The organism is Pseudomonas sp. Marseille-P9899, from assembly GCF_903166565.1.
GTDB lineage: Bacteria > Pseudomonadota > Gammaproteobacteria > Pseudomonadales > Pseudomonadaceae > Aquipseudomonas > Aquipseudomonas huaxiensis.
This window is the reverse complement of sequence record NZ_CAESCG010000011.1, coordinates 1-219560: the sequence shown is the minus strand read 5'-3', so window position 1 is coordinate 219560 and position 219560 is coordinate 1. Positions and strand designations below refer to the sequence as shown.

Below are 219560 nucleotides of genomic sequence, written 5' to 3'. Positions count from 1 at the left end.
AAAACTGGTGGTTTATCCAGCATTAGGGGTTGCGCAGGTAATGTGCAAAAGCTATAATGCACATATACCAAGTTGCTTGGAAGGCATTACAAGTCAGCGTAATGTGCAGTAAAGGTGGGGGGTGAAGGGCCTGGGTTGGCACTACAACTTTCAGCAACTTGTATCTGCGTCTTGCTCAGAGCAAGCGCCGTGCCATCGGTTTTTTATTCGAAAGAAACTCGTGCTCAGGTTCACCGGCAAGCGGTCGCGGGCTTTCTTTATGGGTCGTGCAACCCTCTGCAACACAGAAAGTTACACCCGAGGCCATAAATAGGCGCAACCACTCAATGCCATCATTGCAACCCTCGCGCGTGTTTACGTGCAACCGTCCTGTAACAGCATGCGTAACGGAAGTGCACATCCGTGGTGCGCGACTGCTACAGCAAGCACCATAAGAGGCTAGTCTGGGTTGGAGAAATCGCCGCTAAAGGTAGGCTGCTACCGAATGACCCGGCAGACGCCGGCTTCGCCCTACGGCAAAGACTGGCACAATGAGCAGCTCTGATGGCACACGCCTGGACTGGAGCCTTATATGAGCGAAAGCGCCTTCGCCGATCGCATCGTGCAGAGCCTGCTGGACACCGATTTCTACAAGCTGACGATGATGCAGGCGGTGCTGCACAACTACCCCAACGTCGACGTCGAATGGGAGTTCCGCTGCCGCAATGGTGAGGACCTGCGCCCCTGGCTGGGGCAGATCGGTGAACAGATAGAGCGCCTGAGCGAGATGTGCATCAGCACCGAGCAACTGGCCTTCCTTGAGCAGATCAGCTTCATGAAGCCGGATTTCCTGCGCTTCCTCGGCCTGTTCCGCTTCAACCTGCGCTACCTGAAACTGGGCATCGAGAACGACCAGCTTTTCCTCCGCCTGCGCGGCCCGTGGCTGCACGTGATCCTCTTCGAAGTCCCGCTGCTGGCGATCATCAGCGAAGTGCGCAACCGCAACCGTTATCCACAGGTGCATCTGGAACAGGCCCGCGAACAACTGCACCGCAAGTTCGACTGGCTGCGCGCCAACTCCAGCGCCGAGGAATTGTCCGAGTTGCAAGTCGCCGATTTCGGCACCCGCCGGCGCTTCTCCTACGGCGTCCAGGAAGAAGTGGTGAAGGTGCTCAAGGCCGACTTCCCCGCGCGCTTCGTCGGCACCAGTAACGTGCACCTGGCATGGAAACTGGATATCAAGCCACTGGGCACCATGGCCCACGAATGGATCATGGCCCACCAGCAGCTCGGACCGCGGCTGATCGACAGCCAGATTGCCGCCCTCGACTGCTGGGTACGCGAGTACCGCGGCCTGTTGGGCATTGCCCTGACTGACTGCATCACCATGGATGCCTTCCTGCAGGACTTCGACCTGTACTTCGCCAAGCTTTTCGATGGCCTGCGGCATGACTCGGGCGACCCGGTGATCTGGGCGGAGAAAGCCATCGAGCATTACCGCAAGCTCGGCATCGACCCGATGACCAAGACCCTGGTGTTTTCCGATGGCTTGAACCTGCCCCGTTCGCTGGAAATCTTCCGGGCCCTGCGCGGACGGATCAATGTCAGCTTCGGCATAGGCACCAACCTCACATGCGACATCCCCGGAGTGGCGCCGATGAGCATCGTGCTTAAAATGACCGACTGTAATGGCCAGCCCGTGGCCAAGATTTCCGATGAGGCCGCCAAGACCCAGTGTCGCGACCCCAACTTCGTTTCCTACCTCCGTCACGTTTTCAAAGTTCCCAGCGAGGAGTAACCCATGCAAGCCGTCCAGCGAGAGATCGCGCAGCAGCTCAAGGTCCAGCCGCCGTTCGCCGACCAGGCCGCGCTTGAGGCCGAAGTGGCCCGGCGCGTCGCCTTCATCCAGCAATGCCTGAAAAACGCCGGGCTCAAGACCCTGGTGCTGGGCATCAGCGGCGGCGTCGATTCGCTGACCGCCGCGTTGCTGGCCCAGCGCGCGATCAACGACCTGCGCCAGCAGAGCGGTGACGAGCACTACCGCTTCATCGCCGTGCGCCTGCCGTACCACGTGCAGCACGACGAACACGATGCCCAGGCCTGCATCGACTTCATCCAGCCGGACGAACTGCACACGGTGAACATCGCTCCGGCAGTGCGCGCCCTGGCCACCGAGGTCAAGGCCCTGGAAGGCGGTCAGCCGAGTCTGGTGGATTTCGTGGTCGGCAACACCAAGGCGCGCATGCGCATGGTGGCCCAGTACACCATCGCCGGGGCCCGTGCGGGCCTGGTGATCGGCACCGACCATGCGGCGGAAGCGGTGATTTCTTCCCCCCTACACTAACCTGCACATCCCTCCCCCATCCCCGCCCCAAGGGCTTTCCTTCGTCAAATCTCCACAGCCATAATGCACATCATCAGTAGGTGAACGATCGCATAGGGCAGTTGTTGATGAAGGTGGTAACCGCTAGAGAAAGACTTATCGACCTGAGCAATTCTGTTCTCGCCACAGGGGAATACAGAGAGCAGTTCATGGCTCAACCTGAGGGCAAGCAACCGATTGTCCAGGTGAATGGTTGTGGCCTCGTAGATGAGGATGAACGCCTGCAACCCCTGGTATCCACCTACCTATCCCTGAATCTCCGCAAGAAGAGTCTCGCTTTCGCCTCGGTCAAATCCTATGCCAGCCGGTTGGCCCTCCTACTTCAAGACCTCAAAACCAATGTTGAGTTTGAAGGCTGCTATCGGGACGACGCATTTCTGAGTGTGACCATTGGACGCCTGGAGACCTACCTGGCGAACCTAGCCGCAAATGGCTTAGCCCCCAAGACGATTCAGACCCGTGACGCTGCGCATCTCCATTTCTTCAGCAAATTCCTCTGCAGGTCTTTTGATGGACAACCGGCACTCAGGGAGGACAATCCCTATGAAGACGGTATGCTCTGGACGGGGAAGGCCAACACCTTGGGTATCGTTCAGCCCAGTAGCCTCACCGAGCTTGAGCAGTTGATCCTGCACGCCCATTCCGAACGCGAACGATGCCTTATTCAAGCGGTATACGACTCAGGGACGCGAGTCTCTGAAGTCCCTCGCATTACGCTCCAGGCGGTGAGAGACGCCCTCGACTTCCACAAGCTCCGATTCGTGGCGGCCTCAGGAGACTATCCACTCCAACCAGACTATTGCCCGCTCCACATCGCCGGTAGCAAGGGCAGACGTGACCAGATCAAGCCTCGCATCACCTTAGTCAGCCGGACGGTTCTTGAGCGTATCGATGCCTATCACCGAACGCCGTTGTACCGAAGACTCGCTAAGAAGTACGAGAGCCCTGAGACCACTCCCGCATTTTTTAATGCTCAAGGAACACCGCATACCACCAAGAGCGTGGAGAAGTTATTTGAAAGGACGAGCAAGCGAGCCCTGAAGGCCGGGAAAATCAGGCGAGCCATTTCTCCTCACAAGCTACGCCATGGCGGTGCGTACGCCATCCTGGGGAGCCCTGACCTGGGACAAAGTTACCTTGATCGCTTGGTCACTCTCACGAAGTCGTACGGGCACAACAGCGAAACAACCTCTGAGGGCTACACGCTGATTCCTTTTGACATCTTTCAAAAGCTCAGAGAACCAAACGCCGTGGTGAAAACTAAAGCTGGTGAGATGCACACACTCCGGGAACGGACAACTAAGCGCATCCGGACTGGAGATGTGAAGTGATGAATGTCGACCTCCCCTTCTCCGTTGAGCACCCGCTTGACCAGCCTGATGACGTTCAAGTCTCTGTATGCACAGAGCCTGACCATGAAACCAAAGCCAACGCCAACCCCAACGATGCCATGGCCGATGCCGCAACAGAATACGACCTCAAGAAGCGTAGAACGGCTGATATCAATGAGGCCATCGAAGCATGGGCAGACAACATTAAATCAAGCCGGCAGAACCTGCTCACGGTTCAACTCTCGCAGAATGGTGAGCTGAGCGTGTCTCCCACCTTCCTGGAGAAGGCTCTAGGCACTACCCAGAATACCCTGACGTCCAGGGCGTACATCTTCGAGTCAATCGTTGAGCGAATGATTGAGGAACAGATTGTGGTTCCAGGCCAAAACTCGATCTCAAACGAGTGGCGTCGCAAGCTACTTTGCTGGTACGAGTCAATTCCCGAAGAGGAAAAGAAAGACATCCCGATCGTGAAAAACAGCATTTCGGTCACACGATGCTTGAGCAAAGTCGAAGGCATGGGAAACCTGAAATGGGCACGGCGCGAGCTTCCTCTGGCCAACCAGACCTTCAACGAGATCGAGGAAGACCTCAAAGCCCGTGGTGTCATTGCATCCGACTACAAGCCGACGAAAGACCGGAAGCTTGAGCAGGCCCAGAAACGCAGCGAGTCCCCCAAGGTTGATACCTGGGAGCAAGTCATCTCCTCGCTGAGGGCTATCCCCCTCTCAAAAATTGAACAGCTGGTTAACAACGACCCTGATCGACCATTCAAAAAATTACTGCATATGTTTGCGGCGGCATCCATGAAGGCCGCTTCAGTATCAGGGCAGAAAAATTATGGCGAGGCGTTTCGGTTTGTCTCCGAGCACCTGAAGGAGGTCGGCTTCAAGGGACAGGAGGATCCGAGAGAGTACATCACCCCCAACTATCTTCCTCGCTTTCGAAGCTACCTGGCCGAGCAATTGACCATTGGCTCGATCTCAAGCTACACCGCAGATGGTTTGTTGTCGATGACGCGCCAGATGCTCAAGCGCGCTCTCAAGATCCAAGGTATCGGCTTTACCAGCTTCGTTGACATCCAGGGTTTTGACAAAGTCAGGGAGACAGATGAGTACCGGCCATACTTAGCCGCCGACCGAGAGAAAATCAAAAGCGCCTGCGAGCTTGAGATCCAAGAAACCAACGCATTGGCCCAAGACTATGTGTACTCCCATGGCGGCTGCGACCCGATGGACGCCCAGGGCTACGTTCGAAATGGGTTTGCCAGCCTGGAAAATGCCCGCTGGATCTTCGAAAACAAGCTGAATTGCCAACGTATCAGCCGTGCGTTTCATGACCCGAACAACCGGTATGAAAAAGGCTTCTGCCAGATTGTGGATTACGTGGAGCAGGGGATCGTTGAGATCTACAAAAGCTGGGGAGTGATTTACGAGGTCACATCAAGGCTGCTCGCCCCCTACATTATTCGACTTGCCCAAGTGACAGGTCTGAACGCCGACTCCCTCGTCACGTTGGATCTGGACGATTTCGTTGAGTGCCATGAGCTGTCGAGGCGACCGTGCCTTCGGTACTGGAAGGAGCGAAGCGGGGGGCAGAAATTCTACCACCTCGATTTGATGCACGCGGATATCTCCTGGCTCAGCTTTTCTCAAAGCTTCCAAGTCAAAAAAGTTTTTGATGACGTGATCCATCTGACTCGCCACATTCGAGCGCGTGCCGAAGGCCCGGCCAAAAATCGCCTGTTCATTTACGAATCACGTAAGCAAAGCGAGTTCAGAACGGTCAAGACCTTCGAAGGCTGGACACTGATCAATGGTGTCATGCAGCAGTTCTCAAAAGACCATTTGCTGAAGACCGATGCCGGCGCCCCCCTGCCGATTTCTGCCTCGCGGCTGAGACCCAGCCTGGTGGCTGAGCTCATCGACAATGGCGTATCTGTTCGAGAGATCCAGGTCATCTTGGGCCACAAGAGGATTTCGACGACATTGAAGTACCTCGACAAGCTGGAATTCAGCAAAACCGCACGGTATGTGGTTGAAGAAGCGCTCAAGAAAATTCACAAGGAGCTTGTTCTTGATGCGGCCAGCGGAGTAGCAGAGAGCCCGCAGAATACCGCTGGCGACCCATCTGCTCTCCCAGACGGTCTTGACCCCTCTGCGATCATCATCAGAACCGGGCTTGTTGAATGCCGCAACGTGTACGACCCACCGGAAGAGATCAGGAGCCTCAGTGGTTACAAGGAAGGCAATCCCTGCTCCCTGTTGAACAAATGCCTGTCGTGCCGTAACTGCATCATCACCGTGTCCAACCTCCCGGATCTGTTTGCCATGCGCAGGGATTACCAGACGATGATGGATACCAGCCCCATCTCACAAACGCCGTATGGGCACGTCATTCGTGAAAACCTGGAAACCCTGGACAGCATTCTCACCCCGTCGATCAATGGGTTTGAAGCCGAGCAACTTGACGAAGCTGAGCGGCTTTCTGAAAACATCATCACCAGCAGTTTGATCGAGGGTATGACGCTATGATGCCGACCTTGGATGCTCTCCTGTCTCAGTTGAAACCCGCCCGGGAAGGGTTGCTTCGACTTCTGAGCGATGGCGATCTGATTGGTACGGACAAGGCGCCGATCGGCCTGACCCCTATGACCCTCCTTCAAGGCCTCATGAGCCTCCCCGTAAGCAAGCTCAGCCTCCTGATGCATCAGGTCTGGGACTTCAATGAGGAGCCGGGCACGAGGGCCAGAGACATTCAGGGTGCCAAATCACGGATCGATTTCGGCAATTACCCCAACCTGAATCAAACTATCTTGTTTGAACTCAAAATTGCCATCTTGTGTGTGTTGCAAATTCCTGGCGCCATGCGTATCAGTGACATCCCCATCATCTACAAGCCGCACACTGTTCTGGAAATTTTCAAATCAACTATCCCATTCATCGACAACATGTGCGCACGAAAACGTGCTCGACTGGGGAATGAGTACTTCGAACTTACCTACTACAGCCTGGCTGATTTCGGCGAAGCAGATTATCAGCTCGAAGCCGCTCAATACGAGAGGGCCTTTCGCCGCGTTACCAATCAAGGGTTCACTTTTCTTAGATCCGTATTTTTACTTGAGAATCTTTTCGCCAAGTCATTACCCTTCGTCGATCTGGAGTCATTGGAGTGGCAAAGAAATAGCATTACCAACAAAAAGGTTCGGCAGAAGGAAAAATTCTTTACTAACAGGGCTTTTGAAAAGAGTGCTCGGAACGGGTCATATGCCGTAGTTGATTTCCTCAAGGCTCTTCACGAGCCAGTGGAGGATCAATATGCGTTGGAGCGGGCCGAGGCAAATGGTTATAAGGCTGCGGCAGATGTCATGCTTACACAAAGAAGCTATGACATTTACGTTGCCATCCGCCTCACCTCGCGGGGTTATAAAACATCTGATGTAGAGCCTCATCTTTACAAGCCTGATCCAGCCTACCATTCGCCTCAAACTCCGGGCATGCTTAAGGATAAAGAGGCTATCTGCAAGCTGACCAAGACACGGCTGAACGAAGAGTTTTATCAATACATCACTCATATCAACAACAGCGCGACTTACATTGTCGGTCAATACACAGGCATGAGGCCATCCGAGTTGAGCGGGATCATGGCGGATGGCTGCCTAACGATCGACGAATTTGGCCATCATCTGATTCTCAGTACGGTCATCAAAAATCGTGGTGTTTACGGAAAGTTGTTTGATGACAAATGGGCTGCAATTCCGATCGTTCTGGACGCTGTTCGGACTTTGGTAATTTTGAACCGGTTCAAACGCAACCCCTACCTCATTTCAAATATGACCACCGTCGCGCCTGGCGCAGAGTCGTCCGCCAATTCCTTAAGTAGCAAAGGTCAAACTCATCTGCTACGTAGCTTTCTTGCTCAGATTCTGAGTCCGGAAGAAATGGAGTCCCTGGATGTCTCCACGTACACGCTTCGCCATACCCTCGCTAATCAAATGAATCGCGCGGCGGTTGGATTACCGTTTATTTCTTATCAACTGAAGCATTTTGGCAACATCGTGGGGAGTATTGGCCAGCATAGGGCAAGTGCGACCACCATCGACTACGGCGGCATTGCTGAGACCCTAACGTCGGGGAGTGGCGCGGACGGTGATCGGGCGCGAAAAGCCGCGAACTTGGAGTTCGTCGTCAACACTTATGACCCTGACGGCAATTACGTAGGGGACAACGCTCAGGCACATCGCCAGCGACTGAAAGCCTATTTCCAAGGCTACTTGGAGCAGGGGTACACGAAGGAGGAAATCTTTGACCGCATGGTCGAGCTGGACTTCGCGATTATCAATGTTGGTCAGGGCTACTGTTATGGCCAAGCGTCTGAGTCATGGGACACTTCACTTCCCTGCATCGGCTCCCTTCGCTGCAATCCAAATCGCTGCAAAAACGCAGTGGTGACCAAAGCCAATGCACCTAAGTGGAGGGAGGTCGTTATCCAAAATACTATCGCTTTGAAAAAACTGGGAGCGGCTCCCGATGGGGAGCAATCGGAGACGGGTGTCGACCATCAGTTCGCCAAGTCCGTTGCCCAGATGCAGCTTGCCATCTCGGAAGCGCAAGCCGTGCTGAGGGGCTTGGGTGAGGAGGTTTTGGCATGACTTCTGCCCCATATGACCAGAAAAACGCGGAAGATGCTGAAGCCAACACACGGCTACTGAGCGAAGCCATAAAGAGGATTGAGAGAGATCCGTCTCTGCCGGCCAGCATCTCAGCTCTTTCCAAAATGGTGGGGATGCACCGTAACTCAATTAGCAGACGAGTCTGGCCAGCCGAGAAGCTTCAAGCCATCAAAGAGAAACGTGAGCAGCAGGAAAAGGAGCAGGCGCTAAACCAAAAAATATCACTGTCACCGGAGCAGCTCCTGGAGCAGAGTCGGCTGGAGGTCATTTACTGGTTCAACGAGTTGCTGGATGCCAGGGCGTCTATCGCCGCGCTGACTAAGACAATCGGCGAAACAGAGTCCAGCCGTAGTTTCTACGTGAACCAGTCACGCGATCGGTTGGAAATCATCAATAAGTTGCGATCCGACAACATGAAGCTGCAGGACGCAGTAGCGGTTCTCGAAGAAGAGCTCAGCGTGTACAGGGCCAATGCAAGCGGCCCATGACGACTTGGAACCAGTTGGATCATGGTCGCTAGCGAGCTCAATCATCATGGGCATGGCGGAGGTTGGCCGGAGGTAACGGTAATCGTCTATGAGGCGCGATTTTTTGCGGAGGAAAAACTTAATGCACAGTCCGGGATTAGTTGGCCACTACATGAGTCTCTTAAACCAGCGACTGTAAGAGCTTTGGCAAAAATTCACGGTCGCGGCGTCTACATGGATCATGTCATTCAATCTTAGCTTGGCTCTCCAAGCATTAAGACTCCGTCGATATCCCTCACCGCGCCACAGGCAATCAATAATGGCACTAGCCGCTCCTGCAGTTCAGGCTTTACGAACTCCATTATAATTTCTATTGGAACAACTCCTACAGTGTTGAGCTCGCTTTTAGTGTAGGACAACCAAGCACTACTCAACGCTTGCAAGACGTCACTCGCGGAAGTAATAGCGAAACGACGATTGACCACCCCAGCTTCAAAAATAAATGTATGCTGGTAACGGTAACCGCATTCACTCCAATTATTTTCCTTGCAGCGATTGCAAGTACACGGCCCATCGCCGAACGCTCTATCAATAAGATCATTAAATAACATTATAGACTTCAGTGACAGGCGAGAATTTACATCCAGCCTATTTCCGACTTTATTTTTATGATCTAATAGTTTTTGATCCGAGCTTCGGCCAGGCTTGGACTTCAAAATCGACTGGCGCTCATAAGAGGTGTACTGCGGAACCTCTGACCAAGATATCATATCATCTGAGAACATCAACCTTCCCATTTTTAGCAGAAAAGAAGGATCAAGCTGCTCACGTACAATATCGCAAAACAAATTTGCTGATTTAACAAACTCCTTTATACTCGAAACAAATTTTTTAGCCCACTCAACATGTTCGCGATTGTCTTGAGCATAATTAGGGTTAGGATACTGTCGCTTGTAGGCATGGAAGCCACTATAAGTTTTCCTATTTGGCTCGTACTCTGCTCTCTCCATCATAAGATCAACGGCATAGTTCGCCTTGTCAATCATATTTGATGCCGAAATCTCTACATCTAGAAAATCACCTTTCGGAAAAATCCAACTTGGCAGCTTGGCTCTGGCGAATCTGGCGCCGTCAACAAATCCTTCATGAAGAACGGGAATATGTTCCCCGCAAGCTTCTTCAATCCAACTATACCATTTATATATCTGGAGATCTGCCGCTATATCATTTACGATCGTGCTTACATGCCCTGCTGCATTAGGCTGAACTTTTCGAGCAATCGAAGTTGCCGCCTCATACTCCCCGGATTTAGCGGCACGATCGAAAACAGCGAGCAGGGCATTCAGTGATGCTTTATCAAAAATATTCGCTTCAGGAACAATTACTTTCCAATGCTTCTTTGTTCGCTCGACATTATCTGGGCGAATATCTATCCACCTGAGCTTTTCGTCACTTGGCGTATAAATAACTAACAGTACAGGTAACGAGTGAGCCAGCCAGTAATCTAAGTGCTTGTTTTCCCCATAAAAAACTAGCCCTTCCTTTGTGTTACTGAGATAGCTGTCACCTGATTTTACTTGAACCGCTACTAGCTTGCCCTGCACTTTGTTGTCAACAACAAGCTCAATCTGACCATCAATTCCTACATCCGCAATAGGCTGCTCTCTAAAAATCCATTCGAATTCGCGAGATATGACCAGCCCAAGTGCATATACACCTATCCTTTCCAAAGACTTAAAGTCCATTTATTCTCGCTCGTAGTGGCATAGTGACTTACCGTGAAATCTATCACTGCCTACTGCCTGGTTACAATTCTTTAGCCACCCGATTTTGCTCGACTCCTCGATGCTGCATAATTACTTGATCGAGAAGCCAATTTTTCGCCTAATCGCGCTGCTTCGTGGCCAACCTTCGCCGCTTCAACTCACAGCGCCCCCTCCCGGCGCAAACGTGGTCGGTGATCAGTTCCTCAAGGCCTGCACTACCCTGCTCAAGGCCTTGAGGCGAGTTCGACCGATGTTGAAATCCAGCTCCCGAAGGAATGAGACGTTTTCTCCGCCGGCCCTCACTTCGGTGTTCCTTGAGCCTTTGGCCGCAGATTGACTGCTTCCCTTTCACCATTGACTGCTTCGATTGCTAAGCACAAGGATCGAAAGTACGCTTTTGGCCGGTAATCTCCTTCCGCTAAGGGCAGCAATGGGTCGACTCCTGCCGGTTGAGGCGTACCGGTGCTCTGGTCACATCCAATGCAAATGGCTGGTCAAGTCGAATGAAAACAGGTGGTCAAGTGGGATACAAACGCTTGGTCAAGTCAGGTGCAATTTTGCAAATCAGAGAAATTTGCTCAGCGGAACTCCATGCCCCTAAAGCCCTAGATCCCCTCCAGAGCTTGAATCGCGCATCGCACCTGAGGCCTGCCCATCCCGGATCAATGCCAGCTGCAGATGCCGCAAAATGTGCCAAAGCAACTGCTCTCGAATTTCGATACACCCCGGAGAGGGGTAGAATTTTTCAACTGAGCTGGCATCCAGCGCCTGGGTCATCACAAGGTACGCTTATCGACTCACGGCACCTTCATAGATACGAACGAGGTCACCCCGGCCTGGCCTACGCTTGTAGGTCAGAAGCACTGAATGGATCATCTCTACGAAGCCAGGCCCGAACACCGAAGCGGCCCGCGCTATAATTTCGTTCTTCAGAACACCGCTCATGAAACGTGGTACTCACCAATCTGGGCCGCTAGTGCTGGTACCCATTCCTGGCGCTCCCTTTTTTAGGAATCGACATGCTGATCCAGCTCGATCTGAATGTGAATGACGCCGAGGCGCTTTTACGCCATTGCGCTGGCCACGAGCCAGACACAGGGGATTTTCGAGAAAATGCTCGGGTTCGGGAAGCACTAGAAACTCTCGCAGCAGCTCTCGAAAACGTGATGGGCCCAAACCATGGACGCATCGAATCGCCCGAAACGATTGATCCGCAGCTACTGGATGCAGCCTTAAGGTTGTTTGGCGACAAAGCGAAAGCCATGAGCTGGTTGTGCACCCCCCTACGAGCGCTGGGCCAGAAAAGCCCGAAGGATGTACCTATGGCTGAAGCCCTGACATTGATTGCACGTCTTGAGCACGGCTTTAACACCTGATAAGCCGTTCCGTGCCGCTCAGGTGAGTCAACCTCAGCGGTTCAGCCCCAGTGGCCTTCCAGATCAGCCTGGGATGGCTTCAGGTACGCCGTTTCATGGCTCGCTTGAAGGCAATAAGTGCATCAAAGGCTTGCTTGCTTGATAGCCCCTCCCTCTGCTTATCTACCAAAAATTCTGCATCCCACTTAGCCGGATCGAATTCTTCTCTGGCATATCTGACAAGGTCAAGCCACAGGGGGCAATGGCAGTGCTGTTCCGTGGCTGTGCCGGCACCGATAACTCGGACGCTCTAGCAGCCCAGGCTCGCGGATTACCAGTTGGTCGCACACCCGGCTTAGGATATCGAAGGGGGGCGTCGCTCATCCCAATCAACGTGGGATGAGTGAAGCGTGTGATCGACCGTATCGGCGCACAAGGATCAATCGTGTGCAGCATGGCCAATCGCTGCACCTCGATCTCAAACGCTTCAGCGCCAAGGGTCACGACGTGCCGTTCAACGACTTCAAGCGCGGGTAAGTTATGGCGCTCAAGACTGGTACGTGCCTTTCCATGCATGCTGGCTCCTGCGTGGGTAATTGCGTCCTCATCCAATCGTCCGCTTGATCGAAATCGCACATCATTCGTGCGAACTCTTCTTCCGATAGCAATCGTGGATTTCGCGTTGTGAGCGTCATCGTGTGGTGGCAATTCTAGGGCTGCTCGACAACTCTGTCTTGGTGAAGGAACGCTGTAATCACTTTGATCTCCTGGCTCATCTGCTCCCAAGAGGCCCGTCCAAGCCTGAGAGATACGAGGTGTCTGAAGTAGCGCTGTCTGGGAGCACCTGCGGGTCACTGAGCATTTTTATTAGGTAGTCATGCACAACCCGTACGCGATGGGGAGGTGCTCTCTGCCAGAGGGGGTGGTACGCTTTCCCCAATCGGCCCGTGATTCGTCCGAGCCTACAAGGGCCATACCAGCGGTGGTGATCCGGCTCAGATTTTCAAACTAAAGGGAGCAGCATGAGCCTGACCGGGGAGCCAAATGAAGACATGGATACATTTTCCAAAGTCGCCGATCTTCTAGAAGGCCAGATGGGACGCTGCAGGCGCGACAGAGCTGTTTTGATCAACTGGGTTGTAAGCCGCTTTCGCACCCCAGACCAGCTTGCCAAGGTGATACGTGACCTGCCCCAGCTCCCGACTAAATTGCGCTTGGATTACGCGGCTTGGATCCACAGCTTCAAGGATGAGTAGAGCTTGGATAAGGTCACTTTAGGTGGAGCACATTTGTACTCCTTATGGATCAATCATGAACAACAACTGGCAGCGAGAGCGCGATCGACGGCAAGCAATCTGGGAGCTTGCTGACCTTCTTCCAGGCGACCGAGGCGCCAAGGCAGTCTTGGAGCGCCTGGATGACGTCGAGCGACTCGATCACGAGCACCCCATCAGCGTCTGCCTGCTAACCCTAGAACAGCTTTCTGAGCTTCCCAAGGAGCCTCATAAAATTGGCTGTTGGGTCATTCGCGACTCCGATATTCCAGAACCATGGCGAACGCGCTTTGCGGTTGCCTTAGGCCCCTCTGCGCGAGTAAGTGAAGGCTTCTACTTCCATGACTGGATGGACTTTTTACAGGCTTGGGAAAGTGACTTGGAGCATGTAGAGCAGCACCGCCGTGAACTCGATGATGACTGAGGGGAGTCTTGGTCGTTCAGTTTGGAGGCACTGGCGGGAGGCCGTTGAAAGGGCCTGCCTAACATGACATAGCCAGCAGGTGCCCAAGCGCGCACCTGCCCCAACCGTCACTGACGATCAGTACTTACTGCCACACTAGGTACTTTGCTCATCTAGCTGGGCAGGTTAAGGGCGCCCTATTCCTGATCCACCTCGGCGATGGAGCCATGGGCTTTCAGTTTCCAGCAAAACTGCCAGGCACTCAGCTTGATTAGTATTTATCAGCGTACAACGATCCCGTGCGCCGCAAAGTCACTCAACAGCCTCTTTCTACTGATCATAGAAGGCACCTTAAAAATGTTTCGGTAGCCGTACCACATTCCAACCGGAATTAGTGCCAAACCAAGTCCAAATGTAGCTGTCGCAACAATCACTGCCATTGGCACCGTCGCGATCGACATGACAATACCTTTTATAACCGTTGACCTAGCAATGAATTTGACCACATCCAGGTCATACTCAACTTTCCCACTATTTGTTTCGAAGGCCAAAATCACGATAGCTTTCTTCGAAAGCTTCTTGAAGTACCAAACTCGTGGAACGTCAGTAACAAAGGCTCCGTGTCCTTTTAAATAGTTTGGAATCACAACTTGTTTAAAATAAAACGTATTCCCTTCTGCATCTTCTAGCCTAACTTGACTGTAGAGACTATCAAGATCACCACTGGCCTGCAGGTTATAATTCTTGACGATCACTTGCATTTTGATCAGATCGGACATGCTTGATCCTTAAGCGGATTTTGAAAAATTAAAGTAGCGACAACAACTACTCACACCATTGCGAGGGTTCAAGTGCGCCCCATGTCCGCCGTGTGGTGAGACCCCCTCTCCCTTCCCATTCAAATCTCGACAGTACGAGGTGCTCCACGGCTAGCTCTGGCGGACTAGGAAAGTGTTGGCGAAGCCTCAACGCGAACTCGATCACGCGTTCTGTTCGCTTGCGATCACATAGTGCCCCCCGGCCATGCTTCTCATAAGCTTGAAGCCCTGCCTGACCTCCACGCATCGGAGAGGGGGTGTCGCAACTGTCATCCCGTTTTCGGAGGCGCCGGATTGATCGAAGTACACTTCAGCGGCGTATCGCTGCCCTACCCTCGCAGCATTGCGAAGGTACGCGTCGATGCATACACCCCACTCAACGTCCTGGGCCCTGCCGACTTCTTGAGGAATGCCTTGCTCAAGGCCGGACGGCTCTTCGGGGCTTTGGAGTTCGCGCTGCCGCGCAGAATTAGCCATCTCGTCGATCTCAAATAGGGTAAAAGCCGTTGCGCTGTGTTGGTCAGGGACGCCATCAGCCCTTCTGGGACAGCGGCACCTGACGGCGGTAGGCCGGCACGATTTAGCGATTTATTGCAAGCCGACGATCATCACGACCTTCGAACGCCCTGTGGCTCCGACACGAAATGGCAGGAGCCATCACGCCGCAGCCCATCACCAGTACTCGCCTCAGGCGCATCTAGGCGCAGGAGACCGACACATTTATATCTCATACATCATGTAACTGTACACGGCAACATGGCTATATCCTCGATTTTCGAGGGATCCGTCGTGTTGAAGCCGGCCTTGGCAGCAGTCGTTAGAACTTTGAGAGACAGCCTGGATCTGTCTCAGGAGGAACTGGCAAGCGCCGTGTCTCAGACCTTCTTGAGCCGGATCGAAAACGGCCAAAGCAGCCCCACGCTGGATAAGTTCGCGGAGCTTGCACATGCGCTCGAACTGAGCCCGGTAACTCTCCTGGCGCTCATTCTCTCGACCAATGACAACACCCCTACCTCGATCGTGCTCGCTAACGCCGCCAGGGAATTGGAAGCAATCGAAGCGAAGGTGAGCGCCGCTGACATCGCGGCACACCTAGCGGGGAAGGAGGTTCTGAAGCGGCCAGCCGCGCGGCCAGCCGACCTCGACAAGCTTAAAAAGGTGCTCCAGTGCAAAGCCGATGGACTGAGCAAGTCAGAGAGCGCGCGGCGACTTGGCTTGAGTCGATCAACTATTGGTTTTTTGTGGGAGCGGTCGGTGCCAGATGCAGATTGATCGGGGAGCACCGTCTCTCAAAGGCACGATTTTTTAGCTCCCCGCCTTCCATTGATATAGCCGGAGTAACTTGGGCGCTGGAGCCTCACGTTTGTAAGGTAGTGATACTTTTCGACAACTCACTGCTCGTGCAACCGACATAACAGGAGGCGGATCCTGGCCTTCGACGTCGAGCCATGAACGGCAGCAGCCGCCACCTCCGCCTCAGCGTGAAATGACTCATTTCAGTAGGTGCACCCAAAGACCACTGACTGGTTGCCGGCAGCAAACATGGATTCGTAAGCTCCTAAATTTTGGACTGACTAACGTGAGGTAATGATATGGATGACGATTCGCTTCCGATGCTTGACCCGCAGTTAGAGGACATCCAATGGCCGGCAGACTTCTCCGGCCAGCAGCTCTTCATCCAGGGTGCGGATTGGCAACATAACGCGATGCTGAACTGGTCTCACTTTCGTGCCGATCTCTATGCTTTTGCATACAAAGATGCAGCTGACGGCCTTGTGGAAGCTATGGCTAATCGTCAGGTTCCACTGGATAGCGGCATTTACCCTTTGCTTTTTCTGTACCGCCACTCCTTGGAGCTGCAGTTCAAGCTGATGCTAAACAGTGCTCGCGCGCTCACAGGCAAAGAGCCCAAGGTGTATGACAAGCATCGGTTGATGCCCCTGTGGTCAGAATTGCGCCATCTGCTCAATGAGCTTGGTCTAGAGCGCTCAGACGCCAACGCTAATGCTGCCCACCAGTTTATTCGCCAGTTGGACGACGCTGATCCAGACTCGATGGCATTTCGCTACGCCACGACCAACAGTGGTAAAGACCACCTGCCAGACGTTCCGCACATCAACATCCGGCACTTGCGTGAAGTACTCAACAGCGTGTTCGTTTGGCTAAACGGTACGTACAGCTGGATTAGAGAAATGGAGCAAGGTCAACCTGGGAGCTGACTACGCAAGGTGTGTCACCCTGATGGCTCCCCTTAGCATGGGGTCTATCGAGGCACTGCCGCCAATGAAACGAAGTCGCCTATACCAGTCGCTGTTGAAAAATGCCAGGGAACTCGAATCAAGGTACTCTGAGGAATCCACAAAAGCGCAGGCGCTAGAGGCCTACCTGCTGCAGCCACATGTAGATCAAACACCCTTTGCAGACGGTGCGACGGCCCAACAGGCTGTTGCAGCTCTACTTAGTCGCCGATCCTAACGCCTTCACGCCCCCTCAAACCATCTTCTTACGCCAGAAAACCCCTTTACACGAAATTTTTCAGGCATATAATCTCGATATCCGAAACCCGAGATCGACTACATGACCCCAAACCCACAAGCAATTGCCGCTATGCTGATCACCAACGTTCCGCGCGACCTTGTGATGGGTGTCGAAGATGCCTTCACCGCTGGTGCGCTCCAGGCCTTTGGGTTGACGAAGGATGTCAGAAAGCAGCGAAAAACTGCACTGGGGTACATGCGGCACATTCAGATGAACGAGCGCTTCAGCGACCTGCTGGAAGCGTCAAGCGCCGAGCTTATGTCCTCCCAGGGCAACGGCGTAATCGTGGGCGTGGCAGGGATGTTCAAATTTGCGCGCTTGAACATGAACACCACGAATTGGAATCGCCCTAACCGTAGCATCACCCGACGCGAGCTGGCCGAAGCTAATGAGGCCATGAGCCAACTGGTGCAGCCATCACTTTTCGGGCCTCAAGATGTGACCTCTGGGACATTCTTCTTCGTCGCACGTTTCAGCGGTTCACTGCATCACCATCCTGAGAAGCCGTTGCAGGTCTATATCGCGGTGCCCAATCCAAAAATGGATGGGTGGTTGTTTCGGGAACCTTTGAGCCAGTTCTTGGATCGCTATGAGGCGGCCCCGAAACAGGCCGACAATGCAAAAGTAAAACTCAAAGCGGGCTTCATCGAGCTCGGAGGACAGAAAGAAACATGAGCCGGGGCATCACAGATTTCCAACCAGGAAGATTGATTCAGGCACTGGCTGCCCGAGCCCTTTCCCAGGTACAACTCGCTGCCATGGTCGGCGTATCGCCGGCTACGATTAGCAAGTGGAAATCGGGGCAACAGGCTCCCGAAGCAGAGGCGCTGGATAGCCTCTCCAAGGTCATCAATGTCAGTCCTGAATGGTTCACCCGCCCTCTTCCCAAGAAGGGATCGCTGCCTCTTTTCCGAAGCAATGCGTCTGCGCATGTCTCTGCAAGGGCCATGTTAGAAGCCCGACTGGAATGGACGCAGGACATCGTCTTGGCGATGAGCGAGTTCGTCGACTTTCCGGACGTAAACCTGCCTGTGAGATCGTTCACAGATCCTCAGCAAATTGCCAATTCCGATATCGAGGAAGCTGCCAGCGAGTGCAGAGACCTCTGGAGTCTTGGCCGTCGGGCAATCCCCGATTTGGCAATGGCTGTAGAGGGTGCAGGCGTTATCGTGGTTCGAGAGGAAACGGGTATCGCCCCGATCGAAGGGCTCTCCGCTTGGAGTCACGAACTTCAGCGGCCATTGATTCTGCTGTCTGCAGACAAAGGGAATGGCTTTCGCAGTCGATTCGACCTTGCTCATGAACTTGGTCACCTTATTCTGCACAAAGGCATTGACCGCTCAACCGACCCTGAGCGCTACAAATTAATGGAGTCGCAAGCTCATCGTTTTGCTGGAGCTTTCTTGCTGCCGGCAGAAACGTTTGCAGCCGATGTGCGAACCCCAGTAACGCTGGACAGCCTTCTATTGCTCAAGCAGCGCTGGGGCGTCTCTGTTGCAGCCATGATCATGCGTCTTGAAGCACTCAAGATTATCGATGCTGATGAGAAGTTGGTTCTGTTCAAACGTAGGTCAGCCCGGTGGGGGGCTAAATCTGAGCCAGGCGATGACGCGCGCGCCCCTGAACAACCCCGGCTCCTGAAACGCACCATCGAGTTGTTGTCGTCTTCTGGTGTCATGCCGATTGAATCGGTATCGAGCTACATCGGTTTGGCTGCAAACGATGTGGAAAAGCTGGCGGGTCTACCGGAGCGGTATCTGTCGGGCAAAGCTTCCGTTTTCCATCTAGCGAAGCTGAAATCCATGGTCAGTGGCGATCCGTCCGCTAAGCCTGCCAATAGTGGTGTGGTGGTTCCCTTCAATCGGAGTAGCTGACAGATTTGCTCACGGCAAGGTGGGCCACAGGGGCTGAGACATGCAACTCGCCTGTGTGCCCTTTTGCTGATTTGTGGGCGATACCTTAGCTGCAAAGGGGCTCCCGGCCTCGATTGAAGCACCGCAATCATGGCCGATGCGCTATGGCCCTCTGTTTTCAGGAATAGTCCCCTCCTGTACTCCAAGACTCCGCATAACGGGTGCCAACGTCACTCAATTTGCAAGCTCGCCACCACCGGCTTGATCACCCGATCATTTGTAAGCATCCGGCCATTACACGCCGTCATCAAGAAACTCGCATTAGTGTACGTCCCATCTGAGCTCCGTCTAGATGGAACGCTAATTCACCTTGGCCGATAAAACTACCGCATTTTCTTTTCGCTCCGAGTAGCGATCAACCAAGTTTTCACGGCCACGAACCAATAGTGTGAATCTCACCAGCTCCTACATCACATCCACTACTCGGTCGTAGTACGGCGAAGACTTCATTCTGTTTACCTCGTCAAACTCCAGATACACGCGTCTCTTCTGCGAGTGTTCAAACAGCTCAGGAACGGCGCAGCAGATTGTCTGCACCGGAAATCATCATATCAAGAAGGGACAGAATCATCCCTTCCTTTAGCGATGACTAGTTGACAAATGGTTCGACTGGTACTGCCACACCAAACTTCTCCAACTGCAAGAATTTTGAACCAATAATCTCTGCGGGAATTTTACGCTGCAGGAGACCAAAAAAGTTCTCATCGTGCGTCGATATAATCACTTGCTTCTTAAACTGCAAGCAAATACTGCGCAAGAGATCAATTGTAGAGAGTATATTTATAGAGTCCATAGACTGAATAGGATCATCAATCATGACCACATCAATTGGGTCACCGTGATCATCTTTCGCGTGGAGCGCGCTTGCCAGGAAAACACTCAAGCTAAGAATATTAGATTGTGCAGCACTAAAGTAAAGAATTGGCGAGATAGACGCGCCACTCTCATCACTTACCACGATATTTAGGCCTGGCTTATCAGCGTCGAAATCAGCTTTAAACTCGACTTTCTTGAAGGATGGATGTGGATCAATTTTCTTATAAATCGCGTTAATAAGGCCCTCATAGAAAAAGTCATCAATGAGTGTCTTGAGCTCAACCACAATGGCATTTCTTTCTTCAGCTAACGTGGTATCAACACGACTGCGCTGATCCAGATCCCTTTCAACTCGCGTCAACTCTTCTTCTAAGGATATTCGCTCAATGTAGGGCTTGAATGAGGCCAGTAATTCCATCAAGAGCTTAAAGCTACTTATCTTCTTTTCCAGTTCCTCTGCTTGCTGCCTACACTGCTGTACTTTCTTAGCGATCAGAGCCTCCACCGTTTTCAAATCATCTTGCGGGGTAGCTACTATAAGATCAAACAAACTATCATAAAAAGCCGTCTGCGATGCTTGTGCCTGGGCAAGACTCAGATCCAGGCTTTCTTTCTGCTCTTTAAGTTGCGAAAGGCTGATCCAATTCCCTTCGGCTAGCATTTCCTGATGCAGCGCATTTGCCTTAGCTACCAGAGCCTCAGCTGCTAGCTTAAGTTCTGCCACTTCAGCTTCAAGTGCAGCCTTCCTGAGTGCGCAATGCTCTTTAAGATCCACAGGCATCAAACCATTCACAGAGATGTATCTATGCACCAATGCGTAACTGTCCGCATCAGTTTTGCTTGTCGCCTCTGACACTAAATCCTGATAATCCGACTCATTCTGCGTAATGGCTTTTTTGAGCGTTTCGATCTTTTCCCCAAGCTCCGCTTGTCGAGTCGTCAGGCTCGATCGCTTACCTGTAAGCTGACTGAGCTCTGCTCCGGCTCTGTTCAGCAAATCATCACTGGACAAGCCCCAAACCGACTGTTCAAGCTCATGGATCCTAATGACTATCGCTTTAAGCTCTGAGTCCAACGCCGACATCTCAGCCTTTGCCTTGGTGAGCCTCTCGCCGGACTCTTTTACCTTGACTCGCAGGATTGCAGTCTGCTCGGCATGAGCTGTTAGCGCCTCGCGAGTAATGGTCTGGATTTCGTCCTTTAATTCGCTTTGTCGCGCTCTAGAGATGGCAAGCTTTTCTGCATTGTCATGGCTCAACTGAGACAGTAGGCTTTGCCCTTTGACTATATCGATTAGTAAAGCCTCAGACTCATGGGGCGTGCTGCACAGTGGACAAATCTTGGAAGGCCATGCGCTGAGGTACTCAAGGCCAGAGGCGACAATTCTCTCATGCAGTCCCATTTGCTCAGCCAACGCTTTCTGGGTTACATGGATAGTTAGGTCATGTCCCTCCATCAACTCTAGTTCATTAAAACACTTCGTTAATAAATCAACTCTTTCCTGATTTAGATGTGTGAGCCGCACACTTCCTGACAACAGGGATTCGGCAGAGACTTTCTGAGCAGAAACCGTTTCAAACTCACGCCCTAGCGCTAAAAACTTAGACTCATCCAATCGAATAGAGATTTCTTTATCTGAAATTTGCTTTTCTATCACTGCTGCCCGAGCGCGGCGCGTCGACAGCTCACTGTAGACAGGCGCTGAGTTTTCAATAGAATTCCTGAGAAGCAAAACTCTCTCATCTGCCGACTGGAGTTCTTGTTTGACATCGGAAAACTCTTTCTCGACCCCAACAAGTTTAGTTGAAGCAGCTGAGCAAGCTTCTTTTACCGCCGTCTGCCTCGCGGACAGTTCTTGAAGACGCGCAACAGTTTCAAAATAATACTCAGTGTTTTCTGCAACCCTACCTACATCCTCAAGACGCGCACTCGCCTGCTGTAAATCTGTTCCAGATTTAGCATGAGAGTCTAAAAGCCCCTGATATTTTTCGCCATCAGCAACACCTTTTGACAAGCGTGCAAAATTAGACTTTTGCGCTACCAAAAAACTGCTGTGCAGTGCAACTTCAGGAAGTTTAGCTAGCCGACCAGAGAGTGTCTCCATCGTACGTGCGTTGGCATCATATGCCACACCTAACTCATGCTGTCTTGATATCAGACTTGAGCTAAGGGCATGCTCGGCCTGGGATGAAAATTTCTCATCGGCTAAGATTATATTTTCACCTGCCGCATTCAGCTCTGATGCCACGCCATTGAAATGGTCGAATATAGAGCTATCCACAGGTTCGTCGAGTTTATCAATAATGCTTTCACGCCGTTTATCGAGCGCACTGAGGTCGGCCTTGTTGTCGCTAATCAGTGCCGACAATTCCTTGCGAGCGATTTCGAGATCACCTCCGAAACTCTCCATAAATTTGACATAACGGTCTTGCGGTTTCGCCTCTCGGAGAAATCTGTCGATCTCATCCTGACTCAAAATCACTCGCCGAAAAAATTCATTTTCCTTCTTCTTGTTATCTCCAAACTTCAAATCACGACCGTTCGTTCGAATGTTAGGTAATCTCCGCGAAAACGGCTCAGGACGCGTGGTTGAAACAACAACTTCAGTAGGAACTTTATCATTGACATATTTATTACGAAGTATCTTCTGCCCGACGTTCTCATCCTTGGTAATTTTTGCAGCACCCTCAAAATTTACCTTGTTGTATTCTCCGCCAAGACGTTCCAAGTGGTTAGTGACAGCCCACTCGACCGCATCATAAAAGGAGCTCTTGCCGAAACCGTTCGGCGCATAAATTGCCACAAAATCAGAAGGATCGCCGTTGGCTTGAGTAAAATCAAAAGTCCCTTCAGATTTCAGCTTGTACGCACGAAACGCTTCAATCTCAACCTTTTTGATTTTCATTTTTGTCCAGGAACTCAATTATAGAGGTGATCATTTCAGCCCGTTTTTCTCTAGACTCTAACTTCTGATCCAACGGCGCACCACGGACATAATCTTCCAGCGACAGCAAAGCTTCCCTGGGTTCAGTCACACGAGGATCAAGTACCAGATCTGAACCTAATAACTGTTTCTCCAATTCCACAGCCAACTCAGCTGAATTCGGTATCTCAGCCAATCCATCTAGGATAATTTTTCGGGCCGTATACTTGTTATTTTCAATCTCATACTTATCCCAGAGAGGAACGTGATCACGAGTAACAAAAGCCAAGTATACATTCCAAGCAGCCAAACCGCCCGAGGGCTGGTGATAAACAGAGACCACACTCTGAATTGCGCTCCAATGCTCGACTACGTCAGCGGGCGTATCTAATATGCACGCAATACACGAAATAAAGGAAAGAGTGTCATCTGAGCGAAACATGCGAAATTCGACGTGCTCAAACTGCGAGCTGATAAACTCGAAATCAAATTCTTTTATTAATAGCTTCATCTATCTTATCCCTGAACAAACGCAATTGAGCCACGCCATCAGGCACCGACTTGTAATCCCGCTCTTCGAGGATGACGCATCGGGAGCGAAGTGCTTCCAAGTGGGTCAATTTGAAACTCTTATAAATTGAGGCTTCAGCGGCATCCACAGCAAACGGGCCTTCATTTGGTACGACAGCAATATTGTTTACTATGTTGTCGACCGAAAAATCTTTAGGCAAGCATATTGCCGCCGTTTGCGGAGATGCAACAATCACAACACCATCTTTATCGAGCAGTTTACGCGCTACCTTGAGCAACTCCTCAATACGACGAATCCAATTTGAACCATCACTGGTATACAGCATTCTCCGCTTGCGCTCAGTTGCCTTTAGATATTCGGAGTCTACCGACCCAGAGTTATCTAGCAAGGCGCAAATCACTAAAAACTCCAAGTATGCAACCCATAGCTCACGCGTTTTAAGCTCGTTTGGGCGTTTGCCATCAACAAGAAGACTCAAACCGTATCGAGTCATCACCTCGTAAGGCGGAGGCATGCCATTACTTATAAGATGTTCAGTAAAGCCATCAAGCGCGGTTTTCAGACTCTCGACATTTCCAGGTGTAATGACGTCGAATTCGAATATTTTATTCTTAAGCCTAGAAAAACACTCCAGAAATGCAGGCACCATAGCAGCGCTGTTATTAGCTACTATTAGCTCTTCAAACCTGAATAAACTGTGGCATCGAGCACGACCAAATTGCTGATCTTGGCCAGTGCCATCCATCCTGAACTCTACGCCAACGAGATAGGGGAAGCCACCATCGACGTGGTAAATTCCTCCCCCCGACATTCCTCGTATGGTTTCTGTACCTGGGATACCTGCTACGGTCAAAAGGATGAGCTCATCGACCGCACTGGTCATGTGGCCATCCCAGTGCTTGATTGGATCTGATGAACCTCTCTCTGTTGCAGGAAATCCAACAAACGTAATATTGTCCTGAAGTTGCAAATTCGCTACAGGCAGGGACTGCTGCGCAACATGAGGCTGATGAGAGACCTTTAGAACGGCGCAATCGTAAGTTCTGGCATCATCGATTTTAGGTGGGAGAAACACATCAAAAACATCAAGGTTGCGCCCTTGGTAGTCAGTGACGATGATACCGTCAACCGCTTCATCGATTACATGAGCAGCAGTCAACACATAGGAGTACTCCTGCGTCATGGCGTTTACCAAAACGCCACTCCCACCATTAACCATGACACAATACGAGTGGATGATTTCGGAAACTGTCATATTAAAACCTGAGTTCACCGCCAAGAACGTCTAGGCGCGAGGAGTATTCCTCAGCCTCATGAGGTAGCAGCAAAGGTGCAATAACGCCCGGGTAATTGAATAAAACCTTCCCACTTGTAGATTTGATTAGCCTTGCAATAGCCCTTTTATTGGGAAGGCCATGCTTGACACCATTCGTAGAAACCACATAACGCGAGCAATCCAGAAGAGATATAAAATCATCACTCGTATTATATTGACTCGCATGGTGCGAGATCTTAACGAGCTCCAATTTTAGCTTATTGGTATCCGTGTATCCCCATGACCGAAGGCTATTTATTACAACATCATCATGGGCATCCCCAAGAAACATCATGCTCTTACCATCGCACTCCAAAACAAATGCAATGGAACTACCATTGTAGTCCGAGCCATCGCTCTCAAACTTATCGTCTTTCCAAATATCGACCAAAGACAGATGATAATCATTTTTATGGGATGACGTCTCACCCGAATCATCCTCAGGCGGCCACTTATGCAAGAGTTTATTTAACTGCTCTACCCCGGGAGATAAAATTCGAAATCTCATTGGCCCAATGTCATAGCACTGTCCCGCCATGATAAGCGGAGCGCGATCACAGCCAATTTCGTCTAACAACGCTTCTAGCTCTTTCCCTTGTTTCACGCTGGTTTCAGGGCTTTCGCTGGACAGGATTATATTATTCTCCGAAATTTCCGGAGAATCAAAATAGCGCGTAATCAATCGTGACGAGTTGAACCAGATTTTCTTAACCATCACCCTGAGGTAATCCGGCCTTTCGAACGCCTTGATCAAACCCTTGATATGGTCATCATCTATATGGGTCAGGACGAGCAGGTCGATCTGCTGACCTTTGGATTTCAGTTCATCCAATACGACACAGAGGGCTCCGGGATACCGCCCTCTGGGCCCGTACCTGAAGGTCTGCGATGGCCCTCCATCAATGAGCACGTTGAATACGCCGACGGGGCCCTCATGGGTAACGAGGATGCAGTCCCCATGGTTCGCTTGAAGCACGCGTACGACGACACTCATTTGGACTCCCTGTCAAAACCCTGCAAGCTTGAGCCATCAAAATGACACTAGCATAGGACGTTACAGCTCGACTTCCAAATAAAGCTTCACACGCACCATGTCCTGCACGTAAATGTTTCAGGGTACGCACCGGGAGGCGAGCTGAATCACCATGGAACCAGTGAAATACGTCAGCCACAATCTACGATAGCAGGAGACGACTTTGACGGCATAGTGAGCAAAAATGAGACGCTAGCGACCCAACAGGAGTGAAAGCCAAAGAAACATGGCCCTACACACTGACGTCAGTCCGGGCCGCAGCTAGGTGAAAGGTTGAGACCGATGGAGAAACGAACCGCGATAGCCGGCGATGCCAGAGCCCGGGCATGGCTGGAACAATTCCACCTTGGTGACCGCTCGCGCGCCCAGAAACTATTGGAGGCGTTTGCCTTCGTCTCACGAGATGACTTCATAGACCAAATGCGTGCCATGCTCCTTCGTGAAAGCCAAACCGTGCCAGGTGCGATTGCGTTGTATGCAGAGCGTGAACTCAGACATCGATGGGGTAAGCCGCATCGCCTTTTCAAAGAATCTAGGCGATCTGTTAAGCGGGCGATCGGTGCGAAAGGGCCAGACGCAGTGAAGCCAACCAAGGCTTACGATCCTTCAGTTGGCAGCGAAGGGATCGTCGCGCAGATGATTTCTGAACTCTGCCATGAGCATCCTCAGAAATTTCTCAATCACCCCGGCCCAGACCAGATCAGAAACAAACGCGCGCGGGCGTTCTGGGTAGTTACCGATCTGATCGGTAGCGGCGATCGCGCATCGAACTATCTAGAGGCCGCTTGGCGTCTACGATCCGTCCGCAGCTGGTGGTCAGGCAAATTGATGAAGTTCGCGGTAATGTCGTATTCCTCGACCGTACCTGGTGAACGCTGGGTAGCAAGGCACCCTTGTAGGCCGACGATAAGCATCGTCCTGCCATGTCCTACCATCAACACGAGTTTCTCCGCTAAGGAAGCCGAGCAGATGAAACTGCTCTGCACCGCTTACGACCCCACTGTTGGGGAGCCAGGGCACTCCCCATGGGCGTGGCGCGGCCCTAGCCTGGGATATGGCAATGGAGGCGCTCTGCTCGTTTTCGCTCACGGCGCCCCTAACAACGTCCCCCTGATGTTCCACAAGGCCTCGCGGGACAAGAAAAACACATGGACACCATTGTTCCCTCCCAGGGTATCTGCAGGTATCAGCAAGGACGTCTTCGGAATCGATCTGACCGCCGAAAGCATCAGTGCCCGCCTAGACAACCTTGGCGACAAGCGCCTCGCCAGATCAAAGGCAGTGTTGAAATCCGACCAGCAAACGGGACAGACATTCCTGCTGTTAAGCGCGCTCTTGCAGCCTCTCAGAATGAACGACAGGCTCCTTGCATATCGGACTGGCCTTAAAATGCACGACTTAAGGGTACTGCTCCGAAACATGAGCCAGTACGGCTGGATAGACTCGCAACGCAGGCTTACCGACCAAGGCTATAGCCAGCTCGCACACGCCAGAAAGCACGAGCTTCTTTCCGGAATGCCGAGGACTGTTGGCAATCAAGAGACAGAACCGTACTATCCCACCTCGTTGAGGCATCCAATCTAGATTCTAGCTTCGGCGTACGTTCCTGGAATGTTGCTGCCATGATGGGTTGGATTCTCAACTCACCACCGGGCGCAGATTACTGCTGCCCTATGTCTTAGCTCCTGCTTGCGGTTAAGCGCTCACGCCACAGCCTAGTGGCGTAGCCTTCTGCCTGCGGCGCGAGCACTCACCCTGCGGGTGTCAAAGTAGATGAAGGATTGGACGCCTCAACACTATCGCCGCTCAAAAGGTGCCAGCAACGTTCCGACCGCTGTCATGAACGCTGCGATCGCGACTTCGCAAAAGACGGTCGCAATCAATCCTTCGCTTCCGCCCATACTGACTCTCAACCACCTAGCCCACATGACTCAGGTGCCATACAAACACCTGCGCGATTATGTCACCCGCGATGTCGAGTCCTACAAAATCTTCAGAGTTAGGAAGCGAGCTCGACCAGGACGGCCCACCTCATTCCGTGTGATTTGTGTGCCCCCGCCGAGCCTGGCAGTCGCTCAGCGATGGATTGCGCAGCACGTCTTAGCCAAAGCCAGGCCTCATGCCGCTAGCACAGCATTCGCGCCGAAATGTAAGTTGATTGAGGCCGCTGCTCCCCATTGCTCAAGTCGCTGGCTGATCAAAGTCGACGTGCAGCGGTTCTTTGAATCGATTTCTGAAATCGATTGCTACCGCGTATTCCGCAGCCTTGGATATCAGCCTCTGGTGTCTCTGGAACTGTCGCGGCTATGCACGCGGGTCGGTCACTTCAGCCGCATGCGTCGCGCTATCAAGTGGCGCAGGAAAGCCCCCCTGGCGAAATCGAAAATTCTCAAGTATGCATCGCGGGCACTAGGCCATCTGCCGCAAGGCGCTGCAACCAGCCCCATGCTCGCCAACCTTGTCATGAGAGAAGCAGACACTTTGCTTACCTCGCTAGCCGACCGATTTGGGCTCACATACACCCGCTATGCGGATGACCTGACCTTCTCTACAGCCGACACCGCATTTGACCGGGAGAGTGCCCGCAACGCGGTCAATGAGGTTTACGGAATACTCCGTCGGTCTGGCCTAACGCCCAATCTTGCCAAAACAAACATTGTGTCTCCGAGAAGCCGAAAAATCGTACTGGGACTGCAGGTGGGCCAGGACGTACCGAGGCTAACTCGCGCGTTCAAAATGAAGATGCGGATGCACCTGTACTACTTAGAGCGCGAGGATGTTGGGCCGCTGGCACATGCCGAGCGCAGGGGTTTCTCAGCCGTTGCAGGCATGCGAAATCATCTAATGGGACTTGCCGCATACGCAATCCAAATCGAGCCAAAGTATGGAATTAGCGTAAAGGCCCGACTGGAAGCAGTGGTGTGGCCGATTCTTTATTGATCGCCCTACCGTCGAGACATACTTCAGATTATCCAATCTGAAAAAATAATGAAAAACGAAAACTTAAAAAAATCAGCCGACACTATCTAACTCAGCTCTCAGCCTGATGGTACGCTCCGGCAAACCGAGATCTGCATGTATCTTCGCTGCAATATCGAAACTTTCGTTCGAACTCGCAAGCGCCCCCTGGGCCTTATAAAGCACAGAATAATTTTCAAAAATTTCAGATCTCAGCTTTGGGTATCTATCCTTTTCCAGTGAAACTGCCTCCTCCAAATAGGATTCAGCCCTCTCAAACTCTTGGGTCTTTATCATTAAATTACTAAAATTTATGAGATTAATCAGCTCCGCATGATGATCGCCATTTTCCACGGAGGCCTCATAGGACTTTACTAAATATTTTTCCGCCTGCGGAAAATCCCCCATCTCTTTAAGAACATTCGACAAATTACCATAATGCCGGGCCAGCTCAGTCTTCTCCTTTAACATCTCGGCAATGTCGATAGCCTCAAGCAGTAGGGACTTAGCTTCAACCAGCAGCTTTGGCTCGCCATGCTTTTCCGCCAAATATTTCAGTTGTATTGCCGTATTAGTTAAGAAATTGCTCTTCTTAAGCTTCAATCGATTCCGCTCATCGATATCATCTTGGAGCGCGATAGCTTCCTCAATAAGATCACGCGCAATCTTCAGACACCTGCCAGCACGACGATATTTTTCAAGATGATTGTAGCAACTTCCAAGGTTATTGAAGTGATTTGCAAAACCTTCCTTGTCGTCCTTTCTGGTCAACCTCAAAGCCACGGTCAAATACTCAACAGCCTCCCGGTACTGAGATCGCCTTTTTGCGAGTATCCCCAGGTTACCGTTGACGTGCTCGCGCTGAAGCAGAGTTAAGTCATCCGACTTCAGGCAGCCTTTGAACGTTCTCTCAGCTTCATCCAACTGACCCAACCTCATCAGGTTGAGGCCATGCAGGTTGGCCGAGGCCACCCCTTCAGGATGTATAACTGCTGCTTTTCTATAAAATAACTCTGCTTGCAAAGGATCAAGAAAAGTATAAAGATCTGCCAAATTATAGAGCATGGCACCAGTTTCCTTAAGCACATACTGCGCATGCTCATCCAACTTAGCTTTCGCAAGCTCCCTCTCGTCATCCTTGATCAGTTGGATGACTTGCTGCCGAAGAGCATTATCGCCTGATTCACCATCAAAATACTGATAACCATTCAGTATCTGATTATCCAAGCCGCCGCCAAATGCCTTGGTCAAAAAAGGAATTCGTTTTTTTAATTCTACATGCAACCTACTAAGCTCATCAAAGGACGATTGCCCTGCTTTTAATATAACACTATCAAAGTCTAGAACGTCGCGCGCCTGATCAAAATCAAGGGCACTCGAATTTACATTATAGTCATTCAGGCGTGGCGTAAGCGTAAATACAATCAAACGCTTCAAATTCAAATCATGGCGCGGAATACAATCAAGCGTCTGATTGATTTTACCCACTCCTTTTTCCGATGTAACCTGAACCCCCACTCCCCGCTCAGTGTCCAGCAGATCGATACACGGGAAATTCCGCCTGATAGTATTGGCATTAACCAAATTCCAGCCATATAGCGAGTTCAATATATCAGCCACCAAAGTTTCAGCAGAGATATTAATGTCTGTGTAATTCAACCGAGCGTAAGGCCGGATAAAATTCTGCAGAGTAGCGAGACCCAGATTAATCTCATCAAGCATATCTTTGCTTTTCAACATACCAAGCCTCTGTGCATACATGATATCCCGCCAAACTGACTGGATGACTTGAGCATCCATTTTTCAAACGTGCTTCCCTTCATGGCTTGAGACCTAGTAGCAGTTAGCAATTATGATACGCAATCGCTCCCTCCGACCACCTCAATTACTTCGTGCACTACGCACCTTGATCAGGGACGTTTGGAGTGGCCTTTTCGACATAGCAACATTCCAAAACTGCCCCTACGCATGACCAAGTTCAGACACTCCCGACCAAACTTGGCCCCGCCAATGCACCAGACCTTTGCTGCACTTTTAAACGTTGCCGACCAACGTTCTTAAGAGCAGCTCGGGCACTAGACACTAGTCACCGACCCTCCAACCGGAGGTAATGGGATATCTACGATCTCGCCCAAAGCCCCTCTCGGTCATTCGTGGCCCGACCGCAGCCTGCCGACGCTTGTACTCATTGAGATCAACAAGGCGGATAACTTTGTGAACTATTTCTTTGTCAAAGCCCTGCTCAACGATCGCATCTGCGGAATAGTCATGTTCCACATACAAACGCAGGATCTCATCAAGAACAGGGTATGGTGGAAGCGAGTCCTCATCTTTCTGATCTGGTGAGAGCTCCGCTGACGGTGGACGGTCAATGACACGCTGCGGGATGACATAACCGAGAGTATTGCGATACTCACAAAGGCGGAACACAAGAGTTTTCGGCACGTCTTTGAGTACGTCGAATCCGCCAGCCATATCGCCGTATAGAGTCGCATACCCCACGGCCATCTCGCTTTTGTTGCCAGTAGTCAGCACGAGATAGCGCTTCTTGTTGGAGATGGCCATCAACATAGTCCCACGGCAACGAGCTTGAAGATTCTCCTCCGTCGTGTCCTTGGGGAGCCCCTCGAACTCAGGTGCAAGGGTGGCAAGGAACGCCTCAACCATGGGTGCAATCGGCAGCACGCTATATTTGACACCCAAGATATCTGCTTCTTCTTTGGCGTCGTCTTGGCTCATCTGAGCGGTGTAATGGTAGGGCATCATGACCGCCTCTACATTTTCCGCACCCAGAGCATCCACTGCTATCGCAAGGCATAGCGCAGAGTCGATCCCCCCGGAGAGACCAAGTACCACGCCTTTGAAGCCGTTGCGTTCGACGTAGTCCTTAACGCCAAGCACCAAAGCCTGATAAACACTCGACTCGACACTGAGCGGCTCACTAATGGCCGCAGGAACCGGCACCAACGGTTTGCTGCCCGTGCTTATGTCGAAGTCACAGATGTAAAGACCTTCTTCGAATGCCGGCGCACGCTGGGTCACCCTCCCAAGCCCGTCAACCACGAAGCTATTGCCATCGAATACCAGTTCGTCTTGGCCGCCTACCTGGTTGACGTAAATCATAGGAATAGAGCACTCGCTTGCGCGCTGTGCCAGGAGCGCTTCGCGCTCAGCCTGCTTACCAAGATGGAACGGGGAGGCGTTAAGGGTAAGCATGATCTGAGCGCCCGCATCGCAAGCTTGCTTCAGCGGCTCAGAGAACCAAATATCTTCGCAGATGGTGATCCCAACCTGAATGCCGTACAGATTCACCACGCACGGGCCGCTGCCCGGTTCGAAATAACGCTTTTCGTCAAATACTCGGTAGTTCGGCAGATGCTGCTTGTAGTACCGAGCAAGCTCCTCGCCATCCGAAATCACAGCACAGCTGTTATAGCGAGCAGCATTTTCATGCCCGTCACTTTCAAACCAGGGGAAACCGATCACTACGACGATACCGCTGGTTTGCCCCCTAACCATCGTGAGCGCTTTTTCAATTCGGCTCTGCATGCTGGAGCGCAGCAGCAAATCCTCGGGTGGGTAACCGCACAACGTCAATTCTGGGAAGACGATGACCTGAGCACCAAGGGTATCGCGGGCTTTATGAGCTGCCTCAATGACCTTTTCGACGTTCCCGTAAACATCTCCTACGCGGATGTTCAACTGGGCCATTACCACTCTCAAACGCTGCTCCATGGATCCTCCAGAAATGCCTTGTGCGGGATCTGCAAGATGCAACGCTAATGCGGTCGGCTGGTGCGGGCCGCTCAATTCCGGCAGTAAATACCAACAGCGTTCGAGCTGGGCGTGACGCAGGGATGCCATTTGACTCTTCAGAGCCCTAAGGCAGTGAAGCACTGGCGCCTGTCCCGTCTAGGGCAGCATCTTGCGATATAGGACATTATGCCCTATCCGCTCAAGAAGCCATGATCCAATTTGGATGGGGATCCAGCATCAAATCTGGAAAAATTTTGCTTTTATTTTTGGGTGTGCAGCATTACAGTTTGCACACTCCAAAAAACAGGGAATCAATCAATATTCCCAGTATAGTGTGCATAATTTTGGGAGGAGGAACCTCTGGGGGTTCTTCACCAAGTTCGGTGATGGTGCCTGCGACCTGGCACCGCTGAGCGGGCTGGTGAAAAACCAGGTACGTTCGATTGCACGCAGCTTTGGCGCGCCGGAGTCACTGGTAGAGAAAGTGCCGACCGCCGACCTGGAAGACCTCGCGCCGGGCAAGCCGGACGAAGCGTCACACGGCGTGACCTACGCGCAGATCGACGCCTTCCTGCACGGCGAGCCGGTGAGCGAGGAAGCGTTCGAGATCATCAAGCGGACGTATCAGAAGACGCATCACAAACGGGAAATGCCGTTCGCGCCTTAGAAGGGCATCGCGAGCAAGCTCGCTCCTACAGAGCACGACATACGCCAAACCTGTAGGAGCGAGCTTGCTCGCGAAGAGGATTTTTACTTCAGAACGATGGTGCCTTTCATCATCGAGATGTGGCCCGGGAAGGAGCAGAAGAAGCCGTAGCTTTCACCAGCGGCCAGCTTCGAAACGTCGAAGGTCACGGCATCTTTCTCGCCAGCACCGATCACTTTGGTGTGCGCGATCACGCGGGTATCACCCTCTTTCAGGTAATCCTTGTCGATACCGGCGCTCAGGCCGTCGGTAGCGATTGGCTGCATGTCAGCGGCTTTGCTGATCACCAGGTTGTGGCCCATGACGTTCTTCGGCAGGTTGCCGGAGTGGGTCAGTTCGACGGTGAACTGCTTGCAGCTCTTGTCGATGGCGATTTCCTTGGTGTTGAAGGACATCTGGTCGGTGGAGTCGACGGTGACCTTGCAATCAGCAGCCATTACCTGGGCACTGGCAACGGTCAGCAGGGACACGGCAACGAACTTGGCAAACATTGTGAATCTCCATGGCAGGTTTTTTATCGAAATCAGACTGCCCTATCCAGCGCTCTGCGCTGCTGATATGGGTCAAACGAGGGACCATATCCGGGCGGTGAAATTCTTCTATGGTGTCCATCAAGACAATCAACGTGCCCATCATGCCCGTATGACAGACGATGCGACAACCTCTCAATTAGGAGTAGTCCTACATGTCCATCAGCACCTTCATGCAAAGCATGCTCGCCGCCTACGCCTGCGCCAACGCCGGCAACGTGTACGAGTTCTCCCGCCCGGAATAACACAACGCTTGGAAGACCTGCCCATGGCCCTTACTCTGTGGCGATTTTCGACCCGGAGAAAACCATGTCTCTACGTTCCGTCTGTGTATTCTGCGGCGCCAGCACCGGCGCCAATCCGGCCTACCGCGAAGCGGCAGTGGCGCTCGGCGAGGCCATCGCCCGTCGCGGTCTGACCTTGGTCTACGGCGGTGGCGCCGTGGGCCTGATGGGCATCGTCGCCGACGCGGCCATGGCGGCCGGCGGTGAGGTGATCGGCATCATCCCGGTCAGCCTGCAACGCGCTGAAATCGCCCACACCGGCCTTACCCGTCTTGAAGTGGTGGACGGCATGCACGCCCGCAAGGCGCGCATGGCCGAACTGAGCGATGCCTTCATCGCCCTGCCCGGGGGCCTTGGCACCCTGGAAGAACTGTTCGAAGTCTGGACCTGGGGTCAGCTCGGCTACCACGGCAAGCCATTGGGGCTGCTGGAGGTCAACGGCTTCTACGAGAAACTCAGCGGCTTCCTCGATCATGTGGTCGAGGAAGGCTTCGTCCGCCCGCAACACCGCTCGATGCTGCAACTCAATCCAGAGCCCGACGCCCTGCTCGACGCACTGGACGCCTGGAAGCCGGTGGTCGCGCCGAAGTGGGTCGATCAGCCGCCCGCCTGAGCCGGCTCGTGCTCCAGTGGCAGCACCGTCACCCGCACGTCCGGGTCGTGGCTGCCACCGCCGAGAATCACACCGCGCAGCGGTGACACATCGGAAAAGTCCCGGCCCCAGCCGAGGGTGATGTGTTCCAGCGCCGGCAGCAGGTTGTTGGTGGGATCGAAATCCACCCAACCCTGCTGCGGGCAGAACACCGAGACCCAGGCATGCGAGGCATCGGCGCCGATCAGCCGGGCCTGCCCGGGCGGCGGCCGGGTCAGCAGGTAGCCGCTGACATAACGCGCCGCCAGACCGCGAGAGCGCAGGCAGGCGAGCATCAGGTGGGCGAAGTCCTGACAGACGCCGCGACGTCGCGCCAGTACCTCCACCAAGGGTGTGGCGATCTGGGTCGCACCGGCATCGAAGGTAAATTCGCGAAAGATCTTTTCCATCAGCGCCCGCACCGCCACCAGCAGCGGTACGCCGGCCCCGAAGCACGGCTCGGAAAACTCCACGAAGCGTTTTTTCAGGCGGACATACGGCGACTCGAAACGGTAACGGCAGGCATCCAGGACCTCCGCCGACAGCGCCCGTCGCGAATAGCCAAGGGCGTTGCGCGCCAGTTCCCAGGGCGGTGATTCCGTCAGGCTGGGCGCAGGCCGGGGCAGCACCTCGACACGCACCCGGGTGCTGACCCGCAGCTCTTCATGCTGGTATTCCAGGGCCAACCGGGTCAGCGGGTTGCCGAACACATCCAGCGCGTCGCGCCGCCGGGTCGGCGTGGGCGTCACGTCCAAGTGCCGCTCCTCGCAGCGCTGCCACGGACAATCCCGCGGCCACAGGTGCACCAGTTGCTGGGCCAGCGACACCGGGCTGGCGTAGCGGTAATGGGTGTCGTGAAGAATCTGGTAACGAACACTCATCACGCGGACACCGTCTGCTGGCTGATATCGACATGGGCGAAGTGACGCAGGGCCAGGCGGTCGGATACTTCCTCGCTGGCCTCGGCGATTTCCGTGAGCAGCGCCGCCAGCCCGTCGAGCACCGCCCGCACGCTGGATTCGCCGAACAGCGGGCTTTCCAGACTGTGCAGATCGAAATGCTGCAAGCGCACGGCAAGCTGCGCCAGATCCGCTTCCGGCGGGGCGCCAAAGGACGCTTGCAGACGCCCCAGCGAACGCAGCAGCGCCTTGAGCTGGAACAGCACCGCATGGGGGTTCTGCTCGTCCAGCAGGAGCAAGTCCAGCACCGGCACCCGTTGCGCCACCGCCAGGTAACGCGAGCGATAGGTGATGCTGCTGTTGGCCAGCTCCAGCAACCACTCCAGCCCCACTTGATCGGCGTCTCCCGACCCGCGCAGGAAGCTCGCCAGGCTGCTGCTCAAGGCGTAGACGCGCTCGATGCGCCGCCCCGTCATCAGGAAGCGCCAGCCTTCGTCGCGGGTCATGTCATCCAGGGCGAAACCGGACAGCGCCGCCAGCGCGAGAATCAGCCGGTTGAGGAAATCCAGCAGCTCGGCGAAGTCCGCCGACAGATCATCGAGGCGCTGGGCTTCCCGTTGCAGTTCCACCAGCGCTTGCCAGTTCTCCCGAGAAAGCTTGCCGCGCACCTGCCCCGCCGCCCATTGCAGACGCTGCAGATTGGCCCGCAGGCTGAAACCCCACGCCGGGTCGAGCAGTGCCGTGCGCAAACGCGCGTCCAGCGTGCCCTCGGCAGGCAACAGCGAAAGCTCCTCGGCCAGGGTCACGGCGGCGTCCAGCGCTTGCGGCGAGTCGCCGTCGAGATAACCGCTCAGGAGGATCCGCAGCAGCCGCGCGCTGGCATCGCAGCGTTCGCAGTAGCGGCCGAACCAGAACAGGTTCTCCACCACCCGCGAGGGCAGGTACGGGTCCTGGCGGATCAGGTCGGCCACGCCGAGGCTGCGACTGGCTTGCCATTGCTCGCCTTGGGCCGCGACCTCGCCGAGCACCCAGGTGTCCTTGCTCGCCCCGCCACGCTGCATCGACACCACCTCGGCATCCGCCTGCGCCGCCACCCGGGTCAATCCGCCCGGCAGCACCCGGTAGCCATCGGCGCTGGCCACGGCATAGACGCGCATGCCCACCGGGCGCGCCTGCAAGTGATCTGCCTGCCACACCGGCGCCTGGGAAAGCTGCGCCAGTTCCTGGGCGACGTAAGCGTACGGGCGCGCCCGCAGGCGCTCGACCAGGGCCTGACGCTGGGCGTCATCCAGGTCCCGTCCCAGCAGCGGTTGGAAGCTCTGCGAAGGAAACGCCGGCTTGAACAGCAGTTCCGGCAGTTTTTCCACAGCCTGCTCCAGCGCCGCTGGCTCGCCGCACCACCAGGTGGCGATGGACGGCAGGCTCAGTTCTTCGCCGAACAGGCGCTGACTGATGGCTGGCAGGAAACCGAGCAAACCGGGCGACTCCAGCACCCCGCTGCCCAAGGCATTGGCAACCAGCACCCGCCCTTGGCGTACCGCGTCCAGCAGGCCCGGTACACCAAGCGCCGAGTCGGTGCGTAATTCCAGTGGGTCGCAGAAGTCGTCATCGAGCCGGCGCATGATCGCGTGGACTCGCCGCAGGCCGCTCAGCGTCTTGAGGAAGACCGTACCGTCGCGCACGGTCAGGTCGCTGCCTTCCACCAGCGGATAGCCAAGCTGGCGGGCCAGATAGAGATGTTCGAAATAGCTTTCGTTGAAGCGCCCCGGCGTCAGCAGCACCACCAGCGGCGTTTCCCGCTCACTGGGCGCCAGTCGCGCCAGGCTCTGCTGCAGCGTGCGGAAAAAGCCGGCCAGGTGCTGCACATGAAGGTCGCGGTACAGCTCGGGAAAGGCGCGGGACACCACGGTGCGATTTTCCAGCGCATAGCCGGCACCGGACGGCGCTTGAGTGCGATCCGCAGTGACCCACCAGCGGCCATCGGGACCACGCGCCAGATCTGCGGCGTAGACATGCAAGAACGTCTGCTCCGGCACCGAAATGCCTTGGCACGGCCAGAGAAAATTATTGTGCCCATGCACCAGCTCGGCGGGCAGCAGGCCTTCGCCAATCAGTTGTTGTGGGCCATAGATATCCGCGAGCACCGCGTTGAGCAGGCGAGCACGCTGCGCCACGCCCTGGCCAATCGCCTGCCACTCGGCGGCGGGAATGACCTGCGGCAAAAGGTCCAGCTCCCACGGCCGGTCGGCGCCGTCGGGGTCGGCGTAGATGTTGTAGGTGACACCGTTTTCCCGGAGTTGCCGGTTCAGCAGCGCCTGGCGCTGGGCCAGTTGCGCCGGGCTGCTGCGCTGCACATGGGCGTACAGCGCCTGCCAGTGCGGACGCACCGTGCCATCGGCGGCAAGCATCTCGTGATAGGTCGCGGCGCTCGGCGAAGAACGATCCGGCAGGTCAGCCATGGCAGTGCTCATTTACGGGCAGGGTGTCTCGGCGTCGTGCGCCAAGCGTTTTTGCACAGAAACGCGGCAAGAGTTATGCCACCGGGGCTTTCGCCGAGCATTCATTGAACATGAACAAAGGCCGGCGCACCAGGCGCCGGCCTTATGAAAGACGATGCACTGAACCAGCGCCTTGCAACGCCTCATGGCGGGGCATGTCATCGACACGCCCCGCCATGGACATCAGCGCGGCACAGCCGGCTGGCGAGGCTTGCGCGGGCCTTTGCCTTTGGCGGCGTCTTTGCGCGCCTTGGCGGCTTCCTGGTTGCGAGCGAAGGCGGCAGCTTTGGCCTCTTCGCGCTTGTCCCACGGCTTGCCGCCGTCGCTGGCGCGCGGTGGCAGGCCGGTGTGCTGGGTCAGGATCTTCTGTTCCTTGCCCACCTTGTGGCTGCCCGCCGGGGTGGAGTTCTTGCGTCGGGCGCTCTGGTAGCTGTCGGTCGCAGGCTGGTGAGCCGGGATCAACTGGTTCTTGCCCGAGCCGATCAGGTCGGCGCGGCCCATGCGCTCCAGCGCCTCGCGCAGCATCGGCCAGCCCTTCGGATCGTGGTAGCGCAGGAACGCCTTGTGCAGACGGCGCTGCTCATCGCTCTTGACGATGGTCACGCCTTCACTCTTGTACGTGACCTTGCGCAGCGGGTTCTTGCCCGAGTGGTACATGGCGGTGGCCGAGGCCATCGGCGACGGGTAAAACGCCTGCACCTGGTCGGCGCGGAAGCCGTTGCCCTTGAGCCACAGGGCCAGGTTCATCATGTCTTCGTCGGTGGTGCCCGGGTGGGCGGCGATGAAGTACGGGATCAGGTACTGCTCCTTGCCCGCCTCTTTCGAGAACTTCTCGAACATGCGCTTGAAGCGGTCGTAGCTGCCAATACCAGGTTTCATCATCTGGTTCAGCGGACCTTCCTCGGTGTGCTCCGGGGCGATCTTCAGGTAGCCGCCGACGTGGTGCGTCACCAGCTCGCGCACGTACTCCGGCGATTCCACCGCCAGGTCGTAGCGCAGGCCCGAGGCGATCAGGATCTTCTTCACGCCCGGCAAGGCACGGGCGCTGCGGTAGAGCTTGATCAGCGCCGAGTGGTCGGTGTTCAGGTTCGGGCAGATACCCGGGAACACGCAGGACGGCTTGCGGCAGTGGGTCTCGATCTCGGTGCTCTTGCAGGCGATGCGATACATGTTCGCGGTCGGCCCGCCGAGGTCGGAGATGACGCCGGTAAAGCCAGGCACCTTGTCACGAATCTCTTCGATCTCGCGGATGATCGACTCGTGGGAGCGGTTCTGGATGATCCGGCCTTCGTGCTCGGTGATCGAGCAGAAGGTGCAGCCGCCGAAGCAGCCGCGCATGATGTTCACCGAGAAACGGATCATTTCGTACGCAGGAATGCGCTCCTTGCCGTAGGCCGGATGCGGGATTCGCGCGTAAGGCATGCCGAAGACGTAGTCCATTTCTTCGGTGGTCATCGGAATGGGCGGCGGGTTGAACCAGACGTCCACTTCACCATGCTTCTGCACCATCGCCCGGGCGTTGCCGGGGTTGGTTTCCAGGTGCAACACGCGGTTGGCGTGGGCATAGAGGACGGCGTCGTTGCGCACTTTCTCGAAGGACGGCAGACGGATCACGGTCTTGTCCCGGGTCATCCGCGGGCTGTCCAGCAACTGGACCACCTTCGCTTCGTTCGGGTCTTCGACCTCGCCCTTCTCCTGCTCAATGGCGCAGGCCTGGGTGTCCTGGGTGTTGACGTACGGGTTGATGATCTTGTCGACCTTGCCCGGACGGTCAATGCGGGTCGAGTCGAACTCGTACCAGCCCTTCGGCGTGTCACGACGAATGAACGCGGTGCCGCGCACGTCGGTGATGGTCTCGATCGACTCGCCAAAGGACAGGCGCTGGGCCACTTCGACGATGGCACGCTCGGCGTTGCCGTAGAGCAGGATGTCGGCGCTGGCGTCGATCAGGATCGAATGACGAACCTTGTCCTGCCAGTAGTCGTAGTGAGCGATGCGGCGCAGCGACGCCTCGATGCCACCCAGAACGATCGGCACGTTCTTGTAGGCTTCCTTGCAACGCTGGCTGTAAACCAGGCTGGCACGGTCAGGGCGCTTGCCGGCCATGCCGCCTGGGGTGTAGGCGTCGTCCGAACGAATTTTCTTGTCGGCGGTGTAGCGGTTGATCATCGAGTCCATGTTGCCGGCGGCGACGCCGAAGAACAGGTTCGGCTCGCCGAGCTTCATGAAGTCGTCTTTCGACTGCCAGTTCGGCTGGGCAATGATCCCGACGCGGAAGCCCTGGGCCTCCAGCAGCCGGCCGATGATCGCCATGCCGAACGACGGATGGTCGACATAGGCGTCGCCGGTCACGATGATGATGTCGCAGGAGTCCCAGCCGAGCTGATCCATCTCCTCCCTGCTCATCGGCAGGAATGGCGCTGGTCCGAAGCATTCGGCCCAGTACTTGGGATAGTCGAAAAGTGGTTTGGCTGCTTGCATGTCAGTGACCGGTTTTTTTGGATGCAGGAAAATCGCGGGCGCGGAATATAGCACAAAAATTGACCAATTCCGACGCTGCAGGTCGGAATTGATCAGGGGACGATTTTATTCGTCGTCGTCGAAGTTGTAGCTGCCCGGCGCGAGGTTCTCGAAGCGGGTGTACTTGCCGATGAACGCGAGGCGGATAAAGCCGATCGGGCCGTTCCGCTGCTTGCCGATGATGATCTCGGCAATGCCCTTGTGCTCGGTTTCCGGGTGATAGACCTCGTCCCGGTAGACGAACATGATGACGTCGGCGTCCTGCTCGATCGCTCCGGATTCCCGCAAGTCGGAGTTCACCGGGCGCTTGTTCGGGCGTTGCTCCAGGGAGCGGTTGAGCTGCGACAGGGCAATGACCGGGCAGTTGAATTCCTTGGCCAGGGCCTTGAGCGAGCGGGAGATTTCGGAAATCTCGTTGGTCCGGTTGTCGCCGCTGGACCCCGGGATCTGCATCAACTGCAGGTAGTCGATCATGATCATGCCGACTTCGCCGTGCTCACGGACCAGACGCCGGGTTCGCGCGCGCATCTCCGACGGGCTGATACCAGCGGTATCGTCGATGAACAGCTTGCGGTCGTTGAGCAGGTTGACCGCCGAGGTCAGCCGCGGCCAGTCGTCGTCGTCCAGTTGGCCGGAACGCACCTTGGTCTGGTCGATGCGGCCGAGGGACGAGAGCATACGCATGATCAGCGATTCGCCTGGCATCTCCAGCGAGTACACCAGCACCGCCTTGTCGCTGCGCAACACGGCGTTTTCCACCAGGTTCATGGCGAAGGTGGTCTTACCCATCGATGGACGACCGGCGACGATGATCAAGTCGGCCGGCTGCAGGCCGCTGGTCTTCTCGTCCAGGTCGGTGTAGCCGGTGGACAGGCCGGTAATGTCACTGTCGGAGTTGAACAGCGTGTCGATACGGTCGATGGCCTTGGTCAACAGGTCGTTGACGCCCACCGGGCCGCCGGTCTTGGGCCGTGCCTCGGCGATCTGGAAGATCTGCCGTTCGGCTTCATCGAGGATTTCTGCGGCGTTGCGCCCTTGCGGGTTGAAGGCGCTGTCGGCGATGTCGTTGCTGATGCTGATCAGTTGGCGCAGCGTCGAGCGCTCGCGAATGATCTGCGCGTAGGCCTTGATGTTGGCCACCGACGGGGTGTTCTTCGCCAGCTCGCCGAGATAGCCCAGGCCGCCGATTTGCGAGCTGAGACCCTCTTTGTCGAGCTGCTCGTGCAGCGTCACGACGTCGAAGGGGACGTTCTGGTCGACCAGCTTGTGGATCGCCCGGAAGATCAGGCGGTGGTCATGGCGGTAGAAGTCGCCATCGGAGACTTGATCGAGCACTCGCTCCCAGGAGTTGTTGTCCAGCATCAGGCCACCGAGCACGGCCTGTTCGGCCTCGATGGAATGCGGCGGAACCTTCAGGGCGGAGGTTTGCAGATCATATTGCTCTGGGGCGGTTATCTCGTTCATGGCCACCTGGAAATCTGGGTGTTGAAAAAGACAAAGGGCACGACCTGCAATGCAGGATCGTGCCCGATGTTAACCAACTGACCCCGAGGGGGCCAGCAGGTCGATACAGCTTAGGCTGCGACGACGACCACGCGAACAGTGGCTTCAACGTCGCTGTGCAGGTGCACGGCAACGTCGTATTCGCCGACGTTACGGATGGTGCCGTTTGGCAGACGAACTTCAGCTTTGGCCACTTCAACGCCAGAGGCGGTCAGGGCGTCAGCGATGTCGTGGGTGCCGATCGAACCGAACAGCTTGCCTTCGTCGCCAGCGGTGGCAGTGATGGTCACTTCCAGCTCGGCCAGTTGGGCAGCGCGGGTTTCAGCCGAAGCTTTCTTGTCAGCAGCAGCTTTTTCCAGCTCAGCGCGACGTTCTTCGAACGCGGCCAGGTTGGTAGCGGTAGCGGCGACAGCCTTGCCGAATGGCAGCAGGAAGTTACGGCCGTAACCCGACTTAACTTTAACTTTGTCGCCCAGGTTGCCCAGGTTGGCGACTTTTTCCAGCAGGATCAGTTCCATTTGGTAATAACCTCTTAACTTTTAACCTTCACCGTTCGCGGAGCCGTTGTCGGCGTCACTTGGGGACGCCCCGCGTCCGCGAAAATCAATCAGGCTGTCGACAATGGCCAGGACCACGAGCAACGGATAAATCAGCTGCATGAACAGCAGCAGTGTCACGTACAACCCGACCAGCCAGAACTTCGCCAGTCGTTTCTGCGCCACCAGGCCGTGAATCACGGCCAGTCCGGCGAAGAGCAGCGGGATGGTGCAAAGCGGTGTCAACATCGCCAGTTCGGTACCGAAATTCGGCCCTACCAGAATGATCACCAGCAGCCCCAACGCCACCGCCAGCGGCAGTCTCACGGCGCGAAACTCGCGACCGAAGCCTCCCGGGTTATACAACGCTGCTTGCCAGTAGCGACCCAACATCAGGGCCAGCACACTGACAGCTTGCAACAATGCCGCAATCAGGCCGGTGAGCACTGGTGCGATCAGTCCCTCCAGTCGGGCCCGTTCTTCTACCTTCAACTGCTGGTAGATCCCCTCGAGCATCTGCGGGAGGATCTTGGCGATCCCCTGCGCAAGCGACTCGATCGGTTCACGGAACACCGAACCCAGAGCGACGCCATACACCAGGCCCAGGGCGATGCTGAACAACAGCACCCGATTCCAGGACTGCCCGGCGCGCAACAGCGCAGCCAGACCCAGCGTGCCAAGCAACACCATCAAGGTGCGCGGCTCACCGAAAAACCACCAGGCCAACGCCGGCAGCAATGCCCAGGCAAGGACACCGGAGGCGTCCTTGAAACCGCGCCGCAGGAAGATCAGGCTCCCGGCGGCGGCACTCAACCAAAACAACAGCGGCAATGCCGCACAACCGACCACTACGAGAGTGGCCTGCACGCGACCGCGCATGATGAAATCAGCCAGGGCACGCATGCAATTTATCCTTTGCTACTTGTCGACGACCCGGTCTCAGCGGCCGTGGCTGTCGGTGTAGGCCAGCAGGGCCAGGAAGCGGGCACGCTTGATAGCGGTAGCCAGCTGACGCTGATAACGAGCTTTGGTACCAGTGATACGGCTTGGAACGATCTTGCCGGTTTCAGATACATAAGCTTTCAGGGTGTTGAGATCTTTGTAATCGATCTCTTTCACTTCTTCAGCAGTGAAGCGGCAGAATTTACGACGACGGAAGAAACGTGCCATGTAATAGGCTCCTCAAAAGGTCCGTGGATTACTCGTCAGCGTTATCGCTGTTGTCGCTGTCATTGCTGTCATCGCCTTCGGCGCTGTCAGAATGCTCAGGACGATCGCGACGCTCACGGCGCTCACTGCGGTTTTCTTCAGCCTTGAGCATCTCGGACTGGCCGGTAACGGCTTCGTCGCGACGGATGACCAGGTTACGGATCACGGCATCGTTGTAGCGGAAGTTGTCTTCCAGCTCGGCCAGGGCCTTGCCGGTGCACTCAACGTTCAGCATCACGTAGTGAGCCTTGTGAACATTGTTGATTGCGTAGGCCAGTTGACGACGGCCCCAGTCTTCCAGACGGTGGATCTTGCCGCCGTCTTCTTCGATCAGCTTGGTGTAACGCTCAACCATGCCGCCGACTTGCTCGCTCTGGTCCGGGTGGACCAGAAAGATGATTTCGTAATGACGCATGAATGCTCCTTACGGGTTGTAGTCTGCCGACAAATGGCGGTCAGACAAGGAGTGAATGACACTTGTATGTCTTGCCTTGGAAAGAGGCACATGCGCGCCTGCCAACACGGCAAGGGGCGCAATTGTAGAGAAGCGCCGAGGGACAAGCAAGGTGATTGGTGAAATATTGAGCAGTGCCGATAACCGGCGATCTCAAATACAACTGTAGGAGCGAGCTTGCTCGCGAAGGCCCTCTAATTTGGCCTATCGCGAGCGAGCTCGCTCCTACAGGGAGGGGCTGCGGGTTATTTGCCGGCTTTACGCTGACGAACAGCCTCGAACAGGCAGACGCCAGTAGCGACCGATACGTTCAGGCTGCTGACGCTGCCTGCCATCGGCAGCTTGACCAGGAAATCGCAGTGCTCGCGGGTCAGGCGGCGCATGCCCTTGCCTTCCGCACCCATGACCAGCACGGTAGGCCCGGTCATGTCCTGCTGATACAACTCCTGCTCAGCTTCGCCAGCAGTGCCGACCACCCACAGGCCACGTTGCTGGAGTTTCTCCAGGGTTCGCGCCAGATTGGTCACGGCCACCAGCGGCATCACTTCAGCAGCGCCACAGGCAACTTTACGCACGGCCGCGGTAAGTGTCGCCGACTTGTCCTTCGGCACGATGACCGCCAGCGCACCGGCAGCATCGGCGGTACGCAGGCAGGCACCGAGGTTGTGCGGGTCGGTGACGCCATCGAGAACCAGCAGCAGCGGAACCGTTTCGGTACGCTCCAGCAGTTCTTCGAGCATCGCCTCGCCCCAGACCTGGCTTGGGCTGACTTCAGCGACCACGCCCTGGTGAACACCTTCGACCCAGGCATCCAGCTCGCGGCGTTCGGCCTGGCCGACCGCAACGCGGTTGTCGGCGGCCAGTGCCAGCAGCGCCTGGATCCGAGGCTCGCTACGACCCTCGGACAGCCAGATTTGCTTGACCCGCTTGGGGTGATGCCGCAACAGCGCTTCCACGGCATGCACGCCGTAGATCTTTTCCAACTGACTCATGACTTGCCTTTGGGTTTACGCGAGGTGGAACCGGCTTTGGGCGGTCCCTTGCGGTGTTTGGTCGGTTTCTCGGTCTTGCCGGATTTGCCCGCCGGCTTGCCGCTGGCATGCGCCTGCTTGGCGTCGGCCAGCAGGGCCTTCTTCATTTCCCGGCTCTTGCGCACTTCGGCGTTTTTCGCCGCGGCATGGGAAGGGAAATAGGCTTCGGCGGTTTCGTTCTTGGCTTTCTTGGCGCGAGGTGCCGGCTGCTCTTTAGCCGCAGCAGGTGCCTTGCCGGTAGCTTCGGGCGCGGTCTGACGCTGTTTGCGGCCGATCGGCGCATTCAGGGTGTTCTCGGCCATTTCGAAGTCGATCTTGCGTTGCTCAAGATCGACGCGCATCACCCGCACTTCGACGGTATCGCCGAGACGGAAGGTGCGACCGGTACGCTCGCCGGTGAGGCGGTGATGGACCGGATCGAAGTGGTAGTAATCACCCGGCAGCGCGCTGACATGCACCATGCCTTCGACATAGATGTCGGTCAGCTCGACGAACAGGCCGAAACCGGTCACCGCGGTGATCACACCCGGGAACGACTCGCCCACGCGGTCTTTCATGTACTCGCACTTGAGCCAGTTGACCACGTCACGGGTCGCCTCGTCGGCGCGCCGCTCGCTCATCGAGCACTGTTCGCCCAGTTGCTCGAGGGTGTTTTCGTCGTACGGGTAGATCCGCGCCTTGGGAATGCTCATCGCACCGGCGCGCTTGACGTGCGGGGTGTCCTGGCGGGAACGGATCACGCTGCGGATGGCCCGGTGGGTCAGCAGGTCGGGGTAGCGGCGAATCGGCGAGGTGAAGTGGGTGTACGCCTCGTAATTCAGGCCGAAGTGGCCGTTGTTGTCGGCGCTGTACACCGCCTGGCTCAGCGAGCGCAGCATGACGGTCTGGATCAGGTGGAAGTCCGGGCGGCCGGCGATGCTGGCCAGCAGTGCCTGGTAGTCCTTCGGCGACGGACCGTCCTTGCCCTTGTGCAGGGAAAGGCCCAGCTCACCGAGGAAGGCGCGCAGTTTTTCCAGGCGCTCCGGCGGCGGACCGTCGTGGACGCGGTACAGGGCCGGAATCTCGTGCTTCTTGAGGAACTCGGCGGTGGCGACGTTGGCCGCCAGCATGCATTCCTCGATCAGCTTGTGGGCGTCGTTGCGCACGGTCGGGCGGATTTCCGCGATCTTGCGCTCGGAGCCGAAGATGATCCGGGTTTCCTGGGTTTCGAAGTCGATCGCACCGCGGGCATGACGGGCATCCAGCAACACCTTGTACAGCGCATAAAGCTGTTTCAGGTGCGGCACCACGCCACTGTATTCCTCGCGCAGGGCACGGCCTTCGCGGGTGCGGGCGTGCTCCAGCATGCTGCTGACCTTGTTGTAGGTCAGGCGGGCATGGGAGTGGATCACCGCTTCGTAGAACTGGTAATCGACCATCTGCCCGGATTTGTTGATGGTCATTTCACAGACCATGGCTAGGCGATCAACGTGCGGGTTCAGCGAGCAGAGGCCGTTGGAAAGCTCTTCGGGGAGCATCGGCACAACGCGCTCGGGGAAATACACCGAGTTGCCACGCACCTGGGCTTCGGCATCCAGCGCCGAACCGAGGCGGACATAGCTGGACACGTCGGCGATGGCGACGTACAGGCGCCAGCCACCGGAGAACAGCCGCAGTTTGCCGAGGCTTTCGCAATAAACGGCGTCATCGAAGTCGCGGGCATCTTCACCATCGATGGTGACGAACGGCAGGTGGCGCAGGTCGATGCGCTTTTCCTTGTCCTTCTCTTCGACTTCAGGCTTGAGCTTGCGCGCTTCTTTAACGACCGCTTCGGGCCAGACGTGCGGGATATCGTAGCTGCGCAGGGCAACGTCGATTTCCATGCCGGGAGCCATATAGTTGCCGATGACTTCGACAACGTCGCCCTGAGGCTGGAAGCGCGGGGTTGGCCAGTGGGTGATCTTCACCTCGACGAACTGACCGACACGCGCGCCGCCGCTGCGGCCCGGGGTGACCAGCACTTCCTGCTGGACCTTCGGATTGTCGGGGGTAACGAAGCCGATGCCGCCTTCTTCGAAGTAGCGGCCAACGATGCTCTCGTGGGCGCGGGAAATGACCTCGACAACCACGCCTTCGCGGCGGCCACGGCGGTCGACACCGGAAACACGGGCCAGGGCGCGGTCGCCGTCGAACACCAGGCGCATCTGCGCGGGGCTGAGGAACAGGTCTTCGGAGCCGTCATCGGGAATCAGGAAACCGAAACCGTCGCGGTGTCCGGAAATACGGCCGAGGATCAGGTCGAGCTTGTCCACCGGGGCATAGGTGCCACGCCGGGTGTAGATAAGCTGGCCGTCACGCTCCATCGCCCGAAGACGACGGCGCAGGGCCTCGATCTGTTCCTCGGTATGCAAGCCGAGTTCCTCGACCAGCTGCTCGCGCGCAGCGGGCGAGCCTCGTTCGGCGAGGTGCTGGAGGATCAGCTCACGGCTAGGGATGGGGTTTTCGTATTTTTCCGCTTCACGAGCGGCCTCGGGATCGAGGGACTGCCAATCGGCCATTAGGAGGGGTTCACCTTGTCTATATAAGGGTTAGTTTGGCATAGCCGTATTGAAACCGGAAATTTCAACCTTGGACAGCCCCGTTGGGACCGGCCCCAGAATGCGCTGTTCGCTGTGGAAGACCAACGGCTTGAATCTTTTAAGATTTTTTTCAAACCGGGGCTTTACAGCCCTTGGAGCCATCCGTATAGTGCGCACCACAGCGACGGAGACCGTCGTTATAGTTGAGAAGCCGCACGATGTGAAGCATCGAAGCGAAATCAACGAAATGCCCAGATGGTGAAATTGGTAGACACGCCAGCTTCAGGTGCTGGTGACCTTACGGTCGTGGAAGTTCGAGTCTTCTTCTGGGCACCATATTTCAAGTTTCAGATAGCTTCATAACGTGTCTGAGATTAAGCAATACGCTAGACTGTTTTTGTTACAACTGCTTCAAATTTGCCCAGATGGTGAAATTGGTAGACACGCCAGCTTCAGGTGCTGGTGACCTTACGGTCGTGGAAGTTCGAGTCTTCTTCTGGGCACCATATTCAAAGAAACCCGCGAAAGCGGGTTTTTTTATGCCTGCGATTTGGCCTCGGATCTCGCCGAGGCCCCTCCTCCCCAGGCTCTGTATGAAAAGCCTTGAGACGAAGGTCAGGCAAGGCGAAAACAGCCGAGGAAGCGGAGTTTACGGGTTGTAAATGAGCATTCCGAGGCTGTTTTCAACGCAGCATCACCGAGTATCAAGGCTTTTCATGCAGAGCCTAAAATGTCTTCTCGAATTTCAGTGCTACTTCGGTCTGCCGGTAGGCATAGGCCCAGTCGATGCTGCTGTCGGTGACCGTGCGTTTCATGTAGAGATTCGGCACCACCCCGGCGAACGCGAAACGCGGCATGCTCAGGTTGGCGATGTAGATCTGCTGACGGTCCTTGCGCAGGCCGCCGAGAAAAACGTCCGGCGCGTCGTAGCGGGTGGTGCGGTACAAGCCGACCACGCTCAAGTTCACCCCTAGGTCGAAGCTGTGATACGCACCCAGGCTGCCCATGTACTCGCGATTGCTGGCGGTATCGGCGTCCTGGCTACGCCGGGTGTAGGTGACGCCGCCGAATACCAGGGTGCGCGGATCGAGCATGTACGACAGCGACGTACCGATCTGACGTTCGTCGTAATCATCGAAGTACTCGCGCTGTTCGCCCTGGAAGCGGAAGTGCTTGTGCTGGGCCTGCAGGCCGACCTGCAGCCGGTTGGTCAGATTGTGCTTCCACTCCCCGCGCACGCCGCTGGCCTGGTACTTGGTGTGATGGTCGTTGTAGTAATTCTCGAACAGCGGCGTGAGCGACACATCGTTCAGCGCGCTCTGGAAGCTGTAGCCGGCGTACAGCACCGAGGTGTTGTCGTCGTACCAGGTCTTTGTTTCTCCGTCATCGCCATGCTTGTCGTAGGTGTTGCCGTAGCTGAGGCCGCGCACCATCAGATGGTGGTTGCCGGCGATCTGGAAACGGCGCTCGGCGGCCATGTCATAGACCAGGCTGGATGACGTGATTGGCTTGGGCATCTGCCGGCTGTAGTCGAAGCACTCGAAGAAGATCGTGCAGACCTGAGTGCTGGTGGTCATGCCATTGCCCTGGTTGATGTTGCTGTTGTAACCGAAGCCCAGCGACGCCGATCCATGCCATTCGCGGCGCAGGTCGATGCCCTTGTGATACTCGCCCAGCACACTCAGGACCTGCTCGGGCACATCGGTAGCGGCGACCTCGCGAAACAGCGCTTCAGCTTCACGGGTCTGATTGTCTTCGAACAGCGTGCGCGCCAATTCCAGGCGAGCACGGACGAAACCTGGCTGCAGCTCATCGGCCCTGCGCAGATGTGCGATGGCCTGCTTGTACTGGCGGTCGCTGCGGGCGATCAGCCCCTCGGCCATTTCAACCAGTGCCGGTTCATGATCAGGCAGTTGGCGGTAGCGCTCGACAAACTGGCGCACCTTGCCCCACTGCTGCAGGTTGATGGAGACGTAGATGGCCGGCCCCAGGTCTTCGAGGGTGTTCTGTACGTTGTAGGTCTGCCCCTCGATGGTGATCAGCGAAGCATCGTTCTCGGCCGGATCCGGCGCGCCAAGATTGGCCCGCTCGCGCGCCTCGGCGGTGCGGTCGATCTTGTTCAGCAGCAGACGGGTGTCGTCATCGTCGGCCAGCAGCGCGGTGGAACACAGGGCAGAGAAACACAGCAGGGCAACGCGCCCCCGCATGGACGGCAGCATGGTGATCGTTCCGGGACAGAAAGAAAGAGGTCGGAAGGGGGAGCCGAAGCTCCCTCCTCCAATGACACGCGGGTGTTACTGCTTGGCGCCGCCGAAGGCGACTTTGGTGGTGGTAGTGGTGTAGATACCTGCCAGGGCCTCGGCGTTGGCGCCGTAGAACTGGCCTTGGATGTTGGTGCCACGGGCGAACGAGCCGTTCGAGGCGATGGTCGTACCGGCGAAGCTGAGCGAACCCACAGTACCGGTCAGGGTGCCGCTGCCAGAACCGTAGTTGGCGGTCAGCACGCCCGAGGTGACACCTGCGCCGGTGCCCGGGTTGTACTGGTTGATGCCGACCACGTTGTACTTGGCGTTGACCAGGGTCGGCATGCTGGTGGTCGGATTTTCACCCACGAACCAAACGGTGCGGTCAGTGCTGGACAGGTTCAGATCAGTGCTGTTGGTTGGCTGGGTGCCGGTCTTGGCTGGAGCCCATTCACCGAAGTACACCTCGGAACCCGAAACCTTGGCGATCACTTCGCCACCGAACTGCGGATAGCCCGGAGAAGGTGCAGCGATCTGACGATAGGCATAGACCTCGGTGTTGTAGGTCACCAGGTTCTTCCAGGTTTCCGAGGTAGTCACGCCGTTCAGCGGGTTGACGATGTGCGCCGAAGTGGTGCCATAACCGCTCAGCAGCGCGTTGGTCTGAGCGATCGGACCGGCCTTGAAGCTGACCACCGCCGCAGTATTGGCGGTGCCACCTGTTGCGGTTGGCATGGCAATACCTGCCGTGCCCACAGCCATCATGTTCGAAGGCGCAGCCTGAACATAAGCCGAGGAAGAGCCACCACTGACAGTAGCGGCAAATGCACCGGAAGTAGCCAGGGACAACGCAGTAAGTGCAAACAGTTTTTTCACAACAATCTCCTTGTCATAAGTTTGGAACAACACTGTTTTTACGAAAACAGCAAAAAATCTAGAACCGTGCAGTCAAACCCATTTTCAGTGTGCGACCCGGGGCAGGCATCACTGTGCGCGAAAGAGGATCGAGGTAGTAACGGTTGGTTATGTTGTTCACACCGAAATCAACATCAATATGCTCGTTGACATGCAACGTGGCGTAACTATCGAAGACCCAGATGGGGTGCCACTCATATGGCTGGTTGACGCCCTGGACGAAGTTGAGTCCCTGGTCGATCCACTTCTGCTCTTCCTTGTTCTTGGCGCTGCTGTGGTAAACCATGCGCCCGCCAATCTCGAGCTTGTCGTTGAACAGGCGTACCCCGCTGTCCAGGTTGATGGAGTACTTCGGCTGCAGGCTGGTGCGGGAGAACGTGGTCGGGAAACCACCGGTGACGCACTCGTTGACTGCCTTGCCGTAATAAGGATCCAGGGTGTTGGCCATGTCCTTGTCGCAGAGTTTCTGGTCGAGGCGATAGCTGATGCCGAAGTTCGAGTAGTAGCGCCCGGTGTCAAATCGTGTCTGCAGCTCGATACCCGAAAGAATTTTCTTGTCGTATTGAATAATGTTGTAAGAGAAGTCCCGATCTATGTAGTCGTGAATTTCATTCTTGTAGTAATTGATGCGGAAGTCGGCATTACGCCAGTCTGGAACCAGGGAGCGCAGGTCATGGACATAACCGAACTCCCAGTTATAGGCATGTTCCGGCCTCGGTGAGCTCTGAATCAGGCCGATACCTGTGGCGGAAAAAGTCTGCGCTTCTTCGTAAAGAGTGGGAAAACGTACAAACTCGGTGTAGCGCGCATATACCCGTGCGTTATCCGTGACATGCAATGTCACGCCTGCCATGGGAGCCCATGCGCTGTCCTTGCGCTTCTTCGGTTTAGCCCAACGCTCCGCTTCAGTGGGCTGCTGGTGGATCGGCAGCCCCATATCTCTCCCCGCAATGTAGCGAGGGGCAGTGGTGCCTGTTCCCTGAGCATTTTCAACCTGCTCACCGAGATTGATCGTGCCGTTGGTGAAGGGGTTCGCCGAACTCACCAGACGCTGACCATCGGTGGGAATATCCACTTTTTCCGAGACGTAGCGCACGCCATTGATCAGACCTTCCAACAGATAGTCGCTGATGAGCTCTTGCGTCGTCTCTTCATCCAGCCCCCAACTCTCGACTTCTGCCCTGGCTCCATTCACATACGCCTGGTTCTCCTCATCCGTCAGCATCCGTGAATAGCTGTACTGCTTGGCAACAATCGCCGACTTGGTATCCCACCCCGTTGCCTGTTCCTTCCTGTACTCATCCAGCGTCGTGTCGAACGAGCTGTAGTCGCTGTAGCGGGCGCCAGCGTTGAACGTCAGCCACGAGGTGGCGGCCCACTCGTTGTTGAAGGTGAAGTTGTATTGCTCGCGGCGGCCACCGCGCGGCCCCAGGTAGTTGGAGGCGAAGATGTAGGTACTGCCGATATCGTCGCTGGCGTTGTCGGTCTGCTTGAGCTTTTCCTTGCTGAAGTCGCCCGACAGGGTCAGCGCCCAGACATCGCTCAACTCCATGCGGTTGGAGATGTTCACCCCCCAGCGGTCGTGATCGGTCATCTGCAGGGCGCGGGAGAACAGGGTGTAGCGGCCATCGGTGTTGGGCAGTTTTTCCGGCATGGCGGTCTGGCCATTGCACGGGGTGCGGTTGTACTTGCAGCGCACGTAGTTGTCCCAGGCCTTGTCGCTCAAGGTGGCGTCTTCGATGGAGAACACCTGCTCGCCGTTCTGGTAGCGCTTGGCGTCGCTCTGGGTCAGCCAGAAGCCGGCCTGCATGTTGACCCAGCGGTTGTCCTCGGGATTCCAGTTGTAGGTCAGCGACACGGTGTCCTGGTCGACTTCGCTGTACGGCAACTGGAAGCCGATATTGCTGCCCGCCTCCACCAGTTTGGTGGTTTCGTTGATCAGGTACGGCATGGTTTCGCCGAACTCCAGATCGCTGTGCATGTAGCTCAGCTTCAGGGTCTGCTCATCCGACAGGTAGAAGGTGCCCTTGAGCAGGGTCGTGCGCATTTCGTTGGAAGTGCCGGACACCTCGGCGCCCGGCTTGTAGAAGCTGGCCAGGTAGTTGCCGGTCGTGTCGCCGATGACAGGCGAGTTCTGCCCCGCCGCCTGGGCCTTGTCGTACCAGCTCTCGGTTTCGTAGCGCTCGCTGCCCTGCTTGCCACTGTAGTAGTTGCCTTTCTTGCGGTAGCTGTAGGCGGCCAGCAGGTCGAAATTTTCCTGGCGGGTGGCGGCGGCGATGCGAAAGGCGTTGTCTTCGAAGTCGAAGTCGTTGGCACGCGACGATTCATGGGGGGTGTACATCGCGCCGCCGCCATTGGCGAAGTAGACGTACTGCCCCGAAACATAGGCGCCCTCGATATCGCGGTAGTCCCGCCCGAGGTTGTTCATGCCCGTTTCGTTGGGTGCCACGGCGTTGCTGGCGGTTTCGGTCTTGATCTCCAGGCCGTAGCTTTCACCCGGCTTGACGATGTCTTCGGCGTCCAGGGTGCGGATCTCCACGGAGCCGCCGATGCCACTCTTGACCCCCGGCGTCATCGAAGGCCCTTTTTCCACCGAGATGCTGCCAATCATGTTGGGATCGACATAGTTGCGGTTGGAAACCCCGGCCGACCCTAGCCATACCGAAGTGGCTTGCTCGGTGCCATCGACGGTGACCGGAATCCGGCCTTCGCCCTGAATACCGCGGATGTTCGGGTCCAGCGCACCGCTGTTACGCGATTCCCCGCTGTAGACACCGTTCAGTCCTTTGAACAGGTCTGCCGCGTTGGCCCCCTTGTAGCGCTCGATGTCTTCCTTGCCGGCGTACACGCTGGAAACGTCCTTGCGGTAGACATCGCTGTGGCCCTTCTCGTCCTTCTCCTCCCACTCGCCCTTCACTTCCTGCGCTTCGAGCACCTGCAATCCGCGCTGCGAAGTCCCCGGCTTGCTCATCGCTTCCTCATAACCAGCAGGCAGTTCGATCTCCACCGGCCCCATGTTCGGTACCGAGGTCTGCTCTTCGGCAAAGACGGCGGCGCTGGAAAGCGCCAGGGTGATCGACCAGACCAGAGGCTTGAGTGGCAGGGACGAAGGCGTGGGTACGGGCGAGAGCATGGCGAAACCTGTCGTTGTCATTGTCGGTGGTAGATGGCAGATACATGGCCACTCTGCGGCGGCGAGGTGATACTACCGACAAAAGCGAATGAATCTCGTTTAGATTCATATGCGAGAAACAGAAATTTCTATGCGGGCAGGCAGGGAGCGGAGAAGTCCGCTCCCGGAGGGGGGATTAACGTTTCTTGCCGAAGATCGACTTCGGCGCACGCCCGAAATAGCGGGTGAATGCCACGGTGAAATTGTTCGGATACTTGTACCCGACCTGCCACGCCGCCTGGGCGACCTGCTGGCCGGATTCGAGCAGCGTCATGGCTTTGCGCATGCGCAGGTCGAGCAGCATGCGCGCGGGCGTCGTATCGAAAAGGTAGCGGAAGCCTTCCTTGAGCTTGTGCTCGTTCATGCCGACAGCCGTGGCGAGGTATTCCACCGTCAGCGGCGTGTGTAGCTGCTCGCAGAGGAGATTGCGGGCCCGCTCGATACGCTCGATGTCACTGGTGCCCAGCGGCGACGCAGTGCTGTCCTGCGGCGCCAGCAGGGTGAACTGCTCCGACAGCAGGCTGAGGGTATGGATGTGCAGGTCCAGCCGGTTGGACGGGTTGAGTACACCGGGCTGTAGATAACGCACCAGTGCTGCGGCATGGGCCTGGGCAGCCTTGGAACTGGCGCGGTAATCGAGCCGGTTCAAGCGGCCGCTGCCCAGCACCTGCGCGGCGCGCTCCTCGCCGACGTACTTGCAGAGGGTCGGCTGATCGATCACCACGCGCAGTTGCGAGGCGGTCTCGTGGGCTTGATAGCGGCGCTCGCCAGGTGTGGCGCGGAATGCGGTGATGGTCGTGTGGCCGGCATCGAAGGCCAGGTTGCTGCCGTCCTGGCCGAGAAAACCGGATTTGCCCTGCAGGCCGATGGTCACGACCATCACATGGCCGTCATGCGGGCCACAGGTTTCTTCGATCAGGGTCCGCACGGGGTGATAGTGCAAACGCCCCAGCGACAAGCCCTGTTCGAGCTGCAATAGCTCCGAATAGCACTGGCCGAGGTCCTCGGACAGCTGCATGCGCAAACGACCGTCCGCCTGCACCGAACGGTGCCTGGGATGATCCAGGCCGAGACGGCAACTCCCTTTCATTGTGCTCATGACGACATCCCTGCGGCCATGCGAGCGGCGCTTCGCATAGGAACGGCTCCGGCTCGCATACTTAACATTAATGATTCTCATTTAATATATATCACCTTTTTCAGTGATTCGGCCACGGCTTGTTTCGTTATGAACAATGCGGCCAAGTACAGGGAGTTACCGTGCCTCAACGTGCCAACCTCGATCAGCCTCACCAGGATCTGAACAGCGCCCATCCCCTGCAGTCGTGCTGGGATCTGCAACTCGCCGGGCTCGGCGCCGATGCCCTGCAGGTCGCGCTTGAATGTGCGCTGTTCGATCATCTGGGCGCGCCGGTCAGCGCGTCTGCGCTGGCCGACACCCTTGAGCTGGACGCCGCCAGTACCGGCTACCTCCTCGAGTTGCTGTGGAGCCTGGGCCTGCTCGAGCGCGACAGCCAGCAACCCCCGCGTTACCACAACCTGCCGCTGGCCGACCTGTACCTGCGGGCCGAGGCCAACGCCTACTGCGGCGATGCCCTGCTGTTTCGCCACCGCGTCATGCGCCAGACCGGCGCCCAGCTCGGCGATTACCTGCGCAACGGCGTGCCGCGCCCGCCCATGGCTTCCGCGGCAATGGCCAAGGCCTGGGCCGACGCCGCCCGCCTGCAGATCGCCCAGGAACAACGCGCCGTCACCCGCGACGTGGCCTGCGCGCTGGTCGAAAGCCTGCCCGAAGTCCACCGCCTGGAACGCCTGCTGGACCTCGGCGGCGGCCCCGGCCTGGTGGCAATTGCCCTGGCCGAGCGCCTGCCCGCCCTCGAAGGTGTGGTTTTCGAATACCCGCTGGCCGCCGAAGTGGCCCGCGAAAACATCGCCGCCGCCGGCCTCGCGCAGCGCCTGAAAGCCATCGGCGGCGACCTCAACGACGACGATTTCGGCAGCGGCTACGACCTCATCTGGTGTTCGTCGGTGCTGCATTTCGTCCACGACCTGCCCGACACCCTGCACCGCCTGTTCGCCGCCTTGCGTCCCGGTGGCGTGCTGCTGTGCTGCCAGGCCGAAGTGCCGGACGAACGCCAGGCCGCCGCGCAGGTGCTGCCTTATTACCTGCACATGCGCCTGCAAGGGCGCCACGTGCTCGCCGAAGGTGAACTGGCGCGCACGCTCGAAGGCATCGGCTTCAGGGCCGTGCAACAACTCAACGGACTGCGCTTCCCGGTAACCCCGGTCAACGCCGTCATCGCTCGCAAACCTCAGGGATAACTCGATGGACCGCACGCGAATCGCCGGCCTGCAATTGTTGTTTGGCTGGCTCAACCTGGTGCTGGCCGTACCCAGCATCTACCTGATGTTCGGCATGCCGCTGGTCATGCGCCAGTACGGCTGGAGCGGCACCGAGATCGGCCTGTTCCAGCTCGCCGGGTTGCCGGCGGTGTTCAAGTTCCTGCTGGCCGTGCCGGTGCAACGGGTGCGTCTGGGCAAGGGCCATCTGGTCCACTGGATGCTGCTGCTCGGCGCGGCGCTGCTGGTGCTGTACTGGCTGATCGGCCGACAGAACCTGATCGAGCAGCGCATGCCGCTGTTCGTCATGACCTTCGCCATCAGCATCATCGCCACCTGGATGGACATCCCGCTCAACGCCCTCGCGGTGCAGTGGCTGCCGCGCAGCGAGCAGTTGCGCGCCGGCAGCATTCGCTCGGCGGCGCTGTTCCTCGGGGCGATCGTCGGTGGCGGCGCCATGCTGCTGATTCAGGCCCGGCTGGGCTGGCAGGCGCCGTTCCTGATCATGGGCGTGGCACTGGTGATTGGCGTGGTGCCGCTGCTGGTTCTGCGTCGACGGCCGCAACCGGTGGAACCCGCGTCGGCGGCGCCGTCCGGTTTCGTCGCCGACTGGATGAGTTTCTTCAGCCAGCCGGCGGCGCGTCAGTGGACCTGGCTGCTGCTGACCGCCTTCCCGTTCATCGGTGCGGCCTGGCTGTACCTGAAACCTCTGCTGCTCGACCAGGGCATGCCCATGCAGGAAGTCGCCTGGGTCGTCGGCATCGCCGGCGGTGCCACCGGCGCCGTGTTCAGCCTGCTCGGCGGTCGTTTGCTCAGCGTGCTCGGCACGGCGCGGGCGATCCTGCTGTACCTGTTCGCCGCCCTGCTGGCGTTGGTGCTGCTGACCGTCACCGTGTGGCTGCGGCTAGGCCCGGCCTGGCTGATCGCCAGTGCGTTGTGCCTGGCGGCGAGCATGGGCGCGGTGTCGGCCTTGATGTTCGGCCTGACGCTGTTCTTCAGCCGGCGCCAGCGCACCGCCAGCGACTACGGCCTGCAATCGAGCCTGTTCGTCATCACTCGCCTGGCCGCTCCCGTGGCTGCCGGGCTGCTGCTGGACCGCCTCGGCCACGCCGGCATGCTCGCCTGTCTCAGCACCGGCCTGCTGCTGGCGCTGCTACTGGCCTGGCGGGTACGCCACAGCATCGCCGGCAGTGCCGAAGCATTGCTGGTCAATGAACGCCACGCCACTGCCGGCGTGATCCCCATCGTTACCGAGGGCAAAGCATGAAGCCGCGTATCGTCGGCATCTGCCTGGTCAGCCGCAATCGCGCGCTGCAGGAGGATGTGCAAGCAGTGCTTGACCGGCTCAACCACTGGTTGGGCCATGAAACGTCGCTTAACAGCCAGCACTGGCCGGACAGCGATTCGCAGTGCCTGTACCGGCAGGTGGCCGGGCAAGCCGAAGCCTATGTGCGCGAGCACGCCCAGGGTCACGATCTGTATCTCGACCTGCGGGTATTCGACACCGCCGCCGACGCCAGCCTGGCGCTGGCAACCGCCAGAAGCGAAAGCGACTACGTGCTGTTCGACACCCGCCACCTGCACGCTCAACCCGACAGCGACCCGCTGGTGGAGCTGCTCGACGCCCAGCCCGAAGCCAAGCGCTCTCCCAGCTCGGCGCTGCTGCTGTGTGACGAAGAACACCTGCAACACTGGCTACTGCGCCTCGGTGGCAACCGTCTGGTGCGGGTGCCGCATCCGACGCAAACCTTGCGCCGCGCCGATCTGCTGCGCCTGTTCGTCGATCACCTGGAACACGCCTACTTCAACCGCCTGCTGGCCCGCACGACGCTGCAGTCCAGCGAGCCGGTGGCGTTGGCGCGGGACATCCAGCAGCGCATGGATGCGCGCTGGGGCGAGCACTGGGATTGCCACTTTTTCACCGGCTCCATGGTCGCGGGTTTCCTCGATTCCATGGGCGCGCTGTTGCGCGGCAGCGGTCGCGGTTTCCACACCGCCAGCAACGAGCACGCGCTGGCAGTCAGCGCGCTGGCCGGCTGGCAGTTGTACCGCCGCGCGTACGTGATCGTCATGACCTCGGGCATGCTCGACGAACTGCGCGGCACCCTGGCCAACCTCAAGCGCGCCGGCGCGCCGGGACTGGTGATCTGCGCCGACTCGCCCGAGTCAGTCTGGTTTGCCTTCCAGGGCAGCCTCGATTGCGACAACGATGGCCATCAGGTGATTGCCGCCCGCGGCCTGTGGCAGCGGTTTATCCGTCGTCCCGACGAATCCCGGGAAAGCGTCGAATCCGCCTTCGCCGCGCTCGATGCCACACCCGCGCCCACCTTCCTGTTCGCCACCCAGGCGGTATTGGAGTCGCGGGTCGAGACCGGTCCGAGAGAGTCGACAGCACCGCAACCCGCCGCCGCCAGCGAACTCAATGACAACCAACGCGCCGCCCTCGACGGTGTGCTGGAAGTGCTCAACCACGAGCCGGCGCGCATCCTCTGGCAGTGCGGCCGACTCACCGAGCAGGAGCGCGAGCGCGTCATGGCCCTGGCCAAACGCTGCGGCGTGGCGCTGGCCGACAGCATCATCGCGCCGGGCAGCGTGAGCGCCTATCAAGACCAGGAACCGGTGCTCAACTACCTTGGCCCGCTGTCGATGTACGGCTTCAGCCGGCGAATCCACGCCTTCCTCGAACAGCCGGACGCCGACGAAGGCAAACCCTGGCTGTTCTTCCTCAAGAGCAAGATCGACCAGTCGGCCACGCCCTACTCCGAAGGCCGGCTCAAGCGCCTGTTCCACATCGTCCAGATCAACCGCCGCCGCGAGCACATTTCGCCCTTCACCGAAGTGGCGCTGGAGCTGCCGCTGGCCACGGTGCTGGACTATCTGGAGCCGCGCCTGAACGTGCCGCCGCCCTTGTTGCAAGCGCGCCGCGAGCGCTTGCAGCGGCTGCAGCGCACCCGCGAGGCGCTGCCGAGCGATCAGGTCGAAACCCTGCCGATGACGCCGAACTTCTTCTTCCATCGCCTCGGCCTGCTGCTGGCCGAGCTGATCGAGCGCGATGGTTATCGCTACACCGGCGTCTACGACGTCGGCCGTTGCAGCATCTCGGCCATGCGCAACCTGCCGCGTACCGACGCCGGCTTCTCCGGCTGGTATGGCCGCGCGCTGATGGGTGACGCGCTGATGTCACTGCCCTACATCGCCCTGAACAACAGTCAGCATGTGCTGGCGTTCATCGGTGACGGTGCCCGCGCCTTGGTGCCGGACATCGAACAGCGTTTGGCCATGTGCCTGGCCAGCACAGCGGACGCCGCCCAGCGCAACGTCACCGTGCTGTACCTCTCCAACGGCGTGCTGTCGATGATCCAGACCTATCTGGACAAGCGCTACGCCTGCCATGGCGCGGCGCAGGTCAACGTGCCGCTGAACGGCGGGCCGGTCTGGGAAGAACAGCCCTTCGGCCCGATCAGCATCTGCCGCGCGCGCCTGCTCGCGTTCTGCCCCGACACCCTGCGCCAGGCCCTTACCGCGCCTGGTCGCCTCAACTTCTTCGACGTCTGGCTGGGCCACAACTCGGAGGGCGACGGCTTGAGCCTCGTCTCCGAAACGGCCTGGAGCCGCCTCAACGCAGAGAGCCACTGATGAAATTCGGATTCATTGCCCACCCCACCTCCACCGGCCTGCTGCATCAGGTCAAGCTGGTCGACCTGCTCGACCGCACGCTGGAAGAACAGGCCTGGGGTTACGACAGCGCCCGCTGGCGCCAGCGCAACCTGGTGCCCTTCGTCGATTTCGGCCGCATCGTCAGCGCTTGCGGCGCCGAGTGCTCCGGCATCCTGCAGTTCATGCCGCTGACCGCCGAGCAGATGCTGCGCCAGCCGCGAGCCATTGCCGAGCGTGTGCTGCAAGGGGTCAATTCACTCAAGGCCGAGGGCGCCGATCTGGTCGGCCTGGGCGGCTTCACCGCGATCGTCGGCAACCGTGGCCTGGCGACCATGGAACAGGCCGACGTGGCCGTGACCACCGGCAATTCGCTGACCGCCTACGCCGCCTACATCAACCTGCTGGACAGCCTCACCCTGCTCGGCGTCGCCCCGGAAAACGCCGAGGTGGCGGTGCTCGGCTACCCCGGCTCGATCGCCCTGGCGGTGGCGCGGCTGCTCGCCGGCCATGGCTGCCGACTGCGCCTGGTACACCGCGGTAACCAGCGCCAGGCCGAGGCGCAGCTCGAATACCTGCCGGCGCAGTACCACGCGCAAGTCAGCCTGCATGACAGCATCGAGGACTGCTACGCCGACGTCCGCTTCTTCGTCGCCGCCACCTCCAGCGGTGGCCTGATCGACCCGCGTCGGCTGCTGCCCGGCTCGGTGGTGATCGACGCCGCGCTGCCCAAGGACGTGATGGACGTTCCTCATACCCGCCGCGACATCCTGTTGGTGGATGGCGGTCTGGTCTCGGCCAGCCCAGCGGTGCACCTGGGCATGCGCACCATGGGCCTGGAACCCAAGCGCAGCATGAACGGCTGCCTGGCCGAAACCATGATCCTGGCGCTGGAAGGCCGCGCCGAAGCGTTCTCCATCGGCCGCGAATTGCCGGCGGACAAGGTGCTGGAAATCGGCGCCATCGCTGCCCGCCACGGCTTCACCCCATCGCCCATGGCCAGCAACGGTGAAGCCCTCGCCAGCGACGATTTCGGCCGCCTGCGCCGTCATCACCACGGCCAGCGTCCGGTGCGAGCGAGCGATGCCAAAGACGACCCGATGAACCTGCGCCGCGAGGTGCTCAACAGCTTCGGCGAGCACATCAACCCGGTGCTGCGCGAGTTCTACCAGTTCAACCATATCGAGCGGGTGTTCAGCCACGGCGAAGGCTGCTGGCTGACCGACCTGGACGGCCGTCGCTACCTGGACTTCGTCGCCGGTTACGGCTGCCTCAACACCGGCCACAACCACCCGGCCATCAGCGCGGCGCTGCAGCGCTATTTGCAGCAACAGTTCCCGACGTTCATCCAGTACCTCTCCGCGCCCCTGCACGCCAGCCTGCTGGCCAAGCGTCTGGCCGACCTGGCGCCGGGCGGCCTGTCGCGGGTGTTCTTCAGCAACTCCGGCACCGAAGCGGTGGAAGCGGCACTCAAACTGGCCCTCGCCGCCAGCGACAAACACACCGTGCTGTACTGCGACAACGGCTATCACGGCAAGACCCTCGGCGCGCTCTCGGTGACTGGCCGGGCCAAGCACCGCAAGCCGTTCGAACCGCTGCTGCCGCGTTGCGACAGCCTGCCGTTCGGCGACCTCGACGCCCTGCGCACGCGCCTGACCAAGGGCGATGTGGCGGCCCTGATCATCGAGCCGATCCAGGGCGAAGGCGGCGTGATCCTGCCACCGGAAGGTTATCTCGCCGGCGTGCGGGCGCTGTGCGACGAGTACGACTGCCTGTGGATTCTCGACGAGATCCAGACCGGGCTAGGCCGTACCGGCAAACTCTTCGCCTGTGAATGGGACGGCGTCGCGCCCGACATCATGGTGCTGTCCAAATCGCTGTCCGGCGGCCTTGTGCCGATTGGCGCGACCCTCTCACGCGAAGCGGTCTGGCAGCGTGCCTATGGCGACATCGACACCTTCGCCCTGCACACCTCGACCTTCGGCGGCGGCAACTTCGCTGCGGCGGCGGCACTGGCGGCGCTGGACGTGCTGGAACAGGACGGCCTGATGGCCAATGCCGCCGAGGTCGGCGCACACCTGCAACAGGGCTTGCTGCACATCGCCGAGCGCTACCCGTTCATCAAGGCCGTGCGGGGTCGCGGGCTGATGCTCGCCATCGAGTTCCAGAACAGCATGGCCGGCGGCATCGAGGCGCTGGTGCGAGAAATGGCCGGGCGCATTCCGGGCCAGGCGGCGGCCACCTACCGCATGCTTTCGGGCACCGCGCGGCGGCACTTGGAAGCGGCGATGGAAGAGCTGGAACAGAGCCTGGAAGACATGTTCGTGCTGCGCCTGATGACCAAGCTTTCCGAGGACCACGGCGTGCTCACCTTCGTCACCGCCAACAACAACCGGGTGATGCGCATCCAGCCGCCGCTGGTGCTGAGCGTCGACGAGGCGGACCGGTTCCTTGGGGCGTTTGCTGCGGTTTGTGAGGACCTGGCCACGTTCGAATCCTGAGGGGGGTTGCTAGCGACAGGTTGACGCGGAACCTGTGGGAGTGGCTGTTAGCCGCGATGGGCCGCAAAGCGGCCCTAAATCCATCCAGCACCTTGTTTCTGGCTGGCCTGGATCTCACATTCAGCCATCCTCAAGTTCAGACGAAATACCCGATTTAGGCAGCCGCCTCGTGCTGGATGGTTTTGGGGCCGCTTTGCGGTCCATCGCGGCTAAAGGCCGCTCCCACAGGTTGCGCGCCAGCCCCAGCAGATCTCATAGCTTTTCCGCGCTTTGCCATACGAATCCCCCGCCTACCCCGATTGCAACTTTTCCTGTCACATTTGAAAATAATTCCAGTTCGTATCTACTGAATGGAAGAAAGCGATATGACCTTACCGCCGCTGGTCGAACCCGGTGCCGAGCTTACGCGCGAGGAAGTGAACCGCTACAGCCGTCACCTGCTTATCCCCAACCTGGGTGTTACCGGACAACGCCGCCTGAAGAACGCCAAGGTGCTGGTCATCGGCGCCGGTGGCCTTGGTTCGCCGACACTGCTGTACCTCGCTGCCGCCGGCATCGGCACGCTCGGCGTGATCGATTTCGACCGGGTTGACGAGTCCAACCTGCAACGCCAGGTGATCCACACCGTCGACAGCGTGGGCGAGCTCAAGGTGGAAAGTGCCCGCCAGGCCATCGCCCGCCTCAACCCGCTGGTCAAGGTGATCACCCACAGCGACCGTCTCGAACCGGACATGGCCGTCGAGCTGTTCTCGCGCTATGACCTGATCCTCGACGGCACCGACAACTTCGCCACCCGTTACCTGGTCAACGACGCCTGCATCCTCGCGGACAAGCCCTACGTGTGGGGCTCGATCTTCCGCTTCGAAGGCCAGGCCTCGGTGTTCTGGGAAAACGCCCCGGACGGTCGCGGCCTCAACTACCGCGATCTCTACCCGGAGCCACCACCGCCGGAACTGGCGCCGTCCTGCTCCGAAGGCGGCGTGCTCGGCGTGTTGTGCGCGGCCATCGCCTCGATCATGTCCACCGAAGCGATCAAGCTGCTGACCGGCATCGGTGACCCGCTGCTCGGTCGCCTGATGGTCTACGACGCCCTGGAAATGAGTTACCGCGAACTGCCGATCCGCCGCCTGCGCAACCGCCAGCCGGTCACCGCGCTGTCCGACTACCAGGCGTTCTGCGGCCTCAACCGGCCAGCGGCCGCAAACGACAGCGGCGTGCCGCTGATCAGCGCGCTCCAGCTCAAGTCGCTCAAGGATGGCGGCAAGGCCCCGGTGATCATCGATGTGCGCGAGCAGACCGAGTGGGACATCGTGCGCATCGACGGCGCCCTGCTGATGCCCAAGTCCGCCGAGGTCGCCAGCCAGATCGTTGCGCGCTTCGGGCATGACACCGAGCTGGTCATCGCCTGCAAGTCGGGCATGCGCTCCCAGGCCGTTTCCAGCGACCTGCGCAAGCTGGGCCTGGACAAGGTGCGCAACCTCGAAGGCGGCGTACTGGCCTGGGTCCGTGACGTCGAGCCGGCGCTGCCGACCTACTGAGGTGCAAGGCATGCCATTGCGCATCACCCGTGCGGCGCTGGAACAGATCCAGCGCCAGGCGGCCAGGGAGCATCCGATCGAGGCCTGCGGGCTGATCGCTGCGCCTTGCGAGGCAAAGGTCGCGGCGCGGGTGATCCCGATGCGTAACCACGCCGCTTCGCCAGTCTGGTTCAGCTTCGACCCCCGCGAGCAATTGCGGGTGTGGAGTGAGCTGGACGAACGCGACGAGGAATGCCGCGTGCTCTATCACTCGCACACCGCCAGCGAAGCCTGGCCCAGCCGCGAGGACATTGCCCACGCCCAGGACCCCGCGCTGCACTACCTGATCCTGTCCACCTGGCCCGATGCCAGGCACCGGGTCCGCAGCTTCCGGATCGTCAACGGCCGGGTATTCGAAGAACAACTGTCCATTCAGGAATGAACAGGACCGCCATTGACCGGCGGCCAGGACACCCCCTCAAAGGAGCATCACATGTCGGTTTCAGTCATGGTTCCAACCCTGCTGCGTCCTCTCACCGACGGGCAGAAAAAAGTCGAAGCCCAGGGCGAGACGGTTCGCCACATCATCGACAACCTCGACAGCCGCTACCCCGGGATCAAGGCGCGCCTGGTGCACGCCGACGAGGTGCACCGCTTCGTCAACATCTACGTCAACGACGATGACATTCGTTTCGCTGAGGGCCTGGCCACCGCCATCGCGCCGGGCGACAAGCTGACCGTACTGCCCGCCGTCGCCGGCGGCTGACCCCCGACGGCCTTTTCGCGGACTGACCCGCGAAAAGGCCCGCACCGAAAACCCGGCATTCCCACCGATCGCCCCACGCCAAGGTGCCCCACCATGCCCCGTATCCTGGATGACGCCAGACTCACCTGGCGCAGCGGCCCCTGCCTGCCCGCCTGGCAGACCTTGAGCGCAGCCTTGCAGCGCCAGGGTGAATGCCTCGGTGTGCAGCATGCCGAAAGCGACCCCGAAGGCCCGTCCCTGCAATTGCTGCACCCCGACTTGCATCCGCTCCAGACCCGCTTCGCCGGCTTGCCGGCACTGCCGCTGGAGTTGTCTACCGAATTCACGATCCAGGCCGCCTGCGGCCTCATGTCGGTGCACGGCCGCGCCAGTGGCAGGCCCCAGGCCCTGGGCGTGAACTACCTCGCCACCCTCAATGCCGCACTCGCCTGGCAAGGCAGCCTGGCCGCAGCGGTCGGCCAGTTGCGCGGCGGCGACTTCGCCACGGTCTCGCTGCAACCGGCCGCCGGTGCGCTGTTGAGCATCGGCCAATACCTGGCCGGCGCCACCGCCCCGGAAGATGCCGAACGGCTGCTGCCCGGCGCTGATGACGCCCTGGCCCGGCCGCCGTTCGTCTCCGCTGACGGCGTGCTGTTCGAACTGGAAACGCTCGACAGTCACCCATGGCGGCGTTTCTGGAATGCCCTGGAAGTCAGCGACGTCATCGCCGGCAAGGCCTGGCAGCGCTTCCTGTTGCGCTACGCCCGCGCTGTCGCGCCGATGCCGTCCGAATGCCTCGATGCCCTCGCTGGCTTGCCGCTGGCACGGATCCAGGCCATCGCCCTGGAAACGGGTGTGGCGCTGGTGCCGGTGCGCGGTCTGATTCAGCGTCGCGCTGACAGCGACTACGCGGCAAGCGCCGCCAGCCCCTGGCAACTGCAGCGCGGCAAGGCCGGCATGCCCGCCCGGCGCGCGGTCCCCGGGCGCTTGCCGCTGCAAGGCATTCGCGTGCTCGAATCCTGCCGCCGCATCCAGGGTCCGCTGGCCGGACACCTGCTGTCGTTGCTCGGCGCCGAGGTGATCCGCCTCGAACCACCGGGCGGCGACCCGCTGCGCAACATGCCGCCGTGCGCCGATGGCTGCTCGGTGCGCTTCGATGCGCTCAACCACCTGAAAGACGTGCGCGAGGTGGACATCAAGTCCGCCGCCGGTCGCGCGCAGATCCACGCGCTGTGCCAGGACGCCGATGTGTTCCTGCACAACTGGGCACCCGGCAAAGCCGCCGAATTGCACCTGGACGCCGCCGACCTGCACGCCACCCAGCCGTCGCTGATCCACGCCTACGCCGGCGGCTGGGGCGATGCCTCGATCGACGCGCCCGGCACCGATTTCACCGTGCAAGCCTGGTCTGGCGTGGCGGCCCGCATCGCATCCGCGTCGGGCACCCGTGGCGGCACCTTGTTTACCGCACTTGATGTGCTGGGCGGCGTGATCAGTGCCCAAGGCATCTGCGCCGCCCTGCTCGACCGCGAGCTGCATGGCCACGGCGCGCAGTTGCACAGTTCCTTGCTCGGCGCCGCCGACCTGCTGCTCGACAGTCATTGCGGCCAGCCCTCTCCAACGCTGTTGCAAGGGCTGTTCAGCACCGCCGACGGCCTGCTCGCCCTCGACTGCCAGACCCGCCAGCAACACCAGGCCCTGGCCCGGTTGCTGGGCGGCAACGCCGACCCGCTCCGCCTGCAGACACAACTGGCCGAGCACGGCAGCGAACACTGGGTGGACGCCTGCCTGCAGGCCGGCATTCCCGCCAGCGTCGCCCATGAAGACCTCACCCTGCTCGCCGCCGACCCGCGCGTGGCCCCGAGCCTTACCCAACGCGCCTACCGCTCTGTTCAATCACCGTGGAGTTTCCTATGAATACTGCCGGAATCGTTGACCTGGTCCCCCTGCACACCCGCCGCCGCTGGAGTGAAGACGGCAGCTATCCCAACCAGGATGTGTTCAGCCTGTTTCGCCAACGCGCCGCGCAAGCGCCGGACAAAGCCGCGGTGCTGTCGCCGGACGGCAACGTCAGTTACGCGCAACTGCTCGACGCCGCCCTGCGCATGGCCGCCAGCCTGCGCCAGGCAGGCATCGTCGCCGGCGATGTGGTCGCCTATCAGTTGAGCAACCACTGGCGCTGCTGCGCCGTCGACCTCGCCGTGGCTGCGCTGGGCGCGGTGGTAGCGCCGTTCCCGCCGGGACGCGGCAAGCTCGACATCCAGTCGCTGGTGCGCCGTTGCGACGCCCGCGCGGTGATCGTGCCCCAGGAATACGCCGGCATTGACCTGTGCGAAGTCATCGAGTCGCTGCGCCCGACCTTGCTCTCGCTGCGCATCCTGATTGTCGATGGCGAACCCCGTGCGGGCTGGTCGACCCTCGACGCGCTGCTCGACGCCGCACCCATCGACATCGCCAGCCTGCCCAAGGTCTGCCCCAATTCTCCAGTGCGCCTGCTGGTGTCATCCGGCACCGAGTCGGAGCCCAAGCTCGTTGCCTATTCGCACAATGCGCTGGTCGGTGGCCGTGGCCGCTTCCTGCAACGCATCAGTGACGACGGCGCCGAATTCCGCGGCCTGTACCTGGTGCCGCTGGGCTCGTCGTTCGGTTCCACCGCCACCTTCGGCGTGCTTTGCTGGCTGGGCGGTTCGCTAGTGGTGCTGCCGCGGTTCGACGTCGGCGAAGCGATCAAGGCCATCGAGCAACTGCGCCCGACGTTCATTCTCGGCGTGCCGACCATGCTCCAGCGCATCGCCGCCGAACCGGCCCTGGCCGACATCGACAAGTCGAGCCTGCGCGGCCTGATCTGCGGCGGCTCAGTGATCGACGAAGCCACCGTGCTGCGCTGCACCGAACACTTCGGTTGCGGCTTCATCAGCCTGTACGGCTCGGCCGATGGCGTGAACTGCCACAACACCCTGGACGACCCGATCGACGTGGTCCTGGGCAGCGTCGGCAAACCCAACCCGGCGGTGTGCGAGATCCGCATCATTGATGACCTGGGCCGGGAACTGCCCCATGGCGATGTCGGTGAAATCACCGCGCGCGGGCCGCTGAGCCCGATGCAGTACGTCAACGCTCCCGAGCTAGACGAACGCTACCGCGACGCCGAAGGCTGGGTGAAGACCGGCGACCTGGGTTTCATCGACCAGCAGGGCTACCTGGTACTGGCCGGACGCAAGAAAGACATCATCATTCGCGGCGGCGCCAACATCAGCCCGGTGCAGATCGAGGGCCTGGTGATGGGCCACCCGGATGTGGTCACCGTGGCGTGCGTTCCCGTGCCCGACGCGGACCTCGGCCAGCGCGTATGCCTGTGCGTGACGCTGCGCGAAGGCGCGGCGAAATTCGCCCTGGAGGACATCACCGGCTTCCTGCGCGAGCAGGGCCTGGAGGTGAACAAGCTGCCGGAATACCTGCGTTTCTATCGCCACCTGCCGCTCACCCCGGCGGGCAAGGTCGACAAACGTGCCCTCGCCGCCGATGCCGCCGGCCTCGGCGAACCTGTCCGGCAGGTGGGCTGAGCCATGACGACTGCATCCCCTGAAACAACACCGCTGGCGCAACGGGTTCGGCACTTCGTCGAGCAGCACATCCTGCCGCGCGAGCTGGAGCTAGGTGCGTGCGACAAGGCAGCCAGCGCACTGGCCGCCGAACTGCAGGCCAAGGCGCAAGCCGCCGGCGTGTTCGGCAACTTCTACCCGTTCGCCCTCGGCGGCCGGGTGGTAAGCCTGGTGGAGTACCTGACGGTCGCCACCGAGGAAGGCCGCAGCGAGTTCGCCCCGGCGATTCTCGGCTGCGACGCCACCCTCGACGCCTACATGCTCGACCGCCATGCCACTCCCGAACTGCGCGAGCGCTTCCTGATGCCGCTGGTACGTGGCGAGCAGGTGCCGTGCTACGCCATGTCCGAACCGGAAAGCATCGGCTCGATTCCCGCGACCATGACCAGCCGCGCCGACTGGCACGGCGACCATTGGCGCCTGAGTGGCCGCAAGTGGTTCATCTGCCGCGCCGAACGGGCCGACTTCGCCACCGTGATCGCCCGTACCGGTGATGGCCCGACAGGCGAAGCGTTGTCGATGCTGATCGTGCCGACCGACAGCCCCGGCTTCCAGTTCGTCCGCCCGCTGGCCCTGCTGGGTCGTCAGCAGGGCCAGGGCGAACTGCGCTTTGACGAGGTGCGCGTTACCGCGAATCAGGTCCTTGGCACGCCCGGCCAGGGCATCGCCCTGATGCAGCGCCGCCTCGGGCTGGGACGTCTGTTGCGCGCCGCCCATTGGCTGGGCCTGGCCCAGCGCTGCTTCGATGACCTCTGCGCCAGGGTGCATTCGCCGCGCGGGCATCTGGCGCGGCTGGCCGACAAGCAACTGCTGCGGGCGCGGGTCTATCAGGTGTACCGCGACATCGCCAGCGCCCGCGCCTTGCTGCAGGACGCGGCAGCCAAATTCGACCAGGGCCAGGCCAACAGCATCGAGGTCAACCTGGCCAAGCTGGCGGCGTCGGAAGCGCTGTCCGGCGCGGTCGATTCGGCGATGCAGGTCATGGGCGCCGAGGGCCTGAGCGAGCTGTCGCCGCTGTCGGGCATCTACCGTCATGCGCGCACCACGCACATCCTCGACGGCACCGACGACGCGCTGATCAGCACCCTCGGCCGCGACCTGCTGACGGCCACTGCCCTCGGCAAGCCGTTCGACAGCCGCAGCCCGTCACTGCACCTGGACAAGGGAACGCCATGAAACGCCATGCCGCCCTTGCCGCTCTGCTGACCTGCGCCATGGGCCTGCCGATGATGGTGTTCTACGCCCTCGGCGTGCTCGGCCCGCAACTGATCGCCGATCTGCACATCGACCGCGAACACCTCGGCTGGCTGACCACCAGCGCCTTCGGCCTGGCGGCCTTGCTGTCGCCCTGGGCCGGCGCGCTGGTGCAGCGCATCGGCTCACGCACCGGGCTGCTGGCGCTGTTTCTGCTGGTGGCGCTGTCGTTCAGTCTGATGGCGGTGCTGCCCGGTTTCACCGGTGTGGTCATCGCCCTGCTGTTCTGCGGCGTGGCGCAGGCGCTGGCCAACCCGGCCACCAACCAGGCCATCGCGCAGGCCAAGGATGCGCCACGCGCGGCACTGGTCGGACTCAAGCAGGCGGGGGTGCAGTTGTCCGCACTGATCGCCGGGCTGGGGCTGCCGGTATTGAGTGCCGCGATCGGCTGGCGCCTGGCGCTGGCCTGCTGGGTGCCGCTGGCGTTGTTGCTGGCAGTGCTGGTGCCGGGCCGCATCGCGGCGCCGGCGGCGGGGCCGCGACCTCCGTTGCGCCTGACGGCGCCGAACGGCTGGTTGCTGCGGCTGATGGGCATTCAAGGCTGTGCCGGGTTGTGCCTGTCCGCGTTCATCACCTTCTTCGGCGTGTACGCCAGCAGCCTGGGCGTCGGCGCTGCCACCATCGGCCTGATGGTCAGCGGATTCGGCCTGATGGGCATTCTTTCGCGCCTGTTGCTGACACCGCTGGGCGCGGGCCTCAAGGACGAAACCGTGTTGCTTGGCGGGCTGTTTCTGGTCGGCCTCGGCACGGTGCTGGTCATGCAATACGCCGCCGCCGATCGCCATTGGCCGCTGTGGTTTGCCGTGGTGGGCATGGGCCTGAGCCTGGTGGCGAGCAACGCCGTGGCCATGAGCATGCTGCTGCGCGAACCGCGCTTCGGTGGCGTGGCCAGCAGCGCCGGCATGCTGTCGCTGGGCTTCTTCGGCGGCATCGCCGTCGGGCCACCGCTGTTCGGCGTGCTGCTGCGTCAGCCGGGTGGCTTCTCTGCCGCCTGGACCTTACTCATCTTTGCCCTGTGTCTCGGCGCCGCGCTGTGCCGAAACCTGTACCGCGCCCGTCGCGCCGAGGAGACTCATCCCCATGCCGGCACAGCGTAAACGCCAGGCGGTGGTCCACGCCCTGTTCAAACAGCTCGACAGTATTTCGCGCCAGTGCGGCGAGCAATTCCCCCTCTACCGCCTGCCGCGGGACAGGCAATGGAAGCTGTCGCGGCGAGGCTCGTGGCTCGGCGGTTTCTGGGCCGCGCTGTGGTGGCGCCGTGCGGCGTTCACCGAGCTCAGCGAAGACCTCGACCAGGCGGTGTTCTGGTCCCGCCAACTGGGTGCCCAACTGGACGAGCCCAGCCTGAATCGCAGTTTCGTGTTCTGGTACGGCGCCGCCCTCGGTGGCCGCCTTGCCCAGGACGAACCGGCACGGGAGCTGGCCTTGCGTGCCGCTGACGCCCTGGCCCGGGATTTTCGCCCGGATATCGGCGGCTGGCCGCTGGGCCCCGGCATGGGCGGCGGCGACAACGGCCACGCAACCCTCAATATCGACGCCCTGGCCCCAACGCTGGCGCTGATGCACTTGCAGCCCGATGCGCACAAGCGCGACATGGCGCGCAGCCATCTGGACCTGTGCCTGCGCACCCTGCGCGGCGCCGACGGTGCCTGGGCCAGTCACGCCCGGCTCGATGAACACGGTCAGTTCCAGCCGGGCCCTGCGGGTGATTGGGCACGTGGCCAGGCCTGGGCCATGCTCGGCCTTGCCGAGGCGGTCGGCCTGTATGGCGGCGAGTACGCCGCGCCTGCCCGCGAGGCTTGCGCCTACTGGCTGAACCGCTGGGGCGAAGCGGCCAGCCGGGGCACCCTCGTCGCGCGCAATGCCGACCCGTGCGCAGTGGCCATCGCGTCGGTGGCGCTGCTGCGCCTGTGGCAGTGCCTGCCGGGCATGAACGACTGGCGCGACCTGGCCTGTCAGCAAATCGCCGCGTTGCTGTCGAGCGAGGTCCAGCAGGGATGCTTCGTCGGCCACTACTACCGCACCGGCACCGAGCAGGAGCAACTGGTGGAATCGGCCTGCGCGACCTTCTTCCTGGTCGAGGCACTGATGACCCAGGATCAGGTCCTGGCTGTTCAGGGCGGGATCGCCGGCTGGTAGCCGGTCCCGCACCCGACTGGCCGCTGCCGGCGTCAAGCCATCCGATAGTCAGCTTATGAATTTCCCGTCATCCGGCCACTTGAGAAACAATTTCGTTTACCATTGTTTCCAAATATGTAGCCGTAAGCGAGGAACCACCCGCATGACGATTCGCCGTAACCCGATGCTGCGCGGCCTGGCCGTTTCCCTTCTCGGCCTGGTGCTCGCAGCGCCGGCCGCCATGGCCGCCGATCCTGTGACCCTGACGCTGTACAACGGCCAGCACAAGGAAATCGGTGACGCCATCGCCAAGGCCTACGAGGCCAAGACCGGCATTCACATCAAGATCCGCAAAGGCAGCAGCAACCAGTTGGCCAGTCAGGTCATCGAGGAAGGCGACCGCTCGCCGGCCGACGTGATCTACACCGAAGAGTCGCCGCCGCTGAACAACCTCGGCGAGCTGGGCCTGCTGGCCAAAATCGATGACTCGACCCTGGAGATGCTGCCCAAGGACTTCGTCGCCAGCAACGGCAGCTGGATGGGCGTCACCGCGCGAACCCGCGTGGTCGCGTTCAACCCGAAGAAGATCGATGAGAAAGACCTGCCGCAATCGGTGATGGACTTCGCCGACCCCGAGTGGGACGGCAAGATCGGCTTCGTGCCCACCAGCGGCGCGTTCCAGGAACAGGCCGTGGCCATCCTGAAAATCCACGGCCGCGAAGCCGCCGAAGAATGGCTGACCGGCCTGAAAGCCTTCGGCAAGACCTACACCAACAACATGGTCGCGCTCAAAGCCGTGGAAAACGGTGAAGTCGCCGCCGTGCTGGTGAACAACTACTACTGGTACGCGCTGAAGAAAGAACGCGGCCAGCTCGACTCCAAGCTGTACTACCTGGCGGACGGCGACGTCGGCGGCCTGATGACCATCTCCGGCGCCGCCGCGGTGAAGGCCAGCAAGCATCCGAAGGAAGCCCAGGCCCTGCTCGCCTGGATGGCCAGCGAAGAAGGCCAGCGCGTCATCACCCAGACCACCGCCGAGTACCCGCTGCACAAGGGCATGGTCTCCGACCAGGGCCTGAAGCCGTTCGAAGACCTGCGTCCGCCGAAGATCACCCCGGCTGACCTGGGTAACGCCGAGGAAGCGCTGGAACTCGAACGCGAAGTCGGCCTGCTCTGATGAGCGCTGCTCTTCCCGTTCAGCTCGGCACCGGTTTCGTTCCCCGCCGCAAGCGGCCCTCGATCTGGGTGGTGCTGCCGGTCCTGCTGCTGGTGGGGCTGAGCCTGCTGCCACTGCTCTACGTCGCCCTGAAAACCTGGCAGGCCGGCTGGCACGAAGCGCTGCGCCTGATCTGGCGGCCCTTCGTCTGGGGCCTGATGCGCAACACCCTGCTGCTGATGGTCGGGGTCACGGTCACCTGCGCGGTGGTCGGCTTGTCCCTGGCTTGGCTGCTGGAGCGCAGTGATTTGCCGGGCCGGCGCCTGTGGGGCGTGATCCTGTGCCTGCCGTTCGCCGTGCCGTCGTTTGTCAGCGGCTTCACCTGGGTGTCGTTGAGCCCGATCTATGAAGGGCTGGGCGGGGCCATCCTGGTGATGAGCCTGTCCAAATACCCGCTGATCTTCCTGCCGGTGGCCGCGACCCTGCGCAACCTCGACACCTCGCTGGAGGAGTCGGCGCGGACCATGGGCTGCAACCGCTGGGCGGTGTTCTGGCGCGTCACCCTGCCGCTGCTGTGGCCGTCGATCCTCGGTGGCAGCCTGCTGATCGCCCTGCACATGCTGGTGGAGTTCGGCGCGCTGTCGATTCTCGGCCTGCAGACCTTCACCACGGCGATCTACCAGCAGTTCGAACTGGAGTTCAGCAACGCCAACGCAGCGATGCTTTCGGCAGTGCTGCTGTTCATGTGCCTGCTGATGCTCTGGCTGGAACTGCGGGTGCGCGGCAAGGCGCGCCATGTGCGCATCGGCCAGGGCGTGGCGCGGCGCGGCGCGCCGGTTCGCCTGCGCGGCTGGATGCCGCTGGGCCAGGTGTATTGCCTGGGCCTGGCGATTCTCGGCAGCGGCATTCCGCTGGGGATGCTGGCGTACTGGCTGAGCGTCGGTTCGTCGGCGGCCTTCCCGGTCGCGGACATCAGCCGGGCGCTGCTGTCGTCGCTGTCGCTGTCGCTGGGCGGCGCGGGCGTGAGCCTGCTGCTGGCATTGCCGGTGAGTTTCCTGGTGGTGCGCTACAAGGGTCGCCTGGCGATCTGGGCCGAGCGCCTGCCGTACCTGCTGCATGCCCTGCCGGGATTGGTGATTGCGCTGACGCTGGTGTACTTCGCCTTGCACTATGTGCCAGCGATGTACCAGACCACCGGGTTGTTGCTGCTGGCCTACGCGCTGCTGTTCCTGCCACTGGCGCAAGCGCCGGTGCGCACCGCGCTGACCAAGGCCGCGCCGCAACTGGAAGAAGCGGCGCGGACGCTGGGGGCGACACCATTCACGGCGTTCTGCCGGGTGACCTTGCCGATCATCTTCCCGGCACTGGCCGCAGCCTTCGCCCTGGTGTTCCTCGACGCCATGAAGGAGCTGACGGCTACCTTGCTGCTCAGCCCCACCGGCATGACCACCCTCGCCACCGAGGTCTGGGCGCATACCGCCAACGTCGAGTTCGCCGCAGCAGCGCCGTATGCGGCGCTGCTGATTCTGGTGTCCGGGTTGCCGGTGTACCTGCTGACCACCCGGATGTACCTGAACCGCGCCTGATCAGGCGCGGAACTGGCCCAGGCTGGCTTTGAGCTGGGCCGCCAGGTCGTCGAGCACCTTGCTGCTGGCGGTGGTCTGCATGACCACCTGAGCTGCCCGTTCGGCCTGCGCATGGATGTTTTCCACCCGCCCGCGAACCGCCTGCGCACCCTGGGCCTGCTGCTCGGCCGCGCGGGTGGCGAGGCCGATGGCCGCGTGCACCTGCTCCACCGACGCCTGCACCGACTGCTGCAAGCGAGCGTTGTCACGCAAGACCAGCAAGCCTTCGCTGGCCTGACGCCCCGCCCGACTGATCGCCGCCACCGCTTCCTTCGCGCCCTGTTGCAGCGCGCCGATATGGGCCTGGATGTCGCCGGTGGAGCTTTGGGTCTTGCTCGCCAGCGCCCGCACCTCGTCCGCCACCACGGCAAAGCCACGACCGGTTTCGCCCGCCCGCGCCGCCTCGATCGCGGCATTGAGCGCCAGTAGGTTGGTCTGCTCGGCAATCCCGTGGATCACCGTCAGCACCACCTCGATCTGCTCGCTTTGCTCAGCCAGACGCACGATCACCTTGGAACCGGTGTCCACCTGCCCGGCCAGCGCCTCGATCAGCTTGGCGACCTGCGCCGAAGTGCGGCTGTTCTCGTCGGTGGCCTGGCGAATATCCACCACTTGCTGCAACGCGGCCTGCATAGCCTTGCTCTCGGCCTGGGCTTCATCGGCCATGCTCGACAGTGCGCGCAGGCTTTCGGCCACTTCATCACGCTGCGCCGCCGCCGCCGAATCGGCACCGGCATTCTGCTGGGCCATGGCGCCGATCTCGACCCCGGTGCGCTGGGCCACTTCACCGGCCTCGCGAACAATGGGCTGCAACTTGTCGACGAAGCGGTTCACCGCCGCCGCCATGTCGCCGATCTCGTCGCGGCTGTCGATGGCTACGCGCTTGGTCAGGTCGCCTTCGCCGGCGGCGAGGTCGTCCAGCGCGGCAATCAGCAGGCGCAGCTTGTTCACCACCCGACGGCCCAACACGACCGCCACCACCAGCAACACGCCGCAGCCGACCAGGGCCAGGCCCAGGCCGATGCGCCAGCGCAGGGTTTGCGCGGCGCCTTGCACGCTTTGAGAGGTGTTGGCGGCCATCTGCGCGGCGCTGCCCTGCGCCGTCTCCAAACGGCTGCGCAGCGCTTTGGTGCTGTCGGCGGCGGCGCTGGTCAGGCTGTCGCCCACCAACTGATCACCGCTGGCGATGAGCGCGGAGAAACGTTTGTCGAGGGCTTGCAGCTCGGCATCCACCGACGCGGTCGAGACGCCCATCAGAACCTTGCCGATCTCGACGCCATTGGGGCTGATCGAGGCTTCGACGAAGTACACCGACGGGTCGTTGCGTGCGGCTTCCAGCACCTTGTCCAGGGCGCGTTCGCCCTTGCCCTTGTCGAGCAGGGCCTGGTTGATGGGATTCTGACGGTTCAGGTAGCGGGTGAGGTGCTCTCCCTGGGCATCGTTGTAGACCACGAACAGCACGTTGGGGTTGCGCTGGGCGCGCCGGGCAAACTCCGACAGGGTCGGTACATCAGCGTCCCACACCGCGCGGGGCGCCACCGAGGCGAGCAGTTCGGCCATGTCGTTGGCCGAGTCCTTGAGGTTTTTCTCCAGGGTGGCGCGCAATTGCGCCTGTTCTTCTTCCAGACGCGACGACAAACCGGCGGTGAGGCGCTGACGTGTGCTTTCGGACAGATTGCTCAGCCCGGAACTGACCTCCTTCGCCGCTTGATCCAGCTCGGTGGTGAGCTTCTGGCTATCGGTGCCCAAACGATTGCCCAGATCGGCTTCCAACGCGGTGACGGTACTGCGGGTCAACACCACAGCGACCACCACTTGCACCAAAAGAGCGATACCAAGCGCAACAAAGACAGGCCGCAAAAGGCGGCTTCGTAACAATGAGATGACGGCAGACACAGTAAATCCCTCTGCTTTTCGGAGCCATTACAGTGATGGCATCCCTGAAGGCATTTTCACAGCAAAGGTTGTGCCGCAGCAGAAGGCAAAAACGCCAAAGGCCCCTCTAGAGGGGCCTTTGGTGGTTACCGCTTATCGAATCAGGCGAACGGGTGACGCAGAACGATGGTTTCGTTGCGGTCAGGGCCGGTGGAGATGATGTCGATCGGCGCGCCGACCAGCTCTTCCACACGCTTGATGTAGGCACGGGCGTTGGCCGGCAGTTCTTCCAGGGTCTTGGCACCCAGGGTCGACTCGCTCCAGCCCGGCATTTCTTCGTACACCGGCTCCAGGCCGATGTAGCTGTCGGCGTCGGTCGGTGCGTCGAGGACTGCGCCGTTTTCGTTCTTGTAACCCACGCAGATGCGGATGGTGTCCAGACCGTCGAGCACGTCCAGCTTGGTCAGGCACAGGCCCGAGATGCTGTTGACGTCGATGGCGCGACGCAGGATGACGGCGTCGAACCAGCCGCAACGACGAGCGCGACCAGTGGTGGCGCCGAACTCGTGGCCACGCTTGGCCAGGAAGGCACCGACTTCGTCGAACAGCTCAGTCGGGAACGGGCCCGAACCGACGCGAGTGGTGTAGGCCTTGGTGATACCGAGGATGTAGTCCAGGTACATCGGGCCAACGCCGGAACCGGTGGCGATGCCGCCTGCGGTGGTGTTGGAGCTGGTGACGTACGGGTAGGTACCGTGGTCGATGTCCAGCAGCGAACCCTGGGCGCCTTCGAACATGATGTCCTTGCCGGCACGGCGCAGAGCGTGCAGCTCGGCGGTGACGTCGAGCATCATCGGCTTCAGTTGCTCGGCGTAGGCCATGCACTCGTCCAGGGTTTTCTGGAAGTCGATGGCCGGCTCTTTGTAGTAATTGACCAGCTGGAAGTTGTGGTAGTCCAGCAGCTCACCGAGCTTGGCGGCGAAACGCTCGCGGTGGAACAGATCACCGACGCGCAGGCCGCGACGAGCGACCTTGTCTTCGTAGGCCGGGCCAATGCCGCGACCGGTGGTACCGATCTTGGCTTCGCCACGGGCTTTCTCGCGCGCCTGGTCCAGGGCAACGTGGTAGGAGAGGATCAGCGGGCAAGCCGGGCTGATGCGCAGGCGGTCACGTACCGGGACGCCTTTCTCTTCCAGTTTGATGATTTCCCGCATCAGTGCGTCGGGAGCAACCACCACGCCGTTGCCGATCAGGCACTGCACGCCTTCGCGCAGGACGCCCGACGGGATCAGGTGCAACACGGTTTTCTCACCGTCGATCACCAGCGTGTGACCGGCGTTGTGGCCACCTTGGTAACGCACTACGGCGGCGGCATGTTCGGTCAGCAGATCAACGATCTTGCCTTTGCCCTCATCACCCCATTGGGTGCCCAGGACTACGACATTCTTACCCATAACACTTGTCCTCATTCGCGCAAACTTGGCGCCGACCACGGGGCCGGCGGCTAATCTCAGATGGCCAGTGGCAGTACCTGCCAGGCCCCGTTTTGCAGAATCAATTGCCGATCGCAGTCCGCCTCGATGGCGGCAGCCAGTGGCTGGCCAGGCAGAGCCTGCACAACCCGCTGACCGTCACTGCGCAACTGGCAGACCAACTGCCACAGAGCCGCGTCGCTGCTGTCGGGCATCCAGATCCCGCCAGTGGGCAACACGACCTCTGCCCGCCCCAGTGTGACCAGGGTCTTCAAATCCGTGGAGAAACCGGTGGCCGGACGTGCCCGGCCAAAGTCAGCTCCGATATCGTCGTAGCGACCGCCCTGGGCGATCGACTGACCGACACCCGGCACGAACGCCGCGAACACTACACCGGTGTGGTAGTGGTAGCCGCGCAGCTCGCCCAGGTCGAAATACAGTGGCAGATCCGGGTACCGCGCCGTCAGACGGTCGGCGATCGCCAGCAGGTCATCCAGTGCCGCCAGTACCGCAGCCGGTGCACGGCCGAGACGAACACGGGCCGCTTCCAGCACTTCACGACCGCCGCACAGCTCGGTCAGCGAACGCAGCATGCCGGCCAGGTCCGCCGGCAGGTTGGCGGTCAGCGTGATCACTTCGTCGACGGCCTTGCGTTGCAGGGCATCGAACAACTGCTGCTCGACATCACCCGGCAGGCCGGCCGCACGGGCCAGGCTGCGGTAGATACCAACGTGGCCCAGGTCCATATGGACATCCGGTACGTCGGCCAGTTGCAGCATGGCCAGCATCAGGCTGATGACTTCGACGTCACTGACAGGGCTGGCATCGCCGTACAGTTCGGCACCCAACTGGATCGGGCTGCGCGAGGACGACAGTGCACGGGGCTTGGCGTGCAGCACGCTGCCGGCGTAGCACAGGCGGCTCGGGCCTTCGCGGCGCAGGGTGTGCGCATCGATGCGCGCCACCTGCGGCGTGATGTCGGCCCGGAAGCCCATCTGCCGGCCCGACTGTGGGTCGATAACCTTGAAGGTACGCAGGTCCAGGTCCTGACCGGCACCGGTGAGCAGCGATTCCAGGTACTCGATATGCGGAGTCACGACAAACTCGTAACCCCAGCTCTGGAACAGATCCAACACCTGGCGACGCGCGATTTCGATGCGCGTCGCTTCAGGTGGCAGTACTTCTTCGATGCCATCTGGCAGCAGCCAGCGGTCTACCGTTGCCATTACGCCATTTCCCCTGTGGTCCGGGCGGCCTGCCTGCGGGCGAGCCTTGAGTGAAGCAGGTGCCGGCAAATAATGTCGGGCAGCGCTGATTCCAGCGTTACCGCAGTGCCAATACCCTCGTAAATCCTGGGCTGCGCCGCGAATCAGGACCGCCAGGCGGTCATTCGATCTTGCAGACGCAAAAAAGCCGGGAATTTCCCGGCTGCCGCATCATACACCCGTTTTCTTGCAGTATCACCCCGCCAGACGTATTAGCCGCCCGACGGGGTGATCTGTTTCAAGGCTTGGGCTTGCCCATGAAGCGGAAGAACTCGCTGCTCGGGTCGAGAACCAGAACGTCGCTCTTGTTGGCGAAGCTCTCGCGGTAGGCTTTCAGGCTACGGTAGAACGCGTAGAAGTCCTGATCCTGGCCATAGGCCTTGGAGTAGATCGCCGCCGCTTGGGCATCACCATCACCGCGGGTCTCTTCCGACTCGCGATACGCTTCAGCCAGCAGTACCCGACGCTGACGATCGGCGTCAGCACGAATACCTTCAGCCAGCTCGTTACCTTTGGCGCGGTGCTCACGAGCCTCACGCTCACGCTCGGTGCTCATACGCTCGAACACGCTGCGGTTCACTTCCTTCGGCAGGTCGATGGCCTTGACGCGAACGTCGACCACTTCGATGCCCAGCTCCTTTTCCGCCATGCGGTTCAGCGAGCCAGTGATATCCGCCATCAGCGCGTCACGCTCACCCGACACCACTTCGTGCAGGGTGCGCTTGCCGAACTGGTCGCGCAAACCGCTTTCCAGACGACGGGACAGACGCTCGTCAGCAATCTGCTTCATGCCGGAGGTCGCGGTGTAGAAACGCTCTGCGTCCTTCACCCGCCACTTGGCGTAAGCATCGACCATGACCGCCTTCTTCTCCAGGGTCAGGAACCGCTGGGTCGGAGCGTCAAGGGTCATCAGGCGGGCGTCGAACTTGCGCACCTGGTTGACGTAAGGGACTTTCACATGCAGGCCAGGCTGGACATCGGCCTGAACCACACGACCGAATTGCAGCAGCACCGCGCGTTCGGTCTGGGACACGATGTAGAAGCTGTTCCAGGCCACGATGGCCAGCACGACGCCAACGATCAGGGCGATCAGCGATTTATTGCTCATCAGCGGCTCTCCCTAGAACGCAGTTGCTGCTGTTGCTGTTGCAGGTCGGAAGCGGCACGGCTGGCTGCATCGTTGGCCGACGAGGTCGGTACGCTGCTGGCCGGTGCGGCATTGCGGCTGCCTTCGACCATCTTGTCCAGCGGCAGGTAAAGCAGGTTGCTCTGCCCGTCCTTGCCCGAAACCAGCACTTTGCTGGTGTTGCTGTAGACCTCTTGCATCGTATCGAGGTACAGACGCTGACGAGTGACTTCCGGCGCCTTGCGGTACTCAGTCACCAGCTTGGTGAAGCGATCGGCCTCACCCTTGGCGCGCGAGACGACTTCGTCGCGGTAACCATTGGCGTCTTCGATGATGCGCTGCGCCTGACCACGGGCTTCCGGCACCACGCCATTGGCGTAGGACTCGGCCTGGTTGCGGGCACGCTGCTCGTCTTCACGGGCGCGGATCACGTCATCGAAGGCTTCCTGCACTTCACGCGGGGCTGCCGCGCTCTGTACGTTGACCTGGGTAACGGTGATACCGGTACGGTAGGTGTCGAGGAAACGTTGCAGACGCTCCTTGATCTCGACGGCCATCTGCTCGCGTCCTTCGGTCAGCACCTTGTCCATGGCCGTGGAGCCGACCACGTGACGCAGGGCACTGTCGGTCGCGTGTTGCAGGCTGACTTCAGGCTGATCGACGTTCAGGACGAAGTCCTGCAGGTTGCTGATCTTGTACTGCACGGTCAGCGGCACTTCGACGATGTTCTCGTCTTCAGTCAGCATCTGGCCCTGCTTGGTATAGGCACGCTCACGCGTGACGTTTTCCATGTACTTGCGATCGATTGGCGGGAAATAGATGTTCAGGCCCGGACCTACGGTCTCGTAGTACTTGCCGAAACGCAGAACAACTGCCTGCTCCTGCTCGTCGACCACATAGACCGCGCTGTACAGCCAGATAGCAGCCAGCACAGCGAGTCCGACACCAAGCAGACCAAAGCCGCCGCCTTTGGGGAGGCCATCGCCGCCACCACGTTTCTTGCCACTGCCGAACATGCCGTTCAGGCTATCCTGCAGCTTGCGGAAGGCCTCGTCGAGATCCGGTGGCCCTTTCTTGTCGCCGCCACCACCGCCGCGGCGTCCACCCCAAGGATCTTGATTGTTCGAGTTGCCACCCGGCTCATTCCAAGCCATAGCGCTCTCCATCTGATAAAGCAAAGACGCGCCAACGGCGCGCCGTCCAATGCTACAGAATGCCTGTCACGGCCGCCCGACAGCGTCGTCAGGCTTTTATTGCAAAGTGTGTTGTTCGATGAAGTCGACGGGCTCCAGCCCTGCGCGTGACACCAGACGATTGAGGTCGGCCCGTGGCAAGCGCACTGCCAGAAGGCTGCTGCCTTCATCGTCGTGTTCTTCGTTCTGCCCCGCACCCGCCGCGAAGAACTGCGCACGCAAACGCGCGAAACGCTGTTCAAGACGCAAGGTACCCACAAACAGGTCATCCCCCAGCAACTCGGCAATCGCCTGCCCCACCAGCTCAAGACCACGGCCTTCTCGGGCCGAGACCCAGACCCGCTCGGGCTTGCCATCAGCATTGCGTTGAATGTTCGGCTCAACGCCTTCGAGCAGATCGAGTTTGTTATACACCTCGAGTATCGGCAAGCCTTCAGCACCGATCTCGCCAAGCACCGCCATGACCTGTTCGATCTGGGCCATGCGCTCAGGCTCATGGGCATCGATCACGTGCAGCAACAGGTCGGAGTTGCTCGACTCTTCGAGCGTAGCTCGAAAAGCCTCGACCAGCTTGTGCGGCAGGTGACGAATGAAGCCCACGGTGTCCGCCAGCACGATCGGCCCGATATCACCCAGCTCCAGTCGGCGCAGGGTCGGGTCGAGTGTGGCGAAGAGCTGGTCGGCCGCGTAGACCTCGGACTCGGTCAGGGCGTTGAACAGGGTCGATTTGCCGGCGTTGGTATAACCCACCAGTGAAACCGAAGGCACCTCGGCGCGTTTGCGACCGCGGCGCGCCTGCTCTCGCTGGCTGCGGACCTTTTCCAGACGGGCCTTGATCTGCCGCAGACGCACACGCAGCAAGCGGCGGTCGGTTTCCAACTGGGTTTCACCCGGGCCGCGCAGACCAATACCGCCTTTCTGCCGCTCAAGGTGAGTCCAGCCGCGAACCAGTCGCGTGCTCATGTGTTCAAGCTGCGCCAGCTCCACCTGCAGCTTGCCCTCGTGAGTACGGGCGCGCTGGGCGAAGATGTCGAGGATCAGGCCGGTGCGGTCAAGCACGCGACACTCGAAAACGCGCTCGAGGTTGCGTTCCTGACTTGGGGTGAGGGTGTGATTGAAGATCACCAGGTCGGCCTCTTCAGCCTTGACCAGGTCGCGCAACTCCTCGACCTTGCCGCTGCCAATCAGAAACTTGGCAGTTGGCTGGTGCCGCCCCACGTTGGCGAACGCAACAATATCGGCGCCGGCCGACAAGGCCAGCTCCTGGAACTCCTGCGGGTCTTCGCGCGCCTCAGGGTTCTGACCTTCCAGATGAACGAGAACGGCTCGTTCACCACCACCGTGGCGCTCAAAGAACAAAGCGAACTCCTATCAGGCGTTACCTGGCTCAGCATCGCCATGTTCGGCGTCAGCTGCGCTAGGCAGGCGAATCGGACGAACCGGAACAACGGTCGAGATCGCGTGCTTGTAAACCATCTGGCTGACGGTGTTTTTCAGCAGGATCACGAACTGGTCGAAGGACTCGATGGTCCCTTGCAGCTTGATGCCGTTGACCAGATAGATCGAAACCCCGACTTTTTCTTTTCTCAAAGTATTCAAGTAAGGGTCTTGTAGCGAATGCCCTTTTGACATATGCCGCACTCCTGTAAGGATCAATAGTAAAAAAACAAGAAAACTGATGGCTAAAGCCGCCCCACCCCCAAGGATAGACGGCAATCGCTGGGATTCAGCCCAATATGGAGACCGACCCGAGGTATTTCAAGGTGCGAGACAGATTGTCGCAGGCCAGACTATCCAGCCAGTGAAGATCAGCCCAACTGCGCAACCAGGTAAATTGCCGCTTCGCCAATTGGCGGGTGGCAATGATGCCGCGCTCCTGCATTTCAACTGAAGTCAGCTTGCCATCAAGATGATCCCAGACCTGACGATACCCAACTGCCCGTATAGACGGCAGTCCCGCGTGCAAGTCACTTCTAGCGCGCAGCAATCGGACCTCGTCAATGAAGCCCTGTTCCAGCATTTGCGTGAATCGTAGCGCAATTCGCTCATGCAGAACCTGTCGATTCTGCGGGGCAATAGCCAAGCTGGCGACAGTATAGGGCAATTGCCCCTGCCCAGAAGCGCCTGGGCCATTACTTTGCTCAGCTTGACGCAAACGATGTGAAGTCATCGTGAAACCACTCACCCGATAGACCTCCAACGCCCGGATCAGACGCTGCGGATCGTTCGGGTGAATGCGCGCCGCCGACACCGGATCGACCGCCGCCAGCTCATCGTGCAACGCCTGCCAGCCGTGCTGCTGAGCCTGCGCTTCGAGTTCGGCGCGAACCTGAGGATCGGCAGGCGGCATATCGGCCAAGCCTTCGAGCAATGCCTTGTAATAGAGCATCGTGCCGCCAACTAGCAACGGAATGTTGCCGCGGGCGGTGATTTCGGCCATCGCTTGCAGGGCATCACGGCGAAAATCAGCGGCGGAATAGCTTTCGGCGGGGTCGAGGATGTCGATCAGGCGGTGTGGATGGGCCGCGAGCACGTCCTTCGACGGCTTGGCCGTGCCGATATCCATGCCGCGATAGATCAGCGCCGAATCGACACTGATCAGCTCGCACGGCAGTACTTTGGTGAGTTCGATGGCCAGGTCGGTCTTGCCCGCAGCAGTCGGGCCCATCAGAAAAATTGCCGGAGGGAGGGAGCCCGCCATATCAACGACCGCGCAAGAACAGTTTGTCCAGATCGTCCAGCCCCATTTGGGTCCAGGTCGGTCGGCCATGGTTGCATTGGCCGCTGCGCTCGGTGTTTTCCATGTCGCGCAGCAGGCCGTTCATTTCTGGCAAGGCCAGGCGCCGGTTGGCGCGCACGGCGCCGTGGCAGGCCATGGTGCCGAGCAGCTCGTTGAGGTGCGCCTGGATCCGGTCGCTGGTGCCGTACTCCATCAGGTCGGCGAGCACATCCTGCACCAGTCGATTGGCCTCGGCCTGCTTGAGCAGCGCCGGAATCTGCCGGATCGCAATGCTCTCCGGGCCCAGACGCTGCAATTCGAAGCCCAGGCGCTGGAACCACTGCGCGTGCTCCTCGGCGCAGTCGGCCTCACGCTGACTCATGGCCAGGGATTCCGGAACCAGCAGCGGTTGGCCGCTGAGGCCCTCGCTGGCCATGGCCACTTTCAGACGCTCGTACATGATCCGCTCGTGGGCGGCGTGCATGTCCACCAGCACCAGGCCGTGGGCGTTTTCCGCGAGGATATAGATGCCCTTCAACTGCGCCAGCGCATAGCCCAGCGGCGGAATGTCACGCTCGCCTTCCGGCAGCGGCGCAGGCTCGGCATTCGACAGTGGCGAGAAAAACTCCCGGTAGACTTCCCGCGCCTCGCCAACCGGCAGCGCGGCACTCGGGCGCGGCGTGTAGTTGTATTGGTAACCCGCGCCAGCGCCGGAACCCGCCGGGCTCGTCGAAGGCGCGGCAACCGGCTGCTCAAGCACGCTGGCCGACAGACGCATCTCACCCTGAGGCCCGAACTCTCCCGCCTGCTGCCCGGACGGGCGGATGATTTCCGTTGTCGCCGCAGGTGCCGCTACCTGGTCGTCCGGGCGCACATCGGCCAGCGCCCGGTGCAGGGTTCCGTAGAGGAAGTCGTGGACCATGCGTCCGTCACGGAAGCGCACTTCGTGCTTGGTCGGGTGAACGTTGACGTCGACGCCCGTCGGATCGAGCTCCAGGAACAGCACGAACGTCGGGTGCCGGCCGTTGAACAACACGTCGCGGTAGGCCTGGCGCACGGCGTGGGCGACCAGCTTGTCGCGCACCGCCCGGCCATTGACGAAGAAATACTGCAGGTCGGCCTGGCTGCGCGAGAAGGTCGGCAACCCAACCCAACCCCACAGCCGCAGCCCGTTGCGATCGATCTCGATCGGCAGCGCCTGCTCAAGGAAACCTGGCCCGCAGATCGCACCGACCCGCCGCGCCTTGGCGGTATCGTCCGGCGCTTCGTGCAGGCTGAGAATGCTCTTGCCGTTGTGCCGCAAGTGGAAACCGACATCGAAGCGCGCCAGCGCCAGGCGCCGGATCACTTCCTGCAGGTGATCGAATTCGGTCTTTTCGGTCTTGAGAAACTTGCGCCGCGCCGGGGTATTGAAGAACAGGTCGCGCACTTCGACCGAGGTGCCCACCGGATGCGCCGCCGGCTGCACGCGCGGCGCCATGTCACGGCCTTCGGTTTCCACCTGCCAGGCCTGCTCGGCGTCACGGGTGCGCGAGGTCAGGGTCAGGCGGGCCACCGAGCTGATCGACGCCAGGGCCTCACCACGAAAGCCCAGGCTCATCACCCGCTCAAGGTCTTCAAGATCGCGAATCTTGCTGGTGGCGTGGCGGGCCAGGGCCAGCGGCAGGTCGTCGGAGGCAATGCCGCTGCCATCGTCGCGGACCCGCAGCAGTTTCACCCCGCCCTGCTCGACCTCGACGTCGATGCGGCGCGCGCCAGAATCCAGGCTGTTTTCCAGCAGTTCCTTGATGACCGACGCCGGACGCTCGACAACCTCGCCAGCGGCGATCTGGTTGGCAAGACGAGGACTGAGCAGTTCGATACGGGCACTGCTGGTCATGGCTGGGCTGCCAGGGTGGTCGCTGGAATATCCAGGTTCTGACCGACTTTCAGCTCATCGCTCTTGAGGTTGTTGGTGCTGCGCAGGCCGGCCACGCTGACCTGATAACGCACGGCAATCATGGCCAGGGTCTCGCCTGGGCGTACCACGTGCTCACGCGGGCCTTGGGCGATCTTGCCGCTGTCCCGCAGCCAGGCAATGTAGGTGCCCGGTGGTGGGTTCTGCTGGAAGAACTGCTTCACGCCGCCGTGGATCGAACGCGCCAGCGACTGCTGGTGGCTCGGCGTCGCCAGCTTGGCGGCTTCGTTGGCGTTGGAGATGAACCCGGTTTCCACGAGGATCGACGGGATGTCTGGCGACTTCAGCACCATGAAACCTGCCTGCTCGACCCGGCGTTTGTGCAACGAAGTCACCCGGCCGATATTGCCCAGGACCTTCTGCCCGACGTTCAGGCTGGAGCTAAGCGACGCAGTCATCGACAGGTCCAGCAGCACGCCCGCGAGCATGCGGTCCTTGTCGTCGAGGCTGACGTTGCCGGCACCACCGATCAGGTCGGAACGGTTTTCACTGTCCGCCAGCCAGCGTGCTGTCTCGGACGTGGCACCGCGATCAGACAGGGCAAACACCGAAGCACCGAAGGCCGCCGTGGACGGCGCGGCGTCGGCATGGATGGAGATGAACAGGTCGGCGCCTTTCTTGCGGGCGATCTCGGTGCGCTTGCGCAGCGGGATGAAGTAGTCGCCGGTACGGGTCAGCTCGGCGCGGAAGCCCTTCTCGGTATTGATCTGGCGCTGCAGTTCCTTGGCGATCTGCAGGACGATGTCCTTTTCGTGCTGGCCGCGGGAACCCGAGGCACCCGGGTCTTCACCGCCGTGACCGGCGTCGATGGCAATGACGATGTCGCGCTTGCCGTTAGGCACCGGCGGCAGCGTGATCGCGGGTTGCGTAGGAGTCACCGGCACCACCGGGGTGGTCGCGGTGGTAGCGGCCGGCGTCGGCGGTTGGGCCGCGGCGTCAGCTTCCTGGTCGTACAGGTCGACCACCAGGCGGTTGCCGTACTGGGCGTTTGGCGCCAGGGTGAAGCTTTTCGGGGTGACGGTCTTGCTCAGGTCAATCACCACGCGCAGGTCGGTAGGCGTGCGCTGCGCCGAACGTACGGCGGTGATTGGCGTGTTTGAGGTAGAAACCGAGAGCGGCGCGGCCAGGGTGGCGCCGTTGATGTCGATGACCAGCCGATCAGGCGCGGTCAGGGTGAAGACACTGTGCTGCACCGGGCCAGACAGATCGAAGACCAGCCGCGTGTTGTCCGGCGCCCGCCACAGACGCACGCTCTTGACCTGTGTGACCGCGAAAGCGTCAACGGTCACTGCCGTAAGCAGCAGTCCTACGACGGCAACCAGCGCGCGAAAGCGCATACCTTTCCCCATTTCTATTTGAATTCCAAGGCCAAAGCGGCACACCAGGCTTCACCGCGAGCACCTTGCGGCGCCAGGTTCAACGAACGACCGCCCGCCTGGGGGCTTATGGTAATGGTCAGGTCCGGCTTTGGCAAAATGCCGGCACCTTTGTCCGGCCACTCGAACAGGCACAGCGCATCGCCTTCGAAATAGTCGCGGATCCCCATGAATTCCAGTTCCTCCGGGTCGACCAGACGGTAAAGGTCGAAGTGGAAGGCTCGGATCTCACCAATCTCGTACGGCTCTACCACCGTAAATGTAGGACTTTTCACAGCTCCGGTGTGCCCGAGCCCGCGAATGATGCCCCGCGACAGGGTCGTCTTGCCCGCACCGAGGTCACCTTCGAGAAAAATCACGCCGTTGCCGTGGGTCACTTGGGCGATACGAGCGCCGAAGTCGACCATGGCCTGCTCGTCGGCCAAAAACAGGGTTACGCCTGACACGCTGAATGCTCCTCCAACAACTCTCGAATAGACGGCACCAGATCATGTGCCGCCAGCCCCCGCCCCTGGCTACCCAGGCGTTCTCCCGCGCAGGCATGCAGCCAGACCGCAAGACAGGCCGCGTCCCAGGCCGGCATGTCCTGGGCGAGCAAGGCGCCCAGCACACCGCTGAGCACATCGCCCAGACCTGCACCGGCCATGGCCGGATGACCGCGCTTGCACAGGGCAAGCCGCCCGTGCGGGTCAGCAACCAGACTGCCTGAGCCCTTGAGCACGCAAACGGCGGCGTATTTTCGCGCCAGCTTGCGCGCCGCACCCGGGCGGTCGGCCTGTACTGCCTCGGTGGAAATCCCCAACAGGCGTGCGGCCTCGCCAGGGTGCGGCGTAATGATGCTGCCCGCCGGCAAGGCCATCGGCGCCACGGCCAGCAAGTTCAATGCATCGGCATCCCATACCTGCCGCAGACCCGAACTGGCCACCGCCGACAGCAGGCTACGGCCCCACGCCGCTTGCCCCAGCCCAGGTCCGACCACCAGAACCGACGCCCGTTCGATCGGCGCCATCAACTGATTGGCCGAACTCACCCCCATACTCATGACTTCAGGCAACCGCGCCAGAGCCGCAGGCAGATGCTCGACGCGGCTGGCAAGCGACACCAGCCCGGCGCCGCAGCGCAATGCTGCCTCTGCACTGAGCAGGACCGCGCCACCGGTGCCGCGATCACCGCCGATCACCAGCACATGGCCGAACTGTCCTTTATGGGCGGTCGCAGCGCGCGCGGGCAGGCCCGCCACGGTGTCGCGGGAGAGCACAACTGGCTCGTTTGCAGGGTGTTTGGTCTGAGGCATGCGTCGTTCGGCTCCGATGTCTGGCAGAATTATACGCACCTGTGTCCTCGTTGCCCTATTTCGCATGTCTGCCTCCTCCATAGATCTCCCCGCCCTCACTCAGTCCATCAAGGACTGGGGCCGTGAACTCGGCTTTGCCCACGTCGGCATCGCCGGTGTGGAACTGGCTGAGCACGAACAGCACCTGGAACGCTGGCTGGCCGCCGGCTATCACGGCGAGATGGAATACATGGGCGCCCACGGCAGCAAGCGCTCGCACCCGGACGAACTGGTGCCGGGCACCCTTCGGGTCGTTTCGCTGCGCATGGACTACCTGCCCGGCGATACTCAGATGGCGCAGCGCCTGGCCCAGCCGGAAAAAGCCTATATCTCGCGCTACGCCCTGGGCCGCGACTATCACAAGCTGGTGCGCAAGCGCGTCCAGCACCTGGCCGAGCGCATCCAGAAGGAAATCGGTCCGTTCGGCTTCCGCGCTTTCGTCGACAGCGCCCCCGTACTGGAAAAAGCCATCGCCCAGCAAGCCGGCCTGGGCTGGATCGGCAAGAACACCCTGCTGCTCAACCGCAAGGCCGGCAGCTATTTCTTCCTCAGCGAACTGTTCGTCGACCTCGCGCTCCCGGTGGACGAGGCCCAGGCCACCGAACATTGCGGCCGCTGCAGCGCCTGCCTGGATATCTGCCCGACCAAGGCCTTCGTCGGCCCTTACGTGCTGGATGCGCGGCGCTGCATCTCGTACCTGACCATCGAACTGAAGAACGCGATCCCCGAAGAACTGCGCTCGATGATCGGCAACCGGGTGTTCGGCTGCGACGATTGCCAGATCGTCTGCCCCTGGAACCGCTTCGCCCGCCCGACGGTGGAGGGTGATTTCCAACCGCGCCATGGCCTGGACAACGCCGAGCTGGCCGAGCTGTTTCTCTGGGATGAAGAGCGCTTTCTCGCCAGCACCGAGGGATCGCCGCTACGCCGCGCCGGCTACGAGCGCTGGCTGCGCAACCTGGCGGTGGGGCTGGGCAATGCACCGTCGACCATTCCCGTGCTGGAAGCCCTCAATGCCCGCCGCGACTACCCGTCCGAGCTGGTCCGCGAGCACGTCGAGTGGGCACTGCAGCAGCACGCCGAACGCCAGGCGTGCCCCGCCTGAGGCAGCGCCCGCCAATCAATGGTCGTCGTTGTAGTGAAACTTGGGCATTTCCCAGTGGAAACGAATCGCCAGCAGGCGCAGCAGGAAGCCGCCGAACAGGGTGATCAGGATCGATTGTTCGGCCGGCAGTTGCAGGTGCACGCAACCTAGGTAGCACCAGGCCGCGGCGAAGGACACGCTGGCATACAGTTCGCGGCGGAAGATCAGCGGAATATCGTTGCAGAGAATGTCCCGCAAGATGCCGCCAAACACGCCGGTGATCATCCCGCTGATGGAGGCGACCAGCATGCTGTGGCCCAGCTCCAGCGCGGTCATGCAGCCGATCAGGGTGAACGCCACCAGGCCGATGGCGTCGAGCACCAGGAACAGCGAGCGCAAATGCCGCATCAGCGGGGCAATGAAGATGGTGATCAACGCCGCCACACTGGTCAGCACCAGGTATTCCGGGTGTTTGACCCAGGTCAGCGGGTAGTGGCCCAGCAGCACATCACGCACCGAACCGCCGCCCAGCGCGGTGACACAGGCGATCAGCACCACGCCGAACCAGTCCATGCCGCGACGACCGGCAGACAGGGCACCGGTCATGGCTTCAGCGGTGATCGCAATCAGATAGAGCATCAACAACATGGTGCAGGTCCAGGCAGAGGGACGCGCAGTCTAACCAGTTGCCTCAAGCACCAAAAGGGGGCGCCAGAGCGATTCGTGGCACCCCGACAGGGCTTAGAACTTGATGAAGTGCTCGCGGTAGTGGCGCAGCTCGGCGATCGACTCGCGGATGTCGTCCAGCGCCAGGTGGGTGCTGCCCTTCTTGAAACCGTCGCGAACGTCCGGCGCCCAGCGACCGGCCAGTTCCTTGAGGGTCGAAACATCGAGGTTGCGGTAGTGGAAGTAGTTTTCCAGCCCGCGCATGTGGCGGTAGAGGAAACGGCGATCCTGGCAAATGCTGTTGCCGCAGATCGGCGACTTGCCCTTGGGCACCCACTGCTCCAGGAAGGCGATGGTCTGCGCCTCGGCCTCGGCCATGTCGATGCGGCTTTCGCGCACGCGCTGGGTCAGGCCGGAGTTGCCGTGAGTGCGGGTGTTCCACTCGTCCATCCGCGCCAGGACGTCGTCGCTGTGGTGGATAGCGATCACCGGACCTTCGGCCAGGGTATTGAGATCGCTGTCGGTGACAATGGTCGCCATCTCGATGATGACGTCGCTGTCGGGATCCAGACCGGTCATTTCCAGATCGATCCAGATCAGATTCTGTGGGTTCTGCATAGCTCTGCTCCTCGGTAGGTGCGCAGTTTAGCCTAGTGGAGCGTGCTAAACTCGACGCCGTTTCAACATCCCCGCTTTAAACGACGAGACCTCCATGGCCAAACGCCAGCTCAACCGCCGCCAAAACTGGCGCATCGAAAAGATCCAGGAAGAGCGTGCCGCCCGCGCCGCCAAACGTGAGGGGCGCGCCCTGGAGGTGCTCGAAGGCGGCGACCTCGGCCCTGAACAGACCGGCCTGGTGATCGCGCATTTCGGTGTGCAAGTGGAGGTCGAGGCCGAGCAAGGCGACGAAGCCGGCCAGGTATTCCGTTGCCACCTGCGGGCCAACCTGCCCGCGCTGGTGACCGGCGACCGTGTGGTGTGGCGCGCGGGCAACCAGGGTATCGGCGTGATCGTCGCGCAACTGCCGCGCAGTACCGAGCTGTGCCGCCCCGACAGCCGTGGGCAGCTCAAGCCGGTGGCAGCCAACGTCGACCTGATCGTCATCGTCTTCGCCCCGGCCCCCGAGCCTCACGCCAACCTCATCGACCGCTACCTCGTGGCCGCCGAGCACGCCGGTATCCGGCCGCTGCTGCTGCTGAACAAGGCCGACCTGATCGACGAGCAGAACGCCCCGGCACTCAACGCCCTGCTGGCGGTGTATCGGCAGCTCGGCTACCCGCTGCTGGAGGTGTCCGCGCACCACGGCAATGGCATGGAACAGTTGCAGACCATACTCGACGGCCACATCAGCGTGTTCGTCGGCCAGTCCGGGGTCGGCAAGTCTTCGCTGGTGAACAGCCTGCTGCCGAATGTGCAGTCCCGCGTTGGCGAGCTTTCGGAATGGTCCGGCCAGGGTCAGCACACCACCACCACCGCCCGCCTGTATCACTTCCCTGGCGGCGGCGAGCTGATCGACTCCCCGGGTATTCGCGAGTTCGGCCTGGTCCACGTCAGTCGCGCGGATGTCGAAGCCGGTTTCATCGAGTTCAGCACGCTGCTCGGCAATTGCCGCTTCCGCGACTGCAAGCATGACCGCGAGCCTGGTTGTGCACTGCTCAAGGCCCTGGAGGACGGCAGCGTCCAGCAACAACGGATGAACAGCTACCGCTCGATCATCGCCAGCTTGCCGCAAGACACCTACTGACCCTTTGGGTGTTGCCGGGAACGGGAACACCCAATGTAGTCCCTATCTGTAGGGATGTTCATACACAGATGTAGGATGCTTCTTTGTTTCTGGCCGTCTATTGCCGGGCCAACGGAATTCACTGATCGTCGCGCTTTCACCTGAAAGGACGCCAGTGATGCCTGTTTTCATCAGTTACCGCCACCCTGATCGCCTCGATGCGTTCGTGATCAACGAACGGCTCAAGCTCGAAGGCATCAATACCTGCCTCGAACTGCTCGACCCGGAGGCCCGACAGACCACCGACGATATCTGCAGCCTGCTCAACAACAACATCAACGCCTGCACCCACATGATCACCGTACTTGGCCAGAGCGGCGCCGAAGATTGGTGGATACCGTTCGGCCTCGGCAGCGCGACCCAACTGAACCGCAGGCTGGCCTTCTACCAGTGCGAAGGCACCCTGCCAGCGTACCTCGAACGCTGGCCCACCCTGAGCCGGCGCGAACATATCGATCTGTTCGTCAGTGCCTACCATGACGAACAGACTTTTCGCCGCGCCATCAGCAAGGATGCCGCGCAGGCCAACCGCAACAACGCCGAGTTCTTCCACACCGATCTGAAAGCCCGCCTGCGCCGCGGCTTCTGAAAACAAAAACGCCCGCCTGGATCACTCCAGGCGGGCGTTTTTTTCGCCTGCGGCTTACTGCTTCTTGCCGGGCTCGTCCATCTTCAACACACCGTCTTCAAAGATGTTCAGCTTGTCGCGCAGTTCCAGCGGCTGCATCGGCTCGGGCTGCGGCTCACCCGGTGCAGCCGGATTCTGCTGAGTCCCTTGCGGCGCGCCGTTTTCCGGCGTCTCCGGCGCTTTCTGCTCGCCTTCGATCGCACGCTGAGCACGCTTGGTCAGGACCACGATGTCGATACGGCGGTTGACCGGGTTCAGCGGCCTCTCCCGATCGAACAGCGACGACGAGGCATACCCCACCACCCGCGCAACCTGGGTATCGGGATAGCCACCCGCGACCAGCGCACGACGGGCAGCGTTGGCACGGTTGGCCGAAAGCTCCCAGTTGCCGTACTCACCGCTGCCTGCGTACGGCTTGGCGTCGGTGTGACCACTGATGCTGACCTTGTTCGGCACCGTCTTGATGGTGTCAGCCATGGCCAACAGGATGTCTTCGAAATAAGGCTTCAACCGCGCACTGCCCAGGTCGAACATCGGCCGGTTCTCGGCATCCACGATCTGAATACGCAGGCCATCCTGGGTAATTTCGAAGAGGATCTGGTCCTTGAACTTCTGCAGCTCAGGGCTCTGCTCGACCTTGTTCTGCAACTCCTGCAGTACCAGTTCGAGGCGTTCGCGCTCGACCTGCTCGGCCAGGTTCTCGACCTGATCCTGATTGATGATGCTGCTGTCAGGCGTCGGCTCGGCCTTCTCTTCGGGGTTGATGGTCTTTTCCGGCGCCAGTTGCGGCGAACCACCCAGGTCGATGATGTAGGGCGTGCCGCTTTCGGAGAAGCCGATCGGGTCCTTGAAGTAACCGGCGATGGCGATCTTCTGTTCCGGCGTGGCCGTGGACAACAGCCAGAGCACGAGGAAGAACGCCATCATCGCCGTCGCGAAGTCGGCGAAGGCGATCTTCCACGCGCCACCGTGGTGGCCCCCGCCAAAGCGCTTTACGCGCTTGATGATAATCGGCTGATTATTTTCCATGGATCAGCGACCGCGGACTGCTTGTTCCAGCTCGGCGAAGCTCGGACGGTGCTTCGGATAGAGCACCTTGCGACCGAACTCGACCGCCAGCGAAGGCGGCATGCCGGAAGCCGAAGCGACCAGGGAGGCCTTGATCGCCTCGTAGACGTTCAACTCTTCCTTGGCATCGTGGGCCAGCGAGGTGGCCAGCGGGCCGAAGAAGCCGTACGCCGCGAGAATACCGAAGAAGGTACCCACCAGTGCCGCACCTACGTGCATACCGATGGCCGCCTGGTCACCCTCACCCAGCGACGCCATGGTTACCACGATACCCAGTACCGCCGCGACGATACCGAAACCGGGCATGCCGTCAGCGATACCGGTCACCGCGTGGGACGGGTGCTCCAGCTCTTCCTTCATGCTCAGCAGTTCCATGTCGAACAGGCCTTCCAGCTCGTGGGGAGCCATGTTGCCGGTGGACATGATGCGCAGGTAGTCACAGACAAACGCGGTCATGCGTTCGTCTTTCAGCACCGCGGGGTATTTGGCGAAGATCGGACTGGAGGCGGCATCTTCGATGTCGCCCTCGATCGCCATCATGCCTTCGCGGCGGCTCTTGTTGAGGATTTCGTAGACCAGACCCAGCACTTCTATATAGAAGGTGTGCGAGAAGCGGCTGCCGAACATGCTCAGCGACTTCTTGATGACGTGCATGGTCATGTAGCCGGGGTTGGCCTGCAGGAATGCGCCAAAGGCTGCGCCGCCGATGATCATCACCTCGAAAGGCTGGATCAGGGCCGCGATCTTCCCGTGGGAGAGCACATATCCGCCTAGCACGCTCGCGAATACGACGATGATGCCGATAATTTTAGCCATAGATAGAAAGCACTTACTGTCGGGGTCAGGGTCGGGGCGGAAGTTAGTAAAACTCTTCTTCTACTTATCGGCAGTTCTGCGCCAGACTATAGCCAGTCAAGGCGAAAAGCCAGTTCGGCCACCTTCCAGCAAGCCTAGTGAAACCATCGTGCCAACTCAGAATCCGAAGACTCTCGATGCCTGGATCAAACTACTGGACGGCGCCAAGTTGCCCGTGCCTTGCCACAGCCACGATCGCGTAAAAGCCGCGATCGCCGACAGTCGCCGCTCGTTGCGCGACATTGCCGAGCTGATGCAGGACAGTCCGGCGCTGGTGCTGAGCGTGATGCGCGAAGCCAACCGGCATACCCATGCCAGCATCGCCGAGCCTGCGGAAAACCTTGAGGTCGCGCTCAACCGGCTCGGCCTGGCCCGCGCCGAAGCATTGCTGGATCGCCTGGAAACCGCACCCGTCGAGCAGATTCCCCTGGCCCTGCGCCAATTGCAGATGGTCAGCCAGCACGCCAGCCAGCAGGCCAGCGGCTTGTTCGCCAGTCGCCTGGCGCGGCTGTGGCAGGACATCCACTGGGGCAGCCTGCTGTTTCTCTCGCCGCTATGGCCACTGGCCCTGACCCATCCAAAGTTGCTGGAAGAATGGGAACTGCGCGTCGTGCACCGTGGCGAGCCCGCGCCCCGGGTCGAACGCGAGCTGTTCGGCGTGCGCCTGCTCAGCCTGTGTCAGGCCCTCGCCGAATTCTGGCGCCTGCCGACCTGGGTCACCCAGGGCTATCACCTGTTGCAGGAAGAACGCCGGCTGCTGGTCAAGGTCATGCACATCGCCCGCGATCACAAGAGCCCGCTGCGCCAGCAACAACGCCTGGACGCCGACCCTTCGTTGCGCCGCTGGCTGAACCAGCCGGCCAACACGGTGTTGCTGGCCAACGGCCTGGCGCTGTCGTCCCAACATGCGTGGAACAGTCCGCACTGCCTGCGCTGGCAGCAACTGATCAGCCTATACCTGCAGGTGCCGCTGGACGACGTGCAACAACAGGCACACCAACAGGCCGCGAAGAGCGCGCGCAATCACGCCATTGAAGGCGCGTTCCACCCGGCGCAGATGCTGATCTGGCCGTGGGACGCGCACTACATTCCCCGCGGCATGCTGCCGGCGGAGGCTCCCGATACCGAGGCCCTGGGCAACTGGCGCAAGTTCTGCGCCGACCTGCTCGCCGAACCCAGCCCGTTCTCCAACGCCATCCACCTGACCCGCTATGCCCGCGAAGCCTTGCAGGCCTGCGGCATGACGCGGGTACTGTTGCTGATGAGCGACAAGACCCAAAGCTACCTGCGCGTGCACCAACTGGCCGGGCTGCCCGAGCAGGCCGCCAGCCTGACCGTGCAGGTGGCCCACAGCAAGCTGCTGCAACGCCTGCTCAGCCAGTCTGCGCAACTGCGCCTGACGCCCGAAAACCACGCGCAGTTCGCTGCCCTGCTGCCCGCGCCCCTGCGCGCCCTGTTCCGCGGCGAGCATCTGCTGCTGCGTTCGCTGTCGAACAATGGCCGGGTGGTGATGGTGCTGATGGCCGACCAGGGCGGTGGTCCGTTCTCGGAAATCAGCGTGCAGGCGTTCGGCAAGACCGCCCAATGCATCGAGCGCGCCCTCACCACCTTCAGCAACCGCAGCGCCTGACCCATGCGCTACAATCGCCCCCTCTGTTCCGAACTGGAGACTCTGGATGACTGACTTTTCCGGCTTGCCACTGGTGATCGAACCGGCTGACCTGCAGGCCCGCCTCGACTCGCCAGAGCTGATTCTGGTCGATCTGACCAGCGTCAATCGCTACGGCAGCGGCCATGTTCCAGGGGCTCGTTTCGTCGATCCCAAGCGCACGCAACTCGGCCAGCCACCAGCACCGGGCCTGGCGCCGGCGAAAGCCGAGCTGGAAAAACTCTTCGGTGAACTGGGCCATCGCGCCGATGCCACCTACGTCGTCTACGACGACGAAGGCGGCGGCTGGGCCGGGCGCTTCATCTGGCTGCTCGATGTGATCGGCCACAAGCACTACCACTACCTCAACGGTGGCGTGCAGGCCTGGCCGGCCAATAACCTGAGCACCGAGGTTCCCGCCAGCGCCGGTGGCCCGGTCAGCGGTGCTGCACGAAGAGCCCACCGCGACCCGCGAATACCTGCAAAGCCGGCTCGGCGCCGCCGACCTGGCGATCTGGGACGCGCGCAGCCCTGCCGAGTACCGCGGCGAGAAAGTCCTGGCCGCCAAGGGCGGGCACATTCCCGGCGCAGTGAACTACGAGTGGACTGCCGGGATGGACCTGAACGATGCCCTGCGCATCCGCAAGGACATGCCGCAGATCCTCGAACAGCTCGGTATCAGCAAGGACAAGGAAGTGGTCACCCACTGCCAGACTCACCACCGCTCGGGCTTCACCTACCTGGTGGCCAAGCACCTGGGCTACCCACGGGTCAAGGCGTACGCCGGATCCTGGGGCGAATGGGGCAACCATCCGGACACGCCCGTCGAAGTTTAAGGAAACTCAATGAAATCCCGTTTGTTCATCATCAGCCAGTACCTGCTGCCGCATCACCTGCTCTCGCGTCTGGCCGGCTGCGTCGCCGAATGCCGTGTGCGCTGGTTCAAGAATGCCTTCACCGCGTGGTTCGCCAAGCGTTATCAGGTCGACATGTCCCAGGCCCTGGTCGAAGACCTGACCGCCTACCAGCACTTCAACGACTTCTTCACCCGCGCCCTCAAGCCGGGCGCCCGCCCGCTGGACGAAACCCCGGGCGCGATCCTCTGCCCCGCCGACGGTGCAGTCAGCCAGCTCGGCCCGATCGAGCACGGCCGCATCTTCCAGGCCAAGGGCCACAGCTTCAGCGCGCTGGAACTGCTTGGTGGCGACCCGGCCAATGCCGCGCCGTTCATGGGCGGCGAGTTCGCCACCATCTACCTGTCGCCGAAGGACTACCACCGCGTGCACATGCCGCTGGCCGGCACCCTGCGCGAAATGATCTACGTTCCTGGCCGTCTGTTCTCGGTGAACCAGACCACCGCCGAAAACGTCCCCGAGCTGTTCGCGCGCAACGAGCGCGTGGTCTGCCTGTTCGATACCGAACGCGGACCAATGGCTGTGGTGTTGGTGGGTGCAATGATCGTCGCCTCGATCGAGACGGTATGGGCCGGTCTGGTCACACCGCCGAAGCGTGAACTAAAGACCGTCCGTTATGACGAAGCCTCCCGCGCGCCGATCCACCTGGAAAAAGGTGCCGAGCTGGGACGTTTCAAGCTGGGTTCGACCGCTGTCGTGCTGTTCGGGCCGGATCAGGTGAAATGGGCAGAAAGTCTCGGTGCCGGTTCGCCGGTCACCATGGGTCAGGGCCTGGCCCTGCCGGCTTCGCAGGCCGCCACCGACGCCTGATCGGGAAAGCCGCGACACGCTTGAAAAAGCAAACCGCCCCCGGTTCCGGGGGCGGCTCTTCAACCTGAAGCCTTACTCCAGACGACTACGGAAGCCGATCGGCCCTTCGTTGTCATAGGTATTGGTGCCGTCGAGGCTCTTGCCCTCGTCGTTCGATTTGACGTTCAGAGCGATGACGCTCTGGTTGTCACGGCCGCCGATCACCCATTCGCCGCCCGGATGCCAAGGTGCGTCGTTGCCGCCCCACTGGTTCTGGACTTCATAACGGTTCTGCGCGACGCGCTTGGCCTGGAACCCAATCGGGCCCTCGCCGGTGTAAGTGATGCTGCCCTTGAAGGTCACGCCACCATCACCAGAACGGATGTCGACATTGACAACCTTCTGGTTGTCCCGCGCACCGAGCTGCCAGGTTCCACCCGGATGCCATGGTGCACTGCTACCACCCCATTGGTTCTGAACTGCATACTTGTTCGCCATGAACTTCATCTCCTTGAAGTTGCTGGTGGGGGCCGACAAGTCATCTCGCCGGCCATACGGCCCTCGGGATTGGGACCGTATGCAGGCAAGCCTAGACAGGCTTCAAAGATCGTCAGGGAGCAAAGGACGAATGGTTAGAACCGTTCGATCTATCATGCATTTCCTTCGCGATCACGCATCCCCAGCAGATACAGCACGCCGTCGAGGCCCAAGGTGGAGATGGCCTGCTTGGCCGATTGACGCACCAGCGGCTTGGCGCGGAACGCCACGCCGAGGCCGGCAATGCCCAGCATCGGCAGGTCATTGGCACCGTCGCCAACGGCGATGGTCTGCTCCATCTGCAAACCTTCCTTGCGTGCCAGCTCGCCGAGCAGGTCGGCTTTGCGCTGAGCGTCGACAATCGGCTCGACAGCCACGCCGGTAACCTTGCCGTCGACCACTTCCAGTTCGTTGGCGAACACGTAGTCGATGCCCAGCTTGGCTTGCAGTTGCTTGGCGAAGTAGGTGAAGCCGCCGGAGAGGATGGCGGTCTTGTAGCCCAGGCGCTTGAGTTCGGCGAACAGGGTTTCAGCACCTTCGGTCAGGCGCAGCGAGGCGCCGATTTCGTCCAGCACATTGACGTCCAGGCCCTTGAGCAGCGCCAGACGCTCCTTGAAGCTGGCGCGGAAATCCAGCTCGCCGCGCATGGCGCGCTCGGTGATTTCCGAAACCTGTTCACCAACGCCGGCAGCCTTGGCCAGCTCATCGATCACTTCAGCTTCGATCAGCGTCGAGTCCATGTCGAATACCGCCAGGCGGCGATTGCGGCGGAACAGTGAATCCTGCTGGAAGGCGATGTCGACGTTCAGTTCCTGGGCGACGCTGAGGAACTCGGCACGCAGGGCCTGGGGATCAGCCGGCTCGCCGCGCACGGAGAACTCGATGCAGCCCTTGCCCTGGTCCACCGGGGTGTCCAGCGCCACACGCCCGGACAAACGATCGATGTGATCGATGTTCAGGCCGTATTTGGCGGTGATGGAGCTCACGCGCTGCAGTTGTTCGGCGGTGACCTTGCGGGTCAGCAGGGTGACGATATGGCGCGGCTTGCCCTGACCGTCGACCCAATTGCGGTAGTCGGCTTCCGAAACCGGGGTGAAACGCACTTGCTGGTTCAGCTCGTAACCGGTGAACAGCAGGTCCTTGAGCACCGAAGAACCCTGCTCGGTGTCAGGAATCTCAACCAGAATGCCGAAGGACAGCGTGTCATGGATCACCGCCTGGCCAATATCGAGAATGTTCACACCGCCGCGCGCCAGGACGCCGGTAATGGCCGCGGTCAGACCCGGACGGTCCTCACCGGTGATGTTGATCAAGACGATTTCGCGCAAGACGGGCTCCGAGTCGTGGAAAAAGTGCGCATTCTACCGCGTTTTGCAGACCATCGGGCGCAGCGATACTTTGCCGGGTCAAGGGCGGTCGCTATACTGCGCAGCAATTTCTCCGTCATAAAGAGCCGCGCTCAGTGAACCGGCCCACGCCCGTCAAAACCGACAACTTCTTCCTGCTGATCTTTCGTGCCCTGCGTCAGCGTCGCGTGCCCCTGGCATTGCGCATTGCCTGTCACAACATTTTCCTGGTTGCCCTGGCGCTGGTGATCTACGCCTGCGTGATGGGTTTGCAGTTCAAGGAAGCCATGCATGAACAGGCCGATGCCCTAGGGCAGAGCCTGACCACTCAGACCGCAACCTCGGCGACCGAACTGCTGGTGTCCAACGACATCCTCAGCCTCAACGTGCTGCTTGGGAATCTGGTGAAGAACCCGCTGGTCGCCCACGCGGCGATCTACAGCGTCGACAACCGGATCCTCGCCGAAGCCGGCCAGCGCCCGAAAAACAGCCTGCTGGGTGAAGCCGAAGGTCTGTACCAGACCAAGATCACCTTCCAGGACGTGACCGCAGGCCAGTTGCGCATCAGCCTGGACATGAGCCAGTTCCAGCAGCCGATGACCATCAGCATGCAGAGCATGGGCATCCTCGCCGGCATCCTGCTGGCGCTGGCGCTGACCATGAGCCTGCGTCTTGGGCGCTATGTCTCGACGCCGCTGCTGCAACTGCGGGTCTGGCTGCGCGATCTGGACGAATACACCCCGGCCACCGAGCGCCAGGACGAAATCGGCGACCTCGCCCGCCAACTCCACGCCCGCTTCGCGCCGCCACCGAAGGCGCCAGAGCCCGAGCCGGAACCCGAAATCGAAGATGATTTCGAGGAAGACGCCGAGCCGGCCTTCCAGGTCCGCAACCTGCGCGACCCGAGCTTCGACGAAACCCCGGCGGTGAGCCGCCCGGCGCTGCGCGCCACGGAAGACGACGAAGATGACGACGCCTTCGCCGACCTGCGTGACGATTCCGCGCCTGTTGCTGCTCCGGTTGCGCCCGCAGCGCCGCGCCAGCCACAGGCCAGCGCCGTGCTTGCCGTGCAACTGGGCTCGCAGGAGCAACTGCGCCGCCTGCCACGGACTCGCCTGACCGAGTTGCTGGAGCGTTATCGCGACTGCCTCGAACAGGCTGCCTCGCTGTATGAAAGCGAAGTCCAGCACCTCAACGACGGCAGCACCCTGCTGCTGTTCCACAGCCGGGACAGCGGTGAGGATTACCTGACCAACGCGATCTGCTGTGGCGAGTTGCTGCGCGCCCTCGGCCATGCGCTCCAGGTCGAAGTGGCCGACAGCGGCATCACCCTGCAGTTGCAACTGGGCCTGGTGGTGGGTGAAGACCTCGAAGGCCTGAGCCAGATCGACCTGCTGCTGACCGAGAAGGCCCAGGACGCCCTGGCCCTGTCGCAACACAGCCGTAACCTGCTGCTGGTGGAGCGCAAGATCGGCGACGACACCTTGATCCGCCAGCGCGCCCGCATTCGCCCGATCGCCAGCCCCGAGGGTGCCTGCTGCGTGGAGCGCTTGATGGAGCCGTATCCATCGATGCTGGAACGCCAGTTGGCGCGGATGCATGAGCGGCAGGTGAAGAACTGAAGTCACAGGCTTGTGGGAGTGCCGTCTGGCCAACTCCCGCAGGTTTCAGCCCAATAAAAAAGCCCGCATCGCTGCGGGCTTTTTTGTGTCTGGTGACCCGTCCTGAATAAGGTTTACACCTTCTGACCTTATTTCAGGAGGGAGCAATGGATTCGGGGAAAAGGCGCAGCCAGCGCGATTACACGCAGGCTTTTAAATTGTCAGTGGTCGACCAGGTCGAAAAGGGCGAGTTGAGTTATAAAGAGGCTCAACGGCGCTATGGTATCCAGGGCCGGTCTACGGTGTTGGTGTGGCTACGCAAACATGGTCGGCAGGATTGGAGCCAGGGCGCGTCTATTCGAGTGCCGAGGAACAGGTCCATGACCGAGCCAACGCTACCGCTCACACCCGAGCAGCGGATCAAAGAGCTTGAAGAACAGCTTGCACTGAGTAATCAAAAGGCTCAGTTCTTTGAAGCTGTCGTGAATGTTCTGAAGAACGACTACGGTGTATCCGTCGCAAAAAAGCGACCCGGCAAGTCCTCGCGCAAGGGCAAGTCAAAGACCTGAGTATTAGCAGGGCTTGCCTGTTCATGGGTATTTCACGCCAAGCTTACTACAAGCGCAATCGAGCTTTTGATGCCAAGGCTAGCACCGCTCAAAAGGTCGTGGATTTCGTTCTGGAAAAGCGCCGGCGTCAGCCAAGGCTGGGAACACGCAAGCTGCACTATTTGCTGCATGCCGAAGCAGAAACGGCATTGCAGGTGGGGCGGGATCGTCTGTTTCACATCCTGCGAGAAGCGCGAGAACTGGTCCCTCGCAGGCGGGCCTACCACAAGACAACTCACAGCCATCATCGATTTCGCCGTCATCCCAACCTACTCAAGGCAGGCCCGCAGCAGATCGTCGCCAGTGGTCCTGAGCAAGTTTGGGTAGCGGACATAACCTATCTGCCGACCCAAGAAAGCGTTGCTTATCTGAGCCTAATCACTGACGCCTACTCGCGAAAAATAGTGGGGCATCATGTGCATGAGAGCTTGCATACAGAGTCGGTGCTCAAAGCACTGAAGAAGGCTGTAGGGGGAAGGAAAACCAAGCAATCCCTGGTTCATCACTCAGACCGAGGGGTGCAATATTGCTCCGAGCTTTATCAGCGTTTTCACGTCAAGCATGGGGTCACTTGCTCGATGACCGATGGCTATGACTGCTATCAGAACGCTATGGCGGAGCGAATAAACGGAATTTTGAAGACGGAATTTTTGCTGCATCGCCCCAAGAACTTGGCCGACGCGGTAAAAATAGTTGATGAATCGGTACTGATCTACAACGCGGAGCGGCCACATCTGGCCTTGAAATACAAAACGCCCGATGCGGTGCATCGGGCGTTTTGAGACTGAAACAGGTGTAAACCTATTTCAGGACTGGACATGGTGAACTCAGAAGCGGAACACTTCCATGTCCGTGCGGATCGGCGAAGCCATCGGGATCTTCGGCTTTTCAGGCTCCTTGCGGACCTGTACCGGAGCGGCTTGCTTCTTCGGCGGTGCTTCTTCAACGATTGCCGGCTGGTTGGCCAACGGTTTCAACGCCGTGCTCAACTGCTCGGCCAGACGCTGCAGCAACTGGCCCTGGGCCTGCACCTGCGCCGAGGAACTGCCGGCATGCGGCTGTTCAAGGTGAATGATGCGGTTATCGCGAACCTGACCACGACGGTCCAGCAGACGCCATTGCGCATCGAGGATCGCCGGTTGGTTCGCACCCGAGTCCAGGCGAGTGATCGACAGCAGCACCTGCACATCAGGACTGAAGCCGGTGCTGGCCGGAGCCAGGATCACGCGCTGGCTGTCCAGGCGCCATGCCAGTTGGCGAACCAGCAGTTGATCAATATCAGCGGAAAGACTGCCCGCCCAACGACCATCCGTCGCCGCGGTGAGGCTGCCATCGTTTTGCCGCTGCAGCAGCGTCTCACGCTGCAGGTAGTCGGCGACCGATACCGGACCCAGCACTACAGCCATACCGGCACTTTGCTTCGGTTGTCCTGGCTCGCCACTGTCAAGCTGATACAAGGCGACCGGCTGGTGCATGCTGCACCCTGCCAGGCCCAGTACGCCCGTGAGCAAGAGAACAAATGGAAGGCGCAGAAAAGTCATCATCCCATCCAGGCGGCCACCACACGGCACCGCAGTGATACTCATGAATTCATTCGGGCACCCAGCCACGCTGGCACCACAGGGCGCCTATCATCCGCGAAATCAAGCTCTAACTCCAGTGTTTACGCCCGGAACGTGTGGGAAAAACCCCGTTCCAGGCGTCTGGAACGCTTACTCCGGATTGTCGACCAACAACGCATCGACCCGCTGGAAGCCGCGCGGCAGTTTGTTGCCACGGCGTCCGCGCTCGCCTTTGTAATGCTCCAGGTCTTCACCCTTGAGCGATAGCGTACGCTTGCCGGCTTGCAATACAAGGGTCGCGCCATCAGCCAGAACGGCCATATCCGTGACGTATTCCTCACGGCTGGCCACCCGGTCACCAGGAATCCCGATGATCTTGTTACCCTTGCCTTTGGCCAACTGCGGCAGGTCACTGATCTTGAACACCAGCAGGCGACCTTCGGTCGTCACCGCTGCCAGCCAGTTCTGTTCGCGGTCTGCCACCGGACGAGGTGCAAGCACCTTGGCACCGTTGGGCAAACTGAGCAGCGCCTTGCCGGCCTTGTTCTTGGCCTGCAGGTCCTCGCCCTTGACCACGAAGCCGTAACCGGCGTCGGAGGCGATCACGTACAGCGCATCGTCATCCGGCAGCAGCACGCATTCGAAGGAAGCGCCTGGCGGCGGTGTCAGACGACCGGTCAGCGGCTCGCCCTGGCCCCGCGCCGACGGCAGGGTGTGAGCTGCCACCGAGTAGCTGCGGCCGGTGGAGTCGACAAACACCGCGAATTGGTTGGAGCGCCCCGCGGCCGCCACCTTGAAGCCGTCGCCGGCCTTGTAGGAAAGGCCCGTCGCGTCGATGTCGTGGCCCTTGGCGCAGCGTACCCAGCCCTTTTCGGACAGGACAACGGTTACCGGTTCGGTCGGCATCAGCTCGTTTTCCGACAGCGCCTTGGCTTCTGCCCGGGCGATGATCGGCGAGCGGCGATCGTCGCCATAGGTTTCGGCGTCCTTGATCAGTTCGGTGCGCACCAGCTTGCGCAGCTTGGCGTCGCTGCCGAGCAGGGCTTGCAGCTTGGCCTGCTCCTTGAGCAGTTCGTCCTGCTCGCCGCGGATCTTCATCTCTTCCAGCCGCGCCAGTTGGCGCAGACGGGTTTCGAGGATGTACTCGGCCTGGATCTCGGTCAGCTCGAAGCGGGCAATCAACGCCTGCTTGGGGTGGTCTTCGGTACGAATGATGTGGATCACTTCGTCCAGGTTCAGGAACGCAACCAGCAAGCCATCCAACAGGTGCAGGCGACGCTCGACCTTGTCCAGGCGGAATTGCAGCCGGCGGCGCACCGTGTTGATGCGGAACTCCAGCCACTCCACCAGCAGTGCGCGCAGGTTCTTCAACTGCGGGCGACCATCCAGGCCGATGATGTTGACGTTGACGCGGTAGCTGGACTCCAGCTCGGTGGTGGCGAACAGGTGCTGCATCAGTTCGTCCAGCTCGACCCGGTTGGAGCGCGGGATGATGACGATCCGGCACGGGTTCTCGTGGTCGGACTCATCGCGCAGGTCGGCGACCATCGGCAGCTTTTTCGCCTGCATCTGCGCGGCAATCTGCTCCAGCACCTTGGCACCGGAAACCTGATGCGGCAGCGCGGTGACGATGATGTCGCCGTCTTCGATGCGGTACACCGCACGCATGCGGACCGAGCCGCGACCGGTTTCGTAGATTTTCAGCAGGTCGGCGCGCGGGGTGATGATTTCCGCTTCGGTCGGATAGTCCGGCCCCTGGATATGTTCGCAGAGCTGCTCGACGGTGGCCTTTGGCTCATCGAGCAGGCGCACGCACGCCGAGGCGACTTCCCGCAGGTTGTGCGGCGGTACGTCGGTGGCCATACCGACAGCGATGCCGGTGGTGCCGTTGAGGAGGATATTCGGCAAACGTGCCGGCAACACGGCGGGTTCGTCGAGGGTGCCGTCGAAGTTCGGCACCCAGTCCGCGGTGCCCTGCCCCAGCTCGCTGAGCAGCACTTCGGAATAACGCGACAGCCGCGCTTCGGTGTAGCGCATGGCCGCGAAGGATTTCGGATCGTCCGGCGCACCCCAGTTGCCCTGGCCGTCGACCAGGGTGTAGCGATAGCTGAACGGCTGAGCCATCAGCACCATGGCTTCGTAGCAGGCCGAATCGCCGTGGGGGTGGAATTTACCGAGCACGTCACCGACGGTACGCGCCGATTTCTTGTGCTTGGAGTCGGCATCCAGGCCCAGCTCGCTCATGGCGTAGACGATACGCCGCTGGACCGGCTTCAGGCCGTCGCCGATGTGCGGCAGCGCCCGGTCCATGATCACGTACATGGAATAGTTGAGGTAGGCCTGTTCGGTGAAGTCAGCCAGTGACCGGCGCTCTACGCCGTCGAGGCTGAGATCAAGGGAGTCGCTCATGCGGGCCTCATCATTTCAAGGTCTGGCGCAGCAGCAAGGTGCCGCCGCGCTGGGTGAATTCAAGTTGTTTCAGGGCACTCATGCCCAGCAGTACCTGTTCGCCATCGAGCCCCGGAACCACCAGGGCGCGAACGTCGCGCAGGAGGATATCGCCCAATTGCAGGCTGTCCAGACGGGTCCGGTAGCCCTCGGTCCGGCCGTTGGCGGTACTGACGGTCACCGGGGCGCCGCGCTCCAGGCCGAAACCACGGGCCAGGGGCTCCGGGATCGCCACATCCGTGGCCCCGGTATCGAGCAAAAAATGAACAGCCTGACCGTTGATCAGGCCGTCAGCAACGAAGTGGCCCTGGCCATTACCGGCCAGGCGCACCTCGACGTAACCCTCACCGTGCTGTGAGGTGATCTGGCTGTTGGGGTTCATCTGCTTCTCTTCCCAGGCGCCGAAAAAGCGCGTGGCGAGAAACAACCCGGCTGCCCAGGCCAACACCATGAACACCCGCCCGATGCGCTGACCCGGCGACTGGCTCATTTCTTCGCGCTCCAGCCGCCCTTCGGCGCGGCGAACCGCCAGACCACCGGACGATCCTCGCCATCCGCACGCGTGCCGCCGTTGTTGTCCAGGCCGATCCAGGCACCTTCGGCGTCGATCACCAGGGCCTCGGCCAGGCCGTAAGGCTGGGTGTAGCGCCGCGAATCGACCAGCGCATCAGCGGCGAACGACCAGCAACGCTCTACCACACCGCTCTGCGCGTCACGACGGCAGATGCGGTAGGCGTTGCGCTCAAGGGTAAACAGTTTGCCCTCGAACAACGCCAGATCGGAAAAGTCCCGCGAGACTTCACGCGCCTTGGGAAACTGCTCCGGCTGCATCTCGGTGCCGGCTTCGCTGAGCAGCACACAGGAATCGCCGCAGGTCCAGGTGGTCTGCTTGCGATTGATCAGCAGCAGGCCGCGGCGCTCGCGCTCGGCCGCCAGCCACAGATGGTCACCCGCCGGGCTCACCGCCAACCCTTCGAACAGGGCGTTGAAGTGCAGCAACATGCCACTGGCGCGGGCCTGGCGGATCATGCTCGGGTCGATTCGCAGCCAGGTCGGCGGCCCGTCCTGCGGGACTTGCAGCACCGCGGCGTGGGCTTCGCTGACGATGTAGTGGTTACCCGCCGCGTCGCAACTCAGGCCCTCGAAATCGAGGTCACCGCCGCGCACCAGCGAGGCGGCCCATTGCCGCGAGCGCAGGCCCAGCGGAAAACCGGCGTCCGGCACCGGCGGCACGGCCAGTTGCAGGCCGGTGGCCTGCCAGACCTGGGCGCTGGTATCGAGCTTGTAGAGCAGATCGTCGTCGCGGTCGGAGATTGTCCACAGCGCACCGCTGCACATCGCCAGCCCCGACAGATTGCCGCCGCGCATGCCTTCGACCGGATGCTCGGAGAGCATCTTCAGCTCCGGCCAGGGCTCGGCCAGCGAAGGCAGCGCGACCAGCGACAGCAAGGTCGCCAGCAGCAGACGGATCAAGCCATGACCTCGGCCAGGTTGCCGTTGCTCTCCAGCCAGGTCTTGCGGTCGCCCGCGCGCTTCTTCGCCAGCAGCATGTCCATGATTTCGCGGGTGTGCTCGAGGTCGTCGAGGGTCAACTGGACCAGGCGGCGGGTGTTCGGGTCCATGGTGGTTTCGCGCAGCTGCGGCGGGTTCATTTCGCCCAGACCCTTGAATCGGGTGACCTGCGGCTTGCCGCGCTTCTTCTCGGCCACCAGGCGGTCGAGGATGCCGTCACGTTCGGCTTCGTCGAGGGCATAGTAGATTTCCTTGCCCAAATCGATGCGGTACAGCGGCGGCATCGCCACATAGACGTGGCCGGCTTCCACCAGCGGGCGGAAATGCTGGACGAACAGGGCGCAGAGCAAGGTGGCAATGTGCAGGCCGTCGGAGTCGGCGTCGGCGAGGATGCAGATCTTGCCGTAGCGCAGTTGGCTCAGGTCGGCGGCACCCGGGTCGACACCGATGGCCACCGCGATGTTGTGCACTTCCTGACTGGCCAGGACTTCACCGCCATCCACTTCCCAGGTGTTGAGGATCTTGCCGCGCAGCGGCAGGATCGCCTGGAATTCCTTGTCCCGGGCCTGCTTGGCCGAACCACCGGCGGAGTCACCCTCGACCAGGAACAGCTCGGCGCGCATCGGGTCCTGGCCCGCGCAGTCGGCCAGCTTGCCCGGCAGCGCCGGACCCTGGGTGACACGCTTGCGCTCGACCTTTTTGCTCGCCTTGAGGCGACGACCGGCGTTGTTGATCGCCAGTTCGGCCAGTTGCATGCCCAGTTCAGGATGCTCGTTGAGCCACAGGCTGAAGGCATCCTTGACCACGCCGGAGACGAACGCCGCGGCCTCGCGGGAGGACAGGCGTTCCTTGGTCTGACCGGAGAACTGCGGCTCCTGCATCTTCATCGAGAGCACGAAACTGATCCGCTCCCAGACGTCTTCCGGCGCCAGCTTGACGCCGCGCGGCAGCAGGTTGCGGAACTCGCAGAACTCGCGCATGGCATCGAGCAAGCCCTGGCGCAGGCCGTTCACATGGGTGCCGCCCTGAGCTGTGGGGATCAGGTTGACGTAGCTTTCCTGAACGCTGTCGCCGCCCTCGGGCAGCCACAGCAGGGCCCAGTCCACGGCTTCCTTGTTACCGGCCAGGCTGCCGCAGAACGGTTCGTCGGGCAGGCGCAGGAAGTCGCTGACGGAGTCGACCAGGTAGGAACGCAGGCCGTCTTCGTAATGCCACTCGACCTTCTCGCCGGTGCCCTTGTCCTCGAAGCTGACCAGCAGCCCAGGGCACAGCACGGCCTTGGCCTTGAGCACATGTTTCAGGCGGCTGATGGAGAATTTGGGCGAGTCGAAGTATTTCGGGTCCGGCGAGAAATACACGCTGGTGCCGGTGTTGCGCTTGCCGACCGTGCCGATGACTTCCAGGTCGCTGGCCTTGTAGCCATCGGCGAAGGTCATCTGGTACTCGTTGCCGTCACGCTTGACCCGCACGCGGACCTGGTTGGACAGGGCGTTGACCACCGAGATACCCACGCCGTGCAGACCGCCGGAGAACTGGTAGTTCTTGTTGGAGAACTTGCCGCCGGCGTGCAGCTTGGTGAGGATCAGCTCGACCCCGGACACGCCCTCCTCGGGATGGATGTCCACCGGCATGCCGCGACCGTCGTCGCAGACTTCCAGGGAATGGTCGGCATGCAGGATCACCTGCACCGAACGGGCATGCCCGGCCAGGGCTTCGTCGACGCTGTTGTCGATGACTTCCTGGGCCAGGTGGTTGGGGCGGCTGGTGTCGGTGTACATGCCCGGACGCTTGCGTACCGGGTCAAGGCCCGAGAGGACTTCGATGGCGTCTGCGTTATAGGCGCTAGCGCTGGGATTGGCCATGGGTTCTCGTCGTCATTCGTAGATGAAAATAAGCAATCAAAATACAGAAAAATCGAGGCTTTGATACGCCTGCGGATCAATGCCGGCAAAACTCAGCAGTGCCGGCAGGTGCAAGGCGAAGCCCTGGAAACTGTGATCGCCGCCGGCTTCGATACGCAAGGCACAGGCCCGGTAGAAGCGTTCGGCGTGGCGGTAATCGAGGGTTTCGTCACCGGTCTGCAACCAGACCTGGTAACGCGCCGGGTCGACAGGCGGCGCCACTTCCAGCTCGGCCAGGGCCTGCACGTGGTCGTGGGTCAGCTCCCAGGTTTCACCGGTGTAGTGGTTGGTCTGGGTGCCCAAGTAGCCGTCGAACAACCGATGCGGATTGACCGCCGGGTTGATCAGCAGTGCTTTCAGCCCGTGGCGCTCGGCCAGATGGGTGGCATAGTAGCCGCCGAGGGAACTGCCGACCAGCAAGGGCTGGCCCAGTTCGGCAATGTGAGCTTCGAGTTGCGCAATGGCCTGGCGCGGATGGTGATGCAGAGCCGGAACGCGCAACTGCCCGGCAAGACCCAGTTGGTCGATGACGGCCTGCAACTGGCTGGCCTTCATGGAACTCGGCGCGCTGTTCAAACCGTGGATGTAAAGGATCGAGCCCGACATTCCGCCCCCAGTCTCAGGTGAATCGCCCGGATTGACCGGGCAGAAAAACGCGCAGTTTAGCCTGTTAACCGGGAAATGAATCAGCTTTAGAGTTTGCCTGATGCGTCAGTAACCGTTGCCGTAGTCCACGGTGTAGGCGAAATCCTTCAGCCGCGAGACGCCCGTCTCGATCCGTCCGTCGTCGTGCAACGCCAGCCAGCGGTAACCGGGGGCGCGCTCGTCGACCTTGAAGTCGTCGCTGCCGGGCTCGAACTGCACGCAGGTCGACGGCGACGCCAGCAGCCGCAGACCGTCCACTTGCTGGTCCCACTCCTGGTGGATATGCCCCCAGAGCAGCGCGCGGGCCTGTGGATAAGGTTTCAGCACCTGAAACAGCGCCTCGGGGTTGCGCAGGCCGATCGGCGCCATCCACGCGCAACCGATGGACACCGGCTGATGATGGAAGCAGATCAGGCAATGCCGTCCATCGGCACTTTCCAGGGCCTGTTTCAGCAGGCTCAACTGGCTGTCGTCGAGGAAACCCGGCACGGAGCCGGGAATCGCCGAGTTGAGCATCAACACCCGCCAATTGCCGATATCGGTCACCGGATCGAGCACGTCGGTCCCGGCCGCGACGCGCTCCATCGGTAGCGGCTCGTCGTGATTGCCCGCCAGCCAGCGGGCCGGCGCATCGATGACGGCGGTCATACGGCGGAATTGCTCGTAGGACGCTTCGGTTCCATCCTGAGAAAGATCGCCCGTCGCCAGCACCAGGTCCACCCGTTCCTGCTCGACCAGAACCCGCTCGATCACCCGTTGCAGGCTCTCGTGGGTATTCATGCCCAACAGCGAGCCATCGGCATCGGCAAACAGATGACTGTCGGAAAGCTGCACCAACAGAATCGGCGCTGCCTCGGGGTTCGTGCTCGGCAAGACGTAGTCCTCGGAAGAAAGGCCAGATTATGCGGCCAGCCAATTGGCCGGGCCAAGCCCCGGAATGCGGGGCCGATCACACATGTTCCGTTGATCTCAACATTTCATGGGTCTGCAACCCGGCAGTGTTCGCCTCGCCGACCAGCGGTCTGCTGCGAATCTCGTGCCGGGCGGTGTCCAGCACCCCGTCCTTCACATAGCGCAGGCCATCCCTTTCCACGCACACCTCGCCCTCAAGCAATGCCAGCACTTCATCCCCCGCCTGCAGCACATTGGTGATTTTTCCCGGGAACACATGAATGATCCCCGCCTGCTCGAACACCACCGAACTGCGAAATTCCGAACGCGTCTTGAGCTTTGCCAGCACTACGCCTTTCCAGCCGGTGTAGCGGAAACGCGGCAGGAACCCCGACCAGAAACGGCACATCTGTTGCTCGCTGAGCGGGCGCACCCGCGACTCGACGAAAGCGTCATCCAGCGACGCCAGCAGCGCCTCGGCCTGCGCGGGCGTGGCATACGAGCCCAGGATCGTGTAGCAGCCATGCGTCAGCACGTAGTTGCAGGGCTGTTGAGCATGACTGTCTATTTGCGGCATCAGGCACGGAAACCAGCCGTCCATGACAATGAACGAGATCGGCTTCAGCCCGGGCCGGCTGTCTTCGTACTGCAAGCCAAGGCAGACCTGATAGACCACTTCGAGCCCCGTCTCGGGCGCCGCCGCCTCGATTTGCGGAACCAGTGACTGATACCCGGTGGCGTTGATCACCCGATCGACCTGCACCACCTCGCCACCTTCCAGCAGCAACCTGAACGGTCCGGCCGACTCGGCTGCTTCCAGGACCTGGCTGTTGCAGCGGACCTCGATGCCCGCCGCAGCCAGCCGCGCACGAAAGTAGTCGCGCAGACGCCCGCCGAGCACGGCGCTTGGCTCGTCCAGGTCGTAGGCTGCTTCGAGGTTGGTGTAGCCCCACGCCGAAGGATCAATCTGACGGCATTCCGGCGATTCGTGACAGACCTCGGCGAATACCTCGTTCGACACTTTCGAGGGGCGCCCGATCGCATCCAGCGTGCCATGGGCATACACCGCGTACTCATGCCCCACTACCAATTCCGGGTAGTGGGCGCAGAAGCGCTCCAGCGTCGCCGCGCAGACTTCACGCGTCGAGCGCGAGCGCGGGTAATGCGGCCCTTTATGCAAGCGAATGCCGAAGCTTCCGGACACCCCGTTGAAAATGTCCGGCTCACGCTCGATCAGCAGGACCTGATGCCCCCGCCCGGCCAACTCCAGCGCAACGTGACAACCACTCCAGCCCGCTCCAATCACTGCGATTTGCATGCCTCTCTCCTGCGTTCGATCACAAAGGCGTGATGAAACGCAGGCGAGGCATACGTCAGGATTAAGAGTTTGGCGCTAAACGGCTGTATAGAGATTTCGTACGCAATTCAGCGAACGATCGCCAGCTCATGGCCACACGCGAGGCAGTGAGTCAGCCATTCGCCCAGAAACAGGTTGAGCTGGGCCTTCTCGTCCGGCTGGTGCATCGATTCGTTGGGATAGGGATAGACGCTGCGAAAACGCCGGGCGTGCTCGGCGCTGATGACTTCGGCCATGCGCGCGTCGTGGTAGACCTGCACTTCCAGTTGCGGCACCGGCAGCCACGGCAGGCTGTGTTCCTGGCGCACCCGCAAAGTGGTGGTGTAAGGGCAGGTCAGCACCACTTCCAGCGTCAGGACGCCAAGCATCTGGTCGCCCTGGGTCATACCGATGCGACGCGAGCTGGTTGCGTTGCGCATGTCTGGCAGCAGGCGCATCAGACGGGCGTAATTGGCCTCGCAGGCAGCCTGCAAGCCAACCAGATCGACCCGATAACGCTCGCGTGCAAGGTTCACGACCACAGCCCCCTGACTTCATCACGGTTCAAGGCCAGCCACTGCAAGGCGATAATCGTCGCCGCATTGGCAATCTGCCCATCGCGCACGGCCTGCAAGGCATCCTCGAATGCCCAGACCCGCACGCGAATGTCTTCGCCCTCTTCTTCCAGGCCATGCAGCCCGCCAGCCCCCTCGCTGCTGCAACGCCCCAGATACAGGTGAACAAACTCGTCGCTGCCGCCAGGTGACGGGAAGTAGCGGGTCATCGGCCACAGTGCGCTGAACTCGAGCCCAGCTTCCTCCTGCGCTTCACGGTGCGCAACTTCTTCCGGCTGCTCGTCCTTGTCGATCAGACCGGCGACCAGCTCCACCAGCCAAGGGTTTTCAACCTTGCCCAGAGCGCCGGCCCGAAACTGCTCGATCAGCACCACTTCGTCGCGTTGCGGGTCGTAGGGCAAGACGCACACAGCGTCGTGACGGACGAACAGCTCGCGGCTGATCTCGCGTCCCATACCGCCGGCGAACAGTTCATGCCGCAGGTGCACCCGGTCCAGCCGGTAGAATCCCTTGAAACAGTTCTCGCGCCGGACGATCTCAACGGCGGTCGGAACGGTGTTCGTTTTGTCTGTCATGAAAATCCCCAATACCTCACGTGCTACTTCGCGCCATCCTACCCCGCGTACCCTCGGCTTTCACCCTCTTTAAAGTCAACCCGGAGGCTGCGAGGATAGGCACCGCCGGTCTATTCAAGCTTAGTGGCGAACCGAAGGCAGTGCCTACGGTCCAAGCCCGATCACCGTTGTTCTACAAGGATCATCATGACACTTGTCAAACTGACCACCGTGGCTGTCCTGGCCCTTACCCTGGGAGCGTGCCAGAGCTTTTTCCAGCCCAACATGCGCAAGCCGCTGGAGGTCAAGCGCGACGCCTGGGAGCACATCAAGCCCGGTTGCAGCGCCAGCGATTGCCCACTGGTGAACATCGACACCCTGCATTTCCCGGGTGAGCCGCAGCTCGATCCGATCATCGAACGCGGCCTGCTGCAACTGACCCGCGACGGCGACGGCGCTGCCGTGCCGAGTTCGCTCAAAGCCTACGAAGATGCCTTCCTGCGCTCGGCCGAAAGCCGCCACAGCACTTACCTGCAAGCCAAGGTACGTGAGCAGCATGACGGACTGGTGATCATCGAACTGTCCAGTTATCTGGACACTGGCGGCGCCCACGGCGCGCCGGGCCGCGCGTTCATCAACTGGTCGCGCCAGCAGGAAAAGGTCCTGACCCTGCAGGACATGCTGGTGCCGGGTCAGGAAGCGACGTTCTGGAAGACCGCCGAGGAAGCGCACCGTGGCTGGCTGATCAGCAGCAAACTCGACCAGGATGCCGAGTTCGTGAAGACCTGGCCGTTCCGCAAGACGCCGCACATCGCCCTCACCTACGGTGCCGTGGTGCTCAAGTACGACGTGTACGCCATCGCGCCTTACGTGATGGGTCACGTCGAACTGAAGATCCCCTACCCGCGCCTGAACGGGGTGATCAAGCCAGAGCTGTTTCCCGGCCGCGGTTGAAACCCAGCACGCCGTAAAGCAGCCCCGCCAGCATTAGCGCCGGCAGGGTTGCACCGACGTCCGGCGCGTAGTTGGCCAGCGCATGGTAGGTCACAACCCCGCCAGCCCACGCCACCAACGCGCCGCCGTGCAGCGACTTGACGTGCATCGGCAGGCGCCGGCGACGCAGGACGAAGTGGTCCATCAGCACCACACCGAACAGCGGCGCGAACACCGAGCCGATCAACAGCAGGAAGTTCTGGTATTGCGCCAACGGCGCGAAGCAGGCGATCAAGGTGCACAGCACGCCGATGGCCAGGGCCAGGTGTTCCACTTTCAGGCGCAACAGCAGGCCGCTGGATACCGCCGCCGAGTGAATGTCGGCGAAGGCGTTTTCCGATTCATCCAGCAGAATCAGCAGCAGCGGAATACCCAGCCCGGCACCCGCCAGGGCCAGCAACAGGGCATTGACCTCGCCGCTCGGGGCAAAGGCCAGGGTGTAGGCCACGCCCAGGCTCATCAGCCAGAAGTTACCGATGAAAAAGCCCAGCGCGGTGCCGCCGAAGACGCGGGTGGCGCGCATGCCGAAGCGCGAATAGTCGGCGATCAGCGGCAGCCACGACAGCGGCATGGCAATGGCGATATCGAAGCCCACCGCCAGCGACATCGAACCGTCACCGGCACGCGCCCAGAGGTCCGCCAGATCAGCCTTGGCGAACAGGTTCCAGGTCAGCCAGAGGCAGGCCCCCAGCAGCAGCCAGATGCCCCACTTGCGCAGCACCCGACGCACGAAGGTCAGCGGACCGCTCACCGCCAGCAAGGTGGCCAGACCGCCGAAGAACAAGGTCCAAAGTAGCGGACTGTTCCACAGGCTGTTCTCGCCGAACGACTGGGCGCCGAGCAGGCTGGCGGCGTCGCGCATGACAATGATCTCGAACGAGCCCCAGCCGATCAGTTGCAGCAGGTTCAGCACCGCCGGCAATGCCGCGCCATGCCGCCCCAGACTCAGGCGCAGGGCGGCCATGGCCGACAGGCCGGTGTCGCTGCCGATCACCCCGACGGCAGCCAGCAACAGCACCCCGACCAGCGTTCCCAAGCCGATCGCCAGAATCGACCCGGCCAGCCCCAGGCCCGGCGCCAGCAAGGCGCCGGTCTGCAGCACCATCAGGCCGATGCCGAGGGAGAACCACAGGGAGAACAGGTCACGAGCGCCAAACGTGCGCTGGTGGGTGGGGACGGGGGAGTCGGGGGAATAGTTGCTGGGTGTGGGCACGACAGTGGTCTCGGCAGGATTTTTGTTGAATTCGGAAACCTGGGGCCGCTTAGCGGTCCCAAAACAACCGACGCGATGCACCAGAAGCACACCGCGCCGGATACCTCAGACTTTCTTGTACAACTGACTGCCTTCCTGGCGGAACCGCTCGGCCTGCTCGCGCATGCCGTCTTCGACTGCCACATCCACCGCTTCGATGCGCTGGTTGGCGGCGTATTCACGCACTTCCTGGGTGATTTTCATCGAGCAGAACTTCGGTCCGCACATCGAGCAGAAATGCGCCACCTTGGCCGAGTCCTTCGGCAGGGTCTCGTCGTGGAACGAGCGCGCGGTGTCCGGGTCCAGGCCGAGGTTGAACTGGTCTTCCCAACGGAACTCGAAGCGCGCCTTGCTCAGGGCGTTGTCGCGGATCTGCGCGCCCGGATGACCTTTCGCCAAGTCCGCGGCGTGGGCGGCGATCTTGTAGGTGATGATCCCGGTCTTCACGTCATCCTTGTTCGGCAGGCCCAGGTGTTCCTTGGGCGTGACGTAGCAAAGCATGGCGCAACCGAACCAGCCGATCATCGCCGCACCGATGCCCGAGGTGATGTGGTCGTAGCCCGGCGCGATGTCGGTGGTCAGCGGGCCGAGGGTGTAGAACGGCGCCTCGTCGCAGCACTCGAGCTGCTTGTCCATGTTCTCTTTGATCAACTGCATCGGCACGTGGCCAGGGCCTTCGATCATGCACTGGACGTCGTGTTTCCAGGCGATCTTGGTCAGCTCGCCGAGGGTTTCCAGCTCACCGAACTGCGCTTCATCGTTGGCGTCGGCAATTGAGCCCGGACGCAGGCCATCGCCCAGCGAGAAGCTGACGTCGTAGGCCTTCATGATTTCGCAGATTTCGTCGAAGTGGGTGTAGAGGAAGTTCTCTTTGTGGTGCGCCAGACACCACTTGGCCATGATCGAGCCGCCACGGCTGACGATACCGGTCACCCGCTTGGCGGTCAGCGGCACATAGCGCAGCAGCACACCGGCGTGGATGGTGAAGTAGTCGACGCCCTGCTCGGCCTGTTCGATCAGGGTGTCGCGGAACAGCTCCCAGGTCAGGTCTTCGGCCACGCCGTTGACCTTTTCCAGCGCCTGGTAGATCGGCACGGTACCGATCGGCACCGGCGAGTTGCGGATGATCCACTCGCGGGTTTCATGGATGTGCTTGCCGGTGGACAAGTCCATCACGGTGTCCGAGCCCCAGCGGATGCCCCAGGTCAACTTGGCCACTTCTTCTTCGATGGACGAACCGAGGGCACTGTTGCCGATGTTGCCGTTGATCTTCACCAGGAAGTTGCGGCCGATGATCATCGGCTCCAGCTCCACGTGGTTGATGTTGGCCGGGATGATCGCGCGACCACGGGCGATTTCTTCGCGGACGAACTCGGCGGTGATTTCTTTCGGGATGCTGGCGCCGAAGCTGTGGCCGGCGTGCTGCTGCTTGAGCAGACCGGCGGCGCGGGCTTCCTGCAGCTTCATGTTTTCGCGCAGGGCGACGTATTCCATCTCCGCAGTGATGATGCCTTTGCGCGCGTAGTGCATCTGGCTGACGTTGGCCCCGGCCTTGGCGCGGCGCGGGTTGCGTACGTGGGCGAAGCGCAGCTTGGTCAGCTCGACATCGTTCAGGCGCTGCTGGCCGAAGTTGGAAGACAGGCCTTCAAGGCGCTCGGTGTCGGCGCGGTCGTCGATCCAGGCCGAGCGCACGTCGCCCAGGCCTTTGCGCACATCGATGATCACGCTCGGGTCGGTGTACGGGCCGGAGGTGTCATAAACCAGCACCGGGGCGTTGGCTTCGCCGCCAAAATCGGTGGGGGTGTCATCCAGGCTGATTTCGCGCATCGGCACGCGGATGTCCGGGCGCGAGCCCTCGACATAGATTTTGCGCGAACGGGTAAACGGTTGTACGGACTGCTGATCGACCTGCGCGGACTCGCTCAGGTTGGCGGGATATTTTTCTTGTTTGGTCATCACAGGCTCTCCAGACGGGTTGGATGTCGGAGTGAACCTGATGAAGGCACGGACGCACCGGAGGCGGTGCTGTGCTGAATACGGGGGTGTCTGTTGCCATGGAGGCTGACTCGACATTTCCCGGACCCGGCACAAGAGGGCTCGCGGGAAAGCGAGCAATCTTGTTCCCTACGCAGGCGCTAACCTGATCAGGTTCAACGGGATCCGGAATTATCCGATCTCAGCCTCAACGCAAGGCACCCCGACAAGAACCCGGCCAGTCTAGACTGGAGTCGCGGCAAACGCCAACCCCCTAAGCACAGGCACGATAAATGGCGCAAATGTCAGATTGTTGCAAAGTGTCCACGGAACTACACTCGCTGGTCTGAATTACCCTCTTCGTTCAAGGACCGCCCTATGCTGCGCAAACTTTCACTGGCGCTCGCCGTGTCTTTTGCTTCCAACGGAATGGCCTGGGCAGCAGACGCACCCCTGTCGGCCAGGACCGACCTGGTCAGTGTCTACCAGGAAGCCGTGAACAATAACGCCGACCTCGCTGCCGCCCGTGCCGACTACGGTGCCCGCCGTGAAGTCGTGCCCCAGGCCCGCGCCGGGCTGCTGCCGAACCTGTCTGCCGGCGCCGAGATGATGAACAGCCGCACGCACATCGACCAACCGTCGGTGACCGCCAACCGCAGCGGCAACTCCTGGCAGGCGACCCTCTCGCAGCCGATCTTCCGCGCCGACCGCTGGTTCCAGTTGCAAGCCGCCGAAGCCGTCAACGAGCAGGCCGCGCTGGAGCTGTCTGCCACCGAGCAGAACCTGATCCTGCAAAGCGCCGAGAACTACTTCGCGGTGCTGCGCGCCCAGGACAACCTGGCCTCGACCAAGGCCGAGGAAGCGGCATTCAAGCGCCAGCTCGACCAGTCGAACGAGCGCTTCGACGTCGGTCTCTCGGACAAGACCGACGTGCTGCAATCCCAGGCCAGTTATGACACCGCGCGGGCCAACCGGCTGATTGCCGAGCGCCGCGTGCAGGACGCCTTCGAGGCGCTGGTGACCCTGACCAACCGCGAATACAACGCGCTACAGGGCGTCGTTCACACCCTGCCGGTGCAAGTGCCGGTGCCAAACGACGCCAAGGCCTGGGTCGACACCGCCACCCAGCAGAACCTCAATCTGCAAGCCACCAACCATGCCGTCAGCGCCGCCGAAGAAACCCTGCGCCAGCGCAAGGCCGGCCACGCGCCGACCGTCGACGCGGTGGCCCGTTACCAGAAGGGTGACAACGACAGCCTCGGCTTCACCAACCCGAACGCGAGCCTGGGCGGCCAGTCGTACCGTGGCGATGTCGAGCAGACCACCATCGGCCTGCAACTGAATATCCCGCTGTACAGCGGCGGCCTGACCAGCTCGCAAGTGCGCGAGGCGTACCAGCGCCTGAGCCAGACCGAGCAGCAGCGCGAAAGCCTGCGCCGCCAGGTGGTGGAAAACACCCGCAATCTGCACCGCGCGGTCAACACCGACGTTGAGCAGGTGCAAGCGCGCAAGCAGTCGATCATCTCCAACCAGAGCGCGCTGGAAGCCACGGAAATCGGTTATCAGGTCGGTACGCGCAATATCGTCGACGTGCTCGACGCGCAGCGCCAGCTCTACACCTCGGTGCGCGACTACAACAACACCCGCTACGACTACATCCTCGACAACCTGCGGCTGCGGCAGGCGGCGGGGACGTTGAGCCCGCAGGATCTGCAAGACCTGGGACGCTGGCTGAAGCCGGACTACAACCCGGACAAGGACTTCCTGCCACCGGATCTGGCGGCAGCGGCCAAGGCCAATTTCGAGGCTCGGCCGTAAGGCACTCATCGCTGCGGTTCGGGGCACCGAACCGCAGCGATCAGGTTGCATCGATTTATCTGATCAACGCCCCCAGCCCATCCAGCAAGCGCTGCAGCGCCCCCTGATTGGCCCGCATCACCGCCACGCCCGCCTCACCCATCTTCCGCGCATCCTGCGGCAACTCCACCAGCCGCCGCACCGCCGCCGCCAGCCCCTCGGCATCGTCCACGTCCTGCAAGGCACCCGCCTCGCGCAGCATCGCGCTGATCTCAAGGAAGTTGAACACGTGCGGTCCCATGATCACCGGCAACGCCAGCGCCGCCGGCTCCAGCGGGTTATGCCCGCCAGTCGGGACCAGACTGCCGCCGACGAAAGCGATATCCGCCAGGGCATAGAGAAACAGCAACTCGCCCATGGTGTCGCCCAGCAACACGCGGGTCTGACCATCCACTGACGCGCCGGAAGAGCGGCGCACCGTCGCGAATTGCTCGCTGCACAACCCATAGACCGCGTCGAAACGCTCCGGATGCCGCGGCACCAGGATCAGCAGCGCATCGGCATGCACTTCCAGCAGTTGCCGGTGGGCCTCGAGAATCAGCGCGTCCTCACCGTCGTGGGTGCTGGCGGCGATCCATACCGGCCGCTGACCAGCGCCCCACTGCTCGCGCAGCGCTTGTGCGCGAGGCAGCAGTTGCTCATCGATCTTCAGGTCGAACTTGATCGAGCCGGTCACCTGTACGCATTCAGGTCGCGCGCCCAACTGGCGGAAGCGCTCGGCCTCGGCTTCGGTCTGCACCGCGAACAGGCTCATTTCCGCCAGCATCGGCCGGGTCAGCCCGGCGAAGCGCGCGTAGCCACGGGCCGAACGCTCGGACAGGCGGGCGTTGGCCAACGCCACCGGAATCCCGCGTTTTGCGCACTGATGAATAGGATTGGGCCACAGCTCGGTTTCCATGATCACTGCCAGCCGCGGCTTGGCCCGGTCGAGGAAACGCGCTGCCGCCCAGGGCAGGTCATACGGCAGGTAGCAGTGCTGGATGCGCGGCTCGCCGGCGAACATGGCCTTGATCCGCTCCGAGCCGGTCGGAGTCATGCAGGTCACGGTGATCGGCAACTGTGGATAACGCTCCAGCAGCGCACGGATCATCGGCGCCGCCGCGATGCTCTCACCGACTGAGACCGCATGCACCCAGATGCCGCCCGGCTGCAAAGGCGGCAAGCCGAAGGCGAAGCGCTCCGCGATGCGCTGGCGATACGCCGGCGCCTTGCGCCCGCGCAGGAACAGGCGCAGCGCGACGAGCGGCAGGCCCAGGTGGAAAAGCAAGGTATAGAGGGTTCTGTTCATGGCGCGGAAGTTTACAAGGAGTGTTGATGGTTTTGGGGCTGCCGTGCAGCCCTTCGCGAGTGAACTTAGCCCATCGCTCGCAGATGCTCCGCAAACCGCTCCGCCAGCCACTGCGCCGCCGGCCCCAATGGCTCATCCCGGCGCCACGCCAGTTCCACCACCAACGCTGGCGGATGCCATTCGCAGTCCAGCTCGATCATGTGCTGCTGATACATCGGGTACTGCGCCACATGCCGCGGCAGCCAGGCCCAGCCCAGTCCGCGCATCAACAGTTCAGCCATGACGTAGAAACTGTCCGCCCGCCACACCTGCGGGCTGGCCGGTTCGCCGCCGGCGTAACCGCTGTCTCGCGGGTTGACCAGCAGTTGCCGGTGGCGCGACAGATGCTCACACGTGACCCGCTCCAGCTTCGTCAGCGGATGCCCGACCGTGCATACCGTGACCATCTCGATACTGCCCAGCGCCCGACGCTCCAGCGCATCGGGCACACGCTGGTGATGGAACATCAGGCCGAGGTCAGCACGCCGCTCGACCAGTTGGCGGGCGACATCGCCTTGAGCGCTGCTGGCCAACTGAACTTCCAGCAAGGGGAAGCGCTGCGACAACTCATCCAGGCTTTCGACCACCGGCGAATACGGCATCGCCTCGTCATGCGCCAGGCGCAAACACGGCTCCTGCCCGCGCAATAGAGCCGACGCCCTGCCCTCCAGACGTTCGCACTGACGCAACAGCTCGCGAGCATCCTCGAGCAGCGCCGCGCCGGCTTCGGTCAATTGCGGCTGGCGGCCGCTGCTACGCTCGAACAGGGTCAGTCCCAGGTCATCCTCCAGCAGCGCGATGGCGGTGCTGACCGCCGATTGCGCCCGCCGCTCAGTCCGGGCCACCGCCGAAAACGAACGCTGCTCCGCCACTTCGACGAACAGACGCACCTGCTCCAGATTCCACTGCGGATGAATCATGCAACCTATCTCCAAACCCGATAGGAAATGACTTTACCGCATCTGGCCAATCCCTAGAATGCTCGACCAGAACCCAGGAGCAACCACCATGAATGCCTACGCCTACCTCGCTATCGCCATCTGCGCCGAAGTCATTGCCACCGCCTCGATGAAAGCGGTCAAGGGCCTCAGCACCCCGCTGCCACTGGCGCTGATGATCGGTGGCTACGCGGTGGCGTTCTGGATGCTGACCCTGGTGGTGCGCAGCATTCCGGTGGGCATCGCCTACGCGATCTGGTCGGGCCTGGGCATCGTGCTGATCAGCATCGCTGCGCTGGTGATCTACGGCCAGAAGCTCGACATGCCGGCCATCTTCGGCATGGCGATGATCGTCGGCGGCGTGGTGGTGATCCAGCTGTTCTCGAAAACCACCGGACATTGACACCAGAAGGGGTCACCCGCGTAACAGGCTGTATACTTGCCCACCTGTCCAAGCTTGTGAGGTAAGTGCATGCCATCGGTAATTTCCACCGACGTCCTGATCGTCGGCGCAGGGGTCGCGGGTCTCTGGCTCAATGCCCGGCTGCGGCAACTGGGCTATTCGACGGTATTGGTGGAACGGGCCAGTGTTGGCGGCGGGCAAACCCTCAAGTCTCAGGGCATCATCCACGGCGGCGCCAAATACGCGCTGCACGGCGCCCTCACCGGCGCCTCCGAAGCCATCGCCGATATGCCGCGGCGCTGGCGCGAGGCGCTGGCCGGCAACGGCGAGCTGGACCTGTCCGGCGTTCGTTTGCTGTCCGAGGCCCACTATCTCTGGTCTCCCGGCACCCTCGCCGGCAACCTCACCAGCTTCTTCGCCAGCAAGGCCGTGCGCGGCCGGGTCGATCAGGTCAAGGGCGAGCAATTGCCGCCGGCCCTGCAAGACCGCGCCTTCAAGGGCAAGGTCTATCGCCTGGCCGAACTGGTGGTCGATGTACCAAGCCTGCTCGAACGCCTGGCCGAACTTGCCGGCGACAGCCTGCTGGCTGGCGAGCGAATCGAAGCCCTGCGCGACGGTGACGAGCTGGTCGGCCTGCGGGTCGATGATCGCGAGATTCGCGCTCAACGCGTCGTCCTCAGTGCCGGCGCCGGCACCGCTGACCTGCTGGCCGATCTCGGCCTGAGCCAGCCAGCGATGCAGCGTCGACCGCTGCATATGGTCCTGGCAAAGGGCCCGAGCCTCAAGCCGCTGTATGCCCACTGCCTGGGAGGCGGACCGAAACCGCGCATCACCGTGACCACTCACCCGGCCGCCGACGGCCAGTGGGTCTGGTACCTCGGCGGCGACCTGGCCGAAGCCGATGGCGTGGCCCGCGAACCCGACGCACAGATCGCCGCGGCGAAGAAAGAAGTCGCCAACCTGCTGCCATGGGTCGACCTGAGCCAGGTGTGTTGGGCCACCTTGCGGGTCGACCGCGCCGAGCCTGCGCAATCCGGGCTGGTCCGGCCAGACAACGCCTTTATCGCCGACCAGCAACGACTGCTGGTGGGCTGGCCGACCAAGCTCGCGCTGGCACCGGACTTCGCCGATCGCGTCCTCCACGCGCTGGAGCGCGACGGCATCAAGCCCGGCAATCTCCCCGCCCTGCCCGACCTGCCCAAGCCACCGCTGGCGCAACCGGTATGGGAGCAACTGCTGCCATGACCTTGCCCACCCTGCACGACCTTCATCGCCCCTTGGGCAGCACCGGCCTGTCGGTTTCGCCACTGGGCCTGGGCACGGTCAAACTGGGCCGCGACCAAGGGGTCAAATACCCCAACGGCTTCACCATCCCGGACGATCACGAAGCCCGTCAGTTGCTGGCCCAGGCCCGCGAACTGGGCATCAACCTGATCGACACCGCGCCGGCCTATGGCCGCAGCGAAGAACGCCTCGGCCCGCTGTTGCGCGGCCAGCGTGATGAGTGGGTGATCGTCAGCAAGGTCGGCGAAGAGTTCGACGACGGCCAGTCGCGTTTCGACTTCAGTGCCGCGCACACCCGAGCGTCGGTGGAACGCAGCCTGAAGCGCCTGGAAACAGAATGTATTGATTTGGTCCTGGTGCACTCCAACGGTGACGACCTGCATATCCTCGACATCGAGGAGGTCTACCAGACCCTCGCCCTGCTCAAGCAGGAAGGCAAGATTCGCGGCTTCGGCTTCTCCGGCAAGACCGCCGCGGGCGGCCTGAAAGCCCTGGAGCAGGGCGACTGCGCCATGGTCACCTACAATCTCAACGAACAGGCCGAGCGTCCGGTGCTCGATTACGCCGCCAGCCACAACAAGGCCATTCTGGTGAAGAAGGCCCTGGCCAGCGGTCACGTGTGCCTGAGCCCGGGCGTCGATCCGGTGCGTGCCAGCTTCGAGTTGCTGTTTGGCCATCCCGGCGTGACCAGTGCTATTGTCGGCACCATCAATCCGGTGCACCTGGCCCACAACGTGGCCACCGTTTCCCAGGTGCTACGCAAGCGCTGAACCCGCTGAGCCGCCGCCGCGGCCGACCCCAACGCAAGAAGGAGCCGACATGCCGCGAACGCTGATCCGCAAGAATCCGAGCAACTTCAAGACCCTTCCCTTGCATGTTGAAGCCGGCCCCGATGGCCTGAGCTACCAGAGCATCGGCCGGCCACTGAACTTCGCCCAGACCTTGCAACGGCGCAAAGCCATCCAGGTTCCCGACAGCGAGCGCTTCGCTGTCGAACTGGCAAACCTCGGGGTGTCGGTACGACTGACCCTGCACTGGCAGAACCGCGATTACTGGGTGCTGGTACGCCAGCGCCGCCAGGACCGCGGCGACGTGGTGCTCAAGCTGATCTCCGGTTACGTCCCCGCCCAGGAACTCAATCTGCCGCTGCACACGGCGGTGCAGGAGGTCGCCGAAGAATGCCTGCTGGAAACCCCGGAAGGCTGGCTCGGCGGCCGCTTCAACGAGACCTGGCTACCGGCCCCGTATGCCGAAGCGCTGCACTATCGCGAAGCACTGCCCTTCGTCCTCACCCCGCACTCCGGCGCGGCGCGACCGGTGCGCTGCGGCAACCTGCAATTGATCGAGCGCCCACGCGCCTACGTGCACCTGCCGACCGCATCGCTGCAACTGATCTACGACCTGCGCCTGCAGGTACCGAAGGAGGCCAAGTCGCTGAGCCTGTTCCATGTCGATGAGCGTCTGGAAGGCGATCAACTGGTCGCCCGGCTCAACCGCAGTCGTCCCGATCTCTACCTGATGCCGCTTGAAGACGGCCAGCCGCTGCCCGAGCTGTACCACCTGAAAAAAGACCGCCTGCTGCCGGCAAGCACGCGCGGCCTGTACCTGGCCGAGAGCTTCGCCCGGCAGGACGGTTGGGTGGTGCGGGACGAAAGAATTCGCTGGAAGGATTGGCTCAGGCAGCAAGGCCTGGCCCCGACGAAGCCGGCCAGCGGGTTGCAGCGGTTGACTGGCAAGCTGCTGCAGATTGCCCGGGGTAGCCTGGGCAAATGATTCGGGCCCCGTTCGCGACGTTTCATCGCGAACGGGGCCCGTCTTTTTCTTGAATCAGTTCTTGCGGATCTTCTCGACAATCGCCGTGGTCGAGCTATTTTCCACCAGCCCCAACACCTTCACCGTCCCGCCATAGGCCTTGACGATATCGGCGCCGACCACTTGATCGATGCCGTAGTCACCGCCCTTGACCAGCACATCCGGCTTGACCTGGCTCAGCAGGTTTTCCGGAGTACCTTCAGCGAAACTGATGACCCAGTCCACAGCACCCAGGCCGGCCAGCACGGCCATGCGCCGGTCGACGCTGTTGATCGGACGGCCCGGCCCTTTCAGGCGACTCACCGAGGCGTCGTCGTTGACCGCAACGATCAGGCGATCGCCTTGGGCGCGTGCTTGTTCCAGGTAGGTCACGTGACCGGCATGGAGAATGTCGAAGCAGCCGTTGGTGAAGACGATCTTCTCGTTGTGCGCCCGCGCATCATCGATGGCCAGCAGCAACTGATCGAGGCTCAGCACACCGCGCTCGGAGCCTTCTTCGCGCTGGATCGCCCGGCGCAGTTCCGGGGCACTGATTGCGGCCGTACCCAACTTGCCGACCACGATACCGGCAGCAAGATTGGCCAGACCGACCGCGTGGGGCAGGTCTTCACCGGCGGCGATGGCGGCGGCCAGCGTGGAAATCACCGTGTCGCCGGCACCGGTCACATCGAACACTTCACGGGCGCGGGCTGGCAGGTGCAGGGCCGGGTGCTCCGGGCGCAGCAGGGTCATGCCGTGCTCGCCGCGGGTCACCAGCAAGGCGCCCAGTTCCAGGTCACGCATCAGCTCGCCGCCCTTGGCCACCAGTTCGGCCTCGTCGGCGCAACGGCCGACGATGGTTTCGAACTCACTGAGGTTCGGGGTGATCAGGCTGGCGCCACGGTAGATGGAAAAATCCTTGCCCTTGGGGTCGGCCAGCACCGGAATGCCGCGCTCGCGAGCGGCCTGGATCAGGCTCTGGTGATTCTTCAGTGCGCCCTTGCCGTAGTCGGACAGGACCAGCACTTTCACCCCTTCCAGCAAGGCGTCGACTTCCGCGCCGAGGGAGAGCGGGTCGGTTGCAAAGGGCTCTTCGAAATCGATACGCAGCAGTTGCTGGTGACGGCTCATGACCCGCAGTTTGACGATGGTCGGCTGGTGGGCGATGCGCTGGAACACCGAGCGCACGCCTGCTGCTTGCAGGCTGTTGGCCAGGCTGTCGGCGGCCTCGTCCTGGCCGGTAACCCCGACCAGCGCAGCCGGCGCACCGAGCGCGGCAATGTTCAACGCAACGTTGGCCGCACCGCCCGGACGGTCCTCGATCTGCTCGACCTTGACCACCGGCACCGGCGCTTCAGGCGAGATTCTGGAGGTACCGCCATGCCAGTAGCGGTCGAGCATGACATCGCCGACCACCAGTACCGGGGCTTGATCGAAACGCGGCATGGACAACTTCATGGAGAACCCATCAGACAAAATGAACAGGGGCGGGATATTAGCACAGGCTTCGCGCCAGCCAGATTACAGCCAGCGCCGCGCCGTGCGGGCCAGGGCGCAAGACGCCCTGGCGAAGGTGTTTCAGGTGATGTCAGCCTTGCTTGGCTCATCCAGCCCCATGGCATGCAGGCGGGCGTAGTAGCCGTTCTCGGCGAGCAACTGCTGGTGCGTACCGCGCTCGACGATCCGGCCCTGATCCATGACCAGAATCAGGTCGGCCTTTTCGATGGTCGACAGGCGGTGGGCGATCACCAGGGTGGTGCGGCCCTTCATCACCTGATCCAGGGCTGCCTGGATATGCCGCTCGGATTCGGTATCCAGCGCCGAGGTGGCTTCGTCGAGGATCAGCAGCGGTGCGTTCTTCAACAGTGCGCGGGCAATCGCGAGACGCTGGCGCTGGCCACCGGACAGCAGCACGCCGTTTTCGCCAACCTGGGTGTCGAAGCCCTGCGGCAGTTGCTCGATGAACTCCTTGGCGTAGGCATCGGCGGCGGCGGCCTCGATCTGCTCGCGGGGCGCGCCGGCCAGATCGCCATAGGCGATGTTGTTGGCGACGCTGTCGTTGAACAGGGTCACATGCTGGGTCACCTGGGCGATGTGCTTGCGCAGGTTGCGCAGCCGATAGTCCTCGACCTCGACGCCATCGAGCAGGATCTCGCCATGCTCGTGCTGGTAGAACCGCGGGATCAACCCGGCCAGCGTCGATTTGCCGCTGCCCGAACGTCCGACCAGAGCGACCATCTGCCCCGGCTCGGCGCTGAAATTGATGTCGCTGAGCACCAAGCGCTCGGTGCCCGGATAGGAGAAGGTCAGATTGCGCACTTCCAGCCGGCCGCTGACGCGATCACGCTCGACAGTGCCGCTATCGACTTCAGGCTCGACGTCCAGTTGTTCGAAAATGCTCTCGGCACCGGCCACGCCTTTCTGGATGGTCGAGCTGACTTCCGAAAGCTGGCGGATCGGCTTGGGCAGCAGGCCCGCAGCAGTGATATAGGCTACAAGGTCGCCAGCGGTGGCATCACCGCGCAGGAACAGCACCAGGAACATCAGCACCGCCATGGCGGTGTAGATCACCAGTTGCAGCATCGGCGTGTAGACCGCGCCGGTCTTGGTCATGCGCAGTTGCTTGTCGGTGTTGCTCTGGCTGGCCTTGGCAAAGCGCTCCTGCTCGTACTGCTCGCCGCCGAAGCTGCGCACTACGCGATAGCCCTGGATGGTTTCCGAAGCGACATGGGTCACGTCCCCCATGGCCACCTGGATCTTCTTGCTCTGCTTGCGGAATTTCTTGCTCGCGCTGCTCACCATGACGGCAATCAGCGGCAGGATCGCCAGCATCACCAGGGTCAGTTGCCAGTTCATCCACAGCAGGTAGATGAACAGGAACACCACGGTCAGGCCTTCACGGATCACCACCTTGATGGCGTCGGTCGCGGCGCCGGTGACCATGGTCACGTTGAAGGTGATGCGCGAAATCAGGTGACCGGAGTTGTTGTTGTCGAAGTAGCGGTTGGGCAGGACCAGCAGCTTGTTGAACAGCTCGACCCGCAGGTCGTGCACCAGGCCCAGGGAGACCTTGGCCAGAAAGTAGTTACCCAGGAATGAACCAAGACCCTGCCACGCCGCGATCAGTACGATCAGCAGGGGCACGGCCTGGAGCAGTTGCAGGTCCTTCAGATACGGCACGGTGGGGAACAGCACCGCTTCGGGGTTGCTCAATCCATCGACGAAATACTTGAGGATGCCGGCCAGCATGGGCTGGGTCGAGGCGAAGATAACGAACCCGACGATACTGACCAGGAAAATGCCCACATAGGGCTTCACATAGCTCAGCAGACGGAAGTAGATCTTCATACTCGAAGGGGCAGACGATTCGGGGGCAGTCATGAGAATCCGTCATGTGAAAAAGAGGCGGGATTGTATCACAAGCACTTTTTGCCACTTCCTGCTGAGGTAATATAGCCGGCTGGCCTTTACACCGGAGTTTCGATGCAAGCGCTCGACCATGCCCGCTACCTTGCCCTGCGCGAAGGTGCGCACGTTCTGGAGGCCGACGGCACCGGAGACAAGGTATTACGCCTGCGTGACGGCTCGATGCTGAAGCTGTTCCGCCGCAAGCGCCTGATCAGTTCGGCTGCCTGGTACCCCTACGCACGCCGTTTTGCCGACAACTGCAAGACCCTGGCCGAACGGGCCATCCCCTGCCCTCGCGTACGCGAGGTCTATCGCATCGCCGACATCGCCCGCGATGCAGTGCACTACGACCCGCTGCCGGGCAAGACCCTGCGCCAGTTGCTGGATGATCCCGACAGCGGTGACAACCTGCGACGTCAATTGGGCATTTTCATCGCCCGGCTGCACGAGAAAGGCATCTACTTCCGCTCCGCGCACCTGGGCAATGTGGTGCTGACGCCCGAGGGCGAACTCGGCCTGATCGACATCGCCGACATGCGCACCTACCGCCGCCCACTGCGCAAGATCCAACGGCTACGCAACTTCAAGCACATGCTGCGCTACAAGGAAGATCGCGCCTGGTTGCTGGGCAACGGCAGTGATGTGTTCGAACGTGCTTACCTGGCGGCGCAGGCCATCTGCAAGCCCGCCGATCTCACCGCCGCCCTGGCGAAGGCCTGAAACGAAGCGACCACCCAAAGGTGGTCGCAGGATGCATCAGATCAACCAGCGCTTGGGTGACTGGACCACTCGTCCCAGCACCATTGCTGCCGGCAACAGCACCAGAGGCCAGAGCTCGTCGGGGTTGCCGATGAGCTTGCTGCCGTCGAAGTTCAACATCACCAGCGAAGCAGCCAGGAACAGTCCCCACGCGTCGCGCAGACGCCAGGCTTGCCACAGTGTCGCAGCCATCACCACGCCAAACAGAACCAGCGATACCCCGCCGGTATACAGCCCCAGCGCCACAAAGATGTTGTGCGGATGCTGAATCGGCATTGAGCCCGCAAGCATTTTGTCGGTCTTGAATTCGACCCCGCAGCCGAGCAGCCAACCGCAATTTTGCCACTCACCCACCATGATCCGGAACAGCTCGATCCGGAAGGAGTCACCACGCGCCATCATTCCAGTGAACCAGGCCTGGTTGCTGATGATCCAGAGCACAACCCCGGCGACCACGACACCAATCGCCAGCCCTATCAGCCCACGCTTCGGGAAACGCCAGATGCTGTAAGCCGCCCAGAAGCCCAACAGGAAGACAGCACCCACCAGCGCCGTTCGAGTCTGCAAGACAAACACCACAGCGAAGAGGCTCAGCACCACAGCACTGAGCGCTTCAATCCAGCGACGCTCCTTCAACCACAGAGGGAACGCCAAGGCCAGCGCACAGAGCAACCAGATACTCGCGTAGATAACGTTCTCAAGGCGGGATGGCAGCAGGTTGACACGCTCGCCGAACGCATGGATCCCGCTCAGATAGGCATAGGCTGCAAACCCGTAAATGTAAGCGCAGAGAATCCAGAACATGCACCGCACAAACGCCGGGTGCCGGAAGAAGTCAGGCTCGACCAACGCAGCGATGATGAAGACGAACAGTCCCACATACAGGATGTGTTTGTAGAACTGGCCATCCCCCGCAATCGCGGCGGGCACCAGGAACCACAGCAGGAAAACCAGCCAGGCCCAGACCAACGGCTGCTGCACCAGGCCAGCACCTCGCTCCTTGATCAGGAACACCAGTCCCGGCAACGCAATAAAGGCGTAGAAGATGTTATTCGTCCATTTCGACGATGCCATCAGGATGTAGCTCAAAAGAAAGATGATCGTGGCTACGGCGAAGTAGCTCCGACTTGTTCTGTTTCCCACACTTGACCTCACAAAACAGCGTTAATCAGAAAACCTATCACCACGCCAACGGCAACGCTGCCTATGAGCTTGATGCGATCCCTGCGTTTACGTCGAAGCTTGTTGACGCGTTCTTGCGGCAACTCGACATGCTCTCCAAATCCGGTGTGCAGCACCGCATCATTTTCCAGAATCAATGCATAGCGGTTTTCCGCCGCGTACAGGCGGGAAAGGCTCTTCTCGCCAGAGTGCGCAGCATAGGGCGCATGCTGCTGGTAATCCGCCAGGCGGCGCAGCCCCGGGTTGAACGAAAAACCCTGCCAGTCGGCCTTTTCCGAGCCCAACTGATAGAACGGGATGCCCTGTACCACTTGCCGCTCATTGAGGAAGACGTACGGGCTGTGCACCTGAAGATCGTGATTGAAACTGCGCAGCCACACTTGCAGGGCTTGCGGGTCAGCTTCGAGCAGGGCCTGCGACTCTTCAATGAAGCCCGGACGATAGAAGTCCCAGTCGTCCTCGCAGTGGAAGACCCAGAACGTCTTGATCTGCGCGTAAGCGGCGTCGATCGAACGCATCTGGCCCAGCTTGGGTTTGTTGACGATGAACGTGGTGTGATCTCGCCAGGCTGCCGGGATGCAATCGCGTACGGCTTCGTCACCCGAGTCTTCGGTGATGAACACCTCGCGAATGGGCGCGGTATTGAAACGGTCGAATGTTTCGAGCGTACGCTTCAACAGGTCGAACCGACCACAGCTGGTCACCATCAAGGTGATCTCACTGCTCTCGCTGAAGACCATTGTTATTCTTCCTCGGTAAAAAACGATTGGACTGGCTTACAGGCCGACAACGTTGCGCAGTTTGTTCCACCAGCCCGGCGCCACATGCGGGCGCAACGGCGGACGCATGGCATCGACGATAGCTTTGCCCAATGCATGGAATGTGAAGCGCTGCTCGGCCAACAACTGGCCGTTGCGCGATATTGTCAGGGCCAGTTCGGGCTGCTCGCGCATGTACCGCAATTTCTCGCGAAACTCTTCAAGATCCCGGTACAGCACAATGTTGTGCAGATCGACGAAACCAAGCGCGCGGTTTTCTTCCTCGCCCTGATCGAAGGCGAACAGCACGCAACCGCACGCCATGGCCTCGAAGTTCTTGATCATGTACTCGCCCATGCCGACATCGGCACTGACGAAGAAACGGATTCGACTCAGGGTCTCCCTGTACTCCTCACCCGACTTGGTACGGGTGATGAGCAGGTTTTCGACTGCCGCGATCGACTCGAGCATCGCCTTGCGCCCGGAATAGGCCACGCTGCGCAGGCTACCGACAAAAGCCAGTTCGATATCACGCTCACGCTGCTCATTGCTCAACAGGGCCTGGTCGTAGCCCTTGGGAATGAACACTGCGTCGAAGCCTTCATCACACAGGCGGCGAGTCACCACTGCCCCGGACGTGATAACCCTCGCCCACGGCAGATTGCGGTAGTGCTTGCTGAACTTGCCGGTGTATTTGCAAGGGATGTAATTCTGGTAGGCGTCATGCTCCAGAATCACCAGGTTAGGCAAGGTACGGATGAAGTTGACCTGCCGAATCTCCTTCTTGAAGCGCAAGAAGAACAGAATCCGATCGTAGTCCTCGACCTTCACATGCTCCCGGAAGTACTTGCGCAAGTTGTCCTGCTCGGCATCGGTAAGCCAGCGGATATCGCATTCGCACTCAGCCGCGATGCCGTCGTAAAGACGATCGAGAATTGCGCGCTGATCTTTCTGAACCAGGAAAAGGACTTTCACCGTTGCTCTCTCTTGTCGGCCGTGGCTTTGACCCAGAAGAGTTCGTGCCGGCGTACGGCCTTGCGGAAGAACTCGTTTTCGCCAAAGGCAGGCCATCTTCTGGCGGCCAGATAATGCTGGAACAGTCGCCGCAAACGCCGCTTGAACGGGGGGCTGGGTTGAAGGTCGTGCATCATGCCCAACGACATAGCCTTTTGCCACTGCTGTTGCGAAGTCACGGCATGGGTCCAGGGCCTCATCGGCGCCTCGCCATCGAAATGCGGTGGCAGCGCCACGCCGCTACCGGCATTGCCCATCGGCCAGCGATCGTTGTCGTGAAGATGATTGGCGTAATGCAACAGCCAGCGTGGCTGCCAGTCGGTCCGCGTCAACGCTTCGATCAGCGCGTCACGGGCGCAGATGTGGTCGGGATGAGGATCGAGGAGTGGCTCGGGCAGCACGATGGTCCACGGGCGAATCCGCTCGATCAGCTCGCACAGATCCTGGACCAGGTTGCGCCAGGAGGGCGTGCCGTCTGCATCGCTGGTCAGTGACAGGTTGTTGAAACGCCGAAACAGGCGGGTATCCAGCAGATCCGCCTCACGGGAGCCAACGGCTTTTTCCGGCTCGGCCTTCATCGCGGGCAGTTGCAGGCAGAAGTATCCGAGTTGCACGCAGCGCTCCTGCGGCACCCCCGCCCACAGCGGCACGCTGATGCTGTCCCAGGCGCGAAGCTCGCCCTTGAGCCGAGCGGCGGCAACCGGGTCGAGGCCCATGGCACGGTAGTGTTCGGTTTCGATTTCGCCGGCGGTCAGGGTGACGATCCAGCTTTCCCGTGCCTCACCGTAGGTGGCGAAGGCTGCCAGCTCGGCATCGTCGGCATGCGGCGCAATGACCAGCAACGGCCCGTCCAGGTAGTCGGGGTGGCGGCAGACAAACAGCTCGGTCTGCTCATCCAGCCGGCAATGCTGCCCGCCCAGCCAGAGTCGGCCCTCGTTCAAGGCCAAATACTGTCCCGTCAGATTCAGGTAACGGACACCGGCCACGCCACGTTCGAACGCCTGGCTGTCCTCTTCGTCGCCGCGAATCTTCACCGCAGGATCAAGAAAGCGTCCCAGAACGCCAGCCCGCAAACGCACTTTGAGCACCAGCGTGTCGCCCGGCTGCAACTGACAGCCCGGTGGCAAGCTCAGCCGCCCCTGATTCAGGGTCAATGCATGGCACTCGTCGGCGTCGATGCGGTAGTCGTAATCGCTGACCGGAGAGTAAAACAGGTGATCGGCAAACCACGCCTCGTGCGCCACCCAGGCGACCACCGCCAGCAGCAGCGGCAACCACCAGGCCACCAGCACGCCAACCACGACCAGCAATAGCAGAGCGAGCAACAGGCCCATTCGCTTGTTGCGGCGGTGCCGTTTGAGCAACTGCTGTTTGCGGTTCACACCTGGAACACCGGCACGGGGTTGCACCATCGGTCCTTGTACTCGCGATCAGAACGGCCAAAGGAGAAACGCAGCGACTTGTTGTGTGCGCGGGCATCCTCCCAGGCACTCTGGGTATTGAGGAAGCTGAGCACGCTGCCCGGACTGAATTCGCGGGTCTGTGGGTCAACACCGCCGTTGACGTATTCCACGCTGATCCATTCTGGCGCTTCAACCCTGTACACCAGCTGAATGGCAATCGGTGCATCGTTGAGAAACACCACCGAACCGATCAACAGCGACCGCAGCCGCTCGATGACTTCCGCCATGCGCTCGGCGCCGGTGGCGGGGAAGGTCCAGCGACGCAAGAACAGGTCGCAGTACATCGCGGCGATTTCAGCGCTGTCGAAATCCTGGATCGGCCGCACCACACCACCCGCCTCTTCCAGCAGGCGCAACTCGCGGCGTTGGTTGTAACGGAATTTTTTCGACAGGTCTTCCGGTTGCCGCGCCATGGCCAGCGATTCGGCCTGCGGCTGGAGCGTGCTGAAACGCCCCTGATTCAATTCCGACAGGTAACGCCCGGCATGCCGTAGCGGCGCCTGGGCATCGGCTGCGGCCGGCAGGATGATTTCGGCGTTGCCGAGATCGAAGAGACCTTTTTTACCGTGGCGTTTAAGCACATCCTTGGACAAAGCCAGGTGACGCCCCCAGACCGGAATCGCAGCCTTGGTCTCGCCGGACTGCTGCCAGGCCAGGTAACGCACCGGAATTTCGGCCATTTCGGCGAGCTGTGCGACCACCAGCGGGTGCGTCGCGACGCTACCGCCGAAACGCACCCAGGCCTGTTCATAAGTCTGAGCGTCGACAACGCTCCAGCCGCGCTCGCGCCAGCCTTGAAGTCGATTGAGCATCAGGCCTCCGCAGTCAGCGTGACGACGTGAGGCAGGCGCCAGAACACTTCGCGCACCGCTTCATCGGAGAATCGCTCACGCAGCCGTTCAAGCATGCGCGCCCGGCACTCCTGGCGTTGCTCGTCAGTCATCTGCGCGAGTACTTGCAGCGCCTGGGCCAGTGCCGCGGCATCCCCGAGCGGGAACAGCACACCGACACCTTCCACCACTTCGACCGCACCGCCGCACGCCGTCGCGGCAACCGGCGCACCCGCCACCATGGCTTCCAGCAGGACCATGCCGAACGGCTCGTGGTCCGAGCTCAGGGCAAAGGTGTCGAAGGCAGCGAAGTAGCGCCTGGCATCGGGCACCTGGCCGAGGAAGTCCACCTGATCAGCAATGCCCAACTCGGTGGCCAATGCTTTCAGCGAACCTTCCAGACGCCCCTTGCCGAGGATTGCCAACCGCGCTCCGGCCGGAAGGCTCGGCAACGCCTGGGCGAAACCGCGCAGCAAGGTTGCCTGGTCCTTGTCCGGATGAAGTCGGCCGACGTTGCCGACAATCCAGGCTTGCGGGTCCAGTTTCAGCGCGATGCGGGCCTCGGCGGCCGGCACCAGCGCAGCTTGGAGCGCGTCGATATCGATACGGTTGTACAGGGTCTGGATCCGCTCAGCCGGCCATTTCGGCAGGCAACGGCGCATGTTGTCACGCACCGCGTCGGACACACCCAGCAGGCTCAGGCGCTTGCTGAACAGATTGGCGAACAGCTTCCGGCTACCCCGCTTGTAGTCATCGAAGGCGTGATGCACGCCAATGACCGGCAGGCGCGTGGCCAGCAGGGTGATGTAGATGGGTTTGAAGCGATGGGCGATACAGAAACTGAAATCGCGCTCGGCAGCAATACGCCGCAACGCACGGATCGCCCCCAGCTTCAGGCCACGAATGGCACTGGAGCTGAATTCGAGAAACAGCACTTCGTCACTGGCGCAGCCCGCTGCCACCTGGGCATCGGCCTTGCCAGTGAGAAACACCGTAGTGACCTTGTAGCCACTGCCGGCGAACAGGCTGGCGTACTGACGGGCGCAATCGAGAAAGGGCCCGTCGTAGCCATGGCAGAACTGCAGGACACGCTTGTCAGTCGAGCGTGTCATAGGCTTTCGCGCCGTCCTTCACCACCAGGATGTCTTCCATGATCAGGTACTGCAGGTCGGAGCCGAAGAACATGTTCAACGCGTCGGTCGGCGAGCAGATCATCGGCTCGCCACGGCGGTTGAGCGAGGTGTTCAGCGATACGCCGTTACCCGTCAGTGTTTCCAGCGCTTTCATCATGTCGTAGTAACGCGGGTTGTACTCGCGCTTGAGCACCTGGGCACGGGAAGTACCGTCTTCATGGACGACTTCCGGCACGCGGGTTTTCCACTCTTCCGAAACTTCGAAGGTGAAGGTCATGAACGGCGCCGGGTGATCGACCTTGATCATCTGCGGGCCGACGGTATCGAGCATGGACGGGCAGAAAGGCCTCCAGCGCTCGCGGAACTTGATCTGTTCGTTGATCCGGTTGGCCACACCCGGCACGCTCGGGCAGCCGATGATCGAACGGCCACCGAGGGCGCGCGGGCCGAACTCCATGCGGCCCTGGAACCAGGCCACCGGGTTGCCATCGACCATGATCTGGGCGATGCGCTCCGGCATGTCGTCGATTTTGCGCCATTTCGGTGCGCTCGGATGACGGGCGCAGGCGGCGATGACATCTTCGTTGGAGTACGCGGGGCCGAGATAGACGTGCTCCATCTTCTCCACCGGCACGCCACGGGCGTGGGAAACATAGGCTGCGGCGCCCACTGCGGTGCCAGCATCGCCGGACGCCGGCTGGACGAACAGCTCTTTGAGGTCCGGGCGGGCGATGATTTTCTGGTTCAGCTTGACGTTCAGCGCACAGCCGCCGGCGAAGGCGAGCTTGCCGGTTTCCTTGAGGACGTCGCCCAGGTAGTGGTCGATCATCTGCAGCGCCAGCTTCTCGAACAGCGCCTGCATGCTGGCGGCGTAGTGGATGTACGGCTCGTCGGCGATGTCGCCTTCGCGCTTCGGACCCAGCCACTCGATCAGCTTCGGCGTGAAGTAGAAGCCCTTGCCCTTCTCTTTATAGCGACGCAGGCCGATGACGTTGGCGTACTCGGTGTTGATCACCAATTCGCCATTTTCGAAGCTGGCCAGGCGCGAGAAGTCATATTTGCTGGCATCGCCGTACGGCGCCATGCCCATGACCTTGAACTCGCCGTCGAGCATTTCGAAACCGAGGAACTCGGTGATCGCGCCGTACAGGCCACCCAGCGAATCCGGATCGAAGAATTCCTTGATCTTGTGGATCTTGCCGTTCTCGCCGTAGCCGAAGAAGGTGGTGGCGTACTCGCCCTTGCCGTCGATACCGAGGATCGCGGTCTTTTCCTTGAAACCCGAGCAGTGGTAGGCACTGGAGGCGTGCGCCAAGTGGTGCTCGACCGGCTCGATCTTGATCTTCTTCGGATCGAAGCCCAATTGCTCCAGGCACCAGACGATCTTCTTGCGGTAGCGCTTGTAGCGACGGTTGCCCATCAGGATCGCGTCAAGGGCGCGGTCCGGGGCATACCAGTAGCGTTTGGCATAGTGCCAGCGAGCCTTGCCGAACAGGCTGATGGGCGCGAACGGGATCGCGACCACATCGACGTCGGAAGGCTTGATGCCAGCCTGTTCCAGACAGAACTTCGCCGATTCGTAGGGCATGCGGTTCTTTGCATGTTTGTCGCGCACGAAGCGCTCTTCTTCAGCGGCGGCAATCAGCTTGCCGTCGATGTACAGGGCCGCGGAAGGATCATGGCTAAGGGCGCCGGACAGGCCAAGAATCGTCAATGCCAAGGGTCTAGCCTCTTTATTCGGTAAAAATGCGCTGCGGCCTCATCGGGCTGGCGGCGGCGAAAGGGCGGGATTATAACGCAAAGCGAGGGGGCAATAGGAGGGTTGCTGCAGGGCCCGCTCCGGACCCTGCGGGAGGCCGGAATCACTCGGCGATCAACCAATCCATCCGCCAGCTTCCGCCTGTCTGCCCCAGGCACTGCGCCAGCCATGGCAGCAGCTCGCGCAACTCCTCCTCCAGCCCCCACGGCGGGTTGGCGATAGCCAGGCCCGAGCCGTTCAGGCTTTGCGGGGTGTCCTGCGGATGCACGTACAGCTCGACACGCAGCAGCTTCGGCGCGCCGGTGCTGGTCAGGTCCTGGTAGTAACGCACCAGTTGGCGCTGGTCCTTGATCGGGTACCAGATCGCCGCGACGGTCTGCCGCATGCGGCCGATCGTCTCTTTCATCGCGTTGGTGCAGCGCTTCAGCTCGTCAGGCTTCTCGAACGGCGGGTCGATCAGCATCACCGCGCGCTTTTCCTGCACCGGCAGCAACGCCCGCGGCACATGCCAGCCTTCGCCCAGGTGCACGGCGACACGCGGGTCCTTCTTCATGTTGTCCTTGAGCAGGGCGCCGTCTTCGGGATGTTTCTCGTTGAGCAACACCCGGTCCTGCTGCCGCGCCATGCGCCGCGCCAGCTCGGGCGAGCCCGGGTAGTAGCGCAGTTCGCCGTCGGGATTGAGCTTGCGCACGATGCGCAGGTAATCCTCGGTGATGGCCGGAAGGTCGTCGCGCCCCCAGAGTCGGCCGATGCCTTCGACCCACTCGCCGGTGCGGGTTGCCTGGTCGCCCTGCAGGTCATACAGGCCAAGGCCGGCGTGGGTGTCGAGATAGGCGAAAGGCTGCTCCTTGCGCGACATCAGGGCAATCAGACGGGTCAGCACGATGTGCTTGAAGACGTCGGCGTGGTTGCCGGCGTGGAAGGCGTGACGATAGTTCATGGCAACTCCTGGGAGGGCCGGGAAGTTTACCTTGTCGAGCCCGCGCCGTCAGGTTGCGCCCGCCGAAACGACAACGGCCCGCACCTCGAAGGAGATGCGGGCCGTCTCAAGCAACGATGTCAGTGCGTGTTACTTGTTGGCGTGGTAGTCCGCGTCAGCTTTCTCGAAGCGCGAAACCATGCTCGCCGAAGCACGGCCAGCCTTGCTCACCAGCACGATGGCGATGGTGGCAAACAGGAAGCCCGGGATGATTTCGTACAGGGTGGTACCGCTGTAGCTCTTCCACAGGATCACAGTCAGCGCACCCACCACGATACCGGCCAGCGCACCGTTGCGGGTCATGCCTTTCCACAGCACGGAGAGCAGCACCACCGGACCGAAGGCAGCACCGAAGCCGGCCCAGGCGTAGGCAACCAGGCCCAGCACGCGGTTGTCCGGGTCAGCGGCCAGGGCGATGGCGATCAGCGCAACCGCCAGCACCATCAGACGACCGACCCATACCAGCTCAACCTGCGAGGCATTCTTGCGCAGGAAGGTCTTGTAGAAGTCTTCGGTCAGGGCGCTCGAGCACACCAGCAACTGGCAGCTCAGGGTGCTCATGACCGCCGCCAGGATGGCGGACAGCAGGACACCGGCGATCCACGGGTTGAACAGGAGCTTGGCCAGTTCGATGAACACGCGCTCGCGGTTCTCGGTAACAGGAGTTGCCACTTCCGGATTCGCCGCGAAGTACGCGATACCGAAGAAGCCCACGGCGCAGGTGCCGGCCAGGCACAGGATCATCCAGGTCATGGAGATGCGACGGGCATTGGCGATCGACTTCACCGAATCGGCCGCCATGAAGCGCGCGAGAATGTGCGGCTGGCCGAAGTAGCCCAGGCCCCAGCCCATCAGCGAGATGATGCCGATGAAGCTGGCGTCGCGGAACATGTTGAAGTTTTCGGGGTTCTGCGCCTCGATCGCAAGGAAGGTGGTGTCAACGCCGCCGGTGGCGAGCAGCACGAAGATCGGCGTCAGGATCAGCGCGAAGATCATCAGCGAAGCCTGCACGGTGTCGGTCCAGCTCACCGCCAGGAAACCACCGACGAAGGTGTAGGCGATGGTCGCGGCAGCACCGGCCCACAGCGCTGTCTCGTAGGACATGCCGAAGGTACTTTCGAACAGGCGGGCACCGGCCACGATGCCGGAGGCGCAATAGATGGTGAAGAACACCAGGATGACCACGGCGGATATGATCCGCAGCAGGCCGCTATGGTCTTCGAAACGGCTGGCGAAGTAGTCCGGCAGGGTCAGCGCGTCGCCGTTGTGCTCGGTCTGTACCCGCAGGCGACCGGCGACGAACAGCCAGTTGAGGTAGGCGCCGACGGTCAGGCCGATGGCGATCCAGGCTTCCGACAGGCCCGACATATAGATGGCGCCCGGCAGGCCCATCAAGAGCCAGCCGCTCATGTCCGAGGCACCGGCGGAAAGCGCGGTCACCACGCTACCGAGGCTGCGGCCACCGAGGATGTAGTCGGAAAGGTTTTTGGTGGAGCGATAGGCCATGAAGCCGATCAGCACCATTGCCGCGATGTAGATCACGAACGTAATCGTGATGGGATTGCTGGTCATGTATTTCGCCCTGGCGTTTGTTTTTATGTAGCAACAGCCTCTCACGAGGTTGCACCCAGGCGGCGCATGCTATGCAACAACGCAAATGAGGTGCAACCGTTTTTACAAAAGCAGTTGCACCTTGTGGGAAAAATTACACTACAACGTGTTTTTGCTCCTTTTTGGCGCAAGAACGGCCGATTTCAGAAGAAAACGCACCCTATAAAGCCGTTTTTGTCGTGTGGTTTTACCCGCCAGACGAGTTGCACTTCTTTCATGAAGTTTTTGGGTTGCACTAGGTTGCACCCGGAATGCGGCACGGATAATCTTGGCGCCAGCTTAGCCACGGCCCAGTGGCAATAACGAGGATAAGAAATGGCGACGACCACCCTTGGGGTCAAACTCGACGACCCGACCCGTGAGCGACTCAAAGCAGCTGCGCAGTCCATCGACCGCACGCCGCATTGGTTGATCAAGCAAGCGATCTTCAATTACCTGGAGAAGCTGGAGGGTGGCGCTACCTTGACCGAACTCAACGGTCAGCCAGGCACACTTGCCGACGACGCGGGCGACGTGCAGCCCGATCATGCCCATCAGTGCTTCCTCGAATTCGCTGAAAGCATCCTGCCGCAGTCCGTACTGCGCGCCTCGATCACCTCCGCCTACCGCCGCCCCGAGCAGGAAGTGGTGCCGATGCTGCTGGAGCAGGCCCGCCTGCCAGCGTCGATGGCCGAAGCCACCAACAAGCTGGCTGCCGGCATCGCGGAAAAACTGCGTAACCAGAAAAGCGCCAGCGGCCGTGCCGGCATCGTCCAGGGTCTGTTGCAGGAGTTTTCCCTGTCGTCGCAGGAAGGCGTGGCACTGATGTGCCTGGCCGAAGCCCTGCTGCGCATTCCCGACAAAGGCACCCGCGACGCGCTGATCCGCGACAAGATCAGCACCGGCAACTGGCAGCCGCACCTGGGCAACAGCCCGTCGCTGTTCGTCAACGCCGCCACCTGGGGCCTGTTACTGACCGGCAAGCTGGTCTCGACCCACAACGAATCCGGCCTCACCTCGTCCCTCAGCCGCATCATCGGCAAGAGCGGCGAACCGATGATCCGCAAGGGCGTCGACATGGCCATGCGCCTGATGGGCGAGCAGTTCGTCACCGGCGAAACCATCGCCGAGGCCCTGGCCAACGCGAGCAAGTTCGAAGCCAAGGGCTTCCGCTATTCCTACGACATGCTCGGCGAAGCCGCACTGACCGAGCACGACGCGCAGAAGTACCTGGCGTCCTACGAGCAGGCCATCCACTCCATCGGCAAAGCCTCCCACGGCCGCGGCATCTATGAAGGCCCGGGCATCTCCATCAAGCTTTCCGCCCTGCACCCGCGTTACAGCCGCGCCCAGTACGAGCGCGTGATGGATGAGCTGTACCCACGCCTGCTGTCGCTGACCCTGCTGGCCAAGCAATACGACATCGGCCTGAACATCGACGCCGAGGAAGCGGACCGCCTGGAGCTGTCGCTGGATCTGCTCGAACGCCTGTGCTTCGAGCCGCAACTGAGCGGCTGGAACGGTATCGGCTTCGTCATCCAAGCGTACCAGAAGCGCTGCCCTTACGTGATCGACTACGTCATCGACCTCGCCCGCCGCAGCCGCCATCGCCTGATGATCCGCCTGGTGAAAGGCGCCTACTGGGACAGCGAGATCAAGCGCGCCCAGGTCGACGGACTGGAAGGCTATCCGGTCTACACCCGCAAGGTGTACACCGACGTTTCCTACATTGCCTGTGCACGCAAGCTGCTGTCGGTGCCGGAAGTCATCTACCCGCAGTTCGCCACCCACAACGCCCATACCCTGTCGGCCATCTACCATATCGCCGGCCAGAACTATTACCCAGGCCAGTACGAATTCCAGTGCCTGCACGGCATGGGTGAGCCGCTTTATGAACAAGTCGTAGGCAAGGTCGCCGATGGCAAGCTGAACCGTCCGTGCCGCGTGTACGCACCAGTCGGCACCCACGAAACCCTGCTGGCCTACCTGGTTCGCCGCCTGCTGGAAAACGGCGCCAACACCTCGTTCGTCAACCGCATCGCCGACCAGTCGATCTCGATCCAGGAACTGGTCGCCGACCCGGTCGCCACGATCGAACGCAGCGCCACCCAGGAAGGCAACGTCGGTCTGCCGCACCCGCGCATTCCCCTGCCGCGCGATCTGTACGGCAGCGAACGCGCCAACTCCAGCGGCATCGACATGGCCAACGAACACCGCCTGGCCTCGCTGTCCTGCGCACTGCTGGCCAGTGCCCACAACGCCTGGAAAGCCGCGCCGATGCTCGGCTGCGCTGCCAGTGAAGAAGCTGCCGTGGCAGTCCTCAACCCGGCCGACCACCGTGATGTGGTCGGGCATGTCCAGGAAGCCACTGTCGGCGACGTCGACAATGCCATCCAGTGCGCCCTCAATGCCGGGCCAATCTGGCAGGCGACGCCGCCGGCCGAGCGGGCCGCGATCCTTGAGCGCGCCGCCGACCTGATGGAAGCCGAGATCCAGCCGCTGATGGGCCTGCTGGTCCGCGAAGCGGGCAAGACCTACGCCAACGCCATCGCCGAAGTGCGCGAAGCCGTCGACTTCCTGCGCTACTACGCGGTGCAGGCACGCAACGACTTCAGCAACGACGCCCACCGCCCACTGGGCCCGGTGGTCTGCATCAGCCCGTGGAACTTCCCGCTGGCAATCTTCAGTGGCCAGGTGGCTGCCGCCCTTGCCGCCGGTAACCCGGTACTGGCCAAGCCGGCCGAACAAACCCCGCTGATCGCGGCCCAGGCCGTGCGTCTGCTGCTCGAAGCCGGTATTCCGGAAGGCGTGGTGCAACTGCTGCCGGGCCGCGGTGAAACCGTCGGTGCCCGCCTGGTGGGTGACGAGCGCGTCAAAGGCGTGATGTTCACCGGTTCCACCGAAGTTGCCCGCCTGCTGCAACGCAACGTCGCCGGCCGCCTGGATGCCCAGGGCCGTCCAATCCCGCTGATCGCCGAAACCGGCGGCCAGAACGCCATGATCGTCGATTCCTCGGCGCTGACCGAGCAGGTGGTGATCGACGTGGTGTCCTCGGCCTTCGACAGCGCCGGCCAGCGTTGCTCGGCCCTGCGCGTACTGTGCCTGCAGGAAGATTCCGCCGACCGCGTCATCGAAATGCTCAAAGGTGCCATGGCCGAAAGCCGCCTGGGCAACCCCGAGCGCCTGTCCGTGGACATCGGCCCGGTGATCGACGCCGAAGCCAAGGCCGGCATCGAGAAGCACATCCAGGCCCTGCGCGATAAAGGTCGCTCGGTGTATCAGGTGGCCATCGCCGACGGTACGGAAGCCAAGCGTGGCACCTTCGTCATGCCGACCCTGATCGAACTGGAAAGCCTCGACGAGCTGCAACGCGAGATCTTCGGTCCGGTCCTGCACGTGGTGCGCTACAACCGCAAAAACCTCGACCAGTTGATCGAACAGATCAACGCCTCCGGCTACGGCCTGACCCTCGGCGTGCACACCCGCATCGACGAGACCATCGCCAAGGTGATCGACAACGTCAACGCCGGTAACGTCTACGTCAACCGCAACATCGTGGGTGCCGTGGTCGGTGTGCAACCGTTCGGCGGCGAAGGTCTCTCCGGCACCGGCCCGAAAGCTGGCGGCCCGCTGTACCTGTACCGCCTGCTGTCGACCCGTCCGGCTGATGCCATCGAACAGTCGTTCCAGCGCAGCGATGCCGGCACCACGCCAGACAGCCGCATGCGTGAAAGCCTGCTCAAGCCGCTGGAAGCCTTCAAGGCCTGGGCCGCGAGCAGCCAGCAGAACGATCTGGTGCAACTCTGCGAACAGTTCGCCCGTCAGTCCCAGAGCGGCATCAGCCGTCTGCTGGCCGGCCCGACCGGCGAGCGCAACAGCTACACCATCCTGCCGCGCGAGCATGTGCTGTGCCTGGCCGACAGCGAAGCCGACCTGCTGACCCAACTGGCCGCGGTACTGGCCGTGGGCAGCTCGGCGGTAGTGGTCGACGGCGAGCCGGGCAAGTCCCTGCGCGCCCGCCTGCCGAAGGAAGTCCAGGCCCGCATCAAGCTGGTGGCGGACTGGAACAAGGATGAAGTGGCGTTCGATGCCGTCCTGCATCACGGCGACTCGGACCAACTGCGCGGCGTCTGCGAGCAGGTGGCCAAGCGTCCAGGCGCCATCGTCGGCGTGCATGGCCTGTCGTCGGGTGAAACCTCGGTGGCGCTGGAACGTCTGGTGATCGAGCGCGCGCTGAGCGTCAACACTGCGGCGGCGGGTGGTAACGCCAGTCTGATGACTATCGGCTGATAGCCAGAGGGAAACGAAGCGGGGCGGGTTTTGCGGACTCTATCGAGAGTGACGCGAAACCCGCCCCGTTTTGTTTTGGACGATCAACGGGAGCCAGTGCCGCTATCGGTAAGCGATCGATAAACTCATCGCAAACGCCATGAAAATAAACATCCAAAGAGTAACACCGAGCATCATCCAACCGTTGCCCGCTCTAGTGGAACGCGAGTTTGACTCCCCTAGGGGATCGCACTCGAGAACGTTTATAGCCCGCTGAATTCTGCACATGACCCAGAGGCTTGCTACCAACTGCAGTATCACTTCGATAACGAGTCTCACATCAAGCAGCGCGTCATGCTTCAACTCTCCTGTAGGCAAGGGAGTTAAAAGCCCTGAACACATGCTGATAGCCGTAATCAGCCACATCCCCATGCCCAGCAGCTTGGGTGACCAGCCGTACTGGATCTTCGATTGCATGAGGCTTTGATCGATTCGGTTGAGCAAGGGATAGATGAAAAACACCGCAAAAATGCTGCGAACCAAGGGGCTCACATCGTCTCCAGTAGCATTTTTGTAGTTAGCCCAATTCCGATAGAACCAATAAAAACCATAGAGCCCGGTTGTCAGGATCATCATATAGGTCAACTTCCTGATCGAAACCACGTAGAACGTTGGCTTTGATCGCTGCTGCGCGCCGCCTGAGATTGTGTTTGCTGACATGAAAAGGAAACCAGATAACCAAAGGACCGCCTATCAGATATGCATATTTCAAATATCTCTGTAGGCAGCATCTGAGTTCTCGGGAAGAAAAGTCGAAAGACTAAAAATCTGTCGCTCCGTGACTATGCGGTTTCTTCGAAAAATCCGCCGTCCTCACCAGGCAACCCACCCAGTACCAGCCAACCTGAACTGACGATCAATATCCAAAGCCAGTTGATCACCGTCAATTGCGCATTGCCCGCCCCTTCCGGATCGCCCTCGCAAAAGTTGATTGCGCGTTGAATCCTTCGCTGAAATAGATGGAACAGCATCACCGCCACCAGCCCGGCAGGCGCAAGCTCAGGCACCGGTAACATCACAATCCACAAGTAATAACCGGATATGCTCATCAGCAGCACACCAAAAGCCAACCACCATGGCGACCACCGATAGCAACGCCCCGACGCACGAATCCGCAGGTCCACCCGATACAGCAATGAATACAGAAAAAACTCAGGCGCCAGGATGCGGGGCAACAACATGACGCTTGCGCCTCCGGCGCTGCGATACAGATCCCAGTTGCGCAAATACCAGAACAGCCAATAAAGGCCGGAGGTGAAGAACGTCATGATGATGAGTTTGGGAACCGCAACCACGAAGAAGACGCGCTGGGCAGGCGTCTTGGTTGCCAGGGAAAGGTGGCTTGTGGACATGAGGAGGACCGTCGTATAGGAACGGCTCATCAAACCACCTGCGCACCCGTTGAGGCTGCCGGCCCGCTCTTGGGAAAGAGCGCGATTTTTCCGATGAGACAGGGGTTGCGGTACTACATCGATTACGCGCCAGAAGGTGCCACTTAGAATGTGGCTGATCTCTGGAAAGTGGTTAGCCTCACCTCAGGTGTTGGCCATTATGCGAACGCCATAGCCAGTAGAGACTCCCGCACTTGACAACTTCTGAGCCCACTATAAGGCTCAACCATAACGATGGATTGACGCCAGACAATAACAAAATTATCGGAATCGATGGAGCCATGACCAAGATTCGAAATGGAGTCTGGACCGCCGCCAAATATAGAGCAGCCTTTCTGCTTCGGTAAAACAAAACACAGCTGGCAACAATGGACACCTTAGCCGCCAGCCCTAGCCATATCAGTACCAATAACCAGCCTTCAGGATTGTGCAGAATAGCGAGTGTAGAATCGAGATCATACAAAATCGGAATACTGCCTTGACTAACGCAACTCACAATCCAGTAACAAATATAAAAAGCGTCCATACCACTCCAGAACAACAGGGTCAAACGCGCGAAACGGGGCATTGGTACTTTCACCTTTTTTACTTGAATATCTGATCAGCTATCACCGGACACCAGTGCCAAGGGTGCTTACTCCAGAGAGATAGCCCATCCGCTGCATGATTTCCGCCAGCGAAAACAGCAATATCTACCCTAAATAGCTCATCACCACGGCATCGAAAGCGCCCAAAATAAGGTGGGAGATTTCCTATTTTACCGGCCGCGGTGAAAGCGACCTAAATGCTGGGCATGCATCCATTCAGTCGGCAATCGCCACCTCGTCAGTGAGATTCGCATCCATCGCCCCGCACCATCACGCCAATCAATCATGGTGGTCTCCTGACTTAGCCACTCCTAGACTCGCCCCACGCCCGCCAAAGGACCGCCGCCATGACCGAAACCCTGCTCAGCGCCCGCAACCTCGCCTTCGAACTTTATGAAGTGCTCGATGCCGAGTCCCTGACCCGCCGCGAGCGTTTTGCCGAGCACAGTCGCGAGACGTTCGACGCGGCGTTGTCCACCGCACGCAGCATCGCCGAGAAGTATTTCGCGCCGCACAACCGCAAGGGCGACGAGAACGAGCCGCGCTACGAGAACGGTGAGGCGGTGCTGATTCCCGAGGTGAAGCCGGCGGTGGATGCGTTTCTCGAAGCGGGCTTCCTCAATGCCAACCGCGATTTCGAAGCCGGCGGCATGCAACTGCCGACCCTGCTCTCACAAGCCTGTTTCGCCCACTTCCAGGCAGCCAACGCCGGCACCACGGCATACCCGTTCCTGACCATGGGTGCGGCGAACCTGATCGAGAGTTTCGGCACCGAGGAGCAAAAGCGCCTGTTCCTGCAGCCGATGATCGACGGTCGCTTCTTCGGCACCATGGCGCTGACTGAACCGCACGCCGGCTCGTCCCTCGCCGATATCCGCACCCGCGCGGAGCCCGCCGGCGATGGCAGCTACCGGCTGCGAGGCAACAAGATTTTTATCTCCGGCGGCGATCACCCGCTGTCGGAAAACATCGTGCACATGGTCCTGGCCAAGCTGCCGGATGCGCCCGCCGGGGTGAAGGGCATTTCGCTGTTTATCGTGCCCAAGTTCCTGGTCAATCCGGACGGCAGCCTCGGGGGGCGTAACGATGTGACCCTCGCCGGCCTGTTCCACAAGATGGGCTGGCGCGGCACTACGTCCACCGCGCTGAACTTCGGCGATAACGGCAACTGTGTCGGTTATCTGGTGGGCAAGCCGCATCAGGGCCTGGCCTGCATGTTCCAGATGATGAACGAGGCACGGATCGGTGTCGGCATGGGCGCGGTAATGCTCGGTTACGCCGGCTACCTGTATTCCCTCGACTATGCCCGCCAGCGCCCGCAAGGCCGGCTGCCGGACAACAAAGACCCGTCCACCGCCGCAGTGCCGATCATTGCCCACAGCGATGTGAAGCGCATGCTGCTGACACAGAAAGCCTACGTGGAAGGCGCCTTCGACCTGGGCCTGTATGCCGCGCGGTTGTTCGACGACAGCCACACCGCCGACAGCCCCGAGGCACGCCAGCAGGCTCAGGAACTGCTGGACCTGCTCACGCCCATCGTCAAATCCTGGCCATCGGAGTTCTGCCTCAAGGCCAACGAACTGGCGATCCAGATTCTCGGCGGCCACGGCTACACCCGCGAATACCCGGTGGAGCAGTACTACCGCGACAACCGCCTGAACCCGATTCACGAAGGCACCCACGGCATCCAGTCCCTCGACCTGCTCGGGCGCAAGCTGGCGCAGAACGGCGGCGCCGGGCTCAAGCAACTGGTGCGGCTGATTGCCGGAACCTGCGAGCGTGCTCATCAGTTCCCGGACCTGGACAATCTGCGCCAGCCGCTGGAACAACTGCTGACCCGTCTGCAGGGCGTCACCCTCGGCCTGCTCGGCGACCTGGCGAGTGGCAAGGTCAACAGCGCCCTGGCCAACTCGGCGCTGTACCTGAAAGCCTTCGGCCACTGCGTGGTCGGCTGGCGCTGGCTGGAACAGGCGATCCATGCCGAACAGGGGCTGGCCGCCGGTAACCCGGCAGACCGCGACTTCTATCAAGGCAAATTGCAGGCGGCGAGGTTTTTCCTCACCTGGGAAGTACCGCCCTGCCATAATGACCTCGCATTGCTCGAGGCCCGCGATGACACCTGCCTGAGCATGCAAGACGAGTGGTTCTGAGGGGGAACCACCGGCACCCGGAGTTCCGCGCATGTTCGATTTCACCGCGCCGCTGCGCCAGCGCTTCGCAAGCCTGCGCTGCGGCGGCGAGTTTTTCTCCCTGCGCTATGTGCAGCAGTCCCAGCAGCACCTGTCGGTGCGCAAGAACATCGCCGAGCCGCCAAGCCTGGGCCGCGATGAAGGCGCCATGCTCACCGTGCGGGTCAGCGGCGTCGAGGCCTACGCCGCCACCGCCGACCTGTCCCAGGCCGGTCTGCAACAGGCCCTCGACCGCGCCGAAGCCCTGGCCCGACAGACCGCCGCTCACGCACTGCTGGACCTGCGCGATCAATCGATCGCCACCGCCCGCGCCGACTATTACTCACCCAACCTTGACCAGGCATTCCCGTCGCTGGGCGATTGCTATGACCTGCTCAATCAGGAATCGGCGGCGGTGCCGGCGGATGAGCGACTGGCCAACTGGCAGGTCAGCCTCGGCCTGACCACCGTCGAGCAGATCTACCTCAACAGTGCCGGCGCCGAGCTGCGCCAGGCCCAGCGCTTTATTTTCCCCGGCCTCAGCGTCACCGCATTCGGCGACGGCGACAGCCAGACCCGCACCCTCGGCCGCGAGAACTTCGGCCAGCAAGGCGGTCTCGACGTGATCCAGCGTTGCGGCCTGGTGGGCGCCGGCGCCCGGGTCGCCGATGAGGCGCTGCAACTGCTGCTGGCGCCCAACACCCCCAGCGGCGTGCGCGACCTGCTGCTGATGCCCGACCAGATGATGCTGCAGATCCACGAATCCATCGGCCACCCGCTGGAGATGGACCGCATCCTCGGCGACGAGCGCAACTACGCCGGCACCAGCTTCGTCAAAGCCAGCGACTTCGGCCATCTGCAATACGGTTCGAGCTTGCTCAACGTGACGTTCGACCCGGAAATCCGCGAAGAACTGGCCAGCTACGGCCATGACGACGACGGCACCCCGGCGCTCAAACAATTCCTGATCCGCGATGGCCTGCTGCTGCGCCCGCTCGGCGGCGCGCTGTCGCAGTTCCGCTCGGGCCTGGACGGCGTTGCCAACAGCCGCGCCTGCGGCTGGAACCGTGCACCCATCGACCGCATGGCCAACCTCAATATCGAGCCGGGGGACAAATCCCAGGCGCAACTGATCGGCGGTATCGAGCGCGGCATCCTGATGCGCACCAACCGCTCCTGGTCCATCGACGACGCGCGCAACAAGTTCCAGTTCGGCTGCGAGTGGGGCCAACTGATCGAAAACGGCGAGCTCAAGGGCGTGGTGAAAAACCCCAACTATCGCGGCATTTCCTCCGGTTTCTGGCGCAACCTCAGCGCCGTCGGCGACGACAGCACCTTCCAGGTACTGGGCACGCCGAACTGCGGCAAAGGCGAGCCGAACCAGGTAGTGCGGGTCGGTCACGCCTCGCCGGCCTGCGTGTTCAGCCAGATCGATGTATTCGGAGGAGACGCCTGATGGCCGCCAGCTTCCTGCAGAACTTCCAGGCGCTGGTCGCCTGGGTGCGTGACAACGTCAACGCGCCGGAGCAGTTCACCCTGAGCTACGCCGGCGAGCATTCGCAGTTCATCCGTTTCAACCATGCCAAGGTGCGTCAGGCCGGTGATGTGCACCAGTCCAGCGCCAGCCTGAAATTGATCGCCGAGGGCCGCCAGGCCGAGCTGAACCTGACCCTCAGCGGCGACGCCGACATCGACCGCCAACGTCTCGGCGAAGCCCTGGCCCAGTTGCGCCAGACGCTGCCGCTGATCCCGCCCGATCCGTACCTGCTGCTCAACGACAGCGCCTGGGAAAGCCACGATCAACAGGAACAGCCGCTGCCCGACAGCGCCAGCGTGCTGAAGCAGATCGAGGCCGGTGCCGGTGATCTCGACCTTGTCGGCATCTATGCCGCCGGGCCGATCTGTCGTGGGTTCGCCAGTTCGTCCGGGGCATTCGGCTGGCACCAGGCCAACAGCTTCAACTTCGACTGGAGCCTGTTCCACGCCAACGGCCAGGCGGTGAAAGCCAACTACGCCGGGCAGGTCTGGGACGACGAGCTGTTCGCCCGACGCCTGGCCCAGGCCCGCGAGCAACTCGACTACCTCGGCCGTCCGCTGAAAACCCTGGCGCCCGGTCAGTACCGCGCCTACCTCGCTCCCGCCGCCCTCGAAGAAATCGTCGGCATGCTCGGTTGGGGCGGCTTCTCGGCACAGTCGATCGCCAACAAGCGCAGCCCGCTGCAACGGCTGTACAGCGGCGATGCTGGCCTCAGCCCGATGGTGAGCCTGACGGAACAGGTCAGCGGCTCGCTCAGCCCGGCGTTTTCCGAGGAAGGCTACCCGCGCAGCGATCTGCGCCTGATCGACCAGGGTCGGTCCCTTGAACAACTGACCAACGCACGCAGCGCCGCCGAGTTCCAGCGCAAGGCCAATGGGGCCGAGCCGTGGGAATCGCCGAGTGCATTGAGCATGGCTGCTGGCAATCTGGCCGAGGCCGATGTGCTGGCGCAACTGGGCACCGGGCTGTACATCGGTAACCTCTGGTACCTGAACTACTCCGACCTGCCAGCGGCGCGGATGACTGGTCTTACCCGCTTCGCCTGCTTCTGGGTCGAAGACGGGCAAATCCAGGCGCCGGTCAGCACCATGCGCTTCGACGACAGCGTCTACAGTTTGCTGGGTTCGCAACTGGAAGCCCTGACCCGCGAGCGTGAGCTGATGCTGTCCACCAGCACCTATGGCCAGCGCCAGACCGGGTCGAATCATCTGCCGGGGGCGCTGGTCAAACGACTGACATTGACGTTGTGATTGTTGGGGCCGCTTTGCGGCCCTTCGCGACGGTTCGGCGCCCCGACGAGCTCGCTCCCACAAGGGGAATCGCGGGTGGCTCGCATGTTGTGGGAGCGAGCTTGTCGGGGCGCCGAACCGTCGCAAAAGACCGCAAAGCGGTCCCCAAGGCCGGCTAAGGATTACCCATGCCAGAACGCACTCCGCTGGACCCCGTCACCGCCCGCTGGATTCCCTGGGTGGTGGCGATCGCTTTCTTCATGCAGTCACTCGACGGCACCATCCTCAACACCGCCCTGCCGGCAATGGCCCGTGACCTGGCGGAAAACCCGCTGCGCATGCAGTCGGTGATCATCGCCTACATGCTCACCGTGGCCCTGCTGATTCCCGCCTCGGGCTGGCTCGCCGACCGCTTCGGTACCAAGCACATTTTCTTCGGCGCGATCCTGCTGTTCAGTATCGGCTCGCTGCTCTGCGCCCTGTCCAGCAGCCTCGGCATGCTGGTGGGCGCCCGCATCATCCAGGGCCTCGGCGGTGCGTTAATGCTGCCGGTCGGGCGACTTGTGGTGTTGCGTGCCTACCCGCGCTCGGAACTGGTGCGGATCATGAGTTTCATCACCATCCCCGGCATGCTCGGCCCGTTGCTCGGCCCGACCGTGGGCGGCTGGCTGGTGGAGATTTTCAGCTGGCACTGGATCTTCCTGCTCAACCTGCCGGTCGGCGTGATCGGCTGCTACGCGGTATGGAAGTACATCCCGGACCTGCGCGGCTCGGAACGCACCCGCTTCGACGGCGTCGGTTTCATCCTGTTCGGGCGGCGATGGTGCTGATCACCATCGCCATGGAAGGTTTGGGCGAGCTGCACCTGCCGCATCTGCGGGTGATGTTGCTGCTGTTCGCCGGCATGGCCTGCCTCGCCGCCTACTGGCTGCGCGCCGGCAGCGTCGACAATCCGCTGTTCTCGCCCAGCCTGTTCCGCACCCGGACCTTCTCGGTGGGCATTCTCGGCAACCTGTTCGCCCGCCTGGGCAGCGGCGCGCTGCCGTTCCTCGTACCGCTGTTGCTGCAAGTGGCGCTGGGCTACTCGCCGGCCGAAGCGGGGATGAGCATGATCCCGCTGGCGGCAGCGGCGATGCTGGCCAAGTCCATCGCCCGGCCGCTGATCGAGCGTTTCGGCTACCGCACCATCCTCACCGCCAACACCCTGCTGCTCGGGCTGATGCTGGCGAGCCTGGGCCTGGTCAACGAGCAGACGCCGCATGCCGTGCTGCTGGTCCAGCTTGGCCTGCTCGGGGCGATCAACTCCATGCAGTTCACCGCGATGAACACCGTGACCCTGATCGACCTCGACGACGCCAGCGCCAGCAGCGGCAACAGCCTGCTGTCGGTGGTCGCGCAACTGTCGCTGAGCCTGGGCGTGGCCTGCGCCGGCGCCCTGCTCGGCGGCTTCACCGCTGCCGGCAGCGCCGAGGGTGTGGAAACCACCCTGGGGGCGTTCCAGCTCACCTTCGTCACCATCGGGCTGATGGCGATGCTCGCTGCGGCGATCTTCCTGCAACTGGCGAAGACGGATGGACGGCGTGCGCCTCGTCAGGAAGCAGGGATCGAGCCTTAGGGCGAATGGCCATGAGGCTGGTACACTGCGCGACATTTTGTTTTGCAGGCCCGCCTCGTGACCACCATTGCCACCGCCTTCGCCACCTTGCCGCTGTCCAACGCCATGCTGGCCAACCTGGACGCCCTCGGCTATGCCGAGATGACCCCGATCCAGGCCCAGAGCCTGCCGGTCATCCTCAAAGGCATGGACCTGATTGCCCAGGCCAAGACCGGCAGTGGCAAGACCGCCGCCTTCGGCATCGGCCTGCTGAACCCGATCAACCCGCGCTATTTCGGCTGTCAGGCACTGGTCCTGTGCCCGACCCGCGAACTGGCCGACCAGGTTGCCAAGGAGCTGCGCCGCCTGGCCCGCTCCGAAGACAACATCAAGATCCTCACCCTGTGCGGTGGCGTCTCCCTCGGCCCGCAGATCGCTTCGCTGGAACACGGCGCGCACATCATCGTCGGCACGCCGGGCCGGGTGCAGCAGCACTTGAGCAAAGGCACCCTGGTGCTGGACGGGCTCAACACCCTGGTGCTGGACGAAGCCGACCGCATGCTCGACATGGGCTTCTACGACGCCATCGCCCAGATCATCGGGCAGACCCCCGAGCGCCGGCAGACCCTGCTGTTCTCCGCCACCTACCCGACTGGCATCAAACAACTGTCCGCCGCCTTCATGCGCAACCCGCAGCAGGTCAAGGTCGACACGCTGCACGCCGACAGCCAGATCGAGCAGCATTTCTACGAGGTCGATCCTGAAGACCGCATGAACGCGGTCACCCGTGTGCTGGGGCACTTCCGGCCGGAATCGTGCGTGGCGTTCTGCTTCACCAAGCAGCAGTGCCAGGAAGTGGTCGATCACCTGCAATCCAAAGGCATCTCCGCCGAAGCCCTGCATGGCGACCTGGAACAGCGCGACCGCGATCAGGTCCTGACCGTGTTCGCCAACCGCAGCCTCTCGGTGCTGGTAGCCACTGACGTGGCGGCCCGCGGCCTGGACATCGATGCGCTGGACATGGTGATCAACGTCGAGCTGGCCCGTGATGCCGAGATCCACGTGCACCGCGTCGGCCGTACCGGTCGCGCTGGCGAGAAGGGCCTGGCGGTCAGTCTGGTCGCGCCTGCCGAAGGCCACCGCGCCAAGGCCATCGAAGTGCTGCAAAAAGCCCCGCTGCGTTGGGAACAGCTCGACAGCCTCAAGGCCAAGGCCGGCGAACCGCTGGTGCCAGTGATGAGCACCCTGTGCATCGCTGCGGGCCGCAAGGACAAACTGCGTCCGGGCGACATCCTCGGTGCACTGACCGGCGATGCCGGGGTTCCGGGCAAACAGGTCGGCAAGATCGCCATCTTCGATTTCCAGGCCTATGTGGCAGTGGAGCGCGGCGTGGCCAAGCAGGCGCTGCAGCGGCTGAACAGCGGCAAGATCAAAGGTCGGTCGCTCAAGGTCCGGATCATCTAAACCACCCAGGACCTGATCGCGGGCAAGCTCGCTCCTGCAACGGCGAAGCTTGCACGATCCCTGTAGGAGCGAGCTTGCTCGCGATTTTCAGAGAACACCCATGCACTCCACCGATGTCATCATCATCGGCGCCGGCGCCGCCGGCCTGATGTGCGCCCGCACCGCCGCCCTGCGCGGCCGGCGGGTCGTGCTGCTGGACCACGCCAACAAACCGGGCAAGAAGATCCTCATGTCCGGCGGCGGCCGCTGCAACTTCACCAATATGTACACAGAGCCGGCCAACTTCCTCTCGCAGAACCCGCACTTCTGCAAGTCAGCCCTGGCCCGCTACACCCAGTGGGACTTCATCGAGATGGTCGCCAAGCACGGCGTGCCCTATCACGAGAAGAAACTCGGCCAGCTTTTCTGCGACAACAAGTCCAGCGACATCCTGCAGATGCTCCTCGACGAGTGCGACAACGCCGGCGCCACCCTGCGCATGGACACCCGCATCGAACACATCGAGAAACTGGAAACCGGCTACCTGCTGCAAACCAGCGCCGGTCCGTTCCAGTGCCAGTCGCTGGTGATCGCCACCGGCGGCCTGTCGATTCCGACCCTGGGCGCCACCGGCTTCGGCTACCAGGTGGCCCGCCAGTTCGGCCACAACGTGCTGCCGACCCGCGCCGGGCTGGTGCCGTTCACCATCACCGACCAGCTCAAGGCACTGTGCACCGAGCTATCCGGCACCTCGGTGGACTGCATCGCCAGTTGCAACGGCACAAGCTTCAGGGAAAACCTGCTGTTCACTCACCGCGGCCTCAGCGGCCCGGCGATCCTGCAGATTTCCTCGTTCTGGGAAGCCGGCGACACCGTCGAAATCAACCTGCTGCCAGACCACGACGCCCTGACCTGGCTGCAACAGCAACAGGCCGAACGGCCCAATAGCGAACTGAAGACCCTGCTCGGCGAAATCTTCACCAAGAAGATGGCCAACCTGCTGGCCGACCACTGGTTCGTCTCCAAACCGATGAAGCAGTACACCCCGGCGGAGTTGGCGCAGGTCGCGGAAAAACTGGGGAGCTGGCAGTTGGTTCCGGCCGGGACCGAGGGCTACCGCACCGCCGAAGTAACCCTCGGCGGCGTCGATACCCGCGAGGTGTCGTCCAAGACCATGGAGTCGCTGAAGAGCCCGGGGCTGTACTTTATCGGCGAAGTACTGGACGTCAGCGGCCACCTTGGCGGCTTCAATTTCCAGTGGGCTTGGGCCTGCGCTTACGCCGCTGCGCAGTTCGTCTGAAGTTCCGGCTAGAATCAGCTCCATCACGGAACACATTTTGCTGGTACGTGAACACCGCGACGGCTTTGCGTCGCGTTGACCGCTCACTTCCGATCTCGCCCAGCAGGCCCGCCGTTCATCATGTCATCGTCTTCCTTCAGCCATTCGTTGCGTCGTCTGTGGGCCCTGGACAAATTCAGCTACAGCATCCGGGTATTGATCGCCCTTACCGGCAGCATGGCGCTGTGCTGGTACCAGGACCAGATGACGCTGCTGATCCCGCTGTTTCTCGGCATTATCGCCAGCGCTCTGGCTGAGACCGACGACAGTTGGCAGGGCCGCCTCAACGCCCTGGCCGTTACCCTGGTGTGTTTCACCATCGCCGCGCTGGCGGTGGAACTGCTATTCCCCTACCCGTGGCTTTTCGTCTGCGCGATGGCGTTGGCGGCGTTCGGCCTGACCATGCTCGGCGCCCTCGGCGAACGCTACGGGGCGATCGCCCAGGCCACGCTGATTCTCTCGGTCTACACGATGATCGGCGTCGACCAGCGCGGTGGCGAGGTCGCCGATTTCTGGCATGAACCGCTCCTGCTGGTGGCCGGCGCGGGCTGGTACGGGCTGCTCTCGGTGCTGTGGCAGGCGCTGTTCTCCAACCAGCCGGTGCAGCAGAGCCTGGCGCGGCTGTTCCGCGAACTGGGCATCTACCTCAAGCTCAAGGCGACCCTGTTCGAGCCGATCCGCGGCCTCGACGTCGAAGCCCGGCGCCTGGAACTGGCGCAGCAGAACGGCAAGGTGGTGGCGGCGCTGAACAGCGCCAAGGAAATCATCCTGCACCGCGTCGGCAACGGCCGGCCCAGCTCGAAGGTCAGCCGCTACCTGAAGCTGTATTTCCTCGCTCAGGATATCCACGAACGCGCCAGTTCCTCGCACTACCCGTACAACGCGCTGACCGAAGCGTTTTTCCACAGCGACGTGCTGTTCCGCTGCCAGCGCCTGCTGCGCCAGCAGGGCAAGGCCTGCGAGCGGCTGTCGGCGTCGATCCAGTTGCGCCAGCCGTTCGTCTACGACATCGGTTTCGCCGAAGCGCTGGAAGACCTGCACGCCTCGCTGGAACATCTGCGCATCCAGAGCAACCCGGCCTGGCGTGGCCTGCTGCGTTCATTGCGGGCGCTGGCGGCCAACCTGGCGACCCTCGACCGTCTGCTCAGCGACGCCAGCAACCCGGACAGCCTGGCCGACAACAGCGACCCGAGCCTGCTCGACCGCTCGCCGCGCAACCTGGCGGATGTGTGGAACCGCCTGCGCCAGCAACTGACGCCGACCTCGCTGATCTTCCGCCACGCACTGCGCCTGCCGCTGGCGCTGTCGATCGGCTACGGCATGGTGCACCTGATCCACCCGACCCAGGGTTACTGGATCATCCTCACCACGCTGTTCGTCTGCCAGCCCAACTATGGCGCCACACGGCGCAAACTGGTGCAGCGGATCATCGGCACCGCCATCGGCCTGACGGTCGGCTGGGCGCTGTTCGACCTGTTCCCCAACGCCGTCATCCAGTCACTGTTCGCGGTGGCTGCCGGGGTGGTGTTCTTCGTCAACCGCACCACCCGCTACACCCTCGCCACGGCGGCGATCACCCTGATGGTGCTGTTCTGCTTCAACCAGATCGGCGACGGTTATGGCCTGTTCCTGCCGCGCCTGTTCGATACCCTGGTGGGCAGCCTGATTGCCATTCTCGCGGTGTTCCTGTTCCTGCCGGACTGGCAGGGACGACGGTTGAACAAAGTGCTGGCCAACACCCTGACTTGCAACAGCACTTACCTGCGCCAGATCATGCGCCAGTACGCCGAAGGCAAGCGCGACGACCTCGCCTACCGCCTGGCCCGACGCAATGCCCACAACGCCGACGCGGCGCTGTCTACCACCCTGGCCAACATGTTGATGGAGCCCGGACATTTCCGTAAGGAAGCGGACGTCGGCTTCCGCTTTCTGGTGCTGTCCCACACCTTGCTCAGCTACCTCTCGGCCCTCGGCGCGCACCGCGACAGCACGCTGCCCGCCGAAGCCCGCGAACAGTTGCTCGATAGCGCCGGAGCGAAACTGGCCGAGAGCCTCGACGAAATCGCCAGCGGCCTGACCAGCAAGACCCCGGTGGCAATCCACAGCGACAACGAGGAAGCCCTGGCCACCGAGCTGGAGCAGATGCCTGAGGAAATGGACGAGAACCTGCGGACCGTGCAGACCCAACTGGCGCTGATCGCCCGTCACCTCGGCCCGCTGCGCACCCTCGCCGCGCACCTGATCAAGGGGACGCCTGAGTGAAGGCGTGCTCCTTGAGGATCCGTGCGTAACTGCCGTCGGCTTTCATCGCGCTGATCGCCCGGTCGAAGCCGCTGACGATCTGCTGGTGCTGGGGGTTTTTCAGGCTGACCAGGATGTGCAGGCTGTTCTCGCTGACCGGTTCGCCGAAAAACTCCAACTGATCGCGCACCGTGTCGCGCGCGCGCATCAGAAACCAGTTGGCAACGTACTCGTCCTCCACGGCCAGGCTGACCCTGCCCGCAGCGAGCATGCCGATCGCCACCGGAAAGCTGCGCACCGGGACTTTCTGCAAACGCCGGTCGGCATCGAATTCAGCGGAATAGGCGTAATCGCGAACCACCGCAATCGAATGGGGATAAATGTCGGAGAGGCGTTCGAACTGGATGGCGTCGGCCTTGCGCTTGAGCAGGCGGATCCGGTTGTTCAGGTAGCCGTCGGAGAACTGCCCTATATGGGTGCGTGACTCGTTGTACCAGGCATTCACCAGCACGTCGTAGCGACCGTCGCCAATGCCCATCAATGCCCGCGCCCAGGGCACCTGCTCGAAGTCACTGGCAAAACCCGCGCGTTCGAGCGCCGTCTTGACCAAAGCGGTGGCTAGACCGCCCTGCGCCATGCTGGCATCGGTGAAAGGTGGCCAGGCATCGGCAACCAGACGGAGTTTTTCGGCATGCGCCGGGGTAACTGACAACATTCCAAGCAAACACAAGACTCGGAGCAAGGGTCGCATGCTCAAATCCTATAGCGGAGCTTCCGCGCTGTGGTTTGACCGCTTGAGCGTTTCAGTGCCAACAAATCCAGGTTGCGACGGCCAGATTACACAAACAGCCGTCCGGGTGGCAGAAGCAAATGATAGCTATATGCCTCTATTCCTGCCGGTCTTGCGGACACTTTGACACACGACAAAAAATGTCAGCACCGTTGTGGCTGGTTATCATCGGCGCATCCAACCAGAGAGAACCGTCATGCCCATCGACTGGATTTGCAAACATCACGCCGACCTTGGCAAAGAACAGCTCTACGCCGTGATGCAGTTGCGCAACGAAGTGTTCGTGGTCGAGCAGAAATGCGCCTACCAGGACCTCGATGGCCAGGACCTGAGCGGCGACACCTGCCACTTGATGGCCTGGCAGGACAATCAGCTGGTGGCTTATCTGCGCTTGCTCGATCCGACGTCCCAGGGTGGTGACGTGGTGATCGGCCGGGTGCTCATCGCCGAGGCGGGCCGCGGCCAGGGGCTGGGCCACGAATTGATGGTGCAGGGCCTCAAGCACGCGCAGGAAAACTGGCCGGACGTGCCGGTTTATCTTTCGGCCCAGGCGCATCTGCAGGGGTACTACAGCAAGCACGGCTTCGAAGTAGCGGGCGAGGAATACGTGGAGGACGGCATTCCGCATATCGGGATGCGGCGGTCCTGAGGCACTGAATCGTTGGGCATTCACCCGCGATTACGTTCCTGCGAATAGCCGCAAACGTAGGGATGGCGGCGCTCATGGCGCCGTCCTCGATTCCAGGTCCATATCAGCTGGCCATTCAACCTTGGGCGCCAGAAGCATGGCGATGTTGCACCACAGCACATCATTGTGGTCCCACGGCGGGCCGGGCGGCGGCAGTGCGTCGGGGCCTTGCTGCATGTAGGTGCAAACGTAGGCCCAGGCGTGCGCGTCAGCGCCCATGGCGGTCAGCGGGAAGCGGTCGATGACTTGGTTGGTGCCTGGCTTGACGATGGAGAGTTCAACACCGCATTGGAAAATTATCCCGCCCTGGGCAGTGGCGTGACGTCTGCTCCAGCGTTCGGCGCGGACCTGGGACCAGTCGTAGGCTACCGGCATTACCTGCCAGCGTTCGAAGGGGTTCCACCAGCGGTAATTGAAGTTGTAGGCATAGAGGCGTTGGCGGGCGCGGTTGAAACGAAGGGGTAAGTCTCTGGGTGGCGAGACATCGAACTTCCAGAAACACAGGGTGGACCAAACTCCAATCGGCATGATGGAGATGAATATAACCCACTCTTCAAAGCTGAGATCACGCCACTCTGATAGAAAAAGCCAAGACAAAATGGCAAGGGAAATAATTGAACTTGGTACGAACCAGATCACCACGCCCCTGACTAGAGCCGACGCACGCGGTAGCTCCAGAAAGACTTCATCCTGATGGTTGGGCGTATCGAACCCAAGCGCCGGGATTAATACTGGCGGCTCGTCGGGACCGGGCAAGTCCTCTTTCCAGCCGGGACAAGGCGGAACGATTTGAGGCCTTTTCATTCGGAGCCCCACCCCTTCCATTCGTCAATCTTGTCTTCCTTCGCGATCAGCTGGGCTACACCCGCGACGTCGAGCGCGATGGCGTGAACATCGAGAGTCCCGAAATCCATCGACATAGTGCTCATGGCGCCGTCCTCGATTCCAGGTCCATGTCGGCAGGCCATTCGACCTTGGGCGCCAGAAGCATAGCGATGTTGCACCACAGCACATCGTTGTGATCCCACGGCGGGCCGGGCGGCGGCAGTGCGTCGGGGCCTTGTTGCATGTAGGTGCAAACGTAGGCCCAGGCGTGCGCGTCGGCGCCCATGGCGGTCAGGGGGAAGCGGTCAATGACTTCGTTCGTGCCTGGCTTGACGATGGAGAGGTCAACACCGCATTGGGAGATGATCCCGCCTTGGGCCGTTGCGTGACGTCTGCTCCAGCGTTCTGCGCGTACGTGGGACCAGTCGTAGGCCACGGGCACTACCTGCCAGCGTTCAAAAGGGTTCCACCAGCGGTACTTGAAGTTGTAGGCGTAGAGGTGCTGGCGGGCTCGGTTGAAGCGAAGTGGGAAGTCCCGCGGGGGAGCTACATCGAACTTCACACAGAGCCAGAGAGACCAAACCGACACAGACATGCCAAAGATCAACATGATCCACTCTTCGAGTTGCAATACACGCCAATCTGACAAGAAAATCCAAAACAATACGAGTATGTGGATGCTCATGACCGGTGCGAAAAAGATCACTACTCCCCTGATAAGTGCCGACGCACGCGGCAGTTCCAGAAAAACCTCATCCTGATGGTTAGGCGTATTGAACCCAAGCGCTGGAACTACTACTGGCAACTCGTCGGGACCGGGCAAGTCCTCTTTCCAGCCGGGACATGGGGGTATGAGGTTAGGTCTTTTCATACAGAGCCCCACCCCTTCCATTCGCCAATCTTGTCTTCCTTCACGATCAGCCGGGCCACACCTGCTTCATCACTCTTGTCGGGCCAGTAAGAAACCTTTAGCTGAAGGGCGTGAACTTCAAGATTCCCAAAAAAACTGATGAGGCCGCTGATTTCGAGCGTTCCAGACTCGGCATCGTGGCTAATCAAGGGCGCCGTCGTTTCAGGGTGGTAACCCGGCCACTTCCACGAAGCCGGGGGCGGCAACGCTCCATTCATGCCACCGGTACGGCCACTTGCGATGGTCTCTCCCGAGCTTTGACCAGGCCGATACACCTGCAACGCCCACTCGTAGCGCGATGCGTCGACACCGTATCCTGGCAGAACAATTTTGTAGTCCAGAAAGAGTCCAGCAGGAACTGCATCGCCAATGGGAAGTCCGCCACTGTGATCGGCCTTCACTTTCATCGCAGCGTCTGCGGTCAAACCCAGCAATACCGCATTCAAGACACCAATCGCCGTGTCCATGTCCTTCGAGGTCGTCCAGCGTCGGTGTTCTTGCGGTATGCCCCAGAGGGAATGGCGAGCCCACAATTCCAGGGACTCTGACTCTAGCCTTTTAGCCCAAGCCGCAAACCCATACGCGGCGAGGCCTAGCAGCAAGGCGATCCCGAGTGGAGCGAGTGCTAATGCTGCCGGAGCCAAGGAGCCCAAAACCCCGGCTATCGCTGAGCCTGCTGCCATAGCGGACGCTACCCTATAAGCAGTTCTTGCCGTTCTATCGCCAGCTTCGTATGCCCGAATCGCCGCCAACGCATACTGCACCCCCTCCACCACACTCGCCAACGCCACAATCGCCCCGCCGAACTGCACGATCCGAATCCCAAGTCCGATCTTCTGCACCTCGCCCGCCGCCCGAACCACCTCGATAGTCAGATCTGGCCGCAAAATATGAACAGCCATCCCGACAGCTTCCACACCCGCGCCCATCACCCCGACCGATGCTGACATGACCGCGGCCGCCGCCTCGGCATCGCCATCTCCCACTGTATTGAGCATGTTTTCGTAACTTCTGCGCAGTGCATCCTGCTGAAACCACAGGCTTCCCAACGCCAGCCCCATACCGATTCCCCCGGGCACCGCAGCTTTTCCGGCGTTACGCATGCTGCGCATCGAATCCCGCGCCAGCAGGAGGGCGACGTCGGCATTGAGGCTCATGTGCCGCGCAAGGTCATCCATGCTGCCCTTGAGGGCGGTCGTGCCAATGCTGACGTTGCGCAGGGCATCGCCGACGCCGTCGCCAAGACCGACCCGCAGTTTGTCCAGGCGGGCCTGCAAGGCTTCGGCACTCTCCAGCGTCCAGACCTTGACCTCGATGAGCACCGCATGGCTGCTGGCCAGGGCCGGGGTAAAGCTCTTGCCCAGCAGCATGGCGCGCACCTTGTGCTCGGCTGGCTTGCGGAACTGCTGGTCGAGTTGCGCGATGACGCGCTCGGTTCCTTCGTACAGCACCTCGTTGAGCAGCGTGAGGTACTCGCCCACCTTGAGGGAAATGGTGATCTGCGTGATGTGCACACCGGAGAAGCGCAGCATGGCTTCCCTGTGCAGATGCCCCACCAGCGCCTTGGCGTGCTTCGATAGCTGGTTAACGAGGGCGTAGCTGGCAGTGGCGCCAGCCGCGAGCAACTCGCCGATCGCGGTCTGCACGGGTTCGACCATGAGCTGTTGGCCCTGGTCGGTGCCGATTAAGGTCTTGATGCTGTGGTAGACGCGGGTCCGCTCGTCGGCGAGCAGCTCATCGGTCAGTTGTTCGAGCAGGCTTTTGTCCTTGGCCATCAAGGCTTGGTAGAACAGGCTGTTGCGGTTCTCGAGCTCTTTCTGCCAGAGACGTCCGCTGGGACCAAGCGTGCCATCTGCGCTGCGCTCGGTCGGCCCGCCTGCCAGGCATGTCCGCGTCATGAGGATATAAGCCTTCACCGACTCAGTGGTGGTAACGCTGTAGTCGTTGAGAGCCGCCAGTTGGAAGGCCGCGCCGTGGTAGTGACTGGCATACGGCTCAGCGACGTCGTCGATGATGCTTTGCCAGGCTGCCAATGTCTTGTTGTAGCGGTCCTCGAAGTCCTCGCGTTTTTTTTCGTCGTAGCGGTCCCCTAGCCGTTCGAGGGCATCGGCCTGTTCTGCGGCGATCCTGCGCGTCTTCTCGGTCTCAAGGTCGAGGGTCGGCAATGTGTTTCTAACGCCGAGAACGCTATCGTTCCACTTGCCGCGCTGCTCGACGGTCTCCTCGGCATCCTTGATCGCCCGTTCTTCCGCCCTCTGGACTTGCACCTTACGGATACCAAGCAGCGCTTGGGAGGTGAAATATTTGAAGCTCCGCGTCGGCTCGGCACGCCATTTCTGCATGGCCTGGTAGCGCAACAGGCGCTGGGCGTTGAGCTCCTGGACCATGCCAATCGGGTCGGGCAACACCAGGGCCAGCACACCGTTGGCCAGCTTGTGCTCCTCAGTCACCGCACGGACATGGCCTGCCAGGGCGCGCAGTCGGTGATTGCGCGGGTAGAAGCCGTGCACGCTCTGGAAATCGCCCGCCATGGGCTGGGCGTATTCGAGCACCTGATGCATCTGCAGGTCGGCTTCGGTCATGGCGATACCGATGCTGGCAGGGTCGTTGCGGGCGGTCTTGAGGTCGAGTTTGTAGAAGCGGTCCTCCAGCGCCATGCCATCGACCACGCCACCGCGCAGGTAGCTATTCAGCACACTCTCGGGCCAGGGGTCGTTGGCGAGCGCCAGCCAGGCGGTGGAGTATTTTTCGGTTTTGATGTTGATGAACGACGCGGGAATATCGTGATCCTGTTGAATACAGATTTCGCACAAGGACCGGGGCTCTTCGCGAGGGACCTGATAGGGCCGAAACTGACGCAGCGCGCCCTCGGGGGAGATCTCGTAGGCCTGCCACTCCCTATTGTCGAGCAGCACATAGAGATAGCCGCTACGCAGGGTGCGCGGCTGGTCGGCCCGCAAGCGTACGGCCTTGACTTCGGAGCCGCGGCTCAGCGGCAGCGCCTGGGTGTACCAGGGCTCCGGGGCATAGGCAGCACGCAGGGGCAGGATGGGCAGGCCGCTACGCTGACAGGTGCTGCAGATGCCGGTGGGGACCGGGCACGCTTCGTTGATAGCGATATCGGCGGCGACGCTGAAGCTGAAAGTCATGAGTAATCCTCCGCGCGAGGCAGGTCAGCCGCGGAGCTGGACTCGACGAGTCCGGATGCATTACTGGTGATGAAGCGCAAACAGGATTGGACGGGCATGCAGTGCTCCCTGCAACTGCGCACCCCGCACCAGATTCAGGGCAAGGCCGCATGAGAAAGGTAACCACCGGGGTGCCGGGCCATACGCTTGCTGGCCCTGACCCTGGAGGATTCCATGGAAGAAATTCCGCAGAATCCTGCATGCGCGATCAGTGACCGGGATATAGGAAAAATCCTAAGAAAGGCAGTGAAATCACCTGGATTTCAGAAAACCAACTGACCACGTGTTGATCGAATGAAATAGTCAGCGCTCGAGCGCTTGAGCGCGCTATTGCTGAAAAGCCCGCTACAGGGATCTGCGGCGAGCCAGAAAGCAGGTCAATCAGGGATACCCCAGAACCTCGCGAATCCCCCGCAGGTTCTGAATGATCCACCCCTTGTCGATCGCGCCCCAATCATGAATCCGGTAATGCCCGGCATGGTTGCGCGCCCCCGCTTCCTGCTCGAACTCACAAACGATATCCAGATCGGCCAGCGCGGCGATGGTGTCCTGCGCGGTGCGGCGGGGCATGCCGGTGGCGGCCATCAGCGCCGGGACGCTGCTGGCGGTCTGGCTGTCGATCAGCCAGGCAACGTACAGACGACGGTAGAAACTGCTCTTGGTCTTGCTTACGTCCATGCAAAGGGTCCTTTGACTCACTGATCGCCCGGCAACTCGCGCCAGGTCAGGTAAACGCGCAGGTCGAACTCCAGTTGATGGTAGCCCGGCTGCATGTATTCACAGAGTTTGTAGAAAGCCTTGTTGTGGTCGGCTTCCTTGAAGTGCGCCAGTTCGTGCACCACGATCATGCGCAGGAACTCCGGCGCCGCCTCCTTGAACAGCGAAGCGATGCGGATCTCTTTCTTCGCCTTGAGCTTGCCGCCCTGTACCCGCGAAACCGCCGTGTGCAGGCCGAGCGCACGGTGGGTCAGGTCGAGGCGGTTGTCGAACAGTACTTTGTCGAGGCTTGGCGCGTTTCGCAGGTGTTCCTGCTTGAGGTTCTGCGCGTAGCTGTACAGCGCCTTGTCACTCTGCACGTCATGCCGGGCCGGATAGCGCTTTTGCAGGTAGTCGCCCAACTGGCCACGGGCGATCAACTGGCGCACCTGATCTTGCAGGGCGGGCGGGTAGGCTTGCAGGTACTTGAGGGTGTTCATGGCTGCTGCGGGTGAAAGGGGAAAGGCCGCAGTGTACCCAACTACTGCCCTTGCCAGTCAAAAAAGGCCGGGAAGCGCCCGGCTTCCGCCGCGGTGATCGGCCGTGCCACGAGGAAGCCCTGGACGTACTCGCAGCCGTGTTCGCGTAACCATTGCGCCTGCTCCGGGGTTTCCACGCCCTCGGCAATCACGCTGATGCAGTACTGCTGGCAGAGGTCGATGACGCAGCGCACCAGCGCCGCGTCGACGTCGGAATCGGGCAGGCGTGCCACCAGGTGGCGGTCGAGCTTGAGCGTATCGATCGGCAGGTCGCGCAGCAGGCGCAGCGAACAATCGCCGGCGCCGAAATCATCCAGCGCCACACGCACGCCCAACTCGCGCAGTTTGCGCAGCTGGCGCAACGCGGCGTCGAGGTTGTCGGTCAGCGAGGTCTCGGCGATTTCCACTTCCAGCTGGCTCGGTTTCAAGCCTTCGCGTGCGATGACCTGCGACAGCTCTTCGATCAGATTGGGCATGCCGAACTGCACGCGACTGAGGCTGATGCCCAGGGTCAGGTCGTCAGGGAAATGCCCGCACCAGGCTCGCCGCTGCTCGGCGCCCTGGCAGTAGATCCAGGACGCCAGGCGGTTGATCAACCGCGCTTCTTCCAGCAACGGCAGGAACAGCCCCGGCGGCACATCGTCGACACTCGGATGGCGCCAGCGCAGCAGCGCCTCGAAGCCGCGCAGGCGACCGTCGGAGAACGCCACCTGCGGCTGGAACACCAGGGTGAAATCCTGGTTATCCACCGCCGCGCGAACGCTGTCTTCCAGCATCAGCCGCGAACGGGCGCGGCCGTTAAGGTCTTCGTCGTAGTAACGGTACTGCTGGCGCCCGGCCTGCTTGGCCGCGTACATCGCCGTATCGGCAGCGCGCAGCAGCCCGTCGAGGTTGGCGCCGCAGTCGGGGTAAATGGCGATGCCGATACTGACCCCGAGCATCACTTCCAGGCCGTCGATCTGCTGACGGATCGACATGCGCTCGATGCACTTCTCGGCAAAGCGCGCCGCCTGTTCGGGGTAGTCGAGATCGTCGAGCAAGGCGGTGAATTCATCGCCGCCCATCCGCGCCAGGATGCCGTGGCCGCCCAGGCAGTCTTTCAATTGCTCGGCGACCCAGTGCAGCACCTGATCGCCGGTTTCGTGGCCAAGGGAATCGTTGACCCGCTTGAAGCCGTCGAGGTCCAGGTACATCAGGGCATGGTGCTTGTCCGAATGTTCGCTGCGTACCAGCGCACTTTCCGCGGCCTGATAGAAACCACGGCGATTGAGCAAGCCAGTGAGCGGATCGGTGACCGCCTGATGCTCCAATTGCTGGTGCAGGCTGCGCACCACCGACATGTCCAGCACCGTCACCACCATCGCGCGTTGCTCACCGGGCAAGGCAGCGCAGGACAGCGCCACCGGCAGCGCCTGGCCATTGCTGGTGCGCAGCACGGCGTCATGCAGGCGGAAAATATCCCGTTCCAGGTATGCCTGATAAAACGCCGACTCGCGCCATTGCGCCGCCGTCGGCGACAGCACGAAGTCCAGCAGGCCGGCGCCCTGCAACTGGTCGACCGACGCGAGCAGCAAGCGGGAAATGGCCGGGTTGGCGAAGCGAATGGTGCCGTCCTCGGCCACCACCAAAATGCCTTCGGCGGCGTTTTCCAGCACCGAGGCGTTGAAGGCACGGGCCGCTTCCAGGTCGCGGGTCAGCCGTTGCAAGGCGCGACGGTTGCGCTGCTGGTCGAGCAGGGCCTGCACCTTGGGCTTGAGAATTTGCGGGTCGAAGGGTTTGAACAGGTAATCCACGGCGCCGCTGGCGTAGCCCTTGAGCACCGCCGCCTGGGTCTGTTCGTTGGCGGTCAGGAAGATGATTGGTGTCAGCCGGGTACGCTGGCTTCCGCGCATCAGGCGGGCCACTTCAAAACCGTCCATGCCCGGCATCTGCACATCCAGCAGAACCAGGTCGACTTCATGTTCAAGCAAGGTACTCAGGGCTTCGATCCCCGAGCTGGCAGTCAAGACTTGCCAATCCTGACGTGCAAGCAAGGCACGCATGCTGGTCAGGTTTTCCGGATAGTCATCAACGACCAGTAGAACCGAGCCGACTTCTTGGGTCGGAATTTGAGCGCATTCCATGCTGCTTCTCTCTGGCAACTACGTCATCTTTCGGATGAAATCTGCGAATGTGACTCTAGACCCGAGTTTTCCAAATCTAAAGCTGGCAACTGGCCAACAGGTGTTTTAACGATAGTTCGCCGACTAACGGTCTTCCTGAGTGATCAACAGGCATAAAAAAACCCGCATCGCTGCGGGTTTTTTTGGTTTGCGCGCGTATCAGTTGACCTTCGCGGCCAGCTCGCCTTTGGCGTAACGCAGGAACATGTCGTCCAGGGAGATCGGCTTGATCTTCGAGGCGTTGCCCGCGGTGCCGAACGCTTCGTAGCGGTCGATGCAGATGTCGCGCATGGCTTCGACAGTCTTGGCGAAGTATTTGCGCGGGTCGAACTCGGCCGGGTTCTGCGCCAGGAAGCGACGGATCGCGCCGGTGGAGGCCAGACGCAGGTCGGTGTCGATGTTTACCTTACGCACGCCGTACTTGATGCCTTCGACGATTTCTTCGACCGGCACGCCGTAGGTTTCTTTGATGTCACCACCGAACTCGTTGATGATCGCCAGCCAGTCCTGTGGAACCGAGGACGAGCCGTGCATCACCAGGTGAGTGTTAGGGATGCGCTTGTGGATTTCCTTGATGCGGTCGATCGCCAGGATGTCGCCGGTAGGCGGCTTGGTGAACTTGTAGGCGCCGTGGCTGGTGCCGATGGCGATGGCCAGGGCATCGACCTGGGTTTTCTTGACGAAGTCAGCGGCTTCTTCCGGATCGGTCAGCATCTGGCTGTGATCCAGGATGCCTTCAGCGCCGACGCCATCTTCTTCACCGGCCTGACCGGTTTCCAGGCTGCCCAGGCAACCCAGCTCACCTTCCACGGAAACGCCGCAGGCGTGGGCGAATGCCACGGTCTGTTGGGTGACGCGGACGTTGTATTCGTAGTCGGACGGGGTTTTGCCGTCGGCTTTCAGCGAGCCGTCCATCATCACCGAGCTGAAGCCCAGTTGGATGGAGCGCTGGCAGACGTCAGGGCTGGTGCCGTGGTCCTGGTGCATGCACACCGGGATGTGCGGGAATTCTTCGATCGCCGCCAGGATCAGGTGGCGCAGGAACGGCGCGCCGGCGTATTTGCGGGCACCGGCCGAGGCCTGGACAATCACCGGAGAGTCGGTCTTGTCAGCGGCTTCCATGATGGCGCGCATCTGTTCCAGGTTGTTGACGTTGAAAGCTGGAACGCCGTAACCGAACTCGGCGGCGTGGTCCAGCATCTGGCGCATGCTAATGAGTGCCATTGTGTATCTCTCTCCCGACAAGCGTCGTTTTTCGTGCAAACCTGCCGCAGCGGCGGTTGCTGTTCAAGTTGTGTGGGCCAGTATCAGCCGGCCCGGCCAGTCACGGTGCCTTGCAGCCCCGCCCTATCAAATCGTTGGTCGCAACCCAGTACACCAGGCCCTCATCGCCCTTGGTGTGCAAGGCCAGCACGCCATCGCTGTACAACGCTCCGGATCCGGCCGGCTCAGGCTTGAGCCGGTAGACCTGATCGCCGCCGCCAAGGCGTACGTCCATCTCCTGGTTGCCGGCGCCTGCCGCACGCCAGAGCACTTCGGCCTTGCTGTCGCAGACCCAGCGGGTCCAGTTGTCGGCCGGGGCCGCCGCCGGTGCGGGCGTGAAGCTGGCGCATCCTGCGAGTGTTGCCAGGGCCATCGAGGCCAGAACACCTTTCATCCACTTCCTCCAGCAGACCACAAACCTGGCGACAGGTTGTCGCGAGCCGATCAAGGGCATCCCTTGGCCCGGCGCTGATGTTCGTCGTCGTATTTTTCCAGGCCATCGGGACCGAGCCGTTTATTGATGACCGGCGCGGTCTCCGCCTGCCATTCGGACTGGTAGCAGCCACCCTTTTCCGCGGCGGGCCGATCGGGAGCGGAGTCGGGCGTACTGGAGCAGGCGCTCAGCACGACGCTCATGACCATCAAGGACAAGCGCTTGATCATCTGTTCGCTCCCTTTGCCTGGCACCGGGCGACTCAGGCCTTGGCCCGCTGTTCCAGAACCTCGACCGCCGGCAGGACCTTGCCCTCGACGAATTCGAGGAACGCACCGCCACCGGTAGAAATGTAGGAGATATCAGCCGCGACGCCATATTTGTCGATGGCCGCCAGGGTGTCGCCACCACCGGCGATGGAGAAGGCACTGCTTTGCGCGATCGCTTTGGCCAGGGTCTTGGTGCCGTTGCCGAACTGGTCGAACTCGAACACGCCGACCGGGCCGTTCCACAGCACGGTTTTCGACGATTTCAGCAGCTCGGCGAATTGCTCGGCGGTTTTCGGGCCGATGTCCAGGATCATGTCGTCGTCGGCAACGTCGGCGACCGATTTGACGGTGGCTTCAGCGTCTTCGGCGAAGGCCTTGGCAACCACCACGTCGACCGGCAGCGGCACGTTGACCTTGGCGGCGATGGCCTTGGCGGTCTCGACCAGATCAGGCTCGTACAGTGATTTGCCGACCTTGTGACCGGCCGCGGCGAGGAAGGTGTTGGCGATACCGCCACCGACGATCAGCAGGTCGCAGATCTGGCTCAGGCTGTTCAGCACGTCCAGCTTGGTGGATACCTTGGAGCCGGCAACGATGGCGGCCATCGGTTTGGCCGGCGCTTTCAGGGCCTTGCCCAGGGCGTCCAGCTCGGCGGCCAGCAGCGGGCCAGCAGCGGCGACCTTGGCGAACTTGGCCACGCCATGGGTCGAACCTTCAGCGCGGTGAGCGGTGCCGAAGGCATCCATGACGAACACGTCGCACAGCGCGGCGTACTTCTGCGCCAGCTCGTCGGCGTTCTTTTTCTCGCCTTTGTTGAAGCGCACGTTCTCGAACAGCACGATGTCACCGGCCTTCACCTCGACACCGTCCAGGTAGTCGGCGACCAGCGGCACGTCGCGGCCCAGGGCCTTGCTCAGGTAGTCGGCAACCGGCTTGAGGCTGTTCTCGGCCGAGAACTCGCCTTCGGTCGGACGGCCAAGGTGCGAGCAGACCATCACCGCCGCGCCCTTCTCCAGGGCCAGCTTGATGGTCGGCAGCGAAGCAAGGATGCGCGCATCGCTGGCAACCACACCGTCCTTCACAGGGACGTTGAGGTCTTCGCGGATCAGTACGCGCTTACCTTGCAGATCGAGGTCGGTCATCTTCAAAACGGTCATGAATGCAGTCCTTCAGGGCTGTTTGCGAGTGGTGCGGGTGGTGTGGTCCACGACGCGCAGAAAATGATCGGCGACGTCGAGCATGCGGTTGGCGAACCCCCATTCGTTGTCGAACCAGGCCAGCAGGTTCACCAGGCGAGGGCCGGAAACACGGGTCTGGCTGGCATCGACGATGGCCGAATGCGGGTCATGGTTGAAATCACAACTGGCGTGGGGCAGCTCGGTATACGCCAGCAGCCCCTGCAACGGTCCGCTCAGGGCCGCGTCCCGCAGCACCTGGTTGACCTCGGCGGCCGTGGTGTCGCGGGTGGTTTGCAGGGTGATGTCCAGGCACGACACGTTCACCGTCGGTACACGCACGGCTTTGGCCTGGATTCTCCCGACAAGTTCCGGGAGCAGTCGCTCGATACCTCGGGCCAAGCCGGTGGACACCGGAATCACCGACTGGAACGCCGAACGGGTGCGGCGCAGGTCTTCGTGGTGATAGGCGTCGATGACGGGTTGGTCGTTCATCGCCGAGTGGATGGTGGTGATCGACACATAGTCGATGCCGAACGCCTGATCCAGCACCCGCAGCAGCGGCACGCCGCAGTTGGTGGTGCAGGAGGCGTTGGACACCAGCAACTCGTCGCCGGTCAGGCAGTCCTGGTTGATGCCATAGACCACGGTGGCATCGACGTCCTGCTCGCTGGCCATCGGCTGGGAAAACAGCACCCGCGGTGCGCCCGCATCAAGGAAGCGCTGGCCATCGGCGCGGGTGTTGTAGGCCCCGGAGCATTCCAGTACCAGGTCGACGTTCAGCGCTGCCCAGTCGATGCCCTCGGGTGTGGCACTGCGCAGTACTTTCACGCAGTCGCCATTGATATGCAGACAGTCGCCGTCGACCTTCACCTCGCCGGGGAAACGCCCGTGGGTGGAGTCGAAGCGTGTCAGATATTCCAGACTGGCCTGGTCGGCCAGGTCATTCAGCGCAACGATCTCGAAGCCCGCCTTCGCGCCCCGTTCGACGAGTGCGCGCAGGACGCAACGACCGATACGGCCGTAACCGTTGAGTGCAACTTTATAGGGACGCGGTTGAGACATTGGGGGCTCACGGAACAGATCGTTATCGGCAATCGGCGGTTTTTTGCGTTGTCGCATTCGGTGACAAGCCCGCCCCTGCAAGTGCGGGGGCGGGCTTGTCATCGATCCGCAGATCCTTACATCAGTCTTCCAGCAGCTCTTCGGCGGTACCCAGGATGTTTTCCAGGGTGAAGCCGAACTCTTCGAACAGTGCGCTGGCCGGAGCCGATTCACCGTAAGTGGTCATGCCGATGATGCGACCTTCCAGGCCGACGTACTTGTACCAGAAGTCAGCGTGGGCAGCTTCGATGGCGATGCGCGCACCGACTTCCAGCGGCAGTACCGACTGCTTGTAGCCAGCGTCCTGGGCGTCGAACACGCTGGTGCTCGGCATCGACACGACGCGGACCTTGCGGCCCTGCTCGGTCAGCTTGTCGTACGCCTGAACGGCCAGGCCCACTTCGGAACCGGTGGCGATCAGGATCAGCTCAGGCTCGCCGGCGCAGTCCTTGAGCACGTAACCGCCACGGGCGATATCGGCGATCTGCTGGGCGTCACGATCCTGATGCTGCAGGTTCTGGCGCGAGAAGATCAGCGCCGAAGGGCCGTCCTTGCGCTCCAGGGCGTGCTTCCAGGACACCGCCGATTCAACGGCGTCAGCCGGGCGCCAGGTATCCAGGTTCGGCGTGCTGCGCAGGCTGCTCAGTTGCTCGATCGGCTGGTGAGTCGGGCCGTCTTCGCCCAGACCGATGGAGTCGTGGGTGTAGACGTGGATCACGCGCTGCTTCATCAGGGCGGACATGCGCACCGCGTTACGGGCGTATTCCATGAACATCAGGAAGGTCGCGCCGTAAGGCACCAGGCCGCCGTGCAGGGCGACGCCGTTCATGATTGCGGTCATGCCGAATTCGCGCACGCCGTAGTACATGTAGTTGCCGTTGGCATCTTCATGGCTGACGCCCTTGCAACCTTTCCACAGGGTCAGGTTGGAACCGGCCAGGTCGGCCGAGCCGCCGAGCAGTTCCGGCAGCAGTGGGCCGAAAGCGTTCAGGGTGTTCTGGCTGGCCTTGCGGCTGGCGATGGTTTCGCCTTTGGCGGCCACTTCGGCGATGTAGGCGGCGGATTTCTCTGCGAAGTCGGCCGGCAGGTCGCCGTTCAGACGACGCTTCAGTTCGCTGGCCAGCTCAGGGAAGGCGGCGGCGTAAGCGTCGAAGCGCTTGTTCCACTCGGCTTCAGCGGCGGCACCGGCTTCCTTGGCGTTCCACTCGGCATAAATCTCGGCAGGCACTTCGAACGGACCGTAGTTCCAGTTCAGTTCCTTGCGGGCCAGGGCGATTTCGTCGTTGCCCAGTGGGGCACCGTGGCAATCTTCCTTGCCCTGCTTGTTCGGCGAACCAAAACCGATGATGGTCTTGCAGCAGATCAGGGTAGGCTGCTCGCTCTTGCGGGCGGTCTCGATGGCGGTCTTGATTTCGTCGGCATCGTGGCCGTTGACGTTGCGGATCACCTGCCAGTTGTAGGACTCGAAACGCTTCGGCGTGTCGTCGGTGAACCAGCCTTCGACTTCACCGTCGATGGAGATGCCGTTGTCATCGTAGAAGGCAACCAGCTTGCCCAGGCCCAGGGTACCGGCCAGGGAAGCGACTTCGTGGGAAATGCCTTCCATCATGCAGCCATCGCCGAGGAACACATAGGTGTTGTGATCGACGACATTGTGGCCAGCACGGTTGAACTGGGCGCCCAGCACTTTCTCAGCGAGGGCGAAGCCCACGGCGTTGGCCAGGCCCTGGCCCAACGGACCGGTGGTGGTCTCGACGCCAGGGGTGTAGCCGAATTCCGGGTGGCCCGGGGTGCGGCTGTGCAGTTGGCGGAAGCTCTTCAGGTCATCGATGGACAGGTCGTAGCCGGTCAGGTGCAGCAGCGAATAGATCAGCATCGAGCCGTGACCGTTGGACAGCACGAAGCGGTCACGGTCAGCGAAATTCGGGTTGCTCGGGTTGTGCTTCAAAAAGTCACGCCAAAGAACCTCGGCGATATCCGCCATGCCCATGGGGGCACCGGGATGGCCGCTGTTGGCTTTTTGCACGGCATCCATGCTGAGGGCACGAATGGCGTTGGCACGCTCACGACGGCTGGGCATCGCTTGTCTCCTGGGGCTTGAATAAAGAACGAACGGAAAAAAGGCGGCCATTTTCGCCCAGGCGCATGCCCGGGGGCAATGACGGATGGTCGAACTGGAACGATTTTCCTGCGTTTGCGCGGTGATTCCGTGGCCGGACCAACGAAACAGCCGAAAAAGCCTGCCCCGCCGACAGTTTTAGCTCCGTCCATCGACCAATATCAAAACTTTTTGATATTGGTCTTGCGACGCGGGTTTGGCCTGACTAGACTGCCGCCCCATGAATATTCGCGTACCCGTTCCGGATTCTCGGCAAAGCGACCGCCTGGCTGCCCTGTGCAAGTCGGGCGGCGACCCGCTGCGCCTGAACGTGTTGCGCGTGCTGGCCAGCGATTCGTTCGGCGTGCTGGAACTGGCGCAGATCTTCGCCATTGGCCAGTCCGGCATGAGCCACCATCTCAAGGTGCTGGCCCAGGCCGAACTGGTGGCGACCCGCCGCGAAGGCAACGCGATCTTCTATCGCCGCGCCCTGCCCGACGGCCTGAGCCTGGGCGGCAAGCTGCACGCCGCGCTGCTCGAGGAAGTCGACGGGCTGCCGCTGGCGGAAGACATGCAGGCGCGGATCGGCCAGGTCCAGCAACGGCGCGCGGCCACCAGCCAGGACTTCTTCCTCCGCGTGGAAGAGAAATTCCGCGCCCAGCAAGACCTGATCGCCGGCCTGGCGCAGTACCGCGAAAGCCTGCTGACGCTGCTCGACAAGCTCAGCTTCGAGCCCGGCGCGAGCGCCCTGGAAGTCGGCCCCGGCGACGGCGAATTTCTTCCCGAGCTGGCCCGGCGCTTCGCCCAGGTCACCGCACTGGACAACAGCCCGACCATGCTCGACCTGGCCCGCCAGGTCTGCCAGCGCGAACGGCTGGCTAACGTAAACCTGCAACTGGCCGATGCCCTCAATACCACCGAGGTCCAGGCCGATTGCGTCGTGCTGAACATGGTCCTGCACCACTTCAGCGATCCGGCCGCGGCCCTGGAACAACTGGCCGAACGCGTCAAACCAGGCGGCAGCCTGTTGGTTACAGAGTTATGCAGCCACGACCAGAGTTGGGCCCGCGAAGCCTGCGGCGATCTCTGGCTGGGCTTTGAACAGGACGACCTGCTTCGTTGGGCGTGCGCTGCGGGACTGGCTCCCGGAGACAGCCTCTATGTGGGCTTACGTAATGGTTTCCAGATCCAGGTCCGCCATTTTCAGCGGCCGACTGGCAACACTCACCACCGGTAAATTTAGGAACCCGTCGAGATGAGCGAATACTCCCTTTTCACCTCCGAGTCCGTATCTGAAGGGCATCCGGACAAAATCGCCGACCAGATTTCGGACGCGGTGCTGGACGCCATCATCGCGCAAGACAAATTCGCCCGTGTGGCGTGTGAAACCCTGGTGAAAACCGGCGTGGCGATCATCGCTGGCGAAGTGACCACTTCGGCCTGGGTCGACCTCGAAGACATCGTGCGTAAAGTCATCGTCGACATCGGCTACAACAGCTCCGACGTCGGCTTCGATGGTGCGACCTGCGCCGTCATGAACATCATCGGCAAGCAGTCCGTGGACATCGCCCAGGGCGTTGACCGCAGCAGGCCGGAAGACCAGGGCGCCGGCGACCAGGGCCTGATGTTCGGCTACGCCAGCAACGAAACCGACGTGCTGATGCCAGCACCGATCTGCTTCTCGCACCGTCTGGTCGAGCGCCAAGCCGAAGCGCGCAAATCCGGCCTGCTGCCGTGGCTGCGCCCGGATGCCAAATCCCAGGTCACCTGCCGCTATGAAGGCGGCAAGGTTGTCGGTATCGACGCGGTCGTGCTGTCCACCCAGCACAACCCCGAGGTTTCGCAGAAAGACCTGAAAGAAGCCGTGATGGAGCTGATCGTCAAGCAGACCCTGCCTGCCGAACTGCTGCACAAGGACACCCAGTTCCACATCAACCCGACCGGCCAGTTCATCATCGGTGGCCCGGTAGGCGACTGCGGCCTGACCGGCCGCAAGATCATCGTCGACAGCTACGGCGGCATGGCCCGTCACGGTGGCGGCGCGTTCTCCGGCAAGGATCCATCCAAGGTTGACCGTTCCGCCGCGTACGCCGGTCGTTATGTCGCCAAGAACATCGTTGCCGCCGGCCTGGCCGAGCGTTGCGAAATCCAGGTCTCCTACGCCATCGGCGTGGCCCAGCCGACCTCGATCTCGCTGAACACCTTCGGCACCGGCAAGATCTCCGACGACAAGATCATCAACCTGGTGCGCGAGTGCTTCGACCTGCGTCCGTACGCAATCACCACCATGCTTGACCTGCTGCACCCGATGTATCAGGGAACCGCTGCCTACGGTCACTTCGGCCGTACCCCGCAGCAGAAGACTGTCGGCGACGACACCTTCACCACCTTCACCTGGGAACTGACTGACCGCGTGGACGCCCTGCGCGCCGCCGCCGGCCTGTAATCCCCCAGCGTTGAAAGAGCCCCGGCCGGGTCACTGGCCGGGGCTTTTTTGTGTCCGAGGGTTGCATCGCCGCACCGTTTTCAAACGGTTTCGCGGCGTCGAAACATGGCCTGACACACCGGGCCAAACACCTTGGGCACTTCATTCCTAGGCTGTGATTTCCATTCCGCCGAGCAAGGACGCTCGTCATGCCGTTGATCACCGCCCTGCTGTTGTTTTTCCTTTCTCTCCCGGCCTTCGCCCAGGCCTGCCCCGACTGGTCCAGCAGCGTTGCCACCCGCCAGCTCACTGAACTGCGGGAACGCCTGGCCATCTGGGACGACCACTACCACCGCCTCGGTGTTTCGCTGGTCAGCGACGAACTGTACGACCAGCACCGCGCACGCCTGCACCGCCTGCAAGGCTGTTTCCCCGGTACCGATATCAACACCGCCAACCCGCTGGCCAGCGCGGCCGGCCCGATCCGCCATCCGGTGGCGCACACCGGCCTCGACAAGCTGGCGGACGAGAACGCCGTCGCGGCCTGGCTCAAAGGCCGGCAAGACGTGTGGGTCCAGCCCAAGGTCGATGGCGTGGCGGCGACGCTGATCTATCAGGGCGGCACACTGGTGCAACTGATCAGCCGCGGCGATGGCAGCACCGGTCATGACTGGAGCCGGCATATCCCTGTCCTCGACCCTGCCCTGCGCAACCTCGACGAACCCCGCGACCTGACCCTGCAAGGCGAGCTGTTTTGGCGCCTGGACGGCCATGTCCAGGCCAGCGCCGGCAGCCTCAACGCCCGCAGCCGGGTCGCCGGCCTGCTGGCCCGGCATCAGGTCAGCGCCGAAGACGGGCGCAACCTGGGCCTGTTTATCTGGGCCTGGCCCGATGGCCCGCAAGATCCCCGTGAACGCCTCGCCCGGCTCACCGCCCTTGGCCTGCGCAATAGCGAAACCTACAGCCAGCCGGTCAACCGCCTCGAAGACGCCGTGCGCTGGCGCCAGCACTGGTATCGCTCGCCCCTGCCATTCGCCAGCGACGGTGTGGTGCTGCATCAGGCTCGGCAACCGCCGGCGGAACGCTGGCAGCCGCGGGCGTCGCACTGGAGCGCGGCGTGGAAATACCCGTTCGCCCAGGCCGTGGCCGATGTGCGGGACGTGCACTTCCGGGTTGGCCGAACCGGTCGCATCACCCCGGTCATCCAGCTTGAACCGGTGCGCCTCGATGACCGCCTGGTGCGCCAGGTCAGCGCCGGCTCGCTGCAACGCTGGCAACAACTGGATATCCAGCCCGGCGACCAGATCACCCTCAGCCTGGCCGGGCTGACCATTCCGCGGATCGAAGCGGTCACCCAGCGCGGCCCACGACGGGGCGACGTGACACCGCCTGCGCCAGACACCTATCACCCGCTGAGCTGCTGGCAGCCAGACGTCGGCTGCCGCGAGCAGTTTCTCGAGCGCCTGACCTGGCTGGCGGGCAAACAGGGGTTGAACATGCCAGGCGTCGGCCCCGGCGCCTGGAACAAACTGCTCGACGCCGGCCGGCTGAACAGCCTTGCCGACTGGCTCGACCTACAGCCGGACGACCTCCTGAGCATCAACGGCATCGCCGAGCGCAGCAGCCAGCAGTTGCATGCCGCCTTCGGCCAGGCGCGTGCCCAGCCATTCAGCCGCTGGGCCAGGGCGCTGGGCGTACCGGCGCCGAAACAGACCGACCTGGGCGATTCCTGGGCCGCACTGGCCTCGCGCAGCGCCGCGCAATGGCAACAGGAGCCGGGTATCGGGCCGCTGCGCGCGGGGCAACTGGTGGCGTTCTTCAACGATCCGCAGGTCAGGAAACTCGCCGTTCGTCTGGCCGAACATGTAATCGAGGGTTTCTAAATCCCGTGGATCAGGGCAGCATCACGGGTTCTGCTTGCCCGACGACGGAGCTTTTATGAAATCGATTTCCCCGCTTGCCCTGTTCACTCTCTGCGCTGTACTCGCGGCCCCTGTGCTGGCCGCCGAAGAACAGCCGGGCCTGACCGGATGCGCCGCCAAAGAGCAGGCCATCAGCACTCAGATCGAACAGGCCCGCAGCCACGGCAACGCCGAGCAGCAAGCCGGGCTGGAAAAGGCCCTGAGCGAGGTGAAGGCCAACTGCACCGACGCCGGCCTGCGCAAAGAGCGCGAACAGAAAGTCCTCGACGCCCGCCACGAAGTCGCCCAGCGCAAGAAAGACCTCGACAAGGCCATGAAGAAAGGCGACTCGGAGAAGATCAACAAGCGCAAGGACAAGCTGGCCGAAGCCAACAAGGAACTGCAGGACGCCCTGCAGGAACTGGAGAAGTAAGGCGGGCTTTCAGACATCGCGACAGCTCGGCACCCGCCGAACCGTCGCGATCACTGTTTCTCAGTGGTTCCTGAACTCGGTATGACACGCCTTGCAAGCCGCCTCGACCTTGTCCATCGGCACCTGCAGCTGCGCGGCCTGCAACGGCTGAACGCGGGTGACGGTCACAAGCTCCGCCGTCGTCGCCTCGAGTTGCCGCGCCAGTTCCTCGAACCGCGCCTGCTTCTCCCAGACATCCGCGCGGGCGCTGGTATCATCCGTTTCCTTGACCTGCGGAAAATGCTTCCACGGCTCACGGGACAGCCCGTCGAGCTTGACCGCGCCGTCGGCGAATTTCTGCCCGTCGAAGTTCACCCGCCCGCGCAACATGCCGCCCATGTCCTCGCTGGTCTTGAGCATCTGCTTGAAGATGGCCTTGCGCTGGCCCAGCGGCGAATTCGGATCGACCCCGCCACAGGCGGTCAGGGTCAGGCAGGCCAGGAGTACAACGGAACAACGCTTGAGCATCATGGTCATCAACGGCTCACGGTAAAAAAGGCGGCCAGTATCCTCGCCTCACCGGCAAAGACCAATACCCCCAAGAAAACTACGGGTTGGGCAACGGCCCTAGCGCCCGCACGACCCGCAAAGGAAATACCCGCATGAATATTCCCCTGCGCCGCCTCGGCTGGAGCCTTTCCCTGTTTGCCCTGCTTGCTGGCTGCAACGGCGGCGCCCCGGAAAAATCCAAACCGCACCCGGTCGCCACCTACACCCACGCCACCTGGCAAGACCTGCCAAGCGTCGCCGAAGCCGATCTGGTGGCCGGCTTCGAAGCCTGGCGCAGCGCCTGCCAGCGCCTCAAGAACGACCCGGCCTGGGGCCCGACCTGCGCCGCGGCGGCCAACGTTCCGGCGGATGCCCGGCAGATTCGCGACTTTCTCGGTAATCAGTTGGAGGTCTACAGCCTGCGCTCGGCGGAAAACAGCGCCAACGGCCTGATCACCGGCTACTACGAGCCGGTCTATCCCGGCAGCGAAACCCGCACCGAGCGCGCCAACGTGCCGGTCTACGGCATCCCCGATGACCTGATCGTGGTGGCGCTGGACAGCGTCTATCCCGAACTCAAGGGTAAGCGCCTGCGGGGCCGCCTCGAAGGCCGCACCCTCAAGCCCTACGACACCGCCGAAGTGATCCAGCGCCAGGGCGTGAAAGCGCCGGTGGTGGCCTGGCTGACGGACCCGATGGACCTGCAGTTCCTGCAGATCCAGGGCTCGGGCCGTGTCCAGCTTGATAACGGCCGGCAACTGCGCCTGGGCTACGCCGACCAGAATGGCCACCCTTATCGCCCTGTGGGCCGCTGGCTGGTGGAGCAGGGTCAATTGAACAAAGAGGACGTGACCATGAGCGCCATCCACGCCTGGGCCCAGGCCAACCCGACGCGGGTGCCGGAATTGCTGGCGAGCAACCCCAGCTACGTGTTCTTCAGCACCCGCCCGGACAGCAATGAAGGCCCGCGCGGCTCGCTCAACGTACCGCTGACCGCCGGCTATAGCGTGGCGATTGACCGCAAGGTGATCCCGCTGGGCAGCCTGCTCTGGCTGTCCACCACCCGTCCCGACGGCAGCCCGGTGGTGCGTCCGGTGGCGGCGCAGGACACGGGCGGCGCAATCGCCGGTGAAGTGCGCGCGGACCTGTTCTGGGGAACGGGCGAAGCAGCCGGCAAGCTGGCGGGGGACATGAAGCAGCAGGGGCAGATCTGGTTGCTGTGGCCGAAGGGGATGGCCTTGCCGGCAGTGCCGCAGACCGAGGCCAAGTAAGCAGGCTCACAGCTTCTGTGGGAGCGAGCTTGCTCGCGAACGGGCGCGCCGCGGCCGCAGAAATGGGAGCGCTATGCGCTCCTTCGCGACGGTTCTGCGCCCCGACAAACTCGCGCCAAAAAGAGCACCGCCAATCAGGCCGAAACCACAAAGAAACTGATGATCAACCCAACCCCGACAAACCACACCACCGACCGCAGCGCCGCCCAGTCCGCCAGGTAGCAGATGATGTAAAGCAGGCGACTGGTGATGAACAGCACCGCCAGCACGTCCTGGGTGACTTGCTCGGCATTGCCGACAACATCCGCGATCAGCACCGCCGCGATAAACGCCGGCAAAATCTCGAAGCTGTTCATCTGCGCCGCGTGCGCCCGGCGCGGCCAGCCTTCGAGCTTGTCGAGGAAAGCCCGGGGATCATGGTTGTGGCGCAGGTTGAAGCGCCCGCTGCCGAACTTGGCGACGCTCGTACACAGGTACGGCAGGCACAGGGCGATCAATACACACCAGAAGGCGACAGTCATGGTTCAGTCCTTGTCAGAATCGAGGTTCGCGCCGGGTCAGAATTTCATCACCAGCATGCCGATCAGCACCAGCGCACAAGCCAAGAGCCTGGGCCCACCGAAAGGTTCTTTGAGGTAGCGCATGCCCAGCAGCACCACCAGGATCACGCTCACCTCGCGCAGCGCCGCCGCTTCGGCCACCTACCCGAGGTGCATCGCCCAGAGCACCAGAGCGTAGCTGAGCAATACGCAGACACCCACCGCCAGGCCAAGCTTCCACTGAGTCCGCCAGAACAGCACGAACGGCGCGCGCCGCGACACCGTCGCCAGCAGCGGAAATGGCAGGGAACAGGCCAGCGTCAGCCACACCAGATAATCCAGCGGCTGCGACCAGCGCCGGATCGCCTGGCCGTCGAGCCAGGTGTAGCAACCGATGCACAACCCGATCAGCGCCACCACCGGCAGCATCGACCACGGCAGGCGATCACCGCCGCCCCCGCGCCAGAGCAGGCAGGCCATGCCGCACGGGATCAACAGGATACCGATGATCTGCTGGCTGCTGAGGTCTTCGCCGGCGAACACCAGCGTCAGGGCCAGCACTACCAGGGGCGACAGGCCGCGCATCAGCGGATAGACCAAGCCAAGGTCGCCCACCCGATACGCCTTGATCAGCAGGACCCGATAGACCAGCTCGAAGCCCGCCGACGCCAGCAACCACGGCCAGATATCCGCCGGCGGCAACTGGACGAAACCGACCATCACCAGCGCGAACAGCAGGGCCACGGTATCCATGCTGGCGATCACCAGCAGACGCTCGCCGCTGAATTTGATCAGGGTATTCCAGGTTGCATGCAGCAGTGCCGCGACCAGCACCAGAGAAGTCGCTACCACGTCTCGATTCCTTCGCCATCTGCGGACAGGGTCCGTAAGCGGACGGCGAAGTTTCAACCAGCGGCAACAAAACAGCCAGCGCGCTGTCAATGGCGACATTGAAAAAAACTGTGTCCCGAAACGGTCAAAAGGCCATCAAAGTCTTTGCCCGCCTCGTTCGGGCACCGACTTGGAAGCCAATACAGGACCTAGGATGCTTGAGTTAGTTGCCGCGTTTATCTGTCTCACTACCCTCCTCACTTACGTGAATTACCGCTTTATCGGCCTGCCGCCCGCCATTGGCGTCATGGTCACCGCCCTGCTGTTCTCCCTGATGCTCCAGGCCCTGAGCCTGATCGGTTATCCGGGCCTGGAAGAACGCGTCGAAGGCCTGATGAACCAGATCGACTTCAACGACCTGTTGATGCACTGGATGCTGTCGTTCCTGCTGTTCGCCGGCGCCTTGCACGTCAACCTCGCCGACCTGCGCAGCTACCGCTGGCCGATCGGCCTGCTGGCCACCCTCGGCGTACTGATCGCCACAACGGTGATCGGCTTTCTCGCGCACTGGGTGTTCGCCTTGTTCGGCTGGAACGTCAGCCTGATCTACTGCCTGCTGTTCGGCGCCCTGACCTCGCCCACCGACCCGATTGCCGTGCTCGGCGCGCTGCGTACCGCCAATGCCTCGAAACCGCTGAAAACCACCATCGTTGGTGAATCGCTGTTCAACGACGGCACCGCGGTGGTTGTGTTCACTGTGCTGCTGGGCATCGTCCAGCTCGGCGAAACCCCGAGCGTCTCGGAAACCGCGATGCTGTTCGTTCGCGAAGCGATTGGCGGCGTGGTCTTCGGCGGCATCATCGGCTACTTCACCTACCGCATGATCAAGAGCATCGAGCAGTACCAGGTCGAGGTAATGCTGACCCTGGCGCTGGTCATCGGCGGCTCGGCGATGTGCTACGAGCTGCACGTTTCGGCACCGATCGCCATGGTGGTGGCCGGTCTGATCATCGGCAACATGGGCCGCAACCTGGCCATGAACGACATGACCCGGCGCTACATGGACGGTTTCTGGGAACTGATCGACGACATGCTCAACGCCCTGCTGTTCGCCCTGATCGGACTGGAACTGTTGCTGCTGCCGTTCAACTGGATGCACCTGGCGGCCGGCAGCGTGCTGGCGGTGGCGGTGCTGCTGTCGCGGCTGCTGACCGTGGCTCCGGCGATCGTCCTGCTGCGGCGCTGGCGCAGCGTGCCGAAAGGCACTGTGCGGGTACTGACCTGGGGTGGTTTGCGGGGCGGGGTGTCGGTGGCCCTGGCGCTGTCGCTGCCAATGGGCGATGAGCGTGACCTGCTGCTGTCGATCACCTACATCGTGGTGCTGTCGTCGATCCTGGTACAGGGATTGACGGTTGGGCGGGTGGTGCGGGGCGTTAGCGAACAGACGTCTTGAGCTGCAAGTTTAAGCTTCAAGCTACAAGAAAAAGCTGAAGCAAGAGCAGCACTGCGGTCTGCTCTTGCTCTTTCTTGTGGCTTATAGCTTGCCGCTTACCACTTGTCAGCTTATTCGACGGCGCTGTCCGGGAACTGGTCCTCGATGTACTTGATCTCGGTCCGTCCATGCGCTGCCGGCAAGCCGTCATCGCCCAGGTTGACGAACACCATGCGCTCGACGGTAAGCACCGCCTTGCGGGTGATCTTGTTGCGGACTTCGCACTTGAGGGTGATCGAGGTGCGGCCGAACTCGGTGGCGGTGATGCCCAGTTCGATGATGTCACCCTGGCGCGAGGCGCTGACGAAGTTGATTTCGGAGATGTACTTGGTCACCACGCGCTGGTTGCCCAGCTGGACGATCGCGTAGATCGCCGCCTCTTCGTCGATCCAGCGCAGCAAGCTGCCGCCGAACAAGGTGCCATTGGGGTTGAGGTCTTCGGGTTTTACCCATTTGCGGGTGTGAAAATTCATGCGTGCTCCTACCGGCCTGGCATGTGAAGCAGAGCCACCGAGGCCCTGCCACTACATGGTAGCCCCATTCTTTGGACGCAAACCATCGCTGGTATACGACCATCCGCCAGTCGTCGGTCGTACGCGACGCTTTGGCCCTTGGGCGCGCGCGAAAGCCCGGCTATAATCCCCGCGTTTTTCGGCGATGGTCCCCCGCGACCGTCGCTCCCGCCACCCGACCGAGGGGCGCTGCAGCAGGTTGACCCTGTCAGGCTCGGTCGGGGCGTTGTCCGTATGCTTCATCACGGACCCTTAACGCACAACGGCGCCCATTCGCACACTACGAATGGAGGCTCTTCATGAGCGCTGTAAACACGCCTGCAGGTTTTAACGATTTCAAGGTCGCCGACATCTCCCTGGCCGCCTGGGGCCGTCGCGAAACCATCATCGCCGAGTCGGAAATGCCTGCGCTGATGGGCCTACGTCGCAAGTACCAGGAAGAGCAGCCACTCAAGGGCGCGAAAATCCTTGGTTGCATCCACATGACCATCCAGACCGCCGTGCTGATCGAAACCCTGGTTGCCCTGGGTGCCGAAGTACGCTGGTCGTCTTGCAACATCTTCTCCACCCAGGACCAGGCCGCTGCCGCCATCGCCGCCGCCGGTATCCCTGTGTTCGCCTGGAAAGGTGAAACCGAGCAGGAGTACGAGTGGTGCATCGAGCAGACCATCCTCAAGGACGGTCAGCCATGGGACGCCAACATGATCCTCGACGACGGCGGCGACCTGACCGAAATCCTGCACAAGAAATACCCGGCGATGCTGGACAAGATCCACGGCGTCACCGAAGAAACCACCACCGGCGTACACCGTCTGCTGGACATGCTGGCCAAGGGCGAGCTGAAAATCCCGGCAATCAACGTCAACGACTCGGTCACCAAGAGCAAGAACGACAACAAGTACGGCTGCCGTCACAGCCTGAACGATGCCATCAAGCGCGGCACCGACCACCTGCTGTCGGGCAAACAAGCCCTGGTGATCGGCTACGGTGACGTGGGCAAGGGCTCGGCCCAGTCGCTGCGTCAGGAAGGCATGATCGTCAAGGTCACCGAAGTCGACCCGATCTGCGCCATGCAAGCCTGCATGGACGGTTTCGAACTGGTTTCGCCGTTCATCGACGGCATCAACGATGGCACCGAAGCCAGCATCGACGCGGCCCTGCTGGGCAAGATCGACCTGATCGTCACCACTACCGGTAACGTCAACGTCTGCGACGCCAACATGCTCAAGGCCCTGAAGAAGCGCGCCGTTGTCTGCAACATCGGTCACTTCGACAACGAAATCGACACCGCTTTCATGCGCAAGAACTGGGCATGGGAAGAGGTCAAGCCGCAGGTCCACAAGATCCACCGTACCGGCAATGGCGACTTCGATCCGCAGAACGATGACTACCTGATCCTGCTGGCCGAAGGCCGTCTGGTGAACCTGGGCAACGCCACTGGTCACCCAAGCCGGATCATGGACGGTTCGTTCGCCAACCAGGTCCTGGCACAGATCTTCCTGTTCGACCAGAAGTTCGCCGACCTGAACGCTGCGCAGAAAGCCGAGCGCCTGACGGTTGAAGTCCTGCCGAAGAAACTCGACGAAGAAGTGGCCCTGGAAATGGTTCGCGGCTTCGGCGGCGTGATCACCCAACTGACCCCGAAACAGGCCGAGTACATCGGCGTGTCCGTTGAAGGTCCATTCAAGCCACACGCCTACCGCTACTAACAGCAGCTACAAGCTGCGAGCTGCAAGTTTCAAGCAATGGCGGTCTTGTGCCGCTCTTGCTTGCTCTTGCAGCTTGCCGCTTGAGGCTTGCGGCTGAAGGAATTTCAAATGACTCAGGAACGCCGTTACAGCTTCGAGTTCTTCCCGACCAAGACCGACGCTGGACATGAAAAACTGCTCGCCACCGCTCGCACCCTGGCCGGCTACAACCCGGACTTCTTTTCCTGCACCTACGGGGCTGGCGGATCGACCCGCGATCGCACCCTGAATACCGTGCTGCAACTGGAAAACGAAGTGAAGGTCCCGGCCGCACCGCACCTGTCCTGTGTCGGTGACAGCAAGGAAGAGCTGCGCAACCTGCTCGTCCAGTACAAGGACGCCGGCATCAAGCGCATCGTCGCCCTGCGCGGCGACCTGCCTTCGGGCATGGGCATGGCCAGCGGTGAACTGCGCTACGCCAACGACCTGGTCGAGTTCATCCGCCAGGAAAGCGGTGATCATTTCCACATCGAAGTGGCCGCCTACCCGGAGATGCATCCGCAGGCACGCAGCTTCGAAGACGATCTGATCAACTTCGTGCGCAAAGCCAACGCCGGCGCCGACAGCGCCATCACCCAGTACTTCTTCAACGCCGACAGCTACTTCTACTTCGTCGAGCGCGTGGAAAAACTGGGCGTGAAGATCCCGGTCGTACCAGGGATCATGCCGATCACCAACTACAGCAAGCTGGCCCGCTTCTCCGACGCCTGCGGCGCCGAGCTGCCGCGCTGGATCCGCAAGCAACTGGAAGCCTACGGCGACGACGCCAAGAGCATCCAGGCGTTCGGTGAAGAAGTCATCAGCCGCATGTGCGAACAACTGCTGCAAGGCGGCGCACCGGGTCTGCACTTCTACACGCTGAACCAGGCCGAACCGAGCCTGGCGATCTGGAACAACCTCAAGCTGCCGCGTTGATCGATCCGGCGATGGTGTCCGTAAATTCCGGCGCCATCGCCACTCCAGGCTTTCTGCACTCGCTTTCGCGCGATGCATCCCGTATACAGCCACCATGCCCTATCTCGCCCGCCTGCTGACCGTCCTGCTACTGAGCTGCATGAGCCTGCTGGCCCATGCCGAGCGGCTGCGTATCGTCACGGATCCGTGGGCGCCCTACGTCTATGAAGAAAACGGCCAGCCCAAGGGCATCGACTATGAAGTCACCGCCGAAGTGTTCAAGCGCCTGGGTGTCGAGGTGGACTGGCAGTTCATGCCGTGGCGGCGCTGCATGCTGATGGTCGACCAGGGTCTGGCCGACGGCGTGCTGGATATTTTCCAGAACGCGCAACGCAGCAGCCAATTGTTCTACCCCAACGAACCGCTGTCGGAAGTCGAATTCGTGCTGTTCCAGGCCAACGACCGGCCACATGCGGTCAACAGCCTCGACGACCTGCGCGACCTCACCGTCGGCACCTCCGCCGGCTATGACTACGGCAAGGCGTTTCTGGAGTCGCCGCTGTTTCGCCGCGAAGCCGCACCGACCCAGGAAGCCAACTTCGGCAAGCTGCAACGCGGGCGCATCGACCTGGTGATCACCGACCGCCGCGTCGGGCGCTATATGCTTGCCCAACTCGGTCTGGAGCAGCAGATCAGCGAACTGCCGCTGGTCATCGACCGCCAGCGCCAGTACCTCGCGGTACGCCGCAACGCCGGCATGGACCTGCTCGCCCAGCGCTTCGCCGCCGAGCTGCGGCGCTTCAAGCAGGAGCCGGCCTACGCCGAGCTGCATGCGCGCTACGGCGATGTCACGCCGGGCGCTACAAAAACCGTTGAGCAGCAGGAACGCAGCACTCCCTGATTGCTCTGTTATACTCCGGCCTTCCCGCCAGGCTTACGCCCGGACGCTCGGCCTTACAAAAGGCATCCCGACCGGTAAAACAGCGAGGCCCAAAGCCCGCTCACCGCTCCCGGATGCGCATTGAAGACCCTGCAGGACCGGACGCGACAGCATCCCTCGATGCCCCTCGCGCCAGGCAAGATCATCCCATAGGGCCCAGCCCCCAATAGAACAGGATTTCTCATGTCCTTTGCTTCCCTCGGTCTCTCCGAGGCTCTAGTCCGCGCTATTGAGGCTGCGGGCTACACCCAGCCTACTCCGGTGCAACAGCGGGCCATTCCCGCCGCGTTGCAAGGTCGCGACCTAATGGTTGCGGCGCAGACAGGTACTGGTAAAACCGGCGGTTTCGCCTTGCCGATCCTCGAGCGTCTGTTTCCCGGTGGTCACCCGGACAAGTCCCAGCGTCATGGCCCGCGCCAGCCGCGCGTACTGGTCCTGACCCCGACCCGCGAACTGGCCGCCCAGGTCCACGACAGCTTCAAGACCTACGCCCGCGACCTGAAATTCGTCAGCGCCTGCATCTTCGGCGGCGTTGGCATGAACCCCCAGGTCCAGGCCATGTCCCGCGGCGTTGACGTGCTGGTGGCCTGCCCGGGTCGCTTGCTCGACCTCGCCGGCCAAGGCAGCGTCGACCTCAGCCACGTTGAAACGCTGGTGCTGGACGAAGCCGACCGCATGCTCGACATGGGCTTCATCCACGATGTGAAGAAGGTCCTTGCCCGCCTGCCGGCCAAGCGCCAGAACCTGCTGTTCTCGGCAACCTTCTCCAAAGACATCACCGACCTCGCCGACAAGCTGCTGCACAACCCCGAGCGCATCGAGGTCACGCCGCCGAACACCACCGTCGAGCGTATCGAACAACGCGTCTACCGCCTGCCGTCCAGCCACAAGCGCGCCCTGCTCGCTCACCTGATCACCGCTGGCGCCTGGGAACAGGTCCTGGTGTTCACCCGTACCAAGCACGGCGCCAACCGCCTGGCCGAGTACCTGGAAAAGCACGGCCTGACCGCCGCCGCGATCCACGGCAACAAGAGCCAGAACGCCCGCACCAAAGCCCTGGCCGACTTCAAGGCCGGTACCGTGCGGATCCTGGTCGCAACCGACATCGCCGCCCGCGGCCTGGACATCGACCAGTTGCCTCACGTGGTCAACTTCGAGCTGCCCAACGTCGAGGAAGACTACGTTCACCGTATCGGCCGTACCGGCCGTGCCGGACGCTCCGGCGAAGCGATCTCGCTGGTCGCGCCTGATGAAGAGAAGCTGCTCAAGAGCATCGAGCGCGTCACCCGTCAGCGGATCCCGGATGGCGACCTGCTGGGCTTCGATTTCTCCGCCGTCGAGGCCGAGAAGCCGGAAACCCGCGAGCCACGCCCGCAGAACAACCAGCGCCGTGGTCAGCGCGCCGACGGCAGCAATGCCGGGGGTCGCAAGGACAAGGGCAAGGATAAAGGCAAGGAAAAGGACAAACCGGCCGGTGACAAGCCTGCCGAGAAAGCCGCTGGCGGTCGTCAAGAGCGCAAGCCACGCGATCAGAAGCCACGCCAGCCTCAGACTGCCAAGGCTGCTGCACCGTCGACAGCCAACTCGGGAAACCGTGATCCGGAAGTCTTCCTGGATGACGACGTCGACAACTTCGGTAACCGCGCCGACTACGTCAGCCCTTACCAGGGCAAAGGCGGCCAGGGCCGCAACCGTCGTCCGGGCGCACCCGCCAGCGCCGGCACCGCAGGTAGCGGCCAGCCACGCGCCAACGCACCTCGCAGCAATGGCGCCGCTCCACGCGGCGACAAAGCGGCTGGCGGCGAGAAACGTGGTGGTGGTCCGCGCACCGGTGGTGGTGCCCGTGATGGCCAGCCACGTCGCGAAGGCAGCAACAACCGCAACCGTCGCCCGGCCCGCGAAGATCGCCAGGAACCGGCCGTACGCAGCGCGCGTGAAGAACAGCCGCAACAGCAGCCGAAGATCATGCACAAGGAATCGAAGGTCGACCGTTTCCCGTCGATCGAACAGCTCGAGCAACTGCCGAGCCGTCCTCGTGGTGAGAAACCGGCGCTGCTGACCCGCAATCGCTGAGTCAACGCCGTAAACGAAAACGCCGCCCCAAGGGGCGGCGTTTTTGTTGGCGAGGCAGAAATTACTTCTGTTTCACGCCTTCCAGGGAGATGTCCAGGTCCAGGGTCTGGGAAGCAGGGCCTGGGCCTTCGATACCGAAGTCTTTCAGGTTCAGGGTGGTGGTAGCGTTGAAGCCTGCACGCTCGCCGCCCCATGGATCCTTGCCTTCGCCAACGAAGGTGGCCTTGAAGGTGACCGGCTTGGTCACGCCGTGCAGGGTCAGGTCGCCGGTCACATCAGCAGTTTTCTCGCCGGTCGATTTGACAGCGGTGGAGACGAACTTGGCTTCAGGGAATTTGCTGACGTCCAGGAAGTCCTTGCTGGCGATGTGCTTGTCACGTTCAGCGTGGTTGGACCAGACGCTGGCGGTTTTCAGGTCGACAGCGATCTTGCTGGCTTCAGGCTTGGCGGCATCCCAGGAGAACGAACCGTCGAACTCCTTGAAGGTACCGTGGATGAAGCTGTAGCCCAGGTGGCTGATCTTCCAGTCGACGAATGCGTGCTGGCCTTCCTTGTCGATCTTGTAATCGGCGGCCATGGCCTGACCAGCCGAGAGCAGAGCGGTACCGAGCGCCAGAGCGGCAAAAGTCTTCTTCAACATACTTTCTATTCCTTTGGAGTGGAGGTTGAACATCAAGCCTTGCGGCCCAGCATGCGCACCAGGGTCGCGTCACGGTCGATAAAGTGGTGTTTTAGAGCGGCCAGCCCGTGCAGGCCGGCGAAAATCACCAGACCCCAGGCCAGATAGAAGTGGATCGCACCGGCGATATCGGCCTGATCAGGCAGGCCGGAAACGAGTGCCGGAACTTCGAACAAGCCGAATACCGGGATCCCCGCGCCTTCAGCGGTGGAGATCAGGTACCCGGCGATCAACACGCCAAACAGACCCACGTAGAGCAGCATGTGGCCAGCTTTGGCGGCGAAACGGGTGAAAGCGTCGTGGGTGGCCGGGGCAGGAGGCGGCGGGCTGACAAAACGCCACAGCACCCGCAGCAGCATCAGCGCCAGCACGGTCAGGCCAATGCCTTTGTGCAGTTCAGGCGCGGTATGGCGCCAGGAGCTGTAGTAATCCAGCCCGACCATCCAAAGGCCCAGACCGAACAGACCGAACACCGCCAGGGCAACGCCCCAGTGCAGGACGATGCTGATCAGACCGTAACGAGAAGATGAATTGCGAAGCTGCATTTGCCTGGTTCCCCGTAAGAATTGCTACCAAGACTAACCGGATATCTATCGAATGAAAGCGGAAAATTTCGCTTTGAACTATCGGAAAAATCGATGCTTAGTCTGCAACAGGGGCGTTAAGGAAACATTAACGCCAGGGGAAGGACTGTAGCTGATGTAAGCCGTGGGAGCGGGCGCTCCCACGGATAAAGGCTTGTCAGCCTGCCTTGGCCTGGGTATTGGAGGCCGGCTTCTTCGCCGGCTCCTTTTTGGCTTCGGTCTTTTTCGCAGGAGCTGGCGCGGGTTTCTTCACTGGCGCAGCCTTGGCCTCGGCCTTCTTCGCCGGCGCATGTGCGGCCGGAGCGGCCTTGGCTGGCGCGGCTTTCACCGGTGCGGCCTTGGCCGGCTCTTCCTTGGCAACGGGTGCAACGGCTGCCGGCGCGGCAGGCGCAGGCGCTGCTCCCGGAGCTGGGGCGGCGGCTGGTTCGACCGCCTTGGCGGTTTCAGGGGCCGCAGCAGGCTTGTCGTCACCGCCACCGAACAGGCGCGAGAAGAAGCCGCCGCCGCTGTCTTTCTCTTTCTTCGCGGCGACCGCTGCGGCAGCCGTTCCTGCCGCAGCAGTGGCAGCAACCGATTTGACCGGATCAAACGACTTGCCCGCCGCCAGATCACGCACTTGGGTGGCGGCACGCTGGCCGCTGCGCAGTGCGCCTTCCAGGGTGCCCGGATACAGCGAATCGGTGTGTTCGCCGGCAAAGGCAACACGTTGTACCGGACGCTCCCACAGGCGCCAGTATTTGCTGATCTGCCCCGGACCATAGGCCAGGTACGAACCGCCAGTCCCGACGTCGGTGCTGTAGCGGCGCACTTCATAACCGGTGAACGCGCCACGCGCCTGTGGATAGAACGCATGCAGGCGGATCAGCACCTGATCGACCATCTGCTTGTCGCCAAACGCCTGCAGCAGGCGGGCGTTGTCGCCCGAAAGGTTGATCACCACGTTGGCGCCGCCTTTCAGCGCGGGCTCGATCCACAGCATGCCGAGGCCGGTGTTGCTGAAAATCTCGCCGGACATGCGCGCGCGGCTTTCCCAGACCGGGGTCTTGAACTTCAGCAGCAACTGGTCACGCCAGCCGTAGTTGGTGCCTTTGAGCGCGGCCAAGTGCTGGTTGTCCAGGCCCGGAGTCATCTGGATATTCGACAGCGCGCGCAGCGGCACGGCCAGCACCAGGTAATCGGCCTGGTAGCCGACACCGCCGACCTTGACGGTCACGCCGTCCTTGTCCTGGCTGATGGCGGTCACCGGCGAACTGGTCTTGATGGTTTTCAACTGTTTGACGAAGGCCTGGGCCAGCACCGGGCTGCCACCTGGCAGACGGGCGGCGCGCAGGTCGCGGTCGCTGACGCCGCGATAGACGCGGTTCTGCTGAGCGAAGTAGAGCAGCGACAGGCGCGACGGCTCGTCATAACGGGTACGAATCTGCTGGTTGACCAGTTGCCGCGCGGTGGCCGGCAGTTGCAGCTTGTCCAGCCAGGTGGAGACGTTCATCTGGTCGAGGGCGAACAGGGTGCTGTTGGCCGCCGGGTTTTCCGGATCGCTGATGGAGGCGGCGAGGTCGTCGACGGTCTTCTCGTAGCGCTTGAGCGCCTCGGCGGTGGCCGGTTGCTTAGTGGTCAGGTCGGCGGCGCTGAAATACTCGCCGTCGATCAGATAGCCGGGGGTCCGGACGAATTCCGGGGCGGGCAAGGTGGTGATCTTGAAGCTGTCCAGGTACTGGTTGAGCACCGGCTGGACCTTGCTGTTGGCGATCCATTCGCTGGTGGCCAGGCCCGAACGCCCGCCAATGCTGGATTTGGCTTCCAGCAAGGTGACCTGCCAGCCCTTGTTCTGCAGCTCGTACGCCGCGGTCAGGCCCGCCAGTCCGCCGCCGACCACGATGGCCGTAGGGGTCTTCGCCGCCGCCATCGCCCCCGCGCTGAACAGCCCAATAAACACCAGCGCGCAGCCGCGCAGCCAACCAGCAGACATGTGTCGAACTCCGGATCAAAGGCAGAAAAAGGTGGGGAAGAACGCCCCGGGCAGATGCCGTGCAGGATACGTCACCCCGACCATGCCCGCCAGCAAGGGTCCGGCCGATTGGTCGCCACGGGTTGTGGTGGCCGGGCGCTTTGCATAGGCTTGCGCGGATGTCCGCAACCCGTGCCGCCAGGAGAATGCCAATGGGCCTTAATCAACAGTGGATGCAGCGTGACCTCAAGGTCCTCTGGCACCCCTGCACCCAGATGAAAGACCACGAGCAACTGCCGCTGATCCCCATCAAGCGCGGCGAAGGGGTGTGGCTCGAAGACTTCGAAGGCAAGCGCTACCTGGACGCGGTCAGCTCCTGGTGGGTCAACGTGTTCGGTCACGCCAACCCGCGCATCAACCAGCGCATCAAGGACCAGGTCGACCAACTGGAGCACGTGATCCTCGCAGGCTTCAGCCACCAGCCGGTGATCGAGCTGTCCGAGCGCCTGGTCAAGCTCACCCCGGAAGGGCTGACCCGGTGCTTCTACGCCGATAACGGTTCGTCCTGCATCGAAGTGGCGCTGAAAATGAGCTTCCACTACTGGCTGAACAAGGGCCGTCCGGAGAAGAAACGCTTCGTCACCCTGAGCAACAGCTACCACGGCGAAACCATTGCCGCGATGTCGGTGGGCGACGTGCCGCTGTTCACCGAAACCTACAAGGCGCTGCTGCTCGACACCTTCAAGGTGCCAAGCCCAGACTGCTACCTGCGCCCCGAGGGCGTGAGCTGGGAAGACCACTCGCGCACGATGTTCGCCGCCATGGAACAGACCCTGGCCGAGCACCACGACAGCATCGCCGCAGTGATCGTCGAACCGCTGATCCAGGGCGCCGGCGGCATGCGCATGTACCACCCGGTGTACCTCAAGCTGCTGCGCGAGGCCTGCGATCGCTACGAAGTGCACCTGATCCACGACGAGATCGCCGTCGGCTTCGGCCGCACCGGCACGATGTTCGCCTGCGAACAGGCCGGCATCCGTCCGGACTTCCTCTGCCTGTCCAAGGCCCTGACCGGCGGTTACCTGCCGCTGGCCGCGTGCCTGACCACCGACGATGTCTACGGTGCGTTCTACGACGACTACTCGACCCTGCGCGCCTTCCTGCATTCCCACAGCTACACCGGCAACCCGCTGGCCTGTGCTGCGGCATTGGCGACCCTGGACATCTTCGAACAGGACAACGTGATCGAAGCCAACAAGGCCCTTTCCCAGCGCATGGCCAGTGCCACCGCCCATCTGGTGGACCATCCGCATGTAGCCGAAGTACGCCAGACCGGCATGGCCCTGGCGATCGAGATGGTTCAGGACAAGGCCAGCAAGACCGCCTATCCGTGGCAGGAGCGCCGCGGCCTGAAGGTCTTCGAACACGCCCTGACCCGCGGCGCGCTGCTGCGTCCGCTGGGTAGCGTGGTGTATTTCCTGCCGCCGTATGTGATCACCCCGGAGCAGATCGATTTCCTGGCGCAAGTGGCCACTGAAGGGATCGACCTGGCAACGCGGGACAGTGTGAGCGTGGCGGTGCCGGCCAATTTCCATCCTGATTTCCGCGATCCGGGTTGATAGAGTCTCATCGCGAGCAAGCTCGCTCCTACAAGTGATCGGCAAACACCTGATGAACCTGTAGGAGCGAGCTTGTCGGAGCGCCGAACCGTCGCGAAGGCCTGCAAAGCAGGCCCAAAACCTGACACCTCAATTCTGTAACCGAGCCCGACCATGAGACTCTCCCGCTTTTTCATCGACGCCCCGCTCAGCCTCGGCGAACACGATCTGCCTGAAACCCAGGCCCACTACATCGGCCGCGTACTGCGCATGGCCGTCGGCGACGCCGTGCAACTGTTTGACGGCAGCGGCCAGGAATACCTCGGCCAACTGCTCGAAGTCGGCAAGAAAACCGTGCGCGTCAGCCTCACCGAAGCCCTCCCCGGCCAGGCCGAATCTTCGCTGCGCATCCACCTCGGCCAGGGCCTGTCCCGTGGCGAGCGGATGGACTGGGCGATCCAGAAAGCCACCGAACTGGGCGTCAACGTGATCACGCCAATCGTCAGCGAACGCTGCGAAGTGCGCCTCAAAGACGAGCGCGCCGACAAGCGCCTGGCCCACTGGCGCCAGGTGGCGATCAGCGCCTGTGAACAGTGCGGGCGCTCCAGCGTGCCGCAGATCAACCCGCCGCTCACCCTGGCCGAATGGCTGGCCAGCAGCGACGAGCAACTCAAGCTGGTCCTGCACCCGGTGGCCGAGCCGCTGGTCAGCCACGCCCGGCCGGACAGCCTGGCGTTTCTGATCGGCCCGGAAGGCGGTTTGTCCGAGGCGGAAGTCGATCAGGCCAAGGCCGCCGGCTTCCACGCCGCGCGCCTCGGCCCACGGGTGCTGCGCACCGAAACCGCGCCGGTGGTGGCGCTGGCGGTGGCGCAGCAACTCTGGGGTGATTTCTAAACGGGCGGCAGCAGCCGTTCCAGACCGACCAGATCCGGCACCCGGGCGACCTGCTCGCCCACCTGCACCGCCGCCAGCTCCAGTTCGCTGAGCGGCACGTCGACGTAGTTGAGCTGGCTGTCGAGCTTGCAGGAGCGCGGAATACCCTGCACGAGCAAGGCGAAGAAGCTGCGCTGAGCACCGCCCAAGGCATTGAGCACGACAATCCGCGCGCGCTCGCCAACCTGAGTCTGGCCACCGCAGGCAGCCTCGAAACTCAGCAACGGCAAGCGCTGGCTGCGCCAGTCGATCCAGCCCAGCAGCCAGGCCGGCTGGTCAGGCGCCGGGGTGCAGGCCTGGTAGCCGATCAGTTCGGCCACCGCCACGTTGGGCAGCACCAGGCAGCGGTCGCTCAACGGCAGCAACAGCCCGGTCAGGCTGCTGCGACGGCCGTTGCGGGCTCCTTGTTCAAGCATGGGAATGGCTCCAGCGGGCGATGCTCTGCAACAGCACCGATTCCTGGTACGGCTTGCCCAGGTAGTCGTTGACGCCGATCGCCATGGCCCGGTCGCGGTGCTTCTGACCGGTCCGCGAGGTGATCATGATGATCGGCAGGTTCTTCAGTTTCGGGTCATGGCGCACCTGGGTCGCCACTTCGAAGCCGTCCATGCGCGGCATTTCGATATCCAGCAGCAGCACGTCGGGCCGGTGTTCCTGCAGCACGGCCATGGCGTCGACACCGTCCTTGGCGGTCAACACGTTCATGCCGTGACGCTCCAGCAGGCGCCCGGTGACCTTGCGCACCGTCACCGAGTCGTCCACCACCAGCACCAGCAGCGGCCGCGCCGGGCCACCGAGCAGCGCCACATTGGCGTGGCGCGTGGTGGTGTCGGCCTGCCGCGACAGGCGCAGGTGCAGGGCGCGCAACTGTTCCAGCAGATCGAGGATCAACACCACCCGGCCATCGCCCAGCAACGTCGCCCCGGCCAGGCCCTGTACCGCAGCGAACTGCGGGCCGAGGCTCTTGACCACGATTTCGCGGCTGGCCGACAGGCTGTCCACCTGCACCGCGAATTGCTGGTCATGGGCATGCACCAGCAATACCGGCAACGGCAGGCTCTGGCCCAGCAGGCGCGGCTGTCGCTCGCCTTGCAGCAACTCGCCGAGGTAGCGCAGCTCGTAGCGATGCCCGGCGTACTCGTAGCGCGGCGGGTCGAGCTGATAGCAGGCCTCCAGCTCCGCCGGCGGCACCCGCACCACGCCGTCGATGGCATTGAGCGGCAGCGCGTACTGCTCCTCACCGCAATGCACCATCAGAGCGCGGTTGACCGAGACGGTGAACGGCAGGCGAATCAGGAAGCGCGCGCCCTTGCCGGGCACCGAGCTGATAACCATCGAGCCGCCGAGCTGCTTGACCTCTTCGTGGACCACGTCCATGCCCAGCCCGCGCCCGGAAATCTGGGTGATTTTCTCGGCGGTGGAGAACCCCGGCTGCAGGATGAACTGCATCACTTCGTGGTCGCTGAGCTCGCTGTCCGGCGCCAGCAGGCCACGCTTGATGGCCTTGGTGCGCACCGCTTCCAGCGGCACCCCGGCGCCGTCATCGAACATTTCGATAACGATGTCGGCGCCTTCGTGCAGCAGGTTCAGGGCGATCATACCCAGTTCCGGCTTACCCGCCGCCAGCCGCGCTTCGCGGCTTTCCAGGCCGTGGTCGACGGCGTTGCGCAGCATATGTTCCAACGGCGCGACCATGCGTTCCAGCACGCTGCGGTCCATCTCGCCCTCGGCGTTGCCCACCACCAGTTCGACCTGCTTGCCCAGCTCGCTGGCAACCTGGCGCCCCACCCGTTGCAAGCGCGGCACCAGCCGCTCGAACGGCACCATGCGCGTGCGCATCAGGCCTTCCTGCAACTCGCTGTTGACCCGCGCCTGCTGCTGCAACAGGCCCTGCGCCGTCTGGTTGCGCACGGTCAGGGTTTCTTTCAGGTCGAGCAGGTCGGAGGCCGACTCCGACAACGCCCGGGACAACTGCTGCAACTGCGAATGGCGGTCCATTTCCAGCGGGTCGAAGTCTTCGTAGCCCAGCGCATCGCCTTCGGCCTGCAGACGGCTGAGGATGCCGCCCTGGGTTTCGGTGTCGAGCCGGCGCAACTGGTCGCGCATGCGCTCCAGCGTGGTTTCCATTTCATTCAGGGCCACCTGCGCATCGTTGACCTGCTGCTCCAGGCGGCCACGGGCGATGGAGGTTTCGGCCGCCAGGTTGCCGAGGTCGTCAAGCAGCTCGGCGTTGACCTTGACCACATCGAGCGCCGCGCGCTCCGGCGCCGGGGCCGGTGCTTCGGCCGGCGCCGCATCGTTGCCCGGCGCGGCAGCGGCGCTGTCGCTCAGGGCCGCGCTGCTGAAGTTGCGGATGTAGTCGATCAGCGCGGTGGCCGCGTGCAGCGGCTGTTGCAGGCGCACCGCGTCGAGCATGTGGGCCAGCCGGTCGTGGCAGTTCTGCAGCAGGCTGAACAACGCCGGGCTGGGCTGGAGCTGGCCGGCGGCAAGGTGTTCGTAGAGGAATTCGAGTTCGTGGGCGAGGTCGCCGATGGGCGCGATTTCCACCATCCGCGCACCGCCCTTGAGGGTGTGCAGGTCGCGCAGGAGGTTTTCCACCTCGACGCTGTTGCGCGGGTCGGCCTGCCAGCGGGTCAGCGCTGCAGCGGCGCTTTCGACGATATCCACACCTTCTTCGAGGAAGACTTCCAGCAGTTCCTTGTCGCCTTCCTGCGCCACCTGCGCGCCGGGTTTGGCGGCGCCGGTCTGGGGCACGGCGTTGTGGCGGAACTCGCGCAGCCCGGCGAGGGTTTCCACCACCGACTCCAGCGGCTGGCCCTGGCTGATTTGCGCCAGCATCCGCGCCAACAGCGCGTGGCTGCCGCGCAACAAACCGCTCAACGACGGCGAAGGGCTGTAGCGTCGGTCGACCAGCCCTTCGTAAAGCAATTCCAGTTCATGGGCGAGCACATCCAGCGCGCCGATGCCGGCCATCTGCGCGCCGCCTTTGAGGGTTTGCAGATCGCGCTGCAACGAGGACAGCGCCGAGGCGTTTTCGGGATCTTGCAGCCAGCGCGCCAGCGCCTGATCGGCGCTGTCGAGGACATCGATGGCTTCTTCGAGGAAAAGCTCCACCAACTCGCTGTCATCCGCCTGATGGCTCAGCTCGCGGGTGACGCTGCCCAGTTCGGCGATGCTCGCCGGACCACCTCCGTGGCTGCGCACCAGGCCCATGGCGCCGGGGTCCAGCCCTTCTTCCAGCAGCGAGCGCAGCGCGTGCAGCCGCTCCGGGCAAGGCTCCACTTCCTGGCCGGCGGCAATCTGGTCGAGCATGTCGATCAGCGCTTCGTGAGCGTGCTGCGCCTCCTCGAAGAAGCGTGCATCGGCCGCCAGGCTGCTCTCTTCCACCGCGCCATAAAGGTCCAGCAGCGCTTCGCAAAGTTCATCCACCTGCCACAAATTGGCCAGATGAGCGCTCTGGCCGAGGGTGGTTAGTTCATCGAGCAGCGAGCTGAGTTCGTGGCGCTCGCCGGGGTGCTCTTGCCAGCGCTGCAACAACGACTCCGCGTCCAGCAGGATGTCCATGCCCTGGTTGAGGAAGCTGGCGATCAGTTGCGGATCGCGCTTGATTCGCAGTTGATCGCTCGGCGAATCGAGCAGCGCCTGCAGCCGTGCGCTGACCACCTGATCGACCTGTTCGATCAGAATGTCGGCGCCCTTGATCGGCGCCAGCGGCGTGCTGCCCAGTTGCTCCAGGCCGCGACGCATCAGCGGCTCGGCCATTTGCAGCAGGTAGATCTCATCGAGGTCGAAGCCCAGTTGATGGGCCTTGAACTCCCGCGCCAGCAGGTCCAGCGCGGTGGCCAGTTCGGCGATCGGGGTCACCCCGGCCATCGCCGCGCTGCCCTTCAGGGTGTGCAAGGCGCGTTGCAGGTCGTCGCTGACCGGCGCCGGCAAGTGCAATTCGGCGCCTTCAAGAAACGCGTCGAGGCTGGCCAGGTGGGCCTGCGCCTCGTTGCGGAAAATCTCCAGCAGTTGCGGGTCGAGGGCGTCCGACTTCTCGCCGCCCGTCACCGGGTCGTTCATCGCCAGCGCATGAAGATGGCCGGCCAGGTGCTCGACCCGCGCGTGAGCGTGTTCCTCGCCGCTACCGAATTCGGCCACCAGCGGCGGCATCAAGGTCAGCACCTGCTCAATCGCCTTGAGCACGTCGTCGCTGCTACCAACGCGGCCTTCGAGCATGCGGTTGAGCAAGTGCTCGGTGCCCCAGGCCAGTTCCGCCAGTACCTGCGCGCGCACCATGCGGCCGCTGCCCTTGAGGGTGTGGAAGCCGCGGCGCAATTCCACCAAGGCTTCGCGGGGATGACCCTCGCCGCGCCATTGCTGCCAATGCTCGTCCAGTTGTTGCAACACTTCCTCGGCTTCTTCGAGAAAGACTTCGCGCAGTTCGTCATCCACCGGCAACGGCGCGGCAACCACCGCGAGGGTTTCTGCCACCGGTACTGTCGGCGCCGCAAAGCCCAGCGCAGCCAGGGCGTTGCCGGCGCGCTCCAGCAGCGGATCGACCTCGGCTTGCAGGTCGATACTCATGGCTTGCAGGTAGCATTCGAGGCTGGCGATCACGTCGGCCAGATGGTCCAGTTCCACGCTGCCGGGCAACGACTCGGCCTGCAGCACATGGGCCTGAAGATAGTCGGTGCAGCGCTGCACCAGCGCAGCGGGTCGCGGCAGCATCAGCATCGCCAGGGCACCGCGAATCTGCACCAGCAGATCGGGAAGCGGCTGCAGGCGCTGGCGCTCCCAACCGGCTTCAAGGCAATCGGCGATCAAATCGCGGGCCTGCAACAGCACGCCGTGGGCTTCATCCAGCACCAGTTGGCGGATTTCCGTGAGGTCGGTGCCGGGAGGCGGTGTCTGATTCAGGGATTCGAGGGAGCCGACCATGCCGCCCAACGTCGCTTCGGCGTACTGCAGCGCGCCGGCCACGTCCATCAGCAGCGCGTCTTCCAGCGCCCGTTGGCCCTGAACCACGCCTTGCAACACGGCAACTTGATCGAGAATCACCCGGCGCGGTTGGCCGAAGCCCAGCACCGCCAGGGTGTCGGCCATCTGCCGCAGCGGTGCGAGCAGGGCGTCCAGTTCCGAAAGCTGCTCGCGGTCGCCGCGAACGAACTGGTCAAGGCGCTCCTTGATGCGAATCAGGTCTTCGCGCACCGCCGCCACCACCGAGCGCAGGGCATCGCGGTCGGGCATCGCCGGCAACTGGCCTTGCAGCGTATCGAGCGACAGTTCCAGGCTGTCGCCAGCCGCCGGCGCGGGAATCACGCCCAGGGCGCTCTCGCCAACGGCCTCGGCACCCCGAGCGGCGCGCAACTGATTGAGCAGCGGCAGCGCCAGCAACGGCAAATCGCGGCGGGCGCCGCGCAGGCGGTCCAGGTACAACGGCAATTGGATCAGAGCCCGAAACAGCATGCCCTGCGCTTCACCAAGGGCGGGCACGCGGCCCTCGCCCAAGGCTCTGGCGAGCAACTCCATTTCTTCGGCGAGCAGCGCCGCGCCCTTGAGTTCGAGCATCACCAGGCAGCCGTGCACCTGGTGCAGGCTGTCGATGAAGCCGCCCAGTTCCTGCGCCTCACCCGAATTGCCGGCGAAATGGTCCAGCGCCTGCCGCGCCTGCCCGAGGCTCTCGTCAATCGCCCCCTTGGTCCACGCCAGGGCGACGAAATCTTGCCGGTCAGCCATACCCACTCCCGTTGCCAATAATGCCCACGCGCCGGATCAGCGCGACTCCGGTGCCGGTGGCAGGGTGAAGCCCGAAACCGAGCGACGCATTTCGCTGGCCATCCGCGCCAGGTTGCCGATGCTTTCGGCGGTGGCGGTCGAGCCGGACGAGGTCTGCGAGGTGATCTGCTGGATGATCGCCATGGTGTGGGAGATCTGTCCGGCCGAGGAGGTCTGCAACTGCGCCGCGTCGGAAATGCTGTGGATCAGCTCGGCGAGGGTCTGCGACACGCCTTCGATCTCGGCCAGCGCCACGCCGGCATCCTGTGCCAGACGCGCGCCGCGCACCACCTCGGCGGTAGTCTGCTCCATGGAGATGACCGCTTCGTTGGTATCGACCTGAATCGCCCGCACCAGCGCCTCGATCTGCCGGGTGGCCGACGATGACCGCTCAGCGAGCCGCTGCACTTCGTCGGCGACCACGGCAAACCCGCGCCCGGCCTCACCGGCCATGGACGCCTGGATCGCCGCGTTGAGGGCAAGGATGTTGGTCTGGTCGGCAATGTCGTCGATCAGGTTGACGATGTCGCCGATTTCCTGGGAAGACTCACCGAGACGCTTGATCCGCTTGGCGGTGTCCTGGATCTGCTCGCGAATGTTGTCCATGCCGTTGATGGTGTTGTGCACCACCTCGTTGCCCTTGTTGGCGATGGCGACGGAGCGCTCGGCCACCTTGGCCGACTCGTAGGCATGCCCGGACACCCGGTCGATCGACTCGGCCATATCGCCCACCGCCATGGATGCATCGGCGATCTGCTGCGCCTGGTGCTCGGAGGCCTTGGCGAGCTGGTGCGCGGTGGTCTGGGTATCTACCACGGCGCTGGCGACTTCCTCGGCGCTGAGGTTGATGGTCGCCACCAGGTCGCGGAGCTGGTCGATGGAATAGTTGATCGAGTCGGCGATGGCGCCGGTGAAGTCCTCGGTGACCGAGGCGGTGACGGTCAGGTCGCCGTCGGCGAGGTCTTCGATTTCATCCAGCAGGCGCATGATCGCCTGCTGGTTGCGTTCGTTCTTCTCGGCGGTTTCGGTCAACTGGCGGTTGGTCTCGCGGACCATCACCGAGCCGATCAGGATGATCGAGGCCAGCGCCAGCAAGCCCAGCACGTAGCCGCCGACGGTATCCAGGGTGCGCCCGCCGGCGAGGTTTTCGAAACCGCTGGCCAGGCGCGAGGCTTCGTCCAGCAGGGTCTGCGAGAGGCTGAAGATATTGCCGGCGGCTTCCCGCACGCGGAACAGTTCCGGCGAGGTTTCGAGGATTTCGTCCACCGAGCCCGCGACAAACTGGAACAGCTCGGCGATTTCACCGAGGCGAGCGCGGGCGTCGGGGTCTTCGACACGGGTGACCTGGATGGTCGAGTTGCCGCCGAGCATGCCTTCGAGCACCTGGCCGAAGCGGTTGGCGTCGCGCCCAAAGGCATCGGCGGCCTGCACCGAGGTTTCGTCGCCGGCCAGTACGGTGTTGACCGAACCGAGGATGCGCTCGGCCAGTAGCGCCTGACGCTGGGCCACCGCCACCTGATTGGCCGGCGCGCCACTTTGCAGGAGGATTTCCACGACCTTCTCGTACTCGACCTGCAACTGCGGCACGGTTTCAGCCAGGGTCGCGGCGACCTGATGCAGCGACAACACGGTCTGCTCGCTGGCAAGAATGGTATCGGTGTACTTGCGCAGGTTTTCCCAGTCGCGCTGCACCGCGTCCATCTCGGCGCGCACCGCCGGCGGCGCCGACGGCAGGCCAGTGCTCGAATCGCCCTTCTTCAGGTAGCCCCAACGCTGCTCGAAGTCATTGCGCGCCTCGCTCAGCAGGCGGAAAGCCACGGTCTTGCCGGCCGCCGCTTCGGTGGCGTTCTTGGCGATGCGCTGGGACAGCACCCGCAGTTCGCCGGCGTGGCCGATGTACTGCTTGTCGTGGTTGGCCTGGGTGTTGAGGTAGGCGAAGTTGGCGAACAGCAGGATGATCGACAAGATCAGCACGACGAACAGTGCGGCGATCTGTGCGCTGCTGCGAGAGCCTTTGAGTGCGCTGGCGGGTCTGAATTGGGTCACGGGTCTGGCATTCCTTTACAGCGCGACATCGAGAAAACCGGGCGCCTGGGCCAGGGCGAACGGGCTGAAAATCCCCCAGCAGTGCTCACGCTGGAAATGCCCCTGGACGAACGGCGCGGCGCCGGTCAGCAGCGGCGAAGGTGGCGACAGCTCCAGGCTGTTGAGGGCGAAATGCTGCAGGCCGAGCACTTCGTCGACCAGCAGGCCGGTGAACAGCTCTTCATGGTCCAGCACCAGCACCCGGCGCTGCTTGCGCGTTACCGCAGGCTCCAGGCCGAGAAAACCGCAGAGATCGGTCACCGGCAGCAAGCGCCCGCGCAGGTTGGTCACCCCGGCGACCCACGGTTTGACCCCGGGGATGCGGCTCAGGCGGGGCGCCTGCAGCACTTCGGCGACTTCCCCCATCGGCGCGACGAAGCAATGCCCGCCGAGACGAAAACCGATGCCACTCCAGGATTGCAGGCGGGTTTCCTGCAACGGCAGGTCGGCAGCCAGCAGGCGGCAGCGCCGGTCGATGTCCAGCAGCAGCTCGAACGCCGTCAGCGATTCGCCCATGGCTCCGCGGCTCAACCCTTGAGGACGCCGTCGAGCACCTTGATCAGGGCATCTTCCTCCACCGGCTTGACCAGATAATCACTGGCGCCCTGGCGCTTGCCCCAGACCTTGTCGGTCTCCTGATCCTTGGTGGTGACGATGATGATGGGGATATGGGAGGTTTCCGGGTTCTTGCTCAGTTGCCGGGTGGCCTGGAAACCGTTCACGCCGGGCATGACGATGTCCATCAGCACCGCGTCGGGCTTTTCCTGGACCGCCAGGGCGACGCCATTGGCGCCATTTTCCGCCTTGAGCACCGTGTGCCCGTTTTTTTCGAGCATTTCGGTGAGTTTGTACATTTCAGTCGGCGAGTCATCGACGATCAGAATTCGGGCCATGCTGTTCCCCATGAAAGGAAAAGACGCCAGCGGCCTTGGCCGTGGCGTCAGGGTGCGTGTTGTTCTTCTGCGGCGAAACCGGGCACGTGGGCGCGGATCGCTTCCAGCAGTTCTTCCTTGCTGAACGGTTTGGTCAGGAACTGATCCGAGCCGACGATCCGGCCCCGGGCCTTGTCGAACAGGCCGTCGCGGGACGACAGCATGATCACCGGAATATCCTTGAACGCGCTGTTGTGCTTGACCAGCGCGCAGGTCTGGTAGCCGTCCAGGCGCGGCATCAGCACATCGACGAAGATGATGCCGGGACGGTGGTCGACGATCTTGGCCAGGGCATCGAAACCGTCGATTGCCGTGATGACCTCACACCCTGCTTCACTGAGCAGCATTTCCGCGGTGCGACGAATCGTCTTGGAGTCGTCGATCACCATCACCTTCAATGCCGTGTCGGGCTGAACCATATTCGCTCTACCGTTACCTGATAAGTAGCGCCATGCCGGCCACCTGCCACGCATTTTTAGCACACTCATGGGGTGCATTCCATCGAGCCGGGGCGGGGCCCGGCCTGGCCGCGTTTTTCCCTTGACCGCCAGCCTTGCGAGCGCCACCCTGACGCCACTTTTCATTCGAGCTACCGCGGCCCCGCGCCGCCGAGAGGAAATTCCCCGATGAGCGTTCGCCTCGGCATTGTCATGGACCCCATCGCGTCCATCTCCTACAAGAAGGACAGCTCGCTGGCCATGCTGCTGGCAGCCCAGGAACGCGGCTGGAGCCTGTTCTATATGGAACAGCAGGATCTCTACCAGAACCAGGGCGTGGCCCGCGGCCGCATGCGCCCGCTGAAGGTGTTCGCCGACCCGGCCCGCTGGTTCGAGCTGGACGCCGAGCAGGACGCCCCGCTGAGCGACCTGGACGTGATCCTGATGCGCAAGGATCCGCCGTTCGACATGGAATTCGTCTACAGCACCTACCTGCTGGAACAGGCCGAAGCCGCCGGCGTGCTGGTGGTCAACCGTCCGCAGAGCCTGCGTGACTGCAACGAAAAGCTGTTCGCCACGCTGTTCCCGCACTGCACGCCGCCGACCGTGGTCAGCCGCCGTCCGGACATCCTGCGCGAATTCGCGGCCCTGCATGGCGACGTCATCCTCAAGCCGCTGGACGGCATGGGCGGCGCGTCGATCTTCCGCCACCGCGCCGGCGACCCGAACCTCTCGGTCATTCTTGAAACCCTGACCCTGCATGGCACCCAGCAGATCATGGGCCAGGCCTACCTGCCGGCGATCAAGGACGGCGACAAGCGCATCCTGATGATCGACGGCGAGCCGGTGCCTTACTGCCTGGCGCGTATCCCGGCCAGCGGCGAAACCCGCGGCAACCTGGCTGCTGGCGGGCGCGGCGAAGCCCGCGAGCTGACCGAACGCGACCGCTGGATCGCCGCCCAGGTCGGCCCGACCTTGCGCGAGAAGGGCCTGCTGTTCGTCGGCCTCGACGTGATCGGCGAGCACCTCACTGAAATCAACGTCACCAGCCCGACCTGCATCCGCGAAATCGACAACGCCTACGGCACGCAGATCGGCGCGCAACTGATGGACGCCATCGATCGCAAGCTCAAGGCACGCTGACCGACGACAAGGGGAAACCGTGCGCAGTGGGTTATCATGCCGGTCCTTTACGACCTGGGCACCCTGCTCCGCCGGTTCATCCCGGCTGCTGGATTATCGATGACGCTTCCCGCCGACCTCCCTGCCGACCTTGCTCCGCCCCGCGTTCGCGCGGCGGATCGCCTGGGTTTTACCCTGTTCGTGGCAGCGCTGTTGCACCTGGCGCTGATCCTCGGGGTGAGTTTCACCTTCGCCAAGCCTGAAGAAATCCGCCGGACCATGGAAATCACCCTGGCCACCTTCAAGAGCGACGTGGCGCCGAAGAAGGCCGATTTCCTCGCCCAGGAGAACCAGCAGGGCGCCGGCACCCTGGACAAGGCCGAAGTGCCGAAGACCACCGAAGTCGCGCCGTTCCAGGACAGCAAGGTCAACAAGGTCACCCCGCCACCGGTATCGCGCACGGAAGACGTCCCGCCGCCACCGGCCAAGGCCGTGGTCACCACCGTCGCGCCGAAGCCGCAGAAAGTCCAGAACGCTCCCAAGGAAGCCAAGCCCCAGCAGGCACCCAAGGCCACCACCCCGGATTTCGACAGCTCGCAGCTGTCCGACCAGATCGCCAGCCTCGAAGCTGAACTGGCCAATGAACAACAGCTCTATGCCAAGCGCCCGCGCATCCACCGCATCAGCGCCGCCTCGACCATGCGCGACAAGGGCGCCTGGTACAAGGACGAGTGGCGCAAGAAGGTCGAGCGCATCGGCAACCTGAACTACCCCGACGAAGCCCGCCGCCAGCAGATCTACGGCAGCCTGCGGCTGATGGTGTCGATCAACCGCGACGGCTCGCTGTTCGAGGTGCTGGTGCTGGAGTCGTCCGGCCAGCCGCTGCTGGACCAGGCGGCGCAGCGTATCGTCCGTCTGGCGGCGCCTTTTGCGCCCTTTACCGGCGACCTGAACGACATCGACCGGCTGGAAATCATCCGTACCTGGCGCTTCGCCCGTGGCGACCGCCTGTCGAGCAATTAAGGCCGTGGCGCGGCTTGTCAGTCCGGCGCCTCGCCGCCACACTACATAGCTATGAAAAACCTCAGCCCGACTTACCTCAAGCACCAGTTCCTGATCGCCATGCCGCACATGGCGGACCCGAATTTCGCGCAGACCCTGACCTACATCGTCGAGCACAATGCCAACGGTGCCATGGGCCTGGTGATCAACCGTCCGCAGGAGCTGAACCTGGCCGATATCCTCGAGCAATTGCGCCCCGAGGAAGAACCGTCGCCGCTCAGCGCCAACGTGCCGATCTACATCGGCGGTCCGGTCCAGACCGACCGCGGTTTCGTGTTGCACACCAATGAGAAGTCGTATCAGGCCACCATCGAGCTCGATGGCCTGTCGCTGTCCACCTCGCAAGATGTGCTGTTCGCCATCGCCGATGGCAGCGGCCCGCGCCAGAGCCTGATCACCCTCGGCTATGCCGGCTGGGGAGCCGGGCAACTGGGAGCAGAACTGGCCGACAACGCCTGGCTGAATTTCCCGTTCGACCCCGAAATCCTCTTTGGCATCGCCTGCGAGCTGCGCCTCGACGCCGCTGCCGCACAGCTCGGCATCAACCTGCACCTGCTCACCAGCCAGGCGGGGCACGCCTGATGGCCGAACTTCGTCTGCTGCTGGGTTTCGACTACGGCAGCAAGCAGATCGGCGTCGCCGTCGGCCAGATGATCACCGGCCAGGCCCGCGAACTGTGCACGCTGAAAGCGCAGAACGGCGTGCCGGACTGGAGCCAGATCGAAAAACTGATCAAGGAATGGCAGCCCGACGCCCTGGTGGTCGGCCTGCCGCTGAACATGGACGGCACGCCCAGCGAAATGAGCGCCCGCGCCGAAAAGTTCGCCCGCCGCCTGAACGGCCGCTTCAACCTGCCGGTACACACCCACGATGAACGCCTGACCACCTTCGAGGCCAAGGGCGAGCGCATGGCCCGTGGCGGCCAGCGTGGCAGCTATCGCGACAACCCGGTCGATGCCATCGCCGCCGCCCTGCTGCTGCAGGGCTGGCTGGAGGCCAATCCCGCGCAGTCGTAACGTATCAAGCCGGGCCAGCCCTCTGCCCCGGCCATTTGAGGAGCAAGCATGAGCCTACCCAATCCCGCCGAACTGATCCGGCAGATGGCCGTTGACCTTCGCGCCCATCTGAGCCGCCGCAACATCGCCGAACCCCGCTACATCGGTATCCGTACCGGCGGTGTCTGGGTCGCCAAGGCGCTGCTGGACGAACTGGGCAGCGACGCCGCCCTCGGCACCCTCGATGTTTCGTTCTACCGCGACGATTTCAGCCAGAACGGCCTGCACCCGCAGGTGCGCCCGTCCGAGCTGCCGTTCGAGATCGAAGGCCAGCACCTGGTGCTGGTGGACGACGTGCTGATGAGCGGCCGGACCATCCGCGCCGCCCTCAATGAACTGTTCGACTATGGCCGCCCGGCCAGCGTGACCCTGGTCTGCCTGCTCGACCTGGACGCCGGCGAATTGCCGATCCGGCCGAACGTGGTCGGCGCCACCCTGTCGCTGGCCGCCCATGAACGGGTAAAATTGCTCGGCCCCGCGCCGCTCGTCCTCGAGCGCCAGGACCTCGCCTCCGCTTCCGCCCTTTAAGAGTCCCCCGCGATGACGCCACTCGACGCCAAGCGCCCGCTGCAGCTCAATGACCAGGGCCAGCTACGCCACTTCCTCTCGCTCGACGGCCTGCCCCGCGAGCTGCTCACCGAAATCCTCGACACCGCCGACTCGTTCCTCGAAGTCGGCGCCCGGGCGGTGAAAAAAGTCCCGTTGCTGCGCGGCAAGACCGTCTGCAACGTGTTCTTCGAAAACTCCACCCGCACCCGCACCACCTTCGAACTGGCCGCCCAGCGGCTGTCGGCGGACGTGATCACCCTGAACGTGTCGACCTCCTCGACCAGCAAGGGCGAAACCCTGTTCGACACCCTGCGCAACCTCGAAGCGATGGCCGCCGACATGTTCGTGGTCCGCCACGGCGACTCCGGCGCGGCCCACTTCATCGCCGAGCACGTCTGCCCGGAAGTGGCGATCATCAACGGCGGTGACGGCCGCCACGCCCACCCGACCCAGGGCATGCTCGACATGCTGACCATTCGTCGGCACAAGGGCGGCTTCGAAAACCTGTCGGTGGCCATCGTCGGCGACATCCTGCACTCGCGGGTCGCGCGCTCGAACATGCTCGCGCTGAAGACCCTCGGTTGCCCGGACATCCGCGTGATCGGCCCGAAAACCCTGCTGCCGATCGGTATCGAGCAGTACGGCGTGAAGGTCTACACCAACCTTGAAGAAGGCCTGAAGGACGTCGACGTGGTGATCATGCTGCGCCTGCAGCGTGAGCGCATGGCCGGCGGCCTGCTGCCCAGCGAAGGCGAGTTCTACCGCCTGTTCGGCCTGACCACCGCGCGCCTGGCCGGCGCCAAGCCGGATGCCATCGTCATGCACCCGGGCCCGATCAACCGCGGCGTGGAAATCGAGTCGGCAGTGGCCGACGGCGCCCATTCGGTGATCCTCAATCAGGTTACCTACGGCATCGCCGTCCGCATGGCGGTGCTGTCCATGGCCATGAGCGGGCAGAACGCCCAACGTCAATTCGAGCAGGAGAACGCCCAGTGACCCTCAGTATCCTCGGCGCCCGGGTCATCGACCCCAACAGCGGCCTGGACCAGGTCACCGACCTGCACATCGATGGCGGCAAGCTCGTTGCCATCGGTGCCGCCCCGGCCGGCTTCAGCGCTGCCCGCAGCCTCGACGCCAAGGGCCTGGTCGCCGCGCCTGGCCTGGTCGACCTCAGCGTCTCGCTGCGCGAGCCCGGCTACAGCCGCAAGGGCACCATCGCCAGCGAAACCCGCGCCGCCGCTGCCGGTGGCGTCACCAGCCTGTGCTGCCCGCCGCGCACCAAGCCCGTGCTGGACACCTCGGCGGTCGCCGAGCTGATCCTCGACCGCGCCCGCGAAGCCGGCCACGCCAAGGTGTTCCCGATCGGCGCCCTGAGCAAGGGCCTGGAAGGCGAGCAACTGGCCGAACTGGTGGCCCTGCGCGACACCGGCTGCGTCGCCTTCGGCAACGGCCTGGAAAGCTTCCGCAACACCCGCACCCTGTGCCGGGCGCTGGAATACGCCGCCACCTTCGACCTGACGGTGATCTTCCATTCTCAGGACCGCGACCTGGCCAACGGCGGCCTCGCGCACGAAGGCGCGATGGCCAGCTTCCTTGGTCTGCCGGGCATCCCGGAAACCGCCGAAACCGTGGCCCTCGCCCGCGACCTGCTGCTGGTGGAACAGACTGGCGTGCGTGCGCACTTCAGCCAACTGACCAGCGCCCGCGGCGCCCAACTGATCGCCCAGGCCCAGGCCCGCGGTCTGCCGGTCACGGCCGACGTTGCCCTGTACCAGTTGATCCTCACCGATGAAGCGCTGGTGGACTTCTCCAGCCTGTACCACGTGCAACCGCCGCTGCGCACCCGCGCTGACCGCGATGGCCTGCGCGAAGCGGTGAACTCCGGGGTGATCCAGGCGATTTCCAGCCATCACCAGCCCCATGAGCGCGACGCCAAGCTGGCGCCGTTCGGTGCTACCGAGCCGGGTATCAGCAGTGTCGAACTGCTGCTGCCGCTGGCCATGACCCTGGTGGAGGACGGCCTGCTCGACCTGCCGACCTTGCTCCAGCGTCTGTCCGCCGGTCCTGCGGCGGCGTTGCGCCTGCCGGCGGGCGAGCTGCGTGTCGGCGCGGCGGCGGATCTGGTGCTGTTCGACCCGCAAGCCTCCACCGTGGCGGGCGAGCAATGGCGCTCCAAAGGCGACAACTGCCCGTTCATCGGCCACTGCCTGCCGGGCGCGGTGCGCTTCACTGTGGTGGATGGGCATATCAGTCACGAGGGCTGATTCAAGGCCAGCACCGCCTCCTGTGGGGTAATGACCCTGTGGGAGCGAGCTTGCTCGCTCCCACGAGTCCAGAATGCCAAAGTGCGACCAAGGTCGCACCGCCCGTCCCCACGGTTGAAATATTTCCCCCACCCCCATATGAGTCTGCACAGGCATTTTCGCCCCGCTGCGTGGAGACTCTCCCTTGACCACCATCGTTTCAGTTCGTCGCCACGGCAAAGTCGTCATGGGCGGCGACGGCCAGGTTTCCCTCGGCAACACCGTGATGAAAGGCAACGCCAAGAAAGTGCGCCGCCTGTACCACGGCCAGGTCATCGCCGGTTTCGCCGGTGCCACCGCCGATGCCTTCACTCTGTTCGAGCGCTTCGAAGCCCAGCTTGAGAAACACCAGGGCCACCTGGTCCGTGCCGCCGTCGAGCTGGCCAAGGAATGGCGCACCGACCGTTCCCTGAGCCGCCTGGAAGCCATGCTCGCGGTCGCCAACAAGGACGCCTCGCTGATCATCACCGGCAACGGCGACGTGGTCGAACCCGAGGACGGCCTGATCGCCATGGGCTCCGGTGGCGCCTTCGCCCAGGCCGCGGCCCGCGCCCTGCTGAACAAGACCGACCTGTCGGCCCGGGAAATCGCCGAGACCGCCCTGAATATCGCCGGTGACATCTGCGTGTTCACCAACCACAACCTGACCATCGAGGAGCAGGACCTGGCCGAGTAATCAGCTGTTCTGGCGCCCGGTGACGACCATCGGGCTTTTCCACGCTGATTACACCGCCAAGGGACGACCACTACCATGTCCATGACCCCCCGCGAGATCGTTCACGAACTCAACCGTCACATCATTGGCCAGGACGACGCCAAGCGCGCCGTCGCCATCGCCCTGCGCAACCGCTGGCGCCGCATGCAACTGCCCGCCGAACTGCGCGTCGAAGTGACCCCGAAAAACATCCTGATGATCGGCCCGACCGGCGTTGGTAAAACCGAAATCGCCCGTCGTCTGGCCAAGCTGGCCAATGCGCCGTTCATCAAGGTCGAAGCGACCAAGTTCACCGAAGTCGGCTATGTCGGCCGTGACGTCGAGTCGATCATCCGCGACCTCGCCGATGCTGCGATCAAAATGCTGCGCGAGCAGGAAATCATTCGCGTGCGCCACCGCGCCGAAGACGCCGCCGAAGACCGTATCCTCGACGCCCTGCTGCCACCGGCCCGTGCCGGTTTCAACGATGATCCGGCGCCAGCCGATTCGAACACCCGCCAGTTGTTCCGCAAGCGCCTGCGCGAAGGCCAGTTGGACGACAAGGAAATCGAGATCGAAGTCGCCGAGTCCGCTGGCGTCGATATTTCCGCCCCACCGGGCATGGAAGAGATGACCAACCAGTTGCAGAGCCTGTTCGCCAACATGGGCAAGGGCAAGCGCAAGAACCGCAAGCTCAAGGTCAAGGAAGCGCTCAAGCTGGTCCGTGACGAAGAAGCCGGGCGTCTGGTCAACGAGGAAGAACTCAAGGCCAAGGCCCTGGAAGCGGTCGAGCAGCACGGTATCGTGTTCATCGACGAAATCGACAAGGTGGCCAAGCGCGGCAACGTCGGCGGCGCCGATGTGTCCCGCGAAGGCGTGCAGCGCGACCTGCTGCCGCTGATTGAAGGCTGCACCGTCAACACCAAGCTGGGCATGGTCAAGACCGACCATATCCTGTTCATCGCCTCCGGTGCCTTCCACCTGAGCAAGCCGAGCGACCTGGTGCCCGAGCTGCAAGGCCGTCTGCCGATCCGCGTCGAACTCAAGGCGCTGACCCCGGAAGACTTCGAGCGCATCCTCAGCGAACCGCACGCCTCGCTCACCGAGCAGTACCGCGAGCTGCTGAAGACCGAAGGCCTGAACATCGAGTTTGCCGCCGAAGGCATCAAGCGCCTGGCCGAGATCGCCTGGCAGGTCAACGAGAAGACCGAGAACATCGGTGCCCGTCGCCTGCACACCCTGCTTGAGCGTCTGCTCGAAGAGGTGTCGTTCAGCGCCGGCGACCTGGCCAGCGCCCACAGCGAAACGCCGATCCGCATCGACGCCGAGTACGTCAACAGCCACCTCGGCGAGCTGGCGCAGAACGAAGACCTGTCGCGCTACATCCTCTAAGGGCCGTCGCGCGTTTCAAGCCGCAAGCTGCAAGCTGGACGTGATCCGCTTGCAGCTTGTAGCTTGGGGCTTATAGCCAAGGAGCTCTCATGTCCCGTCTGCCTACCGCCATCAACCTTCGCAAAGCGTCGAAGACCCTGTCGCTGACCTACGGTCCCGATGAGGTCTACAACCTGCCCGCCGAATTCCTGCGGGTGCATTCTCCCTCCGCCGAGGTCCAGGGCCACGGCAATCCCATCCTGCAATTTGGCAAGATCAACGTCGGCCTGAGCAAGATCGAACCGGCCGGTCAGTACGCACTGAAACTGACCTTCGACGACGGCCATGACAGCGGTCTGTTCACCTGGGAATACCTCGAGCAACTCTGTCTGCGCCAGGAAGAACTCTGGTCCGACTATCTGCAGGAACTCGCCGCCGCCGGCAAATCCCGCGACCCCTCCGAATCTGTCATCAAGCTGATGCTCTAGTCCGGCACTCTCCTGTTTTAGAGCGCATTTTCTAATTCGATCTGCTTGAATGCCTCTGGCACCGGCCAGCGTCTGGCCGGCTTGCGCATAACTGGAAAGTCGGGTAACCAATGGATCTGGCAGGTTCACTGCATCGGCAACAACGCAGGGAACGGGCTGGTATGTAGAGGTCGCGAGCGAAAGCAGGCAGTCTTCTCACGCAGAAAAACCCGCACGGCTCATCGTCGCTCACATCCGGCCGCAGGACCGCAATTCGTTATCACTGGTCACCCGAGCAGCAGTACCGGGGCTTCGTCTGTGTAACGCCAACAGCCGAGCCGGTACTCGTCTCAGGACAACGGAGCGTCGTAGATGAGTAACAAGAATAACGATGACCTGCAGCGCCAAGCCTCGGAAAACACCCTGGGTCTTAACCCGGTCATAGGCTTGCGCCGCAAGGATTTGCTGACTTCTGCTCGGATGGTGCTTCGCCAGGCCATCCGGCAACCGCTGCACAGTGCCAAGCACGTTGCCCACTTCGGCATGGAGCTGAAGGACGTGATTTTCGGCAAGTCCAGCCTGCAGCCCGAAGGCGACGACCGTCGCTTCGCTGATCCGGCCTGGAGCCAGAACCCGCTGTACCGCCGCTACCTGCAAACCTACCTGGCCTGGCGCAAGGAGTTGCATGACTGGATCGGCGACAGCAGCCTGTCACCCACCGATATCAGCCGCGCCCACTTCGTCATCAACCTGATGACCGAAGCCATGGCGCCGACCAACAGCGCGGCCAACCCGGCAGCGGTCAAACGCTTCTTCGAAACCGGCGGCAAGAGCCTGCTCGACGGCCTCTCCAACCTGGCCAAGGACATGGTGCACAACGGCGGCATGCCCAGCCAGGTCAACATGGACGCCTTCGAGGTCGGCAAGAACCTCGGCACCAGCGAAGGCTCGGTGGTCTATCGCAATGACGTGCTGGAGCTGATCCAGTACAGCCCGATCACCGAACAGGTGCACGAGAAGCCACTGCTGGTGGTCCCGCCGCAGATCAACAAATTCTACGTCTTCGACCTCAGCCCGGAAAAAAGCCTGGCGCGCTTCTGCCTGCGCTCCACCGTGCAGACCTTCATCGTCAGTTGGCGCAACCCGACCAAGGCCCAGCGCGAATGGGGCCTGTCCACCTACATCGACGCCCTGAAAGAAGCCGTCGACGTGGTGCTGGCGATCACCGGCAGCAAAGACCTGAACATGCTCGGCGCCTGCTCCGGCGGCATCACCTGCACCGCGCTGGTCGGCCATTACGCCGCGCTGGGCGAGAAAAAGGTCAACGCCATGACCTTGCTGGTGAGCGTGCTCGACACCACCCTCGACACCCAGGTCGCGCTGTTCGTCGACGAACAGACCCTCGAAGCCGCCAAGCGCCATTCCTACCAGGCCGGGGTGCTGGAAGGCCGCGACATGGCCAAGGTGTTCGCCTGGATGCGGCCCAACGACCTGATCTGGAACTACTGGGTCAACAACTACCTGCTGGGCAACGAGCCGCCGGTGTTCGACATCCTGTTCTGGAACAACGACACCACACGCCTGCCGGCCGCCTTCCACGGCGACCTGATCGAGATGTTCAAGAACAACCCGCTGGTGCGCGCCGACGCCCTGGAAGTCTGCGGCACGCCGATCGACCTCAAGCAGGTCACCACCGACATCTTCTGCGTGGCCGGCACCAACGACCACATCACCCCGTGGAAGTCCTGCTACAAGTCGGCGCAACTGTTCGGCGGCAACGTCGAGTTCCTGCTGTCCAACAGCGGGCACATCCAGAGCATCCTCAACCCGCCGGGCAACCCCAAGGCGCGCTACATGACCAGCAGCGAGATGCCGGCCGACGCCGACCACTGGCAGGAAAACTCCAGCAAGCACACCGACTCCTGGTGGCTGTACTGGCAGACCTGGCTGGCCGAGCGCTCCGGCGAACTGAAGAAGTCGCCGACCACCCTCGGCAACAAAGCCTACCCGGCAGGCGAAGCAGCGCCGGGCACCTATGTTCACGAACGTTGAAATCTGTCGCGCCGCCCGCCTCGTGCGGGTGGCGCTTTACCGCTAACAGGGCCCGCGCATGCCGCAACCGTACATCTTCCGAACCGTCGACCTGGATGGCCAGACCATCCGCACCGCGGTTCGCCCCGGCAAGCCGCACTTGACGCCCTTGCTGGTGTTCAATGGCATCGGCGCCAACCTGGAGCTGGTGTTTCCGTTCGTCCAGGCGCTGGACCCCGACCTGGAAGTCATCGCCTTCGATGTGCCTGGCGTGGGCGGTTCGTCGACGCCGCGCCATCCCTACCGGTTTCCCGGCCTGGCCAAACTGACCGCGCGCATGCTCGATTACCTGGACTACGGCCAGGTCAATGTCATCGGCGTGTCCTGGGGCGGGGCCCTGGCCCAGCAGTTCGCCCACGACTATCCCGAGCGCTGCAAGAAACTGGTGCTGGCCGCCACCGCCGCCGGCGCGGTGATGGTGCCGGGCAAGCCCAAGGTGTTGTGGTTGATGGCCAGTCCGCGACGCTACGTGCAGCCCTCCCACGTGATCCGCATCGCCCCGGAAATCTACGGCGGCGCCTTCCGCCGTGACCCGGACCTCGCGCTGTCCCATGCGTCCAAGGTGCGCTCGTCGGGCAAGCTCGGCTACTACTGGCAACTGTTCGCCGGCCTCGGCTGGACCAGCATCCACTGGCTGCACAAGATCCAGCAGCCGACCCTGGTGCTGGCCGGCGACGACGACCCGCTGATTCCGTTGATCAATATGCGCCTGCTGGCTTGGCGAATCCCCAATGCCCAGCTACACATAATCGACGATGGTCATTTATTCCTGATTACTCGTGCCGAGGCTGTGGCGCCGATCATCATGAAGTTCCTGCAGCAGGAGCGCCAACGCGCCGTCATGCATCCTCGGCCCGCCCCGAGCGCCTGAACCGCCCCTCATCGCTTGCACCTTTGGCAGGAGCGCCGAAGCATGCAAGTGCGCTGGTCGAGGTGGGGACCGCTCACTACATTGGTTCAGTTTGTTGATGGCTCGACGACGGAGTGTTGCCGGATGAAAGACAAACCCGTGAATGCGGTGGCGCCAACCCCCGCCACCTATATCAACGTGCAAAGCGCGATCACCGGCTTGCGCGGCCGCGACCTGATCTCGACCCTGCGCAACGTCAGTCGCCATGGCCTGCGTCACCCGATCCACACCGCCAGCCACCTGCTGGCGCTGGGCGGCCAGTTGGGCCGGGTGTTGCTGGGCGATACTCCGCACCAGCCCAACCCCCGTGACACCCGCTTCAGCGATCCGGCCTGGAATCACAATCCGTTCTACCGCCGCGGCTTGCAGGCCTACCTGAGCTGGCAGAAACAGACCCGGCTGTGGATCGACGAAAGCCAGTTGAGCGACGACGACCGGGCCCGTGCGCACTTCCTGTTCTCGCTGCTCAACGATGCCGTGTCGCCGAGCAACACCCTGCTCAATCCGCTGGCGATCAAGGAACTGTTCAACTCTGGCGGGCTGAGCCTGGTTCGCGGCCTGAACCACCTGCTCGACGACTTGCGGCACAACAACGGCATGCCGCGCCAGGTTGCCCGGGACGCCTTCGAAGTGGGCCGCAACCTCGCCGTCACCCCCGGCGCGGTGGTGTTTCGCAACGAGCTGCTGGAACTGATCCAGTACAGCCCGATGAGCGAAAAACAGTACGCCCGGCCCATGCTGGTGGTGCCGCCGCAGATCAACAAGTTCTACATCTTCGACCTCAGCCCGGCCAACAGCTTCGTCCAGTACATGCTCAAGAACGGCCTGCAGACCTTCGCCGTCAGTTGGCGCAATCCTGATCCGCGGCATCGCGAATGGGGCCTGTCGAGCTACGTGGCGGCGATCGAGGAAGCCATGAACGTCTGCCGTTCGATCACCGGCAGCCGCGATGTCAACCTGATGGGCGCCTGTGCCGGCGGCCTGACCATGGCCGCGTTGCAGGGCCACCTGCAAGCCAAGCGGCAACTGCGCCGGGTGCACAGCGCCACGTACCTGGTCAGCCTGCTCGACAGCCAACTGGACAGTCCGGCCAGCCTGTTTGCCGACGAGCAGACCCTCGAGGCAGCCAAGCGCCGCTCGTACCAGCAGGGCGTGCTCGACGGTGGCGAGATGAGCCGGGTGTTCGCCTGGATGCGGCCCAACGACCTGATCTGGAATTACTTCGTCAACAACTACCTGCTCGGCAAGGCGCCAGCGCCGTTCGACATTCTCTACTGGAACAACGACAGCGCCCGCCTGCCGGCGGCGTTGCATGGCGACCTGCTGGACTTCTTCAAGTACAACCCGCTGACCCGTCCGGCCGGACTGGAAGTCTGCGGCACGCCGATCGACCTGCAGAAAATCACTGTCGACAGCTTCCATGTGGCCGGCAACAACGACCACATCACGCCTTGGGACGCGGTGTATCGCTCAAGTTTGCTGCTGGGCGGCGACCGCCGCTTCGTGCTGTCCAACAGCGGTCATGTGCAGAGCATCCTCAACCCGCCGGGCAACCCCAAGTCGCACTACGTGCACAACCCGAAACTGAGCAGCGACCCGCGCGCCTGGTACTACGACGCCGAAAAAGCCGATGGCAGTTGGTGGCCGTTGTGGCTAGCGTGGATTCAGGAGCGCTCCGGCGCCCAGCGCGAAACCGATGCAACCCTGGGCAGCGCCAGCTACCCGGCCATGGACCCCGCACCCGGCAAATACGTGCTGGTGCGTTGAACACGAGGACTGGATGAAGACCCGCGACCGTATCCTCGAATGCGCCCTGCACCTGTTCAACCAGCAGGGTGAACCGAACGTCTCGACACTGGAAATCGCCAACGAACTGGGCATCAGCCCCGGCAACCTGTACTACCACTTCCACGGCAAGGAGCCGCTGGTGCTGGGGCTGTTCGAACGCTTTGCGGAAGAACTGACGCCGCTGCTCGACCCGCCGCTCGAAGTGCGCCTGGACGCCGAGGACTACTGGTTGTTCCTGCACCTGATCGTCGAGCGCATGGCGCAGTACCGCTTCCTGTTCCAGGACCTATCAAACCTGACCGGCCGCCTGCCGAAACTGGCCCGGGACATGCGCAGCCTGCTCAACGCCCTCAAACGCACCCTCGCCGCGCTGCTGGCCAGCCTCAAGGCGCAGGGCCAGATAACCAGCGACACCCGCGCACTGGGGCAGTTGGTGGAACAGATAACCCTGACGCTGCTGTTCTCGCTGGATTACCAGCGCGTGCTGGCCAAGGATGCAGAAGTGGGGATCGTCGTGTATCAGGTCATGATGCTGGTGGCACCGCACCTGGAGCCGCCGTCGCGGCATGCGGCGGAGCAGTTGGCGTTGAGGTATCTGGAGGGGTGATACGACGCAAATGAACCCTGTAGGAGCGAGTTCACTCGCGAACGGCGGCGCAGCCGTCGTAGAACCTGAGTCCCGGATCTGCCTGACACAACGTCGAACCCGGCTTTGGGGCTGCTACGCAGCCCTTCGCGAGTGAACTCGCTCCCACAAGGAGTACTTCCCTGTGATCAGGTCGGAGCCGCCGTCGCGGCATGCGGCGGAGCAGTTGGCGCTGAGGTATCTGGAGGGGTGATAAAAACGCAAATGAACCCTGAGCGAGTTCACTCGCGAACGGCGGCGCAGCCGTCGTAGAACCTGAGTCCGCGATCTACCTGACACAACGTCGAACCCGGCTTTGGGGCTGCTACGCAGCCCTTCGCGAGTGAACTCGCTCCCACAAGAAGTACTTCGCTGTGATCAGATCGGAGCCGCCGTCACGGCATGCGGCGGAGCAGTTGGCGCTGAGGTACCTGGAGGGGTGACATGACGCAAATGAACCCTGTAGATACTCTGTTCGCGGTCAAGCTTTCAGCAGGTGCTTTTCGCTAAAAAGCTTGGCCGTGTCGAAGGGTTCTCCGCTTCTCATACAGGCCCATATGCCCGTCAAATATTTCCGCATGACAGCCG

172 protein-coding genes, 2 tRNA genes, 8 pseudogenes and 2 riboswitches are annotated in these 219560 nt (G+C 61.7%); of the genes and pseudogenes, 83 read left to right on the top strand and 99 right to left on the bottom strand.

What is annotated here, in order from left to right:
- Positions 1–571 precede the first annotated feature (571 nt).
- The 6 genes and pseudogenes from pncB (at position 572) to HWV67_RS30980 (ending at position 8853) form a co-directional block, all read left to right on the top strand.
- Complete coding sequence (pncB, locus tag HWV67_RS31005; RefSeq protein ID WP_175653981.1) at positions 572–1777, top strand: nicotinate phosphoribosyltransferase; 1206 nt, start codon at positions 572–574, stop codon at positions 1775–1777.
- A 3-nt stretch (positions 1778–1780) separates the two neighbouring features.
- Positions 1781–2305, top strand: a pseudogene (gene nadE / locus HWV67_RS31000) (NAD(+) synthase); the annotation flags it as partial.
- Between the two features lie 125 nt (positions 2306–2430).
- Positions 2431–3693, top strand: coding sequence for a tyrosine-type recombinase/integrase (locus HWV67_RS30995; RefSeq protein ID WP_175653980.1), 1263 nt, complete (start codon positions 2431–2433; stop codon positions 3691–3693).
- Positions 3693–6227 (top strand): tyrosine-type recombinase/integrase, encoded by a 2535-nt coding sequence (locus HWV67_RS30990; protein WP_256680252.1) that lies wholly within the window; start codon positions 3693–3695, stop codon positions 6225–6227. The genes HWV67_RS30995 and HWV67_RS30990 overlap by 1 nt, the downstream gene beginning before the upstream one ends.
- Positions 6224–8344, top strand: a complete 2121-nt coding sequence (locus HWV67_RS30985; RefSeq protein WP_256680251.1) for a site-specific integrase — start codon at positions 6224–6226, stop codon at positions 8342–8344. The genes HWV67_RS30990 and HWV67_RS30985 overlap by 4 nt, the downstream gene beginning before the upstream one ends.
- The gene (locus HWV67_RS30980) at positions 8341–8853 is read left to right on the top strand and encodes a hypothetical protein (protein ID WP_175653979.1); all 513 of its coding nucleotides are present in this window, start codon (positions 8341–8343) and stop codon (positions 8851–8853) included. The genes HWV67_RS30985 and HWV67_RS30980 overlap by 4 nt, the downstream gene beginning before the upstream one ends.
- A 233-nt stretch (positions 8854–9086) precedes the next feature.
- On the opposite strand, the gene HWV67_RS31945 is transcribed toward HWV67_RS30980, so the two are convergent.
- Positions 9087–10577 (bottom strand): DUF4365 domain-containing protein, encoded by a 1491-nt coding sequence (locus HWV67_RS31945; RefSeq protein ID WP_175653978.1) that lies wholly within the window; start codon positions 10575–10577, stop codon positions 9087–9089.
- A gap of 1040 nt (positions 10578–11617) precedes the next feature.
- Here HWV67_RS31945 and HWV67_RS30970 point away from each other — a divergent pair.
- From HWV67_RS30970 to HWV67_RS30960, 3 genes are all read left to right on the top strand, one after another.
- On the top strand, positions 11618–11974 hold the full coding sequence (locus tag HWV67_RS30970) for an antitoxin Xre/MbcA/ParS toxin-binding domain-containing protein (protein WP_175653977.1): 357 nt from the start codon (positions 11618–11620) through the stop codon (positions 11972–11974).
- Positions 11975–12975: 1001 nt separating this feature from the next.
- The gene (locus tag HWV67_RS30965) at positions 12976–13209 is read left to right on the top strand and encodes a hypothetical protein (RefSeq protein ID WP_175653976.1); all 234 of its coding nucleotides are present in this window, start codon (positions 12976–12978) and stop codon (positions 13207–13209) included.
- Positions 13210–13264: 55 nt separating this feature from the next.
- Entirely contained in the window at positions 13265–13651 is a 387-nt protein-coding gene (locus tag HWV67_RS30960) for a hypothetical protein (protein ID WP_175653975.1), read from the top strand.
- Between the two features lie 260 nt (positions 13652–13911).
- Here the strand turns inward: HWV67_RS30960 and HWV67_RS30955 are convergent, their stop codons facing one another.
- The gene (locus HWV67_RS30955; protein WP_175653974.1) at positions 13912–14409 is read right to left on the bottom strand and encodes a hypothetical protein; all 498 of its coding nucleotides are present in this window, start codon (positions 14407–14409) and stop codon (positions 13912–13914) included.
- Positions 14410–14610: 201 nt separating this feature from the next.
- Positions 14611–14925, bottom strand: coding sequence for a hypothetical protein (locus tag HWV67_RS32340; protein ID WP_256680250.1), 315 nt, complete (start codon positions 14923–14925; stop codon positions 14611–14613).
- A gap of 312 nt (positions 14926–15237) precedes the next feature.
- Here HWV67_RS32340 and HWV67_RS30945 point away from each other — a divergent pair, with 312 nt between their 5' ends.
- From HWV67_RS30945 to HWV67_RS30930, 4 genes are all read left to right on the top strand, one after another.
- Positions 15238–15720 carry a helix-turn-helix domain-containing protein gene (locus tag HWV67_RS30945; RefSeq protein ID WP_256680249.1) on the top strand — a complete coding sequence of 161 codons (483 nt, stop codon included), beginning with the start codon at positions 15238–15240 and terminating at the stop codon, positions 15718–15720.
- A gap of 320 nt (positions 15721–16040) precedes the next feature.
- The gene (locus HWV67_RS30940; protein ID WP_256680248.1) at positions 16041–16667 is read left to right on the top strand and encodes a hypothetical protein; all 627 of its coding nucleotides are present in this window, start codon (positions 16041–16043) and stop codon (positions 16665–16667) included.
- A gap of 388 nt (positions 16668–17055) precedes the next feature.
- On the top strand, positions 17056–17661 hold the full coding sequence (locus tag HWV67_RS30935; protein WP_256680247.1) for a hypothetical protein: 606 nt from the start codon (positions 17056–17058) through the stop codon (positions 17659–17661).
- Entirely contained in the window at positions 17658–18860 is a 1203-nt protein-coding gene (locus HWV67_RS30930; RefSeq protein WP_175653970.1) for an XRE family transcriptional regulator, read from the top strand. The genes HWV67_RS30935 and HWV67_RS30930 overlap by 4 nt, the downstream gene beginning before the upstream one ends.
- A gap of 339 nt (positions 18861–19199) precedes the next feature.
- Here the strand turns inward: HWV67_RS30930 and HWV67_RS31865 are convergent.
- The 5 genes and pseudogenes from HWV67_RS31865 to HWV67_RS30910 all read right to left on the bottom strand — a co-directional run.
- A pseudogene (locus HWV67_RS31865) lies at positions 19200–19382 on the bottom strand (arsenical resistance protein ArsH); the annotation flags it as partial.
- 106 nt (positions 19383–19488) lie between these two features.
- Positions 19489–22620 carry an AAA family ATPase gene (locus HWV67_RS30925; protein ID WP_175653969.1) on the bottom strand — a complete coding sequence of 1044 codons (3132 nt, stop codon included), beginning with the start codon at positions 22618–22620 and terminating at the stop codon, positions 19489–19491.
- Positions 22601–23149 carry an ABC-three component system middle component 1 gene (locus HWV67_RS30920; protein ID WP_175653968.1) on the bottom strand — a complete coding sequence of 183 codons (549 nt, stop codon included), beginning with the start codon at positions 23147–23149 and terminating at the stop codon, positions 22601–22603. The genes HWV67_RS30925 and HWV67_RS30920 overlap by 20 nt, the downstream gene beginning before the upstream one ends.
- Positions 23124–24425, bottom strand: a complete 1302-nt coding sequence (locus HWV67_RS30915; protein WP_175653967.1) for an ABC-three component system protein — start codon at positions 24423–24425, stop codon at positions 23124–23126. Before HWV67_RS30915 ends, HWV67_RS30920 begins: the two co-directional genes overlap by 26 nt.
- A gap of 1 nt (position 24426) precedes the next feature.
- Positions 24427–25479: a ComEC/Rec2 family competence protein gene (locus tag HWV67_RS30910; protein ID WP_175653966.1), complete on the bottom strand. Its 1053-nt coding sequence runs from the start codon at positions 25477–25479 to the stop codon at positions 24427–24429.
- 321 nt (positions 25480–25800) lie between these two features.
- On the opposite strand from HWV67_RS30910, the gene HWV67_RS30905 reads away from it, so the two are divergent.
- Together HWV67_RS30905 and HWV67_RS30900 are read left to right on the top strand one after the other, a co-directional pair.
- Positions 25801–27102: a phosphoribosyltransferase-like protein gene (locus HWV67_RS30905; RefSeq protein ID WP_175653965.1), complete on the top strand. Its 1302-nt coding sequence runs from the start codon at positions 25801–25803 to the stop codon at positions 27100–27102.
- A 189-nt stretch (positions 27103–27291) separates the two neighbouring features.
- Positions 27292–28458, top strand: coding sequence for a reverse transcriptase family protein (locus tag HWV67_RS30900; RefSeq protein ID WP_175653964.1), 1167 nt, complete (start codon positions 27292–27294; stop codon positions 28456–28458).
- A 72-nt stretch (positions 28459–28530) separates the two neighbouring features.
- Here the strand turns inward: HWV67_RS30900 and HWV67_RS30895 are convergent, their stop codons facing one another.
- A complete protein-coding gene (locus HWV67_RS30895) occupies positions 28531–30276 on the bottom strand; it encodes an SMEK domain-containing protein (protein ID WP_175653963.1) in 1746 nt (581 codons plus the stop codon).
- A gap of 282 nt (positions 30277–30558) precedes the next feature.
- Entirely contained in the window at positions 30559–32211 is a 1653-nt protein-coding gene (locus HWV67_RS30890; RefSeq protein WP_175653988.1) for an NAD+ synthase, read from the bottom strand.
- Positions 32212–32596: 385 nt separating this feature from the next.
- On the opposite strand from HWV67_RS30890, the pseudogene nadE (HWV67_RS30885) reads away from it, so the two are divergent.
- Positions 32597–32899 (top strand): annotated as a pseudogene (nadE, locus tag HWV67_RS30885) (NAD(+) synthase); the annotation flags it as partial.
- An 83-nt stretch (positions 32900–32982) separates the two neighbouring features.
- On the opposite strand, the gene azu reads toward nadE (HWV67_RS30885), so the two are convergent.
- A complete protein-coding gene (gene azu / locus HWV67_RS30880; protein WP_095155981.1) occupies positions 32983–33429 on the bottom strand; it encodes an azurin in 447 nt (148 codons plus the stop codon).
- Positions 33430–33777: 348 nt separating this feature from the next.
- Between azu and HWV67_RS30875 the strand changes: the two genes are divergently transcribed.
- A complete protein-coding gene (locus HWV67_RS30875) occupies positions 33778–34365 on the top strand; it encodes an LOG family protein (RefSeq protein WP_095155980.1) in 588 nt (195 codons plus the stop codon).
- Here HWV67_RS30875 and HWV67_RS30870 read toward each other — a convergent pair.
- The 10 genes from HWV67_RS30870 to rnr form a co-directional block, all read right to left on the bottom strand.
- Positions 34350–35264: a transglutaminase family protein gene (locus HWV67_RS30870; RefSeq protein WP_175653962.1), complete on the bottom strand. Its 915-nt coding sequence runs from the start codon at positions 35262–35264 to the stop codon at positions 34350–34352. The two genes, HWV67_RS30875 and HWV67_RS30870, sit on opposite strands and share 16 nt — an antisense overlap.
- Positions 35264–37741: a circularly permuted type 2 ATP-grasp protein gene (locus HWV67_RS30865; protein ID WP_175653961.1), complete on the bottom strand. Its 2478-nt coding sequence runs from the start codon at positions 37739–37741 to the stop codon at positions 35264–35266. Before HWV67_RS30865 ends, HWV67_RS30870 begins: the two co-directional genes overlap by 1 nt.
- A 222-nt stretch (positions 37742–37963) precedes the next feature.
- Positions 37964–40261 (bottom strand): YgiQ family radical SAM protein, encoded by a 2298-nt coding sequence (locus tag HWV67_RS30860; RefSeq protein WP_110973292.1) that lies wholly within the window; start codon positions 40259–40261, stop codon positions 37964–37966.
- Positions 40262–40366: 105 nt separating this feature from the next.
- Positions 40367–41764 (bottom strand): replicative DNA helicase, encoded by a 1398-nt coding sequence (gene dnaB, locus HWV67_RS30855; RefSeq protein WP_095155976.1) that lies wholly within the window; start codon positions 41762–41764, stop codon positions 40367–40369.
- A 110-nt stretch (positions 41765–41874) separates the two neighbouring features.
- The gene (gene rplI, locus HWV67_RS30850) at positions 41875–42321 is read right to left on the bottom strand and encodes a 50S ribosomal protein L9 (RefSeq protein WP_095155975.1); all 447 of its coding nucleotides are present in this window, start codon (positions 42319–42321) and stop codon (positions 41875–41877) included.
- 21 nt (positions 42322–42342) lie between these two features.
- Positions 42343–43242, bottom strand: a complete 900-nt coding sequence (locus tag HWV67_RS30845; RefSeq protein WP_095155974.1) for a hypothetical protein — start codon at positions 43240–43242, stop codon at positions 42343–42345.
- A gap of 36 nt (positions 43243–43278) precedes the next feature.
- Positions 43279–43509 carry a 30S ribosomal protein S18 gene (gene rpsR / locus HWV67_RS30840; protein ID WP_003171373.1) on the bottom strand — a complete coding sequence of 77 codons (231 nt, stop codon included), beginning with the start codon at positions 43507–43509 and terminating at the stop codon, positions 43279–43281.
- 28 nt (positions 43510–43537) lie between these two features.
- Positions 43538–43963, bottom strand: coding sequence for a 30S ribosomal protein S6 (gene rpsF / locus HWV67_RS30835; protein ID WP_095155973.1), 426 nt, complete (start codon positions 43961–43963; stop codon positions 43538–43540).
- 284 nt (positions 43964–44247) lie between these two features.
- A complete protein-coding gene (gene rlmB, locus HWV67_RS30830) occupies positions 44248–44994 on the bottom strand; it encodes a 23S rRNA (guanosine(2251)-2'-O)-methyltransferase RlmB (protein ID WP_110973294.1) in 747 nt (248 codons plus the stop codon).
- On the bottom strand, positions 44991–47570 hold the full coding sequence (gene rnr / locus HWV67_RS30825; protein ID WP_175653960.1) for a ribonuclease R: 2580 nt from the start codon (positions 47568–47570) through the stop codon (positions 44991–44993). The genes rlmB and rnr overlap by 4 nt, the downstream gene beginning before the upstream one ends.
- A gap of 270 nt (positions 47571–47840) precedes the next feature.
- On the opposite strand from rnr, the gene HWV67_RS30820 reads away from it, so the two are divergent.
- Both HWV67_RS30820 and HWV67_RS30815 read left to right on the top strand, forming a co-directional pair.
- Positions 47841–47927: transfer RNA gene (locus HWV67_RS30820), tRNA-Leu, on the top strand.
- A gap of 83 nt (positions 47928–48010) precedes the next feature.
- Positions 48011–48097: transfer RNA gene (locus HWV67_RS30815), tRNA-Leu, on the top strand.
- Positions 48098–48316: 219 nt separating this feature from the next.
- On the opposite strand, the gene HWV67_RS30810 is transcribed toward HWV67_RS30815, so the two are convergent.
- From HWV67_RS30810 to HWV67_RS30795, 4 genes are all read right to left on the bottom strand, one after another.
- Entirely contained in the window at positions 48317–49810 is a 1494-nt protein-coding gene (locus tag HWV67_RS30810; RefSeq protein WP_175653959.1) for a surface lipoprotein assembly modifier, read from the bottom strand.
- Between the two features lie 75 nt (positions 49811–49885).
- Positions 49886–50569, bottom strand: coding sequence for a Slam-dependent surface lipoprotein (locus HWV67_RS30805; protein ID WP_256680246.1), 684 nt, complete (start codon positions 50567–50569; stop codon positions 49886–49888).
- Between the two features lie 199 nt (positions 50570–50768).
- Positions 50769–53882, bottom strand: coding sequence for a TonB-dependent receptor domain-containing protein (locus HWV67_RS30800; protein ID WP_175653957.1), 3114 nt, complete (start codon positions 53880–53882; stop codon positions 50769–50771).
- 175 nt (positions 53883–54057) lie between these two features.
- The gene (locus HWV67_RS30795; protein WP_256680245.1) at positions 54058–55020 is read right to left on the bottom strand and encodes a helix-turn-helix transcriptional regulator; all 963 of its coding nucleotides are present in this window, start codon (positions 55018–55020) and stop codon (positions 54058–54060) included.
- Positions 55021–55181: 161 nt separating this feature from the next.
- Here HWV67_RS30795 and HWV67_RS30790 point away from each other — a divergent pair, with 161 nt between their 5' ends.
- The 14 genes from HWV67_RS30790 to HWV67_RS30725 all read left to right on the top strand — a co-directional run bounded on the left by HWV67_RS30790 (position 55182) and on the right by HWV67_RS30725 (position 74394).
- The gene (locus HWV67_RS30790; RefSeq protein WP_175653956.1) at positions 55182–56243 is read left to right on the top strand and encodes a class I SAM-dependent methyltransferase; all 1062 of its coding nucleotides are present in this window, start codon (positions 55182–55184) and stop codon (positions 56241–56243) included.
- Positions 56244–56247: 4 nt separating this feature from the next.
- Complete coding sequence (locus HWV67_RS30785; protein ID WP_175653955.1) at positions 56248–57528, top strand: MFS transporter; 1281 nt, start codon at positions 56248–56250, stop codon at positions 57526–57528.
- Positions 57525–59897: a decarboxylase gene (locus HWV67_RS30780; RefSeq protein WP_175653954.1), complete on the top strand. Its 2373-nt coding sequence runs from the start codon at positions 57525–57527 to the stop codon at positions 59895–59897. The genes HWV67_RS30785 and HWV67_RS30780 overlap by 4 nt, the downstream gene beginning before the upstream one ends.
- On the top strand, positions 59897–62416 hold the full coding sequence (locus tag HWV67_RS30775; protein WP_175653953.1) for an aminotransferase class III-fold pyridoxal phosphate-dependent enzyme: 2520 nt from the start codon (positions 59897–59899) through the stop codon (positions 62414–62416). Before HWV67_RS30780 ends, HWV67_RS30775 begins: the two co-directional genes overlap by 1 nt.
- Before the next feature lie 365 nt (positions 62417–62781).
- Positions 62782–63954, top strand: a complete 1173-nt coding sequence (gene moeB / locus HWV67_RS30770; protein ID WP_175653952.1) for a molybdopterin-synthase adenylyltransferase MoeB — start codon at positions 62782–62784, stop codon at positions 63952–63954.
- Between the two features lie 10 nt (positions 63955–63964).
- On the top strand, positions 63965–64375 hold the full coding sequence (locus tag HWV67_RS30765) for a Mov34/MPN/PAD-1 family protein (protein ID WP_175653951.1): 411 nt from the start codon (positions 63965–63967) through the stop codon (positions 64373–64375).
- 51 nt (positions 64376–64426) lie between these two features.
- Positions 64427–64699, top strand: a complete 273-nt coding sequence (locus tag HWV67_RS30760; protein WP_095155961.1) for a MoaD/ThiS family protein — start codon at positions 64427–64429, stop codon at positions 64697–64699.
- Between the two features lie 93 nt (positions 64700–64792).
- The gene (locus HWV67_RS30755; RefSeq protein WP_175653950.1) at positions 64793–66595 is read left to right on the top strand and encodes a CoA transferase; all 1803 of its coding nucleotides are present in this window, start codon (positions 64793–64795) and stop codon (positions 66593–66595) included.
- Positions 66592–68241: a class I adenylate-forming enzyme family protein gene (locus HWV67_RS30750; RefSeq protein ID WP_175653949.1), complete on the top strand. Its 1650-nt coding sequence runs from the start codon at positions 66592–66594 to the stop codon at positions 68239–68241. The genes HWV67_RS30755 and HWV67_RS30750 overlap by 4 nt, the downstream gene beginning before the upstream one ends.
- 3 nt (positions 68242–68244) lie before the next feature.
- Positions 68245–69456, top strand: coding sequence for an acyl-CoA dehydrogenase family protein (locus HWV67_RS30745; RefSeq protein ID WP_175653948.1), 1212 nt, complete (start codon positions 68245–68247; stop codon positions 69454–69456).
- Positions 69453–70631 (top strand): MFS transporter, encoded by a 1179-nt coding sequence (locus HWV67_RS30740; protein WP_175653947.1) that lies wholly within the window; start codon positions 69453–69455, stop codon positions 70629–70631. The genes HWV67_RS30745 and HWV67_RS30740 overlap by 4 nt, the downstream gene beginning before the upstream one ends.
- Entirely contained in the window at positions 70615–71673 is a 1059-nt protein-coding gene (locus HWV67_RS30735; RefSeq protein ID WP_175653946.1) for a glucuronyl hydrolase, read from the top strand. Before HWV67_RS30740 ends, HWV67_RS30735 begins: the two co-directional genes overlap by 17 nt.
- Positions 71674–71815: 142 nt before the next feature.
- Positions 71816–72829 carry an extracellular solute-binding protein gene (locus tag HWV67_RS30730; protein WP_095155956.1) on the top strand — a complete coding sequence of 338 codons (1014 nt, stop codon included), beginning with the start codon at positions 71816–71818 and terminating at the stop codon, positions 72827–72829.
- Positions 72829–74394 carry an ABC transporter permease gene (locus tag HWV67_RS30725; RefSeq protein WP_175653945.1) on the top strand — a complete coding sequence of 522 codons (1566 nt, stop codon included), beginning with the start codon at positions 72829–72831 and terminating at the stop codon, positions 74392–74394. Before HWV67_RS30730 ends, HWV67_RS30725 begins: the two co-directional genes overlap by 1 nt.
- Here the strand turns inward: HWV67_RS30725 and HWV67_RS32405 are convergent, their stop codons facing one another.
- The 13 genes and pseudogenes from HWV67_RS32405 to HWV67_RS30665 all read right to left on the bottom strand — a co-directional run bounded on the left by HWV67_RS32405 (position 74395) and on the right by HWV67_RS30665 (position 88710).
- Positions 74395–75099, bottom strand: a complete 705-nt coding sequence (locus HWV67_RS32405; RefSeq protein ID WP_444851806.1) for a methyl-accepting chemotaxis protein — start codon at positions 75097–75099, stop codon at positions 74395–74397. It lies immediately after the preceding gene.
- A gap of 201 nt (positions 75100–75300) precedes the next feature.
- Positions 75301–75513 (bottom strand): annotated as a pseudogene (locus HWV67_RS32400) (methyl-accepting chemotaxis protein); the annotation flags it as partial.
- Between the two features lie 956 nt (positions 75514–76469).
- The gene (locus tag HWV67_RS30715; protein ID WP_095155953.1) at positions 76470–77762 is read right to left on the bottom strand and encodes an adenylosuccinate synthase; all 1293 of its coding nucleotides are present in this window, start codon (positions 77760–77762) and stop codon (positions 76470–76472) included.
- A gap of 56 nt (positions 77763–77818) precedes the next feature.
- Entirely contained in the window at positions 77819–79006 is a 1188-nt protein-coding gene (locus HWV67_RS30710) for an ATP phosphoribosyltransferase regulatory subunit (RefSeq protein ID WP_175653943.1), read from the bottom strand.
- Positions 79007–79283: 277 nt separating this feature from the next.
- Positions 79284–80153 carry a protease modulator HflC gene (gene hflC / locus HWV67_RS30705; protein WP_175653942.1) on the bottom strand — a complete coding sequence of 290 codons (870 nt, stop codon included), beginning with the start codon at positions 80151–80153 and terminating at the stop codon, positions 79284–79286.
- Positions 80153–81325: an FtsH protease activity modulator HflK gene (gene hflK, locus HWV67_RS30700; protein ID WP_110971463.1), complete on the bottom strand. Its 1173-nt coding sequence runs from the start codon at positions 81323–81325 to the stop codon at positions 80153–80155. The genes hflC and hflK overlap by 1 nt, the downstream gene beginning before the upstream one ends.
- Positions 81326–81421: 96 nt before the next feature.
- Positions 81422–82723 (bottom strand): ribosome rescue GTPase HflX, encoded by a 1302-nt coding sequence (gene hflX / locus HWV67_RS30695; protein ID WP_175653941.1) that lies wholly within the window; start codon positions 82721–82723, stop codon positions 81422–81424.
- A 12-nt stretch (positions 82724–82735) separates the two neighbouring features.
- Complete coding sequence (hfq, locus tag HWV67_RS30690) at positions 82736–82996, bottom strand: RNA chaperone Hfq (RefSeq protein ID WP_065758756.1); 261 nt, start codon at positions 82994–82996, stop codon at positions 82736–82738.
- A gap of 94 nt (positions 82997–83090) precedes the next feature.
- Positions 83091–84065 carry a tRNA (adenosine(37)-N6)-dimethylallyltransferase MiaA gene (gene miaA, locus HWV67_RS30685; protein WP_095155948.1) on the bottom strand — a complete coding sequence of 325 codons (975 nt, stop codon included), beginning with the start codon at positions 84063–84065 and terminating at the stop codon, positions 83091–83093.
- Between the two features lies 1 nt (position 84066).
- Positions 84067–85962, bottom strand: a complete 1896-nt coding sequence (gene mutL, locus HWV67_RS30680) for a DNA mismatch repair endonuclease MutL (protein ID WP_175653940.1) — start codon at positions 85960–85962, stop codon at positions 84067–84069.
- Positions 85959–87389, bottom strand: a complete 1431-nt coding sequence (locus HWV67_RS30675; protein WP_175653939.1) for an N-acetylmuramoyl-L-alanine amidase — start codon at positions 87387–87389, stop codon at positions 85959–85961. Before HWV67_RS30675 ends, mutL begins: the two co-directional genes overlap by 4 nt.
- A gap of 2 nt (positions 87390–87391) precedes the next feature.
- The gene (tsaE, locus tag HWV67_RS30670) at positions 87392–87862 is read right to left on the bottom strand and encodes a tRNA (adenosine(37)-N6)-threonylcarbamoyltransferase complex ATPase subunit type 1 TsaE (RefSeq protein ID WP_095155945.1); all 471 of its coding nucleotides are present in this window, start codon (positions 87860–87862) and stop codon (positions 87392–87394) included.
- Entirely contained in the window at positions 87850–88710 is an 861-nt protein-coding gene (locus HWV67_RS30665) for an NAD(P)H-hydrate dehydratase (protein ID WP_095155944.1), read from the bottom strand. Before HWV67_RS30665 ends, tsaE begins: the two co-directional genes overlap by 13 nt.
- A gap of 64 nt (positions 88711–88774) precedes the next feature.
- Between HWV67_RS30665 and queG the strand changes: the two genes are divergently transcribed.
- Positions 88775–89854, top strand: coding sequence for a tRNA epoxyqueuosine(34) reductase QueG (queG, locus tag HWV67_RS30660; protein WP_175653938.1), 1080 nt, complete (start codon positions 88775–88777; stop codon positions 89852–89854).
- Positions 89855–89869: 15 nt separating this feature from the next.
- Here the strand turns inward: queG and HWV67_RS30655 are convergent, their stop codons facing one another.
- Positions 89870–90481: a trimeric intracellular cation channel family protein gene (locus tag HWV67_RS30655; protein ID WP_095155942.1), complete on the bottom strand. Its 612-nt coding sequence runs from the start codon at positions 90479–90481 to the stop codon at positions 89870–89872.
- Between the two features lie 93 nt (positions 90482–90574).
- Positions 90575–91117: an oligoribonuclease gene (gene orn, locus HWV67_RS30650; protein ID WP_175653937.1), complete on the bottom strand. Its 543-nt coding sequence runs from the start codon at positions 91115–91117 to the stop codon at positions 90575–90577.
- Positions 91118–91211: 94 nt separating this feature from the next.
- Between orn and rsgA the strand changes: the two genes are divergently transcribed.
- Positions 91212–92243, top strand: a complete 1032-nt coding sequence (gene rsgA, locus HWV67_RS30645; RefSeq protein WP_095155940.1) for a small ribosomal subunit biogenesis GTPase RsgA — start codon at positions 91212–91214, stop codon at positions 92241–92243.
- A gap of 157 nt (positions 92244–92400) precedes the next feature.
- Positions 92401–92871 carry a toll/interleukin-1 receptor domain-containing protein gene (locus HWV67_RS30640; RefSeq protein ID WP_175653936.1) on the top strand — a complete coding sequence of 157 codons (471 nt, stop codon included), beginning with the start codon at positions 92401–92403 and terminating at the stop codon, positions 92869–92871.
- Between the two features lie 54 nt (positions 92872–92925).
- Here HWV67_RS30640 and motB read toward each other — a convergent pair whose 3' ends face one another.
- Together motB and motA are read right to left on the bottom strand one after the other, a co-directional pair.
- The gene (gene motB / locus HWV67_RS30635) at positions 92926–93939 is read right to left on the bottom strand and encodes a flagellar motor protein MotB (RefSeq protein WP_175653935.1); all 1014 of its coding nucleotides are present in this window, start codon (positions 93937–93939) and stop codon (positions 92926–92928) included.
- Between the two features lie 3 nt (positions 93940–93942).
- Complete coding sequence (gene motA, locus HWV67_RS30630; protein ID WP_175653934.1) at positions 93943–94794, bottom strand: flagellar motor stator protein MotA; 852 nt, start codon at positions 94792–94794, stop codon at positions 93943–93945.
- A gap of 148 nt (positions 94795–94942) precedes the next feature.
- Here motA and HWV67_RS30625 point away from each other — a divergent pair, with 148 nt between their 5' ends.
- The 3 genes and pseudogenes from HWV67_RS30625 to asd all read left to right on the top strand — a co-directional run bounded on the left by HWV67_RS30625 (position 94943) and on the right by asd (position 98205).
- Entirely contained in the window at positions 94943–96463 is a 1521-nt protein-coding gene (locus tag HWV67_RS30625) for an HDOD domain-containing protein (protein ID WP_256680243.1), read from the top strand.
- 46 nt (positions 96464–96509) lie between these two features.
- Positions 96510–97317: pseudogene (locus HWV67_RS30620) on the top strand (rhodanese-like domain-containing protein).
- A 9-nt stretch (positions 97318–97326) separates the two neighbouring features.
- Entirely contained in the window at positions 97327–98205 is an 879-nt protein-coding gene (asd, locus tag HWV67_RS30615) for an archaetidylserine decarboxylase (RefSeq protein WP_110971442.1), read from the top strand.
- Positions 98206–98277: 72 nt separating this feature from the next.
- On the opposite strand, the gene HWV67_RS30610 is transcribed toward asd, so the two are convergent.
- Together HWV67_RS30610 and serB are read right to left on the bottom strand one after the other, a co-directional pair.
- The gene (locus HWV67_RS30610; protein WP_175653933.1) at positions 98278–98682 is read right to left on the bottom strand and encodes a lectin OAA family protein; all 405 of its coding nucleotides are present in this window, start codon (positions 98680–98682) and stop codon (positions 98278–98280) included.
- Positions 98683–98834: 152 nt separating this feature from the next.
- Positions 98835–100049 carry a phosphoserine phosphatase SerB gene (gene serB, locus HWV67_RS30605; RefSeq protein WP_095155932.1) on the bottom strand — a complete coding sequence of 405 codons (1215 nt, stop codon included), beginning with the start codon at positions 100047–100049 and terminating at the stop codon, positions 98835–98837.
- Positions 100050–100183: 134 nt separating this feature from the next.
- Here serB and HWV67_RS30600 point away from each other — a divergent pair, with 134 nt between their 5' ends.
- Both HWV67_RS30600 and HWV67_RS30595 read left to right on the top strand, forming a co-directional pair.
- Positions 100184–101689, top strand: coding sequence for a histidine kinase (locus HWV67_RS30600; RefSeq protein WP_175653932.1), 1506 nt, complete (start codon positions 100184–100186; stop codon positions 101687–101689).
- A gap of 146 nt (positions 101690–101835) precedes the next feature.
- Positions 101836–103058, top strand: a protein-coding gene (locus HWV67_RS30595) for an IS3 family transposase (protein WP_175651691.1) whose coding sequence is annotated in 2 segments (ribosomal slippage) — positions 101836–102187 and positions 102187–103058 — 1224 coding nt in all. Because the reading frame shifts where the segments join, the coding sequence is not laid out codon by codon here.
- 45 nt (positions 103059–103103) lie between these two features.
- Here HWV67_RS30595 and HWV67_RS30590 read toward each other — a convergent pair.
- The 10 genes from HWV67_RS30590 to HWV67_RS30545 form a co-directional block, all read right to left on the bottom strand.
- On the bottom strand, positions 103104–103817 hold the full coding sequence (locus HWV67_RS30590) for a PqiC family protein (protein ID WP_095156117.1): 714 nt from the start codon (positions 103815–103817) through the stop codon (positions 103104–103106).
- Between the two features lie 171 nt (positions 103818–103988).
- Entirely contained in the window at positions 103989–106247 is a 2259-nt protein-coding gene (gene parC, locus HWV67_RS30585; protein WP_095155930.1) for a DNA topoisomerase IV subunit A, read from the bottom strand.
- A 10-nt stretch (positions 106248–106257) separates the two neighbouring features.
- Positions 106258–106776, bottom strand: coding sequence for a retropepsin-like aspartic protease family protein (locus HWV67_RS30580; RefSeq protein ID WP_175653931.1), 519 nt, complete (start codon positions 106774–106776; stop codon positions 106258–106260).
- On the bottom strand, positions 106773–107759 hold the full coding sequence (locus tag HWV67_RS30575) for an esterase-like activity of phytase family protein (RefSeq protein ID WP_175653930.1): 987 nt from the start codon (positions 107757–107759) through the stop codon (positions 106773–106775). Before HWV67_RS30575 ends, HWV67_RS30580 begins: the two co-directional genes overlap by 4 nt.
- Complete coding sequence (gene parE / locus HWV67_RS30570) at positions 107756–109660, bottom strand: DNA topoisomerase IV subunit B (protein ID WP_110971448.1); 1905 nt, start codon at positions 109658–109660, stop codon at positions 107756–107758. The genes HWV67_RS30575 and parE overlap by 4 nt, the downstream gene beginning before the upstream one ends.
- 36 nt (positions 109661–109696) lie before the next feature.
- The gene (locus HWV67_RS30565; RefSeq protein WP_175653929.1) at positions 109697–110305 is read right to left on the bottom strand and encodes a YqiA/YcfP family alpha/beta fold hydrolase; all 609 of its coding nucleotides are present in this window, start codon (positions 110303–110305) and stop codon (positions 109697–109699) included.
- A gap of 105 nt (positions 110306–110410) precedes the next feature.
- Positions 110411–111217, bottom strand: coding sequence for a 3',5'-cyclic-AMP phosphodiesterase (gene cpdA, locus HWV67_RS30560; RefSeq protein WP_095155925.1), 807 nt, complete (start codon positions 111215–111217; stop codon positions 110411–110413).
- Between the two features lie 76 nt (positions 111218–111293).
- Positions 111294–112553, bottom strand: a complete 1260-nt coding sequence (locus HWV67_RS30555; RefSeq protein WP_175653928.1) for an FAD-dependent oxidoreductase — start codon at positions 112551–112553, stop codon at positions 111294–111296.
- 107 nt (positions 112554–112660) lie between these two features.
- Positions 112661–113113 carry a DUF1249 domain-containing protein gene (locus HWV67_RS30550; protein ID WP_175653927.1) on the bottom strand — a complete coding sequence of 151 codons (453 nt, stop codon included), beginning with the start codon at positions 113111–113113 and terminating at the stop codon, positions 112661–112663.
- A complete protein-coding gene (locus HWV67_RS30545; protein WP_175653926.1) occupies positions 113104–113721 on the bottom strand; it encodes an NUDIX domain-containing protein in 618 nt (205 codons plus the stop codon). The genes HWV67_RS30550 and HWV67_RS30545 overlap by 10 nt, the downstream gene beginning before the upstream one ends.
- A gap of 186 nt (positions 113722–113907) precedes the next feature.
- Between HWV67_RS30545 and HWV67_RS30540 the strand changes: the two genes are divergently transcribed.
- Positions 113908–114654 (top strand): RsiV family protein, encoded by a 747-nt coding sequence (locus tag HWV67_RS30540; RefSeq protein ID WP_175653925.1) that lies wholly within the window; start codon positions 113908–113910, stop codon positions 114652–114654.
- On the opposite strand, the gene cytX is transcribed toward HWV67_RS30540, so the two are convergent.
- Together cytX and thiC are read right to left on the bottom strand one after the other, a co-directional pair.
- Positions 114623–115906: a putative hydroxymethylpyrimidine transporter CytX gene (gene cytX / locus HWV67_RS30535; RefSeq protein WP_175653924.1), complete on the bottom strand. Its 1284-nt coding sequence runs from the start codon at positions 115904–115906 to the stop codon at positions 114623–114625. The two genes, HWV67_RS30540 and cytX, sit on opposite strands and share 32 nt — an antisense overlap.
- A 105-nt stretch (positions 115907–116011) precedes the next feature.
- Positions 116012–117901: a phosphomethylpyrimidine synthase ThiC gene (gene thiC, locus HWV67_RS30530; RefSeq protein WP_175653923.1), complete on the bottom strand. Its 1890-nt coding sequence runs from the start codon at positions 117899–117901 to the stop codon at positions 116012–116014.
- 148 nt (positions 117902–118049) lie between these two features.
- A riboswitch (TPP riboswitch) is annotated at positions 118050–118155 on the bottom strand.
- Between the two features lie 142 nt (positions 118156–118297).
- Here thiC and HWV67_RS30525 point away from each other — a divergent pair.
- The gene (locus HWV67_RS30525) at positions 118298–119737 is read left to right on the top strand and encodes a TolC family outer membrane protein (protein WP_175653922.1); all 1440 of its coding nucleotides are present in this window, start codon (positions 118298–118300) and stop codon (positions 119735–119737) included.
- Between the two features lie 55 nt (positions 119738–119792).
- Here HWV67_RS30525 and waaA read toward each other — a convergent pair whose 3' ends face one another.
- Both waaA and HWV67_RS30515 read right to left on the bottom strand, forming a co-directional pair.
- A complete protein-coding gene (waaA, locus tag HWV67_RS30520; RefSeq protein ID WP_175653921.1) occupies positions 119793–121064 on the bottom strand; it encodes a lipid IV(A) 3-deoxy-D-manno-octulosonic acid transferase in 1272 nt (423 codons plus the stop codon).
- Between the two features lie 65 nt (positions 121065–121129).
- On the bottom strand, positions 121130–122020 hold the full coding sequence (locus HWV67_RS30515) for a LysR family transcriptional regulator (RefSeq protein ID WP_175653985.1): 891 nt from the start codon (positions 122018–122020) through the stop codon (positions 121130–121132).
- Between the two features lie 91 nt (positions 122021–122111).
- On the opposite strand from HWV67_RS30515, the gene HWV67_RS30510 reads away from it, so the two are divergent.
- The 4 genes from HWV67_RS30510 to HWV67_RS30495 all read left to right on the top strand — a co-directional run bounded on the left by HWV67_RS30510 (position 122112) and on the right by HWV67_RS30495 (position 125501).
- Positions 122112–122444 carry a DMT family transporter gene (locus HWV67_RS30510; RefSeq protein ID WP_175653920.1) on the top strand — a complete coding sequence of 111 codons (333 nt, stop codon included), beginning with the start codon at positions 122112–122114 and terminating at the stop codon, positions 122442–122444.
- Positions 122445–122513: 69 nt separating this feature from the next.
- On the top strand, positions 122514–123689 hold the full coding sequence (locus HWV67_RS30505) for an NAD(P)/FAD-dependent oxidoreductase (RefSeq protein WP_175653919.1): 1176 nt from the start codon (positions 122514–122516) through the stop codon (positions 123687–123689).
- Positions 123686–124498 (top strand): aldo/keto reductase, encoded by an 813-nt coding sequence (locus HWV67_RS30500; protein ID WP_175653918.1) that lies wholly within the window; start codon positions 123686–123688, stop codon positions 124496–124498. Before HWV67_RS30505 ends, HWV67_RS30500 begins: the two co-directional genes overlap by 4 nt.
- Before the next feature lie 49 nt (positions 124499–124547).
- Positions 124548–125501 (top strand): metal ABC transporter ATPase, encoded by a 954-nt coding sequence (locus tag HWV67_RS30495; protein ID WP_095155913.1) that lies wholly within the window; start codon positions 124548–124550, stop codon positions 125499–125501.
- A gap of 54 nt (positions 125502–125555) precedes the next feature.
- On the opposite strand, the gene hldE is transcribed toward HWV67_RS30495, so the two are convergent.
- Entirely contained in the window at positions 125556–126977 is a 1422-nt protein-coding gene (gene hldE / locus HWV67_RS30490; RefSeq protein ID WP_095155912.1) for a bifunctional D-glycero-beta-D-manno-heptose-7-phosphate kinase/D-glycero-beta-D-manno-heptose 1-phosphate adenylyltransferase HldE, read from the bottom strand.
- Between the two features lie 120 nt (positions 126978–127097).
- Positions 127098–128900: a lipid A export permease/ATP-binding protein MsbA gene (gene msbA / locus HWV67_RS30485; protein WP_175653917.1), complete on the bottom strand. Its 1803-nt coding sequence runs from the start codon at positions 128898–128900 to the stop codon at positions 127098–127100.
- Positions 128901–129002: 102 nt separating this feature from the next.
- Between msbA and HWV67_RS30480 the strand changes: the two genes are divergently transcribed.
- Complete coding sequence (locus tag HWV67_RS30480) at positions 129003–129647, top strand: toluene tolerance protein (protein ID WP_175653916.1); 645 nt, start codon at positions 129003–129005, stop codon at positions 129645–129647.
- 36 nt (positions 129648–129683) lie between these two features.
- Here the strand turns inward: HWV67_RS30480 and HWV67_RS30475 are convergent, their stop codons facing one another.
- The 9 genes from HWV67_RS30475 to putP all read right to left on the bottom strand — a co-directional run bounded on the left by HWV67_RS30475 (position 129684) and on the right by putP (position 140376).
- Positions 129684–130775, bottom strand: coding sequence for an O-antigen ligase family protein (locus HWV67_RS30475; protein ID WP_371929361.1), 1092 nt, complete (start codon positions 130773–130775; stop codon positions 129684–129686).
- Between the two features lie 62 nt (positions 130776–130837).
- A complete protein-coding gene (locus HWV67_RS30470; RefSeq protein WP_175653914.1) occupies positions 130838–131608 on the bottom strand; it encodes a glycosyltransferase family 2 protein in 771 nt (256 codons plus the stop codon).
- A 36-nt stretch (positions 131609–131644) separates the two neighbouring features.
- Positions 131645–132601 (bottom strand): glycosyltransferase family protein, encoded by a 957-nt coding sequence (locus HWV67_RS30465; protein ID WP_175653913.1) that lies wholly within the window; start codon positions 132599–132601, stop codon positions 131645–131647.
- On the bottom strand, positions 132598–134052 hold the full coding sequence (locus HWV67_RS30460) for a PIG-L deacetylase family protein (protein ID WP_175653912.1): 1455 nt from the start codon (positions 134050–134052) through the stop codon (positions 132598–132600). Before HWV67_RS30460 ends, HWV67_RS30465 begins: the two co-directional genes overlap by 4 nt.
- Complete coding sequence (locus HWV67_RS30455) at positions 134019–134915, bottom strand: antimicrobial resistance protein Mig-14 (protein ID WP_175653911.1); 897 nt, start codon at positions 134913–134915, stop codon at positions 134019–134021. Before HWV67_RS30455 ends, HWV67_RS30460 begins: the two co-directional genes overlap by 34 nt.
- Positions 134915–136045, bottom strand: a complete 1131-nt coding sequence (locus HWV67_RS30450; protein ID WP_175653910.1) for a glycosyltransferase — start codon at positions 136043–136045, stop codon at positions 134915–134917. Before HWV67_RS30450 ends, HWV67_RS30455 begins: the two co-directional genes overlap by 1 nt.
- Positions 136029–137786 (bottom strand): carbamoyltransferase family protein, encoded by a 1758-nt coding sequence (locus tag HWV67_RS30445; RefSeq protein ID WP_095155904.1) that lies wholly within the window; start codon positions 137784–137786, stop codon positions 136029–136031. Before HWV67_RS30445 ends, HWV67_RS30450 begins: the two co-directional genes overlap by 17 nt.
- Before the next feature lie 142 nt (positions 137787–137928).
- Entirely contained in the window at positions 137929–138765 is an 837-nt protein-coding gene (locus HWV67_RS30440) for a 23S rRNA (adenine(2030)-N(6))-methyltransferase RlmJ (protein WP_095155903.1), read from the bottom strand.
- Positions 138766–138894: 129 nt separating this feature from the next.
- Positions 138895–140376, bottom strand: coding sequence for a sodium/proline symporter PutP (gene putP, locus HWV67_RS30435; protein WP_175653909.1), 1482 nt, complete (start codon positions 140374–140376; stop codon positions 138895–138897).
- Positions 140377–140730: 354 nt separating this feature from the next.
- On the opposite strand from putP, the gene putA reads away from it, so the two are divergent.
- Entirely contained in the window at positions 140731–144684 is a 3954-nt protein-coding gene (gene putA, locus HWV67_RS30430) for a trifunctional transcriptional regulator/proline dehydrogenase/L-glutamate gamma-semialdehyde dehydrogenase (RefSeq protein ID WP_175653908.1), read from the top strand.
- A gap of 102 nt (positions 144685–144786) precedes the next feature.
- On the opposite strand, the gene HWV67_RS30425 is transcribed toward putA, so the two are convergent.
- Together HWV67_RS30425 and HWV67_RS30420 are read right to left on the bottom strand one after the other, a co-directional pair.
- The gene (locus HWV67_RS30425; protein WP_175653907.1) at positions 144787–145299 is read right to left on the bottom strand and encodes a hypothetical protein; all 513 of its coding nucleotides are present in this window, start codon (positions 145297–145299) and stop codon (positions 144787–144789) included.
- Between the two features lie 206 nt (positions 145300–145505).
- Positions 145506–146105: a hypothetical protein gene (locus tag HWV67_RS30420; RefSeq protein WP_175653906.1), complete on the bottom strand. Its 600-nt coding sequence runs from the start codon at positions 146103–146105 to the stop codon at positions 145506–145508.
- A gap of 943 nt (positions 146106–147048) precedes the next feature.
- Here HWV67_RS30420 and HWV67_RS30415 point away from each other — a divergent pair.
- The 7 genes and pseudogenes from HWV67_RS30415 to yccS all read left to right on the top strand — a co-directional run bounded on the left by HWV67_RS30415 (position 147049) and on the right by yccS (position 158273).
- Positions 147049–148851: an acyl-CoA dehydrogenase gene (locus HWV67_RS30415; RefSeq protein ID WP_175653905.1), complete on the top strand. Its 1803-nt coding sequence runs from the start codon at positions 147049–147051 to the stop codon at positions 148849–148851.
- A gap of 31 nt (positions 148852–148882) precedes the next feature.
- A complete protein-coding gene (locus HWV67_RS30410; protein WP_175653904.1) occupies positions 148883–150325 on the top strand; it encodes a TldD/PmbA family protein in 1443 nt (480 codons plus the stop codon).
- Positions 150325–151656 carry a TldD/PmbA family protein gene (locus tag HWV67_RS30405; protein WP_175653903.1) on the top strand — a complete coding sequence of 444 codons (1332 nt, stop codon included), beginning with the start codon at positions 150325–150327 and terminating at the stop codon, positions 151654–151656. Before HWV67_RS30410 ends, HWV67_RS30405 begins: the two co-directional genes overlap by 1 nt.
- 167 nt (positions 151657–151823) lie before the next feature.
- A pseudogene (gene mdtD, locus HWV67_RS30400) lies at positions 151824–153250 on the top strand (multidrug transporter subunit MdtD).
- 105 nt (positions 153251–153355) lie between these two features.
- Positions 153356–154693, top strand: a complete 1338-nt coding sequence (gene dbpA / locus HWV67_RS30395) for an ATP-dependent RNA helicase DbpA (protein ID WP_256680253.1) — start codon at positions 153356–153358, stop codon at positions 154691–154693.
- A gap of 100 nt (positions 154694–154793) precedes the next feature.
- Positions 154794–155972, top strand: a complete 1179-nt coding sequence (locus tag HWV67_RS30390; protein ID WP_175653901.1) for an NAD(P)/FAD-dependent oxidoreductase — start codon at positions 154794–154796, stop codon at positions 155970–155972.
- A gap of 120 nt (positions 155973–156092) precedes the next feature.
- Entirely contained in the window at positions 156093–158273 is a 2181-nt protein-coding gene (yccS, locus tag HWV67_RS30385; protein ID WP_175653900.1) for a YccS family putative transporter, read from the top strand.
- Here the strand turns inward: yccS and HWV67_RS30380 are convergent.
- The gene (locus tag HWV67_RS30380; protein ID WP_110971414.1) at positions 158254–159003 is read right to left on the bottom strand and encodes a substrate-binding periplasmic protein; all 750 of its coding nucleotides are present in this window, start codon (positions 159001–159003) and stop codon (positions 158254–158256) included. The two genes, yccS and HWV67_RS30380, sit on opposite strands and share 20 nt — an antisense overlap.
- Before the next feature lie 235 nt (positions 159004–159238).
- Here HWV67_RS30380 and HWV67_RS30375 point away from each other — a divergent pair, with 235 nt between their 5' ends.
- Positions 159239–159691 (top strand): GNAT family N-acetyltransferase, encoded by a 453-nt coding sequence (locus tag HWV67_RS30375; protein ID WP_175653899.1) that lies wholly within the window; start codon positions 159239–159241, stop codon positions 159689–159691.
- A 72-nt stretch (positions 159692–159763) separates the two neighbouring features.
- Here HWV67_RS30375 and HWV67_RS30370 read toward each other — a convergent pair whose 3' ends face one another.
- From HWV67_RS30370 to tkt, 13 genes are all read right to left on the bottom strand, one after another.
- The gene (locus HWV67_RS30370; protein ID WP_256680242.1) at positions 159764–160486 is read right to left on the bottom strand and encodes a DUF6708 domain-containing protein; all 723 of its coding nucleotides are present in this window, start codon (positions 160484–160486) and stop codon (positions 159764–159766) included.
- A gap of 44 nt (positions 160487–160530) precedes the next feature.
- A complete protein-coding gene (locus HWV67_RS31860) occupies positions 160531–160659 on the bottom strand; it encodes a hypothetical protein (RefSeq protein WP_256680241.1) in 129 nt (42 codons plus the stop codon).
- Entirely contained in the window at positions 160656–161378 is a 723-nt protein-coding gene (locus HWV67_RS31855) for a DUF6708 domain-containing protein (protein ID WP_256680240.1), read from the bottom strand. The genes HWV67_RS31860 and HWV67_RS31855 overlap by 4 nt, the downstream gene beginning before the upstream one ends.
- 44 nt (positions 161379–161422) lie before the next feature.
- Entirely contained in the window at positions 161423–164614 is a 3192-nt protein-coding gene (locus HWV67_RS30360) for a T6SS effector BTH_I2691 family protein (protein ID WP_175653898.1), read from the bottom strand.
- Positions 164615–165034: 420 nt separating this feature from the next.
- On the bottom strand, positions 165035–165331 hold the full coding sequence (locus HWV67_RS30355; RefSeq protein ID WP_175653897.1) for a winged helix-turn-helix domain-containing protein: 297 nt from the start codon (positions 165329–165331) through the stop codon (positions 165035–165037).
- 17 nt (positions 165332–165348) lie between these two features.
- Positions 165349–165849, bottom strand: coding sequence for a M48 metallopeptidase family protein (locus tag HWV67_RS30350; protein WP_175653896.1), 501 nt, complete (start codon positions 165847–165849; stop codon positions 165349–165351).
- A 41-nt stretch (positions 165850–165890) separates the two neighbouring features.
- The gene (locus tag HWV67_RS30345) at positions 165891–168011 is read right to left on the bottom strand and encodes a putative bifunctional diguanylate cyclase/phosphodiesterase (protein ID WP_175653895.1); all 2121 of its coding nucleotides are present in this window, start codon (positions 168009–168011) and stop codon (positions 165891–165893) included.
- Between the two features lie 198 nt (positions 168012–168209).
- Positions 168210–169274: a class II fructose-bisphosphate aldolase gene (gene fba / locus HWV67_RS30340; RefSeq protein WP_095155888.1), complete on the bottom strand. Its 1065-nt coding sequence runs from the start codon at positions 169272–169274 to the stop codon at positions 168210–168212.
- A gap of 100 nt (positions 169275–169374) precedes the next feature.
- Complete coding sequence (locus HWV67_RS30335; protein WP_175653894.1) at positions 169375–169707, bottom strand: MliC family protein; 333 nt, start codon at positions 169705–169707, stop codon at positions 169375–169377.
- A gap of 50 nt (positions 169708–169757) precedes the next feature.
- Positions 169758–169976, bottom strand: coding sequence for a hypothetical protein (locus HWV67_RS30330; protein WP_095155886.1), 219 nt, complete (start codon positions 169974–169976; stop codon positions 169758–169760).
- 32 nt (positions 169977–170008) lie between these two features.
- Positions 170009–171172 carry a phosphoglycerate kinase gene (locus HWV67_RS30325; RefSeq protein WP_095155885.1) on the bottom strand — a complete coding sequence of 388 codons (1164 nt, stop codon included), beginning with the start codon at positions 171170–171172 and terminating at the stop codon, positions 170009–170011.
- 12 nt (positions 171173–171184) lie between these two features.
- Complete coding sequence (gene epd, locus HWV67_RS30320) at positions 171185–172255, bottom strand: erythrose-4-phosphate dehydrogenase (protein ID WP_175653893.1); 1071 nt, start codon at positions 172253–172255, stop codon at positions 171185–171187.
- 121 nt (positions 172256–172376) lie between these two features.
- Entirely contained in the window at positions 172377–174374 is a 1998-nt protein-coding gene (gene tkt, locus HWV67_RS30315; RefSeq protein WP_110973376.1) for a transketolase, read from the bottom strand.
- A gap of 259 nt (positions 174375–174633) precedes the next feature.
- On the opposite strand from tkt, the gene HWV67_RS30310 reads away from it, so the two are divergent.
- The 4 genes from HWV67_RS30310 (at position 174634) to HWV67_RS30295 (ending at position 179151) form a co-directional block, all read left to right on the top strand.
- A complete protein-coding gene (locus HWV67_RS30310; protein WP_095155882.1) occupies positions 174634–175629 on the top strand; it encodes an ArsR/SmtB family transcription factor in 996 nt (331 codons plus the stop codon).
- An 18-nt stretch (positions 175630–175647) separates the two neighbouring features.
- Positions 175648–176838: a methionine adenosyltransferase gene (gene metK / locus HWV67_RS30305; RefSeq protein ID WP_175653892.1), complete on the top strand. Its 1191-nt coding sequence runs from the start codon at positions 175648–175650 to the stop codon at positions 176836–176838.
- 188 nt (positions 176839–177026) lie between these two features.
- A complete protein-coding gene (gene ligB, locus HWV67_RS30300) occupies positions 177027–178700 on the top strand; it encodes an NAD-dependent DNA ligase LigB (protein ID WP_175653891.1) in 1674 nt (557 codons plus the stop codon).
- A 55-nt stretch (positions 178701–178755) separates the two neighbouring features.
- Entirely contained in the window at positions 178756–179151 is a 396-nt protein-coding gene (locus tag HWV67_RS30295) for a DUF1090 domain-containing protein (RefSeq protein WP_175653890.1), read from the top strand.
- 60 nt (positions 179152–179211) lie between these two features.
- Here the strand turns inward: HWV67_RS30295 and HWV67_RS30290 are convergent, their stop codons facing one another.
- Entirely contained in the window at positions 179212–179661 is a 450-nt protein-coding gene (locus HWV67_RS30290; RefSeq protein ID WP_175653982.1) for a c-type cytochrome, read from the bottom strand.
- Between the two features lie 131 nt (positions 179662–179792).
- Here HWV67_RS30290 and mltA point away from each other — a divergent pair, with 131 nt between their 5' ends.
- The gene (gene mltA, locus HWV67_RS30285; protein WP_175653889.1) at positions 179793–180950 is read left to right on the top strand and encodes a murein transglycosylase A; all 1158 of its coding nucleotides are present in this window, start codon (positions 179793–179795) and stop codon (positions 180948–180950) included.
- 134 nt (positions 180951–181084) lie between these two features.
- Here the strand turns inward: mltA and HWV67_RS30280 are convergent, their stop codons facing one another.
- Positions 181085–181471: an MAPEG family protein gene (locus HWV67_RS30280; protein WP_175653888.1), complete on the bottom strand. Its 387-nt coding sequence runs from the start codon at positions 181469–181471 to the stop codon at positions 181085–181087.
- 36 nt (positions 181472–181507) lie between these two features.
- A pseudogene (locus tag HWV67_RS30275) lies at positions 181508–182341 on the bottom strand (EamA family transporter).
- A gap of 193 nt (positions 182342–182534) precedes the next feature.
- On the opposite strand from HWV67_RS30275, the gene HWV67_RS30270 reads away from it, so the two are divergent.
- Positions 182535–183773, top strand: a complete 1239-nt coding sequence (locus tag HWV67_RS30270; RefSeq protein ID WP_175653887.1) for a cation:proton antiporter — start codon at positions 182535–182537, stop codon at positions 183771–183773.
- Positions 183774–183883: 110 nt separating this feature from the next.
- Here the strand turns inward: HWV67_RS30270 and HWV67_RS30265 are convergent, their stop codons facing one another.
- A complete protein-coding gene (locus HWV67_RS30265; RefSeq protein ID WP_095155874.1) occupies positions 183884–184285 on the bottom strand; it encodes an acyl-CoA thioesterase in 402 nt (133 codons plus the stop codon).
- A 214-nt stretch (positions 184286–184499) separates the two neighbouring features.
- Positions 184500–184602: riboswitch (S-adenosyl-L-homocysteine riboswitch) on the top strand.
- Positions 184603–184623: 21 nt separating this feature from the next.
- On the opposite strand from HWV67_RS30265, the gene ahcY reads away from it, so the two are divergent.
- The 4 genes from ahcY to HWV67_RS30245 all read left to right on the top strand — a co-directional run bounded on the left by ahcY (position 184624) and on the right by HWV67_RS30245 (position 189979).
- Complete coding sequence (gene ahcY / locus HWV67_RS30260) at positions 184624–186033, top strand: adenosylhomocysteinase (protein WP_095155873.1); 1410 nt, start codon at positions 184624–184626, stop codon at positions 186031–186033.
- 108 nt (positions 186034–186141) lie between these two features.
- The gene (metF, locus tag HWV67_RS30255; RefSeq protein ID WP_175653886.1) at positions 186142–186987 is read left to right on the top strand and encodes a methylenetetrahydrofolate reductase [NAD(P)H]; all 846 of its coding nucleotides are present in this window, start codon (positions 186142–186144) and stop codon (positions 186985–186987) included.
- Between the two features lie 94 nt (positions 186988–187081).
- Positions 187082–187867: a substrate-binding periplasmic protein gene (locus HWV67_RS30250; protein ID WP_175653885.1), complete on the top strand. Its 786-nt coding sequence runs from the start codon at positions 187082–187084 to the stop codon at positions 187865–187867.
- Positions 187868–188089: 222 nt separating this feature from the next.
- Entirely contained in the window at positions 188090–189979 is a 1890-nt protein-coding gene (locus HWV67_RS30245; protein WP_175653884.1) for a DEAD/DEAH box helicase, read from the top strand.
- Between the two features lie 61 nt (positions 189980–190040).
- Here HWV67_RS30245 and HWV67_RS30240 read toward each other — a convergent pair whose 3' ends face one another.
- From HWV67_RS30240 to HWV67_RS30230, 3 genes are all read right to left on the bottom strand, one after another.
- Positions 190041–190619, bottom strand: coding sequence for a YceI family protein (locus tag HWV67_RS30240; protein WP_175653883.1), 579 nt, complete (start codon positions 190617–190619; stop codon positions 190041–190043).
- A 32-nt stretch (positions 190620–190651) separates the two neighbouring features.
- On the bottom strand, positions 190652–191203 hold the full coding sequence (locus HWV67_RS30235) for a cytochrome b (RefSeq protein WP_175653882.1): 552 nt from the start codon (positions 191201–191203) through the stop codon (positions 190652–190654).
- A gap of 196 nt (positions 191204–191399) precedes the next feature.
- A complete protein-coding gene (locus HWV67_RS30230; protein WP_175653881.1) occupies positions 191400–193211 on the bottom strand; it encodes a flavin monoamine oxidase family protein in 1812 nt (603 codons plus the stop codon).
- 191 nt (positions 193212–193402) lie between these two features.
- On the opposite strand from HWV67_RS30230, the gene HWV67_RS30225 reads away from it, so the two are divergent.
- Both HWV67_RS30225 and HWV67_RS30220 read left to right on the top strand, forming a co-directional pair.
- Entirely contained in the window at positions 193403–194809 is a 1407-nt protein-coding gene (locus HWV67_RS30225) for an adenosylmethionine--8-amino-7-oxononanoate transaminase (protein WP_175653880.1), read from the top strand.
- 153 nt (positions 194810–194962) lie between these two features.
- Positions 194963–195682 carry a 16S rRNA (uracil(1498)-N(3))-methyltransferase gene (locus HWV67_RS30220; protein ID WP_175653879.1) on the top strand — a complete coding sequence of 240 codons (720 nt, stop codon included), beginning with the start codon at positions 194963–194965 and terminating at the stop codon, positions 195680–195682.
- Here the strand turns inward: HWV67_RS30220 and HWV67_RS30215 are convergent.
- The 6 genes from HWV67_RS30215 to pilG are packed head-to-tail and all read right to left on the bottom strand — an operon-like array spanning position 195679 to position 204917.
- The gene (locus tag HWV67_RS30215; RefSeq protein ID WP_110972897.1) at positions 195679–196137 is read right to left on the bottom strand and encodes a chemotaxis protein CheW; all 459 of its coding nucleotides are present in this window, start codon (positions 196135–196137) and stop codon (positions 195679–195681) included. The genes HWV67_RS30220 and HWV67_RS30215 overlap by 4 nt on opposite strands.
- On the bottom strand, positions 196130–201442 hold the full coding sequence (locus HWV67_RS30210; RefSeq protein ID WP_175653878.1) for a hybrid sensor histidine kinase/response regulator: 5313 nt from the start codon (positions 201440–201442) through the stop codon (positions 196130–196132). Before HWV67_RS30210 ends, HWV67_RS30215 begins: the two co-directional genes overlap by 8 nt.
- A 36-nt stretch (positions 201443–201478) precedes the next feature.
- Positions 201479–203527, bottom strand: coding sequence for a methyl-accepting chemotaxis protein (locus HWV67_RS30205; protein WP_175653877.1), 2049 nt, complete (start codon positions 203525–203527; stop codon positions 201479–201481).
- A gap of 15 nt (positions 203528–203542) precedes the next feature.
- A complete protein-coding gene (locus HWV67_RS30200) occupies positions 203543–204082 on the bottom strand; it encodes a chemotaxis protein CheW (protein ID WP_095155861.1) in 540 nt (179 codons plus the stop codon).
- Between the two features lie 11 nt (positions 204083–204093).
- Positions 204094–204459 (bottom strand): twitching motility response regulator PilH, encoded by a 366-nt coding sequence (gene pilH / locus HWV67_RS30195; RefSeq protein WP_175653876.1) that lies wholly within the window; start codon positions 204457–204459, stop codon positions 204094–204096.
- Between the two features lie 47 nt (positions 204460–204506).
- Positions 204507–204917, bottom strand: coding sequence for a twitching motility response regulator PilG (gene pilG, locus HWV67_RS30190; RefSeq protein ID WP_095155860.1), 411 nt, complete (start codon positions 204915–204917; stop codon positions 204507–204509).
- Between the two features lie 207 nt (positions 204918–205124).
- Here pilG and gshB point away from each other — a divergent pair, with 207 nt between their 5' ends.
- From gshB to HWV67_RS30120, 14 genes are all read left to right on the top strand, one after another.
- On the top strand, positions 205125–206078 hold the full coding sequence (gshB, locus tag HWV67_RS30185) for a glutathione synthase (protein WP_110972894.1): 954 nt from the start codon (positions 205125–205127) through the stop codon (positions 206076–206078).
- Positions 206079–206177: 99 nt separating this feature from the next.
- Positions 206178–207080: an energy transducer TonB gene (locus HWV67_RS30180; protein WP_175653875.1), complete on the top strand. Its 903-nt coding sequence runs from the start codon at positions 206178–206180 to the stop codon at positions 207078–207080.
- 51 nt (positions 207081–207131) lie between these two features.
- Complete coding sequence (locus tag HWV67_RS30175; RefSeq protein ID WP_175653874.1) at positions 207132–207701, top strand: YqgE/AlgH family protein; 570 nt, start codon at positions 207132–207134, stop codon at positions 207699–207701.
- The gene (gene ruvX, locus HWV67_RS30170) at positions 207701–208135 is read left to right on the top strand and encodes a Holliday junction resolvase RuvX (protein ID WP_095155857.1); all 435 of its coding nucleotides are present in this window, start codon (positions 207701–207703) and stop codon (positions 208133–208135) included. The genes HWV67_RS30175 and ruvX overlap by 1 nt, the downstream gene beginning before the upstream one ends.
- A 48-nt stretch (positions 208136–208183) precedes the next feature.
- On the top strand, positions 208184–208702 hold the full coding sequence (gene pyrR, locus HWV67_RS30165; RefSeq protein ID WP_095155856.1) for a bifunctional pyr operon transcriptional regulator/uracil phosphoribosyltransferase PyrR: 519 nt from the start codon (positions 208184–208186) through the stop codon (positions 208700–208702).
- Between the two features lie 12 nt (positions 208703–208714).
- Positions 208715–209719 carry an aspartate carbamoyltransferase catalytic subunit gene (locus HWV67_RS30160; RefSeq protein WP_095155855.1) on the top strand — a complete coding sequence of 335 codons (1005 nt, stop codon included), beginning with the start codon at positions 208715–208717 and terminating at the stop codon, positions 209717–209719.
- On the top strand, positions 209716–210987 hold the full coding sequence (locus tag HWV67_RS30155) for a dihydroorotase (protein WP_175653873.1): 1272 nt from the start codon (positions 209716–209718) through the stop codon (positions 210985–210987). Before HWV67_RS30160 ends, HWV67_RS30155 begins: the two co-directional genes overlap by 4 nt.
- A 184-nt stretch (positions 210988–211171) precedes the next feature.
- A complete protein-coding gene (gene hslV, locus HWV67_RS30150; RefSeq protein WP_175653872.1) occupies positions 211172–211702 on the top strand; it encodes an ATP-dependent protease subunit HslV in 531 nt (176 codons plus the stop codon).
- A gap of 75 nt (positions 211703–211777) precedes the next feature.
- Positions 211778–213112, top strand: coding sequence for an ATP-dependent protease ATPase subunit HslU (hslU, locus tag HWV67_RS30145; protein WP_175653871.1), 1335 nt, complete (start codon positions 211778–211780; stop codon positions 213110–213112).
- 89 nt (positions 213113–213201) lie between these two features.
- Positions 213202–213579 carry a gamma-butyrobetaine hydroxylase-like domain-containing protein gene (locus HWV67_RS30140; RefSeq protein ID WP_110972888.1) on the top strand — a complete coding sequence of 126 codons (378 nt, stop codon included), beginning with the start codon at positions 213202–213204 and terminating at the stop codon, positions 213577–213579.
- Positions 213580–213930: 351 nt separating this feature from the next.
- Positions 213931–215610: a class II poly(R)-hydroxyalkanoic acid synthase gene (phaC, locus tag HWV67_RS30135; protein WP_175653870.1), complete on the top strand. Its 1680-nt coding sequence runs from the start codon at positions 213931–213933 to the stop codon at positions 215608–215610.
- A 58-nt stretch (positions 215611–215668) separates the two neighbouring features.
- On the top strand, positions 215669–216520 hold the full coding sequence (gene phaZ, locus HWV67_RS30130) for a poly(3-hydroxyalkanoate) depolymerase (RefSeq protein ID WP_110972886.1): 852 nt from the start codon (positions 215669–215671) through the stop codon (positions 216518–216520).
- A gap of 123 nt (positions 216521–216643) precedes the next feature.
- Positions 216644–218326, top strand: coding sequence for a class II poly(R)-hydroxyalkanoic acid synthase (gene phaC, locus HWV67_RS30125; protein WP_110972885.1), 1683 nt, complete (start codon positions 216644–216646; stop codon positions 218324–218326).
- A gap of 13 nt (positions 218327–218339) precedes the next feature.
- Entirely contained in the window at positions 218340–218954 is a 615-nt protein-coding gene (locus tag HWV67_RS30120) for a TetR/AcrR family transcriptional regulator (RefSeq protein WP_175653869.1), read from the top strand.
- A 499-nt stretch (positions 218955–219453) separates the two neighbouring features.
- On the opposite strand, the pseudogene HWV67_RS32395 reads toward HWV67_RS30120, so the two are convergent.
- Positions 219454–219560 (bottom strand): annotated as a pseudogene (locus tag HWV67_RS32395) (IS110 family transposase); the annotation flags it as partial.

What these genes read in the sequence shown, in the direction of transcription:
- gshB (WP_110972894.1), top strand. Translation starts at nt 205,125, where the DNA reads ATGAGCGTTCGCCTCGGCATTGTCATGGACCCCATCGCGTCCATCTCC.
- HWV67_RS30440 (WP_095155903.1), bottom strand. Translation starts at nt 138,765, where the DNA reads ATGAACTATCGTCACGCCTTCCACGCCGGCAACCACGCCGACGTCTTC.
- HWV67_RS30390 (WP_175653901.1), top strand. Translation starts at nt 154,794, where the DNA reads ATGCACTCCACCGATGTCATCATCATCGGCGCCGGCGCCGCCGGCCTG.
- fba (WP_095155888.1), bottom strand. Translation starts at nt 169,274, where the DNA reads ATGGCACTCATTAGCATGCGCCAGATGCTGGACCACGCCGCCGAGTTC.
- phaC (WP_175653870.1), top strand. Translation starts at nt 213,931, where the DNA reads ATGAGTAACAAGAATAACGATGACCTGCAGCGCCAAGCCTCGGAAAAC.
- HWV67_RS30160 (WP_095155855.1), top strand. Translation starts at nt 208,715, where the DNA reads ATGACGCCACTCGACGCCAAGCGCCCGCTGCAGCTCAATGACCAGGGC.
- moeB (WP_175653952.1), top strand. Translation starts at nt 62,782, where the DNA reads ATGACCTTACCGCCGCTGGTCGAACCCGGTGCCGAGCTTACGCGCGAG.
- HWV67_RS30955 (WP_175653974.1), bottom strand. Translation starts at nt 14,409, where the DNA reads ATGTCCGATCTGATCAAAATGCAAGTGATCGTCAAGAATTATAACCTG.
- waaA (WP_175653921.1), bottom strand. Translation starts at nt 121,064, where the DNA reads ATGAACAGAACCCTCTATACCTTGCTTTTCCACCTGGGCCTGCCGCTC.
- HWV67_RS30325 (WP_095155885.1), bottom strand. Translation starts at nt 171,172, where the DNA reads ATGACCGTTTTGAAGATGACCGACCTCGATCTGCAAGGTAAGCGCGTA.
- HWV67_RS30775 (WP_175653953.1), top strand. Translation starts at nt 59,897, where the DNA reads ATGAAATTCGGATTCATTGCCCACCCCACCTCCACCGGCCTGCTGCAT.
- HWV67_RS30940 (WP_256680248.1), top strand. Translation starts at nt 16,041, where the DNA reads ATGGATGACGATTCGCTTCCGATGCTTGACCCGCAGTTAGAGGACATC.
- HWV67_RS30500 (WP_175653918.1), top strand. Translation starts at nt 123,686, where the DNA reads ATGACCTTGCCCACCCTGCACGACCTTCATCGCCCCTTGGGCAGCACC.
- HWV67_RS30580 (WP_175653931.1), bottom strand. Translation starts at nt 106,776, where the DNA reads ATGAGCCAGTCGCCGGGTCAGCGCATCGGGCGGGTGTTCATGGTGTTG.
- HWV67_RS30750 (WP_175653949.1), top strand. Translation starts at nt 66,592, where the DNA reads ATGAATACTGCCGGAATCGTTGACCTGGTCCCCCTGCACACCCGCCGC.
- HWV67_RS30710 (WP_175653943.1), bottom strand. Translation starts at nt 79,006, where the DNA reads ATGGCAACGGTAGACCGCTGGCTGCTGCCAGATGGCATCGAAGAAGTA.
- azu (WP_095155981.1), bottom strand. Translation starts at nt 33,429, where the DNA reads ATGTTTGCCAAGTTCGTTGCCGTGTCCCTGCTGACCGTTGCCAGTGCC.
- msbA (WP_175653917.1), bottom strand. Translation starts at nt 128,900, where the DNA reads ATGACTGCCCCCGAATCGTCTGCCCCTTCGAGTATGAAGATCTACTTC.
- HWV67_RS30140 (WP_110972888.1), top strand. Translation starts at nt 213,202, where the DNA reads ATGTCCCGTCTGCCTACCGCCATCAACCTTCGCAAAGCGTCGAAGACC.
- epd (WP_175653893.1), bottom strand. Translation starts at nt 172,255, where the DNA reads ATGTCTCAACCGCGTCCCTATAAAGTTGCACTCAACGGTTACGGCCGT.
- HWV67_RS30715 (WP_095155953.1), bottom strand. Translation starts at nt 77,762, where the DNA reads ATGGGTAAGAATGTCGTAGTCCTGGGCACCCAATGGGGTGATGAGGGC.
- rsgA (WP_095155940.1), top strand. Translation starts at nt 91,212, where the DNA reads ATGGCCAAACGCCAGCTCAACCGCCGCCAAAACTGGCGCATCGAAAAG.
- HWV67_RS30810 (WP_175653959.1), bottom strand. Translation starts at nt 49,810, where the DNA reads ATGCTGCCGTCCATGCGGGGGCGCGTTGCCCTGCTGTGTTTCTCTGCC.
- rlmB (WP_110973294.1), bottom strand. Translation starts at nt 44,994, where the DNA reads ATGAGTCAGTTGGAAAAGATCTACGGCGTGCATGCCGTGGAAGCGCTG.
- HWV67_RS32340 (WP_256680250.1), bottom strand. Translation starts at nt 14,925, where the DNA reads ATGGCTAATTCTGCGCGGCAGCGCGAACTCCAAAGCCCCGAAGAGCCG.
- HWV67_RS30220 (WP_175653879.1), top strand. Translation starts at nt 194,963, where the DNA reads ATGAGACTCTCCCGCTTTTTCATCGACGCCCCGCTCAGCCTCGGCGAA.
- HWV67_RS31860 (WP_256680241.1), bottom strand. Translation starts at nt 160,659, where the DNA reads ATGAGCACTATGTCGATGGATTTCGGGACTCTCGATGTTCACGCCATC.
- HWV67_RS30745 (WP_175653948.1), top strand. Translation starts at nt 68,245, where the DNA reads ATGACGACTGCATCCCCTGAAACAACACCGCTGGCGCAACGGGTTCGG.
- rpsF (WP_095155973.1), bottom strand. Translation starts at nt 43,963, where the DNA reads ATGCGTCATTACGAAATCATCTTTCTGGTCCACCCGGACCAGAGCGAG.
- HWV67_RS30875 (WP_095155980.1), top strand. Translation starts at nt 33,778, where the DNA reads ATGTCTCTACGTTCCGTCTGTGTATTCTGCGGCGCCAGCACCGGCGCC.
- HWV67_RS30960 (WP_175653975.1), top strand. Translation starts at nt 13,265, where the DNA reads ATGAACAACAACTGGCAGCGAGAGCGCGATCGACGGCAAGCAATCTGG.
- HWV67_RS30920 (WP_175653968.1), bottom strand. Translation starts at nt 23,149, where the DNA reads ATGAAGCTATTAATAAAAGAATTTGATTTCGAGTTTATCAGCTCGCAG.
- miaA (WP_095155948.1), bottom strand. Translation starts at nt 84,065, where the DNA reads ATGGCGGGCTCCCTCCCTCCGGCAATTTTTCTGATGGGCCCGACTGCT.
- HWV67_RS30295 (WP_175653890.1), top strand. Translation starts at nt 178,756, where the DNA reads ATGAAATCGATTTCCCCGCTTGCCCTGTTCACTCTCTGCGCTGTACTC.
- hfq (WP_065758756.1), bottom strand. Translation starts at nt 82,996, where the DNA reads ATGTCAAAAGGGCATTCGCTACAAGACCCTTACTTGAATACTTTGAGA.
- HWV67_RS30970 (WP_175653977.1), top strand. Translation starts at nt 11,618, where the DNA reads ATGCTGATCCAGCTCGATCTGAATGTGAATGACGCCGAGGCGCTTTTA.
- HWV67_RS30540 (WP_175653925.1), top strand. Translation starts at nt 113,908, where the DNA reads ATGACACTTGTCAAACTGACCACCGTGGCTGTCCTGGCCCTTACCCTG.
- HWV67_RS30250 (WP_175653885.1), top strand. Translation starts at nt 187,082, where the DNA reads ATGCCCTATCTCGCCCGCCTGCTGACCGTCCTGCTACTGAGCTGCATG.
- HWV67_RS30845 (WP_095155974.1), bottom strand. Translation starts at nt 43,242, where the DNA reads ATGCGTGCCCTGGCTGATTTCATCATGCGCGGTCGCGTGCAGGCCACT.
- HWV67_RS30335 (WP_175653894.1), bottom strand. Translation starts at nt 169,707, where the DNA reads ATGAAAGGTGTTCTGGCCTCGATGGCCCTGGCAACACTCGCAGGATGC.
- HWV67_RS30210 (WP_175653878.1), bottom strand. Translation starts at nt 201,442, where the DNA reads ATGGCTGACCGGCAAGATTTCGTCGCCCTGGCGTGGACCAAGGGGGCG.
- HWV67_RS30310 (WP_095155882.1), top strand. Translation starts at nt 174,634, where the DNA reads ATGAATATTCGCGTACCCGTTCCGGATTCTCGGCAAAGCGACCGCCTG.
- hldE (WP_095155912.1), bottom strand. Translation starts at nt 126,977, where the DNA reads ATGAAGTTGTCCATGCCGCGTTTCGATCAAGCCCCGGTACTGGTGGTC.
- putP (WP_175653909.1), bottom strand. Translation starts at nt 140,376, where the DNA reads ATGACCAGCAATCCCATCACGATTACGTTCGTGATCTACATCGCGGCA.
- HWV67_RS30230 (WP_175653881.1), bottom strand. Translation starts at nt 193,211, where the DNA reads ATGTCTGCTGGTTGGCTGCGCGGCTGCGCGCTGGTGTTTATTGGGCTG.
- pilH (WP_175653876.1), bottom strand. Translation starts at nt 204,459, where the DNA reads ATGGCCCGAATTCTGATCGTCGATGACTCGCCGACTGAAATGTACAAA.
- HWV67_RS30545 (WP_175653926.1), bottom strand. Translation starts at nt 113,721, where the DNA reads ATGACAGACAAAACGAACACCGTTCCGACCGCCGTTGAGATCGTCCGG.
- HWV67_RS30935 (WP_256680247.1), top strand. Translation starts at nt 17,056, where the DNA reads ATGCTGATCACCAACGTTCCGCGCGACCTTGTGATGGGTGTCGAAGAT.
- HWV67_RS30925 (WP_175653969.1), bottom strand. Translation starts at nt 22,620, where the DNA reads ATGAAAATCAAAAAGGTTGAGATTGAAGCGTTTCGTGCGTACAAGCTG.
- motA (WP_175653934.1), bottom strand. Translation starts at nt 94,794, where the DNA reads ATGGCTAAAATTATCGGCATCATCGTCGTATTCGCGAGCGTGCTAGGC.
- HWV67_RS30200 (WP_095155861.1), bottom strand. Translation starts at nt 204,082, where the DNA reads ATGGGCGAATCGCTGACGGCGTTCGAGCTGCTGCTGGACATCGACCGG.
- HWV67_RS30990 (WP_256680252.1), top strand. Translation starts at nt 3,693, where the DNA reads ATGAATGTCGACCTCCCCTTCTCCGTTGAGCACCCGCTTGACCAGCCT.
- ligB (WP_175653891.1), top strand. Translation starts at nt 177,027, where the DNA reads ATGCCGTTGATCACCGCCCTGCTGTTGTTTTTCCTTTCTCTCCCGGCC.
- HWV67_RS30590 (WP_095156117.1), bottom strand. Translation starts at nt 103,817, where the DNA reads ATGACTTTTCTGCGCCTTCCATTTGTTCTCTTGCTCACGGGCGTACTG.
- pyrR (WP_095155856.1), top strand. Translation starts at nt 208,184, where the DNA reads ATGAGCCTACCCAATCCCGCCGAACTGATCCGGCAGATGGCCGTTGAC.
- HWV67_RS30930 (WP_175653970.1), top strand. Translation starts at nt 17,658, where the DNA reads ATGAGCCGGGGCATCACAGATTTCCAACCAGGAAGATTGATTCAGGCA.
- HWV67_RS30415 (WP_175653905.1), top strand. Translation starts at nt 147,049, where the DNA reads ATGACCGAAACCCTGCTCAGCGCCCGCAACCTCGCCTTCGAACTTTAT.
- HWV67_RS30665 (WP_095155944.1), bottom strand. Translation starts at nt 88,710, where the DNA reads ATGCCTCAGACCAAACACCCTGCAAACGAGCCAGTTGTGCTCTCCCGC.
- HWV67_RS31945 (WP_175653978.1), bottom strand. Translation starts at nt 10,577, where the DNA reads ATGGACTTTAAGTCTTTGGAAAGGATAGGTGTATATGCACTTGGGCTG.
- HWV67_RS30235 (WP_175653882.1), bottom strand. Translation starts at nt 191,203, where the DNA reads ATGCAGCTTCGCAATTCATCTTCTCGTTACGGTCTGATCAGCATCGTC.
- rplI (WP_095155975.1), bottom strand. Translation starts at nt 42,321, where the DNA reads ATGGAACTGATCCTGCTGGAAAAAGTCGCCAACCTGGGCAACCTGGGC.
- HWV67_RS30965 (WP_175653976.1), top strand. Translation starts at nt 12,976, where the DNA reads ATGAGCCTGACCGGGGAGCCAAATGAAGACATGGATACATTTTCCAAA.
- HWV67_RS30270 (WP_175653887.1), top strand. Translation starts at nt 182,535, where the DNA reads ATGCTTGAGTTAGTTGCCGCGTTTATCTGTCTCACTACCCTCCTCACT.
- HWV67_RS30785 (WP_175653955.1), top strand. Translation starts at nt 56,248, where the DNA reads ATGGACCGCACGCGAATCGCCGGCCTGCAATTGTTGTTTGGCTGGCTC.
- HWV67_RS30725 (WP_175653945.1), top strand. Translation starts at nt 72,829, where the DNA reads ATGAGCGCTGCTCTTCCCGTTCAGCTCGGCACCGGTTTCGTTCCCCGC.
- metF (WP_175653886.1), top strand. Translation starts at nt 186,142, where the DNA reads ATGACTCAGGAACGCCGTTACAGCTTCGAGTTCTTCCCGACCAAGACC.
- HWV67_RS30175 (WP_175653874.1), top strand. Translation starts at nt 207,132, where the DNA reads ATGAAAAACCTCAGCCCGACTTACCTCAAGCACCAGTTCCTGATCGCC.
- HWV67_RS30915 (WP_175653967.1), bottom strand. Translation starts at nt 24,425, where the DNA reads ATGACAGTTTCCGAAATCATCCACTCGTATTGTGTCATGGTTAATGGT.
- HWV67_RS30450 (WP_175653910.1), bottom strand. Translation starts at nt 136,045, where the DNA reads ATGACACGCTCGACTGACAAGCGTGTCCTGCAGTTCTGCCATGGCTAC.
- HWV67_RS30215 (WP_110972897.1), bottom strand. Translation starts at nt 196,137, where the DNA reads ATGCTTGAACAAGGAGCCCGCAACGGCCGTCGCAGCAGCCTGACCGGG.
- HWV67_RS30900 (WP_175653964.1), top strand. Translation starts at nt 27,292, where the DNA reads ATGAAGGATTGGACGCCTCAACACTATCGCCGCTCAAAAGGTGCCAGC.
- queG (WP_175653938.1), top strand. Translation starts at nt 88,775, where the DNA reads ATGTCTGCCTCCTCCATAGATCTCCCCGCCCTCACTCAGTCCATCAAG.
- tkt (WP_110973376.1), bottom strand. Translation starts at nt 174,374, where the DNA reads ATGCCCAGCCGTCGTGAGCGTGCCAACGCCATTCGTGCCCTCAGCATG.
- HWV67_RS30460 (WP_175653912.1), bottom strand. Translation starts at nt 134,052, where the DNA reads ATGGTGCAACCCCGTGCCGGTGTTCCAGGTGTGAACCGCAAACAGCAG.
- dbpA (WP_256680253.1), top strand. Translation starts at nt 153,356, where the DNA reads ATGCTGGCCAACCTGGACGCCCTCGGCTATGCCGAGATGACCCCGATC.
- HWV67_RS30455 (WP_175653911.1), bottom strand. Translation starts at nt 134,915, where the DNA reads ATGCTCAATCGACTTCAAGGCTGGCGCGAGCGCGGCTGGAGCGTTGTC.
- HWV67_RS30655 (WP_095155942.1), bottom strand. Translation starts at nt 90,481, where the DNA reads ATGTTGTTGATGCTCTATCTGATTGCGATCACCGCTGAAGCCATGACC.
- HWV67_RS30735 (WP_175653946.1), top strand. Translation starts at nt 70,615, where the DNA reads ATGCCGGCACAGCGTAAACGCCAGGCGGTGGTCCACGCCCTGTTCAAA.
- pilG (WP_095155860.1), bottom strand. Translation starts at nt 204,917, where the DNA reads ATGGTTCAGCCCGACACGGCATTGAAGGTGATGGTGATCGACGACTCC.
- HWV67_RS30375 (WP_175653899.1), top strand. Translation starts at nt 159,239, where the DNA reads ATGCCCATCGACTGGATTTGCAAACATCACGCCGACCTTGGCAAAGAA.
- HWV67_RS30180 (WP_175653875.1), top strand. Translation starts at nt 206,178, where the DNA reads ATGACGCTTCCCGCCGACCTCCCTGCCGACCTTGCTCCGCCCCGCGTT.
- HWV67_RS30905 (WP_175653965.1), top strand. Translation starts at nt 25,801, where the DNA reads ATGGAGAAACGAACCGCGATAGCCGGCGATGCCAGAGCCCGGGCATGG.
- HWV67_RS30225 (WP_175653880.1), top strand. Translation starts at nt 193,403, where the DNA reads ATGGGCCTTAATCAACAGTGGATGCAGCGTGACCTCAAGGTCCTCTGG.
- hslU (WP_175653871.1), top strand. Translation starts at nt 211,778, where the DNA reads ATGTCCATGACCCCCCGCGAGATCGTTCACGAACTCAACCGTCACATC.
- HWV67_RS30495 (WP_095155913.1), top strand. Translation starts at nt 124,548, where the DNA reads ATGCCGCGAACGCTGATCCGCAAGAATCCGAGCAACTTCAAGACCCTT.
- rnr (WP_175653960.1), bottom strand. Translation starts at nt 47,570, where the DNA reads ATGGCCGATTGGCAGTCCCTCGATCCCGAGGCCGCTCGTGAAGCGGAA.
- pncB (WP_175653981.1), top strand. Translation starts at nt 572, where the DNA reads ATGAGCGAAAGCGCCTTCGCCGATCGCATCGTGCAGAGCCTGCTGGAC.
- HWV67_RS30860 (WP_110973292.1), bottom strand. Translation starts at nt 40,261, where the DNA reads ATGCAAGCAGCCAAACCACTTTTCGACTATCCCAAGTACTGGGCCGAA.
- HWV67_RS30760 (WP_095155961.1), top strand. Translation starts at nt 64,427, where the DNA reads ATGTCGGTTTCAGTCATGGTTCCAACCCTGCTGCGTCCTCTCACCGAC.
- parE (WP_110971448.1), bottom strand. Translation starts at nt 109,660, where the DNA reads ATGGCCAATCCCAGCGCTAGCGCCTATAACGCAGACGCCATCGAAGTC.
- HWV67_RS30405 (WP_175653903.1), top strand. Translation starts at nt 150,325, where the DNA reads ATGGCCGCCAGCTTCCTGCAGAACTTCCAGGCGCTGGTCGCCTGGGTG.
- dnaB (WP_095155976.1), bottom strand. Translation starts at nt 41,764, where the DNA reads ATGAACGAGATAACCGCCCCAGAGCAATATGATCTGCAAACCTCCGCC.
- HWV67_RS30345 (WP_175653895.1), bottom strand. Translation starts at nt 168,011, where the DNA reads ATGGAATGCGCTCAAATTCCGACCCAAGAAGTCGGCTCGGTTCTACTG.
- mltA (WP_175653889.1), top strand. Translation starts at nt 179,793, where the DNA reads ATGAATATTCCCCTGCGCCGCCTCGGCTGGAGCCTTTCCCTGTTTGCC.
- hflC (WP_175653942.1), bottom strand. Translation starts at nt 80,153, where the DNA reads ATGAGCAATAAATCGCTGATCGCCCTGATCGTTGGCGTCGTGCTGGCC.
- orn (WP_175653937.1), bottom strand. Translation starts at nt 91,117, where the DNA reads ATGCAGAACCCACAGAATCTGATCTGGATCGATCTGGAAATGACCGGT.
- metK (WP_175653892.1), top strand. Translation starts at nt 175,648, where the DNA reads ATGAGCGAATACTCCCTTTTCACCTCCGAGTCCGTATCTGAAGGGCAT.
- HWV67_RS30800 (WP_175653957.1), bottom strand. Translation starts at nt 53,882, where the DNA reads ATGCTCTCGCCCGTACCCACGCCTTCGTCCCTGCCACTCAAGCCTCTG.
- HWV67_RS30780 (WP_175653954.1), top strand. Translation starts at nt 57,525, where the DNA reads ATGAAGCCGCGTATCGTCGGCATCTGCCTGGTCAGCCGCAATCGCGCG.
- HWV67_RS30980 (WP_175653979.1), top strand. Translation starts at nt 8,341, where the DNA reads ATGACTTCTGCCCCATATGACCAGAAAAACGCGGAAGATGCTGAAGCC.
- HWV67_RS30765 (WP_175653951.1), top strand. Translation starts at nt 63,965, where the DNA reads ATGCCATTGCGCATCACCCGTGCGGCGCTGGAACAGATCCAGCGCCAG.
- HWV67_RS30355 (WP_175653897.1), bottom strand. Translation starts at nt 165,331, where the DNA reads ATGGACGTAAGCAAGACCAAGAGCAGTTTCTACCGTCGTCTGTACGTT.
- HWV67_RS30330 (WP_095155886.1), bottom strand. Translation starts at nt 169,976, where the DNA reads ATGATCAAGCGCTTGTCCTTGATGGTCATGAGCGTCGTGCTGAGCGCC.
- HWV67_RS30425 (WP_175653907.1), bottom strand. Translation starts at nt 145,299, where the DNA reads ATGATGATCCTGACAACCGGGCTCTATGGTTTTTATTGGTTCTATCGG.
- parC (WP_095155930.1), bottom strand. Translation starts at nt 106,247, where the DNA reads ATGAGCGACTCCCTTGATCTCAGCCTCGACGGCGTAGAGCGCCGGTCA.
- HWV67_RS30555 (WP_175653928.1), bottom strand. Translation starts at nt 112,553, where the DNA reads ATGCAAATCGCAGTGATTGGAGCGGGCTGGAGTGGTTGTCACGTTGCG.
- HWV67_RS30360 (WP_175653898.1), bottom strand. Translation starts at nt 164,614, where the DNA reads ATGACTTTCAGCTTCAGCGTCGCCGCCGATATCGCTATCAACGAAGCG.
- phaZ (WP_110972886.1), top strand. Translation starts at nt 215,669, where the DNA reads ATGCCGCAACCGTACATCTTCCGAACCGTCGACCTGGATGGCCAGACC.
- HWV67_RS30805 (WP_256680246.1), bottom strand. Translation starts at nt 50,569, where the DNA reads ATGCCAACCGCAACAGGTGGCACCGCCAATACTGCGGCGGTGGTCAGC.
- HWV67_RS32405 (WP_444851806.1), bottom strand. Translation starts at nt 75,099, where the DNA reads ATGGCCGATGAAGCCCAGGCCGAGAGCAAGGCTATGCAGGCCGCGTTG.
- thiC (WP_175653923.1), bottom strand. Translation starts at nt 117,901, where the DNA reads ATGACCAAACAAGAAAAATATCCCGCCAACCTGAGCGAGTCCGCGCAG.
- HWV67_RS30640 (WP_175653936.1), top strand. Translation starts at nt 92,401, where the DNA reads ATGCCTGTTTTCATCAGTTACCGCCACCCTGATCGCCTCGATGCGTTC.
- HWV67_RS30740 (WP_175653947.1), top strand. Translation starts at nt 69,453, where the DNA reads ATGAAACGCCATGCCGCCCTTGCCGCTCTGCTGACCTGCGCCATGGGC.
- HWV67_RS30410 (WP_175653904.1), top strand. Translation starts at nt 148,883, where the DNA reads ATGTTCGATTTCACCGCGCCGCTGCGCCAGCGCTTCGCAAGCCTGCGC.
- HWV67_RS30985 (WP_256680251.1), top strand. Translation starts at nt 6,224, where the DNA reads ATGATGCCGACCTTGGATGCTCTCCTGTCTCAGTTGAAACCCGCCCGG.
- yccS (WP_175653900.1), top strand. Translation starts at nt 156,093, where the DNA reads ATGTCATCGTCTTCCTTCAGCCATTCGTTGCGTCGTCTGTGGGCCCTG.
- HWV67_RS30280 (WP_175653888.1), bottom strand. Translation starts at nt 181,471, where the DNA reads ATGACTGTCGCCTTCTGGTGTGTATTGATCGCCCTGTGCCTGCCGTAC.
- HWV67_RS30380 (WP_110971414.1), bottom strand. Translation starts at nt 159,003, where the DNA reads ATGCGACCCTTGCTCCGAGTCTTGTGTTTGCTTGGAATGTTGTCAGTT.
- HWV67_RS30565 (WP_175653929.1), bottom strand. Translation starts at nt 110,305, where the DNA reads ATGTCGGGCTCGATCCTTTACATCCACGGTTTGAACAGCGCGCCGAGT.
- HWV67_RS30675 (WP_175653939.1), bottom strand. Translation starts at nt 87,389, where the DNA reads ATGGGGAAAGGTATGCGCTTTCGCGCGCTGGTTGCCGTCGTAGGACTG.
- HWV67_RS30240 (WP_175653883.1), bottom strand. Translation starts at nt 190,619, where the DNA reads ATGTTGAAGAAGACTTTTGCCGCTCTGGCGCTCGGTACCGCTCTGCTC.
- HWV67_RS30480 (WP_175653916.1), top strand. Translation starts at nt 129,003, where the DNA reads ATGCAAGCGCTCGACCATGCCCGCTACCTTGCCCTGCGCGAAGGTGCG.
- HWV67_RS30795 (WP_256680245.1), bottom strand. Translation starts at nt 55,020, where the DNA reads ATGAGCACAATGAAAGGGAGTTGCCGTCTCGGCCTGGATCATCCCAGG.
- HWV67_RS30995 (WP_175653980.1), top strand. Translation starts at nt 2,431, where the DNA reads ATGAAGGTGGTAACCGCTAGAGAAAGACTTATCGACCTGAGCAATTCT.
- HWV67_RS30350 (WP_175653896.1), bottom strand. Translation starts at nt 165,849, where the DNA reads ATGAACACCCTCAAGTACCTGCAAGCCTACCCGCCCGCCCTGCAAGAT.
- ruvX (WP_095155857.1), top strand. Translation starts at nt 207,701, where the DNA reads ATGGCCGAACTTCGTCTGCTGCTGGGTTTCGACTACGGCAGCAAGCAG.
- HWV67_RS30755 (WP_175653950.1), top strand. Translation starts at nt 64,793, where the DNA reads ATGCCCCGTATCCTGGATGACGCCAGACTCACCTGGCGCAGCGGCCCC.
- HWV67_RS30610 (WP_175653933.1), bottom strand. Translation starts at nt 98,682, where the DNA reads ATGGCGAACAAGTATGCAGTTCAGAACCAATGGGGTGGTAGCAGTGCA.
- HWV67_RS30510 (WP_175653920.1), top strand. Translation starts at nt 122,112, where the DNA reads ATGAATGCCTACGCCTACCTCGCTATCGCCATCTGCGCCGAAGTCATT.
- HWV67_RS30895 (WP_175653963.1), bottom strand. Translation starts at nt 30,276, where the DNA reads ATGGATGCTCAAGTCATCCAGTCAGTTTGGCGGGATATCATGTATGCA.
- HWV67_RS30525 (WP_175653922.1), top strand. Translation starts at nt 118,298, where the DNA reads ATGCTGCGCAAACTTTCACTGGCGCTCGCCGTGTCTTTTGCTTCCAAC.
- HWV67_RS30910 (WP_175653966.1), bottom strand. Translation starts at nt 25,479, where the DNA reads ATGAGTGTCGTCGTACGCGTGCTTCAAGCGAACCATGGGGACTGCATC.
- rpsR (WP_003171373.1), bottom strand. Translation starts at nt 43,509, where the DNA reads ATGGCACGTTTCTTCCGTCGTCGTAAATTCTGCCGCTTCACTGCTGAA.
- HWV67_RS30245 (WP_175653884.1), top strand. Translation starts at nt 188,090, where the DNA reads ATGTCCTTTGCTTCCCTCGGTCTCTCCGAGGCTCTAGTCCGCGCTATT.
- HWV67_RS30265 (WP_095155874.1), bottom strand. Translation starts at nt 184,285, where the DNA reads ATGAATTTTCACACCCGCAAATGGGTAAAACCCGAAGACCTCAACCCC.
- hflK (WP_110971463.1), bottom strand. Translation starts at nt 81,325, where the DNA reads ATGGCTTGGAATGAGCCGGGTGGCAACTCGAACAATCAAGATCCTTGG.
- HWV67_RS30890 (WP_175653988.1), bottom strand. Translation starts at nt 32,211, where the DNA reads ATGGAGCAGCGTTTGAGAGTGGTAATGGCCCAGTTGAACATCCGCGTA.
- asd (WP_110971442.1), top strand. Translation starts at nt 97,327, where the DNA reads ATGAAATCCCGTTTGTTCATCATCAGCCAGTACCTGCTGCCGCATCAC.
- HWV67_RS30505 (WP_175653919.1), top strand. Translation starts at nt 122,514, where the DNA reads ATGCCATCGGTAATTTCCACCGACGTCCTGATCGTCGGCGCAGGGGTC.
- phaC (WP_110972885.1), top strand. Translation starts at nt 216,644, where the DNA reads ATGAAAGACAAACCCGTGAATGCGGTGGCGCCAACCCCCGCCACCTAT.
- mutL (WP_175653940.1), bottom strand. Translation starts at nt 85,962, where the DNA reads ATGACCAGCAGTGCCCGTATCGAACTGCTCAGTCCTCGTCTTGCCAAC.
- HWV67_RS30870 (WP_175653962.1), bottom strand. Translation starts at nt 35,264, where the DNA reads ATGAGTGTTCGTTACCAGATTCTTCACGACACCCATTACCGCTACGCC.
- HWV67_RS30865 (WP_175653961.1), bottom strand. Translation starts at nt 37,741, where the DNA reads ATGGCTGACCTGCCGGATCGTTCTTCGCCGAGCGCCGCGACCTATCAC.
- motB (WP_175653935.1), bottom strand. Translation starts at nt 93,939, where the DNA reads ATGGAAAATAATCAGCCGATTATCATCAAGCGCGTAAAGCGCTTTGGC.
- HWV67_RS30290 (WP_175653982.1), bottom strand. Translation starts at nt 179,661, where the DNA reads ATGATGCTCAAGCGTTGTTCCGTTGTACTCCTGGCCTGCCTGACCCTG.
- HWV67_RS30120 (WP_175653869.1), top strand. Translation starts at nt 218,340, where the DNA reads ATGAAGACCCGCGACCGTATCCTCGAATGCGCCCTGCACCTGTTCAAC.
- putA (WP_175653908.1), top strand. Translation starts at nt 140,731, where the DNA reads ATGGCGACGACCACCCTTGGGGTCAAACTCGACGACCCGACCCGTGAG.
- HWV67_RS30470 (WP_175653914.1), bottom strand. Translation starts at nt 131,608, where the DNA reads ATGGTCTTCAGCGAGAGCAGTGAGATCACCTTGATGGTGACCAGCTGT.
- HWV67_RS30420 (WP_175653906.1), bottom strand. Translation starts at nt 146,105, where the DNA reads ATGAGCCGTTCCTATACGACGGTCCTCCTCATGTCCACAAGCCACCTT.
- HWV67_RS30730 (WP_095155956.1), top strand. Translation starts at nt 71,816, where the DNA reads ATGACGATTCGCCGTAACCCGATGCTGCGCGGCCTGGCCGTTTCCCTT.
- ahcY (WP_095155873.1), top strand. Translation starts at nt 184,624, where the DNA reads ATGAGCGCTGTAAACACGCCTGCAGGTTTTAACGATTTCAAGGTCGCC.